This is a genomic window from Microbacterium meiriae, from assembly GCF_032364335.1.
GTDB classification, from domain to species: domain Bacteria; phylum Actinomycetota; class Actinomycetes; order Actinomycetales; family Microbacteriaceae; genus Microbacterium; species Microbacterium meiriae.
On sequence record NZ_CP133984.1, the window covers coordinates 3155490 to 3381402 of the forward strand.

Consider the following 225913-nt stretch of genomic DNA (forward strand, 5'->3'; position numbering starts at 1 on the left):
TGTCGCCGTGGGAGCCGGTGGAGACCTCGCGAACGGCACCGCCATCGCGAACGCGGACTGGGCGGACATCGAGCAGCGGGCCTCGCGGTTCGCGGCCGCCCTCGCTGCCACGCGAGGCTGAACCGCCCACCTCTGGGATCATTTGGTATACCGGATGCATGCGGATGCGACGGGTGGCGGCGGCTGTCGCGCTCGCGGGCGCGCTGCTGCTCGCCTCGGCCTGCACGGCCGCGCCGTCGCATCCCGCACCACCGACCCCGGAGGCTCCCATGACCGACGCCACATCCGACCTGCTCGCTGCGGCCGCCGCGGGCGACGCTGACGCGGTCCGCCGCGCGCTCGACGCGGGCGCCGACATCGAGGCCCGCGGCGACGGCGGCATGACTCCCCTGGTCGCGGCCACCAAGGCGAACCGCGTCGACGCGGCACGGCTCCTGATCGAGGCCGGCGCCGACGTGAACGCGAAGGACGACATCCAGGACTCCGCCTATCTCTACGCCGGCGCCCGCGGGCATGACGAGATCCTGCGGATGACCCTGGCGCACGGGGCCGACCTCCGCAGCACGAACCGCTTCGGCGGCACGGCGCTGATCCCCGCGTCCGAGCGCGGCCTGCTGCCGACGGTCGAGATCCTCCTGGAGGCGGGCGTCGATCCGGACCACATCAACAACCTCGGCTGGACCGCCCTGCACGAGGCGATCGTGCTCGGCGACGGCTCCGCCCGGTACGTCGAGGTGGTGCGCACTCTCCTCGATGGCGGCGCCGACGCGACCATCCGCGACGGCGACGGCGTGCTGCCGGTCGACCTCGCGGCCGCCCGCGGGTACGACGCCATCGTCGCCGAGCTCCGACGGTGACAGCGCTCGATCCCTGGGCCTGGGCCGCTCTCGGCGTGGCCGCGGTCGTCATCGGGATCTCGAAGACCGCTCTTCCGGGCGGCAGCATCCTCGCGATCGCCCTGTTCGCCGCCGTGCTCCCGGCGCGGACCTCCACGGCGGCGACACTCCTGCTGCTCATGGTGGGTGACGTGTTCGCGCTGCTCGCCTATCGACGGCATGCGCACTGGCCCACGCTGCTGCGGCTCGCACCGGCGGTCGTGGCAGGACTCCTCTTCGGCTTCGCGTTCCTCGCACTGACCGGAGACGGGGTCGTTCGCCGCGCCATCGGCGTGATCCTGCTGCTCATGATCGCCGTGACCCTGTGGCGCCGGTGGCGGAAGGCCAGGGCGGAGGAGGAGGCGGCGGCCAGGGGCGGTGCGGTGCTGGCCGGGGTCTACGGGACGCTGGGCGGCTTCACGACCATGGTGGCCAACGCGGGCGGGCCGGTGATGTCGATGTACTTCCTCGCCACCCGCACGCCCGTCCAGGTTTTCCTCGGCACCTCCGCCTGGTTCTTCGCGATCATCAACGTGATCAAAGTGCCGTTCCTCGCCGGGATCGGGCTGTTCACCGGCCCCGTGCTGCTCACCGATGCGATCCTCGCGCCGCTCGTGGTGCTCGGCGCGCTGCTCGGCCTGCGGGTGGCGCGGCGCCTGGACCAGCGGCTCTTCGACCGCATCGTGATCGTGCTGACGGTCCTCGGTGCCGTGTACCTGCTGCTCTAGCCCTTCGACGGGCTCAGCGACCTTCGACGGGCTCAGGGACCCACCCCTTCGACAGGCTCGGGGACCCAGCGGTGGGTCGCCGAGCCTGTCGAAGCGCGTCAGTCGAGGAAGATGTCGGGGAACAGCGCGCTGTCCGGAGTGCCGGGGACGGCGGCGTAGCCCGAGAAGTCGGTGACGCCGTTCGCCTCGAGCACATCCTCCACGATCAGCGACTGCCCCGTGTACGTGCGCGCCGGCTGGGTGAGCACGGCATAGGCGGCGTCGGCGTAGATGTCCGCCGTCCGGCTCGCGGCCATCACCTTGTCCCCGCCGAGGAGGTTCTGCACCGCGGCCGTCGCGATCGTCGTGCGCGGCCACAGTGTGTTGGCGGCGATGCCGTCGGCCGCGAACTCCGCCGCGAGTCCGAGCGTGACCATCGTCATCCCGTACTTCGCCAGCGTGTACCCGGTGTGCGCGCCCAGCCACTTCGGGGTGGGGTTCAGGGGCGGCGAGAGTGAGAGGATGTGCGGGTTCTCGGCGTCCTTGAGGATGGGCACCGCGGCCCGGGAGAGCATGAACGTGCCGCGGACGTTCACGTCCTGCATCAGGTCGTACTTCTTGGCGGAGAGGTCGAGCGACCGGGAGAGGTCGATGACGCTGGCGTTGTTGAGGACGATGTCGATCCCGCCGAACTCGCCCTGCGTCTTCATGACGGCCTCGGCGATGTGGTCGTCGTCCCGCACGTCGCCCACGATCGGCAGCGCCTGACCGCCGGCGGCGCGGATCTGCTCGGCCGCGCTGTGCACGGTGCCCTCGAGCTTCGGGTGCGGGGAGTCGGTCTTGGCGAGCATCGCGATGTTCGCGCCGTCCGCGGCCGCGCGCAGGGCGATCGCGAGGCCGATCCCGCGGCTGCCGCCCGACATGAGGATGGTCTTTCCGGCGAGTGTGCTCATGGTTCTCGTTTCGAATCGCGTGATTGGCTGGATTTCCGGCTCGAATCGGGTCATTCAGGCGATTCGAACGCCGGGAGGGGTCACCGCGGGGCCATGCGGATGGCACCGTCGAGGCGGATGGTCTCGCCGTTGAGGTAGCCGTTCTCGACGATCTGCTGCACGAGGGCGGCGTACTCGTCGGGGCGTCCGAGGCGAGCGGGGAACGGCACCTGCTGGCCGAGCGAGTCCTGCGCCTCCTGCGGCAGCCCCATGAGCATCGGCGTCTCCATGATCCCGGGGGCGATGGTGCACACCCGGATGGCGTGGCGGGCGAGCTCGCGGGCGATCGGCAGGGTCATCGCGTGCACCCCGCCCTTGGAGGCCGAGTACGCCGGCTGCCCGATCTGCCCGTCGAACGCGGCGACGCTCGCCGTGTTCACGACCACGCCCCGCTCCTCGTCGTGCAGCTCGTTCGCGGCGATGACGGCGGCGGCCTGGGAGATCACGTTGAACGTGCCGACGAGGTTGATCCGGACGATCCGCTCGAAGTCGGCGAGGACGGCGGGGGTGCCGTCCCGGTCGAGCACCTTGGCGGGCGGGGCGATGCCGGCGCAGTTCACGACGACCCGTAGCGGTGCGGCGGCCTGTGCGGCGGCGACGGCGGCCTTGACCTCGTCGACGCTCGTCACGTCGGCGGGGACGAAGAGACCGCCGAGCTCCGCCGCGACCTCCTCCCCCTTCGACGAGGCGAGGTCGATGATGGTGACGTGCGCGCCCGCGGCCGTGAGCCGACGGGCGGTGGCCAGTCCGAGTCCGGAGGCGCCGCCGGTGACGAGGGCCCCCTGTCCGCTGATCTGCATCTGATGTTCTCCTTCGAACGTCGTCGTGCGACATGCATGGAACGCAGTCCCAGCCTATGCGGTTCTTGGTGTCACCGCAGGCCTGCCGCGTCGCCCCCGAGCCTACGACACCGGCGTTCCGGCAGGATGGACGGGTGAGCATCCCCGCAGCGTCCGTCGAGGTCCCCGCCCGGGTGCGCGAACTCGCCGCCGGGGCCGCACTGACCCCCGCGTGGCGCAACGCGCTCGGCGGCCTGACCTTCCGCACCGATGACGGCCGCTACATCAAATGGGGTCCCCTCGATCCCGAGGCGAACATGCGTGACGAGGCCGAGCGGATGCGCTGGGCCCGCACCTGGACCACCGTGCCCGAGGTGATCTCCCAGGGCCAGGACGAGGCGTACGAGTGGCTCGTGACGACAGCCCTCCCCGGCAGCAGTGCGGTGGATCCGCGCTGGGCGTCGTCTCCGGAGACCGCCGTGCGCGCGGTCGGGGTCGGTCTGCGCCTCCTGCACGACGCCCTCCCCGTCGCGGAGTGCCCGTGGACGTGGAGCCCGGCGGAGCGCATCGCGAACGCCGCCGCCCGCGGCACGACGGTGCCGACGGACCTGCTCGAGCCGCCGTCGATCGACCGGCTCGTGGTCTGCCACGGCGACGCGTGCCTCCCCAACACCCTGCTCGACGACGACGGCCGTCCGGTCGCCCACGTCGACCTCGCCGCGCTCGGGGTCGCCGACCGGTGGGCCGACATCGCCGTGGCCGCCATGAGCACGCTGTGGAACTTCGGTCCCGGGTGGGAGGACACGCTCATCGCGGCCTACGGCGTCGACCCCGACCGCCCGAGGCTGGAGTACTACCGACGGCTCTGGAACGAGTCCTGAGCCGGGCTCACGCCTCCGGGTGGGCGTCGCTGAGGAGGCTCCCGTCGGCCGGGCGCCGATCCCACGACGGTTTCCGCAGCGCGTAGAACAGCAACGGCGGAGCGCCGAGCACGACGATCACGACACCGACGATCCACGGGTACGCGGCGGCCGGAAACGCGGTGAAGCCGTCGGGCGGGATGAAGGCGAGCAGGAACGCCGCGAGGCAGGCGAAGAACCCGACGCCGGCGACGAACGGGAGAGCCTTCACCCGGTAGGCACGGGGGACGTCAGGCGCCTTCCGCCGCAGCACCATCGCCGAGGCGAACATGAGCATGTACATGATGAGGTACAGCGCGGCGGCCATGTCGATGAGCGCCACGAAGGCGGCGCTGACGTTGGGCACGATGATGAAGATCGCCGCGAGGATCGTCACGATGGTCCCCTGGAGCATCAGGATGCCGGACTGCACACCGGCCTTGTTCCGCTTCTGCAGCAGCGGCGGGAGCAGTCCCGTCTCCGCCGCCGCCAGCACACCCTTGGAGGGACCGGCGACCCACGTCACGACCGAGGCGAGGGCACCGGCGGCGATGAGCGCGGACACGACGGCCGTCGCCCATCCCATGTCCCAGTGGTCGAAGTACTCCCCGAACGCGAGCATGATGCCGTTCGTCAGCCCGAGCTCCTTCTTGGGCACCGCGACCGCGATCGCGATGGTGGGCAGGATGAAGACGAGCAGGATGAGGCCGGCGGCGAGGAACACCGAGCGCGGGTAGCCCTTGCCGGGATCCTTCATCTGATTCACGTGGACCGCGTTCACCTCCATACCGGCGTAGGCGAGCACGTTCGAGACGATCAGCACGATGGACGCGAGACCCGTGAACGGCGGGATCACCGCCGAGGCCTCGAGCGGTACCTGGCTCTTCTCCCCGCTGAAGACCCACACCGCCCCGAACACGATGAGCAGCACCGCCGGGAACAGCGTGCCGATGATGCCGCCCCACGAGCCCAGCTTGGCGAAGAGGTCGCCGCCGCGGAGCGTGACGAGCGTGGCGCCCCAGTAGCAGACGATGATGATGACGGCCGTGAAGAAGCCGGAGCTGGACAGCGAGGGGTCGAGGAAGACGAAGGCGAGGGCGCCGGCCACGAACGCGAGCTGCGTGGGGAACCAGACGACGTTCTGGATCCACTGCAGCCACACCGCGGTGAATCCCCAGCGGTTGCCGAGGGCCTCCCGCACCCAGACGTACACCCCGCCCTTCCACCCCGTCGCCAGCTCCGCGGCGACGAGGGCGGTGGGGACGAGGAACAGCACCGCGGGGATGAGGTACAGCATGATGCTGCCGAGGCCGTAGATCGCCATCGCGGGCAGCGACCGCAGGCTCGCCACGACGACGAGGGTGAGCAGGGCGAGCTGGCCGATGCCGAGGACGGCGACGGCGGGACGGGAGACGCGCGGCGCGGGCGCGGCGCCGGTCGGACCGGACTGCGGAGCGGACATCTCGGCCCCCTAGTGGTGGAACGCCGAGTCGGGGTGGTCGGACGGCATGGGGGCCGTGAGCGCGTCGAGGTGGGCCACCTCGGCGGTGATGGCGTCGAGCAGTTCGGCGGCCAGGTCCATGCTGAGCCCGTTGCGCACGACGATGCGCTGCACCGTGAGGTCCTCCAGATCGGCGGGCATCGGGTACGCGGGGACGAGCCAGCCGCGCATCCGGAGCCGATCCTGCAGGTGGTAGAGCGTCCACTTGTCGGTGTGCCCGTCCTTCAGGCGCCAGGCGAACACCGGGATGTCGCTGCCGTCGTTCCACAGCTCGAACGCGTCGAGCTTCTCGATGCCCGCGGAGAGGAACTTCGCCACGTCCTGCGAGGCCTGCTGCACCGCGCGGTAGCCCTCGAACCCGAGGCGGAGGAACAGGTAGTACTGCAGCAGCACCTGAGCACCGGGGCGGGAGAAGTTCAGGGCGAAGGTAGGCATCTCCCCGCCGAGGTAGCTCACCTGGAAGATGAGATCCTCCGGCAGCCACTGCGCGTCGCGCCAGACCACCCAGCCGAGGCCGGGGTAGACGAGACCGTACTTGTGTCCCGAGGTGCTGATCGAGTGCACACGCTCCAGTCGGAAGTCCCACACGAGGTCCGGCTGGAGGAACGGAGCGATCATGGCACCGGAGGCGCCGTCCACGTGGATCGGGATGTCGAGGCCGGTCTTCTCCTGGATCGCGTCGAGCGCCGCGGCGATCTCCGCCACCGGCTCGTACATGCCGGTGTAGGTGACGCCCATGATGGCGACGACCCCGATGGTGTTCTCGTCCACGTACTTCTCGAGATCGTGGCCGTCGAGCGTCTTGTGCTCCTCGCTGATGGGCACGTAGCGCGGCTCGACGTCGAAGTAGTTGCAGAACTTCTCCCAGCACACCTGCACCGCGCTCGACATCACGAGGTTCGGCGTGGAGGCGTCCTTGCCGGCGGCACGGCGGGCCTGCTGCCAGCGACGCTTGAACGCGAGACCGCCGAGCATGCACGCCTCGGAGGAGCCGATCGTCGACGTGCCGATGCTGCGCGCCGCATCCGGGGCCTTCCACAGGTTCGCGAGCATGTGCCAGCAGTTGTCCTCGATGGCGGCGGTCTGCGGATACTCGTCCTTGTCGATCATGTTCTTGTCGAAGGAGGCCATGTAGACCTGCTTCGCCTCGTCGTCCATCCAGGTGCTGACGAAGGTCGCGAGGTTGAGGCGTGCGTTGCCGTCGAGGATCGTCTCGTCTTCGACGATCTGCTTCGCCGTCGCGGGGAGCGACTCGGTGTCGGGGATGACGTGTCGTGGTGCGACGGTGGCCTCGCCCGGCCGCGTGAAGAGCGGCTGGTCGTCGGCGGAGGAGATGCTCATGGGACGTCCCTTTCGGTCGGTGTCGATGGCACTGTCTCCTGCGGACGCTAGCCCCGCCTCTGACCGACCTCCAGGGACCCTCGTCCGAAAGGGGTGAGGGTCAGGACGGCCCGAGGATGAAGTTCCAGGCTCCGGTCGCGACCGCGGCGGCGATCGCCGTCGCGGAGATCGCCGCCCCGACGGCGAGCAGGATCCACTCGGGCGCGCCGAAGCGCGACTCCCGCGCCCAGGTGCGACGGCCGGGGGCGCCGAAGCCCCGCGCCTCCATCGCTGTCGCGAGCTTCGCGCCCCGGCGGATCGACAGCACGAGCAGGGCGAAGGCCATGCCGAGGAAGCGCCGGATGCGCCCGCGGTCGGCCACGCCGCGCGCGCGACGGGCGAGTTCGAGAGCACGCCAGTCGTCGAGGAACAGTCCCACCATGCGCAGGCCGGCGAGCGCGCCGAGGACGAATCGGGCCGGAAGCCGCAGGATCTGCCCGAGGCCGTCGGCGAGATCCGTGGGATCCACCGTGATGAACAGGACCACGGAGGGCAGGGCGATCGCGAGCACGCGCAGCATCGTGGCGACGGCGAGCGCGAGCGACCCCTCGCTGATGCGCAGCACGAACCAGTCGACGTAGACGGTGCCGCTCGTCTCGCCGTAGAGGGCGATGGTGAGACCGGTCAGCGGCGCCGCGAGCCAGACCGGCCACGTGCGCACCCAGAACTCCCGCCAGCCGATGCCCGCGAAGAGGAACAGCACCGCTTCGAGTGCCAGGGCGACGGCCGCCGACACCGGGTCGAGCGTGAGGACCAGCGGCACGGCGATGAGCGCGCTCACCCCCAGCTTGGCGACCGGATTGATGCGGGCGACGACGCCGGTGCGGGTGGGGGCGGGGGCGAGCGCCGTCATGCCGGTGCCCCCAGGACGAACCGGGTGGCGTGCAGAGCGCGCGCCACATCGAGATCGTGGGTGATGGTGACGATCGCCGATCCCTCGTCCCGGAGGGTGGCGAGCATCGCCACGAGCTCGGCCCAGGTCCGGGCGTCCTGGCCGAAGGTCGGCTCGTCGAGGATCAGCACCCGGGGTCTCGTGGCGATCGCGGCCGCGACCGTCAGGCGGCGCTTCTCCCCGCCCGAGAGCGTGTACGGATTCGCCGCACCCAGGTGCGCGAGCCGCAGGCGGGTGAGCAGCTCGTCGACGCGGGCAGACACCTCGTCATCGGGGACGCCCAGGGCGCGGGGACCGACCGCGAGCTCGTCGCGCACGGTCTGGGCGAGGAGCTGGTGCTCCGGTTCCTGGAACACCATCCCGATCCGCGTGAGGAGCTCGCGAGACGCCCACCGGATCGGAGACGGATCGGCCCCCTGCGCGAGTGACGGCGCCGCGATCACAGCTCCCCCTGCGGGAGGGAGGAGCCCCGCGAGGGTCAGGCCCAGCGTGGACTTGCCCGCGCCGTTCGGCCCGGTGATCGCGAGGGCCTCGCCGGCACGCACGTCCAGGTCGATGTCGTGCGCCACCGGACGCCCCTTCGCCCGTGCGACAGCCAGCCCGTGCGCCGAGAGCAGCACGTCCCCGGGCGCCGCGCGTGGTGCGGGGGGCTCGGCCGGCGGGCGGCCGGGTACCCACACGCCGTCCGCCGCCAGGCGCTCCCCCTCCGTGCCGAGCACCTCCGCGGGAGTGCCGTCCGCGACAACCCCGCCGGCGCCGAGCACGATGACCCGCGTGAGGAGGGGCAGCCACACCTCGAGGCGATGCTCCACGACCACGAGGGTGGCGGGACGCGCGGCGAGCATCCGCTCCACCGTATCCCTCACCTCGCGCACGCCCTCGGGATCGAGATTCGCCGTCGGCTCGTCCAGCAGCACGAGTCCGGGGCGCATCGCGAGCATGCCGGCCAGGGCGAGGCGCTGCTTCTGGCCGCCCGAGAGCGCCGCGGTCGGATGGTCGAGCGGCACGTCGAGGCCGACGGCCGCCATGGCCGCCTCGACACGAGGCCAGATCTCCGCCCGCGGCACCCCGAGGTTCTCACAGCCGAAGGCCACATCGTCGCCGGCGCGGGCGAGGATCACCTGCGAGTCGGGATCCTGGAGGACGAGCCCGGCCCGACCGCGGGTGGCCACGGCGGGGCCGCCGTCGATGAGCAGCTCCCCCTCGCTCTCCCCCTCCTCCTCGCCGCCGAGCACACCGGCGAGGCCGTGCAGCAGTGTGGATTTGCCCGCGCCAGAGGCCCCGAGCACGAGAACCCGCTCGCCGGGCTCGACGCGGAACGAGACATCGCGCAGCGCCCAGGCGAGGCGACTCGCGTGTCGCCACCCCCACCCCCGGGCCTCGACGCCGGCGGGAGCGACCTGCTCGGACGACATCAGACGCGCACGCGCGCCTCGCGCCCGGAGCCGAAACGGTCGAGAGCCCCCGTCGCCGCGATGCCGCGCGCGAGCACCCAGGACAGCGCACCGGCGATGACCGCCCCGGAGATCACGGTGCTCACGAGATAGATCGCGGTGAAGGCGGGACCGGAGCCGGCGTACCAGAGGACGAGGTTGTTGATGCCGCCCGCGAGCGCAGCGCCGGCACCGGCGAGGATCGCGACGGGCAGCGACCAGCGGCGGTAGAAGAACAGCAGGAAGATCAGCTCGGCACCGAGTCCCTGCACGAGGCCTGCCTCGAGCGTGAGGAAGCCGCCCCACTGGTTACCGATGAGCGCCGAGACGACGGCGGCCAGCAGCTCGACGTAGATCGCGGCGCCCGCCTTGCGGATGATGAGCCCGCCGAGCACGCCCGCGAAGAGCCACGGGCCGTCGAGGAGCCCTTGGAGGCCGGGAAGCAACGGCTCGAGCAGGGCCTTCGGCCCCAGGTATCCGACGTTCCAGGCCAGGAAGATCAGACCGGCGGCGACGCCGAGGACGCTGGCGACGACGATGTCGACGACGCGCCAGCGCAGATAGCCGCGCGCCGGAACGGCCGTGCTCTTCGCAGACGCGGATGCGGACGTGGACGTACTCATGTGAACTCCTCCCTGCGCTGGCATGACCCAGATCAGGTTCGACGGTCGAAGCGCGATTCGCTCCCTCTCAGCCCGGCTCGCCGGACTCCCGTGGTTGTGCTGTCGATCCTACCCCGTTCCGCCCGCGCGTCCCGAGCCGCGCACGGCGGATTCCGGGCGGTATTCGGTACCGTAAGCGAGTGACCGCTTCCGATCCCCCTGAAGAGGCGTCCGGCGGCGTCGACGTCGACGCGCGGCCCGAAGACTCCGCACCCGTGTCCGCCGAGCCCGCGCTCGACCCTCCGGTCACGGAAGCGGTGTCGTGGGCCGATGCGTCGGCTCCGGCGACCGCGCTGACCTGGGTGGACCCGTCGCTCGTCGCCGCGGAGTCGTCGACGCCCGAGTTCGACGCCTCGGCCGGCACGGAGGACGAGACGGGATTGCTGCGCGACGCGAAACTGCGACCCGCGATCGCCGGCCCCGGACTGCTCGTCCCGCTCGGTGTGCTCGTCGGTCTCGTCGCCTCCTACGCCGGCACCACGCTGCTCTGGCCGCTGCACGAGGTCGCCCCGACCGTCCAGGCCGTCGAGTTCACCCCGGTCGCCGCCCCCACCGCCGCGCTCGCCTGGCCCGCGGTCGGCGACGGCGCTGTCGGGATCGCCGGGATGACGACCGCGGCGTCCACCACCGCTCCGGTGAGCATCGCGAGCATCACGAAGGTCGTCAGCAGCCTCATGGTGCTGGATCGTCTGCCGCTCGCCCCCGGGGAGCAGGGTCCGGAGTTCGCCTTCACGTACGCCGACAGCATCCGCTACTGGGACTACCGGATCGCCAATCAGTCCGCACTCGATGTTCCCGTGGGTGGAGTGCTGACCGAGTACCAGCTTCTCCAGGGCACCCTGCTCGGCTCGGCCAACAACTACATCGACCGGCTGGCGTCGGAGATCTGGGGGTCCGACCGGGAGTTCGCCGCCGCGGCCGAGGTCTGGCTCGGCGAACGCGGGCTCTCCGGCATCACGGTGGTGACGCCGTCGGGATTCGATGAACGCAACGTCGCCACCCCCGAGGCCCTCGTGGCGCTGGGCGAGATGGCCATGCGCAACCCGGTGTTCGCCGAGATCGTGGGAACCCGGTCTGTCGACCTGCCCGGGGCAGGCAAGGTCGAGAACACGAACGGGATGCTCGCCGATCCGGGTGTCGTCGGCATCAAGACGGGCACCCTCGTCGGGTGGAATCTGCTGACCGCCAAGGACGTCGCCGTCGGCGACTCGACGGTCCGGCTCTACGTCGCGGCGCTGAACCAGGAGGACGACGAGGGGCGTCTCGCCCTCACCCGTGCGCTGTTCGCCCAGACGGAGGCGGCGTTGCAGGCCCAGGGCCCGGCCGTCCCGGCGGGCACGGTGGTCGGGCGCGTGGTCACCGCCTGGGGTGAGCGCGTCGACGTGGTCGCGGGCGAGGACGCCGACGTCGTGCTGTGGAACGGGGCGAGCGCGACCGCATCGCCGGTGTTCGACCTCGGGGAGGAACGGGAGGCGGACGGGACGGTCGGCACCCTGACCACGACCGGCCCTGTCGACAGCACGGAGACCGCGCTCGTCCTCGACGAGGACCTGGACGGTCCGAGCCCGTGGTGGCGGCTCACCCACCCGCTCGAGCTCTTCGGCATCTCCGGGGACGACTGAGTCCTGACGACGATGCCCCACTCCGGATCCGGAGTGGGGCATCGTGCGTGAAGCGGGTCAGGCGCGGGGCGTGGAGCCGTCCGCGCCGTCGTCGAGAAGCGCCTGCGCTGCTGCGGACTCGGCCGCCGGAACCTGGGCGCCGACGGCTGCTCCCGCCACGGCGTCCGCCGCCTGCTCCTCGGCACTGGCTTCCGCGTCCGCCTCGCCGGTCACGACCACCGGAGACGAGCCGGTGAGAGCCGCTTCCGCATCGAGGTCGGTCGCCGCCTGCTCGAACTGCGACTGGTACAGCCGCCAGTACGCGCCCTGCGCCGCGATGAGCTCGTCATGCGTGCCCTTCTCCACGATGTCGCCGTGCTCCATCACGAGGATGAGATCGGCGTCGCGGATGGTCGACAGACGGTGCGCGATGACGAACGAGGTCCGTCCGTGCCGGAGCGCCGCCATCGCGTTCTGCAGCAGCAGCTCGGTGCGGGTGTCGACCGCGGACGTCGCCTCGTCCAGGATGAGGATCGACGGCTGCGCCACGAAGGCCCGCGCGATCGTGATGAGCTGGCGCTCACCGGCCGAGACGTTCGACGCGTCCTCGTCGAGCACGGTGTCGTACCCGTCCGGAAGCGCGTGCACGAAGCGGTCGACGTAGGTCGCCTTCGCCGCGGCCAGCACCTCCTCGTCCGTCGCGGTCGAACGGCCGTAGCGGATGTTCTCGCGGATGCTCCCGGCGAAGAGCCAGGGGTCCTGGAGCACCATGCCGGTGCGGGAGCGCAGCTCGTCGCGCGTGATGGTCGAGATGTCCTGACCGTCGAGGGTGATCCGTCCGCCGCTGAGCTCGTAGAACCGCATGATGAGGTTCACGAGCGTCGTCTTGCCGGCGCCGGTGGGGCCGACGATCGCGACGGTCTGCCCCGGCTCCACCCGGAAGGAGAGATCGGTGATGAGCGGACGCTCCGGCGAGTACGAGAAGGAGACGTTCTCGAACTCGATCACACCCTCGCCCTCGCGGAGCGCGGGGGCGTCGGGGGCGTCGGCCTCCTGCTCGTCGGAGTCGAGCAAATCGAACACCCGCTCCGCCGAGGCGGTGCCGGACTGCACGACCGCGGCCATGCCACCCAGCTCGGACAGCGGCTGCGTGAACTGCTGCGAGTACTGGATGAACGCCTGCACGTCGCCGAGGCGCAGCTGCCCGCTCGCGACCATGAGGCCGCCGAGCACCGCGATGCCGACATAGGTGAGGCTGCCGACGAAGGTCATCGCCGGCATGATGATGCCCGAGAGGAACTGCGCCTTGAAGCTCGCCTGGAACAGCTCCTCGTTCTCGGCCTTGAACTTGTCCAGGGCGTCCTGCTCGCGGCCGAACACCTTGACCAGGGCGTGGCCGGAGAAGGCCTCCTCGACCCGGGCGTTGAGCCGCCCGACCTTGCGCCACTGCGTGCCGAAGGCCTTCTGCGACCGCGGACCGATGACGCCGAAGATCACTCCCATGAGCGGAAGCGCCACGAGGGCCACGAGCGCGAGCTGCCACGAGATCGAGAACATCATCACGAGCACGCCGACCACCGTCAGCACGGCGGTCAGGGCACCAGACAGCGACTGCTGCATGGTCTGCGTGATGTTGTCGATGTCGTTCGTCACGCGGGAGATCAGCTCGCCGCGCTGCACCTTGTCGAAGTACGCCAGCGGCAGCCGGTTGATCTTCGCCTCGACGGCCTCACGCAGGCGCCACATGGTGCGGACCATGATGACGTTGATGACGTACCCCTGCAGCCAGCTGAGGAACGCGGCCACGACGTAGATCGCGAGGACTGCCGCGATGACCCAGCGCAGGGCGTCGAAGTCGATGCCGTCGCCGACCCGGAAGTCGCCGAGCGCTCCCACCTGGTTCGCGAAGTCGGTCTGTCCGGCATCACGCAGCGCGTCGACCACCACGTCCTGCGGCGTCCCTGCGGGGAATCCGGGGAAGTCGCCGCTCGGCTGGCCGAGCTGGATGGAGATGAAGCCGCGGTAGACGATGTTCGTCGCCTCGGCGAGCACCTTCGGCGCGGCGACGGTCAGCACGACCCCGATCGCTCCGAGGATCGACACGAAGACGAACCAGACGGCGGAGGGCTTGAGCAGCCCGATCATCCGGGCGAAGCTCTTGCCGAAGTTGTCGGCCTTGCCCGGTGCGACGCTGTCCCAGTCGCCGGAGTGCTGCCGAGCCTGCTCGGCGAGCTCCGCCTCGTACTGCTCCTCGGCGGTGAGCTCCCGCTCGACCGTGGGAGCCGGGGCCTTCCCTCGCCCGCGGCGCCGCGCCGCTGCGCCCTGGGTCCCTGAGCTTGTCGAAGGGCCCGCCCCCTGGGTCCCTGAGCTTGTCGAAGGGTCCTGCTCGCTCATGCGTCCACCCCCAGCTGCGACTCGACGATCTCCCGGTAGGTCTCGCTGGTCTCCAGCAGCTCCTCGTGGGTGCCGACTCCGACCATCGTGCCGCCCTCGAGCACCACGATGCGGTCGGCGTCGGTGATCGTGGAGACGCGCTGCGCGACCACGATCTTCGTCACGTGCGGAAGCTCCCGCCACAATGCCTGCCGCAGACGGGCGTCCGTCGTGAGGTCGAGTGCGGAGAAGGAGTCGTCGAACACGAGTACCTGCGGCCGGTGCACGATGGCCCGCGCGATCGCGAGGCGCTGTCGCTGACCGCCGGACACGTTCGTTCCGCCCTGGGCGATGCGGGAGTCCAGGCCGTCCGGCATCTCCTCGACGAAGTCACGACCCTGAGCGATCTCGAGAGCGTGCCAGAGCTCCTCGTCCGTCGCGTCCTCGCGGCCGTAGCGCAGGTTGGAGGCCACGGTGCCGGTGAAGAGGAAGGGCCGCTGCGGCACGAGGCCGATGCTGTCCCACAGCGCTTCGACGTCGGCGTTCCGCACGTCCGTGCCGCCGACGTGCACGGAGCCGCCGGAGACGTCGAACAGGCGCGGGATGAGCGAGACGAGCGTGGTCTTGCCCGACCCGGTGGAGCCCACGACGGCGACGGTCTCGCCCGGCTCCGCGGCGAAGCTGATGCCGGTGAGGACCGGGGCGTCGGCACCGGGGTAGGTGAACGACACGTCGTCGAAGGCGACGGCGCCCGGCGTCGGGAAGACGGTGACGCCGTCCGCCGGACGGGTCATCGTCGACTCGGTGTTCAGAACCTCGCCGATGCGCTCGGCCGAGACGGCGGCGCGCGGGATCATCATGGCCATGAAGCTCGCCATGATGACGCCGCCCATGATCTGACCGATGTACTGCATGAAGGCGAACAGGGTGCCCACCTGCACGGTGCCGTTGTTGACCTCGATGCCGCCGAACCAGATGACGGCGACGACCGTCACGTTGAGGATGAGCATGAAGAGCGGGAACAGCAGCACGAACAGCGAGCCGACCTTGCGGCCGACGACCATGATGTCGGTGTTCGCGCCGCGGAAGCGCTCTTCCTCGATGCGCTCGCGGACGAAGGCCCGCACCACGCGCACGCCGGTGAGCTGCTCGCGCATGATGCGGTTCACGTTGTCGAGCTTGCCCTGGTAGCTGCGGAACAGCGGGACCATGCGGCCGATGACGAGTGCCGCGAGGAGGAGCAGCACCGGGACGGAGACGGCGATCAGCCAGCTCAGCCCGGCGTTGGTCTGCACGGCGAAGATGATGCCGCCGATCGCGAGCAGCGGCGCGGTGACGAGCATCGTCGCGCCCATCATCGCCAGCATCTGCACCTGCTGCACGTCGTTCGTGTTGCGGGTGATGAGGGAACCGGCACCGAACTGCGAGACCTCGCGCTCGGAGAAGCCGCTGACCTTGCCGAACACGTCGGCACGGATGTCACGACCCGCCCCCATCGCGGCGCGGGCGGCGAAGAAGGTCGCGATGACCGAGGCCACGATCTGGCCGAGCGACACGGCCAGCATGAACAGGCCGGTGCGCCAGATGTACGCGGTGTCGCCCTGGGCGACGCCCTTGTCGATGATGTCGGCGTTGAGGCGGGGCAGGTAGAGGGTCGCGGCCGCGCTGGCGAACTGGAAGACCAGCACGGCGACGAGGAGCCACTTGTAGCGAGACAGATATCGGAGGAGGAGTTTTCCCAGCACAGGCGGACTTTCTAGGAAGGAGGAGGCGGCGGGTCTCCCGGCAGACGGATGCCGACCGACGACCGGCCATAGGACAGGGTGCCACGAAGCGGCGACATTCGGATCCCCCTCCGGGAGGACCTTCGCTCACAGCGAACCTCTCTATGTATCATACAACTGACACAACTTGTGATAGACATATGGCACAACGAATGGAGTCCGCATGCCGAACGCCACCCCGCCCGACATCGTCGGCGCCGTCCTCTCCTCGCCGGTCGTCTCCCTCGTCATCGGCCTCGTCATCGCTGCGCTGCTCGCTCTCACGCCCTGGTGGCGCACGCGTGCGGCGACGGCGACCCGACTGATGCGCGATGAGGCCGTCGCCGTGGGCGCGCGCTATTCGCCCGAGCGGCGCCTCCTCGCCGTCGGCGCCCTGGTGGTCCTCGGGACGGGGGTGACGGTGGAGGTGCTCGCGCGGCACGTGCTGTCGCTGAACGGCGAGGTGTCCTGGTGGCGCTACGCCGCCCCCGTATTCGCCACCGCCGCCGTCGCCGCCACCCTGGCGCTCACGATCAGCGTTCGAGGTACGCGCCACACGACGGAGCCGGTGACCACCGGGACCCGGCGGACCTGGCTCTCCTTCAGCCCTCGCGGTGGAACCGCCGCGGCAGGCCTCGCGCTCCTCGGACTCGTCCTCACGACGATCGCCGCCGGCTGCGCGTCGTCGAACATCGACGGCGGGCCCTTCGTGTTCCTGGAGATCCCCGCGCCGAACACCGACGTCGACCCGGTGCGGCTGTGGTTCTATGGGTGGGCCTACGGCGTCGCGGTACTGCTCTGCTGCGCACTCCTCGCCGGAGCGGTCCTGTGGGCGCTGTCGGCGAACGCCACGCGTCCGTTCCTCCGCCCGGCGACCGTTCCCGCCGAACACCACGAGCGCCGCCGGATCGCCGCGGGGCTCGCCCAGGTCGCGACCGGAGGGATCCTGCTCACGATGGCCGCCGCCTGGCGGTTCATCGGGAGCGCGGGGCGGATCGGCCCTCTCACGATCGAGGGCGAAGGCACGTTCGAAGTTGTTTGGCGCTACGCCGACATCGCCCGCGCGGCCGGCGCTTTCGCCCCCGCGCTGGAGGTCGCCGCCGTGACGCTCCTGGTCCTCTCGACGCTGGCTCTGCAGCGGGGCGGCTCCCGCCGGTCGGTGGACGCCGCGACAGTGGCGACGCGGCAGCCGGAGGACGCGCGATGACGGCACGCTCCCCGCTGTCCGGCCCCGACGATGCGCTCCCGGCCCGGGACATCTATCGCCAGTTCCGCGGGCTCATCGTCTCCGGGCAACTCGGTGCCGGGGAGCGCCTGCCGTCGGTCCGGCAGACGGCAGGCGACCTCGGGGTCGCCCCAGGCACGGCGGCGCGCGCCTACAAGATGCTCGAAGCGGACGGTCTGGTCGTATCGCGCACCGCGGCAGGCACGCGAGTCGCCGACTCCGCCGCCGTGCTGCCGGGGGCGGTTATCCGGAGGATCCGCGAGCTGGTCGAAGCCGCACAGGACGCCGGCCTCGAATCCGGCGACGTCACCGATGTGATCCGGGCGACCTGGGAGTCCCGTCGCCGCGCAGCCGTCGTCTCCGAAGAGAGCTGAGGCGCGCGTCAGAACAGCGCCGGCTGCGGCACGTAGTCGCGCGCGGCCGCCCCGGCGTCGGGGCCGAGCTCGGCGAGGGAGGCCGGCTGCCACTTCGGGTTGCGGTCCTTGTCGACCACCTGCGCCCGGATGCCCTCCACCAGGTCGGGGTGCTCGTTCACGAACCACAGCACCCGGCGGTACTCGCCTTCGAGCGCGGCACGAAGCCCACTCATCCCCCGCGCCTCCCGCACGGCGTCGAGGGTCACGACGAGGCCGGTCGGGGCCAGTCCGTCGAGCAGGTCGGCGACGGCGGCCGCTTCATCGGTGCCGAGCGCACGCAGCCGCTCCAGGATCTCGGGCACGGTCGAGGCGGCGAAGACCTCGTCGATCCACTCCCGCGCGTCGGGGAGCGCGGACGGCTCCGGCGTCTCGTCGAAGAGCAGGACGATCTCGCTCGGGCTCGTCGGATCGGCGCGGTACGCCAGAGCCTCGCGCAGCGCGTCGAGGCGGTCGGAGGGGACGAAGTGGTCGGCGAAGCCCGCGTACACGGCGTCGGCACCGTTCATCGTGGCCCCGGTGAGACCGAGGTATTCGCCGAGCCGTCCCGGCGCCCGCCCCAGCAGCCACGTGCCGCCGACGTCGGGCGTGAAGCCGATCCGGGTCTCCGGCATGGCGAGCTTCGAGCGTTCGGTGACCACGCGGATCGCGGCGTGCCCCGCGAGACCGATGCCGCCTCCCATGGTGATGCCGTCGGCGAGCGCGACCACGGGCTTCGGGTACTCCGCGATCATGGCGTTCATCGCGTACTCCCGGCGGAAGAACTCTGCGGACTGCTCCGGATGACCCGACGTGATCTGGCTGTGCAGGCGGCGCACGTCGCCGCCCGCGCACATGCCGCGCTCACCCTCACCGTCGATGAGGACGATCTGCACGTCGGAATCGTCGCGCCACGCGACGAGCGCCGTCGTGATGGCCGCGATCATGTCCTCGTCGAGCGCATTGATCGCCTCAGGGCGGTTGAGCGTGAGCCGCCCGAGCGCTCCTTCGGTGCGGATGAGGACACGGGGCGCGGCGGGGGTATCGGTCACGGGTGCCAGGCTACCCCGTCGCATGCGGCCGGATTCCGCACGAAATGCGGGTTCCGGGGCGGTTTTCCGGCAGGATAGGAGGAACTGTTCATCGCAACGAGAGGTCCCGGATGCCCGAAGGACAGGTGCTCGAGTTCACGAATGTGACGAAGCGCTTCAACGAGGTGACGGCCGTCTCGGACTTCTCCGCACGGGTCGAGCCCGGCGCGGTCACCGCTTTCCTCGGCCCCAACGGCGCGGGCAAGACGACGACCCTGCGCATCCTGCTCGGCCAGGTGCGCCCCACGTCCGGCACCGCCACGATCGGCGGCGTCGCGTACGCGGAGCTGCGCCAGCCACTGCGCACCATCGGCGCGGTCCTGGAGGAGACGGCCTACCGGCCGCGCCGCACCGCGAGTCGTCAGCTCACCATCGCCGCGAAGGCCAACGGCATCCGCCTCGCCCGCGTCGACGAGGTGATCTCCCTGGTCGGCCTGGAGGGCGAAGCGGACACGCGCATCGGCGGGTTCTCGCTCGGCATGCGCCAGCGCCTCAGCGTCGCCCACGCGCTGCTCGGCGACCCCGGAGCGCTCGTGTTCGACGAGCCGGCGAACGGTCTCGACCCCGAGGGCATCCGCTGGATGCGTCTGCTGATGCGTCGCCTCGCCGACGAAGGCCGCACGGTGCTGGTCTCGTCCCACGTGCTCAGCGAGATCGAGCAGGTCGCCGACCACGTCCTCGTGCTCTCCAAGGGACGCCTCGTGCTGTCGAGCGGCATCGAGACCCTCGCCGATCCGGCCGGCGGCTCGGTGGTCGTCGACTCCGTCGATCGCCCGGGCCTCACGACCGCGCTGGTCGCCGCCGGGTTCGACATCGAGGTGCTCCGCTCCGGCCTGACCGTGCGCGGCACCGACGCGAGCCGAGTGGGTGCCGTGGCTGCGGACGCCGGTATCGCTCTGAGCACGCTCGTGCAGCGCGGCCCGACGCTGGAGGACGTCTTCATCGACCTCATGCGCGGCGGCCGGTTCGACACCGCTCCGGCGCTCGAACCGTCGGAAGACGCTTCGACCGGGACCGAGACGGCCACGACAGGCGATGCGGCCGCCGGTGCCGCCGCCTCCGCTCTCGCGGCCGGCGGTGCCGCGGCTCTCGCCGATGACCTCAGCACGGAGATCCCCGGCGACGCCGCGGCCACCGGGTCAGGCGACGATGACGAGACGGCGGGAGCCGAGGGCCCGGTCGACGACGAGACCACCCAGCTCGTGACCGTGGTCGAGACCGCTGCGGGCGACGAGACCGTCCAGGTCATCCCCGTGGTCGAGGAGACCGCGGCGCTGACGTTGAGCGATGCCGAGGAGGAGACGGATGCGGAGCCCGACACCGCGTCCGACGCGGAGTCCGACTCCTCGCGTTCGTTCGACGACATCCTCTTCGGCGCTCCCGCGCCGGTGCCCGCGACCGAGTCCCCGCGACGCTCTTTCGCCGCCCTGTTCGCGGCATCCTCCGCCGAGATGGCGGACGAAGACACGGCGGAGGCGCGCACGTCGCCCGAGCAGTCGGCGGGACAGGACGCTCCCGCCCCAGGGGAGTCGGACGAGACGACACCCGACGCGTCCGTCCCTGCAGCGGGCGCCGAGATCGAGGGCCCCGAGGCTCCGTCTGACATCGACGCCGCCGACGACACGACCGGCACCGAGGACGCGGAGTCCGCGGCCGACGAACCGGAGCCCGCGGGCGTGGAGTTCTTCTCCGAGCTCGACGCCGCGACCGGGTGGAACGACGAGACCGCGACGGCCGACACGACGCAGCCGGCAGAGGCATCCGATCCCGCGACCGACGACGAGGACCCGCGATCCGCGGCCGTGAGCTCCATGCTCGCCGCCGCCGCCCGCGCTTACTACGAGGACGAGCCCAGGGACTACCCGCTCTCGTCCGCGGAGGGCGACGCCCCCACCGAGGCCACCCCGTCCGAGGAGCAGCCATCCTCGGATGGCGAGTCCTCGGAGGAGCCCGGTGCGCACGCTCCAGGTCAGGAGCAGGCACCCGACGCGCAGGCGGACGAGGACCACGGCGCGCGCTCCGACGAGAACCACGGCTGAACCGCACACACGAACGCCCTCCCGATCGGGAGGGCGTTCTGCGTCTGAGGTCAGGCCGGACGGGGCCGGATGACGGGCCGGCGACTGCCCTTCGAGACGGGAGTCGGGGCCGTGGCGACGATCTCCTCGACCGTCGCGGGCTCCTCCGACACGGGAAGGCGGAGAGCCTGCGTGAGCGCGAGGCCGTGCCGGGTGGTGAGGATCAGCCGGTTGTACTGCGGGTCGCCCTCGAGGTCGACGACCACGCTGGGGCGACGGCGACGGATCAGCACGAAGTCGAGGCTGCCCGCGGCCTTCCAGCTCCCCGCCGCCAGCACGCCCGGGATGTGGGTGCCCGGGTTCGGGACGCCGCGGAGCCAGGTCCAGGCGTCATCGGTCAGCTGGACCTTGGTGATCGTGTCGCGCACGATGCGGACGTTCTCACGGTGGAAGGTGGCGGCACGTTCGATGGGCGAGAGCACGACCTCGAGTTGCGTCTGGTCCAGCAACAACGTCACCATGCCCCCAGTCTGCCAGCGCCGCCCTCCCGGTTGGCTGGAAGTTGCTCACAGGAACGCAACGATCCCTTGTCGGAATCACCCACACGCCCACCCGCAGCAACCACCTCCCGCGAGGACAGGCGCCCACGCCGGAACAGGCCGCTACCAGGAGCGCAAGCCTGACTCCGCGCGAGCGCCTGATCTCGCCGACCTCGCGACCGCCGCTCCCTGCGCAGGCATCCGCGCGACATCAGGCAGCAGGGTCCAGGGGCGCCTGTTCCCGAGCGGGCGCCTGTCTTCGCGCGAGCGAGCGGCGGCGGACGTCAGGGACGCGCGGTGAGGGCGGCCCGGGCGGCGTGCGGCAGGGCTTCCTCGATGCGCTGGAGCTCGTCCTCGCCGTGCGCGGCGGTGAGGAACCAGGCCTCGAAGACGCTCGGCGGCAGCGAGACCCCGTGCTCGCGCATCGCGTGGAAGAACGCGGCGTACCGGAAAGACTCCTGCGCCTGCGCCTCGGCGTAGTCGCGCGGAGCGGAGGCCCGGAAAGACGCGCTGAAGAGGTTGCCGGCGGACGCCAGAGCGTGGGTGACCCCGGCCTCGCCGAGCGCGCGGTCCAACGCCGACGACACCCGAGCGGCCGCGGCGTCGACGGTCGCGTAGACCTCGGGCGTCGCGAGTCGCAGCGTGGCCAGGCCCGCGGCCACCGACAGCGGGTTCCCGGAGAGCGTGCCCGCCTGGTAGACCGGGCCGAGCGGCGCCAGAAGGTCCATGACCTCGGCACGACCGCCGAGGGCCGCCAGCGGCATACCGCCGCCGACGACCTTCCCGAAGGTGAGGATGTCGGGCAGGTAGTTCTCCCCCGCCTCCGCCTGGAGTCCCCAGAAGCCCGCCGGGTGCACCCGGAATCCGGTGAGGACCTCGTCGAGGATCATGAGGGCGCCGTGCGCGTGGGCGGTCTCCGCGATGAGGCGGTTGAAGCCCGGCAGCGGAGGGACGACGCCCATGTTCGCCGCCGAGGCCTCGACGATGACGGCCGCGATCCGCGGGCCGTGCTCGGCGAAGACGGCGGCGAGCGCCTCCGGGTCGTTGTAGCGGATCACGAGCGTCTGCGCAGCGATCGGCGCGGGCACGCCTGCCGAGCCGGGCAGCGCGAGGGTGGCGACCCCGGAGCCGGCCTCGGCGAGCAGGCCGTCGGAGTGGCCGTGATAATGGCCGGCGAACTTCACGAGCAGATCGCGGCCGGTCGCGCCGCGAGCGAGGCGGATGGCGGTCATGGTGGCCTCGGTGCCGGTCGAGACCAACCGGACACGCTCGACGGGACGGATCTCGCCGAAGCGGACGCGGTCTGCGATGAGCGCGGCGAGCTCGACCTCCCCCTCGGTGGGAGCGCCGAACGAGAGCCCGCGGGTGGCGGCTTCCTGCACCGCGGCGACGACCTCGGGCTGTGCGTGGCCGAGCAGGGCGGGGCCCCACGACGCGACGAGGTCGACGTACTCGTTGCCCGCGGCATCGGTCACGGTCGCTCCCCGCGCCGAGGCGAGGAACCGCGGCGTCCCGCCGACCGACCCGTAGGCGCGCACCGGAGAGTTCACCCCACCGGGGATCACCGCACGGGCGGCAGAGAAAAGGTCGTCATTGCGGTCGGTCATCGAGGCTCCTCCGTGGATGCACGGAGCTCTCCCGGCATCCCTTCCAGGCTAACCCGCCGCCTGCCCTTCGAAGGCCGTCTGCGGACAGGAGGGAAGCTCAGCCGCGCAGCCAGCGGGCGGCTTCCGTGGCCCAGTAGGTCAGCACCGCGTCGGCACCCGCGCGACGGATCGAGAGCAGCGACTCGAGCACCGCGGCACGCCGATCGATCCACCCGTTCGCCGCGGCGGCCTCGATCATCGCGTACTCGCCCGACACCTGGTACGCCCAGACCGGGACGGTCACGGCGTCGCGCACCTCGCGGAGCACGTCCAGGAAGGCCATCGCCGGCTTCACCATGACGATGTCCGCGCCCTCGTCCTCGTCGACCAGGGCCTCCCGCACGCCCTCGCGGCGGTTGCCGGGGTCGAGCTGGTAGGTACGGCGGTCGCCCTGGAGCTGCGAGTCGACGGCTTCGCGGAACGGGCCGTAGAACGCGCTCGCGTACTTCGCGGCATACGCCAGGATCAGCGTGTCCGTGAACCCCTCGGCGTCGAGCGCCTGACGGATCACGGAGACCTGGCCGTCCATCATCCCGGACAGCCCGAGCAGCTGGGACCCTGCGCGCGCCTGGGCCAGGGCCATCGAGGCGTACCGCTCCAGGGTCGCGTCGTTGTCCACGGAGCCGTCGGCGGCGAGGACGCCGCAGTGACCGTGGTCGGTGAACTCGTCGAGACAGAGGTCGGTCTGCACGACGAGGGCGTCGCCGACCTCCGCCGCCAGCGCTTCGGTGGCGGCGTTCAGGATGCCTTGCGGGTCGTCCGCGCCGGAGCCCCGGGCATCGCGCACCGCGGGAACGCCGAACAGCATGACGCCGCCGACCCCGGCCTCCGCGGCCTCCGCGGCCGCAGCGCGCAGCGAGTCGATCGAGTGCTGGGCGACACCGGGCATCGACCCGATGGCGACCGGTTGGCTCAGGCCCTCGCGGACGAAGAGCGGGAGCACGAGCTGCCGGGGCTCGAGAGAGGTCTCGCGCACGAGGTCGCGGACGGCGCGCGACTGGCGAAGTCGGCGCAGGCGGATGTCGGGGAAGCTCACGGCGCGAACTCGTCTGCCGCGTGCGGAAGGGTGAACTGCGAGACGGCTTCGATCAGCGCATCGATGGTCTGTCGGTCGGCGACCACCGAGACGGGGAGACCGGCACGCTCGGCGTCCTTCGCCGTGCGGGGACCGATCGCCGCGAGCAGCGTCTCGTCCGGGATCTCGGGGAACTGCTCCCGCACCTGCTCGGCCACCGAACCGCTGGTGATGAGGATCGCGTTGATCCGGCCGTTCTCGACATCGCGGCGGATGCGCTCCGTCACCGGGACACCGACCGTGCGATAGGCGACGACGCCGTGCACGTCGTGCCCCGCGTCGGAAAGGAGGAGGCTGAGGACGGGCTTGGCGATCTCGCTGCGCAGCGCCAGGATCCGGCGAGGCTCGTGCTCCAGGGCGATGAGCTGCTGCGCCATGCCCTGCGCGGAGTTGTCCTGTTCCGGCACCAGGGCGACCTCGTAGCCCACGGCCTGCAGCGCCGTGGCCGTCGTCTCGCCGACGGCCGCGATCTTCGTGGTCTTCGGCACGACGGCGCGGTGGGCGAACAGCACGTCCACCGTGGTCGCGCTCGTGACGGTCAGCCAATCGAACTCACCGGCCGCGAGCTGCTCCAGCGCCCGGTCGAGCGTCGCCTGGTCCGTCGTGGGCGCGAAGTTGATGAGCGGGGCGACGACGGGAACGGCCCCGAGGTTCCGGAGACTCGCGGCGACGCTGTCGCCCCAGGGTCCGCCACGGGGCACGAGGATACGCCAGCCGTCCAGCGGTCGGTCCTGCTTGCTTTCAGAAGTGGTCATGACAATTCGGATTGCTCTTGAGGGACGAGGTCGGCCGCCCCTTGATCGAGCAGCCGACGGGCAACAGCGAGCCCGAACTCACGCGCTGCGTGCATCGGGTCTGCACCATCGGCAGCATCCGCACCATTGCCACTGCCGTTCCGATGAATATACTCCCCGTTCAGGGCTTCCGTGACGTCCAGACCGATCCGGCGACCCCCGTCCGGGGCGTAGACCACTGTCCTGACGCGGATCTCGGCCCCCTGGACGACGGCGTGCGCCGCCATGGGGGCTTGACAACCGGCGTCCAGGCCCTCCAGGATGGCCCGCTCGACCGTGATCGCGAGCCGCGTCTCGCGGTGGTCCAGCGCCGACAGCGCCGCGCGCAGCTCCTCCGGCGCATCCGCTCGCGTCTCTACCGCCAGCGACCCCTGGCCCGGCGCCGTCGGCCACTCCGCGAGACCGAGCTCCTCGCGATGCAGGGGCGAATCGGTGCCCAGCCGCGAGAGCCCGGCGGCGGCGAGGATCACGGCGTCCAACTCGCCGGACGCGACGCGGGAGAGCCGGGAGTCGACGTTGCCGCGGATGTCCACGACGTGAGCGCGGGGCGCACGGCGGTGGACCTGCGCGATGCGGCGGGGCGACCCGGTGCCCACGGCGCTCCCGGCCGGCAGCTCGTGCAGCGGGATGCCGTGTCGGGTGAGCACCACGTCGCGGGCATCCTCCCGTCGGGGCGTCGCGGCGATGACGAGCGACTCCGGCACCGCGGTCGGGAGATCCTTGAGGGAGTGCACGAGGAAGTCGCACTCGCCGGCGAGGAGGGCCTCACGGAGACGGGTGGCGAAGATGCCGAGGCCACCGATCTCCGACAACGAGGCGCGATTGGTGTCGCCCTCGCTGGTGATCGGGACGAGCTCGACGCGCCGGCCGGTGACCTTCTCGAGCGCTGCGGCGACGTGGCCCGACTGCGCCTGCGCGAGCGCGCTGCGACGGGTGCCGAGACGGATGGGGGTGCTCATGGCGCTTACTGCAGCACGTCCGCGATCTCGTCGAAGCGCAGGCGGCGCCCCGTGTAGAAGGGCACCTCCTCCTTCACGAACATGCGGGCGTCGGTGTAGCGGAGGTCGCGCATCATGTCGACGAGATCCGTGAGTTCATCCGCCTCCATCGGGAGCAGCCACTCGTAGTCGCCCAGCGCGAAGGCTGCGACGGTGTTCGCGATGACACCGGTGAACGCGGCGCCCTTGCGACCGTGGTCGGCGAGCATCGTGCGGCGCTCCCCCTCCGGCGCGAGGTACCACTCCGGGGTGCGGACGAACGGGTAGAGGACGAGCCAGTCCTTGGGCTCGATGCCTCGGAGGAACCCGGGGACGTGCGCGCGGTTGAACTCGGCGTCGCGGTGGACGCCCATGGCGTTCCACACCGGCAGGAGCGAACGCAGCATCTCGGTGCGGCGCAGGCGACGGAGCGCCCGCTGCAGCTCCTCGGCCGTGGCACCGTGCAGCCACACCATGAGGTCGGCGTCGGCCTTGAGCCCGGAGACGTCGTAGAAGCCGCGGACGGTGACGCCCGAGTCCTCGATATGCGAGACGATCGACTCGACCTCGGTCGCGTCGTTCTCGGTGACGGGAGCATCGGGATTGCGTCGCCAGACGGCCCAGAGGGTGTAACCGGACGGGTTCTCTTCACGCAGGTCGGACATGATCCCAGTCTGCCCCCTTTGCGGAGGAGCCGCTAATCAGGGGAATACTGCCCCCACGCGAGGGCGGTACGGGGGTCGATCAGCGGGCGATGGCGCGGGCGATGGCCCACACCGCCCCGCCGACGGCGACGGCGATGCCCACGGTCGCGGCGATCGCTGCGGCGGGGTTGCGGTCGGCGAACGCGCGCGCCTTCACGGCCGCCCGCGCCGACGCCTTCTCCACGCGCCGGGGGATGTTCCCCTTGACCTCGATGGCGGCCAGGGCCGCCTTCAACTCCGCCCGCGCCGAGGCGACGGGATCGACGATTCCCGCGGGGACCGCGGTGCGCGGCAGAGACTCAGGGGTGCTCATCGCCGGCCTCCTTCACGATTCGGATGTCCTCGGCCACGGCCTGTGCCGGGTTCTGGCGACGGAGCACCTTGCGGAACTTCAGGATGCCGAGCAGCGCGAACAGCAGCACGGCGACGATGAGGATGCCGAACACCGCCAGCGCGGACAGCCAGACCGGCCACCACGACGACAGCCCCGCGATCGCGAACACGAGGATCACGGGCACGGCCCAGAACAGGAAGAACAGCGCGACGAGGAACCAGACGGAGCCGACCCCCGCATCCTTCGCCGTGCGCGACACCCACGCCTTGGCCGCGTCGATCTCGGCCTTGACGAGGGTGGTGACGAGCTCCGGCAGGTCGCCGAGCAGCGTCAGCAGACTGTCGTCGGCGCGATCCCGATATCCGCGGGGCATGTCAGTCGTCGGACTTCCGCGGGGTGGGCTTGCTCGCGGCGGGCTTCGACGCCGCGGGCTTCTGGGCCTCGGCCGCGCGCTCCTTGACCTCGTCGACCGCGTCCTCCGCGGCGTCCGAGATCTCTTCCGCGGCGTCCTTGCCGGAGGCGATGACCGCGTCGAGCTTCTGGCCGGGCGTGCCGTCGCCCTTGACCGACTTGACGATCTTGACGGCGCCGGTCCAGACCGCGCCGGGAACCGCGGCGGCCTTGTCGCCGACGAAGCCCTTGACCTTGTCGACGCGCTCCTGCACCGGGTCCGTGTTCCAGACCTTCAGCCACTGCGTCTTGATCTGCTCGTAACGCTCGCGTCCTGCGCGGGTGCCGAGCACATAGCCGACGCCGAGTCCGACGACGAGTCCGATCTTCCCCTTCATGGGGTCTCCTCACGTTGTTCCGGCTGTGGTCCGTCCCGGGGGACGCCCGATCGCCCGCGTCTCCGCCGCGATCAGGTACCCAGCGTAACGCCGTATGCCGATTTCGGCATCAATCGATGAGAGGGTTGACACGGAGCCCCGGAGCCCACTCGCGTACGCCCCGCGCGCACTCAGTCCCAGAGGAGGGCGCGACGCAGGCGCTCGGCTTCCTCCGCGGCGTCCGGCACGACCTGCGAGAGCCCGGTGCCGGCCAGCCAGGCCCCCACCGCGGCCAGACCGGGAACCGCCTGCACAGCCTGGCGCGCCGCCGCGCGGCGCTCTCCCGACCCGATGATCGACGCCGGCTGCGCCTGCACGAAGCGCCCCCGGTGGCCTGCCACGACCTGGTCGGCCGTCAGGGGAACCCCCAGGAGGGCCGAGGCCTCCCGGCGGGCGAGGTCGATCGCGGCCTCGTCGTCCAGCGCCGCCGTCGCCGCCGGCTCCCCCTGGGCGCCGAACGAGACGCGGACGACCTCCCGGTCGCCGGCGGCCTCCCGCACCCAGGACCACTTCGCCGTGGAATGCGTGAGCGCCTTCGCCGTGTGGCTGTGCGGCACCGTGAGCACGCCGGTGCCCCGGGGCGGGATGCGCAGCGCGGGCGCGTCGAGCAGCAGACTGATGATCTCGATCTCGGGGGCCGGTGCCGCGTCGGCGGCCGCGAGGGCGGGCACGGCGCCCGCGAGCAGCTCCCGCGCCCCGTGCTCGGAGGTCGCGACGATCACGGCGTCGGCGGCGAGTTCCGCCTCCTGCGTCGTCTCCTCGCCCTCGATCGGCTCCTCCGCGGCGGGCTCCTCGACCACGACGCGCCAGGTGGTGCCGTCGGTGGTGAGGCGACGAGCTCGGACGCGGGTGCGCACGGTCGCACCGAGTTCGTCGAGGTCGGCCGCGAGGGCGTCGACGAGTACGCTCATCCCGCCGACGAGCCCCTCGACGGCGGCACCGGGAGTCTTCGCGCCGCGCGACGCCGCCTCACCGCGGAGGGCCAGCACCGCCCCGGAGAGCGATCCGACGCGGGTCAGGGCGGCGTTGAGTCCGGGGGCGGCGACGTCGATGTCCACGTCGTCCGGGGAGGCGGAGTAGACACCCGTGGTGACGGGGGCGACGAGGCGGTCGCGCACCTTCTCCCCCATGCGCGAGGCGACGAGGCGTCCGAGGCTGAGCTGATGCCCGATCGTGAGCGGCGGGCGCACGCGGTCGAGATAGGCCCGCCAGGCGCCCGACCAGCCGATGATGCGGCGGACGTCGTCCTGGAAGGGGTTGCCGGGGATGCCGAGGATGCCGCCGACCGGAAGCGGAGCCGCGCCGCCGCCGGGGAGCCCGGCGAGCCACGCCCCTCCCGCCTGCGGCGTCACGACGCGGTCGGAGAGTCCGAGGTCGTCCACGAGCGCTCGGACGTGCCCGCCCTTCGTCGCGTAGCTCTCCGCGCCCGCGTCGACGACGACACCGTCCAGCGCGACTCTGCGGATCACGCCACCCAGGGCCTCGGACCCTTCGAGCAGCGTCACCTGCATGCCGACCTTCGCGCACTCACGGGCGGCCACGAGTCCGCCGACGCCGCCGCCCACCACGACGACGTGCTTCCGTGCGGCACGGGCCGCCAGGTCGGCCGGTTCAGCGGGTGCGGGGTGCTCGGGGGTCATGCCTCCATCCTTTCACCGCCACCTGTGGTTCGAATCGCCCGATTGGCCGGAAAATCGCCGCGGATGCCGCCAGGTGCGCGATTCGAACGGAGGTCAGGCCCGACCGCGCTTGCGCACCTCGCGGAGGACGATCTGCTCGGGACAGACCGTGGAGAGGAAGTCGCCGACGGAGAGGGCGAGGCGTTCACCGACGAGCGAGTAGAAGATGCGGTTGGCATCGCGACGTTCGGAGACGAGGCCTGCCTGCCGCAGCACGCTCAGGTGCCGGGAGATGGTCGGGCCGCTCGCGGAGAAGCGGGACGCGATCTCCCCGGCCGCGAGCTCCCCCTCCTTGAGGTCCTGCAGGATCTGCCTCCGGGTGGGATGGGCGAGCGCCGCGAAGATGTCGGATGCGCTGTCGGCCATGCTTGCAATATAGCACCTTCGCTAGATACAGTTTCGCCAGATAGCTAATTAGCGAAGGAGAACACCATGAAGGTCGCCATCACCGGAGGCAATGGATTCGTCGGCCGCGCCCTCGCCGATCGCCTGGAGGAGCCCGTGGTGATCTCCCGACGCTCCGGCACGGACATCACCGACGTCGACGCGCTGACCGCCGCCTTCGCCGGATGCGACGCGGTCGCCCACTGCGCCGGGATCAACCGGGAGATCGGCGATCAGACCTTCCGCCGCGTGCACGTCGAGGGCACGGCCGCCGTCGTCGAGGCCGCTCGCCGCGCCGGCGTCCGGCGGCTCGTCATGGTGAGCTTCCTCCGCGCCCGGCCCGACTGCGGCTCCGCTTACCACGAGTCGAAGTGGGAGGCCGAGGAGATCATCCGCGGCTCCGGGCTCCCGCACACGATCCTGAAGTCCGGGATGATCTACGGCCCCGGCGATCACATGGTCGACCATGTGACCCGTGCCGTCCGCACCCTCCCCTTCTTCTGGACGGTCGGCTACCGCGAACGCACCGCCCGCCCCGTCCCCGTCGAGGATGCCGCGGACGTGCTGGTGGCCGCGCTCGAGGGCCGCATCCCGGAGCCGACGGTCGCCGTGATGGGGGCGGACGAGGTCACGCTCGGGGAGGCCATCCGCCGGATCGCCCGCGTCGCCGGACGTCGTCCCGCGTTCCTCCCCGTTCCGGCCTGGGTCGTGCGGGTGCTCGCGCAGCTCACCGAGTGGACCATGGTCGTGCCCCTGGTCGCGAAGGCGCAGGCGCGGATGCTCGCGGAGGGCGTCAGCGAGCCGGCACCGTGGGCGCCGGAGCCGCCGGAGGGCATCCGCCCCTCGCGACCGTTCGACGACGACAGCATCCGCGCGGCGCTGCCCACCGGGCGCTTCGGTCTTTCGGATCTGCGGCTGGTGCGGGCGCTTCGAATCGCCTGAATGGCTGCATCTGGGCTGCAGATGGCGCAAAGCAGGCGATTCGAACGGAGGTCAGCCGGCGTGCACCAGCTCGACAATACGGGTGAGCTGGTCGGGGTCGGTCTCCGGGGGCACACCGTGGCCGAGGTTGAGGATGTGCCCGCGGGCCGCGCGACCGCGTTCGAGCACGTCGCGGACATGCGCCTCGAGCACCGGCCACGGCGCGCCGAGGAACGCGGGGTCGATGTTCCCCTGCACCGAGACGTCGGGGCCGAGGATCGCGGCGGCCTCGTCGAGGGGCAGCCGCCAGTCGACCCCCACGCCGTCGGCGATGCCGTCGAGCCGCATGTCGCCGAGGAAGGGGCCGGTGCCGACGCCGAAGTGGATCGTCGGGACGCCGATGCCGTCCAGAGCGGTCCGTGAGTGCGGCGCCACGAAGGTGCGGTAGTCGGCGGGGCTGAGGGAACCCGCCCAACTGTCGAAGAGCTGCACGACCGCGGCGCCGGCATCGCGCTGCGTCTCCAGGAACCGCCGCGAGATCTGCGCCAGCCAGCCCGCGAGACGGTGCCAGGCCTCGGGCTCCGCGTGCATCATGCCGCGCGCACGCAGGTGCTCCTTGGACGGACCGCCCTCGACGAGATACGCCGCGAGCGTGAAGGGGGCTCCCGCGAAGCCGATGACCGGGGTGTCGCCGAGCTCGGCGGCGACGATGCCGACGGCTTCCGCGATCGCGCTGCCGTCGAGGCTGTCCGGATCGATCGCCGTGATGCGGTCGACGTCGGCCAGCGTCCGCACCGGGTTCGCGAAGACCGGGCCGCGGCCGGGCTCGATCTCCACGTCCACGCCGGCGAGACGCAGCGGGATGACGATGTCGCTGAAGAACACCGCCGCGTCGACGCCGTGCCGTCGCACGGGCTGGAGGGTGATCTCGGCGGCGAGGTCGGGGGTGAGGCAGGCGTCGAGCATGCGCGTGCCGACCCGCAGCTCCCGGTACTCGGGCAGGGACCGGCCCGCCTGGCGCATGAACCAGACCGGAGCGGTGGCGGGGCGGTCGCCGGTGAGGGCGCGCAGCAGCGGGGCGTCGGAGAGTGCCATGCCCCCATCCTCCCATCCGGCGCCTAGGGAGCCGCCGAGTCCCGGCTCCGTACGCTCGGGTACAATCGAAGGGTGCTGCTGTGTGTGACGGCGAGTCACAAGACCGCCTCCTTCGAACTGCTCGAACGCCTGAGCCGCACCCCCGACGACGTCGCTCCCACCATCGTGGGCATGGCGCCGTGCGTGCAGGGTGCCGTGGTCCTGGCGACGTGCAACCGCTTCGAGGCGTACGTGGAAATGGACGAGCCCGTGACCGCGGCCGGCGCCATCGGCGTCGAAGCCGTGATCGAGGCCGTCGAGTCCGCGACCGGCATTCCCGCCGCCGACCTCGACGGTGCCTACGCCGTGCATTCCGGTCGCCGCGTCGCCGAGCACCTCTTCTCCGTGGCCTCCGGTCTCGAGTCCGTCGTCTCGGGCGAGGGCGAGATCGCCGGTCAGGTGCGGCGTGCCCTGAAGTCCGCCCGCAAGGACGGCACCACCTCCCCCGAGCTCGAGCGCCTGTTCCAGCGCGCGAGCCAGGCGCAGCGCAAGGTCAAGAACGTCACCGCCCTCGGCCGCGCCGGTCGATCTCTCGTGCGTCTCGCGCTGGAGCTCGCCGACAGCCGCATCGCCGACTGGTCCGCCGAGCGCGTGCTGCTGGTCGGCACCGGAGCCTACGCCGCCGTCACCCTCGCGACTCTGCGCGAGCGCGGCGCCGTCGACATCTCCGTCTACTCCCCCTCGGGCCGCGCAGAGATCTTCGCGGCCAAGCACGACATCCGCCCGGTTCCGGCAGACGAGTACGCACGCACGGCGGCGCACTCCACGCTGCTGATCACCTGCACCACCGCGACCGAGCCCGTGCTCGGCCCGGAGCACCTGCAGCTCCCGGTCGGCCTCGCCGCCGCGGGCTGCCCCGTCAGCGCGACCAGCGGCGTGACCGGTGTCCCGAGCCGGCTGGTGGTCGACCTCGGCATGCCGCGCAACGTCGACCCGGCCGTGGCCGCACTGGAGGGCGTCGCGCTGCTGGACCTGGAGACCATCCGCCTGCACGCCCCGCTCGAGGAGCTGCAGGCGACGGACGCCGCCCGCAGCGTCGTCCGCGAGGCCGCGGAGACCTTCCACGTCGTCGGTGCCCGCCAGAGCGTGACCCCGTCGGTGGTGGCGTTCCGGTCGCACATCTTCGAGCTGCTGGAGCGCGAGATCGATCGTGCGCGTGCGCGTGGCGACGAGGACGGCAAGGTCGAGCAGGCCCTCCGGCACCTCTCCGGCGTGCTGCTGCACACGCCGACCGTGCGGGCTCATGAGCTCGCCGCCGCCGGTCGCGCGGACGAGTTCGCCGCCGCGCTCGCGACGCTGTACGGCATCACCCCTGCCGCGGACACGGTCGAAGACGCCGCCACAGCCTGATCCCGTGCGGGCGAGATGGGAGGCGCGGCCCTCCACATCACCGGAGACACCGCCGCCGACGCTGCGGAACGAGAGCCGTGTGCTGCGCGTCGACATGCTGATGGACCAGAGGGCGGGAGCCATGGGCTGCGCGAGGATCCGCGCTGTGAGAGCGTGGGGCACGAGGAGGCGCGAATGACCCAGGATCTGTACTCGGACGCGAGGCTGTACGACCTGCTGTTTCCGACGAGCGAGGCAGCCGTGGACTTCTACCGTGCCGAAGCCGACAGCGTGGGCGGTCGCGTGCTCGAGCTCGGATGCGGAACCGGTCAGAAGCTGATCCCGATCGCGGCCGACGGGCACCCGAGTGTCGGCCTCGACCTGTCGCTCGACATGCTGGCTGTGGCACGTCAGAAGGCTGAGGAGCGCGGTGTGTCCGTCGAGTGGCAGCACGGCGACATGCGCGACTTCGACCTGGGCGACGAGTTCGACCTCATCTTCATCGCGGGCAACGCTCTGCTGCACCTGCACGAGGCTGACGACATCGTGCAGTGCTTCCGCGCGGCACGGCGGCACCTCGCGCCCGGCGGACGGTTCGCTTTCGACGTCTTCCATCCCGACGTGCGGCTCCTGGCTGACGCCGACGGCGTCCGGCGCCCGCGCACGACATTCGCCGATCCCGACCGCGGCGACGTCCGCGTCGACGTCGCGGACGCCTATGATGCCGCCGCACAGGTGACGCGCGGCACCTGGTACTTCTCGACGGACTCCGAGCCCGACTTCCAGACGGTGTCCATCGAGGTGCGGAGCATCTTCCCCCAGGAACTGCCGGTGCTCCTTGCGCATGCCGGACTCCGACTGGTCGAGCGCTTCGGCGGCTGGGACGGCAGCCTCTTCGGGGCGGGCTCCTCGACCCAGCTCTGCATCTGCGAATCCGCCGCCCCGTAGTGAGAGAGGATGGGACTCATGGCCCTTCACATCACCGGAGACACCGCCGCCGACGCCCTGCTGACCGAGAACCCGACGGCTCTGCTGATCGGCATGCTGCTGGACCAGCAGATCCCCATGGAGACCGCGTTCTCCGGTCCGCTCAAGATCGAGCAGCGCACCGGCGCCGCGGATGCCGCGGCGATCGCGGGCATGGCACCGGAGGAGTTCCTGGAGGCCTTCCGGCAGACCCCCGCCGTGCACCGGTTCCCCGGATCCATGGCGACGCGGGTGCAGACCCTGTGCCAGGCGCTCGTCGACGACTGGGACGGGGACGCCGCCGCCCTCTGGACGCGCCCGTCGACAGGCTCAGGCCCTTCGACAGGCTCAGGGACCCAGCCGAGCGGCGCCGAGGTGCTCAAGAGACTCAAGGCTCTTCCCGGCTTCGGTGAGCAGAAGGCGAAGATCTTCCTCGCCCTCCTCGGCAAGCAGTACGGGTTCACCGGCGAGGGCTGGCGGGAGGCCTCCGCTCCCTACGGCGAGGACGGTTCGTACCGCAGCGTCGCCGACATCGTGTCGCCCGAATCGCTGACGAAGGTGCGCGAGTACAAGAAGGCGATGAAGGCGGCGGCGAAGGCGGCGAAGTAGTGCAGCCGACCGGGGACGACGTCGCGGGGCTGATCGCCCGCTCCTCCTCGGCGGTGCGTCGCCGTGATGCGGAGACGCTGACCGCTCTCCTGCGGGACATCTCCGGACGCGAACCGCAGACCTGGGGCTCGATCATCGGGTTCGGCTCCTGCCACTACCGCTACCCCACCGGGACGGAGGGCGACAGCGGCATTCTGAGCTTCGCCCCCCGGAAGGCCGCGACCACGATCTACCTCCTCGACGGCGTGGACGCCCACGCGGAGGCTCTCGGCGCGCTCGGCCCGCACACGACAGGGGTGGGCTGCCTTTACATCAAGGACCTCGACCAGGTCGACCTCGACGTGCTGCGCGTGATCCTCGAGCGTTCGCGCGCCTGGGTCGAGTCCGGCGGCGACGCGCGCATGCACCTGACGATCACGTCGTAACTCCCCCTCCTGTCGCCGAGACCCCGGGTTCCCGCCGAGACCCCGGCGTGGGGACGTGTGGGGCCCGGGGTCTCGGCGGGAGGGCGGGGTCTCAGGTGGTGGCCACCCCCTCCTCGACCTGCACGCGCCGCGCGTGCTCCGCGTGACGCCGCCACCGGCGGTCGTGCGTCACTGTGACGACGGCGGCGGGGTGATCGACGAGGGCGTCCTCGAGCTGCTCCACGAGCTCGGGGTCGAGATGGTTCGTCGGCTCATCGAGCAGCAGCATGTCGAACCGCGACGCCAGGGCGACCGCGAGATCCAGCCGGCGACGCTGCCCGACCGAGAGTGTCCGCACGTCGCGGTCCGCCTCCGGCCTGCGGAAGAGTCCATGAGCCAGGAGAGCGTCGTGCGCATCCGCCGGCGGCGTCCCCGTCCGCGCCGCGAAGACCTCGATGGCCGTGCCTCGCAAACGGGTATCGACCTCCTGCCGGAGGAACGCGATCCGCAGCCCGTCCGCGTGGCGGATCGTCCCGGACGCGGGGATCAGCTCGCCGACGAGGAGGCGGAGGAGCGTCGTCTTCCCGGCGCCGTTCGGCCCGGTCACGAGCCACCGCGAACCGGCCTCGATCGTCCACTGCGACACGTCGAGCCGTCGTCCCGGTTCACGGAGGGAGACGGCATCGAGGGTCCGGAGCGGGTCGTCGAGCGGTGCCCGATCCTCTGCTGCGACCACGAACCGCAGGGGCTCGGGCGGCGCCGGGCACGGGTTCTCCCGCAGCCGCGACAACCTCTCCTTCGCCATGCGGATGCGCCCGACGGCACCGTGGTCGCGGCTCCGCGCCCGGAACGCGCCATGACCGAAGCCGTCGAGCTCGAGCTTCCGCGGGATCGCCTGCAGCCGGAACGCGTTGGCCGCGAGCAGGGCCTCGGTGCGGGCGAGCTCGGCCCTCCACTCCTCGTGGCGCGCGACCGCCGCCCGTCGATCGACTTCGCGCGCTCGTAGGAACCCGGCGTAACCATCGCCGTAGCGCCGGATCCGACCGTCCTCCACCTGCACGACAGCCGTCGCGAAACGGTCCAGGAAGTCGCGGTCGTGGGTCACGACCACCAGCGCTCCCCGGTGCGCCGCGAGACGGTCCTCGAGCCAGGTCAGCGCCCGGTCGTCGAGGTCGTTCGTGGGCTCGTCGAGGAGGAGCAGTTCGGCTCCGGAAGAGAGGGCGACCGCGAGAGCGAGCCGCGCCCGCTCTCCGCCCGACAGCGCGGCCACCGGTCGCGCGCGGTCCACTCCGCCCAGCCCGAGCTGTTCCAGGGCGGTGTCGATGCGACGGTCGGCGTCGTATCCCTCGCGGGACTCGAAACGGTCCTGCAACAGGGCCACAGCGGCCATCTGCTGCGCACGCTCGGCGGAGCCCCCGGCGGCGAGGAGCTCGTACGCGTGGCCGAGGTCGCGCTCCAGCACGCGGAGGTCGCCGAGGAGATCGTCGATGGCATCGGCCATCGACGCTCCATCCGCGAACACGGGGTTCTGCCGGGCATGAGCGATCCCGCCGGGGAGGTCGAGCCGCACCTCCCCGGATGTCGGCGCGAGAGCACCGGCGAGCAGATCGAGCAGCGTCGACTTCCCGGCGCCGTTGTCGCCGATGACGGCGAGGCGGTCGGCGGGTCCGACGGCGAGATCGATGCGGTTCAGCACGAGACGGTCGGCGAACCGGACGGAGGCGGCCTGCAGCGCGCACTCGCGATGAACGCGGGCCGGAGTGTCGGAAGGGGGCGAGGGTACAGGGAACATGAGGGGTCCTCTCCGGCGGCGCACGCGCACCGCCGGGATCTGCGTCGATGACGCGGGGAACAGGAACCTCGACCGCACCCTGCTCGGGTGCGGGTCGCTCAGGACCCACCGCGGAGAAGAGCTCTCGACGCGGCGTCCCGATCTAGCGAATCAGAGTACCCACGAGGAGCGACCATAGCAGGGCGACCCGGCACGCGCCAGACCCCGCTTTCTCGGCGAGACCCCGACCTACCCCCACGCGCGGCCCGGGGTCTCGGCGGGAACCCGGGGGCTCAGCGGGAGCGGAGGCGGGAGGAGAGGCGGGCGTGGGCGGCGGGGGTGGCGAAGAGGAGGATGATCGCGAGGACGATGCCGCGGACGATCCAGAGGCCGGGCTCCCAGATCACCTCGTAGTTCCCGGGAAGACCGAGGAACGCGGCGATGATCGATCCCCACGACGCGCGGCCGCTGCTGTCCGTGTCGATCGAGAGTCCGCCCACGATGCTCAGCACCCCGAGGCTCAGCAGCACGATCGGCATGATGAGGGCGCCGGGCTTCGCCTCCCCGCGCGCGATCAAGCGGATCACCGTCACGAGCGACACGAGGGGGAACACGAAGAAGAACCAGACGAGGGCGCCGAGCAGCAGCCCCACGACGATGAAGATCGGCACCCAGATCAGCATCCAGGGGCCTTCGTCCGCGATGAAGTAGTCCGGGTCGCGGAGGATCGCGACGACGAAGCCCGCCAGCGTCCCCAGCGGCAGCACCGCGAGCACCCACCAGAACACAGCCTTCGGCACGCGCTTGCGCTCCCCCAGCCGCGCCATCACGATCTGGATGATGACCGCCGCCGCGAGCGCCGGGATGCCGAACATCGCGATGATGGGCCCGGCGCCGTCGTTCTCGCGCAGGTCGAGCACCGTGAGGATCATCCACGACACGGCGAGCGCGCCGAGCACGATGGCCGCGACCGGACGCACGGGCGAGGATTCCCCCCGCGCGTCGGCTCCCCCCGGTGCCGTCATGTCAGGCGCCGCGGAGGCGCTCCGCCAGGTAGGCATGCAGCTCGTCGATCGGGACGCGCTCCTGTGCCATCGTGTCCCGGTCGCGCACCGTCACGGCGCGGTCGTCGAGTGAGTCGAAGTCGACCGTGACGCAGAACGGCGTGCCGATCTCGTCCTGGCGGCGGTAGCGCCGGCCGATCGCACCGGCGTCGTCGAAGTCCACGGCCCACGAGCCGCGCAGCGTGTCGGCCACCTCGCGGGCGAGCGGCGACAGCTTCTCGTTGCGCGACAGCGGGAGCACGGCGGCCTTGACCGGAGCCAGGCGCGGGTCGAGCTTGAGCACGGTGCGCGTGTCGGTGCCGCCCTTGGCGTTGGGCACCTGCTCCTCGACGTACGCGTCGACGAGGAAGGCCATCATCGCGCGGGTGAGTCCGAAGGAGGGCTCGATCACGTACGGGGTGTAGCGCTCGCCCGTGGCCTGGTCGAAGTACGTCAGGCTCTGGCCGGAGGCCTCGCTGTGGCTGGAGAGGTCGTAGTCGGTGCGGTTGGCGACGCCCATGAGCTCGCCCCACTCCTTGCCGGCGAAGCCGAAGCGGTACTCGACGTCGATGGTGCCGGCCGAGTAGTGCGCGCGGTCCTCCTCCGGCACGTCGAACTGCCGCATGTTCTCCGGGTCGATGCCGAGGTCGATGAACCAGTTCCAGCACGCCTCGACCCAGTGGTCGAACCACTGCGGCGCCTCGGCGGGCGGCGTGAAGAACTCGATCTCCATCTGCTCGAACTCGCGGGTGCGGAAGATGAAGTTGCCGGGGGTGATCTCGTTGCGGAACGCCTTGCCGACCTGGCCGATGCCGAACGGCGGCTTCTTGCGGCTCGCGGTGAGCACGTTCGCGAAGTTCACGAAGATGCCCTGCGCGGTCTCGGGGCGCAGATAGTAGAGGCCGGACTCGTCATCGACGACGCCGAGGTACGTCTTCACCAGACCGGAGAAGGCCTTCGGCTCGGTGTACTGCCCCTTGGTGCCGCAGTTCGGGCAGGGGATGTCGGCCAGACCGTTCTCGGCCTTCCGCCCCTTGCGCGCCTCGAAGTCCTCGATGAGGTTGTCGGCACGGAAGCGCTTGTGGCACTGCAGGCACTCGACCAGCGGGTCGGTGAAGGTCGCGACGTGGCCGGAGGCCTCCCACACGCGCTTCGGCAGGATGATGCTGGAGTCGAGGCCGACCATGTCACCGCGACCGCGCACGAAGGTCTGCCACCACTGCCGCCGGATGTTCTCCTTCAGCTCCGTGCCGAGGGGTCCGTAGTCCCAGGCCGACCGGGAACCGCCGTAGATCTCACCCGCCTGGAACACGAACCCGCGGTGGCGGGCGAGGGCGATGACCTTGTCAAGACGGGACTGTTCGGCCACGGTGGCTCCAATGGTCGGATGCGGAGAATGCCCGTGAGCACGGGCACCCCCAGTCTATCCGGGGCCGGAGCGCAACCCCTGGCCGCGGGACCCGCGGGAGGAGTACCGTCCCACGCATGAGCACCACCGCGCACCCGCCCGCCTCCCGCGACGAGGACACCCGCTTCTTCGGGCAGCCGTGGTCGCTCGTGCACATCTTCGGCGTGGAGATGTGGGAGCGGTTCAGCTTCTACGGCATGCAGGGCATCCTGCTCATCTACCTGTACTTCTCGGTGACCGACGGCGGCCTCGGGCTTCCGGAGGCGGTGGCGGGCGGGATCGTCGGCGCGTACGGCGGCTCCGTGTACCTGTCCACCATCCTCGGGGCGTGGCTCGCCGACCGGCTCTTCGGCTCCGAGCGGGTGCTGTTCGTCAGCGCCATCGTCATCGTCTCGGGCCACCTCGCCCTCGCGCTCCTCCCGGGGTTCGTCGGCGTCGGGGTCGGACTCGTGCTCGTGGCCCTGGGCTCGGGAGGCCTGAAGGCGAACGCCACGTCGGTCGTGGGGACGCTGTACCGTCCGGACGACGAACGACGCGACGCCGGGTTCTCGCTGTTCTACCTCGGCATCAACCTCGGCGCCTTCCTCGGACCGATCCTCACCGGGCTGCTCCAGTCGACCCTCGGCTTCCACTGGGGGTTCGGCCTCGCCGCCCTCGGCATGACGCTGGGTCTCGTGCAGTACTCGTTCGGCCGCCGCGGCCTGCCCGCCTCCTCGCGCGAGGTGCCGAACCCGCTCCCCCGCACGCGCTACCCGCTGGTCGCCGGCATCGCGGTCGGTGCGGTCGTCGTGATCGCGGTGCTCGTGCTGACCGGAGTCATCCAGGCCGACAACCTCGCCACGATCGTGATCGGGGTCACCGTGGTCGCCGCGGTCGCCTACTTCGCGGTGATCCTCGGCAGTCGCCGCATCGACGCCACCGAGCGCTCGCGGGTCTGGGGGTTCCTGCCGCTGTTCCTCACGAGCGTCGCGTTCTGGTCGCTGTACCAGCAGCAGTTCACGGTGCTGACGATCTACTCCGACAAGCGGCTCGACCGCGACCTGTTCGGGTGGGAGATGCCGGTGTCGTGGGTGCAGTCCATCAACCCGGTGTTCATCATCATCCTGTCCGGGGTCTTCGCGGCGATCTGGACGAAGCTGGGGAAGCGTCAGCCGTCGACCCCGGTCAAGTTCGGACTGGCCGCCATCATCATGGGCTCCGCGTTCCTGCTGTTCCTGCCGTTCTCCGGCGGCGGTGCGAACTCGACGCCGCTGCTCGCGATCGTCGGCATCCTGTTCGTGTTCACCGTCGCCGAGCTGCTGCTCTCGCCGGTCGGGCTGTCGGTCACGACGAAGCTCGCCCCGGCCGTCTTCCACACGCAGATGGTCGCGCTGTTCTTCCTGTCCATCGCCCTCGGCACCGCCATCTCGGGCGAGCTCGTGAAGTTCTACGATCCGGGGAACGAGGTGCCGTACTTCTCGATCCTCGGCGGCATCGCGATCCTCGTCGGCATCGGACTGCTGCTGAGCGTGAAGCCGGTGCTGCGGCTCATGCGCGGCGTGCGGTGACGGCCGCGCCGCCGATCACGCAGTGAAGAGGTAGCCCCGACCGGCCTCGAAGCCGCCGATCGTGAGACCGCTGCCGAGCAGGCCCTCCATCTGCGCGCGCAGGCGCAGCCGCCACTCGTGCGCGGCCGCGGGGTCGGATTCCCGCATGCTCTCGATGTCGTCCGGGATCTCCAGCGTCTCGACGACCGCGTCCTCCGCCGGGGGCTTGGCGATGTCCGCGAGGGCCCACTCGACGTCGAGGCGGTCGCTCTCGTCGCCCGCGTCGCCGCCGCCGAAGATGCCGTAGCGGTTCACCGAGTAGCCCGTGGCGCGGGCGCCGAGGACGGTGAGGAAGAAGTGCGCGTTGCGGGCGACCAGCGGATCGAAGGTCCACGTGATGCGGCCGACCTCGCGGGAGAAGGCCCACTGCCGCTGGTGCTCCTTGAGCTCCCGCCCCCATCCGCGCCCTCGGTACTCGGGCAGCAGGGCCGTGATGTGCGAGTGCATGGCACGGCGGGCCGGTTCGCCGAAGAAGGCGATCGAGGCGCCGACCATGCGCTCCTCGTCGCCCTCGCCGTCGAAGAAGCCGACGACGTAGTTGCCCGACTGCTGCAGGGCGCGCAGGGTCCCGGCGTCCACCACGCGCTGCGGACCCCGGATGGAGTCGAGCAGGCTCTGGGCGTCGAGGATGAGTTCAACGGTGTCGAGATCGCGGATGGTTCGCACGATCCCAGTCTGCCCCTCCTCCGCCCGTTCGCGGAAACCGACCCCGGGTCACCGGTGCGGAAAGGGCTGTCCCCCGCCCGCGGCGAGCGCCTCCGCGACGATGCGGAGGTGGTCCTCGGCCATCTCCGCCGGCAGCGGCGGCAGGATCCCGTCCCAGAACGCGAGCACCGCGCCGCGTCCCTGCATCATGCCGGCCGGACGGCCCAGCGCCCACATGTGCATGTGCGCGGAGCCGTCATTCCAGCGGCCGAAGTGACAGCGGGCGACGCCGGGGATGCTCTTGACCGCCTCCGACACGCGCTGCATCAGCGGTCCGAGAGCGGCGAGCACCTCCTGCGGGGCGTTCTCGAGGAGCCAGTGCTCACGCGGCGCGACCCCGCCGATGAACGGCAGGCCGCCGACATCCCACCCGGCACGCACCTGCCAGAGGTCGTCGTGCCAGATGGTGTGCACGCTCGGACCGCAGTGGCCGCACTCGGCCGGGTCCCGCTCGCCGGCTCGGGGTTCCTCCGGCACGAGCATCGGCTCCAGCGGTCGCATCGTGATGCTCTCGAACGCCCAGGGCAGGCCTTCCGCGAGCGCCGAGGCGTCGAGCACCTCCCCGATCGGGAGCCGGCGGTGGTACGCGGAGTCGGCGGGGCGCTGCACGGGCGCGGAGTCGTCGGTCATCCGGCCATGCAACCACATCGGCCCCTCCCCTCCGGGAACGCCGATAGCCTGAGCCGGTGGGTGCGAACGACGACAGAGCCAGGAAACGCCTCTCCCGTACCCCTCCGCGGTGGGCGGTCATCGCCGTGCTCGCGTTCGCGGGCCTGTGCTCGTCGTTCATGTTCACCCTCGTCGTGCCGCTGCAGGCCGAGCTGCCGCAGCTGCTGAACTCCTCCCGCGAGGACACCACCTGGGTGGTCACGATCACCCTGCTCGTGGCCGCCGTCGCGACCCCCATCTCCGGCCGTCTCGGCGACATGTACGGCAAGCGCCGCGTCGTCATCGTGCTCCTCGCGATCCTCATCGTGGGCTCGGTCATCGCCGCGCTCTCCGGATCGATCGTCGGCGTGATCATCGGCCGCGCCCTCCAGGGGGCCGTGACCGGCGTCGTCCCCCTCGGCATCGCCATCATGCGCGACGTGCTGCCGGCTGAGCGCCTCGGCACCGCGGTGGCCCTGATGAGCGCGACCATGGGCGTCGGCGGGGCGATCGGCATGCCCGTCGCCGCACTGCTCGCCGAGAACGCCGACTGGCACATGCTGTTCTGGCTCGCCGCCGCCCTCGGAGTCCTCGGGCTGCTGCTGGTGCTCGCCGTGGTGCCGGAGGACGTGCTCCGCTCCCCCGGCCGCCTCGACGTGCTCGGGGCCATCGGACTCGCGATCGGCCTCACGGGCCTGCTGCTGTTCGTGTCGCGCGGCGCCGAGTGGGGCTGGACGGCGCCGCTCACCCTCGTCTGCGTGATCGGCGGCGTCGCGGTCCTGCTGCTGTGGGGCTGGTATCAGCTCCGCGCGAAGGATCCGCTGCTCGACCTGCGGGTCGCCGCTCGGCCCGCCGTCCTCTTCACGAACATCGCCGCGATCGGCATGGGCTTCGCCCTGTTCGCCTCCAACGTCACCTTCCCGCAGATGCTGGAGATGCCGGCGGTGGGCGGCGCCGGGTTCGGGCTCAACATGGTGGCCGCCTCGCTCGTCATCATGCCGGCGGGTCTGGTCATGATGGTGATCTCGCCGCTGTCCGGATGGCTGGAGCGCACCGTGGGGCCGCGTCCGCTGTTCACCGTCGGCGCCATCGCGATCGTGCTCGCCTACGTCTTCGTGCTGCTGTGGTCGACCGAGGTGTGGCACATCTTCGTCGCCAACATCTTCATCGGCGTCGGCATCGGGTTCACCTTCGCGGCGATGCCCATGATCATCATGCGCTCCGTGCCCGCGAACGAGACCGGGGCGTCGAACGGGCTCAACGCGCTGTTCCGCTCCGTGGGCACCTCGACGGCCTCAGCCGTGATGGGCGGGGTGCTCGCGGCGATGAGCGTCGACGTCGGAGGCGTGGCCGTGCCGACGCGGACGGCGTTCGAGGTGTGCTTCTGGCTCGCGATCGCCGCCGGCATCGTGGCCGTGATCCTCTCGCTGTTCATTCCGCGGCGCCGTGCCACGGAGCAGCACCCCTCGCTCCCCGGCTGACTCGGCCCGTCGCAGATTCGCGTCGGGGTCGCAGGGATTGCCGCAGAACGTGCGACGTGCGGCGGATCTGCGACGCGGTGCCGGGTCTCAGCGGGAGATCGTGCGCGGATCCGGGTCGTCGGCACGCGGTGGCCGGAGGCGGGCGGGCAGCGGCCACGGCAGGGTGAACCGTGCGGTCGCGGGTCGGGTCATGTCTCCGAAGTCGTCGACCTTCACGACGATGCGCCCCGGAACCCCTTCTTCGTTCGGTGTCACTTCGAGGATGCGCACCCGGAGCGGGCGGTCCCCCTCGCCCTCGAGCATCCACGGATCGGCGAGCCACGCGATGCCGTGCTCCTCCAGCGCGGCCTCCGCGTCCAGCCACTCGCCGGGGGTGGAGACCCTGCGTCCGAGCACGTCGACGGCGACCCAGTCCGCGCCCTCCGGATGGATCCAGCCGAGCAGCTCCCCGTCGTCGCGGCGGTGCGGAGTCCAGGCGTGAGGCATCCCCCGATGCTAGCCGCCCCTGCCCTCGATCAGGCGCTCGCGCGAGACCAGGCTCACTGCCGTTCCAGAAGCCTGATGCCGCGCGGATGCCTGCGTTGACGCGCGGGGACAGGCGTGCGGAGTCAGTGCGTGTACTCCATGAGCTCGACCCCGAGCACGCGGAAGGCGTCGTGCGCACGGAGGCGGTGGCTGATCGAGAGGTCGTCGAAGCACACGATCATCGAGTAGGCGACACCGGCCCGCGGCCCCGCGAGCACACCGGCCTCGGCGCGCACCCCCCGATCGCGGCCGGTCTTGTTCACGAACAGCAGGCCGTGGGCATCGTGCTCGTGTGCGAAGGGGTCGAGCCCCGTCGAGGCGGCCACGAGACTGAGGTCCTGGTTGAGGCTGAGCCACTCCGACACCTGGGCGCTGACCGCGGCATCCACCACCTGGGAGTTGACGAGCGCGGAGAACAGACCCGCGAGCTCGCGCGCCGACCCCACGGCGACCTGCGGGGCGTCGTCCGGACCGCGGCGGTCGCGGAACCGGTCGAGCAGGGCGGTGCGCCGCAGACCCAGTTCCTCGATGCGCTCCCGCACCCGGTCATGCCCCACCTTCTGCAGCAGGATGTTCACGGCGATCGGATCTCCGGCGGTGGCGGCCAGCACGGCGAGATCCTCCAGCGGCAGCGCCGGTGCCCGCAGATGCCGCCACAGGCCGGAGCTCTCCACGGCTTCGACGCTCGAGCGCTCGACGATCTCGAGAGGGTCGAGGGCGCCGGACTCGAACGCCGCCGCCACCTCGATGAGCAGGGGGACCACACCGAGCCCCGCGACGGGCATCGTGACGTGGTCGTCCCCCGCCAGCACGTGCACATGGGAGTCGAGGTCGACCACGTGCACCGACACCTGTGCCCCGGCGTTCGCCAGGCCTTCGAGGGCCTTCAGCGTCGAGGTGAACGACCGCCGACCGACGGCCACGCGACGCGGCAGCCGGCGGGCTCCCGGCCGCTGCGAACGGCGACCGCTGGCCGACTCGGGCGCGCTCCCGGACGCTCCGGGAGCCGAGGCGTTCCGGAACGCGTCACCAGGGTCGGTCGCACCCACGCGTGGTCCTTCAGGAGGGGGAGGGATACTGCGCTTCCGGGAAGGGGCGCCCCGGCGGCAGGGCTATCGTAACCCCACCGCCGGGGCGCGTCTCACAGAGTGCGGAGGTTCGTCACCAGATGGTCACCCGGGAAGACTCCGGAAGCCACAGGGCGTCCTTCTCGGTGACCCCGAAGGCCTCGTAGAACGCGTCGATGTTGCGGACGATCTGGTTGCACCGGAACTCGTTGGGCGAGTGCGGGTCGATGGTCAGCAGACGCAGCGTCTCGGCGTCCCGGCTCTTCTGCTGCCAGACCTGCGCCCACGACAGGAGCAGCCGCTGCACACCGGTGTAGCCGTCGATGACCGGGCCTTCGACGGGCTCAGGGACCGCGGGATCGGCGCGCAGGGACAGTTCATACGCCTTCAGCGCGATGCCGAGCCCGCCCAGATCGCCGATGTTCTCGCCGATGGTGAGGGCGCCGTTCACGTGATGCTCGGCGTCCAGCCCCTCCGGCACGAGGGCGTCGTACTGGGCGATGAGCTCTTTCGTGCGCTCCTCGAAGGCGGCGCGGTCGGCATCGGTCCACCAGTCCTGCAGGCGCCCCTCGCCGTCGTACCGGCTGCCCTGGTCGTCGAAGCCATGGCCGATCTCATGCCCGATGACCGCGCCGATCCCGCCGTAGTTCGCCGCCGCGTCGCGCCCCGCGTCGAAGAAGGGGTACTGGAGGATGGCCGCGGGGAACACGATCTCGTTCATCGAGGGGTTGTAGTAGGCGTTCACCATCTGCGGCGGCATGTGCCACTCGGTGCGGTCGATCGGCTTCCCGATCTTGTCGATGTTGCGGTCGTGCTCGAAGATCGCCGCGCGGCGCACGTTGCCGAGGAGGTCGGCCGGGTCGATCACGAGGGCCGAATAGTCCCGCCACACCTCCGGGTGCCCGATCTTCGGCGTGAAGGCGTCCAGCTTCGCGAGCGCACGCTGCCGGGTCTCGGCGGTCATCCACTCCAGCGTCTCGATGCTCTGCCGGTACGCTTCGACGAGGTTCGCGACGAGCTCGTCCATGGCGGCCTTCGCCGTCGGCGGGTAGTGCCGCTCGACGTAGACCTTGCCGATCGCCTCGCCGAGCGCCCCCTCGGTGACCGATACGCCCCGCTTCCAGCGCTCGCGGATCGTGGGAACGCCGGTGAGCTGGGTGCCATAGAACGAGAAGTTCTCCTGCACGAGCTCATCGGTGAGGTAGGGCGCCGCCGCGTGCACCACCTTCGCGCGGAGCCACGCCTTCCAGTCCTCCAGCCGCTCCGGAGTGAGCAGAGCGCCCAGCCCCTCGAAGAAGCTCGGCTGCGCGACGACGACCTCGTCGAACGCCCGCGGGTTCGTCGGCGTCACGGCGTCGCGCCACGGGGCGAGATCGATGCCGGCGAGGGCCTGGAGCTCGTCCCAGGTCTTGAGGTTGTAGGTGGCCACGGCATCGCGGCTGCGCACGTTGTCCCAGTGGTGCCCGGCGAGCTCGGTCTCCAGGGCGATGGAGCGCTCGGCCTGCGCGGCGGCATCGGCGACACCGGCGAGAGCGAGCAGGCGCTCGAGGTGCTCCCGGTACGCCGCGCGGGTCTCTGCGAAGGTGTCGAGCCGGAAGTAGCTCTCGTCCGGCAGCGAGAGTCCGGCCTGCACGAGCACCGGGAGGTAGCGCTCCGGGTTCCCGGGGTCTCCGTCGACGTACAGACCGATCACCGCCGCGCGGCCCTCCCGGTCGTACGCGCCCACGGTGCGCAGGAAGGCGGGGATGTCGTCGATCGCGTCGATCTCGGCGAACGTCTCGGCCAGCGGCGTCACACCGGCGGCGGCGATGCGCTCGGTGTCCATGAAGCTCGCGAAGAGGTCGCCGATCTTGCGGGCGAGAGTCCCCTCCTCCGCCTCCTGCGACTCCTCGACGATCGCGCGCACGTCCTTCTCGGCCTGCTCGGCCAGCAGGTGGAAGGAGCCCCAGCGCGCCTTGTCGCCGGGGATCTCGGTGCGCGCGATCCAGGCGCCGTTCACGTGACGGTAGAGATCGTCCTGCGGGCGGATGTCGGGGCTGAGGTCATCGAGCGCGAGGCCCGCGGGAAGCACATCGGTCATGCGCTCCAGCCTATGGCCGGGGTCCCCCACGGTGTCCAGCAGGCGTCAGTCCCGGCGTCGGCGCCCGAAGCGTCGGCGCCGGGATGGCGCCTCGGGAGGGGCGGCACGCGTCGCCCGGCGCTCCGCCCATGCGGCGACCTCGGCGTCGACATCGCGCAGTGAGGTCACCACGGGAGGCCCACCCTGCAGCTGCCGCCGGGCCTCGCGCACGCGGCGGTTGAAGTCCTCGAGCACCTCGCGGACGTCGGATTCCCTGCCGAGGAGGTCGAGCTGGCCGTCGAGCTCCCCGTCCTCCGTGCGCAGCAGGATCGCGGGAGGGCCGAGCCCCGTCAGCCCCTCCGTCTCGATCTTCCGACGGATCCACCAATCCGGATCATGGTGGTCTCCGAGCCCTTCGAGCGGCTTCCCGGCGCCCGGCAGGTCGTCGAAGTCGCCGCGACGGATGGCGACCTGGATGGCGGACTCGACGAAGGCGGCTCGATCGACCGCCGCCGCGGACGGGGCACCGGTCTCGCCGTCGTCCTCAGCACCACCACCCTGCTGCCGTCGGGCCCGATAACGCGCGGCCGCCTCCCGGGGATCCGTCATGATGCGCCTCCGTCCGCTCGGAGCTCCTCCTTCACCCTACGTCCGGTCGAGGCCGGAGGTCTCGGGGGTCGACGACAGGTCATAGGCTCGGAGGATGGCCGCCCGCACCTCCCTGAACCGCGAGATCCTGCGCCTGGCCGTCCCCGCGCTCGGCGCCCTCATCGCGGAGCCGGCCTTCCTCATCGTCGACGCCGCCCTCGTCGGCCACCTCGGCACCGTCCCCCTCGCCGGACTCGGCATCGCCGGAGCCGTGCTGCAGACGATCGTCGGCCTCATGGTGTTCCTCGCGTACTCCACCACCCCCGCGGTCGCGCGTCGGTTCGGGGCCGGGCGTCCGGGAGAGGCGGTCTCGGTCGGGATCAACGGCATGTGGCTCGCGCTCGGCTTGGGTGCCGTGCTCGCCGTCGTGGGCGCTGTCTCCTCCCCCTGGCTCGTCTCCCTGTTCGGGGCGAGCCCCGAGGTCGCGGCCCAGGCGAACGAGTACCTCGTGATCTCGATGTGGGGTCTCCCCGCGATGCTCATCGTGTTCGCGGCCACCGGTCTCCTGCGTGGGATGCAGGACACCATGACGCCGCTGTGGATCGCGGGACTCGGCTTCGCGGCGAACGCCCTGCTGAACTGGCTCTTCATCTACGGACTCGGCTGGGGCATCGCCGGCTCCGCGGCGGGCACCGTGACGGCGCAGTGGGGCATGGTCGCGGCGTACGCGCTCGTGGTCCGGCGTCTCGCGACCCGGCACAGCGCCTCGTTGCGTGCCCAGCGGGACGGTCTGCGCCACACCGCGACGTCGGGCGGGTGGCTGTTCCTCCGCACCGTGAGCCTGCGCGTCGCCTTGCTCGCGACCGTGGCCGTGGCGACGGGGATCGGCACCGAGGAGCTCGCCGGCTGGCAGATCGTGTTCACCATCTTCTCGGCGGCCGCGTTCGCGCTCGACGCGCTCGCGATCGCCGCGCAGGCGCTGATCGGCAAGGAGCTGGGCGCCGGGGACGAGGAGCAGGTGCGCCGCGTGCTGGCGCGGACGGTCGCATGGGGGGCCTGGTTCGGGGTCGTGGTCGGCGCCGTCATCGCCGCCCTCTCCGGGGTGCTCGGCATCGTCTTCACCGGCGACCGGGCCGTGGCGGAGGTGGTGCAGCCGGCCCTGCTCGTGCTCGCGGTGGCGCAGCCGATCGCGGGCGTGGTGTTCGTGCTCGACGGCGTGCTCATGGGGGCCGACGACGCCCGGTACCTGGCGATCGCGGGCGGTCTGAACCTCGTGCCGTTCCTGCCCGCCCTGGGCATCATCGCCGCGACGGGGATCGACGGCACCGCCGGCCTCGTGTGGCTGGCCGTCGCGTTCTTCGGGGTGTACCTGCTCGCACGGCTGGCGACGCTGGGGTGGCGAGTGCGCTCCGGGCGATGGCTCGCCGCGTCCGCATAAGTCCTCCACAACCGACGGAGAGGACGACTTATCCCCCGCCGCCGGGCAGAGCGGAATACAGCACCCCGCACCCCTCGCGCTTCCGACGAACATGGAGCGACACTGAAGGGATGCTGGGGATGAACGACGCACAGGTATGGACGACGATCGGAGTCCTTGCCACAGGTATGTACGCCACGATCACTCTCATGGCGACCATGTTCGTGAGGATCATCAAGACGGAGATCGGCACGGTTCGCACCGAGATCGGCGGGATCAAGGGCGAGGTCGGCGGGATCAAGGGCGAGATCGTCGAGATCAAGGGCGAGATCGTCGGGATCAAGGGCGAGATCGTCGGGATCAAAGGTGAGATCGTCGGCGTGAAAGCCGAGATCGGGGATCTCCGGAAGGAGGTGCACGGCCTGAGCCGGCGCATGGACGGCCTCGACCGCGACGTCAGCGCGATCTCGCGCCACCTGTTCGGTATCGATCCGGCCTGACGGAGCCGACCGGCCGCGCTGGTCACGCCGCGTGGCGACGGCACCACTCGTACATGATGACAGCGGCGGCGGCACTCGCGTTGATCGAGCGGGTCGAGCCGTACTGCATGATCTCGATGTGACCCGAGGCGGCCGCCAATGCCTCCGGGGACAACCCGGGCCCCTCCTGACCGAAGAGGAGGACACAGGAGCGCGGCAGGTCGGCACGATCGACCGGCACGGCCCCGTCGACGTTGTCGATCGCGATGACGGGCAGCCCTTCCGCCGCGGCCCAGGCGGCGAACGCGGCGATGTCCTCGTGGTGCACGACATGCTGGTAGCGGTCGGTCACCATGGCGCCCCGCTTGTTCCAGCGACGGCGACCGATGATGTGCACCGTGTCGGCGAGGAACGCGTTGGCGCTGCGCACGATGGAACCGATGTTCATGTCGTGCTGCCAGTTCTCGATCGCGACGTGGAACGGATGACGCCGCGTGTCGAGGTCGGCGACGATCGCCTCCATGCGCCAGTAGCGGTAGCGGTCGATCACGTTTCGCGTGTCGCCCTCCGCGAGGAGTTCCGGATCGTACTGGTCTCCCTGCGGCCAGGCCGACGGTCCTCCCGGCCAGGGTCCGACGCCGTATCCGGGCTGCGCCGGAGACCCACCGGGGGCGGTCGGGTCCGAGCTCTCGGGGCGCTGCGCATCCATCCCGCCAGGCTATCGCCGTGTCGACCGACTCCCCGTCGGCGAAGAGATCGCCAGAACCATCGCGCAGATATTTAGGGATACCGAAAAATACGCTACGGTTTCGGTGTGCCTAAAAGTTCCGACACCTCGCTGACCCCCGCTCGCACCGCTTCGCCGCGCCTGCTGTGGCTGCTGGGACCGGCGCTCGTGGCGGGTGTCGCCTATCTCGACCCCGGCAACGTCGCCAGCAACATGACCGCGGGGGCGCAGTACGGCTACCTGCTCGTGTGGGTGGTCGTCGCCGGCAATGTGATGGCCTGGCTGATCCAATACCTGTCCGCGAAGCTCGGCGTCGTCACCGGCCAGAGCCTTCCGGAGGTGCTGGGCCAGCGGCTGCGCCACCCCTGGGCCCGCCGTGCTTACTGGCTGCAGGCGGAGCTGGTCGCGATGGCGACGGACCTCGCCGAGGTCATCGGCGGCGCCGTCGCCCTGAACCTGCTGTTCGGCGTCCCCCTGCTATGGGGCGGCCTCATCACCGGCGCGGTGTCGATGGTCCTCCTCGCCGTGCAGAACCGTCGCGGCGCCCGGCCCTTCGAGTTCGTGATCATCGGCCTCATGTTCGTGATCACGATCGGGTTCATGGCCGGTCTCTTCCTCGCGCCGCCGGATCCGGCCGGCGTGGTGAGCGGCCTCGTGCCGCGCTTCGAGGACACGGGGTCCGTGCTCCTCGCCGCCTCGATCCTCGGCGCGACGATCATGCCGCACGCGATCTACGCGCACTCCTCCCTGGCCCGCGACCGGTTCGGTGCGACGAGCGAGGAGACGACCGAGGAGGCCGCCCGGGTCGAGACCTCGCGGATCCGCCGCCTCCTCACGGCGACGCGCTGGGATGTGACGATCGCCATGGTCATCGCGGGCTCCGTGAACCTCGGCATCCTCCTGCTCGCGGCGGCGAACCTCGCGGGGGTCGCGAGGACCGACTCGCTGGAGGGTGCGCACGCCGCCCTCGCCGCAGGCCTCGGCCCGGTCGTGGCGACCTTCTTCGCCGTGGGGCTGCTCGCCTCGGGTCTCGCCTCGACCTCCGTCGGCGCATACGCGGGCGCCGAGATCATGCACGGCCTGCTGCACGTGCGCATCCCCCTGCTGGCGCGCCGCCTGGTGACGCTCATCCCCGCGTTGGTGATCCTCGGCATCGGGGTGGATCCGACGCTCGCCCTCGTCCTCAGCCAGGTCGTGCTGTCGTTCGGCATCCCGTTCGCGCTCATCCCTCTCGTCGCCCTCACCGCGCAGCGCCGGACACTGGGCGCGTGGGTCAACCGGGTGTGGACGACGGTCGCCGGCGTCGTGGCCTCGGTGCTCCTCATCGCCCTGAACGGCGCTCTGCTCTGGCTGGTGCTGACGGGGGCATGACGGCGGATAGGCTCGACACCATGTCTGCCGCCTCCGCCCGTCGCACCGTCCGCCTCCTCACCTGGAGCGGCTTCGCGACCGGCGTCATCGGCGGTCTGCTCATCGCGTTCCCGAAGGTCATCGGCCCCGCCAGCCCCTGGGTCCAGCTCGCACTCGGGGTCGCGACCCTGGTCTTCGCCTTCCGTGCCCGCAAGGTGGGCATCGCCGAGGTGGAGGGCTTCGACGGGCGCCTGTCGCTCGCCGCCGCCCTCCTGGGGTTCCTCGTCCTGTTCTTCGCGGGGCAGGCGGCCGTGATCCTGCTCGGCTCCGCGAGCGCCTGACCCAGGCCGCGAGGCAGCCCGACCCGAACGCGTAAGGTTGACGGGTGGCATCCCCGGCAGCTGACGACTACCTGAAGACCGTCTACGCGCACACCGAGTGGCAGGATGCGCCGATCACCCCCTCGGTCCTGGCCGCCAAGCTCGGCATCGCGCCGTCGTCGGTCACGGAGATGGTGAAGAAGCTCGCCGCGGCGGGACTCGTGTCGCACGTGCCGTACGGAGCGGTCCGGCTGACGGACGCGGGGACCACCCGGGCCCTCGCGATTGTCCGCCGCCACCGCCTCATCGAGACCTGGCTCGTGCAGGAGTTCGGGTACGGGTGGGACGAGGTGCACGACGAGGCCGAGGTGCTGGAGCACACCATCAGCGACCGGCTGCTCGAGGGCATCGACGAGCGCCTGGGACGACCGCGCTTCGACCCGCACGGAGACGCCATCCCGGACGCGGAGGGCCGCATCGAACGGGAGCCCTTCGTCCTGCTCGCCGATGCCCCGGAAGGACACACCGGCCGCGTGCTCCGCGTCGACGACCGCGACCCGGAGCTCCTGCGGACCCTGGAGGCCCAGGGCCTCACCGTCGGCACGACCGTGACGGTGACCCCGTTCGGCATCGCCCTCGACGGCACCGAGCCGCCGTTGCCCGCCGCCGCGCGCGACGTGGTGTGGTTGTCGGCCTGACCCCCCACTTCGAATCGCGCACTTTGCGGCAAATCGGCCGGGGATGGGGCCAATCAGGCGATTCGAAAGGAAAGGTGGGGCCTCTAGGCTGAGCACATGGCACACCGTGACGACATCGAATGCTGGCTCACCGACATGGACGGCGTGCTCGTCCATGAGAACGACGCCATCCCCGGGGCCTCCGAACTCCTCGCCGGATGGGAGCGCAACGAGATCCCCTACCTCGTGCTCACGAACAACTCGATCTTCACCGCCCGCGACCTCTCCGCCCGCCTGCGCGCGAGCGGCCTGATCGTGCCGGAGGAGCGCATCTGGACCTCGGCGCTCGCGACCGCCGACTTCCTCGCGCAGCAGCTCCCCGGCGGCTCCGCGTTCGTCATCGGCGAGGCCGGCATCCTCACCGCGCTGCACGAGGCCGGCTTCATCATGACCGAGACGAACCCCGACTTCGTCGTCGTCGGCGAGACCCGCAACTACTCGTTCGAGGCCATCACGAAGGCCATCCGCCACATCATCAACGGCTCGCGCTTCATCGTGACCAACCCGGACGCCACCGGCCCGAGCGCCGACGGGGTGCTGCCGGCCACGGGAGCGATCGCCGCGCTCATCACCAAGGCCACCGGCAAGGAGCCCTACGTCGTCGGCAAGCCCAACCCGATGATGTTCCGCTCGGCCCTCAACAAGATCGGCGCGCACTCGAAGAAGACCGGCATGATCGGCGACCGGATGGACACGGACATCGTCGCCGGCATCGAGGCGGGTCTGCACACGGTGCTCGTGCTCACGGGCATCAGCGATCAGCGGATCATCGAGCAGTACCCCTTCCGGCCGGATGAGATCGTCGACTCGGTCGCCGACCTGCTGCCGACCATCACCGACTCGATCCCCACCCTCGACGAGGACTGACATGGGCGCCCTCGACGACGGCGAGCGGGTCACGGCGGCGGACGCCGCGGCCTGGCGCGCCTGGCTCGAGGCGAACCACGAACGCACGGCCGGGGTGTGGCTGCTGAGCGTCCGCGGGCGATCCGCCACCGGCGTCGGCTACGAGGACGCGGTCCGGCAGGCCCTCTGCTTCGGGTGGATCGACGGCCCGGTGCGCACATTCGACGACGAGACCGGCGGCCAGTGGTTCTCCCCTCGACGGCCGGGGAGCGGCTGGGCGGCGACGAACAAGGCGCGCATCGCGGAGCTGGAGGCCGCGGGGCTGCTCGCCCCTGCCGGAATCCGCGCGCTGGAGACGGCGAAGGCGAACGGCTCGTGGACCGTGCTCGACGGCCCGGAGTCCGGCATCGAGCCCCCGGAGCTCACCGCCGCCCTCGACGCGGTGCCGGCGGCGAGGGCCACCTGGGATGCGTTCCCGAAGTCGGTGAAGAAGTTCGGCCTCACGCACATCGCGATGGCCAAGCGCGCGGAGACCAAGGCCGCCCGCATCGCGAAGATCGTGGCGGATGCCGCGGAGGGGAAGCGCCCATGAACCAGAGCGACCTGCTGTTCCTCGTCCTGATCCTCATCACGCTCACGTCGCTGGTCGTGTTCGTGGTGCAGTTCGTGCGCTCCCGCCGCCGCGGCGGCGAGGACGACGGCCGCGCCGGCTGGTGGGAAGGCCCCTGGGACGACGACGACGACCGCCGGCGCTGAGCCGACGGCCGCCTGGACGTCTCAGGAGGCGAGCGACGCCCCGGGGATCGCGGCGAGCAACTCCCGGGTGTACGGATGCTGCGGCGTGTCGAAGATGCTCTCCGGGGTGCCGCTCTCGACCACGATGCCGCGCTGCATGACGTGCACCTCGTCGGAGATCATGCGCACGACGGCGAGGTCGTGGCTGATGAAGAGGTAGCTGAGCCCGAGGCGCTTCTGCAGGTCGGCGAGGAGGTCGAGGATCTGCGCCTGCACCAGCACGTCGAGCGCCGAGACCGCCTCGTCCAGCACGACGAGCTCGGGCTCCAGGGCCAGGGCGCGGGCGATCGCGACACGCTGCCGCTGTCCGCCGGAGAGCTCGTGCGGCAGCCGCTCGGCCATGGCCGCGGGCAGGGCGACCTGCTCCAGGAGCTCCAGGACGCGGGCGTGCCGGGAGGCCGCGGTGCCGATCCGGTGCACGCGCAGCGGCTCGGCGATCGACTGCTCCACGGTGTACCGCGGGTCGAGCGAGGCGTAGGGGTTCTGGAAGACGGGCTGGACGCGGCGGCGCAGCGCGAAGAGCTCCGTGCGGCGGAGGGTCGTCAGGTCGGTGCCGTCGAAGAGGATGGACCCGGAGGTCGCGTCCTCCAGCCCCAGCACCATGTTCGCCGTGGTGGACTTGCCGGAGCCCGACTCGCCCACGATGGAGACGGTCGTGCCGCGGCGGATCGAGAAGCTCACGCCGTCGACCGCCGTGAAGGTCTGCGGCTCCCCGGCCTTCGCGTTCCGGAGCGGGAACTCCTTGCGCAGGTCGCGGATCTCGACGAAGGGCACGGCGTCGGCGGCGATCTCGCGTGAGGGCAGGGCGTCGCGGCGGGACGCCAGGCTCGGCGCGGCCGCGAGCAGCTGCCGGGTGTACTCGTGCTGCGGGTTCCCCAGGACCTGCGCCGAGGTCCCCTCCTCGACGACACGGCCGCGGAACATCACGACTATCCGGTCGGCGCGCTCGGCGGCGAGAGCGAGATCGTGGGTGATGAGGAACACCGCGGTGCCCAGCTCGTCGGTCAGCTGATCGAGCTGGTCGAGGATCCGCCGCTGCACGGTGACGTCGAGCGCCGAGGTGGGCTCGTCGGCGATGAGCAGCCGCGGTTTGCAGGCGAGTCCCATCGCGATGAGCACACGCTGCCGCATGCCGCCGGAGAACTCGTGGGGATACTGGGTCGCCCGGCGGGCGGCATCGGGGATCCCGACCATCTCCAGCAGCTCGACCACGCGGGTCTTCGTCGCGTCGCCGCTGGTATGCCCGTGGACTTCGAGCGCCTCCCCGATCTGCTCGCCGACGCGCATGAGGGGATTGAGGTTCGACATCGGGTCCTGCGGCACGAGGCCGATGCCGGCCCCGCGGAGGGACACCATCGCGTTCTCGGGGAGGTCGGTGAGCTCGCGGCCGTCGAATCGGATGCTGCCCGCGGTGATGACGCCGTTCTCGGGCAGCAGACGGTTGACCGCAGCCGCCGTGGTGGACTTCCCGGAGCCGGACTCGCCGACCACGGCGACCGTCTCCCCGGCGGCGATGTCGATCGAGATGTCGCTGATGGCGGTGACCAGCTCGGAGCCGGTCCGGAAGGCGACCGCGAGGCCGTCGATGCTCAGCACGGGCGGAGTGGTGCTCATGGGGTACTCGTTCCTTCGGGGTCCAGGAGTGCGGGCAGCGCTGCGCGCCAGAGGGTCTCGGTGGGGGCGACCTCGCTCGCGAACAGCCGGTTCGCAAGCAGGACGACGGCGGTTCCGGTGGCGGGGACCACGCCCAGGGCGCAGCCGGTGTATCCGGGGTGCCAGAGCATCCGGACCGGCCGTCCGCCGGCGGTGACGGTGTCACTGCGCCAGCCGAGCGCCTGACCGGGGTCGGGGCCGTCGCGGAACAGCTCGGCCACGAGTGCCGGGTCCCAGAGGTCCGGGTGCGCCTCGGCATCGGCGAGCGCGACGCCGAGAGTGAGCAGGTCGTCGACCGTGCCGAAGAGGCCGGCGTGCCCGGAGACGCCGCGCAGGGCGTGGAAGCAGTTGCCGTCGTTGACGACACCGGTGATCTCCCCCTCACGCCAGGGGAAGTGCCGACGAGAGGTGAGGATCGGGTAGGGCGTGCCGGTGGCGACCATGCGTCGCTCAGCGGCATCCCCGTCGCCCGCGGATGACGCGACCGGACCGGAGACGGGCCCGTAGCCCGTGCGTGTGAGGCCGAGGGGCTCGGTCACGAGCTCGCGCACGGCGGCGTCGAGGGAGAGGCCGGTCGCGGCGGCGACGATGCGGCCGAGGATCAGGAAGCCCAGGTCGGAGTAGTGCCGTCCGTCGCCCACGCCGTAGCGGAGCGGGAGGGCATCTGCGGCGGCCGCGCCGTCGGCGTGCGTGCCGTCGAGGTACAGCGGCTGCCATTCCCACAGTCCCGCCCGATGCAGCAGCAGATAGCGCACGGTGGTCCCTGGTGCGCAGGCGGTGCCGGGGACGAAGCGGTCGACCGGATCGTCGAGTCGGAGGTCGCCCCGGGAGGCCAGCCGGAGGATAGCGGTGGTGGTCCCGGCGACCTTGGTGACCGAGGCGAGGTCGAACGCGGTGTCCGTCGTGACCGGCGTCCCCGCGAGGTCGGCGAAACCGCCGGCGGCCGTGTCCCGGCTCGTGCGGGTGGCGACACCGGCGACGGCTCCCCGCGGCGCGGTCGGCCCGGCGAGGACGGCGGCGATCGCCTCGGCGGCGCTCATACGAGAACCCCTGTCTGGGAGCGGTCGAGCAGCACCTCGGCATCGGGGGCGATCCCGGTGATCCCCAGTCCTGCGGCCGGGGCGAGGGTGAGCCACTCCGCGTCGGCGGTGAGCCCTCCGGTCACCGGGGAGCGGCGCAGCCACGATGCCGCGTCGAGGTCGTGCACGACGTCCGGAGCGACGGCGGCGGCGAGATGCGCCGCGGCGGCCACACCCACGTGCGACTCCATCATGCAGCCCACGACGACGCCGAGGCCGGCGGAACGGGCGGCCTGCACGCAGGCGAGCGCCTCGCTGAGCCCGCCGGTCTTGGCGAGCTTGACGTTCACGAGCCCGGCAGCCCCGCGCGCGGCGATGTCGCGGACATCCTGCGCGGTGCGGACGGACTCGTCCGCCATGATCGGGGTGTCGACGGCGGCGGTCACCACCGCCAGCGCGTCGAGGTCGCGCGCGGCGACGGGCTGCTCGACGAGCTCGAGACCCACGCCGGCGTCCTCCGCCGCCCGGATGACGCGGATCGCCGTCCCGGCGTCCCACGCCTGGTTCGCGTCCACGCGCAGGGCGATGTCGCCGCCGACGGCGGCACGGACGGCCTGGAGCCCCGAGACCGTGTCGTGGTCCTGGGACGCCTTGACCTTGAGGCACCGGAATCCCGCCGCCGCATACTCGGCGGCGGTCACGGCCAGCGCCGTCGGCTCCGCCACGGACAGCGTCATGTCGGTGCGGATGCGCGCGGGCGCGTCTCCGTCCGGGGCGAGCGTCTGTGCGAGCGGCTCGTCTCGGTGCTGCGCGGTGAGGTCGGCGAGCGCGCACGCCACCGCGCTGCGTGCGGCGGCGTTGCCCCAGGCGGCCGCAGCGAGGGCGTCCGGCAGCCCGGGATCGTCGACCGAGCGCCCGAGCACGGCGTCGGCGAGGGGACCGGCGACCACAGCCGCCACGCTCTCGGGGCTCTCGCCGGTGACGCGCCAGCTCGTCGCGGCCTCCCCGTATCCGCGGCGGCCGTCGGCGTCGGTCACCTCCACGAGCACGACGTCGAGGTGGGCCGTGCGACGGACGGCCGTGACGAAGGGGCGCGCCAGCGGCGAAGGCACCCGCAGCACGCGTATCCGTTCGACGACGGTCACGATCCCGCCGCCTCCGTGAGGGTGAGGGAGTCGATGGCCGCCACCGGCTCGGGCATCTGCAGCGGGCCGGCGCCGGGCGTGATCGTGCCGAGGATGCGCGGCTCGCGCGCCCCCGTCCCGCCGGGCACGATCGCGGGGACGCCGTGCAGGGTCGACCAGCCGATGAGCGCGAGGAGGATGGCCTCCTTGCTGTCGGCGGGGGCGCCGAGCTCGTCGGCCAGCACGACCTCGGTCTGCGGCAGCGCGGTCCGCAGCCCCTCCAGGAGCAGCGGGTTGCGGCAGCCGCCGCCGGACACCGCGAGGAACCCGATCCCGGCGGCCTCGACGTCGCGGGCGACCGTGCGGACCGTGAGCTCGGTGAGCGTGCGCACGACGTCGGGGACCGCGATCTCGCGTCCCTGCGCCGCGAGGTGCTCGTGCACGTAGGCGAGGTGGAAGTGCTCCTTGCCGGTGCTCTTGGGCGGAGTGAGGGCGTAGTAGGGGTCCGCGAGCATGGCGTCCAGCAGCGCCTCGTCGACCCGTCCGGTCCGGGCGATCGCCGCATCGTCGTCATAGCCGAGCGGGTTGAGATCGTGCGCGACGATGACCGCGTCGACCAGCGCGTTCGCGGGGCCGATGTCGTAGGCGACGAGGCCGTCCGGGCGGACGACGGTCATGTTCGAGATGCCACCGAGGTTCAGCGCCGCCGAGACGCCGGCGCGGCCGCGGAGCAGCAGCTCGTCGAGGAACGACACGAGCGGCGCGCCGTGGCCGCCCGCGGTGATGTCGCGGATACGGATGTCGGAGACGACGGGCACGCCGGTCTTCTCGGCGATCCAGGCGGGCTGCCCGATCTGCAGGGTGCCGAGCGCGTGCGCGCCGTCGACCCAGTGGTACACGGTCTGGCCGTGCGAGCACACCGCGTCGACGCCGCCGACCTCCGCCGCGATGTCGGCCGCCACGTCGGCGAACGCCTGCCCGATGAGGGTGTCGAGTTCGGCCACCTCGGCCAGGGTGGTCTGCGCCGGGGGCAGCGCGGCGATGAGGCGTGCCCGCAGCTCGGGATCGTAGGGGATGCTCGTGGAGGCGAGCACCGTGCCCCGGAGGTCGACGCCGTGCGCCGTGAAGCCCCCGTTGGTGGCGAAGTCGACGACGGCGGCATCGATCCCGTCGTGCGAAGTGCCGGAGATCAGTCCCAGGACGCGCATCAGTTCTCCTCCAGTGCGGTGCGCAGACGGCCGCCTGCTGCCGCGAGTCGGTCGGTGGCCGCGGCGAGGTCCTCCCCGCGGCGGATCATGATCGAGGCGAGCTTCACATCCCACCCGGAGCTCTCCAGCGCGGCGGCCGCCGTGTCGCGATCGACAGCGGCGATCGTCCGCACCATGCGGATCGCCCGCTCGCGGAGCTTGTGGTTCGTGGCCTTCACGTCGACCATCAGGTTGCCGTAGGCCTTGCCGTTCCGGACCATCGCGATGGTCGAGAACATGTTCAGCACGAGCTTCTGCGCCGTGCCGGACTTCAGTCGCGTGGAGCCGGAGAGCACCTCGGGGCCGACCTCGACCTCGATGCCGTGCTCCGCGGTCGCGCTCAGCACGGTGCCGGTATTGCACGACAGGCCGATGCTGAGCGCCCCGCGCTCACGCGCCCGCCGGACGGCCGCGACGACATAGGGCGTGCGACCGCTGGACGCGATGCCGATCACGGTGTCGAGCGGGCCGATGCCGGCCTCGTCGATCGCGGCGGCGCCGGCGTCGGCGTCGTCCTCCGCGCCCTCGACGGGGTTCACGATCGCGCCGGGACCGCCCGCCATGATCGCGAACACGAGCTCCGGCGGCGTGCTGAACGTGGGCGGGCATTCGGAGGCGTCGAGCACCCCGATGCGTCCGGGGGTGCCGGCGCCCACGTACACCAGGCGCCCGCCCTGCGCCATGCGCGCGGCCGTCTGCTCGATCGCCGGGACGATCTGCGGGAGAGCGCGCTGCACGGCCGCGGGCACGGTGGCGTCGGCCTCGTTCATGGTCTGCGCGAGCTCGGCCACGCTCATCTGGTCGAGGCGGGCGTACCGGGGATCGCTCGCCTCGGTGGCGAGGGCGCCGAGGTCTTCCGCGATCATCGCTTGCCCCGGTTCCGCGGATCGAGGCTGTCGCGCAGCCCGTCGCCCAGCAGGTTCAGGCCGACGACGAGGAGCACGACGATCACGCCGGGGGCGATCATGGTCCACGGGGCGATGGTCACGAGGGTGCGCGCCTCGAAGATCATGGAGCCGAGCGACGGCGCGGGCGGCGGGGTCCCGAGTCCGAGGAAGCTCAGCGACGCCTCCGTCAGCACCGCCCACGAGAGCGACAGCGTGACCTGCACGATGATGATCGAGGTGATGTTCGGCAGCACGTGGCGGAACATGGTCGCCATCCGCGCCTGACCGGTGCTCTTGGCCGCCTTGACGTACTCCACCTCGCGCAGCGACAGCACCGGGCCGCGAGTGACGCGGATGAAGATCGGCACGTAGACGATGGCGATGGCCACGGCGATCGTGAACCAGTTGCGGTCGAACACCGACGCGAGCGACAGGGCGAGCAGCAGCGGCGGGAACGCGAACAGCACATTGGTGACCGCGGTGATCGCCCCGTCGGAGAAGCCGCGGTAGAAGCCGGCGATGAGTCCGCAGACCGTGCCGACCACGGTCGCGAACGCCACGGCGACCACGGAGATGAGGGCCGAGTTGGCGACGCCGGCAGCCACCCGGGAGAACACGTCGCGGCCGAACTGGTCGGTCCCGAACCAGTGCACCGCGGACGGCGGCTGCAGCCGGGACGGCGGGTCCTGCGCGAGCGGGTCGAACGGCAGCAGGCCGAACGCCGAGACGAGGCTCAGCACCGCGAGCAGCACGACGATGATGAGGCCGGCGAGACCGCTGCGGCTGCGCAGCAGGAGACGCACGCGCTCCATCGTGCGCCCGCCGCCGGGAGCGAGGGCCGGGGTCTGAGAGATGTCGGTCATGCGGCACGCACCCGGGGATCGATGACCCGGTAGAGCAGGTCGGTGAGCAGGTTGACGATGACGAAGGCGAGCGCGATCACCAGGACGGTGCTCTGCACGAGCGCGTACTCCTTCTGCTGGATGCCGAGCAGCACCTGGCGCCCGATGCCGGGGAGCGAGAAGATCTGCTCCACCACGACCGCCCCGCCCAGCAGGTAGCCGAACTGCAGACCGGTCATCGTGACGATCGGGACCAGGGCGTTGCCGAGCACGTGACGCACCTGCAGCCGACGCGGGGGCACGCCCTTCGCCCTGGCGGTGCGGATGAAGTCGTTGGCGCGGATCTCCAGGACCGCGGTGCGGGTGGTGCGCATGATGGGCGCGGCGATGCCGAAGCCGAGCACGATCGACGGCAGGAGCATCTGCTGGAGGTTCAGGGCCGGATCGTCGAAGAGCCGCGCGTAGCCCTGGCCGTTCGGGTTGAAGCCGAGCGACTGCGCGAGGATCGCGAGCAGCGCCGTGCCGAGCAGGAACGCGGGGATGGAGAGGCCGGCGAGACCGACGACCTGGCCGACGCCGTCACGCAGCGAGTCGGGCTTCGAGGCGGACAGCATGCCGAGCGGGATGCCGATGGCGAGCGCGATGACGATCGAGAAGATCGCGAGCTCGAAGGTGACCGGCAGCGCGGCGGCGGTGAGCTCGAGCACGCTGGTCTGGGCCCGGGAGGAGAAGCCGAGGTTGCCGGTGAAGATGTTGCCGAGCCAGGAGAAGAACTGCACGATGAGCGGCTGGTCGAGCCCGTAGTACGCCTCGAGCGCGGCACGCTGCGCCGGGGTGAGGGCCGCCGCCTCGGTGCCGAGGCCGGAGCTGATCTGGTCGCCGGGGATGGCGCGCAGCATCAGGAAGACGAAGACGGCGACGCCGAAGAGGGTGCCGAGGGCTGCGAGGATGCGTCGCAGCACGCTGTTGCGGAGGAGCTGTCTGAACATGCGCGTGGGTGGGGTGCCTGTCGTCGGGGAGGCGAGGGGGCGCGCGTGTCCGCGCCCCCTCGTTCCACTACTGGATGGAGGTGGTCCGCAGGTACTGCAGCGAACCGTTCGCCATCGGGGTGAAGCCGTCGACGGTCGAGGCCGTCGCGGTGTAGGTGTAGCTGGTGAACAGCCAGATCCAGGCGGCGTTGTCCTCGAGGTTCTCGGAGACCTGCGCGTAGATGTCCTTGCGCTTCTCCGGGTCGGCCGTCTCGCGTCCCTCGGCGAAGAGGGCGTCGAGCTCAGGCGAGGAGTACCCTGCGACCTGGTTCAGGTTGCCGGTGCTGGTGAAGTAACGGCCGTACATGCCGTCCGGGTCCGGGCGTCCGCCGTTCAGGGCGACCGCGGCGTCGAAGTCGGCCGCGATCCAGCGGTCCACGAACGCGCCGGACTCCAGCACCTCCAGGTCGAGCGTGATGTTCGCATCGGCGAGCTGCGCCTTGAGGTTCTGCGCCTCGTTGACGGAGGTGGCGTACTCGCCCTGCGACACGATCGTCTTGACGGTGACGCCGTCCTCCTTGCCGGCCTTCTTCAGGTACTCGGCCGCCTTGTCGAGGTCGCGCTCCGGGCACGGGCGCGCGTCGGGGTCGGACTTGAAGGCGGGAGAGGTGATCGGACCGGTGACCTCGCCCTCCCCGAGCGCGGCGGTGTCGAGCACCTCCTGGCGGTCGATCGCGCACTGCATCGCGAGGCGCACGTTCACGTCGGCGAGGTCGCCGCGCTGTGCGTTCAGCTGCAGGGCGTGGTAGCTGAGCTGCGGGGTGGTGGCGACCTCGACGTTCGCGCCCTCGGCCGTCTGCGCGACGAGCGGGTCGTCGAACACGGCCAGCTGTACGTTGCCGGACTGCATCGCCGAGACGATGGACGACTCGTCGGGGATCACGCGGAACTCGACGGTGTCGAGCAGCGCCGTGTCGCCCCAGTAGTCCTCGTTCTTGGCGAGGGTGAGCGACTGGCTCGCCTTCCGGTCCTCCAGCACGAACGGGCCGGTGCCGTTCGGAGTGGTGTTGAGCGCCTCCTCGGTGTCGTCCGACGAGAGCATCGCCATGTTGATCACGGCGAGGTTCGCCGGCAGCGCGGCGTCGGGGGCGCTGAGGGTGAGGGTGACGGTGCTCTCGTCGGTGGCCTCGACCGCGGCCACCGAGGCGAGCGAGCTCGCGGCCACCGCGGCGGTCGCCTCGTCGGCGATGGCGTCGAGCGAGTACTTCACGTCAGCGGAGTCGAACGCGCTGCCGTCCGCGAACGTGACGCCCTCGCGGAGGTGGAGGGTGACCGTCAGTCCGTCCTCGGAGACGTCCCACGACTCGGCGAGACCGGGGACGACGTTGAGCTCCTCGTCGAACTCGGTCAGCGTGCCGTACAGGTTCTGCAGGACGTTGACCGCCTGGAACTGGGTGGCCTTCCACGGGAAGAGCGTGTCGGGATCGCTCGTGACGCCGATGACGAGGTCGCCGCCGGCGGCGCCCGATCCACCGTCGGACGGGTTGGATGCGGGCGCGGAACACCCGGTGATGACGAGCGCCGCGGCGAGGCCCGTGGCGGTGAGGGCGCCGAGGGACGCCCACCGTGCTGTGCTCATGCTGTTTCCTCCTGGCTGGGACCGCGTCGCCCTGGCTCGGATCAGGCGGTGCTGCCTGATGCCCCGCGAACATCGTCGGTCTGGGTAAGTACCAAAAGTACACGAAAGTACCTACGCGTGTAACAGAAGTTCCTCTAGTGTTATGAACACCGATCGGAGACCCCATGCCCCACGATGCCGCCCGCGACGATGCCGGCACCCACCTCGTGCTCGTGCGGATGCGCGCCCTCCGCCCCGAACTCCGTCCGAGCGAACAGCGCATCGCCGACCTGTTCCTCGCCGACCCCGCCGGAACCGCCGGGCTCTCCGTCGCGGAGCTCGCGCACCGCTGCGACACCTCGACCACGTCCGTCGTGCGGTTCTGCAAACGACTCGGATACGAGCATGTGCGCGAGCTGCGCAACCACGTGCTGCGGGAGGTCGAGCGCGAGACGTTCGACACCGCAGCACTCCCCGCCGTGTCCGGCGACATCGACCGCAACGACACCCTCGCCGACATCGTCGCGAAGGTGTCGCTCGCCGAGACGCTCTCGCTCGCCGACACCGCCAAGGTGCTCGACACCGACGCACTCCGCACCACGGTCGAGGCGATCACCTCCTCGACCCGGGTGGACATCTTCGGCGTGGGCGCGAGCTCCATCGTCGGGCTCGACCTCCAGCGCAAGCTCACCCGGATCGGGCGGACGGCGTTGGAGTGGTCCGACCCGCACGCCGCGTGGACCTCGGCCGCCACCCTCGGGCCGGGGAACGTCGCGATCGCCGTCTCGCACACGGGCGCCACGACCGACACCATCGAGTTCCTCCTGCTCGCCCGGCAGGCGGGCGCGACGACCATCGCCATCACCAACCACGCCGGCTCCCCGCTCGCCGGTCAGGCCGACATCGTGCTGACCACCGCGGCGCGCGAGACGGGCTTCCGCTCCGGGGCCCTGGGCAGCCGGATCGCCCAGCTCATGGTCGTCGACTGCATCTTCATCGGGGTCGCGCAGTCCAACTACGACCGCTCGATGGAGGCCCTCCGCGACACCTTCGCCGCCGTGCATCACGTGCGCGCGGGCGGTGCCTGAGATGAGCGCGAGCCGACTCCGCGTCGGGCTGTTCACGGCGTTCGGCGGCCTCGGCGTGACCGCGGCGTTCGTCCCGGCCGTCCTCCCCTCCGCGGAGCGCACGACGGACGCCGACCTGAGTGCCGCTGTGCCCGTCCTCTTCGCAGGCCTCCTCGTGGGGGTGCTGCTGTCGGGTCCGCTCCTCGTGCGCCGCGCGCCGCGGACGACGCTCGTGCTGGGCAGCAGCCTGCAGGCGGCCGCCATCGTCGGTGTCGCCCTCGCGACGGATCCGGGCGTCTTCATCGCCTCCGCTGCGCTCGCGGGGCTCGGGTTCGGTCTCGTCGAGGCCGCGGGCTCCGTGGCCGCCAAGGCCGCCAGCACCGAAAGCGCGACCGGGGTGCTGAGCGCCCTGATGGGCACGGTCGCCGTGTGCGCCGCCGTCACACCGCTCGTGGTGGCGCTCGGGGCCGGCGCCCGTCCGTCCCTGGCGCTGCTCGCGACCGTACCCCTGGCAACCGTCGCGGTGCTCGCCGGCGCCACCACTCTCGCCCGTTCGACCGGGGCGCCGGCGCGACGGGACGCACGCTCCCTGCTCGTCCTTCTCCCCTTCGCGCTGGCTCTGCCGCTCTACGTCGGCGTGGAGACCGTCCTGTCGGGCTGGTCGGCCGTGATCCCGGAGCGGGCGCTCGCGATCGAGCCCGCCACCGCCGCCCTCGGCACCTCCGCCTTCTGGGCGCTGATGGCCGTCGGCCGCTTCGGCGCCGCCGGTCTCCGGCGCGCGGCGGTTCCGCCGCTCGCGCTGCTGGCGACCGCAACGGGTGCCGCCGCCCTCCTCCTGGTGCTCGCCGGGGTGCTCCTCGGCGAGCTGCCGGTCGCGGCGCTGCTCATCCTCGCCGTCGTGGTGGTCCTGCTGGCCCCGAGCTACGGCCTCATCCTCGGACTCGCGCTCGACCGACTCGATCCGGCCCGCAGCGCCGCCGTCACCGGGGCGCTCGTGGCCTGCGGCGCGGTCGGCGGCACGTTCGTGCCCACGCTCGTCCTGCTGATCGGGCGCGACCCGGCGTCGAGCGTCACCTTCCTCGTGTCCGCCGTGGTGTGCGCGGTCATCCCCGTGCTCATGCTCGTGGCGTCGCGCTCCGGACGCCCCGTCCCGGCGCTGCAGTGACGCACTCTTCCTCCCCCATCGGGTCCGCACGCGACCTCTTCACAGATGCCGGAAATCCGACCGGCGCCCGCACGCCGACCACGTATCGTCGAAGCCACACCCGCATCGAGGAAGGGAGCACCGTGTCCGCGGACACCGTCACGATCATCGTCAGCGCGATCGGCATCGTGCTCACCCTCGGCGCGAGCCTGTTCGCGGCAGGGGCGTGGATGATCCGTCGCATCGACGAGCGTCTCGGCACCGTCGACCACCGGCTCTCCGCGCGCATCGACACCGTCGAAGAGAAGCTCACCGCACGCATCGACACCGTCGAGGAGAAGCTCGGCGCCCGCATCGATGCGGTGGCGGCGGACGTCACGGACCTGAAGATCGCCGTCGCCCGGCTCGAAGGGCCCCCGCGACGCCTGCTCGTGTCAGGAAGCTGAGCCTCCCGTCAGCGCAGGACGAGGGCGGCGGCGCCGATCAACGGCCCCTCGTCGCCCAAGCCCGAGCGGACGACGCGGGTGCGACGCGAGTATTCGTGCACGGCGCTGGCGGTGAGAGCCTGCTGGACGAGATCGATGTAGTCCGCCGACACCCGCGAGAAGCCCCCGCCGATGGCGACGACATCAAGGTCGACGAGGGTGGCGGCATCCGCCAGCGCCTCCCCGACGGCGCGGGCCGAGCGCTCGATTGCCGCACGGGCGACGGCGACACCGGCCGCGGCATCCCGAGCCAGGTCCTCCCCGGTCGCCCCGGACCAGCCCTGCTCCCGCGCCCAGGCGGCACTGGCAGGTCCGGAGGCGATCTCCTCGAGAGTGAGCCCGCCCTCGCGGCGCATCTGGCCGAGGTGCCCGGCGTTGCCGCTCGCCCCGGGCACATACGCACCGCCCACGACGAAACCGCCGCCGACGCCGGTGGACACGACGATCGACAACGAGGCTCCCGCCTGCTGCGTCGCCCCCAGCCACGACTCCGCGAGCGCGAGCGCGCCGCCGTCGTGACCCAGGACCGCCGGGACGTCCCGTCCGAGCGCGGCCGAGGCTGCGTCGGCGACCGCCGCCACGAGTCCGAAGCCCCGCGCGAGGGGCATGTTCACCGGCATGATCTCGCCGCGGGTCCGATCAACGGGACCCGCGCTGCCGATCCCGGCGCCGACGAGCTCCGCGTCGGCGGGAAGGGCCGCGAGCGCATGCCGCACGATCGCGTCGACCGCCGCCGTCAACGACGCCGACGTCGCCTCACGGCCGGTGGGCTGCCGGCTGCGGCTGCCGGGGACGAGCGCGCCGTCGTCGGCGACGAGGGCGGCCTCCATCTTCGTGCCGCCCACATCGACGGCCAGCGCGTAGCGGGTCACTGCGGGTCGAGTCCGAGGTCGTCGAGGTCGAAGGCCGCGCGCCACTCCAGGCCTTCGGCCTCGATGGCGGCCTGCGCGCCGGTCTTGCGGTCGACGATCACCGCGACGGCGACGACCTCCGCGCCTTCCTTGCGGAGCGCCTCGACCGCCTTGAGCGCGGACTGCCCGGTGGTCGACGTGTCCTCCAGCACGACCACGCGCTTGCCCTTCACGTCGGCGCCCTCGATCTGGCGACCGCGGCCGTGGTCCTTAGGCTCCTTCCGCACGACGAACGCGTCGAGCGGACGGTCGGTGCCGACCGAGGCATGCAGGACGGCGTTCGCGATCGGGTCGGCGCCGAGCGTCAGACCGCCGACGGCGACGACGTCGAGATCGGCGATCAGGTCGAGCATGATGCGGCCGATCGCCGGGGCGGCGCGGTGGTCGAGGGTGAGCTTGCGCATGTCGACGTAGTACGTCGCCTTCTTGCCGCTGGAGAGGGTGAAGTCACCGTGGAACACCGCCTCGTCCGTGATGAGGGCGAGGAGGGTCTGGCGGTCTGCGTCGAGTGCGGTCACGGCATCCAGTGTAGGAGGCACACCCTAGGCTGGACGCATGCGCTTGGCCACCTGGAACGTCAACTCCATCCGCACCCGCGTCACCCGCACCGTCGAGTTCGCCGTCCGTGAAGACATCGACGTGCTCGCGATGCAGGAGGTGAAGTGCAAGCCGGAGCAGTTCCCATATGCACCGTTCGAGGAGGCCGGCTACCACGTCGAGGTGCACGGCCTGAATCAGTGGAACGGCGTCGCGATCGCGAGCCGGCTGCCCGTGACCGACGTGCGCACCGCCTTCGACGGCATGCCCGGGTTCGCGAAGGGCCACGAGGGCCCGGATGCCCCGCAGGAGGCGCGCGCCCTGGGCGTCATGGTCGACGGCGTGCGCGTCTGGAGCCTGTACGTGCCCAACGGCCGCTCGCTCGACGACCCGCACTACGCCTACAAGCTGCACTGGCTCGAGCAGCTCAAGCGGTCCACCGCGGCCGAGCTGTCGGCGAACCCCGAGCTGCCGCTCGCCTTGGTCGGCGACTTCAACATCATCCCGTTCGACCATGACAACGGCGATCCCGACATCGTGGTCGGCCGCTCCACCCACGTCTCCCCCGCCGAGCGCGACGCGTTCTTCGCGCTGACCGACGCGGGCGTGACCGACGTCGTGCGCCCGCTGCTCCCGGAGGGCTACACCTACTGGGACTACCAGCGGTTGAAGTTCCCGCGCAACGAGGGCATCCGCATCGACTTCATCCTCGGCTCGAAGCCGTTCGCCGATGCCGTCACCGGCGCGTCGATCCACCGCAATGAGCGCAAGGGTGAGCAGCCCAGCGATCACGTGCCCGTGGTGGTCGATGTGGACTTCGGCGGCGACGACGCCGACGACGACCTGCCGATGATCTTCTCCTGACCCTTCGACAGGCTCAGGCCCTTCGACAGGCTCAGAGACTCATCCCATGCGGCTGATCGCGACCGACCTCGACGGCACGCTGCTCGACAGCTCATCCGCGGTGTCGCCGCGCACCCGTGCGGCGCTCGATGCCGCGCGGGACGCCGGTGTCGCGGTGGTGCCGGTCACCGCCCGCCAGCCCATCGGCCTTCGCGTGATCGCCGCCGACGCCGGATTCGACGGGTGGGCGCTGTGCGGCAACGGCGCGTACGCGACGCATCTCACCGAGGGCCGCATGCTGTTCGCCGAGGAGCTGCCGCCCGCGACCCTCCGCACTCTCGCCGACGCGCTGCGCGCCAGCGTCCCCGGCCTGCTCTTCGCGAGCGTACGGGAGGGCGGCGAGACGTTCGTCGCGCAGCACGGCTATGCGGCGATCGCGCAGCTGTCCGACCACAAGCGCGACCCCGCGACCATGGGCGGCGTCCCGCTGGACGAGGTGCTGGCCGCGCCGACGCTCAAACTCGTGATCCGGCACCCCGAGCTCGCGCCCGCCGCCCTCTTCGAGACCCTGCGGTCCCTCGGGCTCACCGGGTTCGAGGCCACGCTGTCCGGCGCCCCGTTCGTCGAGGTCATGGCGCAGGGCGTCACGAAGGCCACGGGACTCGCGCGCCTCTGCACGCACCTCGGCATCGATCGCTCCGACGTCGTGGCGTTCGGAGACGCCCTCAACGATGTCGAGATGCTCCGCTGGGCCGGTCGCGGCGTGGCGATGGCGCACGCGGAACCCGTCGTGCAGGAGGCCGCGGACGAGACCACCGCGACCAACGACGAGGACGGCGTGGCCCGCGTGATCGAGCGCCTGCTCGGCGGAGGCTAACGCCCGAGAGCGTCGAGGGGCAGCGCGCGGCGACGGCGCAGGAGCAACCCTCCCGCGAGCAGCAGCCCCATGCCCATAGCCAGCGCGAACGATGACAGCTCGCCACCCGTCGTCGCGAGCGCATCCTCGCCCTCCGGCGGGGTCGCCACACCGCCAGACGCGGAGGCCGCGACGCGCACCGTCGCACTCGCGAGAATCATGCCCTGCGCGTCCAGCGCCACGATGGTGTGAGTGCCCGCAGGGGTGCTTGCCGGGATGCGGTAGACGCCGGACACAGCACCGTCGGCTCCGGCGGTCAGCGTCCCCAGGACCACCGGGTCAGAGCGCAGCTCCACGGTGATCTTCTCGCGTGCGGTGAATCCGGTCCCGGACACGGTGATCTCCCCGCCCGCGACGATGGACTCGGCGGAGAGAGCGAGCTTCGCCTGCGGCTCGGGCTCCGGAAGACCGGTGCGCGGGTTCAGAGCGAAGTCGATACCGGATACGGTCTGCCCTTCCGGGACCCTGACCGGCGTCGCCTCGGCCGCTGTGGCGACGCCGTCGAAGAACTGCGGCTGGGCGGTCGAGCCGTCGGCGAAGGTGGCCGTCGCCTTGAGGACGTACGATCCCGCCGGCAACGTGAACGAGTAGCCCCCTGTCTCCACATCCACGCGCGTGGACGTCACGAGGTACTGTCCGCTCCAGGCCTCGACGACGCTCTTCGTCGCCGTGGCACCGAACGAGACCGTGCCCGTGACCGTGCCGACCTTCTCGAGTCCCGCATCGATACCCGTGATCTCAGCCGCTGCGGTGACGGTGACGAGCGTCGCCTCCTCCCACAGGAACGCGTCCTGCCAGTACTCCTCGGCGTAGCCCCGCTCGAGGGTGTGGAACAGCACCCGATAGGTTCCCGGCACGACGGGGACCCGGTAGGTGCCGTCGCTCGCGGTGTCGGTGTACCAGACGTCCAGGCCGCGGTCCGCGGCATAGAACGCCACAGCCGCCGGCATAGGCTCCCCATCGGCCTCGCGTGTCACGGCACCGCTGATGTAGCCGTAGGCGGCGAGTGCCGCGTCGACCCCGGTCACGGTCTGCAGCTCCGTCACCGTGATGAGCGTCGCTTCCGACCAGGTGTAGGAGTCATCCCAGTACTCCGCAGCCAGAGCGGGGTCGGCGGGACCGAACTGCAGCCGGTACGAACCCGCGGGGATGCCGCCGACCTCGTATGTGCCGTCGACGCCGGTGGTCGCTGCGCTCACGATCTCGTTGCGTGCGTCGAGGACGTTCACGACGACGCCCTCGAGCGGCGTGCCGTCGTCCTCTCGGCTCACCGTGCCGCCGATGGCACCGCCCTGCGCCAGGGTGGCGTCGACGCCCTCGACGGCCTGCCCGTCGGCGATGACGACCGGGGTGGCCGCGTCGAAGGTAGACGCCCCCTGCCAGTACTCCCGCTTGAGATCCGTCCCGTCCGCGAAGAACATGACGACATGCGAGCCGTCGACGAGACCTCTCAGCGTGTAGCGTCCGTCGGCGTCGCTGGTGTCCATGGCCCAGGCACCGTTCGGCCCACTGGCCGTCACGGTGACGCCGGCGACGGCCGTGCCGTCGTCTTCGCGGGTCACCGTGCCGGTGATGGACCCGGTCGGCAGCGGCGCCAGAGCGGCGTCGATCCCCGTGACCGCGGAACCCTCCACGACCGTGACCCGCTCAGCGCGCCAGGACTCCGTCGTGTCGTTCCAATACTCGTCGGCGAATCCCGGGGCGGTGAAACGCACGACCCAGTCGCCGTCGATCAGCTCGTTCAGAGAATAGGCGCCGGCCTGATCGGTGAGTGCCTGCGCCTCGATCTGCCCGTCCTCCGCCGTCGCGATCACGGTCACGCCCACGAGCGGACTACCGTCGGCGGCCGCCGTCACCGTGCCGGAGATACTGCCCTCCGGTGCAGCCGCGGACGCGGACGTCACCCCGCCGAATACCAGTGCCAGCGCGGCGATTCCGCCGAGAACAGCCTGACTGATCGCGCGTCGTCGGGCCATGTCCCCACCCTCCGAAGGAGGCCGGCGCAGCCCTGTGCTGTCGCGGTCGACCCCGAGTCCTGCCGATCCCGCGGCATTGCCTTCTCCGAATGTAGAGGATCGAGGCATCGGAAGGGAATAGCGACGTCATAGGAAAGAGCTACTCCGTCCGGAGCACGGGTGGCGGTCGCAGACCGAGGAGAGCCAGGGCGCCCGCCCCCGCCGTGAGCGCCGCGATGACGCCGATTCCGACCGCCGGCACCGTCGCCGTCGCCACGGCCCCGGCGACCAACGGGCCACCCGCGTCGCCCAGCTCCCGGCCCAGTTCCGCACTGCCCATCGTGCGTCCCATGCGTTCCGCGGGCGTCGATGCCGCCAAGTGGGAGAACGCCACCGGCGTCGCCAGGCCCACCCCGGCGCCGACCAGCACGCCCGTGACGCACAGCACGATCGGCGTCACCCACAGCGCGGTGAGCCCGATGCCGACGCCGATCAGGAGCAGCCCGCCGACCGCCTCGAGACGGACGGAGAGCCGACCGCGGTCGTGCGCCGCGCCGACGAACGGCTGCACGATGCTCGACACGATCGCCAGCACCGTGACGATCGCCATGCTGCCCACCGTGCCGAGCCCGGCCTGTCGCCCGAGCAGCGGGAGGAACCCCACGGCCACGGCGAGCGCACCGGTCGTGGCCGCCAGCACGAGGGTGGGGACGAGGAACCCCGGGGCGAGGAGCTCCCGGCCGAGGTCGACGAGCGTCACCCGCTTCCGCGGCAGCACGGGCACGGCGGGGACGGCGAGGAGCACCCATCCGGCTGCCGCGAGTCCGAGCACGGCGAGGGCCCAGAACAGGGCAGGGCTCCCTCCGGCCACCACGAGCACCGCGCCGAGCAGCGGGCCGAGGGCGTAGCCGAGACTCTTCCAGGAGCCGTAGCGCCCGAAGTACCGGCCACGCGACGCCTCGTCCGTCAACCGCGCCACCGCAGCGGACGAGGCCGGCGAGAACGCGGAGGCCGCGGCTCCCTGGCCGAAGCGCGCGATCACGAGACCGAACATGCCGGGGGCCAGAGCTCCGACCATCGAGAACGCGGCGAAGGCCAGCAGCCCGCCGACGATCACCGGCCGCACGCCGACCCGGTCGCTGAGGGCGCCGAAGAGCGGTTTCAGCAACACCTCGGCGAGGTCGTACAGCGCGAGCGTGAAACCGAACGCCAGCAGCGTCCAGCCGATGTCCTCGGTCTCGGCGCCGAGGGCCGCGGCGATGCCGTGCGCGCCGAACGCGGTGGTGAAGCCGGCGAGGTAGAGCGGTGCCAGGCGCGGGCGCGTCGAGGAGGTCACACCTGATCCTGGCAGACGTACCGCCCGCGTCCGTCGCACGGGGGATGCCGCGCGACAGCCCCCGCCCTACGGTGGAGGGATGGCCTTCACCCGGACGCCGACCCTGCGCGACCAGCGCGGCGACCTCCTCCTCGCGCTCGTCCTCTTCGTCGGCGCGATCCTCAGCGCGGCGCTCTCCTCCATCGCCCAGGTCTACGGCGACGAGCAGGCTCCGCTGTGGACCGCGCTCGTCTACGCCGTCGTCGTGGCGGCGCCGCTCGGGTTCCGACGGCGCTGGCCCGGCACCGTGGCCGTCGTGGTGTCGCTGGCCTACTTCACGGCTGTGACGATCCGGGTACCGGAGATCTACGTCGGCAATATCGCGATGTTCATCGCGCTCTACACGGTCGGCGCCTGGATGAACGATCGCCGGAAGGCCCTCGTCGTCCGCGTCGCCATCATCGTCGGCATGTTCGTGTGGCTCCTCATCACCATGTACCGCGACGCCATCAGCGAGGCGGACAAGGCGGACGTCGTCGCCGGAGCCATGTCGCCCTACGTGGCGTTCATGCTCATCCAGATCCTCCTCAACGCCCTGTACTTCGGCGGTGCCTATTACTTCGGCGAGCGCTCCTGGGCGGCAGCCGAGCAGCGCACCGTGCTGGAAGAGCGCACCCGCGAACTGGAGCGCGAGCGCGAGGTCACCGCGGCGCAGGCGGTGGCCCTCGACCGGGTGCGGATCGCCAGGGAGCTGCACGACGTCGTCGCCCACCACGTGTCGGTGATGGGCGTGCAGGCGGGCGCCGCGCGCCTCGTGCTCGAGAGCGATCCTGCCCAGTCGGCGCGCATCCTCTCCGGGATCGAGTCCTCCGCGCGGGACGCGATCCAGGAGCTGCGCCAGCTGCTGGAGACGCTGCGCACTCCCGGCGGCGACACGACCGAGTCGGCGTCGACCGTCTCCCTCGACGACATCGCGGCGCTCGCGCAGGCATCGACCGAGGCGGGTCTCCCCACCGCGTACACCGTGATCGGCGATCCGGTGCCCGTTCCCTCGCTCGTCGCCGTGAACCTGTACCGGATCGCACAGGAATCGCTGACCAACGCCCGTCGGCACGCCGGACCGGGGGCGACCGCGGACGTGCGCGTGCGTTACGACGACAACGGCGTGGAGGTCGAGGTCGTGAACACCGGCCGCGCCATCGCCCAGCTGCGACCCGGTCTCGGACAGCTCGGCATGCGGGAGCGCGCGGCGGCCTCCGGCGGCACGTTCGAGATCGCTCCGCGCGTCGCCGGGGGCCTGCGGGTCCGGGCGCGGGTGCCGCTCGGCACGGCCGTGCCGGAGGGCGCACGATGACCGCGCCGATCCGGGTGCTCCTCGTCGACGATCACGCCCTTCTCCGCGCGGGATTCCGCACGATCCTCGACACCCAGCCCGACATCGCGGTCGTCGGAGAGGCCTCGACAGGAGCCGAGGCCGTCGCGCAGGCCGCCGCGCTGCGCCCTGACGTCATCACGATGGATGTGCAGATGCCCGACATGGACGGGATCGAGGCGACGCGCCGCCTCGTCGCCGACCCGTCGGTGGGCGCCGCGATCGCGATCGTGACGACGTTCGACCGCGACGACTACCTCTACCAGGCGCTCGAAGCCGGCGCGAGCGGATTCCTCCTGAAGAACGCGGGCGCCGAGGACCTCATCTCCGCGGTGCGCGCTCTCGCGGCGGGGGACGGCATGCTGGCACCCGAAGTGACCCGCCGCGTCCTCACCCGCTTCGCCGGCGCGACCCCGGAGGCCGGCGCCGCTCCCGTCCGCGCGGTGGCGAAGGCGCCCGCGATACCCGTGCTCGCGGAGCCGCTGACCGAGCGGGAGGCCGAGGTGCTGACCCTGCTCGCCGACGCCCGCAGCAACGCCGAGATCGCACGTGCGCTGTTCATCGGCGAGGCCACCGTGAAGACCCATGTCTCCCGCATCCTCCAGAAGCTCGGCGCCAGGGACCGCGTGCAGGCCGTCGTGCTCGCGCATCGGATGGGGCTGGCCTGACCGGAGGTGGACTGCTCCCCCGCGATACTCTCGGAGCCATGCCCGCCGCCGTCCCCGTAACCCGTCCGATCATCGCCGGGATCGTCACGGCGCTGGTCGGGTTCACGAGCTCCTTCGCGGTGGTGCTCACGGGACTCGACGCCGTCGGTGCGTCGGCGGCGCAGGCGGCCAGCGGACTCCTCGCCGTGAGCCTCGCGATGGGGCTCGCCTGCATCGTGCTGGCCTGGCGCTACCGGATGCCGATCACGGCCGCGTGGTCCACCCCCGGCGCGGCCCTGCTCGTGGCGACCGGCAGCGTCGAGGGCGGCTGGCCCGCCGCGGTCGGGGCCTTCCTCGTGACCGCTGCCCTCATCCTCCTCACGGCGCTCTGGCCCGCACTCGGTGCTCTGATCGCGCGGATCCCGCCGTCGATCGCGCAGGCCATGCTGGCAGGGGTGCTGCTGCCGCTCTGCCTCGCGCCGATCACCGGGGTCGTCGCGAACCCGTGGGGTGTGCTCCCGGTCGTGCTGACCTGGCTGCTCTTCGCCCGTCTGGCTCCCCGGTGGGCCGTGCCGCTGGCCTTCGCCGCCGCGGCCGCGGTCGTCGCTCTGTCGCTGGTCTCCGCCGGGACCCCCGTCGACCCGGCCGTCCTCCTGCCGCGGTTCGAGCTGACGATGCCGGCCTTCACGGTCGGGGCCCTGGTCGGCATCGCGCTTCCGCTGTTCATCGTGACCATGGCGTCGCAGAACGTGCCGGGTATCGCGATCATGCGCAGCTTCGGCTACAAGGTCCCGTGGCGTCCGGCGATGCTCGTGACCGGTCTCGGCACGGCGCTCGGCGCTCCGGCGGGCGGTCATGCGATCAACCTCGCCGCCATCAGCGCGGCCCTCGCCGCGTCCCCCGACGCCGACCCCGACCCCACCCGGCGCTGGCTCGCCGGTGTCTCGACCGGAGCGTCCTACCTCGTGCTGGGCGCGTTCTCCGCCGCCTTCGCCACGCTCGTCGTGCTCGCCCCGACGGCGGTGATCCCGGCGGTCGCGGGGCTGGCGCTGTTCGGCGCCTTCGGCGCGGCCGTCCAGCAGGCGATCGACGACCCCGGTGAGCGGCTCCCCGCGGTCGTCACGTTTCTCGTCGCCGCCTCCGGCATCGCGGTGCTCGGGGTGAGTGCGGCGTTCTGGGCGTTGGTCGCCGGCCTGCTCGTGCGCACGGTGCTGCACGTCGGCCGTCCGTCCCGCGGCTGATCCGTCGCAGTCCCCCCTGCGGGGGATGCCCCGCCCCGCCCGTGCTCAATAGCGTGAAGATCATGCGGATCACCTTCGGACGGAGCACCACGACATGACAACCGGACTGCTGGAACTCTCCGGCATCACCAAGAGCTACGGCAGCCGCCGGGTGCTGGACGACGTGTCGTTCACGGTCGCGCCGGGCCGCCTCACCGGCTTCGTCGGCGGCAACGGCGCCGGCAAGACCACGACCATGCGCATCATCCTCGGCCTGCTGTCGTCGGACGGCGGACGGGTCGACCTCGACGGGGCGCCCCTCACCACCAGCGACCGCCGCCGCTTCGGCTACATGCCCGAGGAGCGCGGCCTGTATCCGAAGATGAAGGTCCTGGAGCAGATCGTCTACCTCGCGCGCCTGCACGGATTCAGCAAGCCGGAGGCGACGGAGCGGGCGACCGCGCTGCTCACGGAGCTCGGGCTCGGCGAGCGCCTCGACGACACGATCGAGTCGCTGTCACTGGGCAACCAGCAGCGCGCGCAGATCGCCGCGTCGCTCGTGCACGACCCCGAGGTGCTGATCCTCGACGAGCCCTTCTCCGGCCTGGACCCCCTCGCGGTTGACGTCGTCGCCGGGGTCCTGCAGGCCAGCGCGGCCCGCGGCGCCTCGATCCTCTTCTCCTCGCACCAGCTCGACGTGGTCGAGCGTCTCTGCGACGATCTCGTCATCCTCGCCGGAGGCACCATCCGGGCGGCCGGATCCCGGGACGGACTCCGCGCCGAGCACGCCCGCGATCGGTACGAGCTGGTCTCCGCGGGGGACGCCGGGTGGCTGCGCACCGAGCCCGGGGTCACGGTCGTCGACTTCGAGGGCGGCTACGCGCTCTTCGACGCGGACGGCCCCGACACGGCCCAGCGCGTGCTGCAGTCTGCGGTCGCGCGCGGCGACGTCGCGAGCTTCGCACCCAAGCACCCCTCCCTCGCCCAGATCTTCAAGGAGGTCATCCAGTGAACGCCTCGACCCCCGCACGGAACGGGATCTGGCTGGTCGCCGAGCGGGAGATCGGCTCCAAGCTCCGCAGCAAGGCATTCCTGATCTCGACCGGCATCCTGCTGCTCATCGCCCTCGCCGGCGTGCTGTTCGGCGGCTTCGCGAGTCAGAACAACGACGCCATGCCGGTGGCCGTGACCTCGGAGACCGCGGGCGCCGTGTCCGCCCTGCCCGACGTCGAGGTGACCGAGGTCGCCTCCCGCGCCGAGGCCGAGGAGCTGGTCCGCGAGGGCGACGTCGATGCGGCGGTGCTCGCGGGCGACAACGCCGCGGGCTACACGATCGTCGCCCTGGAGGATGCCCCCGGGTCGCTCGTGTCCGGGCTGTCGCTCTCGCCCGAGGTCGTCATCCTCGAGCCGGTGACCATCAACCCGCTGCTGCGCTACTTCATCGCGATCGCGTTCGGGCTCGTCTTCATGATGGCCGCGGCCACGTTCGGCGGCACCATCGCCCAGAGCGTGGTCGAGGAGAAGCAGACCAGGGTGGTCGAGGTGCTGCTGTCGGCGATCCCCGCGCGCACCCTGCTCGCCGGCAAGGTCATCGGCAACACGGTGCTCGCGATGGGGCAGGTCCTCGCCCTCGCGGCCGTCGCCACCATCGGCCTCATCGTGACGGGTCAACGCGAGGTTCTGACCACCCTCGGCGCCCCCATCATCTGGTTCGCGGTGTTCTTCCTGTTCGGGTTCATCCTGCTCGCGGCGATGTTCGCGGCGGCCGCCTCCATGGTCTCCCGCCAGGAGGACATCGGCTCGACGACGACCCCCATCACGATGCTCATCATGGCGCCGTACGTGCTGGTGATCGTGTTCAACGACAACCCGTTGGTGCTGACGATCATGTCGTACGTGCCGTTCTCGGCTCCGGTCGGAATGCCGATGCGTCTCTTCGTCGGTGAGGCGCAGTGGTGGGAGCCGCTGCTGAGCCTCGCGATCCTCCTGGCGAGCTGCGTCGCGGCGATCGTCGTCGGCGCGAAGATCTACGAGAACTCCCTGCTCCGGATGGGCTCGCGGGTGAAGCTCGCCGAGGCTCTGCGCGGCTGACTCCCGAGACCCCGCTTTCGCGTCGAGACCCCCTGCTGCACGCGCGTGCAGCAGGGGGTCTCGACGTGTACCCGGGGTCTCGGCGTCAGAGGATGCCCTCGGAGAGCGTGGTGGGGTTGCCGAAGCGGTGGTTGGTGATCGACACGGCCTGCTCGTGCAGGAACGGGAGCATCTCCACCCGGCCCGCTCCGGTCACGGCGTGCGACCAGACCGCGACGTCGGGGCTGCCGTCGAGGGCCGTGTGCAGCGCGCCGGCGTCGCCGCCAACGAGCCGCACCCGCTGCCACGACCGGGCCCCCTTCGCGTAGCGCTTGGTCCACGCGGAATCGGACTCGGTCTTCACGGTCACGCCCTGGGTCTTGAGCGCCTTCTCCACGCGGGACGGCAGCGACGCGGCCGACACGGTGAACGGGCTGCCGCTGCGCAGGGCAGCGGCGAGCACCCGGACTCCCTCGGCGAGCGGCGCGTCCTCGGCGATGCGGACGTCGACGGCCACGGGACGGTACCGGAACACGTTGCGCTCGACGCCGAGTCCGGACTTGTCGCTCACGGCTCCGAACTCGTCGATCCACGCGCGCTCGTCGGCGGCCGCGGCACGATGCAGCCACTCGATGCCCACGGGGTCGAGCTCGGGAGCAGCGGCCTCCAGCAGCCCGGTCACCGCGGGGGTCACCGCCGCGCCCGGAGCCGCGGCGGGCAGCTCGCCCGCACGCCACTCGCCCAGACCGAAGAGGTAGTTCGGGCCGCCGGCCTTGGCCCCGGCACCCACCGCCGAGCGCTTCCAGCCGCCGAACGGCTGACGCTGCACGATGGCGCCGGTGATCCCTCGGTTCACATACAGGTTGCCGGCCTCGACGCGGTCCAGCCAGGTCGCGACCTCGGCGGAGTCCAGCGAGTGCAGCCCCGCGGTGAGGCCGTAGTCGACCGCGTTCTGCAGCCGGATGGCCTCATCGAGGTCCTTCGCGTGCATGATGCCGAGCACGGGTCCGAAGAACTCGGTGAGGTGGAAGTACGAGCCCTCGCGCACGCCGGTCTTCACCCCCGGTGTCCACTGCTTCCCCTCGTCATCGAGCTTCCGGGGCTCGACCAGCCAGCGCTCGCCCTTGTCGAGAGTGGTGAGCGCGGTGAGGAGCTTGCCGTTCGCGGGCTCGATGATCGGCCCCATCTGCGTGGCGGGGTCGTCGGGAAGCCCGACGCGCATCGAGGTGACCGCGTCCACGAGCTGCCGCTCGAAGCGCTTCGAGTCCGCCACCGACCCGACGAGGATCGCCAGGGACGCCGCGGAGCACTTCTGACCGGCGTGGCCGAACGCGCTGCGGGCGACGTCGGCGGCGGCGAGGTCGAGGTCGGCCGACGGCGTCACGATGATCGCGTTCTTGCCGCTGGTCTCGGCGAGCAGCGGCAGGTCGGCCCGGAAGGAGCGGAACAGCTGTGCGGTCTCGTAGGCCCCGGTGAGGATGACCCGGTCGACCTGTGGGCTCGCCACCAGGCGGGTGCCGAGGTCGCGGGAGGCGAGGTCGACGAGGGCGAGCAGATCGCGCGGGACGCCCGCGGCCCACAGCGCCTCGACCATCACGGCGCCGCACCGCTGGGTGAGCTTCGCGGGCTTGATGATCACGCCGGATCCGGAGGCGAGGCCGGCCAGCACACCGCCGGCGGGGATCGCCACGGGGAAGTTCCACGGCGGCGTGACCACGGTCACCTTCGACGGCACGAACTCGGCGCCGGGGATGGCCTCGAGATCCTTCGCCCTCTCGGCGTAGTAGTGCGCGAAGTCGATCGCCTCGCTGACCTCGGGGTCGGCCTCGGCGATGGTCTTGCCGGCTTCGTGCGCCATGATCTCCAGCAGCTCGCCGCGGCGGGCGGCGAGCTCGTCGCCCGCGCGGTGCAGGACGGCGGCGCGCTCGGCGGCGGGAAGCGCTGCCCATTTCTCGGCGGCGGACGTGGCGGCGGCGAACACGGCGTCCAGCTCGGCGTCGGTCTCGATGCGGGCCGCGGCGATCGCGTCCCGGCCGAGCGTCGAGGAGACCGAGCGCTGCAGGATCTCCCGGCCCCACGCGCGGTTCGCGGCGAGCGCGGGATCGGTGTCGGGCTCGTTCGCGAAGCCGTCCGTCGTGGCGGCGGGGCGCGGAGCCGTGCGGTCCTGCGTGCGGTTCGGGCCCGGCACCGACGGGTCGGCGACGAGCGCGGCGAGCGAGCGCTCGAAGCGCTCCCGCTCGCGGGTGAGCAGGGTCGGGTTCGAGGCCAGCTCGAACACGGCGGACATGAAGTTCTCGGGGCTCGCGTTCTCCTCGAGGCGCCGCACGAGGTAGGCGATGGCGACATCGAACTCCGCCGGGTTCACGACCGGCGTGTAGAGCAGGAGACGGCCGACGTCCTTGCGGACGGCCTCGGCCTGCCCGGTCGCCATGCCGAGCAGCATCTCGTACTCCACGAGGGCACCCTTCTGCCCCTGGGTCCCTGAGCCTGTCGAAGGGCCGGTCACACCACGGGCCTTCGCGAGCAGCCACGTGTACGCGATGTCGAAGAGGTTGTGACCGGCGACGCCGATACGCACGGCGTCGAGCCGCTCGGGCGTCATCGCCCAGTCGAGCACGCGCTTGTAGTTCGTGTCGGAGTCCTGCTTGGTGCCGTAGGTCGCGAGCGGCCAGCCGTGCACTTTCGCGTCGACCTCCTCCATCGCGAGGTTCGCGCCCTTGACCACGCGCACCTTGATCGGCGCTCCGCCCTTGGCGCGGCGCGCGGCCGCCCACTCCTGGAGCCGCTGCATGGCGCCGAGCGCATCGGGGAGATACGCCTGCAGCACGATGCCGGCCTCGAGGTCCTCCAGGCCCGGCTGGTCGAGGATGCTCGTGAAGGCCGCGATGGTCAGGTCGAGGTCGCGGTACTCCTCCATGTCGAGGTTGATGAACTTCTGCGTCCCGGTGCGGGCCCCCTTCGCCTCGGCCTTCGCCGCGAGCCGGTACAGCGGGGTGAGCTTCTCCACGACATCGGCGACGGCCTCGTCGAACGACCACATGGAGAGCTGACTGACGACGCTCGAGACCTTGATCGAGACGTAGTCGACGTCCGGGCGGGCGAGGAAGTCGTACGTGCCCTGCAGTCGGCGGCCCGCCTCGCGCTCTCCGAGCACGGCCTCGCCGAGGAGGTTGAGGTTCAGACGGTTGCCGGTCTTGCGGAGCTTGGCGATGGCCGGGCCGAGCTTGGACGGCGTCGCGTCGAGCACGAGGTGGCCGACCATGGCCCGCAGCACGCGCCGCGAGATCGGGACGACGACGTTCGGGAGCTTCGGCGCCCAGAACCCGCCGGCCTTGATGGCGGCCCGGAGGTAGCCGGGCAGCAGCGTGGGCGTGATGTCCGACAGCTCGGCGAGCTTGCGGCCGGCGACCCGCAGGTCCTCCGGACGCATGACGCCGTCGACGAAGCCGACGGTGAAGTCCAGTCCGTTCGGGTCCTTGAGCACCTCGGAGAGGCGCTGGGCGGCCGGCTCGACCGGGTGGGTCTCGCTCTCGGCGAGCCAGCGCTGCACGAGCGCGGCGACCTCTTCGGTGCGGGGGGTGGTGTCGTCGATGACGGTCATGGGGCGGGGGTACCTTCCTCGGCCTCGCACACCCGGGTGTCGTGTGCGGCTGGATCATTGTCCAGCCGCTCGGTAGGCTCCGTCTATCAACCGATTCGAGTGGATTCTGTTCACTCATCCCGAACGATCGGAACCGTCGTGCTAGACGTCCACCGCCTGCGTCTGCTCGTGGAACTGTCGCGCCGCGGCACGCTCTCCGCGGTGGCCGACGCGCTGTCCTACAGCAAGGCGTCCGTGTCCCAACAGCTCGCCGCACTGGAGCGCGATGTCGGGGTGCCACTGCTGCGTCGGGTCGGTCGCGGGGTGCAGTTCACGCCGCAGGGGAACGTGCTGGTCGCCGAGGCCATCGGCATCCTCGATCAGCTCGAGCACGCCCAGGTCGCCGTCGCCGAGTCGCTCACCGAGGTGACCGGCACCGTGCGCCTCGCGGTGTTCCAGTCCACCGCGCACTCCCTGCTGCCCCGCGCCCTCGCGGCCCTCGGCGAGCGCCACCCCGCCCTGCGCGTCGAGGTGACCGAGCGCGACCCGGAATCCGGCCTGGTGGGCGTCTCCAGCCGCGACTACGACCTCATCCTCGCCGAGCAGTATCCGGGGCGCACACGCCCCATCCACGCCGATCTCGACCGTGTCGTGCTCGCCCACGACGCCATCGCCCTCGCCCGGCGCCCCGGAGCTGCGGGAGCCGCCGACCCCGTCGCCGCCCTGTGGGCCACCCGCGCGGAGCCGTGGGTGCTCGAGCCTGCCGGCACGGCGTCCCGCGCGTGGGCCGAGCAGCTCTGTCGCACCGCCGGGTTCGAGCCGGACGTGCGTTTCGAGCTCGCCGACCTCACCGCGCACGTCCGGCTCATCCACGCCGGGCTCGCGGTGGGGCTCCTCCCCGAGCTCGTGTGGGCGGGCGACACCCCGACGGTCGACCTCGCCCCGCTCCCGCAGGAACCGCGCCGGGAGATCTTCTCCTCCGCGCGGCGGGTGTCCGCGGACGCCCCCTCGATCCGCGCCGTCCGCGCCGCGCTCGCCGACGCCGCCTCCCGCAACCTCCTGGACTGACGCGAACCGACCTCCGGGAATATGCATGCACATGCATCGGTTCATCCCCCGTGTACGCGGACGACGGTGTCCGATCCCCTCCGTCCGAAAGGCACTTCCGTGAGCACTCCCGTCATCGACCGCACCGCCCCGACCGAGCACCCCGTCCTCGACGTCCTCGCCGGCCGCTGGAGCCCCCGCGCGTACGACGCGCAGCATCCGATCGACGAGGCCAAGCTCGCCACCGCCCTCGAGGCCGCCCGCTGGAGCCCCTCCGCCAACAACATCCAGCCGTGGCGCTTCATCGTCGCCCGCCGCGGCACCGCCCTGCACGCCCAGATCGTCGACGCGCTCATGGGCTTCAACCAGGCCTGGGCCGGCAACGCGGCCGTGCTCGTCGTCGCGATCGCCGAGACCGCGACCGCCGACGGCACGCCGATCAGCCACGCGTTCTACGACCTCGGCCAGGCCGTGGCGCACTTCTCCGTGCAGGCCCACCACGACGGCCTCGTCGTGCACCAGATGAGCGGCTTCGACCCCGAGGTCGTCCGCGAGTTCGCCGACCTGGAGGCGCGCTTCACCCCCGCCACCGTCATCGCCGTCGGCGAGTTCGGCGACATCGAGGCCCTGCCGGAGGTGCTGCAGGAGCGCGAGGTCGCCCCGCGCGTGCGTCGTCCGATCGCGGAGACGGTCGTTCTCAGCGCCTGAGCATCGACACACGAAAGGCCCGGTATGCGTCGCGCATACCGGGCCTTCTCGCTATGTGCCGGTCGGGATCAGTCGTCGAGCAGCTCCGCCTCGATCACGTCGTCGTCCTCGACCTCCGGCTCGGGGGTCGTCGCCGTGAGCACGAGGCCCGTGCCGTCGGCCGCCACGTCCACCCGGACGGTGTCGCCGTCGTGCACGCCACCCGAGAGGAGGGCGGTCGCGAGCTTGTTCTGCACCTCGGTCTGGATGAGGCGACGCAGCGGGCGGGCGCCGAACACCGGGTCGTAACCGCGCTCGGCCAGCCACGACCGCGCCCCAGGAGTGACCGCCAGCGTGAGGCGACGGTCGCGCAGCCGGTCGTGCAGCTGGTCGACCGACAGCTCCACGATCTGCGCGAGGTCGTCCTCGGTGAGCGCCTGGAACATCACGATGTCATCGAGACGGTTCAGGAACTCCGGCCGGAACGCCTGGCGCACGAGCGCCATCACCTGCTCCCGCTTCTCCTCCACGGAGAGCACGGGGTCGATGAGGATCGGCGAGCCCAGGTTGGAGGTCAGGATGAGGATCACGTTCGAGAAGTCGACCGTGCGCCCCTGCCCGTCGGTCAGCCGCCCGTCGTCGAGCACCTGCAGCAGCACGTCGAACACCTCGGGGTGCGCCTTCTCGACCTCGTCGAGCAGGATCACGCTGTAGGGACGACGCCGCACGGCCTCGGTGAGCTGACCGCCCTGCTCGTATCCGACGTACCCGGGAGGGGCGCCGACGAGCCGGGAGACCGAGTGCTTCTCGCCGTACTCCGACATGTCGATGCGCACCATGGCGTGCTCGTCGTCGAAGAGGAACTGCGCGAGCGCCTTGGCCAGCTCGGTCTTGCCGACGCCGGTCGGTCCGAGGAACAGGAACGAGCCGGTGGGACGACCGGGATCGCTGATGCCCGCCCGCGAGCGGCGCACGGCGTCGGACACCGCCTTGACGGCATCCTTCTGGCCGATGAGACGCTTGCCGAGCTCGTTCTCCAGGTGCAGCAGCTTCTCGCTCTCCCCCTGCAGCAGCCGCCCGACCGGGATGCCCGTCCAGGCCGCGATCACGGCCGCGATGTCCTCCTCGGTGACCTGCTCGTTCACCATGCGCGGCTCGCTCGAGGCGGTGGCCTCGGCCTGCTCCGCCTCCGCGATGTCGCGCTCCAGGCGCTTGATCGTCTCGTACTCGAGCTTCGACGCCTTCGTGTAGTCGGCGTTGCGCATGGCGAGGTCGCGCTGGGTGATCGCGTCGTCGAGCTGCTTCTTCAGCTCCCCGACCCGGTTGAGGCCCTGTCGCTCGCGCGCCCATCGGGCTTCGAGTCCGGCGAGCTCCTTCTCGAGCTCGACGAGGTTCTCCCGGAGGGTGCCGAGACGCTCCTTGGACGCGGCGTCCTTCTCCCGCTTGAGCGCGAGCTCCTCCAGCTTCAGCCGGTCGACCTGGCGCTTGAGCTGGTCGATCTCGACCGGAGAGGAGTCGATCTCCATCTTCAGGCGCGACATCGACTCGTCGATCAGGTCGATGGCCTTGTCCGGCAGCTGCCGCGCGGGCAGATAGCGGTTGGACAGCGAGGCCGCGGCCACGAGGGCGCTGTCGGAGATGGTCACTCCGTGGTGCGCCTCGTAGCGGCCCTTGAGCCCGCGGAGGATCGCGATCGTGTCCTCGACGGTCGGTTCGCCGACGTACACCTGCTGGAAGCGGCGCTCGAGGGCGGCGTCCTTCTCGATGAACTCGCGGTACTCGTTGAGCGTGGTGGCGCCGATGAGCCGCAGCTCGCCGCGGGCCAGCATCGGCTTGAGCATGTTCGACGCCGCGACCGAGCCCTCGCCGCCGCCCGCACCCATGAGCACGTGCAGCTCGTCGATGAACGTGATGACCTGGCCGTCCGACTCGGTGATCTCCTTGAGGACCTGCTTCAGGCGCTCCTCGAACTGGCCGCGGTACATGGCGCCCGCGACGAGGGCGGAGATGTCGAGCGAGACGAGCTCCTTGTCCTTGAGGGACTCCGCGACGTCGCCCGCGACGATGCGCTGCGCGAGCCCTTCGACCACCGCCGTCTTGCCGACGCCGGGCTCGCCGATCAGCACCGGGTTGTTCTTGGTGCGACGAGTGAGCACCTGGCTGACGCGCCGGATCTCACTGTCCCGTCCGATGACGGGGTCGAGCTTGCCCTCGCGGGCGCGGTCGGTCAGGTTGATGCCGAACTGCTCGAGGGCGGACTGCTGTTCCTGGTTTGGGGATCCGGTCTGCGGGGTGGTCATGCGCTCCTCCTGGAGATGCTCCTTCTGAAAGTTGAGTTTGGTTGACTCAAGTTTAGCATTCGGCGGTGCGCGACTCCACCGCCCCTCACCTCTCGCGGGCGACCTCGTCCCAGACGGCCGCCGCCACCTCGCGCTTGCTCCCCGCCGCGGTCCGCGCCACGACCCCGCCGGGCCCGAGGATGTGCACGGCGTTCTCGCCTCGCTCGAACCCCTGCTCCCAGCCGACCTCGTTCACCACCAGCAGGTCGACCCCCTTGCGCTCCTGCTTGCCGCGGGCGCGGGCGAGCAGCTCCGCTTCGTCTTCGGGGGTCTCCGCCGCGAACGCGACCACGAGCTGCCCCTCCCTCCGCGTCTCGACGAGCGCGGCGACGATGTCCTCGTTCTCCACGAGTTCGATCGTGCCGACCCCGCCGCGGTCCTTGGTGAGCTTGCGCGCGGAGACCTCGACCGGTCGGTAGTCGGCCACGGCCGCCGACATCAGCACGACGTCGGCTGCGACCGCCTCCTCCTTCATCGCCGCGGAGAGCTCCGCGGCCGTGCCGACCCGGACGATCCGGACGTGCGGGTGGTGGACGTCCGCGAGCACGTCCCCGGAGACGTTCGCCGCGACGAGCGCCACCTCCGCGCCGCGCGCCGCCGCCTCCGCCGCGAGCGCGACCCCCTGGCGCCCGCTGCTCCGGTTGCCGAGGAAGCGCACCGGATCGATGGGCTCCCGCGTCCCGCCGGCCGAGACGACGACCCGCACGCCTGCCAGGTCGCCCGGTGTCAGCAGCGCCTGGGCCGCCGCCAGGATCTCCTCCGGCTCGACCATGCGACCGGGTCCGCTGTCACCGCCGGCCAGCTCGCCGTCGGCCGGTCCGACCACGTGCACGCCGCGTTCCCGGAGCGTCGCCATGTTCGCCTGCGTGGCCGCGTTCCGCCACATCTCCGCGTGCATCGCGGGCGCGACGAGCACGGGCGCCTCGGTCGCGAGCAGCGTCGTGCCGAGGAGGTCGTCGGCCAGCCCCGCGGCCATCTTCGCGAGCGAGTTCGCCGTCGCCGGGGCGATCACGATGAGGTCCGCTCCCTGGCCCAGGGCGACGTGCCGGACGCGGGCGACGTCCTCATGCACGCTCGTCGTCACCGGGTGCCGACTCAGGGCCTCCCAGGTCGGCAGGCCCACGAAGCGCAGCGCGTCCTCGGTGGGCACCACGGTCACCTCATGACCGGCCTTCGTGAGCAGGCGCACGAGGTGCACCGTCTTGTACGCGGCGATGCCGCCCGTGACTCCGACGACGATGTTCACGCCTCGATTCTGCCCCAGGGTCCGGACGCCCGGGTCATCGCGCACGGATTCGTCGCGGGTCCCGCCCGCCTCGACCGACCTAGACTCGGAAGCGTGTGCACGGTGGTGATCGATGTCGAGGCCGCGGGATCCGCGCGGCTGCTGGCCGTCCGCGACGAGCACCCGGCTCGGGAGTGGGATGCCCTGGGCGAGTGGTGGCCCGAGGAGTACCCGGGGGTGATCGGCATCCGTGACCGGCGGGCCGGTGGGGCCTGGCTCGCCGTGAACCCCGTGGAACGACGCCTCGCCGTGCTCCTCAACCGTGCCGATGTGCAGGACCTCTCCGCGACCGCGGCGGTCTCCCGCGGCTCCCTTCCGCTCGCCGCGGTCACCGGTCGCTCCCCGCAGGGTGCGCCGCCGATGCACGGCTTCAATCTGCTCGAAGTGGGGCCGGACGGCGCCCGGGTGCTCTCCTGGGACGGTGCCGAGCTGCGGGAGACACCCATCGAGCCCGGGACGCACATGATCGCCCACGACGACCTCGACGACGAGGAGACCCCGCGCATCGCCGCCTGGCTCCCGGAGTTCCGCGCTCTGGGCCCCGCGGCGGCGAGCGCCGACTGGGCGGCCGAGTGGACCGCGCTCCTCGGAGCTTCGGCCGCCCTGCCCCCGGAAGACGACCGCGCCATCATCCGCGACAACCGCCCGCACGGCTACCCGACGCAGTCCCTCCTCTACGCGCTCGCCACGGTCACGCCCACCGGGGTCGACGTCCGCGACGTCACCCTCCCCTCCCCCGCCCACTGGCACTGACCCCTCCTCGCTTCCCGATCCCGTCCCGTCCTGCGATCCCCGCGCGGGATCAAAAAAGCACCTCCACCCTCCGCCCGCGGCCCCTTTCTGATCCCGCCCGCCGCGTCACTTCTCGCACGGGATCAACAACGCACCCGATCTGCCATTCCGCGGAGCCATTCTGATCCCGCCCGCCCCGTCACTTCTCGCGCGGGATCAACAACGCACCCGATCTGCCATTCCGCGGAGCCATTCTGATCCCGCGTCGATGCGGGCGGCCCGTCGGCCGCACCGACGAGATCCACTGCGGAGCGCACGACGCCCGCCCCGGGCGGCGCGGGCCGGGGCGGGGCGCGACAGAGCGGGACGGAAAGAGCTCCGGATGCGACCCCCGCGCGCCCAGTCTTGATCCCGCTCGACAGAGCGGAAGCGGAACGGAAACCGCTCCGGAGGCGGCTCGCTCCGGCACGTACTCGATCCCGGACGGCAGCGGAGAACGGGCGCGGGACGGAAAAGGCCCCGGGCACGGTCCACGCCCGCACGTACTTGATCCCGAACGGCAGCGGAGAACGGACGCGGGACGGACGCGGCTGGTAGCGCTACGGAAAAGGCCCCGGGGACGGTCCCCGCCCCGCGCGTTCTTGATCCCGCAAGGCACCGGGGACGGACGCGGGGACGGACGCGGGGACGGAAAAGGTCCCGGACACGGCCCGCTACCGGGCGCTATCGATCCCGCACGTTGGCGGGGCCGGTGCGGGCCCGCGGGACGGGTCCGGCGCGGGCGCAGCGGGAGGGGACGAGGGTCAGGCAGCGGGGGCGGTGGCGCAGGAGAAGCGGGCGCGGTAGGCGGTGGGGGTCACGCCCAGCACGCGGGCGAAGTTCTGCCGCAGGACGGCCGCGGAACCGAAGCCGCAGTCCGTCGCGATGTGCTCGAGCGGAAGGTCGGTGCGCTCGAGGAGACGCTGGGCCTGGATGATCCGCTGCCGGCCGAGCCACGCGGCGGGGGTCGCCCCGTACTCGGCTTTGAAGCGGCGCGCGAAGGTCCGCGGCGACATGAGCGCCCGCGCCGCGAGCTGGTCGACCGTCAACTCGTCACGGAGGTTCTCCACCGCCCAGTCGGCCACCGCGGCGAGCGAGTCCGTGGGTGCGACCGGGATGGGCCGATCGATGAACTGCGCCTGACCCCCGTCGCGCTGCGGCGGCACGACCATCCGACGCGCGATCCGGTTGGTGATCTCCGCCCCGAGCTCCTGTCGCAGCAGGTGCAGGCAGGCGTCGATGCCCGCGGCGGTGCCCGCGCTGGTGATGATGCGACCGTCCTGGACGAAGAGCACGTCCGGATCGATGTCGATGTCGGGGTACATGTCCGCCATCGTGTGCGCGTACATCCAGTGCGTCGTGGCGCGCCGCCCGTCCAGCACTCCGGCCGCCGCGAGGATGAACGAGCCGCTGCACACGCTCATCACCCAGGCTCCGCGCGCCACCGCTTCGCGGGCGACCTCGACGAGGAGCGGATCGATGTCGCCCCAAGTCTCCCGGGGCACCGGGCAGAACACGACGAGGTCGGCCTCCGCGGCGAAGGACAGATCGTGCTCCACGTTGATGGAGAAGCCGATCTTGGACCGCACGACCCCGGGCCGTGGGGCGACGATGCGGAAGTCGAAGTTCGGCACCCCGTCGGACGACCGGTCCAGACCGAACGCCTCGCAGGCGACCCCGAACTCGAACGGCGCGAAGCCGTCCTGCACCACGCACGCGACGGTCTTCATCACATCTCCCGGAATGGCAGTTTTCCTACGAACAGTGCCCGATCCGCCACTCGTGGCAGCATGACACCGAGCGTAGCTTTTCTGCCATGCTACTCCTCATCCTCCTCCTCGCCCTCAGCATCTGGGCGGTCATCGCCACGTTCGTCGAACTGCGGCGCGACGGCTACCGTCGCACCCCCACGGACTGGAGCCGCGTCACCGGACAGGACGCCCTGTCGCAGGCCGACCCCGGCCACGTCTACCGCTGACCTCCCGGCCGTCCGCGAGGAGGGCTACGCTCGGGGCATGAGCGACCCCCAGCAGCCCGCACACCTCTCGCGCGACGGTGCCGGCGACCCGGCCGCAGTCCCGACCCCTCCTCCGCTTCCGGCCGAGCCGCAGTACCCCGGTGCCCAGGCCCCCGCCCCCGGGGCCCCCTACGCGCCGACGCCGGGTGGCGGGCACGTGTTCCCCACCGCCGCTGCCCCTCAGGCCTTCCCCACCGCCACCCCTCAGCCGTACCCGACCGCGCCGGGATCCGCCCCCGGATCGGCGCAGGGCGTCCCGCCCTACGGTCCGCCGGTGCCGCGCACTCCCGGCGACTCCCTCGGGCGCGCCGCCTTCATCGTCGCGCTGGTGACGCTGGCGATCGACGTGTTCCTCATCCTCGCGCGGCCGTTCGTCTACATGTCGGACCGGACCTACAGCATGATCGGACTGATCGAGGGGGGATCGGGCATCCTCACCTTCATCGGCTACGGGGCGGCGCTCGTGCTCGGCCTCATCGCGGCACGGCGGCCGGGACCGCGGCTGCTCGCGGGGATCGCCATCGGTGTCTCCGGCGCCGGCCTGCTGACGGTCGTGCTGAGCTGGCTCTCGTCGAACTTCTACGGCTTCCTGTGAGCGCTCAGGCTCCGGAGAGCACCCGCTCGTAGACCTCGATCATGGCGGCCGTCCGCGAGGACTGGCGGAAGGCCTCCGCGACGGCCGGTACCGGCTGCGGCGCGGTCCCGTGCGCGATGTCCGCGGCCGCCTGCCGCAGCGTCGCGGCGAGGGCCTCGATCCGTTGCGCCTCGAGGGCGCGTCCGCGGGCGTGCGGCTCCGCCGTCGGCACAGCCCAGAGCCCGCCCTGCAGCTCAGCGGCGATGTCAGGGTCACACACGACGGAGGGTGTGCCGAGGGTGGCCGCCTCGAACGGCGTCATCCCCTGGGTCTCGAATCCGATGGACGTCTGCACGAGCGCATCGGCGGCGGCGATCCGCTCCAGGGTCTGCGCATAGGAGAGGCGACCGGCGAACCGCACGCCCGCACGCCCCGCGACGATCCGTTCGGCCGCTGCCCGCTCTCCGCCGCCGCCGATCACCTCGAGGTCGGCGTCGATGTCCGCGTCCACCCAGGCGCGGAGGAACGGGAGCAGGCGCTTCTCCGGACTCATCCGCCCGAGCCAGACGAACCGAGGACGCCCCGGCATCCGCTCGGCGGGAGCCGCCGCGAGCGTCTGCGCGCGGACGTCGTCGTCGATGCCGTTCCACACCACGTCGACGGTGCGGGCGACGCCGTTCTGCTCCAGTCGCCGCGCGAAATGCCCGGAAGGCGCCGTCACGGCGGCGGCGTCCGCCGCGAGCCCGCGGAGGTACGACCACCCGTCGCTGCCGCCGACCGGCACACCGATGCCTCGGAGGGCGGTGCGGCGCCAGAGGTTGAGCACAGCGAGCACGGGCCGGTGCAGCGGCGTGACCGCGGCGAGCCCCACGTCGACCCGGTTGTGCATCGTGTGCACGACCGGGATTCCATGGCGGACGGCGAACCGGTGACCGATGAAGGCGCCCCAGAAGTCGGCCTGCACGTGCACGAGGTCGACCGGAGGCCGATGCGCCATCGCCCGGTCAAGGGTCCGATCGGTCGCCCGACCCGGCCAGGTCATCGCGTACTCCCGGTCCAGGGTGATCGGCAGCGACGGGAGGTCGACGTTCCCGGGGGACGGTGCAGCGTCGTCACGCCGTGCGTGCATACGGGGCGCGACGACCGTCACGGAATGGCCGGCGCGCTCCAGGAACGTCCGCTGCAGCCGCATCGACACCTGCGCCCCGCCGAGGGAGTCGAGGTGCTGATCGGCGAAGAAGACGACGTGCATCCGCGTCACTCGGGCAGCGGCTCGTCGCGGTACAGCGCCTCGAAGGTGTCGAGCGTGCGGTTGATGTCGTGGATGGCCACGCCGTCGAGGGACGCCTTCTGCATCCGCTCGTACTCGCCGGGGGAGGCGGTCAGGACAGCGGTGAGCTTCGCGGCGAGCTCGTCGACGTCTCCCGGCGTGAAGAGGTGGCCGTTCTCGCCGTCGTGCACGAGATGGGGCAGGGCGACGGCGTCGGCGGCGACGATCGGCAGCGCCGATGCCATGGCCTCCATCGTCGCGATGGACTGCAGCTCGGCGATCGACGCGATGACGAAGAGGCTCGCCCGGGACAGCAGGGCGCGCAGCTCCTCGTCGGTGGTCCGGCCGTGGAAGGTCACTCGATCGGACAGGCCGAGCTGTGCCGTCAGGCTCTCGAGCTGCTTGCGCTGGTCTCCGCCGCCGACGATGTCGAACGTCGTGTTCAGCGCCGGGTCGAGCTTCGTCATCGCCTTGAGGATGACCTCGACCTGCTTCTCCGCCGTCAGCCGGCCCACGAACACGAGCCGGTTCTCCTCGCGCGGGGCGATGACCGGGGTGTACTGGGAGCGGTCGATGCCGCAGCTCACCGGGATGACGCCGCGCACCTCGACCGTCTTCTCCAGGAAGTCGGCGGCCCGACGCGTGGGCGTGGTGATCGCCCGCGTCAGGTCGAAGGTGCGCTTCGCGTCGGCCCAGGCGAACTTGAGCACCATGTCGTCTACGAACTTCGGCATGGTCGTGTGGTCGAGGATGTTCTCGGCCATGACGTGGTTCGTCGCGATGACCGGGATGCCGCGCTGCTTCGCGATGCGCGCGAGTCCGCGCCCGATGACGATGTGCGACTGGATGTGCACGACGTCGGGCTGCACGGCATCGAGCACCTTCCGTGCGTAGTGCTTGGAGCGCCACGGCCACACGAAGCGCAGCCAGTCGTGCGGCGCCCAGCGCACGGAGGGCAGGCGGTGGAGCGTCATCGGCTCCCCCTCGATCACCTCGGTGCGGGGCGCGGTGCGGCGGTAGGCCTGGTTGGGGGCGACGACGTGCACCTCGTGCCCGCGCTGCACGAGCCCGGCGGCGAGACGCTCGGCGAAGCGGGCGGCACCGTTGATGTCGGGAGCGAACGTGTCACAGCCGAGGAGGATCTTCAGCGGACGGGGCTGTGCGGCGGTGGCGTCGCGCGACGCATCGATCGGATCGTCGGAGGAAGTCACAGAGATGCCTAACGGGGTGGCGGCCAAGGAGAAGCCCTGGTCGGGCGGTGGCAACTCTACCCGAGGGCCCTGTCCGCGACGCCGAGCCATACCGGCATCCTTCAGCCTCGGCCGATACCGTGAAGCCATGCGACTGCACGCCGACGCCGACCCCCAGCTGTGGATCCCCGTGACGGACTCGCTCGGGTGGAAGGGGCGCCGGCATCGCAAGGCCGCGATCCGGATGCTGCTCGGCCAGGTGAACGCCGCGGTCGGCGCGACGGAACGGCCCGGCTCGCGGTTCGGAGCCTGGGCGATGAGCCAGGCCGCCCCGATGCTCATGAAGAAGGCCGACGGCCGCGTCCTCGCGTGGACCTGGAAGGCGGAGCCCGACCTGGTCGTGGCGATGGCGACGGTGCAGGCGCTCACTCCCGACATCCGGATCGCCCGCGCGTCGATGCCGATGGAGTACGACGACACGACCTCGTTCCCGACCCGGCTCGGCGTGGGCGAGAAGCTCGTGGTCCCGACGCCGCCCTCCCCCTCGGCCCCGCCCTTCGCGACCTACACCTGGGACACCGGCACGCACCTGGTGACCCTGACGGCCGTCTGCAGCGACCGCGAACGCTTCGGGACCCTCATCGGCGCGCTCGACGAGCTGGCCCGCAGCCTCCGCATCGCCGACGACCTCACCGGCGGCGAGTCGCCCGACGTCCTCCGCCTCCCGCCCGCCTGACAGCGGATACCGATGAACACTGTCGCGCGGTCCCCGCGCATCGTCGACGGCTCACGATCGGTCCACCCGAACGGCCGCTTCCCGTCTGCGGCGCTCGGGCTCGTCGGCATCCTTCCTCTGCTGCCCCTGCTGCTGGCGATCATGGATACCCGTCCAGGCTTCCGCCTCATCCTGATCGCACTCGCTCTCTACGCCGGGATGCTCGCGGTGGCACTCTGGTTCTGGGTGCGGTCCTTGCGCGAACGCCTGATCCGAATCGAGGCAAGCGGCCCGCTGCGATTCACGCCGTCCACGGGCGTCCGCATCTCCTCATGGCTCGTTCCCCTGACGGGTTTGCTTCCCGCAGCGGCGGCCTTCCTCGTTCAGGCCCTGGACCTTCCGACGATGGGCGGTCGGCTTCTCGAATGGGGCCCGTACGTGCTCGCCGTCGTCTCGCTCGTCGGCCTCGGCCGGGAAGTCCTCGCGCAGGGCCAGCCGCTGGGTCTCGTACTCGACGAGAGGGGCCTGCACGGAGTCCGCAGATCTGCCCGGGTCGATGCCTCCTGGGAGGAGATCGGCACCGCCACGCCTGTCGGCCCACACGGGCCGAAGCTGGCGATCTCGATCGCCGGACGCGCCCCCGTGATCCTCGATGCGCATCACCTAGGGTCTGACCCGGCAGCCGTGGCCTCCGTCGTCTCCTTCTTCCGCGACGCCCCCGATCAGCGGCCTGCGCTGGTCGACGGCGTCGCGGCGATGCGCACCGTCGAGGACGCGCACCGATCCCGCCCGGCGGGATGAGAAACGCGCCTCCCGAAGGGCGGGGAGGCGCGTTTCTGATCCGGCACGGAGCGCCGGCGCGAGGAGGCCGGGGCTCAGCGAGTGATGCGGAGGGTGCGGACCTCGAAGGGACGGAGGTGGAGCCCGCCCCCGAGACGGGGGGCCTCGATCTCGTCCTCGATCAGGCTCACCTCGCGCACCTCGCGGTGGTCGAAGCCGACCGAGAGCTCGCCGACCGCACGACGCCCGAGCGCCTCGTACACCCGCACGATGACGTCGCCAGAGCCGTCGTCGGCGAGCTTCACGGCCGACACGACGATGCCCTCGCCCTGCACCGAGACCAGCGGCTCGACCTCGCGCGCCCCGCGGATTACCGTGGGCAGGCTGTTGAGGCGGATGCCCTCGGCCGTGGCGATCGCGGCGTCGGCGCCGATCACGAAGCCGACCTCGATCTCGTGGAGCCCGTGATCCGTGGCCGGGTCGGGGAACCGCGGCGCCCGCAGCAGGGAGAGTCGCACGGTCGTGGTGACCCCGTCCTCGCCCACCTCGCGCGTCGTGTCGTACCCGTAGATCGAGTCGTTCACGAGGGCCGCGCCGAAGTCCTGCTCGCGCACCAGCACGAACCGGTGCATCGAGGTCTCGAACTTCGCGGCCTCCCAGCTGGTGTTCGTGTGGGTGACGCGCGCCTGGTAGCCGAACTGCGTCTCGGCTTCGGTGTGCGACGCCTGGATGTCGAGCGGGAAGGCGAGCTTGAGCAGCTTCTCGGTCTCGTGCCAGTCGACCTCGTTGCGGAGGTGCACGGTCCTCGAGCCCGGGGCGAGTGTGATCGTCTGCGTGATCGTCGACTCCGAGAACGGACGCACGACGACGATCTGCGCGACACCGTTCACGAGCGATGCCTCGATCGACGAGACCGCGGTGAGGTCGTCGACGCTGTTGCGGTAGTACCGGTCGATGTCCCACGCGTCCCACATGTTCGGGAAGTCCTGGTGCAGCTGGAGCAGGTTCGCGGCCGTGCCTGGCGCGACCGTCTCCCGCCCTGTGGCCTTGTCGACGGCGGAGACGAGCAGGCCCTCGCCCGAGACGAGCACGGACACGAGCTCGTTCTCCAGGCGCCAGCCCGGGTGGACCGCTGAGCCTGCCGAAGCGTCCTCGACGAGCGAGACCGCCCCTTCGACGGGCTCAGGGACCCACGAGGCGCCGAGCGCGCGCCCCCGACCGACCGAGGTCGGCTCGAACCGCAGCTCGCGGTCGCCCTCGCCGGCGAGCGACCGGCGCGCGGCATCGGCGATGTCGCGCGCATCCGACAGCACGTCCGACAGCACGGCGACGGCCTCGCGGTGCACCCACGCGATCGACGTCCCGGGCAGGATGTCGTGGAACTCGTGCAGCAGCACGGCCTGCCAGAGCCGGTCGAGCTCCGCCTGCGGGTACGCGGCACCGGTGCGCACGGCATCGGTCGCGGCCCACAGCTCTGCTTCGACCAGCGCGTGCTCGGCCCAGCGGTGCAGAGCCTTCGTGGCGTGCTGGCTCGTGAGCGTGCCGCGGTGCAGTTCGAGGTAGAGCTCGCCGACCCACACCGCCGGGTTCGGCAGCTCGGCCTTGGCGGCGTCGAAGAACACGTCGGGGTGCTCCCACACGACCTGCGCGCTGCCCTCGAGGTCGCGCAGCCGCTCGGCCTTGCCCGTCATCTCGCGCGTCGTGCCGCCGCCGCCATCACCCCAGCCGACCGGCGCGATCGACCGCGAGCTGAGGCGGTTCTCCTTGAACTGACGAGAGGCCTTCGCGACCTCCATGCCGCTGAGCTGCGAGTTGTAGGTGTCCATCGACGGGAAGTGCGTGAACACCTGCGAGCCGTCGATGCCCTCCCAGAGGAAGGAGTGGTGCGGGAAGACGTTCTGCTGATTCCAGGAGATCTTCTGCGTGAAGAACCACTCGAACCCGGCACGGCGCATCAGCTGCGGAAGGGCCGGCGAGTAGCCGAAGCTGTCCGGCAGCCACACCCCCTTCGACCGGATGCCGAACTCGCGCTCGAAGAAGCGCTGCCCGTGCGAGAACTGCCGCACGAGCGACTCTCCCGTCGGTATGACGGTGTCGGACTCCACCCACATGCCTCCGAGCGGCAGGAAGCGGCCGGCGGCGACCGCGGCCTTTACCCGCTCCCACACCTCGGGACGGTGCTCCTTGATCCAGGCGTACTGCTGCGCACTGGACATGCCGTACTGGAAGTCCGGCTGCTCCTCGATGAGCGTGGTCATGGACGAGGTCGTGCGCGCGACCTTGCGGATCGTCTCGCGCACCGGCCACAGCCACGCGGAGTCGATGTGCGCGTGGCCGACGGCCGAGATGCGGTGCGCGCTCGCCTCGGCCGGGGCCGCGAGGACATCAGCGAGCCGGGCCCGCGCGTCGCCTGCGCTCTCCACGATGTGCTGCAGGTCGAGCACATCGAGCGCGTCGTCCAGCGCCTGCAGGATGCGCATGCGGCGCGGCGACGTCGCGGGGAGCTCGGCCTGCAGCTCGAACAGCACCTCGAGGTCGAGGGACAGGTCGAACACCTCGGGCTCGAACACCGCGAGGTCGAGGCGCCGCAGCCGGTACAGCGGTTCCTTCGAGGAGGTGAGGATGTCGCCCTCCTGCGTCGGCAGGAAGGGGTGGTAGTCGAGGAGCACGGGGTTGGACGCGCCCTCCAGGTAGAGCTCGACGGCCTCGTCACCCGTGGCACTCTCGGCGATCGGGACCCACTGGTTGCGCGGGTTGATGCTCTTGATTGGTGTGCCGTCGGGGCGGTAGGCGAGGGCCTCGCACTGGAACCCCGTCATGTTCACGTCGAAGCCCAGGTCGATGAGCGCCTCCACCCGGCGGCCGGCCCATTCCGCGGGCACCCGACCGGTGAGCTTGAACCAGGTGGTGCCCCAGGCCGGACCCCACAGCTCGCCGACCGCGGCCGGGGCGAACGGGAGCGCCAGGCCCTCCGTCGGGGCGATGGGCTCTCCGGGGAGCTGGTGCGCCTCGACCGTGAGGGGAACCGCGGCCGAGTGGATGGCGGGGCGGATGCGCTCTTCGAGGACCCGCTTGACGCGGCCGACGGTGAGCGAGGTGTCGTCATGCATGTGGGGGTTCTCCGGGCTCGACGGTGAGGGAAGGGGTTCGATGCTCGCCGTTACTAAAACGATCTAGCACGGGAGTCTACGGTACCGTCTCCCGTGCTTACGAGAGGCTAAACCGATCAAGTAGGGTGATGCCTATGGCCCCGGGGAAACGCGTGACGATCGCGGACATCGCGCGCATGGCCGGCGTCTCCCCCGGCGCCGTCTCGTTCGCCCTCAACGGTCGTCCCGGTGTGAGCGAGGAGACGCGGCAGCGCATCCTCTCCATCATCGAAGAGCACCACTGGCAGCCGAGCTCCGCTGCCCGCGCCCTCGTCGGCGCCCGGGCCAACGCGGTCGGGTTCGCCCTCGCCCGCCCGGCACGCTCCCTCGGCTCCGAGGCCTTCTTCACCGACCTCATCGCCGGCATCGAGTCCCGGCTCTCCGAGAGCAAGGTCGGGCTGCAGCTCCGCCTCGTCGCCGACATCGACGAGGAGATGGAGGTGCATCGGCAGTGGCGGTCGTCGAATCAGGTCGACGGCATCATCCTCATCGACCCGCGCGACGACGACCCCCGCGGCGAGCGCATCATGGCCCTGGACGCCCGCGCTGTGATGATCGGCTCGAAGCCGTCCCCGGACGGCGCGGTGCCCAGCGTCTGGATCGGCGACGACGCCGTCGCGGAGACGCTCTTCTCCTACCTCGCCGCCCTGGGTCACACCCGTATCGCCTACGTCGCGGGCCCGGCGGAGCTGGAGCACACCCGCCTGCGCGCCGAGGTGCTGGAGCGGATGGCGGCGGACGGCGTCTCCGGCGAGGTCATCACGACCGACTTCTCCCCCGCCCGCGCCTCCGCGGTCACCCGCGCGCAGCTCTCCGGCCGGCAGCGCCCGACCGCGATCGTCTACGACAACGATGTGATGGCCGTCGCCGGCCTCCGGGTGGCGCAGGAGATGGGCCGGGCGGTTCCGCGCGACGTCTCACTCGCGTCGTTCGACGACTCCGTCATCGCGGGCCTCATCAACCCGTCGATCACCGCCATGACCCGCGACACGTTCGAGCTCGGCGAGCAGGCGGCCACGCTCCTGCTGCAGCAGATCGAGGCCGGCACCACGCTGCCGAGCGTCCAGGGCCCGACCCCCGTGCTCACCGCCCGCGAGAGCACCGCGCCACCGCCCCGCTGAGACCCCGCCTCCCCGCCCACACCCCGGGCTATCGCCGCGCGTACCCCGGGGTCTCGACGACAACCCGGGGTCTCGACGAATCAGACGACGGTGTTGACGGAGGCGTAGCGGGTGACGTCGGACGCGGACGGGGCGGGGTGGATGAGACGGCGGATGCCGCGCGAATCCAGCGCCGCGGGGTCCTGCGCGGTGCGGGAGGTCACCAGGGCGGGGTCCTCGCCCGCGGCGCAGGCGTCGACCCAGGCCTGGAAGACCGCACCGCCGGGGCTCAGGGCCGCCCGGCTCACCGGCACCTCCTGCTCGTCGACGTCCACCACGATCGCCGTCGGGCGGGCCGGAGCCGCGGTGCGGGTGCGCAGCTCGGGGATGAGCTCCGCGAACCGGCGGCCGAGGGGCTTCGCCGCCCCCTCCTGATCGATGAGCCCCAGGGAGTACTCGAGCTCCGGGAAGTCGGCCAGCTCCCGACTCACGTCGTGCGAGCACCACCACGTCACGCCCCAGAGGTTCTCGGTGCGGAGGGCCGAACGCACGGTGGCCTCGAGGAAGCCGGGCATCTCGCTCTCGTCAAGGCAGTTCGAGGGGGCGCCGACCTCCTGCAGCCAGATCGGACGGGCGGGATCGGTCGCGAACGCGCGGGAGAGCTCGATGAGGTACTCCGCGTGGCGGTCGGCGGCGATCGAGCGACCTCCGTAGCGCTGCGCCGTGCCGTTGAAGATCCAGGAGTGGACCGTCGTCATCGCGCCGAGGCGGGAGGCATGCGCCGGCGTGAACCCGTGGTCGTCCATGTACCAGACCGCGTCGTACTCGCTGTGCACGTGCGGCAGCCCGGGGGCGCCCCGTTCCGCCGCGGCGAGCAGCGCCTCGATCCAGCCGCCGGCCTCGTCGGTCGTGACGGGCCACGGCGAGGGGTGGGTGTGCGCGGAGAACTGGTTCGTCTCGTTGCCGAGAGTGAGGCCGAGGAAGTTCGGCGCGTCCCGCAGGGCGCCCGCGAGCCGCTCCACGAGCTGCACCTGACCGTCGAGGGCCGTCGGATCGGTGAACATGTTCCGGTCGTGCCAGGTGTACAGCCACGAAGGGACGAAGTCGAAGCTCGACAGGTGCCCCTGGATGACGTCGACGCTCGCGTCCATCCCGAACTCGGCGGCGATGTCGACCATGGTGCGCACGTCGTCGATCGCCTTCGAGCGGATGAGGGTGCGGTTGGGCTGCAGGACGGTCCAGAGCGGGAACACGCGCACATGGTCGAGGCCGAGCGCGGCGAGGGCCGCGAAGTCGCGACGCACGTCGTCCGGCGTGAAGTCGAGCCAGGAGTGCATCCAGTCCTTCGACGGCGTGTAGTTCGCCCCGAAGCGGAGAGGAGCGTCGAGAGCGCCGCGCTGCGTCATGTGTGCACCTTTCGGACCGTGCCCTCCCACGAGGACATGTCGCACCACTATAACGCTTGAGCAACAGCGTCGATAGCGCCCACCTTGACACCGACCGGATCCGATGGTTTCATCTGCTAAAGCGCTGTAGTCCCTTCGTCGGACCACGCCGAATCGCCCGCCTCGAGGAAGAAGCACGATGAAAGTTCCCGCACGCATTGTCGCTCTGGCAACCTTCACGATCGGCGCCCTGGCGCTCGTGAGCTGCACCGGAGGCGGTGCCGCCTCGGACGGCGCCGGCCCCATCGACACCTCCGGCGAGCTCAGCGGAACCATCCAGTTCCAGACCTGGTCGCTGAAGAACGAGAAGTTCACTCCCTACTTCGAGGACCTCATCGCGGCCTTCGAGGAGGAGCATCCGGACGTGACCGTGGAGTGGCTCGACCAGCCCGGCGACGGCTACCAGGAGAAGATCCTGAGCCAGGCGAACGCCGACACCCTCCCCGACGTGCTGAACCTGCCGCCGGACATCGCCTACCCGCTCGTCGCCGCCGGGAAGCTCGTCGACCTGGACACCGCGGATCCCGACCTGAAGTCGACGTACAACGCCGGCGCCTGGGACGCCTACAGCCAGTACCCCGGCGTCGAGGGCACATACGGCCTTCCCTGGTACCTCTCCAGCGACGCGTCCTGGTGGAACCTCGCCCAGCTCGCCCCGTACGGCGTCACCGAGGAGAACCTGCCGACGACGGTCGACGAGCTGCTCACGCTCGCGAAGGACGTCGCCACGGAGTCCGGCGGCAAGGTCCAGCTCCTCTCCTCGATTCCGGCGCTGGACACCTTCACCGCCGCCGGCATGGAGGTCATCAACGACGAGGGCGAGTTCGACTTCAACACCGACGAGGCGGCCGCGATCATCGAGCAGTACGCCGACGCCTACGCCGCGGGCGCGATGCCCGCGGAGGCACTCACCGGCGACTACGGCGGGAACGCGGAGGCCTACATCCAGGAGAAGGTCGCCTTCACCACCGGCGGCACCGGGTTCACGACCGATCTGCAGAAGGACGCCCCGGCGCTCCTGGAGAACACCGTCGCCACCCCGCGCCTCGGTGTCGCGCCGCTCTACGTGCAGGGCCTCAACGTCTCCGCCGACTCCGACAACAAGGAAGCGGCTCTCGCGTTCGCCGAGTTCGCCACGAACGAGGAGAACCAGGTCGCGTTCTCCTCCCTCGCGGTGGGCACCGCCCCCGGCACGGCCGACGGCGGCGACCAGGTCGTCGAGAACATCGCCTCCTCGGTCACCGACGAGAAGCAGCTCGCCGCGATCGACACCGTGTTCGGCGCGATGAAGGACGCCAAGGCGCTGCCGTTCCAGTGGACCTCGGACATGGCCACCTACATGACCCAGCAGATCGCCCTGGCCGTGAACGGCGAGGCCGATGCCAAGACGCAGCTCGACAAGATCGTCGAGTACGCCAACGCGAACCGCGTGGACCAGTGACCATGCGCGCGGACACCGGCACCCGGCAGCGGAGGTCGACGATGAGATCCCACAAGTGGTTCACCCCGTGGCTGCTCCTCGCCCCCGCCGTGATCTGGGTGCTGGTGTTCGCGCTCTGGCCGTTCCTCAACACCGTCGTCCTCAGCTTCACGGATGCTCGCCCCCTGCGGACCCCCGAGTTCGTCGGCGGCGCCAACTACGAGCGCATGTTCGGCGACGAGATGTTCTGGAACGCGCTCACCACCTGCCTCATCTACGTGGTCGTGTGCGTGCCGCTGCTCACGGTCCTCCCGCTGCTCCTCGCCCTCCTCGTGCAGAAGAAGCTCCCCGGCATCTCGTTCTTCCGCACCACGTTCTACTTCCCCGTGATCGCGTCGGTCGTCGTGGTCGCGCTCATCTGGACGTGGCTGTTCGACAGCCGCGGCATCATCAACCAAACGCTGGAGTTCCTCGGCCTCATCGACCAGCCGATGGCCTTCCTCGTCGACCGCTGGCTGCTGCTCGGCTGCGCGATCCTGCTGACCGTGTGGAAGGGCCTGGGCTACTCCATGGTGGTGTACCTCGCCGCCCTGGGGAACGTCGGCAAAGAGCTACACGAGGCGGCCATGCTCGACGGTGCGAGCTCGTTCCGCCGCTTCCTCTCCGTCACGATCCCGTCGGTGCGCGGGGCGATGCTCCTCATCGCCGTGCTCATCGCGGTGTCCGCCATGCGGGTGTTCGCCGAGCTGGACGTGCTGTCCAAGAGCACGGGCGGCCCCGGCGGCTACGACATGTCGCTCGTGATGCTCATCCGCCAGGTCGGCTCGGGCCTGAACGGCAACATCGGCTACGCGTCCGCGATCAGTGTGGCGCTGTTCCTCCTCACGCTCGTGCCGCTGGCCGCGATCGCGTTCATGAACCGCGAGAAGAAGGCGAAGGTCTCCGCATGACCACCTTGACGACGCCCCCGGTGGAGAGCACCCCGCCTGCGGAGGAGGCCCCGCGGCCCGGTCGCGAGCGCATCTTCCGCCGCCGCGGCTCCGGCGACTTCAGCAAGCCCACGCTCGGCGGACTCATCGGCAGGTACGCGCTGCTGCTGTTCGTCCTGTTCCTCGTCATCGGACCGTTCGTCTGGCAGCTCTCCACATCGTTCAAGGGACCGCAGGAGAACATCTACTCCTTCCCACCCGAGCTCATCCCCCGCGATCCGACGCTGCAGAACTACACGAGGGTCGCCGACATCGTCCCCGTCTACCTCTACGCCTGGCACTCGCTGCTCGTCTCGCTCGGCACCGTGCTCAGCAACGTGATCCTGGCCACGTTCGCCGGCTACGCCCTGGGCTGCATGCGATTCCGCGGCAAGTGGATCGTCATGGGGATCCTGCTGTCCACGCTGCTGTTCCCCGGCGAGGTCACCGTGACGAGCAACTTCCTCACCATCCGCGCTCTCGGGCTCGCCGACACCCTGTGGGGCGTCTTCCTCCCCGGAGCGATCAGCGCCATGAACGTGCTGCTCGTCGCCACCGCGTGCCGGATGATCCCGAAGGACGTGCTCGACGCGGCCACCGTCGACGGTGCGACCACGTGGCAGCGCATCCGGCACATCGTGTGGCCGAACATCCGCGGCATGGTCTCGGTCGTGGCGATCTTCGCCTTCATCGGCGCGTGGGACGACTACCTCTGGCCGCTCATCGTGCTCTCCGACCCGGCCAAGTACACCCTGACCGTCGGCATGGCCTACCTCAACAGCAGCTTCTCGGTCGATCCGCGACTCATCGCCGCCGGCACCATGATCGCGCTCGTACCGATCGTCATCATGTTCTCGTTCACGCAGCGCTTCTTCTTCAAGGGCGTGCAGGAGGGTGCGCTGAAGGGGTGAGCGCGCCGCTGCTCCGCCCGGCCTCCGGTCCCGCGGATCCCCCGTCGTCGCGCCCGCACGCCGGGGTGCTCCCCGGAGTCGTCTTCGCGTACACGTTCGACCCGTCCCGCGGAGAGCAGCGGATCGACGTCCCCGGCCTCGACGGCATCGCGCTCACCCCGGACACCGTGCTGCACTGGGCGTTCTACGCCGACGGCCCCGCCGCGACCCTCGCCCCCTGGGCCGCGCTCGCGGTCACCGTCGACGTGCGTACCGCCGACGGCAGCCGGCTGAGCGACAGCGCCGCCGTCCGCGACCGGTACGACTTCCCGCTCACGGCCGAGGGGCAGTTCGCCGCCCGGTGGAGCATGCCCGAGCAGTGGAACGCCGACAGCGTCGCCCTCGCACCCCTCGGCACCGGGACGGGCACGGTCGAGCTCGTCTTCGGCACGGCCGAGCTGGCGACCACGCCGGATGTGCCCACCGAGGTCAGCGGCTTCGTCCAGGTCCGCGTCGAGGAGCGCCCGGCCCCCGGCGACCTCCCACCCGTCGAGCGGGTCGACACCCGGCGCGGCTCCCATTCCGGCCCCCGCTTCTCCCGCGGGAACACGGTCCCGGCGGTCGCCGTGCCGCACGGGTTCACCTTCGTCACGCCGGCGACCGACGCCGCGGGCGCACGCTGGCCCTACCGTCCGTTCGTGCATGACGATCCGCAGGGACGGCGTCTCGAAGCCCTGCAGTTCTCGCACCAGCCCAGCCCGTGGATCGGCGATCGCGCGGTTCTTCAGCTCATGCCGTTCTTCGGCACAGCACGGTCGGCCAGGGAGGATCGACGCCGGTGGATCGTCGAGGGAAGCGAACGCGCCCGCCCGCACGAGTACACCGCCGACCTCGGCGACGGCGTGCATGTCGAGATGACCGCGACCTCGCACACCGCGGCCTTCCGCGTGCGGTGCGACGATCCGCGCGCCGCCGTGGGTTTCGTGATCGATCAGCTCACGAACGAGGGGCTGCTCACCTTCACCGACACCGGCTTCGAGGGGTGGATCCCCGAGGGTCCAGAGGACTGGGGGAACGCGCCACGCTGCTACTTCGCCGGGACCGTGCACAGCGCGTCGAACGCCGCGCACGGCGCCCTCGACGACTACGGGCGTGCCCGGGTCGCGGGCTTCGTCCGCGCCGTGGGCGCTGTCGAGGTGCGGGTCGGGGTCTCGTTCCTCTCCGTCGCGCAGGCTCGGCACAGCCTCGCCCTCGAGGCACCTCCCGCCGTCCCCTTCGACGAGCTCCGCGCCCGCGCGGCCGCCGCGTGGAACCGCCTGCTCGGGCGCGTGACGATCCCCCCGCTCCCCGAGGCCGAGCGCCCGTTCCGCGGCCTGGCCGACGAGGAGCAGCGCGCCCGGATCGCCGCCGCGCTCCACCGTATGCATCTGTATCCGAACACGGCGGCGGAGAACACGGGCACCGCGGAGGCACCGGCGTGGCGCTTCGCCGACGTGTTCGCCCCGCGGACCGCCTTCGGCGAGTCGGCCACGGGGGCGCCGGTCGCGGAAGGCGAACTCGTCGTCAACAACGGCTATTGGGACACGTACCGCACCGAGTGGCCCGCGCTCGCGCTCCTCGACCCCGCGCTGGCCGGACGCCTGCTGGACGGACAGCTCATGCAGTATCGCCGCGGCGGCTGGATGGCGCGGTGGAGCGCCCCCGGGTATGTGGACAGCATGGTCGGGACCTCCAGCGACCAGATCTTCGCCGACGCCGCGCGTTGGGAGGTGCCCTTCGACCGCGAGACGGCGTTCGAGAGCGGGTGGCGCGACGCGTGCGAGCCGGGCCCGGATCCGCGACGGGGTCGCAAGGGCATCGGCCGCGGTCGCTTCCTCGGCTTCATCCCGTCCGACGTGCCGGAGGGGATGAGCTGGAGCATCGAGAACGCCGTGAGCGATGCCGCCCTCGGCCGGTTCGCCGCCCAGCTCGCGGCGTCGACGGCGGCGGACGACGCCGCGCGCTGCCGGGCCTTCGCACGGTACTTCGCGAACCGCTCCCGCGCGGCGCGCGCCCTGTTCGATCCTGCCTCCGGATTCTTCCGCGGTCGCACGGCGGACGGGTCCTTCGCACCGGATTTCGATCCTCGCGTCTGGGGCGGCGACAACGTCGAGACGAACGCGTGGGGGATGTCCGTGGGCACGGTGCACGACGGGCCGGGCCTCGCCGCGCTTCACGGCGGCCCTGCGGGACTCGGTCGGCACCTCGACGCCCTCTTCGCCGAGCCCGAGACCGCCGACGAGCGCTTCGGCGGTGCGTACGGCACCGTCATCCACGAGCAGCGCGAAGCCCGCGCCCAGCGGTCGGGCATGTGCGCGCTGTCGAATCAGCCGGCGCACCACATCCCCTTCATGTACGCCTTCACGGACCGGCCGTGGCACAGCGCGGGCCTCGTGCACGGCCTCGCGCGCCGCCTCTTCGCCGGTGCCCACATCGGCCAGGGGTTCCCCGGCGACGAGGACAACGGAGAGATGAGCGCCTGGTGGCTCTGGGCCGCGCTCGGCCTCTATCCCCTGGAACTCGCGGCGGGGACTCTGCGGATCGGGTCCCCGCTGTCCGACGACATCCGGGTCGCACGCGGGGACGGCTCGTCGCTGCGCATCCGCTCGCGACGGAGCTCCCCCGCCGCGCACGTGCTGGAGGACGCCCGGCTGGACGGACGCCCTCTCCCCACCGCCGATCTGCCGATCGACGCGCTTCGGGGGGACGCGGTGCTCGACCTGGTGTTCGGCACGGACCCGGCTCGGGCGCTCGAGAGCGGTGAGGACGCACTCGACGCCGAGCCGTGGCGGTGCGACCTCACCGCCGACGCGGGAGAGATCGTCGCCTCCGCGGATGTCCTCGATGCGCCACGGCTGTTCGACGACGGCGACCCGCAGGGCGACGCGGGCGTCCGGCTGCCGAAAGGCTCCTGGGTGGGCTGGCGGTTCCCCTCACCCCGCAGCCTCACCGACATCACCGTCACGAGCCTCGGGCCCACGGCAGCCGATGCGCTGCGCTGGGAGAGGGAGGGTGCCGATGGAGGCTGGCATGTCGTGGCCACCACGCACCGGGAAGACCTGGCTCCCGACCGGACGGTGCCGTTCACTCTGGAGATGCCGGTCGTGACCTCGGCCGTCCGCGTGCGCGCGGAGGCCGAGGTCACGCTCCGTCAGGTCGAGCTCTTCGACCTGGGCTGACTCACCGCGACGCTGCGCGGTACAGAGTCGCCTCCCCCTTCAGCGCCTGGGTGATGCCGGAGAGGTAGGCCGACTGATCCGTCGCGGTGAGGTTGTACGCGACGTAGACGCCGTACCCGTCCGCCACCGTGCGCTGGGCGAAGTCGGCGGCCGTCGCGGCACTCGTGTTCGCGAGGTCGACCGCCGCGGCGCCGAGCCGGCCGCGGTCGTCCAGACCCGGCACGGTGGGCGCGTCGTAGGTCGGGTAGTACGGGTTCCACGCGTGATCGAGCACGCTGCCGGCGTCGAAGAGGCCGAAGTCCGTGGTCGTGTAGGACGGGCCGATCGCATACAGCGTGATGAGCTTGTCCGGTCCCAGGCGGTCGCGCAGCGCGGAGGCGAGCCAGCCGAAGGACTGCGGGTTCGGCTGCGGCGTACCGTTCGCCCCGTAGTTGCTCCACTCGTCGTCGAAATCGATGCCGTCCAGGCCGTAGGTGGTGACGGTGTCGGCGAGCTGCGCGGCGAAGGCGTCCGCCTCCGCGTACGAGGTGAAGTTCGCGAAGCCGGCACCCTGGTGGTTTCCGAGCACCGACAGGAGGACCTTGGTGCCCTGGGCCTGCAGCGGGCGGATCTGGTTCTGCGCGTCCTGCACCGTCTCGGTGACCCGCTCGTTGAGGTGGAGGACCGCCCGCTCCCCGTCGTAGTTGATGTTCGCGGCGAAGATCATGGCCAGATCGACGGCGGGGCGGCCCGACTCGGCGAGCGTGTAGTCCGCGACATTCGCTAAATCGTTCGAGTTGACCTCGACGTAGACGGCGAGCTGCGGGTCGGCGGCACCGGTATCGGCGATGGCCGCCGTCGAGGCGGCGAGGGCGGCGGCTCCGGCGGCAGCGAATGCCACTGCTGCCCCGACACCTCTTCTCAGGCGGGACGATCGTGCGGGTGAGGAACTCATGACGGTGTCTTCTCCTTCGGCGTCGTTGTCGAGATCGGGCCGCGACGTCGCGACTCGCGGCCGACTATATCGCTTAAGCACAGGTGTCGGAAGAGGACGCTGGCGGTGCGCGCCGATTCCGACGATGCTGGACGCATGCGCGCCCTCCGACTCCTCTGGCGATACCCGGTCATCACCCTGACGGTCATCGTCTTCGCCGTGGTCGGAGGGCTGCACGCCGCCGGGGAGGAGACCATCGGCCGGTGGGTCGCCACGGTCTTCGTGGCTGCGGTGGTGGTCTGGACCCTCATCGGAATGGTGCGCGACGTGCTGCGCGGCCACGTCGGACTCGACATCCTCGCCGTCGTCGCCATGGTCGCGACGCTCGCGGTGGGCGAATACATCGCGGCGCTCATCATCGTCCTGATGCTCTCCGGCGGCGAGGCGCTGGAGGACTTCGCGGGCCGCCGGGCGAAGCGCGACCTCTCCGCACTGCTGGATCGCTCGCCCCGCAGCGCCCATGTGCTGACGCATCCCGAAGATGCGGACTCGGACGCGGCGAGGGAGGTACCCGTCGATGACGTGGCCGTGGGCGACGTGCTCCTCGTGCGCCCGGCGGAGATCATCCCCGTGGACGGTGAACTGCTCACGGACAGCGCGTCGTTCGACGAATCGTCGCTCACGGGCGAAAGTCTGCCCGTGACGCGCGGTGCGGGCGACGAGGTGCTGTCCGGCGCGATCAACGGCAGCCGGGCCATCCGCCTCCGCGCCCTCCGCACCGGCGCCGACAGTCAGTATCAGCAGATCGTCGCCCTGGTCGCCCAGGCCGAGTCCTCCCACGCTCCCATCGTGCGTCTCGCCGACCGGTTCGCGATTCCGTTCACCGCCGTCGCGCTCGTGCTCGCGGGGACGGCGTGGGCACTCTCCGGCGACGCGACTCGGTTCGCCGAGGTGCTCGTGCTGGCGACGCCCTGCCCGCTGCTGATCGCCGCTCCCGTCGCCTTCCTCGGCGGACTCTCCCGGGCGGCGAAGTCGGGCGTCATCATGAAGAGCGGTGCGGTCATCGAGCAGATCGCGCGCGTGCGCTCTGCGGCGTTCGACAAGACCGGGACGCTCACCCAGGGGAGGCCGGAGCTCATCGACGTGCGGCCGGCACAGGGCTTCGACGCGGATGAGATCCTGCGACTCGCCGCCTCCGCCGAGCAGTACTCGTCGCACGTGCTCGCCGACGGCATCCGTCGCGCCGCCGCCGCCCGAGGCCTGGCGCTGCACGGGGCGACGGAGGCGAGCGAGACCGCGACGAACGGGGTGTCCGCGACGATCGGCGGCCGTTCGGTCGTCGTCGGCAAGCCGGCCTACGTGGCCTCCCTCGCCCCCGACACCGTGCGGGTGGAGCTCGCACCGGGACAGGCCGCCGCGTACGTCGCCGTGGACGGTCGGTTCGCAGGGGCCCTCGTGCTCGCCGACGCCGCCCGCCCGGAGGCGCCCGCCGTGGTCTCCTGGATGCGGACGCACGAGGTCGACAGGCTCGCGATGTTGACCGGGGATGTGGCCACCACGGCGGAGTCGATCGGACGGCAGGTCGGGATCGACGAGATCCACGCCGAGCTGCTGCCTCCCGAGAAGGTGCGTCTGGCCGCCGAGATGCAGCCACGGCCCGTGCTGATGGTCGGCGACGGTGTCAACGACGCGCCGGTGCTGGCGGCGGCCGACATCGGCATCGCGATGGGCGCGAAGGGGGCGACGGCCGCCGGGGACGCCGCCGACGTCGTCATCCTCGTGGATTCGCTCGCCAAGGTCGTCGACGCCGTCGCGATCGGACGGCACACCCTCCGCGTGGCCCTCACCGCGATCTGGATCGGGATCGGTCTGAGCGTGGGGCTGATGGTCGTCGCGATGACCGGCGTCATCCCCGCGGTCGTCGGCGCACTGGTGCAGGAGCTCGTCGACCTCGCGACGATCCTCTACGCCCTGCGCGCGCTGAGCGGCCCGCCGAGCGACCTCCGCCCCTCCCCCTGAGGGCTGCTCCTGCACCGACCCCGGTACCGCTTCTCCCGTCCACAGGTCCCGTGTTCGCGGTCCTGCCCCTGCGGAATACCGTGACAGCTTGAGACCCCGGACTCAGACTGGAGGCATGACCTTGGACGACCCGCAGGTATGGACACTGATCGGCGTCTTCGCCGCCGTGATGCTCGGCGGCATGACACTCATGGCGTCGCAGCTCAGCCGCGTGATCCGTGCGGAGGTGGACCGCATCGACGGCACGCTCTCCGCACGGATCGATCGCATCGACGGCACCCTCTCCGCACGGATCGACGGCCTCTACGCCCGGCTCGGACGCATCGAGACGAAGGTCGACGATCTCGACAGGGAGCTCACGAACCTCGCGACGCGGTTCTGGCGCTCGCAGTGACCGTCCCGCGGCCTCAGATCGCCACGTCGCCGACGAGGTTGACCTTGATGCCCATGCCGTCGAACATCGCGGCCTTCGCGATCAGCGCCTTGTCCGCGGTCTCGGCGTCGGGGGCGTAGACGAGCTGCGCGTGGTTCGCCTTGTGCCGTGCCATGAACTGGTCGCGCGAGATGCCGTGCAGCACCACGTGGGCGATCGGCCACTCCGGGTTCGTGGCGTCCTTCCGGCGCTGCGTCTCCTCCGCCGGCAGCTCGACGACCGACGCCCGGAAGATGTCCGCCTGCAGGACCCCCTCGGCGATGAACACCCGCGAGAGCACGACCTCGCCGGGCTTCGAGACGCCGTTGATCGTGGCGCCGCCCGCAGGGAAGAACACGTGCCCCTGGCGCCAGCCCTCCGCGTTCTGCCAGCCGCCGAGGTGGGAGGCCGGCACCGAGCCGGAGATCTCGTACACCCACACGAACTGCCCGTCGTGTTCCTCGCCCCAGCGGACGTCGTGGAGAGTGTTGTCGGGAACGAGCCCCATCGCACGCCAGACGCGGTCGGTCACGAGGGCATCGACGGCGACGCCCTCGTCGGCCTCGTTGAAGTGCGGGAACGCGCGCCCCTCGTGCAGCACGCGGGAGCCGTCGCGCGAGGTCACCGGCGGGCGCTCGGTGGAGTTGAGGATGCCCTCCGCCAGGTCCGAGGCCGGAACGAGGTCCTTCAACCCCTGCTGGTACTGGATGCCGACCGCGTCGAGCCCGAAGTCGTCCGCGATGCGGAGCGCGGCGATGTACATCTTCAGCTGCCACTGGACCTGCTCACGGGTGAGCTCGGTCGCGGCGTCCTCGCCGTAGCGGAACGTCATCCCCCGCTCGATCAGCCAGTCGTACGCGGCGTCTGCCTCCTCGTCGGTCACGTTCAGCATCTCCGCGTAGAGCGCCGACTGCGACAGGCGCTCCTTGTAGATGCCGGTCTGGTTGAGGAGTTCGTCGTCGAAGATGGCGTTGTACATTCCCATGCAGCCCTCGTCGAAGACGCCGATGATGGCCTTCTCGGCGCGCAGTTCCGCGGCGAGAGCCTCGCCGAGCTGCTTCTCCGGGCTGTCCGGCAGCGCGGGGAGCGGACGCACGTGGGAGGCATCGTGGGTGATGGCGCCGGTCTCGGTCCACTCCCGGATGCCGTCGCGGAACCAGTCGTCGGTGAAGTCGACCGACCAGATCGTCGCGTACGGCTTGTCCATCTTCGTCAGGCCCGCGTTGAGGCCGAGGAGGCCGACGAGGCCGGGCCAGTCGCCCGCGAAGTTCGCCACCGTGAGGATCGGACCCTCGTGCGTGCGGAGGCCCGCGAGCACGTGGTGCGAGTACTGCCAGACGGCCTCGGCGACGATGAGCGGTGCGTCGACGGGGATGTTCTTGAAGACCTCGAGACCCATGCGCTGGCTGGAGATGAACCCGTGACCGGTCTCCGGGTCGACCTCGTTGGCGCGGATGACCGTCCAGCCGAGGTCGTTCAGCACGCCGGTGACCCCGGCTTCGAGCTCGACCTGGGTGGGCCAGCCGGCCGTGTTGGCCGACTCACGGAGATCGCCGGACGCGATCAGGTAGGCGGTCTTCGGCGCCGTGGCAGGACGGGGCGCCGGGGTGGGCAGCGTGTAAGCGGTCATGAGTTCTCCGGGGTCGAGGTAGTCGGGGAGCCGTCGCGCTGAGCGGCGGCGAGTTCATGGACGACGTCCTTCGAGCCGTCGTACAGCCGCACGTAGCGGTCGAAGAGGGCGTCGGCGAAGGGGCGCAGACCCTCGTCCGGGCGGACGGTGTCGGCGATGGGGTTCCAGTCGGCGATGGCGGGCGCGGCACCCTCGGCGGCCGTGGCCGTCGCCGCGAGGAAGGCCGCGCCGTAGCTCGCGCCGATCGTGGTCTGCGGCACCTCCTGCACGAGCCCGGTGATGTCCGAGACGATCTGCAGCCACAGCCGCCCCTGCGTGCCACCGCCGACCGCCACGATGCGGCGGATGTCGGCGCCGGCGGCGCGCATCGTCTCGACGTTGTGCCGCACGCCCAGCGCTGTGGCTTCGAGCGCGGCGCGGTAGAGGTCTCCTCGGGTGTGCCGGAGGGTGAGCCCGGCGATGACCCCGCGGGCATCCGGATCCTGGATCGGGGTGCGCTCGCCGGCGAAGTACGGCAGCATCAGCAGGCCGTTCGCGCCGGGCCCCGACTCCTCCGCCTCGGCCAGCAGCGCCGGGTAGTCGGCACCGGAGAGGTCCTTCAGCCACGCGGTGAGCGCTCCGGATGTGGACAGCCCGCCGGCGAGGTTGCGCGTTCCCGCGAAGGCGCCGGCCGTCGTCCACATCGAGGGCGTACGGAGGGTCTGCTCCCCGGTCGCGACGAGGAACATCGTCGTACCGTACATCAGCATGAGGTCGCCGACCTCGTGGGCGCCGACACTCACCGCCTCGGTCCAGGCGTCGATCGTGCCGGTGATGACCGGCGTCCCCTCGGGCAGGCCGGTCAGGGCCGCCGCAGCGGCCGTCACGGTGCCCGCGATCTCCCCCGCCCAGCGCAGCGGCGGCTGCTCGACCGTCCCGGCGAACCGCTGCCACCAGGGCTCGTGCCAGCGCTCGCCCTCGATGTCGTACAACGGCGAGACCTGGCTGGCGGACTGGTGGTCGAGGACGTAGGCACCGGTGAGCTTTCGAGCCAACCAGGAGGCGGGCATGTAGAGCCGCCGCGCGCGCTGCCAGGTCTCCGGTTCCTCCTCAGCGACCCACGCGATCTTGGGCCCGCCGGCCTGCGACGTGAGGGTCGAGCCGCCCACGCGGGTGATCTCCTCGACGCCGAGCTCCGCCGTCATGCGCTCGATCTGCGCGGTGGAACGGGTGTCCACGCCGTAGAGGATCGCGGGGCGCACGGGCTCGTCGTCCTCGTCGGCGAGCAGGATGCACGGGCCCATTCCGCTCACGCCGACCCCCACGACGTCCGCGTCGGGGACCGCGGAGAGAAGGTCCGTGGCCAGCTCGACGAACTCGTCCCACCAGATCCGGCCGTCCATCTCGACCCATCCGGACTGCGGACGGGAGACGTCGTGCGCGCGGGTCGCAGTCGCGAGGATCGTGCCGGCGGGGTCGACGAGGACGCCCTTGCTGCTGGACGTGCCGATGTCCACCCCGAGGGTGCAGCGCATGGTCTCTCCTTCGATACCGACGGGCCGTGCCGACCTGGACCCAGGCTACGCGAAATCGATTTCAGGGCGCAAGGAGGTGACCGCTCCTGCACCGCGATGGCCGATCTCCGAAGATTCCACCATCCCCGCTCCTGACCGGTAAAACGCCGGTTCAGCACCGGAATACCGTGACATCCTGACCCCTCCGATCGAGACTGGAGGCATGCCCTTGGACGACCCGCAGGTATGGACGCTGATCGGCATCTTCGTGACGACGATGCTCGGCGGCATGACCCTCATGACGACGCAGTTCGGTCGCGTGCTCCGTGCGGAGATAGGCGGGCTGCGGGGAGAGATGACCGGCGAGATCGGCAGGCTCCGCACCGACATGACCACCGAGATCGGCAGGCTCCGCACCGACATGACCACCGAGATCGCCGGCCTCCGCACCGAAATGACCACCGAGATCGCCGGCCTCCGCACCGACATGACCACCGAGACCACACGACTACGCACCGAGATCGGCACCCTCCGCACCGACATGGCCACGGAGATCGCCGGCCTCCGCACCGAGATGACCACCGAGACCACACGACTACGCAGTGAGATCGGCACCCTCCGCACCGAAATGACCGGCGAGATCAACGGCCTCCGCACCGAAATGACCACCGAGATCGGCACCCTCCGCACCGAGATGACCGGCGAGATCAACGGCCTCCGCACCGAAATGACCACCGAGATCGGCACCCTCCGCACCGAAATGACCGGCGAGATCAACGGCCTCCGCACCGAAATGACCACCGAGATCGGCACCCTCCGCACCGAAATGACCACCGAGATCGCCACCCTCCGCATCGAGATGACGAACGAAACCGGTGGGCTGCACGCGGCGCTGGCAGCGCTGCACGGAGTGATGATGAGCGAGATCGGAGCGCTGCGCGCGGCGATGGGTGCGCTGCAGGGAGCGATGATCGGGCTGCGTGGCGAGATGATCGGGCTCCGCGGCGAGATGACCGCACGACTCGACGGCCTCGATCACCGCCTCGACCGATTGGAGGTGAAGGTCGACGATCTCGACAAGGAGATGACGAACCTCGCAGCGCGGTTCTGGCGCTCCCAGTAGCGACCTGCGGTCAGGCGCGTGCGGTCGCGCGCTGCACCTCGCCGGAGAGGACGACCGTCCGAGCCGGCTGCACGTCTCCCCTGATCCGTTCGAGCAGCATCCGCGCCGCCGTCACGCCCATGTGCCGCGCCGGCAACCGCACGACGGTCACCGCGGAGGGAGACAGCGTCGTGAAGGGCAGCGATCCGATCACCGCGACACCGAGTTCCGGAGGGGTGAGGCCGCGCTCCGTGAGGACCTGGATCGCGCCGACGCCGATGAGGTTGTTCCCGGCGACGACCGCGTCCGGCGGCTCCGGCAGCGCGAGGAGTTCCTCCATGGCCGCACGCCCGCCGTCGACGCGGAACGTCGCGAAGCGCTGCAGCGAGGACAGCTCGTGATGGGGATCCATCGCCGAGAGGGCTCCCCGCCAACCTTCCGCCCGCTCGGCCGCGGTGTCGATGTGCGCGGGCCCCCCGATGTACGCGATGCGGCGATACCCGGCGTCGAGCAGGCTCTGCGTCGCTGCGGCTCCCGCCTCCCGGTTGGCCATCACCACGCCGTCGATGTCGGCGGCCGTGCGACGGTCCACGGCGACCACGGGCCGCCCCGTCGCCCGCACCGGCGCGAGATCCGAGTGCTCATCCGCCGTCGCGATGATCACCCCCGACATGTTCTCGGCGATCGCGATCCGGAGGTACGTCGCCTCCTTCTCGACCTGGGCGTCGGAGTTGCAGAGCACGACGGAGTACCCCGCCTCGGACGCCGCGTCCTCCACCCCACGCGCCATCTCGGTGAAGTACGGGTTCTCGATGTCCGGGATCACGAGGGCGATGACCTCGGAGCTCTGGGTCCGCAGCGTGCGCGCCGTCCGGTTCGGCGTGAATCGGAGCTCCTCCGCCGCCGCCCGCACGGCCGCCGCCTTCTGCTCCGACACGCTCGTACCGTTGAAGACGCGTGAGACCGTGGCCGGAGAGACGCCGGCCCGCCGCGCGACGTCGTAGATCGTGGCCATGGGCACCCACTGTAACCGGTTTCAGCCCTCAGACCTCCGCGAGGAATCGATCGAGAGTCACCCCGAGAGCATCGAGCCGGGTCCGCGCCTCGTCCGAGAGCGGCCGGAACGGGCGGCGGCAGTCACCCAGCGCCCCGGCACCTCCCGCATTGCGACCGGAGAGGTACTTCGCCGCGGGGAAGACGTCGATCGCGACCAGCTCGGCGATGACACGGTTGATCCGGCTCTGCACCCGCTGCGCTCCGGCCAGGTCGCCGGCGTCGAGGAGGCGACGCGCCGCCTGGAAGAGCTCGACCTGCAGCCCGACGGTCGTGCCGATGGTCCCGCGGGCGCCGGCGGCGAGCGCCGGTACGAACACCTCGTCGAAGCCGTTGATGTAGGCCTTGTCGGGGACGGCCGTCTTCATGCGCTCCAGGGCGTACATGTTGTGCGCGGTCTGCTTGAGTCCGATCACCCGATCGTCTTCCAGGAGCTCGCCGGCCGTCTCGACCGTGAACTCCGTCCCGGTGAACTGCGGGATGTTGTAGACGATGAGGGGCAGATCCACGGCGTCCAGCACCGCACGGTAATGGTCGAGGACGGCCTCGATGCCGAACGAGTAGTAGATCGGCGGGATCATCGAGAGTGCGGATGCGCCGGCCTGCTGAGCCCGTCGCGCGAGCTCGATGGCCTCCCTCGTGGACAGCGCGCCCACGTGGGCGACGACGGGTATCCGCCCTTCCGCGGCGCTCACCGCGGTCTCCACCACCGCGGTCCGCTCGTCCGCCGACAGAAGGAGGCCCTCCCCCGACGACCCGCAGCAGTAGATCCCCTCGACCCCGCGCGCCACGTAGTCCCCGATGAGCGTCGAGAGCAGCCCGGTGTCGACCGCCCCCTCCGCGTCGTAGGGCGTGGCGATCGCCGCCATCAGCACCCCGAGGTCCGCCACGGTGGTCACCATGCCGTCCACCCCCCGTCCACGACGAGGTTCGCTCCGGTCATGTAGCGCGAGGCATCGGAGAGCAGGAAGACCGCGGCACCGTTGAAGTCGGTCGCCTCCGCCATCCGCCCGATCGGGATGCGCGCCGTGTAGTTCTGCCGGAAGGTCGCGTCCTGCGTGTCTCGACCGACGCCCGACGGAGTGAGGGTGTTGACCCGGATCCCCTGCCGCCCCCAGTACGTCGCGCAGTAGCGCGTGAGGTTGTAGATCCCTGACTTCGCCGCGGAGTACGCCACCGGTTTCACGAACGGCACCCCGGTCTGCTCCTCCTTGTAGGCGTAGATGTCCTGCACCGGGGACACCATCCCGTAGATCGAGCCGACGTTGATGATCGAGCCCGGCTTTCCGGCGGCGCGCATCCGGGCACCGGCCGCCTGCGTCACGAGGAAGGTGCCGACGAGGTTCACGTCGACGACCTCGCGGAACACGTCGAGGGGGAAGTCCTCGAACGGGCCGGAGACCTCGGGCGGCGCGCTCGGCTGGGTGTCCAGTCCCGCGTTGTTGATCACGCCGTCCGGCGCCGCACCCCACGCATCGACGATCGCGTCGAGGCCGGCCTCGACGCTGTCCTTCGAGACGATGTCCACGGAGACGCCGAGGAGGCGCGGGCTGTCGGCGATCTCGGGGAACGTCTCCTGCAGGCGCGCGGCGTCGACGGTGCGCGATGCCACGGCCACCCGGGCACCGCGCCCGTGCAGCTCGCGGACGAAGGCCGAGCCGATCTGGCCGAGGCCGCCGGTGACGAGGATGATGCGGTCGGTGAGGTCAAAGATGTCCGTCATGTCGTTCGTCTCCCTCAGCTCACCGCGTGCCGTGCGAGGTTCTCGCGGTCGTACTCCAGGCCGTTGCCCGGCGCTCCGGTCGGGACGAAGAACCCGTTCTGCGGCCGCTGCGGCACGATGACGCCGAGGTCGGTGAGCGTGCCGCCGTCCGTCATCTCGCCGAACAGGGCGTTGGGCACCGCGCAGAGCACGTTGGCCGTGAGCTCCATCACGAAGTGCGGCGTCATGGGGGCGTTGTACGCCCGGCCCAGGGCGGCGATGTCCATGTAGGGCGTGATGCCGCCCACACGACCGACGTCGGCCTGGATGAAGTCGCACGCGTCGGCGAGGAGGTACTGGTTGAACTGCTGGAGCGTGTAGACGTTCTCGCCCAGGCCGATCGGGATCGGAGAGCGCGCCCGGAGGCGGGCGTGCGAGGCGACGTCGTCCACGCGCAGCGGCTCCTCGACCCAGTACAGGTTGAGGTCGCGGAACCGGGTGACCGCCCGGACCGCCTCTCCGTAGGTCCATCCCTGGTTGGCGTCGACCATGAGCGGGTACTCGCCGACGGCCTCGCGGATCTTGGTGAGCCGGTAGACGTCCTCCTCGAGGTCCGGCTTGCCGACCTTGACCTTCCCGGCGGCGTACCCGTCGGCCTTCCACTCCTTGACCTGCTCGACGACCTCCTCGGCGGACAGGTTGAGGTTGATGCCGCTGCCGTACAGCGCGACCCGGTCGCGCACCTGCCCGAGGAGCTTCGCGAGAGGCTGCTGGTAGTGCAGCCCCAGCAGATCCCACAGCGCCACGTCGATCGCGGCGAGCGCGAGCGTGGTGGTCCCGCCGGGGCCGTTGTCGCGGAGATGCTGCCAGGAGTGCTGCCAGACGGCTCGCGGATTGACCTCACGGCCGATGAGCGTGGGGATGAGCTCGCGCAGCGCCGCCATCATCATCTGGCCGCCGACGCCGGAGGTGTGGCTGAACCCGGTGCCGACCAGGCCGGTGTCGGTGGTGATGTCGGCGAGGATGATCTCGATGTGGGTCACCCGATGGATCTGGTCCCCCCACGGCCCCTTGGGGAGGGGGATGCGGGAGAGCTGGAGGTCGATCGATTCGATTTTCATGCGTGGTCCTTCCGGGACGACGAGGAGGGGTCGGAGGGGGCGTCAGCCCTTGACGGCGCCGGCGGCGAGTCCGGCGACGAGGCGCTTCTGCACGAGGAGGAAGCCGACGACGACGGGGAGCACCGAGAGCACGCCGCCCGCGGTGAGCAGATCCCACCGGATCTGGTACTCGCCGATGAACAGGTGCAGGCCGACCGGCAGGGTGCGGGTCGCCGTCTGCGAGGTGAACGTGAGGGCGTAGAGGAACTCGTTCCAGGTGAGGATGAACGCGTAGGTTCCCGCCGCCACCATCCCCGGCCGCAGCAGGGGCAGCAGCAGGATGCGGATGATCTGCCAGGACGAGGCCCCGTCGATCTGGCCGGCCTCCTCGATCTCGCGCGGGATCGAGTCCGCGAAGCCCTTGAGCAGCCAGGTGGCGAACGGCGTGGCGAACGCGGCGTGGACCAGTGCGAGGCCCAGCGTCGTGTCCATCAGCCCCATCCCGCGGAGCTGCCCCTGCAGCGAGATCACGAGCAGCACGGCGGGGAACATCTGTGCGAGCAGCAGCCCGATCATGACGGCCCCGCGGCCGCGGAAGTCGAACCGCGACATCGCGATCGCGGCGCCGGTGGAGACGACGAGGGTCACCGGGACGGCGATCGCGGCGACGGTGAGGCTGTTCCGCAGATAGGTCAGGAACGGCGTGGTCGACAGCAGCTCGGCGTAGGAGGCGGTCGTGAACTCCGAGGGGATGAGGTTCGCTCCGGCACCGGCGAGCTGATCCCGGGGCGTGAGCGACGTCAGCAACATGACGATGTACGGCCCGAGCACCATCGCGAGGACGCCGAGGAGGGCGATCGCGAAGCCGGTCCTTCCCGCGAAGCGGCCGAAGCGGACGGGGACGGTCGTCGTACTCATCGCGTGGTGTCCTTCCGGGTGAGGCGCACGTAGAGCGCGATGAAGACGGCGAGGAACAGGGCCTGGATGACGGCGTACGCCGCGCCGGCACCGAAGTCGCTGGCCTTGTAGGTCGTCAGATACGACTCGAGCGCCAGCGTCGTCGAGGACGTGCCCGGCCCGCCGCCGGTGAGGATGAAGATGAGGTCGACGTAGTTCGAGGTCCAGATCAGGCGCAGGAGCGTCGTGATGAGGATCGTCGGGAGGATGGCGGGCAGCACGACGTGACGGAACACGCCGACCGGGCCGCACCCGTCGATCTGCGCGGACTCCTTGAGCTCGCCCGACACGCTCTGCAGCGCCGCGAGGATCATGATGGCGAAGAGCGGGATGCCCTGCCAGACGTCGATCATCACGAGGGTCGGCAGCGCGGTGCTGTTCTGCGACAGGAACTCGATCGGCGTGTCGATGACCCCGGCGTTCAGCAGCCACTGGTTGAGGACGCCGTTGTTCGGATCGAGGATCCACTTCCACATCAGCGCGACCAGCACGCTGGGCGTCGCCCACGGGATCATGATCAGCCCGCGGTACACGCCCCGCAGCGGGAAGCGGTTGTTCAGCATGAGCGCGAGCGACAGCCCGCCGATCAGCTGGAGGGAGACGGCCCCGAACGTCCAGATGGCCGTGCGGCCGAGCGTGGGCAGGAACTCCGCCGTGCCGATGACACTGGCGAAGTTCTGGAACCCGACGAACTCGAGCACGCCGGTGAAGACGCTCACGTCGTTGAACGAGAACCAGATCGAGCGGACGAGCGGATACCCGGCGAAGACCGCGACCAGCGCGATCGCCGGCGCGAGCAGGACGAGCGGGGCGACCGACCCGCGGCGAGCGCGCCGCCGGGGCCGGGTCACCGACCGGCGCGGGGCCGGCCGGCCGGTGACGACCGCTTCCGTGAGAGTGGAGCTTGCCATGTCGGTCCTCAGCGCAGCACGTCGGACATCTTCGTCAGCACGTCCTGGCTGCTGATCTCACCCTGGAACGCCTGCTGGATGAGCGGGTTCCACTCCTTGGCGGCGAGCTCCGCCACCCCCTCCAGCGCCGGCCAGGTCTTGGCGGTGGGGATCGCGTCGACCGCGACCGCGAGCTGCGGGTCGGACGAGTACGCCTCGGTGTCGATCACCGACTCGAGCACGGGCAGCTGGCCCTGCGGCGAGGCGGAGATCTTCTCCATCTGCGCCTCCTCGCTCAGCCAGGAGATCCAGGTCCACGCGGCGTCCTTCTTGTCGGAGCCCTCGAGGATGACGTTGCCGCTCATGCTGCCGAGTGTCGCGCCCGGCTTCCCGTCCTCCGTGGGGATCGGGACGACGCCGAGCTTGTCGCCGAAGACGCCCTGCAGCTCCTTCAGGGAACCCGGGTGGTGGATCATCATGCCGGTGAGACCCTCGACGAAGTTCGTCTTGACGTCGGCGAAGGCGGCGGTGATCGATCCGGGGGGCGCGGCCTGCAGGTCGGTGACGATGCTGAGGTAGTCCTCGTTCACCGCGACGCCCTTCGCGTCGTCCAGGACGACCTCGCCGGAGTCGTCGACGACCGACGCGCCGCCGGCGTACATCCATGCGAGCCACTGGTCCTGTCCGCCCGCACCGCCGCGGACGTCGATGCCGTACCGGCCGTCGCCGGTGAGGGCCGCCGCCGCGTCGAGGAGGTCCTGCTGGGTGCGCGGCGCCTCGAGCCCGAGCTCCTCGAAGTAGTCCACGCGGTAGTAGAGGTAGAGCGTCGTGTACTGGTGCGGCAGCATGTAGACGGCGTCCTCGCCGGGCAGCTGCCCCGTCGCCCAGAGCGAGTCGACGACGTCGTCCGAGGCGTCCCAGCCGTCGACGTACGGGGTGAGGTCGGCGATGGCGCCCTGCGGCGCGAACTGCCCGAGCCACCAGTCCTTGCTGCGGGCGGCATCCGGTCCGGTGCCGTTCATCGCAGAGGACACGAGCTGGTTCTGGTACTGGTCGAGGGGGATCGTCTCCAGCACGACCTCCACCTCGTCCTGCGCGTCGTTGAACTCGTCCGCGAGCTCCGTCCAGGTGGGGTCGGTCGCGTCGTCCTGCCAGAGCCAGTAGGTGATCTCGACGGGACCGTCGCCCTCGCCCGTCGGGGCGCCTCCGGCGCAGCCGGCGGTGAGGGCGACCACGCCGAGGACGGCCAATCCGGGGAGGAATCGGGTGGATCTCATGATGCGTACTCCTTCGTCGATCAGATGAGGGTTGTGCGAAATCGATTTCAAAACGGGTGCGGCAGAACGCGCCGGTGCGGGGAGGGGTCAGACCGGCAGCGCGGCCGTGGTGCCGAAGTCGATGTCCGGGTAGCGGTTGCGGACGCCGTAGAAGTGGGCGTCGAGCTCGTGGACGGCTCGGCGGGTGTCGCCGGCCTCGATCGCGTCGATGATGCGACCGTGCATCGCGGCGATGGCCGGGTCCTCCTCCACGGGCTCCTCCCGTCGCGCGGCCGCGAAGACGACCCAGAAGGATTGCAGGAACTGGTCCACGAACGCATTGCGCATCGGCGCGAGCAGCCCGCGGTGGAACTGCTGGTCGAGCTCCGCGAAGCTCTCATTGCGCAGGGCTCGCTCCACCATCTCCTCCGAGAGCAGACGCAGGCGAGTCAGGTCGCTCGGCTGCAGGCGCGGGATGACCAGGGGAAGCAGCGAAGTCTCCAGCGCGTGACGCACTTCCAGGAGCTCGCGGGTGGCGGCCTCCGGGTCGTCGACGAAGCCGATCCAGCGGGTGGCGAGATCGGCGGCACGGAACCCGCGCCACACGCGGCGCGCGCCCTGCCGAGAGGCCACGATGCCGAACGCTTCGAGCACGCTGAGGGCCTCACGGATGCGCTGCCGTCCCACCTCCAGCACGGCGCCGAGTTCGGCCTCGGTGGGCAGCGGGTCGCCGATCTCCAGCCCGGAGCGCTGCAGGTGCTGAGCCAGACGTCGAGCGAGCGCGTCTGACAAGTCGGACCCGGTGATCTCGATCTTGTCTGACATGTCCCGTTCGCTCCTTCGCGACATCGGCGGAATTTCCGTTCCTGAGCCTAGACACTCTCCCCGCGTGTCGTCAAGTAGGCTCCTGGCTGCGCTCACTTGTCGGACAAGTAAAAGCGAGCCCATGCAGAAATGCCGCGACCCGAAGGCCGCGGCATCCCGCCCGTGTATGTCCCGGAGTCGTGTCAGCGGTGCGCGGCCACCACCTGCGCGACCGCGGCCCGCTCGTCCGCGGAGGGTTCGGCGATCGCCATGCGGCAATGCGTGTCCACGACGTCGAGCACGCGGTACGCCTCCTTCATGCGCGCCATGTCGCCGCCGATGAGCGCGACGACGTCGTCGACGGCTGCCTGTGCCGCCGCGATGGCCTCGGCATCTCCGGAGCGTCCGGCATCGGCGAGGGCGCGGAAGGGCTTCGGCGTCACGGAGGAGACGCCCGAGACGACACCCTGCGCCCCCGCCTCGACGGCCGCGATGAGGTCGCGGTCGGCGCCGGTGTAGAGCTCGAAGCCCGTCGGCACGGCCGCACGATAGGCCGCGATGTCGTCGAGCGACAGCTCGCTCACCTTCGCTCCCACCACGTTCGGAAGCGCGGCAATGCGCACGAGCAGCTCCGGCGAGACCGGGTTCCCGCTACGCGCGGGGTAGATGTAGACGTACAGGCGCCCGTCGCCCACCGCCGCGGAGACGGCGCGGTAGTAGTCGAGGATCGCGTCGTCCGTGGCGCGCAGGTAGTACGGCGTGAGCGCGGCGAACTCCGTGGCCCCGAGCTCCTTCGCGATGCCGACCAGACGCACGGCCTCGAACGTGCTCGGCTGCCCGACGTGCACGATGACGCGCATCCGGTCGGCCAGCTCCTCGAGCGCCGCGGCCACGAGCGCCCGGAACTCGTCCGCGTCCACCGCGGGGAACTCGCCCGTGGTGCCGAGGACGAAGGCGCCCTCGTTGCCCGAGTCGGCCACGAATCGGAAGATCGCGCGCGACCCCTCGAGGTCGAGGGTCCCGTCACGGTGGAACGCGGTCGGGACGGCGGTCAGGATGTCGTAGCGGGTCACTTCTCGGTCTCCTCGGAGGTCGTGCTCTTGCGGTTCTTGCGGTCAGCGCGTCCCCGGCGCGTACCCGCGTCGACGTTGCGGACGGTGGAGGTGAGCAGGTCGGGCTGCGCCGCGAGCTCGTCGTGCGCCTTCTCGATCTGCACGATGCTGTCGGTGTGGAGGATCGAGTCCTCCAACGAGGCCCGCTCGGCGCGGGGCGTGCGGGCGGCACGGATCGCCGGCATGACGATCGACAGCACCGCGAGCGCGAGCAGGACGAGGGCGATCGGGCTGACGACCTCGAAGAACGGCCGCGTCGGCAGGATCGCCAGCGTGCGGGCGAGGTTCTCCTCGGCGAGCGGACCGAGCAGCAGGCCGAGCACCACGGGTCCTGCCGGGACCTGCATGCGCTTGAGCAGCACGCCGATCACCCCGAAGACGAGCATCGTGACGACCGTCGACAGGCTGTTCGAGGTGGCGTAGGTGCCGATGATGCAGAAGATGAGGATGCCGCTCCACAGGTACGGCTGCGGCACGTCGAGCAGCTTGACCATGCCCTTCATCCGCACGAGGCTCAGCGCGAGCGACAGGAGGGTCGCGACGAGCATGATGCCGACGATCGAGACGACGAGGTCGGGGCGGTTGGTGAACAGCGTGGGCCCTGGCGTGATGCCCCAGATGATCATCGAGCCGATCATGACCGCCATCACGGAGTCGCCGGGGATGCCGAGCGCCATCGTGGTGGTGAGCGAGCCGCCGAGCGTGGCGCTGGAGGCGGTGTCGGACGCGGCGACGCCCTCGATCGACCCCTTTCCGAACATCTCCGGGTGCTTCGACGCCTTCCGCGCCCGCTCCCAGCCGATGAGCCCGGCGATGTCGCCGCCGGCCGCGGGGATGAGGCCGACGCCGAGGCCGACCGCCCCGCCGACCGCGGTGGCCCGTCCACTCTGCTTCAGCTCGGCGCGGTTCGGCCACCACCGGCCGAGGCTCGAGATCGGTCGGACGTGCGACTTCCGGTGCGTGAGGAGCTGATCGAACAGCTCGGCGATGCCGAAGAGACCGATGATGACGGCGATGAAGTTCACGCCCTCGACGAGTTCCAGCACGCCGAACGTGAAGCGCTGGTCGGCGGTGGCCGCGTAGGTGCCGACGCTGCCGAGCATCAGCCCGAAAAGACCGGCCAGGATGCCCTTGAGCATCGACTTCGACGAGATGCCGATCATGATCGCGATGCCGAAGACGACGAGCGCGAACAGCTCGGGCGACTTGAAGTAGTCCCGGGCGAAGCTGGCGATCGGCACGGCGGCGACCGAGAAGAGCACGAGCGAGGCGAGGATGCCGACGGCCGACACGATCGCGGAGATCGTCAGCGCCAGACCGGCCCTGCCCTGCTTCGCCATGGGATAGCCGTCGAGGGTGGTGGCGATGGAGGCGGGTGTCCCCGGGGTGTTGATGAGGATGGACGGCACCCGGTCGCCGAAGTTCGCCGCGACGTAGATCGTCAGGAGCACCGCGAGGCCCTGCACGGGCTCCAGGGTCATGGTGAAGCCGGCGGCGAGTGCGACGGCCATGGTCGCGGTGATGCCGGGGAAGGCGCCGACCATGAAGCCGAGCACGAGGCCGACTGCCATGTACAGCAGGATCGAGATGTCGAGGAGCGAGTTCAGCCCCTCCAGGAGCGCGTTCACAGGGGGATCCTCAGGAGCATGCCGAAGACGACGTAGACGAATGCCGTGACGGCGGCGGAGTAGATGACGAGGCTCAGCCAGCGGCGGTGGCCGTAGAGGAGCATCAGTGCGGCCATGAGCAGGGCACAGGCGATCGGGAAGACCTCGATCCGGTAGCCGAAGAGGATGACCGAGCCGAGGGACCACAGCGCGATGAAGGCGCCGGTGATCGCGATCGTCGCGATCACCCGGAGGACGCCGCCCGGCTGGATGCGCTCGAGATCCTCACGCGTGGGTGCCGGTCGCGTGATCGCCACGGCGAGCAGGGCGATCGCGATCACGACGCCGGTCACGCCGATGACGAGCGGCCAGAAGCGGGCGTCGATCTGTCCGGGGGCGGCCTCGCGGCGCAGCGGGATCTGCGTGGCGAGGAAGAGGTAGCCGGCGGTGATCGCGAGGGCGACGGCGGCGAACGCGATCTCGAGGGGACGGGAGGCGGTCGCTCCCTCGTAGCCGCCCGGCGCGACCGGCTCGGTCGCGGTGTCGGGGCTGGTCATGGTGCTCCTTCGTCGGAGGACCCGGTGGGGTCGGCGCGTGCCGACCCCACCGGAGGTGTTCAGCCCAGGAGGTCCTGGAACAGGGCGAACTGGTCGTCGACGAACCCGGTCCACTCCTCGGAGTCGCGGTAGACCACGAGGTTGCCGGCGTCGGCCTGGAACTTCTGGTAGCTCTCGGACTCCACGGCCTCCTTGACGGCGGCTTCAAGGGCGTCGTGCACGTCGTCCGGCAGTCCGGCCGGTGCGTAGATGCCGCCCCAGCCGCCGAAGACGACCTCTTCGCCGATGGCCTCCTCGACCGTCTCGACATCCTCCGCGTCGGGGTGACGCTCGTCGTTCATGACCGCGAGGATGCGGACGGCCTCGCCCTGCGCGAGCGCCTCGCCGAGTCCGGAGACGGCGGCGACGGTCTCACCGGACGCGGCGGCCGCGACCGCCGTGGCGCCGCCGTCGTAGGGGACGGGGGTGAAGTCGGCGTCGGTCGCCTGGCCGAGGCCGAGGGTGGCGGCCTCCCAGATCGAGCCGGCACCGGAGTTCGCGACCGTGACCGCGCCGGACTTCGCCTGCGTCACGAGGTCGTCGAGGGTCTCGATGCCGCTGTCGGCACCCACCGTGATGACGCCGGGAGCGAGCATGATCTGGCCGAGCAAGTCGAAGTCGTCGGGCAGCACGTCGGCGCTCTGGGTCGTGTTGAGCATCGCGATCTCGACGGGCGCGAAGCCGATGACGTAGCCGTCCGGATCCTGCGCGCCGACGTACTCCATCGCGAGCGCTCCCGCGGCACCGGGCATGTTCTCCGGGATCACGCTGACACCGAGGATCTTCTCGAGCTCGGTGGCGAGCGCGCGGGACGACAGGTCGGAGCCGCCGCCGGGATTGGCCTGGATGATCAGCCGGATGTCGTCCTCGGGATAGGTCGAGGCGGCCCCCTCGCTCTCGTCGACCTTCGTGCAGGCCGACAGCACCAGAGCGGTGGCGGCGAGGGCGGCGAAGGCAGCGGCCGCCCGAGTGATGCGCATGCGGGGCATCTTTGCTCCTCTACGTGGGTCGACCGTGTTGTCGACACCGCGAGGCTACCAGTGTTGACTGTTAACAGTCAACACTGCAGAGCGTCACCGCACCCGGCTCACGGCCAGGAGGTGCGGGCTGAGCTCCCGGATTCCGGGAACGGTGCTCCCGGCTCGCGCCAGCAGGAGAGCCGCCTGTGTGAGCGCCGTCTCCTCCGCAGGCATCTCCTCCAGCAGCAGCCCGCCGGGCCCTTCGACGCCATGGACCTCCACAACGTCGAGTCCGGCGGCGGCGGCCTCCTCGGCGAGCGAATCCGCCGTGTGGAAGTGCCCGGCAGGGAAGCGACCTCGCGAGGAGGGCGCCCCGCGCTCCAGCAGTGCGCCGTGTTCACCGTCGAGGTGGAGGTCGGTCACGCCCAGCGCGAGCTGACCGAATCCGACGAATCGTGAGAGGCCTGCCGCGAACACCCAGCCGCCGGATCGCACCACCCGTGCGGCCTCGCCGAGCGCCTGGAGGCGGTCCGCGCGATCCGCCAGGTGGTACAGCGGACCGAGGAGAAGAGCGGCATCGAAGCTGTCCGCGGTGAACGGCAACGAGCGCGCGTCGCCGACACGAGCATCCACGCCCCGCTGCGCCGCGCTGTGGACGTGCCCGCGCACCGGGTCGACGAGGATGACCTGATGGCCACGGTCCAGGAGCGACCGCGCATGGACGCCCGCCCCGCCTCCGACATCGATGACGCGACCCTCGGGGAGGTGCGCGGCGATCAGCTCCTGGATGCGCTGGTGCTCCAGAGGTCCTTGCGCCGAGCGGGTCGTCAACCGCGCCGATTCGTCGAACTGGTCCTCGTAGTAGTCGCGGATCCGCTCATCGAGCTCACGCTGGTCCATGGTCGACCTCCGATCGGTAGGCCTCCATCATCCACGCCGACCCGATCCGACGACGAGCGCCAGGCGGACATGGCCGCCTGGCGCTCTGCCCCTCCGGGGTCTAGCCGGCCGTGGCGTTCTCGTACGCCCGCATCGCCGCATCCTGCGCCTCCTTCAACGCGTCCTCGGGAGACTTGTCCCCGAGGAGCGCTGCGGTGATGGCGTTGTTGAGTTCGTTCTGGATCTCCTGGCCCGCGGGCGAGGAACCGAAGGACTGTCCGTAGTCCACCACGTCGTAGTAGGTCGAGATGACCTGGTCGAAGCCGGCGTTGCCGCTGTCCGTCACGAAGGTCTCACGGATCGACTGATCGGCGGACGGCGATCCGGTGAAGAGCCCGGTGTTGATACCGCCGTCGGTCTTCAGCGTCTCGGCACGGGCCTCGCCCGCCGCGTTCCAGGCGTCGTCCGAGGTGAGGTTCACCATCCAGGCGCACGCCGCCGAGGGGTTCTCCGCCCCGGCCGGGATCACGAACGCGGTGCCGGACGCGACCGAGAACGGCTCCCCGTCGGCATTCCGGAACGGCACCGCCTCGAGGTCGATCTGGTCGGCGTAGGGGCTGAGCACGTTCGGATACCACTGCGCGTTCACCTGCGCGCCGACCTGCTGCGCGACGAACTGGTTCTGGTCACCGAAGGCGTCGAACGAGTCGGTGAAGCTCTTGACGGCCGCGAAGCCGCCCTGCGCGTCGGTGATCTGCTTGAGCATCTCGATGCCGGCCACGTTGCTGGGGTCGTCCAGGGTGGGCGCGCCCTTCTCATCGTTGAGCTGGCCGCCCATGCCGAGGATCCACAGCCCGGCCTGGCCCGTCGCGACCGGGTCGAACCCGAGCCGCGTGGGCACACCCCCGGACTCCTGGTACATCTTCTCGACCGCGCCGAGCAGGACGTCGGGCTGCGAGGTGTCGATCTCCTCCGCCGTCACCCCCGCCTCATCGAGCACGGCCTTGTTCAGCAGGATCGCCGGCGGCTGGTAGAACTGCGGCACCGCCCACACGGCATCGTCGTAGGTGACGTCGTCGACGACGAAGGGGTACCAGTGGTCCCGCGGCGAGACGTCCTGGGCGGCGAAGCACTCGTCGAGCGGCATGATGAGGTCCTGCGCGGCATACGTGGTCACGTACCGGCGGTCCATCTGCACGACGTCGGGCACGTCGCCGCTCGCGATCCGCGTGGTGAACTTCTGCGCGTCGAAGGCCGTCGCGTCGAGGTCGACCTCGACGTCCTTCAGCTGCTCGGCGGCGTAGTCCATGCGCGAGGTGCCGACGTCGTCGGCGTTCTCGAAGCCCCACGCCTTGAGCGTGCCGCTCGGCTCAGCGCCGAAGTCGGCGTCGGCCGCCTGGTCGTCTCCCCCTCCCCCGCCGCACCCGGCGAGGACGAGGACGGATGCCGCGGCGACCGCGGTGATTCCCAGCATGCGTGTGCGCATGACTGCTCCTTTCGATCTGTGGTTCGTCATCCCTTGCGCCCCTGGGTGGCGACGCCCTCGATGAAGGCGCGCTGCCCGAAGGCGAACAGGATGAGCATGGGGAGGGTCACCAGGAGGGAGGCGACCATGACGTACTGGTAATCACCGTGACCACCCGCCGTGGGGCTGTACTTGGTCATCGCGTAGGCGATGCCGAGCGGCGCGGTGAACTCGTCCACCGATCCGGCGTTGAGGTAGATGAGGGCGGCCTGCAGGTTGTTCCAGCTCGCCTGGAACTCGAACAGGAACACAATGACGAAAGACGGTATCGACAGCGGCATCGCGATCCGCCAGAAGAGGCCCCAGGCGCTGGCCCCGTCGAGCCGCGCCGCCTCGAAAAGCTCCCGAGGAAGGCCGAGGAAGAACTGCCGCTGCAGGAAGATGTAGAAGGCCGAGCCGAAGAGGTTCATGCCCCACAGCGGCACCCATGTGCCGAGGAGTCCGGTCTCCTTCCAGATGAGGTAGATCGGGATCATCGTCACCGCGCCGGGGAGCATCATCGTCGCGAGCACGAGGCCGAACAGCAGCCCGCGCCCCGGGAAGCGGAAGTAGGCGAAGCCGAACGCCACGATCGAGCTGGAGATCGCCACGGCACCGGCGGCGAGCAGCGCGATGGCGATGCTGTTGCCCATCCAGTTCAGCAGCGGGAGCTGATTCCACACCTCGACGTAGTTCTCCGGCACGAACGTCTTCGGGATGAGGGCGTTGTCGAACACCTCCCCCCGCGGCTTGAAGCTGGCAGCGATGAGCCACGCGAAGGGGTACAGGAACAGCAGCGCGAACAGCACGAGGATGATGTTCAGCACGATCCGGGCGACGAGGCTCTTCGGCTGTCGCAGGCGCCGTCGCCAGCGCGACCGGGTCGGGGCGGGAGCCGCGACGGCCTCCGGGAGGTCGTCCCCGGTGGCCTCGACGGGGACCTGACGCAGGGTCTGGGACATCAGCGGTCTCCCTCGTAGTAGACGAAGCGGTTGCCGACCTTCACCTGGATGAGCGTGATGATCATGATGATGACGAAGAGCAGCCACGCCATCGCCGCCGCGAAGCCGAAGTTGAACTGCCGGAAGGCCTGTTGGAACAGGTAGATCGCGTAGAAGAGCGACGCCTCAGGAGACGAGTTGCTCTGATCCCGCCAGAACAGCAGATACGCCTGATCGAAGATCTGGAAGGCGGCGATCGAGAGCACGATGACGTTGAAGAACATGGCCCCCGAGATCATCGGCAGGGTGATCGAGAAGAACTTCCTGATCGGTCCCGCCCCGTCGAGCGAGGCCACCTCGTACAGCTCGACCGGCACGTTCTTGAGGGCGGCCAGGAAGATCACCATGGTTCCCGCGACGGTCCACAGCGTCATGATCACGATGCTCGGCTTGACCCACGCGGGGTCGACGAGCCACTGGGGCCCCTGGATGCCGAACAGTCGGAGGAACTGGTTGATCGCCCCGGAATTGCCGTTCAGGAGGAGGAAGAACACGGCCGCCGTGGCGACGGCCGGGGTCATCTTCGGCAGGTAGTAGAGCACGCGGAAGAATCCCGCACCTCGCCCGACCCGGTTGAGCAGCAGCGCGAGGACGAGCGCGAACACGATCTCCAGCGGCACCGCCATCACCACGTAGAACAGCGTGTTGGCGAGCGAGACGCCCACCCGCGGATCCTCGAAGAGGTTGGCGTAGTTGTCGATGCCGACCGGGCGCGCGCTGTTCGTGGCGAGGTTGTAGCTGCTGAACGAGATGTACAGGCTGTAGACCATCGCGCCGGCCGTGAAGATGAGGAATCCGATGAGCCATGGCGAGATGAAGAGATAGCCGGCGAGGGCTTCTCGGCGGTTGTACCGGTCCCGCTGGCGGGTCTTGAGCGGCATCCACCTGCCTCCTTTCCGAGGACGCGCAGACACGGCGCTCTGGTCCTGGCGCGATGGTAGATCCGGAGAAGCGGTTCTCCGCGGGGCTTGCGCAGAACCGTTTCCTGTGGTTCACCTGAATGCCGCCGGACGGTCTGGCGCCCCGGGTGCGGTTCCTCCCTAGGATGAGGGGAATAGACACGGAGGAGGGCCGGGGGAATGTTCGACGAGCGACGGCGACAGGCAGCGCTCGAGGAACTGGGGATCCTTGACACGCCACCCGATGAGCGGGTGGATCGGGTGGCACGACTGGCGAAGGAGATGTTCGGCGTGCCGATGGTCAGCGTCTCGCTGATCGATCGCGACCGGCAGTGGCGCAAATCGCAGATCGGCCTCGGGGGGAACGAGGCACCGCGACAGGATTCGTTCTGCGACTACACCGTGTCGCAGGACCGGACGGTGGTGGTGGAGGATGCGAGCACGACCGACCTCTTCGCCGAGAATCCGTTCGTGACCGGCGACCCGCACCTGCGCTTCTACGCGGCCCATCCGCTGCACGCGCCGGGAGGGGAGCCGGTCGGGACGCTGTGCGTGCTCGACACCGAGCCGCACACATTCACCGACGCCCAGCAGGACCTCCTGCGCGACCTCGCGTTCTGGGTGCAGACGGAGCTGGCACAGGACGCCGACGTCGACCACGCCGCCGTGGTGCAGCGAGCGCTGCGCCCCCGGGCGCACCCGAAGATCGCCGGGTACACGATCGCCGCCGGTGCCGCCCCGCGGGGAACGCTCGCCGGGGACTACTACGACTTCTCGCGCCACGGCGAGGCCCTGCGCGTGACCCTGGCCGATGCCATGGGCAAGGGCACGGGGCCGGCGTTGGTCGCGGCCACGGTGCGGGCGTCCCTGCGCACGGCGCCGGAGCGCTCGCTGTCCGACGCCGTGATCGAGGTGGACCGCCTGCTCGAGGACGATCTCGCGGACACGTCGATGTTCGTCACGGCGGTCGTCGCCGAGCTGCGGCCGGAGACGGGAGAGCTCGAGGTCATCGACGCCGGCCACAGCCTCGCGTTCGTCGTCCGCGCAGACGGGTCGTGGACGCCCCTGCGCTCCACGAACCTGCCCTTGGGCATGGGGATGGGCCTCGCCGACCCCCGGGTCCCGGTGACGACGCGGCTCGAGGTGGGGGACGCCTTCATCTGCTGCAGCGACGGTCTCCTCGACGTCCTCGACGCCGACGACCCGTTCGGCCACGTGGAGCGGGTGCTCACCGCGATGGGACCGGACGGCGCCGTGCGCGAGGCCCTGCGACTCGCGAACGATGAGCGCGCCACCGACGACATCACCGTCGTGGTCGTGCGGAGGGACGCGTGACCGCCCGGTTCGCGACCATCCGCGTCCTCGCGCTGCTGTCGGTCCTGCTCGGCGTGAACTACGTCGCCTGGCGCTGGCTGGAGTCGGTGAACTGGTCGGCCTGGTGGATCGCGGTGCCGCTCGTGATCGCCGAGACGTACAGCCTCATCGACACGTTCCTGTTCTGCCTGACGATGTGGCGCGCGAAGGAGCGTCCGGCGCCGGTGTCGCCTCCGCAGGGCACCGTCGACGTGTTCATCACGACCTACGACGAGCCGATCGAGCTCGTCATGACCACCGCGAACGCGGCGAAGCGGATCGCCTACCCGCACTCGACCTGGATCCTCGACGACGGCTCCCGCCCCGAGCTCGAAGCCGAAGCCCGGGCCGCCGGCGTCGGCTATCTCACGCGTTCCGAGGACTGGACGGGCAAGCCCCGGCACGCCAAGGCGGGCAATCTCAACAGCGCCCTCTTCCAGACCGACGGCGAGTTCCTCCTCATCCTCGACGCCGACCAGGTGCCGGACCCGCTGATCCTGCACCGCACGCTCGGCTACTTCGCCGATGATCCCGAGGTCGCCCTCGTGCAGACGCCGCAATGGTTCGTGAACGTCGACGAGGCCGACCCGCTCGGCAGCCAGGCGCCCCTCTTCTACGGGCCGATCCAGCAGGGGAAGGACGGCTGGAACGCGGCCTTCTTCTGCGGCTCGAACGCCGTGCTCCGCCGCGAAGCACTGATGCAGCTCGGCATCGTCGGCTACGTGCGGAACGTGACCGACTCCGCCGCGCGGGCCCTCAAGGCGTCCGAGGCCCTCATCGCCCGCGAGGCCGAGGCGGCGACCGACCCGGCGCTCGCCACCGAGCTCGGCGCGCTCCGCATCGCGATCGCACGCGGACGCAAGGAGCTCGCCGCGGGCGAGTCGGTCGCCGAGGTGGCCGCCCGCGTGGGGGAAGCCGTCGACAGTGCCTCCCGCATCCTCGTCGCCCACGACCTCGAGGGCATCCGTGCCGACCTCGCAGTGATCGAGTCCCTGCCGGTGCAGCAGGACGCGGAGCTCGGGCAGGTGATCGTGGACGAGGCAGGGCTCGAAGCCCTCGCCTCCTCCGACCTCTCCCCCCTCACCGCCGTCGAGGCCGTCCGTGGGCTGCTCGATGCGCTCCGCCTCGACCGGGCGGACGAGGCGCAGCCGATCCTCCCCCTCGCCACGATCTCGGTGACCGAGGACATGGCCACGGCGATGCAGCTCCACGCCCTCGGCTGGAAGAGCGTCTACCACCACGAGATCCTGGCTCACGGGCTCGCCCCGGAAGACCTCCGGACGATGCTCACCCAGCGGCTGCGGTGGGCCCAGGGCACGCTCCAGGTCATGCTGCGCGACAACCCCCTGGCCAAGCGCGGACTCTCGGTGGGGCAGCGCCTCATGTACTTCGCGACGATGTGGAGCTACCTCTCGGGCTTCGCCGCGATCGTCTACCTCGCCGCCCCGGTGATCTATCTCGTGTTCGGGGTGCTCCCCGTCACCGCCTGGTCGGTCGACTTCTTCGCGCGGTTCCTGCCGTACTTCCTCGTCAACCAGGCGCTGTTCCTCGTGGTCGCGAAGGGGGTGAAGACCTGGCGAGGTCAGCAGTACTCGCTTGCGCTGTTCCCCGTGTGGATCCGCGCGTGCTGGACGGCCTTCGCCAACGTGGTGCTCGGCCGACCGCTCTCCTTCGCCGTGACCAGGAAGGACGGCCGCGATCCTCGGGGCATCCCGTGGCGCGAGATCTGGCCGCAGCTCACCGCCATGGTCGTCCTCGTGATCGCCCTCATCATCGGGGTCGCCCGGGTCATCGTCGGCACCGGCGACGGCACCGGCACCCTCGTCAACACCGCCTGGGTCCTGTACGACCTGGTCGTCCTCAGCGTCATCATCCAGGCGGCACGCTACCGCGGTCCCGCCGCCCAGGTCCTCGAGAAGGAGTCGAATGAACGTCAGCACTGACACCAGGGACGGCTATGCCGTCGTCACGATCACGGGCCGCCTGACCGCCTCGGGAGCGCCGTTGCTGCGCAACGCGGTGAGCGACCTCGTCGCCGCGGGGCAGCCGCGCATCGCGATCGACCTGAGCGGTACGGAGTTCGTCGACTCCTCCGGTCTCGGCGCCCTCGTCGGCGGCCTCAAGAGCGCCCGCGTGGCCGGCGGCGATCTGCGCATCGCCGCCGTTCCCGAGGCCGTGCGCACCGTCCTCCACCTGACCAACCTCGATCGCGTGCTGCGCGACTACCCGACGCCGGAATCGGCATTCGATGGACGCTGAGTCCCGGGCGTTCCACATCGACGGGCCCGCCGGGCTCGCCCTCGTCGACCGCGCCCTCGACGAGCTCGACCGGCTCTGGGCTCGGGCGCCGGAGGTACTGGCCCAGGACCAGGTGCTGTTCAGCCTCGCGCTGAGCGAGGTCACGACCAACATCGCGCAGCACAACGAACGCGCGGACGTCGTGCTGAGCATCGACGTCCGGGTGACCGCGGAGGAGCTGCGCGCCTACGTCCGCGACACCGCCCCGCCGGCACCGATCGACTGGGACGCCGTGTCGATGCCGGGCGAGGAGGCGGAGAGCGGACGCGGACTCGCGCTTTCGCAGGCCGCGCTCGACGAGTTCACCCACACGGTCACCGATCTCGGCAACACCTGGGTCCTCGTCCGGCGCGTTGATCCCGCGCGCGAGGCGGCCGACTAGTCGGTCAGGCGAGCCAGGCCGGCGCGCGTCCGCGGAGTGCCGCGGCGTCGATGGAGTAACGCCCGGCGCCGGTGAGGGCGAGGGCGAGGGCCGCGGCGCCGAGCACCGCCACGAACTCGTAGCCGCCCGCCGTGACCCACAGGCCGGCGGGCAGGTGCACCAGCACGAGCGCCACCAGCATGTCGGCCGCGAGCAGGATGCCGACCGGGCGCGTCAGCAGGCCGAGGATCAGCAGGATCCCGCCGATGAGCTCGAGGAAGGCGACGACGGGTGCGGCGATCTCGGCGAGCGGCACCCCCATGCCGGCGAAGCTGCCGATGGTGCCGGGGATCGTGAACTCGAAGATCTTCTGAGCGCCGTGGGCGGCGAAGATCGCGCCGACGACGATGCGCAGGACGAGGAGTCCGAGCGACGAGGCGGAGGTGGCGGAGGCTGTGGTGTTCGTCATGAGGAGGTTCTTCCTTCGTGGCAGGACACCCGCGCGGGCGCGGACCAGGGCTCTTGCCCTGGCCCCCACGGTAGGAACCGTTCTTTTCCGTCCGCTGAACGCCTCGGCACCGGCGGACGCAGGCTCAGCGGGAGCCGACCTCGTGGAGCATCCGCTCCCGGGCGCCGTCGAGGTGAGCCGAGAGGACCGCGGCGGCGTCCTCCGGGGCTCCCGTGCGCATGACGTCGAGCAGCGTCACGTGATCGTCCGACGACTCGTGCAGGTCCTCGTCGTGGTTGATCGTGACCTCGAGGAGGGCCGTGAAGGTCGGGAGGTACTGATTCCAGGCACCCTCCAGCCGGGGGTGATCGGCGAGGGCGTAGATCTGGGAGTGGAAGTCGAGGTCGGCGGTGACGAAGGCGGCGTGATCACCGGCATCCGCGGCCTCGGCCATGCGCTGGACGGCGTCGGCCATCGGCTGCCACCGCTCGTCGTCGTCGACCCGCATCGCTCGGGAGAGGGCGAGCTGCTCCAGCGCGCCCCGGAGGCTGTAGAGCTGGTCGACGTCGTCGCTCGTGAGGCCCACGATGTAGACGCCCCGCGGGCGCTGCACCTCGACGAGCTTCTCGAAGCTGAGCTGGGTCAGGGCGTCGCGCACGGGGCCGCGGCTGACGGCGAACTCCTCGGCGAGGGCCTCCTCGGTGAGGCGGGCCCCCGGGGCGAGCTCCCCTCGCACGATGCGCTGGCGCAGCACGCGTGCGACCTGCGCTCCGAGCGACTCCCCGCGCGTGACGGTCTGCGTCATGGTGACCTCCTGTTAACAGTTGACAGGATACACACCGGGGTGCGCGGTCAGGCTCCGGAGCGCGGACTCCAGAGCACGAGCTCCGTCGAGCGCCGGATGCGGCGGCCGGTCGGCATCGGCACGACCCCCGCGGAGCCGGCGGCGAACACCCGCACGCCGGGGCGGTTCTCCCGCTCGGCACGGAGGGCGCCCTCCAGCGCGAGCACGCGGTCGCGCAGCATCCGGTTCTCGTCCTCCAGGTCGAGGAGACGGGCGATCGCCGGGAGACTGACCCCTTCGGAGGAGAGCTGGGCCACCTCGCGCAGCTGCTCGATGTTGCGGTGCGAGTAACGACGGGATCCGCCGGGCGTCCGACCCGGCACCACGAGGCCGATCCGGTCGTACTGACGGAGGGTCTGGGGGTGCAGGCCGGAGAGCTTGGCGGCTGCGGCGATCGCGAAGACCGGAGTGTCCGCGTCCATCACGCCTTCCTTCCTGGTTTCACATCAGGCCGTCGCGCCTGGTCAGGCAGCTCCTTCCCGGAACCGCCTGACCCGGCGCGAAAGCCTGTTCTCGTCAACGGCGGGCTTTCGCCATGAGCTCGGCCCGCGGGTTCTCCTGAGGCTCCAGCTCCTGGAACCTCTCGAGGGCCTCGCGCGCGGCGTCGTCGAGGTGCGTCGGGACCGCGACCTGGAGCTCGGCGAGCAGGTCACCGGTCCCCTTCGCGGTCGCGACACCCCGACCCTTGACGCGGAGCACGCGGCCCGACGGCGTCCCGGGGGCCACACGCAGCTTCACCACGTCGCCGCCGAGCGTCGGAACCTCGATGGTCGCGCCCAGCGTCGCCTCGGTGAAGGTCACGGGGACCACCACGCGGAGGTTGAGGCCGTCCCGCGTGAAGACCGGGTGCGGGCGCACCGTGATCTGCACCACGATGTCTCCGTTCTCCCCGCCGTCCGGCGAGGGACGACCACGGCCGCGCAGCCGGATCTTCTGCCCGTCGGCGACACCCGCGGGGATCTTCACCTTGAACGGCTTGCCGTCCTCGCCCTGCAGGGTGATCGTCTCGCCCTGCACGGCGGTGCTGAAGTCCAGCGTGGTGCGGGCCGTGACGTCGGCGCCGCGCTGCGGACCGCCGAAGCCACGGAAGCCGCCGCTCGGCTGGCCGAATCGGCCACCGCCGAACGAGCCGCCCTGGCCCTGGTTGAACATCGCGAAGATGTCCTCGAAGTCGGCGGTCTGGCCGCGCCCCTGCTGTCCGAACCGGCTGAAGACGTCTTCGAACCCGCCGGCGCCCGAGCCGCTCGCCGTGAAGCGAGCGCCCGAACCCATGGCGCGGATCTCGTCGTACTCCTTGCGCTGCTCGGCGTCGGAGAGCACCGAGTAGGCCTCGCTGATCTCCTTGAACTTGGCCTCCGCCTTCGTATCGCCCTGATTAGAATCGGGGTGATACTTGCGCGCGAGCTTGCGGTACGTCTTCTTCAGGTCAGCGTCGCTGACGTCCTTCGAGACCCCGAGGGTCTTGTAGAAGTCCTTGTCGAACCAATCCTGGCTGGCCATCGATCACCTACTCCGCAGGGACGGCGACGACGACCTTCGCAGGACGCAGCTCGACCTCGCCGAGGCGGTACCCCACCTCGACGACCTCGAGCACCGTGGTCTTCGAGGTGCCGGGGGTCGGCTGCTGGAAGATCGCCTCGTGACGCTGGGGGTCGAACTCCTCGCCCTTCTCGCCGTAGGCGACCACGCCGAGGCGCTCCACGACCGCGCGCACCTTCTCGGCGATCACGGCGAAGGGGCTGCCCTCGACCAGATCACCGTGCTGCTCGGCGCGGGCCAGGTCGTCGAGCACGGGGATGAGGCCCTTGGCGGCCTCGCCCTTCGCGCGCTCGATCTCGATCTGGCGCTGCTCCTCGGTGCGGCGGCGGTAGTTCGCGTACTCGGCCTGCAGGCGCTTGAGGTCGGTCAGCAGGGCGTTCTCGGCGTCGGCGATCGCGGCGTCGCCGGCGGCGGCATCCGCGGTCTGGGCGGCGCCGAGGATGTCCTCGACCGTCAGCCCCTCCTCGGTCTCGGCAGCCGCGTCGACCGGAGTCTCGTCGGAGCCCTCGGCGGCCTTCGCCTCGCGGGAGTCCTGGTTCTGCGGCACGGGGCCGGATGCCTGAGCATCCGACCCCTCCGGAACCTCGTTCTCGTCGAAGTTCTTGTCCGTCATGATTACTTCTTCTCGTCCTCGTCGTCGACGACCTCGGCGTCGATGACGTCCTCCTCGGAGGAGGGGGCGTCACCGGTCGGGGCCTCGCCCTCGGCCGAAGCGCCGGCGGCGTCCGCCTGCGAGGAGGCGTAGATCGCCTCGCCGAGCTTCGACTGGGACTGGTTGAGCTTCTCGAACGCGGTCTTCACGGCCTCGTCGTCGTCGCCGGCCAGAGCCGTCTTGAGCGCGTCGACGTCGGCCTTGACCTCGGTCTTCACGTCCTCGGGGAGCTTGTCCTCGTTCTCGGAGATGAGCTTCTCGATCGAGTAGGCGAGGGTCTCCGCCTGGTTGCGGGTCTCCGCGGCCTCACGACGCGCCTTGTCCTCGGCGGCGTGCTCCTCGGCCTCGCGCACCATGCGCTCGATGTCCTCCTTCGACAGCGACGAGCCGCCGGAGATGACGATCGACTTCTCGGTACCGGTGCCCTTGTCCTTCGCGGACACGTGCACGATGCCGTTGGCGTCGATATCGAAGGTGACCTCGATCTGCGGGATGCCGCGGGGAGCCGGGGCGATGCCCGTCAGCTCGAACGTGCCGAGCGGCTTGTTGTCGCGCGTGAAGTCACGCTCGCCCTGGAAGACCTGGATCGCGACGGACGGCTGGTTGTCGTCGGCCGTGGTGAAGGTCTCGCTCCGCTTGGTCGGGATGGCCGTGTTGCGCTCGATGAGCTTGGTCATCATGCCGCCCTTGGTCTCGATGCCGAGGGAGAGCGGGGTGACGTCGATGAGGAGGACGTCCTTGCGCTCGCCCTTCAGGACGCCGGCCTGCAGCGCGGCGCCGACGGCGACGACCTCGTCCGGGTTCACGCCCTTGTTGGCCTCCTTGCCGGTCTCGCGCTTGACGAGCTCGGCGACGGCCGGCATACGGGTCGAACCACCCACGAGGACGATGTGGTCGATGTCGGACACCTTGATGCCGGCTTCGCGGATGACGTCCTCGAACGGCTTCTTGGTGCGGTCGAGCAGGTCCTTCGTGAGGTCCTCGAACTTCGCGCGGGTCACGGTCTCGGAGAGTGAGACGGGGCCCGAGTCGGTCAGCGACAGGTACGGGAGGTTGATGCTCGTGGACGTGGAGCTGGAGAGCTCCTTCTTCGCCTGCTCCGCAGCCTCCTTGAGGCGCTGCAGCGCGATCTTGTCACCCGAGACGTCGACGCCCGTGGTCTCCTTGAACTGCTTGATCAGGTAGTCGACGAGGCGCTGGTCCCAGTCGTCACCGCCGAGGCGGTTGTCACCGGCAGTGGCGCGCACCTGGATCGTGGAGAAGTCGTCGTCCTTGCCCACCTCGAGGAGGGAGACGTCGAACGTTCCACCACCGAGGTCGAAAACGAGGATGAGCTCGTCCTCCTTGCCCTTGTCGAGGCCATAGGCGAGGGCCGCGGCGGTCGGCTCGTTGATGATGCGGAGCACGTTGAGACCCGCGATCTCACCGGCTTCCTTGGTGGCCTGGCGCTCGGCGTCGTTGAAGTACGCGGGGACCGTGATGACCGCGTCGGTCACGGTGTCGCCGAGGTAGGACTCGGCATCGCGCTTCAGCTTCTGGAGGATGCGCGCGGAGATCTCCTGCGGCGTCCACTTCTTGCCGTCGACGTCGAAGCTCCAGTCGGTGCCCATGTGGCGCTTGACCGAGGCGATCGTCCGGTCGACGTTGGTGACGGCCTGGCGCTTCGCGGTCTCGCCGACGAGCACCTCCCCGTCCTTGGTGAAGGCGACGACCGAAGGGGTCGTGCGGAAGCCCTCTGCGTTGGCGATGACCTTGGGCTCGCCACCCTCGAGGACGCTGACGACGGAGTTGGTGGTTCCGAGGTCGATACCGACAGCACGTGCCATGTGTTCTCTCCTTTGTTGGGAAGTCTGTAGTGGTCCGAAAACCTGCGGCGATCAGGGAAACCTGAGTCGCGATGGCTCAAGTGTACGCCGGGGCCGAAAGGCTGTCAAATGAACTTGATATGAACAGGCTCAAGTTTTCCCGCCGGGCGGTCAGAACGGCGCGTCCGTCGATCCTTCGGCGAAGGTGACGGTGTTCGACGGCGGCGGGCGGTCGATGTAGACCCTCCCCGTCGGACTCGTCCAGGCATAGAGGCCGTCGCCACGCGCCTCGACATGCCAGGCGGACTGATGTTTCAAGACATGATGTCGACGGCACAGATGGCCGAGATTCGAGGCGGACGTCTCCCCGCCCAGCGCGGCGTCACGGTGGTGATCGATGTCGCACTCCGCGGGCGGATATCCGCAACCGGGGAAGCGGCATCGCTGATCTCGGGCCCGCAGGTGGCGTCGCAGTTCCGCGTTCGGGCGATACCGGTCGACGGCGAGGACGGTGCCCGTCACGGGGTGCGTGAGGATGCGATCCCATCCGGAGGCGGCCCCTGCCAGCCTCCGTGCCGTGGCGGGGTCGATCGGGGTGCGCCCGTCGAGTTCCGCCGGCGCCGTTCCCCGACCGAGGAGGGTCATGACGGGGACCGTGATCGCGACCGTGGGGACGATGGCGGCCAGCGCGCCGTCATGATCATCATGGCCGGCCGGCGCACCGGTGAGGAGGAGGTCGAGCGCGAGGTCGGCCCGGGACTGGGCGATGGTGCGCAGGTCCGTCGGGTCATCGCCGGCCTGCGTGGTCGTGGCCATGGTGGTCAGCCGGTCGAACACGCCGTGCACCAGCGCCGCCGGCCCCAGAAGTCCGAGCTCAGCCATCCCGTCAGGGGCATCCCGTACCCACACGCGCCGCCGCTCACGGGCATCCTCGTGACGGTCCGCGAGGGTATGCGGCTGAAACTCCTCCGCGGCCCGGCGCGCCATGCGCGCGACCCGGTTCGGCGCCTCGCTCTCGGCGAAGGCGATCATCCGCGCGGAGAAGGCGTCGCGATCCGCCTCGTCTTCGAGGTGCGCACCCGCCTCCGCGATGACGCGGGCTTGCTGGGCGGTGACCTGCCCCGCGCCCCATGCACCCCACAGCCGCGGAAAGCGCTCGACGATCCAGACCGCATCGGCCATCCGCCGCTGCACCGTCCTGTCGCTCGCCCGCAGCGCGGCAGCGAACTCGGCCGCGACCGTGCGCACGCTCAGATCCGCGCCGTCCGGATGGGCGGCCTGCGCCGCGGCCTCCACGGCCAGGCGCGACCCCAGCGCCAGGATCCCGTCCCGCGCGGCCTGCAGTCCATTGATCGACCGCTCAACACCGACGAGCATCTCGGTGAGCGCTCGGAGCGCCTCCACCTGCTCGATCGTCGCGTCCGCCAGTCCTGTCATACCCCGAGTGAAGCAGGGACCACCGACATTGAAACCCCAGTTCAGGTGGAGTAAACGATATGCCGGGATGCAGTGCGCGCCACGGCGAACACGCCGAGCCCGCTCCGCCTCGGTGGCCGCGAGCCGACATGCTTGACTCTCACACGGTGTCAGACGGGAGAACAGAGACATGTTGTCCATCGGAGCGTTCGCGCAGATCGGCCAGGTGACCCACCGGATGCTCCGGCACTGGGACACGGCCGGGCTGCTCGTCCCCGCCCACGTGGACGAGTTCACCGGCTACCGGTCGTACGATCCGGCGCAGCTCGAGCGCCTGCACCGGATCGTCGCCCTGCGTCAGCTCGGCTTCGGTCTCGACGACATCTCGGCGATCCTCGCCCAGGGCGTCGACGCCGACCGGATCGCGGCGCTTCTGCGCGTCCGGCGCGCCGAGGTGGAGCAGGAGCACCGGCTCGCGGCCGCGCGACTCGTCGATGTGGAACGGCGCCTCCACCTCATCGAGAAGGAGAAGCACATGTCGCAGATCGAGATCGTCCAGAAGCCCCTCCCCGCCGTGCGTCTGGCCGCCGTCCGCTCCGTCGTCGCCGAGCAGCCCGCGGTCGCGGAGGTCGTGGGACCCGCCTTCGACGCCGTGGCAGAGGTCATCGGAGACGAATGCGGCTCTCTCACCACCCCGATCGCCCTGTACCGGACGCTGCCGGACGGGATGGAGGTCATCGCCGGGTACTCGTATACCGGTCCAGCCGCCGACGGGATCGAGATCGTCGAGCTCCCCGCTGAGGAGGACGCGGTCTGCGGGGTGCACCTCGGCTCGATGGAGCGGATCGCCGAGAGCTGGCACGCGATCCACACCGAGGTCGTCGCGCGCGGCCTCGTGCATGCGGGGCCCTGTCGGGAGCTCTACGTCCGCGCCGTGGGAGACGACCAGTCGGACTGGGTCACGGAACTCCAGCAGCCCGTCGCGCGCCGCTGACGAGGCGCACGACCTGCGGGCAGGATGGGGGCATGATCCGTGCCGTGCTCTTCGACCTCGACGGGGTCGTCCGTCACTTCCTCCACGACCCGGACCTGGAGGCGCGGCACGGAATTCCGGCCGGGATGATCGCCCGCATCGCGTTCGCGTCACCGTTGATCGACGCGGTCACCACGGGGAACCTCACTCGCGAGGAGTGGATCGTCCGAGTCGGCGAGGCCGCGGGATCCGCAGCCGCCGCGCGGGAATGGGGACGCACACCGTTCGCCGCCGACCCGGACGTGCTCGCGCTCGTCGACGAGCTGCGCTCTCACGGGATGATGTGCGCCATCCTCACGAACGGCACGGACACCATCGCCGAGGAGCTTCACGACAGCGGCATCGCCGCGCACTTCGATCGCGTGTTCAACTCCGCGGACATCGGATACGCCAAGCCGGATGTCCGGGCGTTCGGACACGTGGTCGCCGACCTCGCCATCGCGCCGGAGGAGGTCTTCTTCCTCGACGATTCGCCGGGGAAGCTCAGCGGCGCACGGACGCTCGGCATGACCACGCACCACTACACGGGAGTCTCCGCGTTGCGCACCGCTCTCGACGCCGCCGGCGTTCCCGGCGCGACGGCATCGACGCCGATCCCTTAGGGCGCCACATCCTTCGGGCGTCGCGCCGTTCGGGATCGGGGTCACTTGCCCCCGGGCGGGCCGACCAGCAGGAGGATCACGTACAGCGCGACGATTCCCACGACGAGCAGCACCGCGAGCACCCAGGGGCGACGCAGGAACCAGCGCATCAGGCGGTCGTACCAGCGGTGGTCGCGCGGGTCGTCGGACGCGTCGAGACGCCAGTCACCCCGGAGACGACCGGTGCGGTGCAGCCAGATCTCCATCGGGATGGTCGCGTACGGGACGACGGCGCTGACGACCGCGAGCACCCCGACGCCCGGGTGCCACCGCTGGTTGAGCGCGACGAGGACGGCGGTCGCGGCATAGGCGAGGAACACGAACCCGTGGATGCCGCCGCCGACCGTCACCACGACTCCGGGGGCTCCGACGGCGCGGGCGATGATCGCGGCGATGAGGATGGTCCAGGTGATCGCCTCCGCGATCGCGAGGACACGGTACAGGCGGCCAGGGGTGCGGAACACGGAACTCCTCGGGTGGGGTACCCCTCCAGCGTATCCCGCTTCGAATCGCCCACTGTGCCCCATCCGCCGCCGGAATGGAGCAAGGTGAGCGACTCGAAGGGGAATAGGGGGACAGCAGGCGACGTTGCCGAAGGCATGGTGACGGTGGATGCGGATGCGCTGTCCTCTGTGCTCGGCACGGTGGACCTGCGCGTGGGGATCGCCCGTCGGGTGCAGCTGGGCCGCGGGGGACTGCTGCCGCTGGCTCCCGGCCGGATCACCCTCGTCTACATCGCCGACGGCGCCGTGCATGGGCATCCGCCTCTCGGCACCGGCTGCCGTCTCGACGTGGACCGCTCGTCGCAGCAGCTCATACTCGAGGAGCCCGGCCGCCGAGACCGCCTCGTCACCGGCGATGCCTTCCTGCTGCTCCGCGGCGACACCTTCGCACTGGAGGCCGCCGTCGAGACTGCACTCCTCGTCGTCGACATCGAGCTCGCGGACACCGCGTCTCCCCTCCCGGCACTCCTGCCGCCCTTCCTCACGGTGACAGGGTTCGACGCGCTGGAGCCGGCCGCCGCCGCCCTCGCCGAGAACATGGGGATCGTCGACGCGGCCGCGTGCCCCGTGCGCCAGGGCGACCCGCTGATCTGCCGGATGATGGCGACCACCGTGCTGCTCTCGGTGATCCGCGCCTGGGCGGCCAACGGCTGTGCGCCCGCCGGATGGCCCTCGCTGTCGAAGGACCCCTTCCTCGACCGCGTGGTGGACGCCATCCACGAGCAGCCGGGCCGGGACTGGACCGTCGAACGCCTGGCCGCTGTCGGCGCCATGTCACGGTCGGCCTTCGCGGAGCGGTTCCGTCTCGCCGTCGGCCGCTCCCCCGCCGACTACGTCACCGAGGTGCGCATCAACGCCGCGAAGCGGATGCTCCAGGCCGGGCAATCCGTGTCGAGCGTCTCGCGCGAGCTCGGCTACGCCTCGGACGAGGGTTTCAGCCGCGCGTTCCGTCGCCGCACGGGCATGACCCCGTCCTCCTGGCGCGGCTCGCACTCCCTCGTGCCTGCCTGATCTGCCTGATCCCCACACCCTCGTCCCAGCCTCGGGGCGGGCACGACTTCGGAGACCCGGGGCGACACGCCGTCTCCGAAGCCCGAGGCGACGGCGTGTCGGCGGCCGGCTCCGAAGTTGTGCCCGGGCAAGCAGGGGTCAGGAGCGGGAGCTGCGGCGGTTGGAGAGGCCGAACAGCACGGCGCCGGCGAGGAGCGAGACCGCGCCGATCGTGTAGACGAGCTCGACGCTCAGGGTGTCGACGAGGAGTCCGCCGACGCCGGCCGCGAGCGTGATCGCGCCCTGGAACCCGACCACCACGAGGCTCCCCCCGGCCTCCAGGCGGTCCGGCATGCGGTGGCCCACCCAGGTGTTCACGACGATCAGCCACGACGAGAAGAAGAAGCCCCAGAGGAGCACGACGGCGCCGATGCCGATGATCGATCCGGAGAAGAGCACCATCGACAACACGGCGGCCGAGATCACCAGCGGCGCGAACACCGCGAAGAAGGCGAAGGAGCGGTCGATCACCAGGCCGATGGAGAGATTGCCGAGGAGTCCGCCCACGCCGAACAGCGCCAGCAGCAGGACGATCGTCGAGGCGTCCACGTCCGGGATGCGCTCCAGCGCGAGGCGGACGTAGGTGTAGGCGAGGAAGTGTCCGAGCACGACGAGGACGTGTCCGACCATGCCGAGGCCGATGCCGGGCCGCCGTACCGTGTCGACGAGCAGACGGGGGCTCGACGCGCGCTCGGCCGGAACGGTCGGCAGCGCCCACCGCAACGCGACGGCGAGCACCACCATCAGCACTCCCGCGATCGCGAACACGGCACGCCAGTCGACGACCTCGCTCAGCATGACCCCGAGCGGCACTCCGGCGACCGTGGCGAGGGAGACCCCGGCGGAGGTGAACATCACCCCGCGACCGAGATGCTCGGACCCCGCGAGCCGCGCGGCGACCGTGATCGACATCGTCCAGTAGGCGCTGATCGCCGCTCCCAGCAGGAAGCGTGCCAGCAGCACGACGACGAGGTTCGGCGCGATCGCGACGATGAGGTTCGACACGGCCGCGGCGAGCGCCATCCACACCAGCAGCGATCGGCGGTCCAGACGGGGGAACACGAGACCGACGGTCGGAGCGACGAAGAGTCCGACGAGGGCCGTGACGGTGACGGTCTGCCCGGCCTGCCCGGGGGTCACCCCGAGGCCGTCCGCCATCTCGGTGAGCACCCCGTTGGGGAGGAACTCGGCGGTCACCAGCAGGAACCCCATCACCATGAGGGCGATGAGCCCTCCGTAGCGGATGCGGTCGGCGCGGGTCGTCGGCAGGGTCGGGACGGGGGCGGTCGTGGTCATGCTTCCAGACTCGCAACGGGAACGGGGCCGCGCCCGACCGGTCGTCCGCCGCATCCGACCGATCGTCCGCCCCTGGACAACCTCCGATCAGACCCCCTAGGCTCGACGACGCACCGGGACGCACCCGGGAAGCCCGAGCGAAGGAGGCGATGAGATGAACGCTGTCGTCGTCGCGCCTTTCGCCGACCACCTTCCCTTCGAGGCCACCCGCTCCTGATCGCCGCGTGGCCTCCTTCCTGGAGCCACACCGTGACCGAATCCCCCGCTTCCTCGGAAGCCGCGTCCTTCGACGCCACCTCCTTCGATTCCCTCGAGACCGCCCTCTCCTTCGCCGAGGTCGAGCCCGGCGCCAACCAGCGCTGGACGACCTGGCCGTCATCCACCCCCACCGAGCGCGGGCCGGAACCGCGCCCCGCGTGGGTCGTGACCTCCGCCGGCGCCCTGGACACCGAGCTCGGCATCCTGAAGACCGGCAAGGAGGCCGACGTGTTCCTGCTGGAGCGCGCCGTGCCCGACGACCCCGCGCAGCGCACGCTCCTCGCCGCCAAGCGCTACCGCGGCATCGAGAACCGGAGCTTCCAGCGCTCCGCGGTCTACACCGAGGGGCGCAGCACGCGGAACACCCGCGACACCCGCGCCCTCGCCAAGAAGACCGCCCACGGACGGGAGGTCGCCGCAGCCCAGTGGTCGCTCGCGGAGTTCGAGGCCCTGTGCCGGATGTGGGAGCGCGGCGCCCCGGTCCCCTATCCCGTGCAGGTCAGCGGCACCGAGGTGCTCATGGAGTTCCTCGGCGACGACCGGGGCATCGCGGCACCCCGGCTCGCGCAGGTGCGCGGGTCGAACGCCGAACTGCAGGAGTACTTCGCGCAGGTGGTCGAGCTCATGCGGGTCTTCGCCGCCGCGGGCTTCGCGCACGGCGACCTCTCCGCCTACAACCTCCTTGTGCACAACGGGCGGGTCCGGGTGATCGACCTGCCGCAGATCGTCGACGTGATCGCGAATCCGCAGGGCCTCGACCTGCTGCACCGCGACTGCGTCAACGTGTGCGACTGGTTCACGCGGCGGCGGGTGCAGTGCGACGCCGAGGCCCTGTTCGCCGACCTCCTCGGGACCCTCTTCTGACCCCTGCGGTCAGGAGGCGAGGCGGGCCGCCAGAAGGGTCACCAGCTCGTAGACGACGTGGCTCGCGGCGATCCCGGTCATCTGGGCGTGGTCGTAGGCGGGCGACACCTCCACCACGTCCGCGCCGACGATGTCGCGGTCGCGCAGGGCACGGAGGATGCGCAGCAGCTCGCGGCTCGTGAGCCCACCGGCCTCGGGGGTCCCCGTGCCGGGCGCGTGCGCGGGGTCGAGCACGTCGATGTCGATCGAGACGTACAGCGGCTTGTCGCCGATGCGGGTGAGGATGCGGTCGATCGCCGCCTCCACCCCGTGCTCCTCGATGTACTCGCTGGAGACGATGGAGAAGCCGAGGCGCTCGTCGTCCTCGAGATCCTGCTGGGAGTACAGGGGACCGCGGGTGCCGACGTGGCAGCTGGCGGTGAGGTCGATCAGCCCCTCCTCGCTCGCGCGCCGGAAGGGGGTGCCGTGCGTGATGGGCGCCCCGAAGTAGGTGTCCCACGTGTCGAGATGCGCGTCGAAGTGCAGGACGGCGACGGGTCCGTGCTTCGCGGCCACCGCCCGCAGCAGGGGCAGGGCCACCGTGTGGTCGCCGCCGATCGTGACGATGCGCTGCACCCGCTCGCCCAGCGCCAGCGCTGCACGCTCGACCTCGGTGACGGCCTCCGTGAGGTCGAAGGGGTTCACGGGGATGTCCCCCGCGTCCACCACCTGCGCCACCTGGAACGGCGACACATCCTGCGCGGGGTTGTAGGGGCGCAGCAGCCGGGACGACTCCCGCACATGGGACGGGCCGAAGCGGGTGCCGGGGCGGTAGCTCACCCCGGAGTCGAACGGGATACCGACCACGGCGATGTCGGCGCGCGGCACGTCCTCGATGCGGGGCAGGCGGGCGAAGGTGGCGATGCCGGAGTACCGCGGGTTCACGGAGGCGTCGACGGGGCCGATGTTGTCGGTCATTTCTCGTTCCTGTTCGTCGGGAGGTGTGGGTCTCAGAGGGCGTGCTGCGGGATGTGCACGAGCTGCACCCCGCCGTCGGCGATGGCCGCGCGGATGCTCGGGGCGATGTCGGCGCGCGACGCCACGCGCCGTCCGGTCGCCCCGAAGGCCGTCGCGAGCGCGGCCCAGTCGGGCTGGACGAGGTCGACGCCGACGGGCGCCATCCCGCGGTCGAGTTCGTTCTGCCGGATCTCGGCGTACCCGCCGTTGTCGACGCAGACCACCGTGACGTCGAGACGCTGCTCGACGGCGGTGACGAGCTCGTTCACGCAGAACATCAGGGCGCCGTCGCCGATGACGGTGACGACGGGGCGCTCCGTCTGCGCGACCGCCGCACCGATCGCGGCGGGGAGGCCGTAGCCGAGCGTGGCGTAGGTCGGCGTGTAGAGGAGGGAATGCGGATGCTCCTGCCGCAGCACGCTGCCGAGCGCCAGATAGACGATCTGGGAGGAGTCGCCCGCGATGATCGCGTCGGCGGGGAGGGCGTCGGCGATGACCTCGGCGAGCACGACGGTGTCCGGCGCGGTCTCCCGCGTCTCGGCCGCGATCGCGGCCCGCTCGACCGTGAGGTCCCGAGCGGGGCGGGCGGCGTCTGGCAGCAGCGGGAGAAGGGCGTCGGTCACCGCGGCCGCGTCTCCGGTGAGGCCGACGGTCGCCGCGAGGTTCTTGTCGCGCTGCTCCGGGGAGATGTCGATGCGGATCACGGCACCGCGCGCCTCGAGCCGCGGCGCCCAGAGCTCCGCCTCGCCCAGCTTCGAGCCGATCACGAGGAGCACATCGGCGTCCTCGGCCACGGCGCGGGCGGCGGCCAGACGCAGGTTCGAGCCGAGCGACAGCGGATGCCGCTCGTCGAGCACGGCCTTCCCGTTCAGGGTCGTGAGCACAGGGGCGCCGAGCCGCTCGGCCACCGCGACGATCTGGTGCGCGGCGTCCACCGCGCCCCCACCGGCGACGATCACCGGGGTGCGGGCGGCGGACAGCAGTCGGGCGGCCTCGGCGAGCGCGATCGGGTCTCCGGAGACGCGGTCGGGCATCGACCGCGGCCTCCGGTCCTCCGCAGGCACCTCGGCGGGTGCTTCCAGAACGTCGAGCGGGATCTCGATGTGCACGGGTCGGGGGCGGCCGGTGCGGAAGAGGTGGAATGCGTCATGCACGGCCTGCACCGCTTCCGCTGCGGACGACACCCGCCGCGACCACTCCGCGATCGCCGCGACCATGGCCGTCGCGTCCTTCGTCTCGTGCAGCGTGCCGACGTCGGCGAACTCCGCCCCGAGTGGCACCCCCGGGGACAGGACGATGAGTGGTCGCGACTCGCAGAACGCGGTGCCGATGGCGCTCATCGCGTTCTGCAGACCGGGACCGGAGGTGGTGATCACCACACCGGGAAGGCCGGTCTGCTGGGACCAGCCGTCGGCGCCGTAGCCCGATCCCTGCTCGTGGCGGTTCGTCACGGCGCGGATGCCGAGGTCGGCGAGGGGCCGGTAGAACTCCAGGTTGTGCGTGCCGGGAATGCCGAAGATCGCGGTGATCCCGTAGCCGCGGATGGTCTCCAGGACCGCGCGGCCCGCGGTGTCGGTATACCGGTCGTCTCCGCTGATGTCGGTGCTCATCGGGTCATCCTCACACCGCGTGACGACGGACGCCGTCGACCCAGGTCTCACGGACCTCGATCGCGGCGATCTCCTCGGCAGGCACCGCGAGCGGGTCGCCCGAGAGCACCGCGAAGTCGGCGTACTTGCCCGGCTCCAGCGAGCCGAGGTCGTCCTCCCGTCCGATCGACACCGCGCCCTCGATCGTGTGCGCTCGGAGCGCCGCGATCGCGGAGATGCGCAGGTCGTCCGGGCCGAGCTGGTGTCCGCGGCGGGTGACCCGGGTGACCGCGGTCTGGATCGCCTCCAGGGGGATGGGCTCGGCGACCGGGGCATCCGACGAGATCGTCATGGGCACGCCGGCGCGCTCGAACTCCCCGAGGGGGTTGAAGCGCTCGCCGGGGGTGCCGATGGCCTCCTCCACACCCTCGCCCCAGTTGAAGTAGTGCTGGGTCTGGTTGACGGGACGGATGCCGGCGACCGCCATCCGCTCGATCTGTGCGGGCGTGGGCAGGCCGCAGTGCTCGATGCGGTGCCGGGCGTCGCCGTCCGGACGCTCCGCGAGGGCTGCCTCGACCGCCGACACGACCATCTCGATCGCGGTGGGCGACTGGGCGTGCGTCGCGGTCTGCAGCCCGGCCGCGTGCGCCTTGCGGATGAGCTCCGCGTAATCGGCGGGCTCGTGGTAGAGCTGGCCGGTGCGGCAGGGGTCGCCGACGTAGCCGTCCGGGAAGTACGCGGTCCAACCGCCGAGGGTGCCGTCGGCGTAGAACTTGATGCCGGCGAAGCTCAGGTGCGCGTTGCCGAACTGCCCGACCAGCCCCATCTCCAGCGCCTCGTCGAGCAGGTGCGACAGCAGATACATCGACACCCGAAGCTCGAGCCGCCCGGCCTCGGCCAGCCGCAGATACATGTCGAACTCGCGCCGCGTGACCTGGCAGTCGCCGATCGAGGTGACGCCGCCCGCGAGGAACCGCTGCGTCGCCGCGTCGAGCTGCCGCAGGTGCTCCTCCGGCTCGTCCGCGAGGTGGAAGTTCGGGCCGTGATGGCCGATCTTCACCCCGTGCACGCCGGTGAGGATGTTGCACGCCGCATCCGAGAGTTCACCCGTCAGCTCACCATCGGCGTCGCGGAAGAACTCGCCGCCGTCCGGGTTCGGGGTGTCCCGGTCCACGCCGTTGAGCTCGAGCGTGTACGAGTTCACCACCCCGCCGTGGCCGGAGGCGTTCATGAGGTACACCTCGCGGTCGGCGGCGACCTCGTCGAGCTCGAACCGCGTGGGGTGCCGCTTCTCGGCGAGGTTCCGCTGCTCGTAGCCGTAGCCGCGCACCGGGCGTCCGGCAGGGAGGCCGGCGGCCGCGGCCTTCAGCAGGGCCACGATCTCCGGGATGCTCCCCGCCTTCTCGGGGCCGCAGTCCACCCACGTCATCATCTGCCCGAACATCAGCGGATGCGCGTGTGCGTCCACGAAGCCGGGGACGACGACCGCCTCCCCCAGGTCGACGCGCTCCGGGGTGAGGCCCGCCCGCGCCGCCACGTCCTCGCACTCCGCCGCCGTGCCGAGGGCGACGATGCGCCCCCGGTCGGTCAGCATCGCGGTCGCCGTCGTGTCGGAGGCGTCCGCCGTGTGGATCGCCCGCGCGGTGATGAGGGCGGGAGCGGCCTGGGCCGAGCGGTCGAAGGGAGTGAGCTTTCTCATGGGGAGCCTGTTCGCGGTGGTGGTGTCGTACGGGGAAGGGGCCGGTCAGGGCAGGCGGTTCGCCGTGGTGTCGGTTCGGGCGGTGAAGGATGCCGTCACGGGGGCCTCGTCCGAGTGCTGTGGTGCGAGGCGCGTGCAGATACCGGCGATGAGAGCCATGCCGATGAACATCGCGATGACCGACCAGATGCTGCCCGTCCACGCGATGAGCTGCGTCGCGAACCAGGGCGAGAACCCGGCCCAGATCGCAGCGCCGACACCGTAGGACAGCGCGATGGAGGTGTAGCGGGCCTGCGGACGGAACATCTGCGAGAGCAGCGCGGCGATCGGCGCGTACGTCGCACTCATCGCGATGCGCACGAGCGAGGCGAAGAGGAAGATCAACGGCTCCACGCGTCCGGGCATCAGCAGCAGGAAGGGCGCGAAGGTCAGCACGGAGGTGATGAGACCGATGTACATGACGTTCTTGCGGCCCCACTTGTCGCCGAGCCAGGCGACCGGCAGCGTCACCACGAACTCCACGAAGGAGGCGATCGTCATGGCGTCGAGGATGACCTGCTCGCTGATGGCGACCGTGTCGCCGGTGGCGTAGGCCGTGGCGAAGGTGGTGGCCAGGTAGTAGCCGCCGGTCGAGATGGGCAGGATGCCGATGCCGAGCAGGATCGGACGCCAGTTGGTGCGCAGCGCGAAGGCCAGCGGCATCGACTGTTTGCGACCCTCGACCTTCGCTTCGAAGACCGGGGTCTCCTCGACGCGATAGCGGACCCAGAAGCCGACGCCGACCAGCACGATCGACAGCAGGAACGGGATGCGCCAGCCGCCGTTGATGATGAAGTCGTCGCCCATGCGGGTCATGATCGCGAAGATGCCCGAGGCGAGCAGCGCACCGGCCGGGTTGCCGAGCTGCGTGAAGCCGCCGTAGAACGTCTTCGACTTCTCGGGGGCGTGCTCGACGCTCATGAGCACCGCGCCGCCCCACTCGCCGCCGACCGCGAGGCCCTGCACCGCGCGGAGCAGGATCAGGAGGATCGGAGCGAGGATGCCGATGTTCTCGTACGTCGGGAGGCAGCCGACGAGGACGGTCGCGGCGCCCATCAGCAGCAGTGTGATCACGAGCGAGGTGCGGCGGCCGAGCTTGTCGCCGATGTGGCCGAAGATGATGCCACCCAGCGGGCGGACGAGGAAGGCGACCGCGAAGGTCGCGAAAGCCGCTGCGGTCTCGGCCAGTCGGTCGCCGCTCGGGAAGAACAGCGGACCGAAGACGAGCGCCGCGGCGGTCGCGTAGACGTAGAAGTCGTACCACTCGATGGTGGTACCGACGAAGGCGGCGATGCCGGCGCGGCGCGCCCGGCTGTGGGTGCCGCTGGTGGGGGTAGTGGTCATGGGGGTGCCCGCTCCTTTGCGGAAGATGTCGGATAGCGAAGGATGCTACGGACACTCGGCACCGTGGGCAAGCACAGAACTCCAGTGAGAACAGTGATTCACTGGTGTTCTGTCGCGCTCACCGCACAATCCGCACCTTCCTCGCGGTCGAAGGCCCACCTACACTGTTCGTATGCACGGCGAACCGTGCGATCGCGGGAATCTGACGAAAGCTGCCGGGACCATGGACTTCGACGCCGAACTCATCCGAGCGCTGCAGGAGGACGGGCGCGCGAGCGTCCTCTCCCTCGCCCAGCGCCTCGGCCAGTCCCGCGCCGCGGTGGCCGCCCGCCTGCGGACCATGCTCGCCGACCGCACGGTGCGCGTCGTGGCCGCGGTCGATCCCGTCTTCCTCGGTCAACACGTCCTCGCCCACGTCTCCATCCGCACCGACGGGGCCGTCGAGCTCGTAGCCGAGCACCTGCGCGACATGAGCGAGACCGTGCTGGTGTCGGCGGTCGGCGGGGCGCACGACATCGTCACCGAGGTGCGCGTCGGCTCGATGTCGGAGTTGCACGACCTGCTCGCCCGCATCCGTGGAAGTGCAGGGGTGCTCGATATCAGCACGATCATCTACTCGACGGTCGTCAAGGGCTTCTTCGTCTCGGAATACCACGGCGGCGTCACCCTCGACGCGATCGACGAGGCGCTGATCGAGCAGTTGCAGGCCGACGGGCGCAAGAGCTTCCGCGCGCTGGGGGAAGCGGTGCGCCTCTCCCCCTCGGCCGTCGCGACCAGGGTGCAGCGGCTCATCGACGCCGGCGTCATCAAGATCAGCGCGGTCGAGGCACGCGGCCTCGCGCACCGGCAGCTGTCGATGGGCGTGGGCATGACCCTCGGAGACGACGACGAGGCCGTGATCGAGGAGCTGCGGCGGGGGCGCGGAGTCGACTTCGCGGCGCGGACCCTCGGGCGGTTCGATGCCGTCGCGACCCTCGTGGAGCCCTCAGCCGGAGCCCTATACGCGAGCCTGGAGCGGCTGCGCGCGCTCCCCGGCGTGACCCGGATCGAGGCGTGGCTGCACCTCGCGGTGCTCAAGGAGGACTACGCCCGCACCCTCCGCCCCCTCCGGACGGACTGAGCTCCTCGGCCACTCCACGCCGGGTCGATAACGCGCCTTGCGCTCTCACTCGCGGGCCGTTTTCGCACTCCTACCGCGATGCCGGGTGGGCTCACGCCGGGTCGGAGGCCCCCTCCGCTTTGGCCTTGCGCGCCTCATGGACGTAACGGACGATCCACGCCCCCGCCGCGAGGAACGCGAGCACCACGGTGACGTACGAGTGCCACTCCGGGCCGACGCCATCGATGAGCATGAAGATGCCCACGCTCAGGAAAGCAGCGGCCCCGAGCAGATTCCACTTTCCGTAGCGCTCCATGGTGAGCGATGCTACCGCACGCCCTCTTAAGGGTTCAGAAACGCCCCGCGCACTCTCGCCCGCGGCTCGTTTTCGGACTTCCACCGGGAGAGGTTCATGGGGCGGGACGGATTCCGGGCCTGCGGAGCGGGCGGGCGGAGCGGTATTGAGCCGGCGTACGAGACCGGGCAGCAGGCGGGGCGGCGGGAGACGGGCGCGTCAAGGGGGATGGAGTACCGGAAGTCCGGAGGCAGGATGGCGGCATGGCTGATGAGGAGACCGGAAGCGTCGACGGGGCCGGACCGGAGCGCACGGCGGACGGGCATCACATCGTCGTGAACGGTCGGCGGTGGCGCGCCACCGATCCGTCGATCCCCGAGAACCTGCGACAGGAGCTCGTGGACGAGCTGATGGCCGCGCGGCGCGCGGTCAAGAACGCGGAGCCCGACGCCCGCGGTCGCGTGCGGGATGCGAAGACCGCGCTCGGCGAGCGGGGGGCGCCGTGGTGGGAGGAACCCTCCGCAGCCCAGGCGGAGGAGCGGATCGCCGCGACGATGCGCGCCCTCACCAGGAAGCGCACCGACTCGTCGATCTGTCCGAGCGACGTCGCCCGCGCGGTCGGCGGCGAGGCATGGCGCGACCGGATGCCCGACGTCCGCCGTGTCGCGGCGGACCTCGCCTCCCGCGACGTCGTGGTCGTCACGCAGAAGGGCGAACCGGTCCGGGTCGAAGACGCCCGTGGACCCGTGCGGATCCGTCGCGGTCCCGCCCTCTGACCCCGCCTCGCGCTCGGGGCCGGTGACGGCGCGCCGTCACCGGCCGTTCACCGTCCGCGGCCAGACTTCGAGCATGACCTCACCCGATCCCGCCGCGGGCGCCCCCGAGCCCGTGGCGACAGCGAACAGCGGCGCCGTTGCCGTCGTCGGACTCGAGTTGCGCGGAGACACCCCCGCACCCCGCAAACAGGTGTACTCCTGGGCGCTGTGGGATTGGGCGACGCAGCCGTTCAACACCGTCATCCTCACGTTCGTCTTCACCGCGCTGTACCTCGTCAGCGCCTCATTCCTGCCGCCGGAGGTCGCCGCCCTCGACCCGAGCGACCCGGTCCGCGTCGCCGCGGAGGCCGACCTCGCCTCCGGTCTCGGACTGGGTTCGACGATCGCCGCCCTCGGCATCCTCCTGCTCGCCCCCGTCCTCGGTCAGCGCGCCGACGCCGCCGGACGACAGAAGCTCTGGCTGGGCATCGGCACCGGCGCCCTCATCCTCTGCATGCTGGGGCTGTGGTTCGTGGAGCCGCAGCCGGCCCTGTTCTGGCTCGGCGTCGCGCTGATCTCCGCCGGCTCCGTGTTCGGCGAGATCGCCGCGGTGAACTCCAACGCCATGCTCATCGGCATCGCGAACCCGAAGAACGTCGGCCGCATCTCCGGACTCGGCTGGGGCTTCGGCTACCTCGGCGGCATCATCGCCCTCGTCATCGTCGTCCTGCTGGACACCTTCGACTGGTTCGGAATGTCCACCGACAACGGCCTCGCGTACCGGCTCATCGCGGTGGGATGCGCCGTCTGGGCGATCGTCTTCAGCATCCCGATCTTCCTCAACGTGCCGGAGCCGTCCCTCGGGCGGCCGGAGCGCAAGGTCGGGTTCTTCCGTTCGTACGCTTTGCTCGTGCAAGACGTGATCGGCCTCTACCGCGACCCCCAGACCCGGTCGACGTTCTGGTACCTGCTCGCCAGCGCCGTGTTCCGCGACGGTCTCGGCGGCGTCTTCGCGTTCGGCGCCATCATCGGGACCGCGGTGTTCCGGTTCGGCACCCAGGACATCATCGTCTTCGGCATCGCCGCGAACCTCGTCGCCGGTGTCTCGACCATCATCGCCGGACGCCTCGACGACCGCCTCGGCCCCAAGCGGATCATCCTCGGCTCGATCGGGTCGATGATCGTCGCCGGACTCGCGGTGTTCCTGCTGCGCGACGCCGGGTCCCTCGTGTTCTGGATCGGCGGCCTCGTGCTCTGCGCCTTCGTGGGACCGGCGCAGGCAGCGGCACGGTCCTTCCTCGCCCGCGTCACACCGGCCGGACGGGAAGGCGAGATCTTCGGCCTCTACGCCACGACGGGCAGGGCGGCGAGCTGGATGGCCTCGGCCGCCTGGACCGTGCTGATCGTCGCCACGAGTCAGACCGCATACGGCATCCTCGGCATCGTCATCGTCCTCATCATCGGGTTCCTCCTCCTGCTGCCCGTGAAGGCACCGCGCTGAGTCCGCTCCGTGCACAGCTTCGGACCTCGGAGCCGACACGCCGGCCGTCGGGCCCTGACGGCGGCGAGTCGCGGCGGGGCTCCGAAGCTGTGCCCGGCGAAAGAGCGGGGCCGGCGGGAGTAGCCTGACCCGGTGACCGTCGTCCTCGCCTTCCTCGCCAACATCCTCGTCGCGACCGCGAAGACGGTCGCCGCCGTCATCACCTCGTCCGCGTCGATGGTCGCGGAGGCCGCGCACTCCTGGGCCGACGCGGGGAACGAGATCTTCCTGCTCATCGCCGACCGGCGCGGCGCGAAGACCAAGGACGCCCGGCATCCGCTCGGCTACGGCCGCAACGCGTTCGTCTGGTCTCTCATCGCCGCGTTCGGCATCTTCACCGCCGGCTCGATCGTGTCGATCATGCACGGGATCCAGGAGCTGTCCGACACCGGCCCCGTGGAGAGCCCGGTCGTCGCCTATGTCGTGCTGGGCATCGCCTTCGTGCTGGAGGGGGCGTCGTTCACGCAGGCGATGGTCCGCTCCCGTCGGCTGGCCAAGGAACGCGGGTCCTCCACGTGGGACTTCGTGCTCGAGACGAGCGACACCACACTCCGGGCGGTGTTCTTCGAGGACTCCGCCGCCCTCATCGGCCTCGTGCTGGCGGGCGGATCGATCCTCCTGCACCAGCTCACCGGCGTCGCCGCGTGGGATGCGATCGGGTCGATCCTCGTCGGGATCCTGCTCGGCGTCGTCGCCGTGATCCTGATCGGGCGGAACATCGCGTTCCTCGTGGGCACGTCGGTGTCCCCCGCACTGCGCTCGCGGGTGGGCACGGCCCTCCTCGGCATGGACGAGATCGAGCGGGTCACCTACCTGCACATCGAGTACGTGGGGCCGAATCGGCTGTTCCTCGTCGCCGAGGTCGACCTCGCGGGCGATGCGCGTGAGCACGACGTGGCCCGGCGGCTGCGGGAGGTGGAGCGGCGGATCGAGGCCCACGATGCTGTCGAGACCGTCGTGCTGTCGCTCTCGGTGGACGACGAGACCTCGCTGGATTTCGCTCGGGTGTGAGGCCGGTCAGGCGCGCCAGTTGTCGGCGAGCTTGGTGAGCAGCCGCGCGAGCTCGGTGCGCTCCTCCTCGGTGAAGGACTCCAGCGCGCGGCCGAGCATCTCGCGGCGTTCCCCCCGCATCCCGCGGGCGAGCCGCCGGCCCTCCTCGGTCAGCGCGATGCGGGTGCGGCGGGCGTCGTCCGGATCGGCCTCGCGCCGCACGAACCCGGCCTGCACGCCCTGCTGTACGAGCCGGGACGCCCGCGGCTGATCCACGCCGATCGCCTGCCCGAGCGCACTCACGCTGAGGGGTTCGGGCGCGGCGGCGAGCGCCTCGAGCATGCGGAGACGGGCCGGTCCGCCGAGGCGGCCGCCGTCGGCCATCCAGGGCGGCATCCCCGGGTGACCACGATGGTGAGCGAAGTGCTCGTGCGGGTCGCCGTGAGGGCCGTGACCGTGTGCACCGTGCGGCCCGCCGTGCTCGCGACCGCCGGGTCCGGGGCGGCGTCCGCCCAGTCGGGAGAGCGCCTGCGCGATCGCTTCGGCGGCGTCGGGGGACGCGGGGTCGATCGGATCGGTGGCCATGCCCCGATTTTACATGCAGCTTGACATGCGTCTCCCATCCATGTCACACTGCATACACATGCACACTGACATTGATATGTCGGATGACATCCGTCATCGGTGCACCACAGACCATGAAGGATCACCATGAACACCACGACAGACAACACCTCTGACAACAGCTCCCGTCCGTTCGGCTACTGGCTCAAGGCCGTGGATCGCCTGATGGCCCAGGAATTCGCCACCGCCTTCGCCGCGGAGGGCGTGACCCGTCGCGACTGGCGGTTGCTGAACGTCGTCGACGGCTCGGCGCCCTCGCGCCGCCCGCTGAACCCGCACAAGCTGCACGACCTCGTCGACCGCGGCTGGGTCGAAGCGGACGGCGACGGGTGGACACTCACTGGGGAAGGCCGCGCGGCGAAGGAACGCCTCGGCGCCGCCGTCGACAGCATTCGCGCGAAGGTCGCCGGCGCGGTCTCCGACGAGGAGATGGCGACGACCCTCGCTGCACTCGAGAAGATCGCTCGCGCCTTCGACTGGGACGAGGAGACTCCTCTCCCCCGGAAGCGGCGCCCCGGGTTCGGCTTCGGCCCCCGGCACGGCTTCGGCCGCCGGCGCGGACACGGGCACGGCTTCGGACCCGGACACGGCTTCGGCCCCGGGGACTTCGAGCCCCGGCACGGCTTCGGTGCCGGGCACGGCTTCGGACACGGGGACTTCGAGCCCCGGCACGGCTTCGGACACGGGGACTTCGAGCCCCGGCACGGCTTCGACCGTCACGATGGCGAGGAGGACGGCGGGTACCGCGGACGCGGTCACCACGACGGTCACGCACACCGCGATCACGGTCACGCGCATCGCGGCCACGGCAACGGCCATCGGGCGCAGCGGATGGCTGAGCGCGCATTCGAGCGCGGCTTCGACGCCGGATTCCCCCACGGCCACACCGCCTGACCGTCCCCCTCAAGCGCCTCACCCGACTCCCGGGTGAGGCGCTTTGCGCTTCGCGAAACCGGAGCCGGGATCACTTCCGCGCCTTCGGGCGCCCCCGCGGCACTCTTCTGATCCCCCACCCGTACCCCAGCGCCCCGAGGCGGAGACGCGGACGAAGCGCCCTGAGTCGAGACGGGATCAGAGTCGCGCCTCCACAGCCGCCCCGCGGCACGTTCTTGATCCCACACCTCAGCGATGCGAGTACCCACTCTCCGAACGAGATCAGAATCGCCCCTCCCGAACGCCTCAGCGGCACGTTTTCGATCCCGCCCGGTGATCCAGGCGGGCGGCGCGGGAGGGAGCGGGGACGAGGCGCCCGGTGCATGCGCAAGGGCCCGAGGCGACAAGTACAGGGAAGGCACGTGCGTGGATCAGGAACGGCCCCTCCGTCGCGCCTCGCGGCCCATTTCTCACCCCGCACGCAAGACGGCAGGGCCCGACCGTCGAACGGGGATCAGAAACGCCCCTTCCGGTGGATCTCGGGGCCCGATTCTCATCCCGCACGCGAAGGGGGCAGACCCGGCCGTCGGATGGGATCAGAAGCGGGCCTTCGAAGCGGGATTGCGGGGCGTTCGTGATCCCGCAGGGGGAACGGGGCGTGGGGCCCCGGCCGCGGGATGGGGCTAGAGGGCGAGGAGGGCGAGGGCGGTGTCGGGGGCACCGGCGTCACGGAGACGCGCGCGCATGGCGGCCGCCGCAAGCCCGTACGGCTTGTCGCTCCGCAGGAGGAGCGACCGCGCGTTGGCCTGCTCATTGAGGGCGACGAGCTCGAAGGCCAGGACCTCGACGTCGGCCGCGTCGACCTCGCCCTCCGCCGCCGCGAACCGCAGCTGGGCCTCGATGTACCCGTACCAGTCGACGAGGGCTGCCCGCACGGCATCGCTCACGGGGCCGGGCTTGGAGTCGACGTCCGCCGCAGTCGCCGCGAAGAAGCAGCCGCCCGTGAAGACGCGGTCCTTCGAGTAGACCAAGGCATTGTGGAGGAGCGCGGCCAGGCGATGCGCTCCTCTCGGCTGGGCGCGGGCAGGCTCGATGATCCGCGCGACGAAGATGTCCCGAGCGGCGGCGACCGTCGCGAGCTGCAGGCCCTCCTTGCTCTGGAACAGCGTCGCGATGCTGCTCTTGCTCGACCCCGAGGCCGCGGCGAGGCGCCCGATCGTCACGCCGTCCAGACCCTCGACGGAGGCGAGGTCGGTCGCACTCTCCAGCACGATGCGGCGGGAGGCGTCGCCGCGCGCCCGCCGGCCATCCTGCATCACCGTGTCCGTCATAGCCCTAGTATACGAACGATCGTTCGCCTACTATACGGATGATCGTTCGTATAGTTCGGTGAAGGAGCCCCCATGCCGTCCGCGTCCACCCTCCTCGTCCGCACCCTCCCCGCTGTGGGACGTGTCACTCCCCGCCTCGCCGGCGACCTCGCATACCGGCTGTTCTTCTCCACCCGCCCGCGGATGGGCGTGCGTGCCACCGACGCCGCGACCCATGAGGCCGCCCGCCGCGGGAGCATCCTCGTGCGCGACATCCCCGTCACGACCTACACGTGGGGCGGGGGTCCGCGCACCGTGCTGCTTCTGCACGGCTGGCGTGGCCGCGCCTCGCAGTTCGCGCCACTCGTGCGGGAGCTCGTCGCCGAGGGGCTCCGGGTCGTCGCCTTCGACGCTCCGGCCCACGGCTCCTCCGGCGGGCGGAGGACCGACATCCGCGACTGGGTCGAGGCCGCGCAGGAGCTGGAACACACCCACGGCCCCTTCTCCGCCCTCATCGGCCACTCCTTCGGGGGTCTCGCGGCACTGACCGTCGCCCGGACGTCCGGCCCGGTCCCCGCCGTCGCCGTCGTCGCCGGTGCCGCGGCTCCCGAGGCTTTCCTCGCCCAGTTCGCGCACGACCTCCGCCTCGACCCCGCCACCGCGGAACGGCTCCGCACCCGCTTCCACCGCCGACTCGACCTCGATACCGCCTCCGCCGCCGAGCGATACGACGCGGCCGCGGATCCTCTGCCCGCCGACACCGCGCTGCTCCTCGTGCACGATCGGGGCGACCGCCGGATGACCGACCAGGACACCCTCAGGCTGCACGCCACCCACCGCGGCCGCTCCCGCCTCGTCCGCACCGTGGGTCTCGGCCATACGAAAGTGCTGTCGGCGGACCCGACCCTCGATGCGGTGGTCGCCCTCGTGACCGGAGGACTCGACGCCGTCGATGCGCTCGGCACCGCGACGGGACGGGCAGCCACCGACGCCGCACCGGCAGACCGGGCCGCCGCCCTCCGCAGCGCTACACCCGGATCGGCAGGAAGCCCGCGTCCGGGCCGGCCGCCGCGAACGGCAGCCCGACAGTGGTGATCAGCACCACGAGCGTCACCACGGCCGCCGCGAGCAGCAGGAACAGCACGACGAAGACCACGACGGCGAGCACCCGGTAGCTCCCGGTGTCGGCGACCTCCGGCGCGATCGATCGCTGCGCCCAGTCGTCGGCGGCCGCCGCGGGCTGCTCACCCTGGAGGATCGCGGGCGTCGGACGGGATCGTTCCGAGCGACGGGTCGGGGCCGGAAGCACATCGTCCGCGGCGTCCGGCGTCGCCAGTAGTCCCTCCGGAATCGGCGTCTCCGGTGGCGGGGGCGGGATCACGTCATCGGCGGACGGGATCACCGCATCGGCGGGAGCGATCTCCGGTCCCGCCGCGTCCGGCGGCACTGCCTCGTACGGCGCCCCAGGCTCGTCGGGGGTGGTCCCGCTCGCGTCGCTCATGTCAGCCTCCGACGGCTCCGATGTCGGTCACACCCACGTCCGTGCGGTGGAAGTTCTGGAAGGAGCGGGACGCCGTCGGTCCGCGCTGGCCCTGGTAGCGGTTGCCGTAGGGGCCGGAGCCGTACGGGTTCTCCGCCGGCGAGGTGAGCCGGAAGAAGCAGAGCTGGCCGATCTTCATGCCGGGCCACAGCTTGATCGGCAGCGTCGCCACGTTCGCGAGCTCCAGGGTCACGTGCCCGGAGAAGCCCGGGTCGATGAAGCCGGCGGTCGAGTGGGTGATGAGCCCGAGGCGACCGAGAGAGGACTTGCCCTCCAGCCGGGCGGCGACGTCGTCCGGCAGGGTGACCTGCTCGAACGTGGCCCCCAGCGCGAACTCGCCGGGGTGCAGGATGAAGGGCTCGTCCGGGTCGACCTCGATCAGCCGTGTGAGCTCGGGCTGATCGACCGAGGGGTCGATGAACGGGTACTTGTGGTTGTCGAAGAGGCGGAAGTAGCGGTCCAGCCGCACATCGATGCTCGACGGCTGAATCATCTCCGGCGCATGCGGTTCCAGGCCGACGCGGCCGGAGGCGAGTTCTGCTCTGATATCGCGATCGCTGAGAAGCACGGCACAAGCCTAGTCACGAGCGACCCGCGCTTTGGCCATCCGGCCTGCGACAGGTAGGCTTGCTCCACCTGCTCTCGGGCGGGTACGGGGCTGTAGTTCAATGGTAGAACTTCTGCTTCCCAAGCAGACAGCGCGGGTTCGATTCCCGTCAGCCCCTCCACTTCTCTGATCCTCGCCTCGACGCGACCGATTCGGCGTCCCCCTCGCTGACCGACCGGCATCCATCGAAAGAGGGAGACTTCCCTCCATCGTCTTGACGATGTCGCCGCACGACGCTCCTGGTGGAGTGACAGGTATGGCAGATTCTCGCGCTCTTCGGCGCTTTCCCGAGTGGATGACCTCCCGTGGCGGCGCATGGATCATGCTCGGCGTGGTCCTCCTGATCATGACGGCTCTCTTCGGCCTGTTCGGGTCGGCGAAGGCCCCGGCCGGCAACGAGCAGGCCCCCGCGGGATCGGAGTCGGCGCGAGCGAGCGCCCTGCTGGCCGAGATCCCGAACGCGGATCGCCAGTCCGTGATCGTGGTCGCGTCGCGCAACGACGGCGCGACGCTCTCGGCACAGGACGTCGACGCCCTCGAAAGTCTCCTCCCGGTGCTCGGCACGCACGCGGACGCGGATCCGACGGGGCCTCTCGTGAGCGAGGACGAGAAGGCCGCAGTTCTGGTGACGCCGATCGCGGTAGGTCAGACGAGCACCGACACCGCCGCCGTGATCTCGGCGCTCCGCGCCGACGTCGACGAGCACGCCCCGGAGGGGATGAACCTGCTCGCGACGGGCGGACCGGCCTTCGGCGCCGATATCGCCGCCTCCTTCGAAGGGGCCGACTTCACCCTGCTGCTCGTGACCATCCTGATCGTCGCGGTACTCCTCATCGTCACGTACAGGTCACCGGTGCTGTGGCTGCTGCCGCTCGCCGCCGTCGGCCTGGCCGACGGACTCGCCGGCCGCCTGACCGCGGCTGCCGGTTCCACGTGGGACCTGCAGTTCGACGCCGGGATCATCAGCGTCCTCGTCTTCGGCGCCGGGACCAACTACGCCCTGCTCCTAATCTCGAGGTACCGGGAAGAGCTCGCCACCACCACAAACCATCGCCGGGCGCTCAGCACCGCGTGGCGGCGGACCGCTCCGGCGATCCTCGCCTCGAACCTCACCGTCGTCCTCGCACTCTTGACGCTCGTCCTCGCGGTGATCCCCGGCACGCACGGGCTCGGCGTCTCCTCCGCGATCGGCCTGCTGGTCGCCCTGGCGTCCGTCCTCTTCCTGCTGCCTCCCCTGCTGGCGGTGTGCGGACGGAACGTGTTCTGGCCGTTCGTCCCTCGTCCCGGAGCTGCCGCACGGCGCGGCGGGGTGTGGCGGACGATCGCGACGCGCGTCGTGAGCCGGCCGATCGTGAGCCTCCTCGGGGGTGCGGCCCTGCTGGCCGTGATGACGGTCGGCCTCGTCGGGACGACCGTCGGGCTCGACCAGGTCGACAAGTTCCGGGTCCCGTCCGAGTCCGCGACGGGTCTCGAGGTGCTCTCGAACCACTTCCCGGCAGGAGAGGCGCAGCCGATCCTCATCGTCACGGACAGCGGCGAAGCCGAAGCCGTCCTCACTGCGGCGCGCGACGTGGAGGGCATCGTCCGCGCCACTCCTGTCGGGACGACGGACGATGAGAAGCTCACGAAGATCCTGGTGACCAGCGAGTACGCGCCCAGCACCGAGGAAAGCCTCGCCCAGATCACCGAACTCCGCGATGCCGTGCACGCTGTGCCGGGGGCCGGGGCGGTCGTCGGCGGTGCGGTGGCGACGGATCTCGACGCCCGTGCCGGGAACCTCGCGGATCTCGGCGTCGTGGTGCCCCTGGTCCTGGCGGTGAGCTTCCTGGTGCTCGTGTTCCTGCTGCGGTCGCTGGTCGCCCCGCTGCTGCTCCTCGCCGTCAATGTGGCGAGCGCCGTGGCCGCCATCGGTGCCGGGGCCTGGCTCAGTCGCGTGCTGTTCGGACAGCACGCGCTCGATCTCCCCGTGCCGCTGCTGGCCTTCCTGTTCCTGGTCGCCCTCGGCATCGACTACACGATCTTCCTCGTCCACCGTGCGCGGACCGAGGCAGCGCTCCGGGGTACGCGCGAGGGCGTGGTCGAAGCGGTCGCCCACACCGGCGGCGTCATCACGAGCGCCGGGATCGTCCTCGCCGCCGTGTTCGCGGCGCTCGGCGTCCTGCCGCTGGTGACCCTCGGGCAGCTCGGGCTGATCGTCGGCGTGGGCGTGATCGTCGACACCCTGGTGGTCAGGACCGTGATCGTCCCGGCGCTCTTCGCGCTCGTCGGTGACCGCATCTGGTGGCCGGGACGACCTGCCTCCGGACGCGTCGCTGACGCGAGGTGATCACGGTGGAGACCGGTGCACCCGCTCAGGCCACCGGACGATACCGCTGCATGACGGCACCGGAGCGGAACTCCCGCCGTTCCACCAGTTCGAGTCGCAGACGCTCCTGCACGCCGTCGAGCAGCCGAGGGCCGTGCCCCGCGACGACCGGATGCACCACGAACACGTACTCGTCGATCAACCCGAGGTCCGCGAGGGTCGCGGGCAGGGCCACCCCGCCGACCGACAGGCCCGCCCCCGGCTCATCCTTCAGCTGCCGCACCGCCTCCGAGAGATCGCCGCGCACGAGGTCCGCGTTCCAGTCGACGGCATCGAGCGTCGACGACACCACGTGCTTCGGCATGCCATCGATGGTCTCGGCGAAGGGCGTCTCCCACTCCTCCATCCAGTCCGGCCAGACCCCGGATTCCGGACGCCGCCACGCGGCCCGCATCATGTCGTACGTCACCCGTCCGTAGAGCAGAGCGTCGGCGCGCTCCAGCTCCGCGGTCCAGAAGCGCATCGACTCCTCATCCGGCGGGAGCCCCGCCTCGTGATGGCAGCAGCCGTCGAGTGTCACGTTGATCGCGTACCGCAGCGGCCTCATCGGAGCTCTCCGACCGGAATCGGCACCGTCAGCACATTGCCGGGTGGCGCCAGCGGGCACGCCCACGCCGGGTCGTAGGCGCACGACGGGTTGTACGCGAAGTTGAAGTCGAGCACGATCGTGCCGCGGCGTGGGTCGGCCCCGAGGTCCGCGCCCTTGACCGTGTCGACGAGGTACCGCCCTCCGCCGTACGTCCCTCCGTCCTGCCCGGCGGAGGCATCGCGCACCGGCACGAACAGGCCGCCGCCGTAGGAGGCGAGCCGCCACACGTCGAGAGACCCGACGTCAGGGATCTCCACGACGCCGACGCGCTCGAACGGCACGACGCCATCCGTCCCGGTCGCGAACTCGAACGTGGCCGGATCCGTGTCGAGGATCGGGAGCTCGAACCGCCAGGCGGAGTCGTACGGCGCGATCGGGAGTCCCTCGAACAGTGCCCTGTCCTCCGGAAGGAGGGGCGTCGCCGGGTGACGCAGCAACAGGTCGTCCCGTTCGATGCGCCACAGCTCGTGCGCCTCCTCCGGGAAGTCGGCCCGTCGCACCGCTTCGTACAGGGCGAACACCCGCCGCCGCCAGTCGACGACCTCGACAGCCGTCTGCGCATTCGTCATGCGCCCACGGTACGCCGGACGACGGACGCTCGGAATGCCTCAGCTCCGGTCGATCATCTCCGCGTACCCGTCCTCGTACGTCGGGTACACGAGGTGGCCGAGCACCGAACGCAAGAGCGTGCCGTCGTAGACGAAGCCGCTCGGCGCACTGCCGTCGTCGGGCGGTACCGGCAGACCGAGGCGGTCGGCGAGGAAGGTCATGACGTCTCCCAGAGGAGCGGGTGCCGCATCGACGGCGTGCACGAGCGCCGGCGGCTCCGGCATCCGTAGCAGCAGGTCGAGAGCGCGCACCAGGTCGGTCTCGTGGATCCGGTTCGTGCGGCGACGGTGGGCCACCGGAGCCCCTTCCCGGACCTTCCGGAGCAGGAACTCGCGCCCAGGACCGTAGATGCCGGCGGGTCGCATGACCACGGCGTCGAAGAGCTCGACGGCCGCGCGCTCTCCGTCGCGCAGACCGCAGCCGCGATCCGTGGTGGGCACCGGCTCGACCCGCTCGGTCACCGGCTCGGCGCCCCCGGCGCCGTCGAACACCCCGGTCGACGAGACGAAGAGCGTCCGCGCGGGCGGGGACGCCAACGCCGCCGCGAGGTGCGAGAGCGCCGTGCGGTACGACGACACGACCGGCCCGGGTGGCAGCGTCACCACCATCGCGTCGACCTCGGGCAGCGGCCCCGTGAGCGGGACGGCGAGGTCGGCGGAGAGCGCCTGCACACCGTCCGGGACCGCTCCGGCACTGCGGCGGAGGGCCACGACCTCACCACCGTCCCCGAGGAGCAGCGGGGCGAGCCGGGCGCCGAGTTTCCCGAAGCCGACGAGGAGGGTGCGGCGCGGCGGAGGCGGAGTGGTCATCTCCTCCACCCTCGCACATCGGTGCCGGGCGACGGACGTAGGCTTGATCGGTGACGGAATCGCAGGGACGGGTGTGGACGGGGGTCCTGCGCGTCGGCCCGCACCGCGGCGATCACCGGGTGGCCCTGCGCGCCGCGGTCAGTGTCGCCGTCCCGCTGCTCGTGCTGTGGGCCGTCGGCCGGCTCGACCTCAGCATCTACGCAAGCTTCGGCGCCTTCGCCGCGCTCTACGGCCGGCACGACGTCTTCCGCGACCGGATCCGCATGCAGGCGAGTGCCGGAGGCGTGCTGCTCCTCGCGATGCTGATCGGCACGGCCCTGTCGGTCCTCGCCGCCCCCGCCGTGCTGAGCATCCTCGTCGTCGCACTGGTCGCGGCGGCCGTGACGCTCCTCGCCTACGTCCTGCAGTGGCACCCGCCCGGTCCGCTGTTCACGGTCTTCGCGACCGGCGCATGCGCGACCATCCCCGCCACCGGCGCCTCCTTCGGCGCGGTCCTGCTCGTCGGCGGGGCGAGCGTGCTCTTCGGCCTCGCACTCACCGTCCTCGTCGCCGTGGTCACCCGGAGCACGGCGGAGGCGCCGCCGCGACGGCGCCCGTCCGTGGGCCCGGTCGCCGCCGAGATGGCCGCCTCGGTCGCCGTCGCGATCGTCGGTGCCGGAGTCGTGGGCCTGCTCCTCGGCGGCACTCACTGGTACTGGGCGGCGGTCGGCGCGGTGGCGGCAGTCAGCGGCGCGCAGCTCAACGCCCGCGTGATCCGCGGCATCCAGCGCCTCGTCGGCACGCTGCTCGGCGTGCTGGTGGCCGCCGGGATCCTCGCTCTCGACATGCCGCCTCTCGCCGTGATCGCCGTCGTGGTGGTCCTGCAGGGGACGGCGGAACTGTTCATCGGCCGCAACTACGGCATCGCGATGGTGTTCGTCACCCCGCTGGCCCTCCTGATGGTGCACCTGGCCGCACCCACACCGGTCGCCGACCTTTTGACCGATCGCGTCCTGGAGACGATCATCGGCGTCCTCGTCGGCACGATCGTCGCCGTCGCGTCGGCCGCGCTGCGCCGGCGGGGTCGGCGCCGCCCCTGACGACACGACGGAGCGCCGCACTCCGGAAGGATGCGGCGCTCCGGTCGATCGTGTCTACTCGGCGTCCGCAGCGATCTTCCGCGCGTCGTCGGCGTTGAGCACCCGGAACAGCAGCGCCGCGATGATCGCACCGGCCGCGGGAGCCACGATGTAGAGCCAGAGGGAGCTCCACGCGAAGTGCCCGCTGACCGAGAGGCCGAGCGCCACCGCGGGGTTGAATCCGCCACCCGAGATGGAGCCGACCGTCGCCGCACCGACGAAGACGGTCGCACCGATCGCGAGCCCGTAGAACGAGTTGCCCGCGGTGTCCTTCGAGGTGGCGGAGTTCAGCACGACCCAGACGAGGATCAGGGTGAACAGCGCCTCGACGAGGAACGCCGGGCCGACCTCGATGACCATCGCCTTCTCCCCCGCCGGCCAGACGGCGAGAGCCACGAGAGCGGCGAGCGCCCCGCCGGCGAACTGCGCGACGAGGTAGGACATGAAGTCGGCGACGCTGAGCCCGCCGCGCAGGAACACGCCCAGCGAGACCGCCGGGTTGAGGTGGGCGCCGGAGATGTGGCCCGTGGAGTACACGAGCACCATCAACGTGAAGCCGATCGCGAGCGGGGTGAGCGGGCTTCCGCTGTTCACCGCGGCGATGATGGCGAGGACGAAGAGGAACGTGGCGATCGCTTCTGCGAGCGCCTTACGAGGTGTACCGATCATGAGAGTGTCCTTCTGTGGGATCGCAGGCGGCCCCCGTCTCCCCGGAACGGTCCGGGCGACGACCCGCCTTGCGGCACTGAGGATAGCGCGCGGTCGTTTCGTGCTGGCTCATTGGCGGCGGGACTGTCAAGCCCGTCGCCCCACCGGCTTCCGGGCCGTAGCGTGCAAGGATGACCGCCCAGACCGAGCCGCGCGCCGAGACACCCACCCGGCTGCGCCGCGCCATCACCGGCCCCCTCCTGTTCGCGTTCATCCTCGGTGACGTCCTGGGCGCGGGAATCTATGCGCTCATGGGCGTGCTGTCGGAGGACGTGGGCGGTCTGCTCTGGGCACCGCTCGTCCTCGCCCTCCTTCTCGCCATGCTCACCGCCGGCTCGTATGCGGAACTCGTCACCAAGTATCCGCGCGCCGGCGGCGCCGCGGTCTTCGCCGAGCGCGCGTTCCACAGCCCGCTGGTCTCCTTCCTCGTCGGCTTCAGCATGCTCGCGGCGGGTGTGACCAGCGCGGCCGGTCTCGCCATCGCCTTCGCCGGCGACTACCTCAGCACCTTCATCGACCTGCCGACCATCCCGGTCGCGATCGTCTTCCTCGCGATCGTCGGCCTGCTCAACGCCCGCGGCATCCGCGAGTCGATGGGCGCGAACCTCGTGATGACGGCGATCGAGCTCAGCGGCCTCGTCATCGTGATCGTCGTCGTGGCGGTGTTCGTCGGCGGCGGGGGCGGCGACCTGTCCCGGGCGACGCAGGTGCCGGAGGGGGCGAACGTCGCGCTGGCGGTGCTCTCCGGCGCGGTGATCGCGTACTACTCCTTCGTCGGCTTCGAGACCTCCGCCAACATGATCGAAGAGGTCAAGGACCCGCGGCGGACCTATCCCCGCGCGCTGTTCGGAGCACTCCTCACCGCGGGCGTCGTGTACGTACTCGTCGGTATCGCCAGCGCCGTCGCCCTGCCGGCGTCCGAGCTGCAGGAGTCCAGCGGTCCGCTGCTCGCGGTCGTCGAGGCCACCGGGGTCAGCGTCCCGTCCTGGCTGTTCAGCCTCATCGCCCTCATCGCGGTCGCCAACGGTGCGCTGCTCACGATGATCATGGTCAGCCGCCTCACCTACGGCATGGCGGAGCAGAACCTCCTTCCGTCGGTGCTCGGGCGCGTCCTGCCGAAGCGGAAGACCCCGTGGGTCGCGATCCTGACCACGACGCTCGTGGCGATGGGCCTCACGCTGGTCGGAGACCTCGCGACCCTCGCCGAGACCGTCGTGCTGCTGCTGCTCGTCGTCTTCCTGAGCGTGAACATCTCGGTGCTGGTCCTGCGCCGCGACAAGGTCGAGCACGACCACTTCCGCGTGTGGACGTTCGTCCCGGTGCTGGGCATCGCGTCCTGCATCCTGCTGCTCACCCAGCAGCGTCCGCAGGTGTGGCTGTTCGGCGCCATCCTCCTCGCCGTCGGCGGGGTGCTCTACGCTGTCGCCCGATGGACCCGCAATCGATCGAAGACCGCCGACACGAAGGAGAGCCATGAGCACGCCTGACAACACCGCTGACGAGACGTTCGAGGAGAACCGTCACGACCAGCTGACCTCCGCTCCCGATGCCACGGAGGCCGACGCCGCGCCGCGCGTGGACGTCTCGGAGCACGACGGCAACACGCGCATCGACATCCGGGATGACGCGGAGGTGCGCCCGGGCCCCGGTCCTGGCATGCCGGAGGCCGACGGCGAGGACTGATCCGGCGCCGTCGGGCGCTACAGCCAGCCCTTGCGCTTGAACGCCGCGTAGAGCCCGACGCCCATCGCCACCATGAGCAGCACCGCCATGGGGTACCCGAGTGCCCAGTGCAGCTCCGGCATGTGGTCGAAGTTCATGCCGTAGACGGTGCCGACGAGCGTCGGAGCGAAGAGGATCGCCGCCCAGCCGGAGATCTTCTTCACCTCATCGTTCTGGCGGATGCTGAGTTCCGTCATCCGTCGCATCTCGTCGTTCTGGCGTCGCGCGACGATGGTCGACTCGACCGTGAGGGCGTTGTCGAGGACGGAGCGGAAGGTCGTCGCCTTGTCGCTCACGCGCAGGGTGTGGTCGAGGACGTCCCGCAGGTACCGCTGGAGCTCCTCGCTCACGCGGTACTTCTCGGATCCGCGGAGCAGCGCCTCGAGCATGCCGGTCAGCGGCTGCGTCGCCCGCTGGAAGTCGATCACCTCGCGACCGAGGTCGTAGATCCGCTGGGTCGCGTCCGCGTCCTCCTCGAAGAGCTGACCCTCGATCTCGTCGATGTCGTTCTCGAGTCCGGCGAGAACCGGTGAGTACTCGTCGACGACCTCGTCGAGGATCGCGTAGAGCACCGCCTCGGGGCCGTGGGCGAGCAGAGCGGGATCGGCCTCGAGCCGGCGACGCACGCGGCCGAGGTCCGGCGACTCCGCATGACGGATCGTCACGACGAAGTCGGGTCCTACCAGCACGTGCACCTCGCCGAACTCGACCTCCTCGCGCTCGTCGAGATAGCGGGCGGGGCGGAGGACCATGAACAGCACGTCGCCGTACCGCTCCAGCTTGGCGCGCTGGTGCCCGGAGAGCGCGTCCTCCACGACCAGCTCGTGGATGCCGAACTCGTCAGCCACGGCGCGGATCTCCTCGGGGCTCGGCCGATACAGACCGATCCACCCCATGCCCCGTCGTTCGCGGATCCGCTCGAACGTGTCGTTCAGGCTCTGCGGGTTCTCGGTGCGCACGCCATCGACGTAGACGGCGTTGTCGACGATCGCCATGCGGACCTCCTGCTCGTCGAAGACGCGCTCAGCCGGCCGGAGGGACGCACGCGAGCGCGGCGTTCGCGATGGCCGTGTGATACTGCTCGGCCGTATAGGGAAGACCGAACTCCGGAGCCGTCTCCCCGGCCGCCGCGGGAGCCTTGGAGGCGATCGCCGCCAGCTCCCAGGAGAGTTGCTGGGCGAAGCGCGCACCGCCCGTGGAGTCGTTCAGCACCACGGCCACCGTGAAGCCGGTCGTCGGGTCGGAGTACGCCGCCGTCGCGTAGCCGGGAGTCCAGCCGTGCTGACCGATCATGGAGCCGACGATGTAGGCGCCACCGGTCGCCTGGTACCACGATGGTGCCTTGTCGTACGCGGGGAGCGGCGACGCGAAGCGGTCCGGCTCGTCCTTCGTGCGCAGCACCTGCTTGGCCTCGGCCTGCATGTACCGCCCGAGGTCGGTGATTGTCGACACCACACCCGAATCGGTGAAGCCGGTGCTGGAGGACATCGTCGTGATGTCGACGGGCGCGGCGCAGGTGAAACCGCCCTCGACGGCTCCCATGTAGTGTCCGCTGAGCGACGCCCCCTCCGACGGCGGTGCCGCAGCGGGCGACGGCAGCGAGGTGTCGGCGAGCTCCAGCGGCTCGGTGACGTACTCGGCGATCAGTTCGCGCGCGCTCATCCCCGAGGCGCGCTCCAACGCGAGGCCGAGGAGAAGGTATCCGGCGTCGGAGTCGCGGAACGTGCTCTGCGGAGCGACGCGCGCGCGGCCGAGACCGTAACCCGCGAGCTCGAGGGGCGCCCAGACCCGCTCCGGGGTGTTCAGCCACGCGCTCTTGACCGTCGCCTCGGACGAACCGGCGCCACTGGTTCCGTTGCACAGATCGAGGAGAGTGACATCGGCCATGTCGGCGACGCCCGAGACGTACTCCGGCACCTTCGCGTCGAGCTCCACGGTGCCCTCGTCGGCGAGCGCGTAGAGGACGTCGCAGGTCATCAACCGGGTGATGTCGGCGATGCGGAACGACATGTCGGTGGAGAGCTCGCCGCCGTCCGCCTTGTCCTGTGTGCCCGTGGCGGCGACCCAGGTACCGCTCCACGGCACCCAGACCCCGACGATCGCCCCGCTGGCCCCGGAGGCCGCGAGCGCGTTGTCGACCGCGCCCTGCAGCGCCGCGACCGTGTCGTCGGGAAGCGTGGCGTCGACCTGCGGGGGTGGCGTATAGCTGAAGGAGCCCTCGGAGGAGCATCCGGTGAGGACGAGACCGAGAACGGCCGCCGTGGCCGCTGCGGCGCGCCACCGGCGCGACGAGAGAAGCTGCATGTGTGGGAACCCCCGAAGACGTGTCCCCTGAGTCTAGAACGCGGATGCTGAAAGTCGGCCCCGCGTGGCGTCGTAGGGTGTCCCTGTGCCCCATGATTTCGATGCCGACGTGATCGCCGCCGTCCTCCGCCACATGAACGGCGACCACACGGACGACAACCTCCTCATCGCCCGTGCCTTCGCCGAACCGTCCGCGGAGGCGATCGACGGGGCGGTGATGACCGGCTTCGACGGGCAGGTCGGGGTCTGGGAGATCTCCCGCGGTGGCTCGACGTCGGAGCTCCGTGTCCCGTGGCCCGGCGGTCCGATCACCGAGCGCCGGGAGGTGCGCCGCGAGGTCGTGGCCCTGTACGACGCGGCCTGCGCGCGCCTGGGCATCGAACCGCGTCCGCACGACTGAGTCGTCCCGCGCGGTTCGGGCTTCCGCCCAAGGTTAGGCTGCCCTTACACTGAAACCATGCCCGAGATCCTGTCCTTCTCCGCCGCCCTCCGCGAGCGCTCCTCCGGCTCGCACTCCCGCAGCGAGACCGCCGGCTTCATGTCCGATCTACTCAAGGGCGAAGGGTCGCGCGAGGACTACATCGCCCTGGTCGCGCAGCACTACTTCATCTACGACGCCCTCGAAGGCGCGGGAGAGCGGATGCGTCAGGACCCGGTGGCCTCCGTGTTCCTCAGCGACAAGCTCACGCGCCTCCCCGCGCTCGAAGCCGATCTCGCCTTCCTCCTCGGCCCCGAGTGGCGCGAGCGGATCGCACCCCTGCCCACCACACAGCGCTACGTCGACCGCATCCGTCAGGTGGGCGCGACGTGGGCGGGCGGGTTCGTGGCGCACCACTACACCCGGTACCTCGGCGATCTCTCCGGCGGCATCTTCATCGGGCGGGTGATGGCGCGGCGCTTCGGCTTCGAGACCAACGGCATCGGCTTCTACCTGTTCGACGACATCGCCGACCCCTCCGCCTTCAAGGACGTCTATCGCGAACAGCTCGACGCCGCTCCGTGGGACGAGGCGGAGCGCGAGCGCGTCATCGACGAGGTGCTGCTGGCCTACCGCTTCAACACCGAGCTCTTCGAAGACCTCGACCGCGCCCGCGCCGCCGCCTGACCCGGCAGCGACCTCAGGTCCTCGGCAGCTCCGGCGTCGAGGCCGCGAGCCACGCATCGCGCATGAACCGGCGCACGTCCTCATCCACGCGGATGTCGCTCGGCCGCAGCGGACGGGAGAGGTACAGCCCGTCGAGGGACGTGAGCCGGCTCAGCGCGACGTAGGTCTGCCCCGGCGCGAAGGCCCCGGAGCCCAGGTCGATCACCGCCCGATCGTAGGTCTTGCCCTGCGACTTGTGGATCGTCACGGCCCACGCGAGCCGCAGCGGGAACTGGGTGAACTCGGCGACGACGTCACGGGAGAGTTTCTTCGTGTTCGGGTCGTAGGCGTACCGGAACCGCTCCCAGACGGCCGGCTCGACGTCGACCTCCTCGCCGTCGATCTCCACGCGCACGGTCCCGCCGAGGATCCGGGTCACCGTCCCGATGGTGCCGTTGACCCAGCGCGGCGGCTCTCCGGTCATCGCGGTGTCGTTGCGCAGGAACATCACCTGCGCCCCCACCTTGAGCTTGAGCTCGGACTCGGCCGGGAGAGAGGCCTCGCCGCGGCCGAAGTCGCCGTTGACCTCCGCTCGCGCGGTCTGCTCCTTGCCGGGGAGCGCGGCGAGATGCCGGCTGTTGATGCTGTTCACGATGTCGTTGCGGGTGGCGAGGGTGATCATCGGCACCTCGCCGGGCTCGGGCTCCGGAGGGGTGCGCGCGCCCTGAGCGTTGAGGATCCCGGCGATCTCCGCCGTCACCCGTCCATAGCGGACGGCGTTGAGCATGGACTTGAAGCCGTCGTCCGACTGGCGGTGGATCTGCACGAGCTCCCGCACGTGCAGCTCCGCCCGTGTGTCCACCTCGAACAACGCCCCCTGGGTCTCTTGAGTCCCTGAGCCTGTCGAAGAGCCTGTCGAAGGGCCCGCCCACACCTTCGCGTCGAAGAACCAGAACGACCGGTAGTGATCCTTCACGTACCGAGCCTCATCGCCCCGGGGCGGGACCGGAGCGAGCTGATAGGGGTCGCCGAACATGACGACCTGCACACCGCCGAAGGGCTCTCCCCGCCGCCCTCTCGCCTGCCGCAGCGACCGATCGATGGCGTCCATGAGGTCGGCGTTGACCATGGAGATCTCATCGATGACGAGGGTCTCGATCGCGTTGAGGATGCGTCGGGTCGCATCGTTCTGATCGATGTCGCCGTCCCCGATGAGGCCGATCGGGAGGCGGAACAGGGAGTGGATCGTCTGCCCCTCCACGTTCAACGCTGCGACGCCCGTGGGAGCGCAGATCGCGATCTGCTTCTTCGTGTTCCAAGCGAAGTGCTGCAGCAGCGTGGACTTCCCGGTGCCGGCGCGTCCCGTGATGAACACGTGCTCGCTGGTGTCCTCGATGAGCCGGAACAGCTCCTGCTGCTCCTCGGACAGGGCGGGAAGGGACACGGTTCTCACAGGGCTGACGGGGCGGACACGGGGCGCTCCCCCATGCTACGTGCCCCGTCCGGGACGGGGCCGCCGACGCTCGGCGTCCCCCCAGGACGCCCTCCTAGACTGACCGGCATGGAGCGGGCCGGGACGCGCGCGCCCCGGCGGTCTCGCCTGGGCGCCGATCTGGCGATCCTGGGCCTCATCGGCGTCCTCCTGCTGGCCGCGATCGGCGCGGGCGGCGCGACGCTCTACCGGCAGTTCTACGGCCCGTCGGCGTTCGTGGTCCGCTATCTCGACCTGCTCTCCGAGGGGCGAGCCGCCGATGCCCTCCGCGTTCCCGGTGTCGCTATCGACCGGGAGACCCTCGATGACGCCGGGATCGACCCCGCCGCGTCCGAGGCGATGCTGCGCCGCTCCGCCCTCGGTCCGCTCAGCGACGTCGAGGTCGAATCCGAGGAGCCCTCCGGCGACGGCACCGCGGTGACCGTCAGCTACCGCGCCGGCGGCCACTCCGGCACCACCACGTTCCACGTCGCGCAGGACGGCTGGGCCGGCGTCACACCGAACTGGCGGTTCACGACCAGCCCCCTCGCCGTCGTCGAGCTCACGGTGCGCGGAGCCGACCGGTTCTCCGTGAACGGGTTCGAGGTCGACCGCCGCCAGGTCTCCGCCGCCGGGCCCGCGGCGTTGCCCCTGGAGCCTCTCCCGCTGCTCGTCTTCACCCCCGGGCTCTACTCCGTGACGGTCGACACCGCGATCGCGGAGTCCACCGGGCACGGCGTGCTCGCCGACGAGCCGCTCGCCGTGACCCCTCTCGACGTGCAGACCGAGCCGACGGAGGAGTTCGTCGACGTGGTCCAGGAGCGCGTCGAGGAGTTCCTCACCGCGTGCACCACGCAGGAGGTGCTGCAGCCCACCGCGTGCCCGTTCGGCCTGCGCGTCGAGAACAGGATCGCCGCGCCGCCGAAGTGGTCCATCGCCCAGCAGCCCGAGATCATGGTCGCGCCGTCCGACGACGGTCACTGGCAGATCCCGGCCACCGACGCCGTGGCGCACGTCGAGGTCGAGATCCAGTCGCTCTTCGACGGCTCCGTGGAGCCGGTCTCCGAAGACGTGCCCTTCCGGGTCAACGGCTCCATCGCCATCCTCCCGGACGGCTCGGCATCGATCCGCGTCGGCTCCCCGGACGATCCCGTGAAGTGAGACCGGTGCCCGGTCAGCGGCGCTGGCGCTCCGCCGCGCGCTGATCCCGGGCCGCGAGGTCGGCGAGCCGCGCGTTGTACTCCTCCAGCTCGGCATCGCCGGTGCGATCGGCATGCCGGTCGCGACGACGCTGGAGCTTGGTGTCGCTCCGGCTCCACTGGATGGCGACGGTGATCGCGAGGATGAGCGTCGGGATCTCCCCGATCGACCACGCGATGCCCCCGCCCACGTACTGGTCGGTCATCGGGTCGGCGCCCCAGTCGCGCCCCATCGCACCGAACCAGTCGGCGACCATGAGCCCCTCCTGCATCATGATCGCCATGCCGAAGAACGCGTGCATGGCCATCACGGCGATGAGGGTGATGAGCCGGCCGGGGTACGGCAGGCGATACGGCACCGGGTCGGCGCCGATCAGACTCATCACGAAGAGGTACCCCGAGATCAGGAAGTGGGCGACCATCCACTCGTGCCCGAGGTGCTCGAACATCGACCAGCGCACCAGGTCGGTGAAGTAGAACGCCCAGAGGGACAGGATGAAGATCGCCGCCGCCACGATCGGGTGCGTCACGACCCTCGCGAACGGCGAGTGGACGGCCCACATGATCCATTCGCGGCCGCCGCGGGTGCCGTCGTCGCGCTTGTGGATGGCGCGCAGCGCGAGGGTGATCGGCGCCCCGGAGACGAGGAGCAGCGGGATCGCCATCGAGAGCATCATGTGCCCCAGCATGTGCACGCTGAAGAGGTACTCCTGGTACGCGTTGATGGGTCCGCCGGTCACCCACACCAGCAGGAGCAGACCGAGCACCCAGAACACGGTGCGGTGGATCGGCCAGCGATCGCCGCGCAGCCGGAGCCGGCGCACGCCTGCGAGATAGAAGAAGAGTCCGAAGCCCGCCGCGACGAGCCACAGCACGTCGATGTCCCAGGCCGTGAACCAGCGCTCCAGAGTGAGCTCCGGCGGCAGCAGCGACCCGGTGAGGATCTGCGCGGGTGTCTGCGCGAAAGCGGCGACCTCTCCGGTCGGCGGCGGGGTGCGCGCGAGCGCGGCCGCCGCACCGGAGGCGAGGCCCATGAGCGCCACCTCGCCGAGGACCAGAGCCCAGAACCACCGGGAGGCGCGGGCCCCGCTCAGCTTCGGGATCAGCCGCGTGCGGTACCAGGCGCCGAGCAGCCCCATCCCGACGAGGAGGACGGCCTTGACGACCACGATGAGGCCGTAGGGGGTCGTCCACACGGCCTCCCAGCTCCCGACGGCCACGATCGACCGCGTGAAGCCGGAGAAGGCGACGACCGCGAAGGCCGCGATCGCCAGGGACGAGTAGCGGCCGACGAGCCGGGGGAGGTCGAGCCCCTGCTGCCCGCGCAACAGCACGAGAAGGAGCAGCCCGCCGAGCCACGCCGCCGCGCCGATGGTGTGCAGGAGGATCGAGTTGACGGCCATGTTGTGTCCGTCGAGGTCCCCCGCGTGCCCCTGGGTCGCCAGCGGCAGGAAGGACACCGCGGCCAGCAGGGCGGTGAGCAGCGTGGGTGTCCAGGTGCGCCAGGCGAACGCGAGCACCGTGATGACGGCGCCCAGGATCGTCGTGATCAGCCACGACTGCCCCAGCGGGAGCTCGAGCAGGAAGCGCCCGAGCTGCGAACCGAACTCGCGCTCGATGCTGAGCTGCGGGTTGAAGGCGGCCATGAAGGAGAAGAACCCGGCGAGCCCGGCGGAGACGGTGAAGACGGCGGCGCCGATGGACGCGATGTTCAGGGCCGTGTCGAAGATGCGCTCCCCCGCCCGCAGTCCGAAGAGCGCCAGCACGAGGGAGCCGAGCATGACGGCGCCGGCGATGTTCATCACGAGCTTCGCCAGCGGAGTGCCCCACAGCACCACCGGCCCTGGGTCCTGCAGCAGCGGCGGGTTCGCCCCTCCCCCCACCAGGAGCGCCCAGACCAGAGCGGCTCCGGCTGCGACGAGGAGGATCACGATGCCGGCGAGACGGTACGCCGACGTCGGGCGCGGCGTCTCGGTGCGGGAACTCACCCCTCCAGCCTAGGCGCGCGCAGCAGGGAGAACGCACGAAGGCCGCCCCCGGAGCGGGGGCGGCCTTCGAACGGGTGCGGTCTTACTTGACGGCAGCCTTGAGCTTGGAGCCGGCGGTCACCTTGACGCGCTTGCCGGCCGGGATCTTGATCTCGGCGCCGGTCTGCGGGTTGCGGCCCGTGCGGGCGGCCGTGTCGACCTGCTCGAACGAGATCCAGCCCGGGATGGAGACCTTGCTGCCCTTGGCGACGGCGTCGGAGACCGTGGCGAACAGCGAGTCGAGGACACCGGAGACGGTGGCCTGGCTCTGGCCGGTGGCGGAAGCGATGCTCGCGACGAGCTCGGTCTTGGTGATGGACTTGTCAGCCATGTCATCCTCCAGCGACGAAGGACCGTCGCATCGTGTGTGGGTGCGAGGAGCGGGTGCTCCCCGTTGGTCGTGTGACCGCCTCGAATGTACCAACGGCCACCCGGATTTCCGCGTCATTTCGCGGGTTTCGACCGATTTCCCGGCGTGTCGCGTCACATTGGCCACTCGCGTCACACGTTTTCGGGCGCCCGCTCGCGGGTTCAGGCCGCCGCGCGGCATCAGGCACTCCCTGGCATACGCGCCTGACCCGGCGTGATCGCCTGCGTTCCCGGGCATGCAAAAGGGGCGAGGATCCGAAGATCCCCGCCCCTTCTCGCTGGGTGCTTACCAGCTCGACTTGGTCACGCCGGGCAGCTCGCCACGGTGCGCCATGTCACGGAAGCGAACACGCGAGATGCCGAACTTCGTGAGGACACCACGGGGGCGGCCGTCGATGACGTCGCGCGAACGCACGCGAGCCGGCGACGCGTTGCGCGGCAGCTTCTGCAGGCCGACGCGGGCGGCCTCGCGGGCCTCGTCGGTGGCGTTCGGGTCGACCAGGGTCTTCTTCAGCTCGGCACGACGCTCGGCGTAGCGCTCGACGATGACCTTGCGCTGCTCGTTGCGCGCGATCTTGCTCTTCTTAGCCATGGATCAACGCTCCTCTCGGAATTCGACGTGCTGACGGATGACCGGGTCGTACTTCTTGAGCACGAGGCGGTCGGGAGTGTTGCGGCGGTTCTTCTTGGTCACGTACGTGTAACCCGTACCCGCCGTCGAACGCAGCTTGATGATCGGACGGACGTCCTGAGCCTTCTTGGCCATTAGAGCTTCACACCCTTCGCCTGGAGGTCCTTGACGACGTTCTCGATGCCGCGCACGTCGATCACCTTGATGCCCTTGGCGGACACGTTGAGCGTGATCTTACGACCGAGCGAGGGCACGAAATAGGTCTTCTTCTGCACGTTCGGGTCGAAGCGACGCTTCGTCCGGCGGTGCGAGTGCGAGACGTTGTGACCGAAGCCGGGAACAGCTCCGGTCACCTGGCACACTGCTGCCATGATGATGACTCCTTCATTACCGTGAGACCGGACGGTCTCACCCAAGATCCCTTGTCTGCACGCCGCCCCGCATGCCGATCTCTCGGCGGAAGAAGGGGGAGCACACGAACTGCGCACAGGAGCGTGCGCAGACGAAGAGTCAGTCTAGCACGGCTCCGAGCAGCCGCTCGAATCGCCTGAATGGTCCCATCTCAGCCCGAAACGCCGCCATTCGCGCGACTCGAAGCGTCGGCGGCACCCCGACCCCACCGGAACGCGGACACCGTGGGGTCGCCGGGGATCCAGAAGCGCCAAGGGAACGCGTCCGTGCCGGCGATGCCCGCCACCCCCACCCGCGGGCCCTGGGCCACGTCGACCACGGGAGGGCCGAGCCACAACTCCGCCCTGGCGTCTTTCCGCTCCTCGCCGGTGATGGCGTCGATGCCGTCGTGCAGGGAGTGCCGCAGTCCCGCGGCCTGTCCGAGCCGTCCGGGCCCACGCGCGAGGTCCCGCCGAGCGGTGCGGCCGAGCGGGAGGACCGCACGCCGTCGCCGGGCCGCCTCCTCCACCCCGGTCACGATCTCCCCCGCGCGCAGCAGCACCCCGTCACCCTGCCCCTCGGGACCGCAGGCCACGTTGACGCAGGAGTGGATGCCGTGACTCAGGTACACGTAGAGATGGCCCGGCTCGCCCCACATCGTGGCGTTCCGGGCGGTGCGGCCCATGCGGGCGTGGGACCCCGGGTCCGCCAGCGCTCCGGTGCCCTGCCCGTGATAGGCCTCCACCTCGGTGATCCGCACGCGCACCTCCACCGGGCGACCGTCCTCGACGACCACGGTCCGCAGCTCCGCGCCGAGGAGGGTCGGCGCGACCTCCACGGCGGAGCGCATCACGTCGTCGCGGGTCGCGCGCCGCAGCGCCAGGGGCCCCGTCATGTCAGAACCGCGGCGCCGTCTGGCACCAGGACGCGTCGAAACCGGTCAGTGCGACGATCTCGTCCCCCGTCTTCATGTCGATGAGGTGCGTCTCGAGCTTCTCCGGCAGCGGCAGCAGCATCCCGTCGTAGGCGTTGTCCGCCATGTCCGGCGCGATCACCACCGCGGCGTACTGCCCGCTCGGCGACGCACAGGCCTGGAGGATCGAGTCGGCCGAACTCACCTCGACCAGCGGCGTGGCCGCGCCGGAGTCGTCGACGCGGATGACGGCCTGACCCACCGGGAGGCCGCCCTCGTCCCTGGCGACGACGTGGCGCAGCGTTCCACCGGGGAACGGCGTGATGGAGGTCGCGGTGCCGTAGTCCGGCTCCGACGCCGCGAGCGGCTCCTCCGATCCGTCCGCCAGGTCGAGCTCCACCACCGATCCGTCCAGTCGCTCGACGATCGCAGTGTAGGTGCCGCGGGAGATGCCCTGGATCGTCGTGGCGAGACCGAGGGACTGCACGCCGGTGTCGGCCGACTGGTCCACGAGGGACAGCGCTCCGTCGAAGTCGATGAACAGGACGGCGGCGCTGTCCGGCACGAACTGCCACACGAAGACGCTCACCTGCTTGTCCCCGACCTCGATGATACGGGGCTCGTCGTCGCCGCTCAGCGACTGGGTGACGAGCACGCTCGCGCGCCCCTCGGTATCGCTGAGCTCGCGATCGGAGTAGCTGTAGCCGACGAGGTTGCCGCGTTCGGACACCTGGATCGCGCCCACGTAGCCTTCGCCGGGGAGGGGGAGCTCGCGCTGGTCGGAGCCGTCCCTGTCCATCACGAGCAGCCGCGACTGGTCGTCATCCTCGACCGCGGCCACGAGCTGCGTGGACGTGGCCCGGAAGTCGTCGATCCGCGGGTGGGAGAACACCGGCTGCGCGTTCTCGCCGCTCAGGTCGGTGCGGAAGATGATGTCGTCGCCGTCGGGGTCGCGGCGCAGGAGGAAGATCGACGACGCCGGGGTCTCGAAGGATGTCGTCAGATCGGCGGCCGGTCCTCCTCCCGCACCCGTCACGTCGGAGACGGTCACCGTGTAGGTCGTGTCGTCGTCGAGGGGCACCGTGAAGCGCACGCCGACGCCCCGACCGGCGGCATCGACCGTGAACGGCACGGACGGCTCGACCGTGACCTGCTCGGGGTCGATGGCGGAGAGCGGCTGATTCGCCGTGAGGATGACGCGGCTCCCTGAGGATTCGATGGCCTGGGCGGCGTCGACCTGCACATCGGTCACCCGGGGGCCCTGGAGCAGGCTGACGATTCCGAGTCCGGTGCCGACGAGCACGAGCACTCCGACCACGGCACCGATCGTGACGAGGAAGCGGCGGCGGGACCACGGCGCGGGCGGAGGCGCATCGTCGTCGGCGGGGAGGTCGGTGGTCGGCGTCCAGCCCGGATCCGATGCATCTCCCGGTTCGCTGCTCGCCGCGGGGGTGGACGCCGGCCCCGCGGGGGTGAACACCGGCTCGGGCGCCTGCGGGATCGCGGGGACGCCGGCGGCCGCATCGGGAGCAGCGCGCTCCGCCGCCTCACGCTCCGCCGCCTCACGCTCCGCCGCCTCGCGCTCTGCCGCCTCACGCTCCGCCGCAGCTTCGCGATCGACGGCGGCCTGCTCGGCGGCGACCTCGGCGGCCATCCGCTCCACGGCCGCACGTTCCGCCGCGACCTGCTCCGCTTCAGCCTGCTCGGTGGCCGCGCGCTCTGCGGCCGTCTGCTCCTCGGCGGCGCGCTCCTCCGCTTCCCTGGCAGCGCGCAGCTCAGCGCGGGTCCGCGGGACGGCGGGCGGCTCCGGCCGCTCGTCGTCAGTACTCATACGGGTCCTTCGGCTCGTCGATCGCCACGACATCGGTCGGCTCGATGTGCAGGGAGCCGTTCTCATCCGCACGGACGGTCCCGGTGATCTCGACCCATTGTCCGGTCTTGTACGCGTCCGCGTCGACGCTCACCGGCAGCGCCGCCGTCTGGGCGTCGATGACGCAATGGGTGATCACGAGCCGGGTGAGGTTGACGCCGTCGCCGTCGCCCGGCGTGACGAAGCCCTGCAACGTGACGTCGGCCCCGTCGTAGGCCGTGGTGTTCGTCGCGGCGGCGAAGACGCTCGCCCAGTCGCCCACGCCGAACGTCGACGTGTCCGCGACCCCGAGGGCGACCGTGTCGGCGCCGGCGAACAGTGCGGTCTCCTCCCCGGCGCGCGACATCGCGAGCTCGACCGAGAGCGAGGCGGGAGGCAGGACGAGTGCGGAGACGACGACCCCCGTCGCCACCACACCGCCGGCCAGAGCACCGACCCCGGCGAGGGTCCGGCGCGACGGGACGGAGGGGCGCTCGCTCTCCTCAGCGGAGGAGTGCTCCGACTCCGCAGATCGGGCGGAGGAGGGACCGTGGTCGTGCCCGTGATCCTCCTCCGCGCCCAGGGGCAGCGTGCACGACCAGACGGCTCCGGCGAGAGTGACCACGGCGGCAGCCGATGCGAACCACACCGACTCCGGGCTGATGTAGAGGCTGAGGCGGTCGGTCACCGCGAGGCCGAGGGTGACGACGGCGACGACGGAGGCCAGACCGATCCCCAGCCACCGGGTCGCGAGGGCGCGCGTGCGGACGGAGAGCTCAGGCAAGGACGTTCACCCCGATCCCGATCGCGAAGGCCGACGCCAGCACGACAGCGGTGATCCCGACGAGCGTCCGGGTGGTGAAGGTCGTGCGCATCAGCGCCAGCATCTTGATGTCGACGAGCGGCCCGACCAGGAGGAACGCCACGAGGGCCCCCGAGGAGAAGGTCGACGCGAACGACAGCGCGAAGAAGGCGTCGACATTGGAGCAGATCGCCACGACGATCGCGAGCAGCATCATCGCGACGATGGACAGCACGGGGTTGGCGCCGATCGTGAGCAGGACGTCGCGCGGGATGAGGACCTGCACGGCCCCCGCCAGCGCGGAGCCGATCACGAGCGCCGGCATCACGGCCCGCAGCTCCACGAGGAACTGCGTGAGGCTGCGGCGCACGGGAGTTCCCGGCTCGTGGGTCACGCGCTCGCACGTGTCGACGAAGCGCTGGGTGAGCAGCGACTCCGGCGAGGGGTGGCGGCTGTAGATCCAGCCGATGAGGTTCGCGATGAGGTAGCCACCGACGAGGCGGGCGACGAGGATGCCGCCGTCCCATCCGAATGCGGCGTGCGTCGTGAGGATCACGATCGGGTTCACGATCGGCGCCGCGATGAGGAAGGTCAGCGCTTCCGCGGGGGCGAGTCCGCGCATCATGAGTCCGCGGGCGAACGGGACGTTCCCGCACTCGCAGACCGGGATGAGCATGCCGAGCAGGGAGAGCACGGCGCGGCGGGCCCAGGCGCGGCGCGGGAGCCAGCGGTGGATGACGTCCGCCGGGAGCCAGACCTGCACGACGATCGACAGCAGCACGCCGAGCACCACGAACGGCAGCGCCTCGATCAGCACGCTGAGAGCGAGTGTCAGACCGTCCTGCGCGCGGGTGGGCAGCGAGGCGGGGAAGAGGGTGGGGAGGAAGGCGTCGATGAGGAACAGCGCCGCGACGATCACGGCACCGATGCCGACGGCGATCCACGTCGAGCGCGGCGAGGGCGCTCGACGGTGCGTGTGGCCCGGACGGGTGGCCGTTCGTGCCGGGGCGGTCACGCTGTCGCAGTCCTCTCGGCGTCGCGCTTGTTCGCGCAGGGGGTGCACAGTCCGAAGATGTCGACCACGTGCGCGGCCTCGGTGAAGCCGTGCAGGGCGGCCGTGCGGTGCGCCCACTGCTCCACGTCTTTCGCCTCGATCTCGACCGTGAGGCCGCAGGACCGGCAGATGAGGTGGTGGTGGTGGCCCTGGGTGGTGCACGCCCGGTAGAGCGCCTCCCCCTCGGGGCTCTGCAGCGAGTCGGCATCTCCGGCCGCCGCGAGTCCGGCGAGGGCGCGGTAGACGGTGGCCAGGCCGATCCCCGTGTTGTCGTCGCGGAGCGTCGCGTGCAGGCTCTGCGCGCTCACGAAACCGCGGGCGTCGGCGAGCGCTTCGCGCACGCGTTCGCGCTGCCAGGTGTTCCGCTGAGCCATGCCATCGATTCTAGGCCGCCGGGATCGGCGAGGGCTGGGAGCGCCCCCACCGCGGATTCGAGTCGCCCGATCGGCGGCATCTGCGGCCGAAATGGAGCGAAGTGCGCGACTCGAAGGGGGTCAGACGCGGGTGACCCGGGAACGGACGCGCTGCACGATCCAGCACACGACGTAGATCGTGAAGGACAGGGTCGTGATGTAGGGGCTGACGGGCAGGGTGCCGGCGAGCGCGAGGAGGATGCCGCCGACGGCCGAGACGAACCCGAACAGCGCCGCCAGCACGGGCACCGCGACCGGGCCCGCCGTGATCCGCATGGCCGCAGCGGCCGGTGTCACCAGCAGCGCCATCACCAGCAGTGCGCCGATGATGTGCACGCTCACCGCGACGATGAGTCCCAGAAGCACCATGAACAGCAGGCTCACGGTGCGGGTGGGCACTCCGCGGGCTGCCGCCGACTCCGGATCGAGCGAGTCGAAGCGCAGCGGATTCCACATCACGAGCAGGCCGAGCAGCACCACGAGGCTGATGCCGACGAGCCAGCCGAGGTCGGGACTCGAGACCGACACGATCTGCCCCGTGAGGAGGCTGAACCGGTTGGCGCTGCGGCCGTCGTACAGCGACAGGAACAGGATGCCGAGACCGAGGCCGAACGGCATGAGCACGCCGACGATCGAGTTGCGGTCCCTGGCCTTGGCGCCGAGGACCCCGATGAGGATCGCCGCCACGAGGGCTCCGCCGAGTGAGCCGAGCACGACGCTGCCGCCGAACAGCAGCGCCGCCGCCGCTCCCGCGAAGGAGAGCTCGCTCACCCCGTGTACCGCGAACGCGAGATCGCGCTGCATGACGAACACCCCGATGAGACCGCCGACGAGCCCGAGCACGGCGCCCGCGATGATCGAGTTCGCGAGCAGGGCGACGAGCTCGCCATAGTCCTGGAAGGAGAAGATGTCGTCCCAGCCGACCATGGGGACGAGAGCGGACGCGACGGTCATGCGGCGCCCCCGTGCTCGTGGTCATGGTCGTGGTGCGGCTCCGCATCGGGGACGCCGACCACGACGAGCCGGTCACCGGCGCGGAGCACGAACACCGGGGTGCCGTAGAGATCCGTCAGCACCCGGGTCTGCAGCACCTCCTCCGGGGTCCCGAGGAGGAACCGGCCGCCGGCGATGTAGAGGATGCGGTCGACGCGGTTCAGGATCGGGTTGACGTCGTGCGTGACGAAGAGCACGGCGGCTCCGCGCTCCCGACGCTGCCGATCGATGATGTCGGTGACGGCGACCTGGTTGGCGAGGTCGAGGTTCGACAGCGGCTCGTCGCAGAGGAGCAGCGCGGGTTCGTCGGCCAGCGCCTGCCCGACGCGGAGGCGCTGCTGCTCTCCGCCGGAGAGGAGGCCCACCCGGCGGTCCGCGTACGAGGTCGCCCCGACAGCGGCCAGCAGGGCGTCGACCTTCGCCCGGTCGCCACGGTGCGGGACCGGGAAACCGAAGCGGCTGCCCTGCACGCCGAGGGCGACGAGATCACGGGCGCGCATGCTCGTGTCGGGAGCGAGCGAGCGCTGCTGAGGGATGTAGCCGATGCGGGCGTTCCCGCGGTGCACGGGCTCGCCGGCCACGCGGATGCTCCCGCGCGAGAGGGGCTGGAGTCCCAGGATGCTGCGGAGGAGCGTCGTCTTCCCGGATCCCGACGGGCCGAGCACGGCGATGAACTCCCCGGGCTGCACCGTGAGGTCGAGTCCCGACCAGAGCTCGCGGTCGCCCCGCTGCAGGGCGCCGTCGGCGATCTCGAGGACCGGGCCGGTCTCCCTCGCGGGTCGCTGAGCCTGTGAACGGGCTCCGCTCACGACTGGACGGCGGCGGCGAGGCTCTGGATCGCGTCACTCATCCACTCAGAGTACGACGATCCGTCCTCGAGCAGCTCCGTGAACGCGACCACGGGCACCTCGGCGTCCTCCGCGGCCTTCTCCACGCGCTCCGTCTCCGCGCCGCCGGTCTGGGCGTTGGTGAGCACGGCGGTCACATCGCCGGACCCGACGACCTGCAGCGCCTCGAGCAGCACGGCGGGCGCGACATCACTGCCCTCCTCCACCGACTCCGCGAAGCCCTCTGGGGTGACGTCGGTGAGCCCGGCGGCCGTGGCCAGGTATCCGGGCAACGGCTCGGTCATGAACACCGTCGCACCGGCGGCGTCCGCCTTGATCGCCTCGAGGTCGCCCTCGAAGCCCTCCAGCTCCGCGACGAGCTCGTCCGCGTTCGTGCGGAACGTGTCGGCGCCGTCGGGGTCGATCTCGGTGAGCTCGTCGGCGATCGCCTCGACGACGTGGATCATCGTGTGCGGGTCGAACCAGACGTGCTCGTTGAAGCCCTCGATGTGGTCGTGGCCGGCGTGCTCGTCCTCGCCCTCGGCGTGCTCGTGATCGTGCGGCTCGTCCGTCGCCGCCTCGTCGTGATCGTGGTCCTCGCCCTCGTCGTGACCCTCGTTGCCCGGGTAGTCGTGCGAGAACTCCACCGCGGTGACGACGTGCGGGTCCTGCGCATCCTGCAGGAGGCTGTCGATGAACGCGTCGTAGCCGCCGCCGTTCTCCACCACGAGATCGGCCTTCTGCAGCGTGAGACGGTCGCGGGCACTCGCCTCATAGGAGTGCGGGTCCTGGGTGACCGAGTCGATGATCGCGGTGACGTCGACGCGGTCCCCGCCGACCTGCGCGGCGATGTCGCCGTAGACGTTGGTGCTCGCGACGACCGTCACCGCGCCGTCATCCTCCGCCGCGCCCGGGGTGGTCGAGCATCCGGCCAGCGTGAGGGCGGCGACGGAGGCGAGCGTGAGGGCGAGGACGGGCTTCTTCATGATTCCCACTCTAAACGCTAATGAGAACCATTATCAAACCGGCGTCCTCGCCCCGACTCTGCAGTCAGTTCGCGAGCGCCCCCGGGGCGATCCACGCCGTGGCCTCGCCCGGCAGCACGGAGCCGTCGAGGGGCATGGTCGACAGCACGGCATCGTCGGCCGCGGCGCCCAGATCAAACGGAGCGATGCCGAAGTTCGTCACGACCTCCCACCCGTTCGGGCGGCGGAACCGCAGCACGTCCTCCCGACCCGTGTCGACCCACTCGAGCGTCTCGCCGGTCTGCAGCAGTCGCCGGAGACGCAGCGCCTCGCGGTACAGGTTGAGGGTCGAGCCGGGATCGGCGTCCTCCACCTCGACCGCGTACTCCGCGAACCAGGCAGGCTGCGGCAGGTGCGCGCCGGCCGCGCCGAAGCCGTATGAGCTGCCGGACGCCGTCCACGGCAGCGGTACGCGGCAGCCGTCGCGCCCGAGGCCGTCGAAGTCCGCGCCGCGGAAGAACCCGGGGTCCTGGCGCTGGTCGGGGGTGATGTCCGCGACCTCGTGCAGGCCGAGCTCCTCGCCCTGATAGAGGTAGGCGCTGCCGGGCAGGCCGAGCAGCAGCAGCGTCGCTGCGTGCGCCCGACGCAGACCGCCTTCCCGATCGAGTCCCTCCTCCGGGCCGCCCGCGCGCACCCACTCGGTTCCCTGCTTGACCGCGCGTCCGCGCAGCGGCGGCAGGCCGTAGCGGGTGGCGTGCCGGGTCACGTCGTGGTTCGAGAGCACCCAGGTCGTCGAGGATCCGGCGGCCTGCGCCTGGGCGAGGTTGTCGGCGATGATGCGCTGGAAGTCCGCCGCGTCGAAGTCGGCGACGAGCAGGTCGAAGTTGAACGCCTGTCCGAGCCCCTCTGCGGAGGCGTACTTCGCGCGGCGCTCCGGGGTCTCCACCCACGCCTCCGCGACCGCGGTGCGCGGCGGGTCGTACTCGTTGAAGACCGCGCGCCACTGGGCGTAGATCTCGTGCACGTCGTCGCGGTCGATCATCGGGTGCGTGCCGGAGGTGCGGTCCATCGCGTCGAGCTCGGCACGCGACGGCAGCGGCTCGGTGAGGTCCTTCGTCAGCATGTGGGCCACATCGATGCGGAACCCGTCCACGCCGCGGTCCGACCAGAAGCGGAGCGTTGTGAGGAAGTCCTCGCGCACCTCGGGGTGGTCCCAGTTGAGGTCGGGCTGCTCGACGGCGAAGTTGTGCAGGTACCACTGGCCGTCCGCGACGCGCTCCCAGGCGCTGCCGCCGAAGACCGAGACCCAGTCGGTGGGCGGCTCCGCGCCGTCGGGACCGGTGCCCTCGCGGAAGATGTAGCGCTCCCGGGCGGCCGAGCCGCGGCCGGCAGCCAGCGCCTCCTGGAACCAGGCGTGCTGGTCGGAGGTGTGGTTGGGGACGATGTCGACGACGACGCGGATGCCCCGCGCGTGCAGCGCCTCGACCATGGCGTCGAAGTCGTCGAGGGTACCGAGGCGGGGGTCGACGTCCCGGTAGTCCGCCACGTCGTACCCGCCGTCGGCGAGTTCCGACGGGTAGAACGGGCTCAGCCACACCGCGTCGATGCCGAGCTCGGCGAGGTAGTCGGCGCGCGACACGATGCCGGGGATGTCGCCGAGGCCGTCGCCGTCGGCGTCCGCGAAGCTCCGCGGATAGATCTGGTACACGGCGGCCTGACGCCACCAGGTCGCGGTCTTGTCGTCTTCGCGGGTCGCGGTGAGCAGCGAATCGGTCATGAGGAAGAGGCTCTCCTTGTTTCTTGCGGGGGTCGGGTCAGCCCTTGACGGCACCCTGCGTGACGCCCTCCATCACCCAGCGCTGAGTGAAGAGATAGGCGACGATCGCGGGCGCCATGGCCATCAGGTACGAGGCGAAGGCGACGTTGTAGTTGTTGCTGAACTGGTTCTGGAAGAGGTTCTGCCGCACCGGGAGCGTCTGCAGCGCCGGGTCGGAGATGATCAGCGACGGCATCATGAAGTCGTTCCAGGCGTAGAGGAAGGCGAAGATGCCGACCGTGGCGCTCATCGGCGCGAGCAGCGGGAAGATGAGCCGCCAGAACGTCTGCCAGGTCGTGGCGCCGTCGATCCTCGCGCTCTCCTCCAGCTCGATCGGGATCGAGCGCAGGAAGGCCGTGAACAGCAGCACGCTGAAGCTGAGCTGGAACATCGTGGCGAGGATGATCACGCCGAACGGGTTGTCGAGGCCGACGCGTCCGGTGAGCTGGATCTGCGGAAGTGCCACGACGGGGAACGGGATGAACATCGCCGCCAGCAGGTAGAAGAAGGAGTACCGGAACAGCCGGCGGTCCCAGTTGCGCACGATCGCGTACGACGCGAAGGCCGCGAGGACGATCGTCGCGATGACCGTCCCTGCCGTGACGAGCAGCGAGATCGCGGCGCCGACCGGGAACTTCGTCAGCGTCCAGGCTTGCACGAAGCCGTCGATGCTGAACGGCGCCGGCAGCGAGAACGCGTTGCCGTCGACCGCCTGCCCGGTGGTCTTGAACGCCATCGAGATCGTCACGTACAGCGGGATGAGGATCGTCGCCGTGCACAGGATCAGGATGATGGTGCCCGACCAGTTGACGCGCTCCATCTTCTGCCGCTTCCGGCGTCCGTCCGCGGGGATGGTGGTGAGGGTCTCCGTCGACATCAGAACGTGTTCCTTCCGCGGGTCAGCGAGAGCTGGAGGACGGAGATGAGCACGGCCACGATGAAGAAGATCGTGGCGTTGGCCATCTGGTAGGCGTAGTCGCCGCCGTTGAAGCCCGCGATGATCGTCATCGCGACGCTGCGGGTGGCGGTGCCGGGACCGCCGTTGGTGAGGCCGACGATGATGTCGTAGGCGTTGAGGAAGCCCTTGAAGCCGAGGATCACGTTGATGACGACGTATCCGGCGACGAGGGGGATCGTGATGCGGGTCAGCTGCTGCGTGCGGCTGGCGCCGTCGATGCTCGCCGCCTCGTACACCTCGCCCGGCACCGACAGGAGTCCGGCGATGTAGATGAGGAGCGTGCCGGGGACCGCCTGCCAGGCGGTGACGATCACGATCGCGACCCAGGCGAGGTCGGGGTTGGCGAGCAGGCTCGTCTCCAGCCACGGGATGCCGGTGGCCGCGCCCGCCGCGGGGATCGAGTTCGAGAACAGGAAGTTGAAGACGTAGGCGATGATGATGCCCGAGATCACCATCGGGATCACGAAGATCGTCCGCAGCCCCGTCTTGAACCGGATGCGGGAGGTGAGGCCGACCGCCAGCAGGAACGCGATGACGTTGACGACGATCACTGTCGCGATCGAGAACCCGAAGGTGAAGAGATAGCTCTGCAGGATCGCCGGGTCGCTGAACAGCGCGATGTAGTTCGTCAGCCCGTTGAAGCTCCATTCGCCGATGCCGATCGAGTCGGTGAAGCTGAAGAAGATGCCGATGACTCCGGGGACCGTGATCGCGAGCGTGAAGATCACCAGGGTCGGCAGCAGGAACAGGTAGTAGATCGGCTCGACGCGGCGCGTGTGGCGGCGGATCTTCCGCTGCTCGCCGGTGACGATGGCGGTCGTGCTGGTACTCATGGCGCGGACTCCTCTGTCTCGCCCGATGCGGAATCCTCGGAACTCGGGATCGGGGCTCGGAAGGCGATGCGGGCCCAGTCCGCGTCCATGGTGCGGAGGATGGAGGACGGGTCGGCGCCGAGCACCATGGCCTGCGCGTAGTTGTTCATCGGCAGGGTCTTCGGGACGAGGACCGAGGGGCCCTGGTAGATCCGCCCCTCGTCGTAGTACTCGATCATGCCCTCGATACGCGGGTCATCCGGCGGTGCCGCGTCCGTCGTCGGGGTGAACCCGAGCTGCGACGCGTTGTACTCCTCGATGTTCTCCGGGAGGTAGAGGTACTCCAGGAAGTCGCGCGCGGCCTCCTGGTGCTGCGACTCCTCGGGGATCATGACCGCGAGGTCCATGTTCACCCGGACGGCGAGGTCGTCCGGGTCATCGGTCATGGGCAGCGGGAAGGTGCCGAGGTCGAGGTCGGGGTCGGTCTTGGCGATCTCGCTGAACGCCCACGGCCCCTGCAGGTACATCGCGGCCTCGCCCTTCGCGAAGGCGAGGTTGCCGTCTCCGTACGCCCGGCTCGCGGCATCCTCGTTCGTGTACGTGCTCGCGAGCTGCATCATCCTGTCCATCGGCTCCGCGAAGTCCTTCTCGAAGGAGACCTCCGAGTCCGGGCCCACCTCTGTGCCCTCGGCGGCGAGCGCGTCGAAGAACGCCAGCACGTCCAGCGAGCCGCCGACCGCGTAGTCGTACCAGCCCTGCGCGACGGTCCAGTCGTCCTTGAACGTGGCGTAGAACGGGTCGATCCCGGCCTCGCGGAGCCTGTCGCTGACGGCGAGGAGCTCGTCCCAGGTCTGCGGCACCTCGAGGCCCTGCTCCGCGAAGATCTGCGTGTTGTAGATGACCGAGGCGGCCATGACCGAGTACGGCAGGGCGCTGGTGCGCCCCTCGCAGGAGCCGTACTGGTCCATCAAAGGCTGCAGGTCCTCACGGATGCCGGCGGCGGCCTCCGTGTCGGAGAGGTCGGTGAGCGCGCACCGCTGCACGAACCGGGCGACCTCGTAGTTGTAGTTGGCGAGCATGATGTCGGGCGGGTTCCCGCGGACGAAGCTCGCCGAGACGACGTCGACGCCGGACGTGTCGATCTCCACCCGGACGTCGTCCTGCGACGCGTTGTACTCCGCGACGAGCTCCGTCATGAACGGGATGGCCTCGCGCTTGCTGAACGTGAAGCGGATCGTCTCCGCTCCCCCGCCGGCGGCACAGCTCGTGAGCGCCGCGCCGGTCAGCACGAGGCCGAGCGCTCCGGCGGTCCAGCGCACCGCCCGTGATCGTGTGGCAGACACCGTCGTCCTTTCGTAGATCCGCGGAATAAATCTAGTGAGCGAATTTAGTCCGTCTAGAGGTACTGTCTCATCTGGGCGACAGAAAGGTCAAGGGGAGTGACAGAGGTCTCGACGGGACTCGGCACCGGCCGCGCGAGCGTGAGCGCGGTGCTCGACTTCGCCTGGACGGCCGGCGAGTTCACCGCCACCGAGGCCATGGCCGGCACCTCGCTCACGCGCTCGACCACCATCGACGCGATCGACACCCTCGTCACCGCGGAGGTGCTGCGCGAGCTGCCCAACGCCCGTGCCATCGGCGACTACCGCTCCGGGCGCCCCGCGCGCCGCTTCGCCCTCGCGGCAGACCTCGGCGTGGTGATGGGCATCGACGCCGGCGACACCCATCTCGCCGTCACCGTCGCGGATCTGCTCGATCGCACGCTCGTGCACCATCGCGTGGAGGTCGACCCCGCGCAGAGCGTCGAGGACCGCCGAGCGACGATCCTGCAGCACCTCACCGCCGCGCGCGACGAGGCCGGGGTGCCCGCGGAGCGCGTGCTCGCGGTGTGCGCCGGCGTCGCCGCCCCCGTCAACCGGGACGGCATCTCGCCCCCGCACCCCGACGGCTTCTGGGAGCGCACGAACCCCGGGCTCGCGGAGGCCCTGCGCGACTGGGCGCCGGTGGTCGAGGTGAAGAACGACGCCCAGCTCGCCGCGATCGCCGAGGGGACGCTCGGAATGGCTGTCGACTGCCGCGACTACGTGGCCCTGCTCGCCAGTGAGCGCTTCGGCGGCGGCGTCGTCGTCGACGGGCACGTGCTGCATGGCGCCCACGGCGGCGTCGGCGAGGGCGTGGTGTTCGATCACATCATCGGTGTCGGCTCGGCGGTGGGTCTCCGTCACGCCGTGGAGGAACAGGCTCGGAGCGCCGTCGAGGACGGGGGCGCTGCCGCAGACGGAATCCTCGGACGGCTCGTGGCGGACGGGCCGGTCGATCCGCGGCTGGTGCTGACCCTCGCCGCCTCCGGAGACGCCGACGCCCTGCGCGTCGCCGAGCGCGTGGGGGCCACTCTCGCCCGCGTCGTCGGGGTGCTCGGCAGCATGTACGACCCGGCCCGCGTGATCATCTGCGGGGCCGTGGCGGAGAGCATCGAGCCTGTGCTGGCCGCCGCCCGCCGGATCCTCCCGGACGAGCTGCACCTGCCCGCACCCGAGATCCTCGCCTCCACACTCGGCGCGGAGGTCGTGTCGGCCGGCGCGATCGCGACCGCCCGGAGGGCTGCCAGGGAGCGTGCCGTCCCCCGCCTCGCGGAACAGCGTCTCACCGCCTGACCCCCCTCTTGCGTCAGCCGCCCCCTCCCCTCGCGAACCGCCCTCTCTCGCGAGAACAGGCAAGCGCGCGAGTTCAGGCTCTCCCGCCCCTGGCAGCCTGTCCTCGCGCGAACGCCTGTGTGCTCACACGAGACGCTCGGTGTCCCCTATCCGGCCTACATCTTTTTTGGACTCAGGTCAGTAACTTGAGTGGAGTCCAGAGAAGACTGGCGTGAGCGCCTCAGTATCAGGGTCGAAGATGACGGCCAGCGCGCCGGACATGACGACCAGCCAGATGAGCAGGATGGCCAGTCCGAGGCCTGCAATCAGAAAAGCGGGTCTCTTGCTGGACGGGCCTGGACCCCGGCCTTCTGGAGCATCCACTCGAACAACCTCAATCGAAATTAGGAGAACGCGTGAAGACAAAGTACCGAATGCTGCTGGGGGCAGCTCTCGTCACCGCCATGCTGGGAGGATCTGCGGCCACCGCAACGGCGAACCCGGTGGACGACTCGGACGTTTGAGATGTGCTCTCCCCCCTGTCAGAGACGACCGCAGGCCAGCCGACGTCCGAGTTAACCGCTCTCCTCAGTGACACCGCCGCGATCGCACCGAGCGATGTGCCCGTGCAGGTGAACGACTCGCTGATCGAAGTCCCTGCGACGCTCGACGAGCCGGTCACAGTGGGAGAAGGCGCTGGCGCCGTCAGCATCCATCGTCCGGGAAGCTCCGTCACCGCTGCCATCCCTCTCCAGCCCGGGGTGAGCGCCCACGAGACAACCGACGGCACTGACGTCGTGACGACGGTCAAGGAAGACTCAACTGTGCAGATCGCAACGATCCTCAACGACCGCACAGCCCCCCAAGCGCTTCGACTACCTGATCGATGTCCCCGAAGGGGCCCGCCTGGAACTCATCAATGGGCAGCCGTTCGTCTGGGCGGCGGACGGATCGATGATCGGCGGCTTCTTCCCCGCCTGGGCCAAGGACGCTGCGGGCAACGACGTGCCCACCCACTATGAGTTGGCCGGAAACACCCTCACGCAGGTTGTCGAGCACGAGGAGCTGACCGAGGGTCAGTATCCGGTCGTCGCTGACCCCGCGTATCGGCGCGGAATGATCTCTCAGGTCAAGTGGGAGCGTTGGGCCAACGGCGGTTGGGAGATCAGGCTGACCGTCACGGCACTCGCCCGAGCGACCCAGCCCATCAACCCCGCCATCGTCTATTCCGAGGGTCTCGCCGACCTTCGGGAACACCACCCGCGCGGCATGGCTAAGAAGACCATGGCCCAGCAATGGGACTGCCACGTCGTCGGCCTTCCTGGAACTATCAACATCGACCTCGAGAGCTACCGCAAGAGCTGGGACGGATGGCGGGCGGGGATCATTCCTGCCGTACTGCAGGGCAATCCTGCGAAGGCGTGCAACTGGTAGTTCGCGCAGGCAAACGCGCGGGAGTGGGCGACGAGGAGGCCCCGCGATGGAGCGTGCAGGTCTCGTATGAAGACGCCGAAGGCCGCACGTTCCGAGAGCTCTTTCACCTCGACGTCGAACCGTGGCACCGGGCAGCAGCACCGCCGCCGCGTCGAGCGGTTGAGCGCGAGGGCTCAGCGGGAGTAGAGCTGGACGTCAAGTGCCGACTCCAGCCTCCAGATGGTGCGAAGGTCGGGCCACGACTCGCCAAGCAGAATCTTGCGAATGGTGCCTTCGTCGAGGCCTTTCGTTTGAGTGACTCAACTTCGATTGAAGAAAGAGCGCTTCAAAGGCCGTCTCGCCTCAGTTATGGGGTGACTTCCAACCTGCCCCAGCTCAGCGGCGCCTGCTCCATGCAATCACTGAGGACCGACGAACTGAGCCCGCGGTCTGATGCCCGCCGACAGGGCCAGTCAGTCGGAGGTCGCCGGGGGAAGATCGTAGCCGTCGAACTGTGCTGCGCGATCCGTGAACGTCTTCCAGTCGAGGTCTCGAACGGTGGTCCCGCCCGCGTTCAACGCGATGCCCGAGATGAGTGCGTTCTGCGCTTTCGCCGCTTCGAGTTCCTCCGGGCTCAGGCGTGCGTCGGCGACGACGACTTCAATGTAGAACAGATCATCCTCGAAGGTCGCGTGCTGGGACCAGGAGGATCCTGATTCCCCGGCGTCGTCGAGGAGCGTCAGTCCGTGCCGCTCGGCCACCTCTGTCACGACGTCGATGACGCCGTCCCACTCGGACGGTGGCAGTTCGGCCGGTGCTTCCCAGGTCGGCGCGGTGTAGGAGGACAGGAGTGACTCTCCGCCGTATCCGTTCGGTCCGAACGGCTGCCAGGTGGCCTCGAACCGTTCTTCCCAAGATCCGATCTCATACTTCGTAGCGATCTCTTCGCGGACTTCCTCCAGGATGTCCTCTCCTCGCTGGACCATTTTGCTCTCGGTGGGGGCAGCGAGGACGGTGTCGGCGGGGACGAGAGCATGAGCGGGGTACTGCGACCAATCGGGATCCGCCGGGTTGCTTCCGGTGCACCCCGCCAGCACGAACAGGGCCGTGACGACCCCCGCAGGGGCGAGGAGGTGTTGACGATTCATGTTCCAGATCATGCGGGCGCTCCGGTAGCTGGCTGAGGTCGGGCGGATCGAGCGGCAAGGCCGAGGATGACGAAAAGACCACCGGCCCACCACGCCGGCAGCATGAACGAGCCGGCTTGGACGACGGCCAGGATCATTAGGGCTGCGCCCCACCCTGCAGTGACAAGGTCGGCGACGCGGGAACCCGATGCCCAACACACTGCGACTACCGCGGAAGCGATGACAACGGCGAGCGTTACTGCATCATGGGCTCGCATCGACAGCGCAAGCAGGGGCAGGGTGAGAACCAGAGCCCCGCCGACACGCCACCCGAACGTGGTCGGCCAACGGAATCCGCGGGCGACGGCAATGGGCAGGACGATGGCTACCCAGAGTTGAGCGATGAAGGGGATGTACCAGCCGAGCGTGCTCAAGCCCGCCGTGTAAAGCAACGTCAGGGTGCCAGCGAGCGTCAGGAGCGTCACCCTTCGGGCGAGTGGACGCATCGAGAGGGAAAGAAGGACGATCAGCGAGGGCAGCACTCCCACCAGCGCAATCCAAGGCCCCGTCGTTGGCGAGATCGTCAATGACAGATCCGTCGCCGTGTCTTCTCGGTTGACTGTGTCCCAGAGGGGAGCGGCGAAGGCCGCGACCAGGGCGGCGATGATCCCAAGAGTTGCAGCGCCGATGAGAGACCATCTCGCCGCTCGTGCGGCTCTTGCATTGGCCGCATGAGCAGCGAGGAGTTCGCCGTGGGCAGTTGTCCCCAGGCTGCGTGCGGGGCCGAGGTCTGTCAGGACCGCGTCGAGCTCGGCGCCTCGACTAGTGGCGTCCTCGATATGGTCCTCGAGATCCGCGAGGACCAGCGACCGCTGAGCTGCGGGGATCTCGACGAGCTCGTTTCGGACGGTGCGGAGGTAGCGCTTCTTCGCTGCTTCGACGTTCACTTCCTGCCCTCCAAGAGTTCGTTGATGGTCGGGGCAATAGCGGCCCACACGTGGGCGAACGCATCGAGGTGCGCTCGCCCGGCTGCCGTTACCCCGTAGTAGCGACGCGGTCTCTCAGAGGACTCGACGGCGGATACGGGCTCGATGAGACCGTTGTCGCGCAGCCGCGCGATGAGTGGATACAAGCTGCCATCGCTGGAGATCAGCTCCCGCGCTTTCAGCTCCTCGGCGAGCTCTAAGCCATACATGTCGCGCTGCACCAGAAGACCGAGCAGCCCGAACTCGAGCACGCCCTTTCGCAAGTTGGTCGCTATCCGCTCTATCGGGTCGTCCATGAGAAGAGAGTAACCCTGCATCACAAGTATTGCAATGCAAGGTCACTCTCTTGCGGGTTAGCCCGAGAACCGGCCCTCGGGGTAGTTGCACTTGTACAGCGCCGCCGTCTCCCAATGGAAGAACTTCCTCGCGGCCTCGAGGTTGTACTCGGGCAGCGAGAACGGCAAGCCTGCAATGTGGCAGTACAGCTGCTCCTGGACGTTCACGTCCCAGCGCTGATTCGCCGGGCGCGATGGATACCGCTTGGCAAGCTTGTTCTTCACCTCGTCGGCATGAGCCCACCAGGTCCCGACCCCTGCCCAGTCTTTGCCCTGCTGCGTCGGAGTGACGTTCACCTTGAACTTACCGTTCCAGGAGGTCAACGATGGGGTGCCGTAGAGGTCCTTTCCCAGCCAGGGGTCGGCGACAATCGGGTATGCGTAGGCGTCAGCGTCGTGGTCGACGACCTGCACGAGCGCGGTGCCCTCGATCTCATAGCGTGTCGGAACGTCGCGCCCGTTCGCGTCGACCGCCCATGGAGCGGCGAACACTCCGAGCAGATCGGTCTCGTCCGCCGAGACGATGCCGATGCCTTCGCCCTCATCGGCTCGAAGGAGCTTGTACCCCTCGGGCAGCCCGAGATCGTATGAGTACGTCGTCGGTGCCGCGGCCTGGTCGATGATCGTCGTCAACTGCAGACTTCCGTCCGCTTTCACGACGGGGACCGTGGTCGTGCCGTCCTGGTTGTCGTACGCGACGAGCCCTTCGGCGATGTCCGCACGGTTGGCCGCGTCTGGGGCTGGGAGGGTGATCTGCACCGCGTGACCGTCCGCCTCAAACAGGACGGCATCGTCCGTCGATGCGGGGAAAGTTGTCGTCGTCTCGTCCGCCGCGACGGTCATCTCACCGCCGCTAGCGACCGTAGGTACCGCGTCGGCGAGAACCTCCGGAGCGACCTCTGCGATGGTGGATGCCGCGTCGGAGGAATCTTCCGCAGCCGCCTGTGCCGGTGACGCTGCGGCGACCAGAACTGCAGTCGCTACAAGCCCCACGGGCGTGAACACTCTTCGTCGTTTCACCTTATGCCTTTCGTCTTTTGCTGAATCAGATTCGGGGTCGTTGTATGCATGCCCCGTTCGGAGGCTACATAGTGCTTCGCCGATTCGATGTAGGCCTTTTGGGGGACATTTCGGTACACCCTCAAGCGAGCTTTCCGGTAGTGTCTTCATGGGTTTGTGGGCCCAATATTTCGTTGTCAATGCGCAACGTTTTCGCTTTGTTGTCAAATGATCACTTTCTCATTGCCGCAGCATCGCGGAAGTTCTCGAGTGTCTCGGCGGCGCGCAAAAGCCGCCGGGGATAGGAGATGACGACGCGGCCGCCCCGTCATTGGAGACGTGCTGGAGCAGCTCCAAAGCTTCGACCCTCTGGAGGGACCGCAGGCGCTTGAACTGGTCGCGTCGCACGAGTGAGAATGCGGCCGCAGCCTCCTCGTCCATGCAGGCAGAAGATCGTCACCCAACTGACCGGTGGGCGCACCGCGTCGCAGGGGTCGCTGATGAGCCGGGCGCGAACGGCCCAGCAGATCCGGAACACGCTGGGGAACCTCGAAGACGGACGGCTGGCTATCTGGCCGCCGCGGAGCTGATCAACGATTCGCTCGCTCACCATGCGTGACTATCAGAGATTGACCGCAAGCGCATGTCGCGACCCGCGGACTGCATGGCGTCGCGGTGAACCAAGGTGGCATGAAAGAGCTTGCTACAGACCGCGCGCGCTGTGGTCGCGCTTTAAGTGGGTGGCCGCTCCCCCCTTCCCCCGAAGTGGAGGACCGGATGAAGGTTCTGAGTCCGGTGTTCGTACGTGTACCCCGCACGCTTCGCGCCCCCGCGCAGCACCGGAAAGGACCTCCGCGAGCGGCGAAGCTCGCGCTTAAACAGCATGCTAGGTGTGCTCTGGCCGGACGCGATTGATACGGGGGCTCGCATCCGATCACCAGCAGCAGGCGGGGCGTTCGCCGTACCCTCCCCTGGCGGGCGTCCCGCTCCACGCACCATTCAAGTTCTACCGGCTCGGGAAACCGTCCGTGCTGGGAGCTGTCGAACCGCGACTTCGACGTCCTGGCTCGAACACACCGCGCATAGGGGGAGAGACAAGCCCGCGACGAAGCAATGGCGAAACGGCATACTGAGATAGGGAGGTGACAGCGTGAACGAGGTGCGTCGAGACCGCAAGTTCTTGTTGAGCTTGGAGCTGCATCGAGAGATCGCTCGTCTCTTGCGCGAAGACCCGGAACGGGTGCGCCAACTTGGACTGGAGGGCGTTTCTCGCGTGCGCCCCAACGCGCGTAGTCTTGGCGCCCATCAGCGAATCGACGCCTGGCGTTCGATGCTGGAGCGACGCGACTGGGAAGCGCTCAGCGCTCGCCTAATCGGCGAGGACGAAGAGTCGGCCGAAATGCGCAACATGACGGTCTTTCTCCGGGTCGTTCCCGACGCTCGCCGCCGAGAGATCATCGAGGAAGTAACGTCTCGCCCGGGCCTGCTCGTATGAACCGGCATCAGCTAGAGCACGCAATTCGGGCCGCCACAACCGTCCTGGAAGTGGACAAGATCTATGTGATCGGCAGTCAATCCATTCTCGGGACTTTCGGCGAGGACGAACTCCCTGAACGCGCGACCGATTCAGTCGAGGTCGACATCTTCCCGCTCGGCGTCGAGGATGCGGAGAGGATGTCCGAGTTGCTGTTCGCCATCGGAGAGCTGAGCGACTTCCACGCGAATCACGGTTTCTATGTCGACGGAGTGGGACCCTCGACCGCGGTCTTGCCAACCGGATGGCAGGATCGCGTAGTGCCCGTGCCAGCAGAACGGTTGAACGGCGTCAAGGTCGTGGGGCTATGCCTTGATCCTCATGACCTCTGCGTCTCGAAGATAATCGCCAACCGGACCAAGGACCACGAGTTTGTTCAGGAGTTGGTCGATGCGGGGCTCATCGACTCTGGCACTCTGCTAGACCGTCTCGCAGACGTGAAGCCGCCTGTCGACGTCCTTGTGGTGAATGGACGCGAAGAACGTCAAGAGCGAGACATCAATCATGCATGGGTGTTCGCCCAATCGCTTCACGACCGCGTGCAGCGTTCACGGGACTGGGACGTGCCTGCTCCCACTCGCGGAGGTCCGCGCCGCGCAGGCGAGCTTGGAGCCACGACAAACCGGGGGCGCTTCGCTTCGAAGGACGGCACTCCTCCGGAGATGACCCTCTGAGGAGTACCGTTCTATCAGCGTGGCCGATGTCTCGATCATCGGCGCTAACCGCCACTGGTCCTTGTCGGCAACGCGCCAAGGAGAACCGTCATGCGATAGCGGCCGCATGGTTGCAAACGCCCGGCTCGAGGTTGATCCACTGCCTGCTCCGCTTACGTCGCGGGCGCGGACGCGTGATGCAGCTCGTCAACTAGAGGGCGCTCATTCGAGCGTGCAAGGCCTGTTCGACACTCTCCACGCGGCTCGGGAAGCGAAGCGGCTCGCCGGGCAAGAGCTTCGGCGGCTCTCGCACGGCGAGACAGACCTGCTACGGGCGGCAGTTGCTTTCGCCGGGGCAGGGATAGACGCGGTCCTCAAGCAACTTCTGGAGGACACGCTCGGCGTCCTGCTGGACAAGTCGGCGGCCGCACGTGGGAAGCTCGCTGCGTTCGCCGGTGCGCTACCGAAGGAAGAACCGAGACTCGCGAGAGCAATTCTGACAGCTCCCAGCGCTGATGCAAAGCTACGCGAGGTCTATCTCGAGCGTCTCACGAAAGGCAGCTTGCAGAGCGAGAAGGAACTCAAAGCTGTTCGTGACGCTCTCGGGATCGCCGAAGCCGGTGCGTTCACCGATGCACGGCTCGCGCGTCACGCGGCGTTCTTCGTCGCTCGAAACGAGATCGTCCACGAACTCGATCTTCGAAAACCCGATGGTCCGGGGGATCCTTCGCGCCGATACCGTGCGATGAGCACCTGCCGTGACCTAGCGAATGATGCGCTTCAGCTCAGCGCCGACTACATCAGAGCTACTGATGCTCTCCTTTAAAGTCAGATGCATCCTCGCATAGCCGAACGCCCATCCCATTTCGAAGCGCGCTGCTGTGGCGCGGACTTATATATCGTCGATGTATAAGTCCGCGCCACTTGATCCCCGGGGTGGGTGGCGATGACCGGGAAGGAAGCGCCGCTCGGCCGTCTGGACATCAGCAGCCGTATGGTCCGCGCGGCTTGAATCAGTTCGTGCCTGGGTAGACCGCGCCCGCCAAGACGTGTCGGATGGTGCGCTCGCTCGCCCCGGCATCGCGCCGCGCCGGGCAGGAACCCCGATCCACTCAAGGCGCGGATAGAGGGGGATGCCGAGCGCATTCTCCAGCGAGGAGATCGTCCTCAGGGCGGCCCACACAGAACCCGCGAGCACTCGACGGATCGTTCCCTCGTCGATTCCGGATTCCCGTGCCAGCGCCCGGACGCTCTTGCCCGCAAGCGCCGCACGCAGGTTCAGGGCGGGCCCGCGCGCCGTTTCTGTCGAGTGGTCGGCGGCGCGTTGGTCCGGCCAGTTCTCCACCCCAGCTGCGGGAGTGAGCCGCGTTTGCTTCTTCACGGCGCTCCTCTCGTTGGTTTCAGGAGCGATCCCGCTGATTGCATGGAGCAACTACCGGATCTGGAGCAAATCCGATTTTCGGGAGCAACTTGAATGCTCCGTTGGCGCGGGTTCAAAGGCCGTCTCACATCAGTCCACCAGGAGCGCGGGCTCCTCGAGGATGGAGGCGACGTCGGCGATGAACCGGCTCATGCCGTCGCCGTCGATCACGCGGTGGTCGAACGAGCCGGCGACCGTGGTCACCCAGCGCGGGCGCACCTCGCCGTCGACGACCCAGGGCTTCTGGCTGATCGTGCCCATGGCGACGATGCCGGCCTCGCCCGGGTTGATGATCGGAGTGCCCGCGTCCATCCCGAACACGCCGATGTTCGTGATGGTGATCGTGCCGTTCTGCTGGTCGGCCGGCGGGGTCTTGCCCTCGCGTGCTGTGAGCGTGAGCCGGTTCAGGGCGCGGGCGAGATCCTTCATGCTGAGGTCCTGGGCGTCCTTGATGTTCGGCACGAGCAGACCCCGGGGCGTGGCGGCGGCGATGCCGAGGTTCACGTAGTGGCGCACGGCGATCTCGGCACCGGCCTCGGTGTCGATCCAGGCCGCGTTGACCATCGGTGTCCGGCGCACCGCCCAGGTCACCGCGCGGGCCATGATGAGCAGCGGCGAGACCTTGATGTCGGCGTAGTCCGGCGAGGCCTTGAGGCGCTTGACGAGTTCCATCGTGCGGGTGGCGTCGATCTCCTTCCACACCGTCACGTGCGGGGCGGAGTACGCGCTCTGCACCATCGCCGACGACGTCGCCTTGCGCACGCCCTTCACCGGGATGGACTCGGTGCGGTCGTCGCCGGCCGCCGACGGGCGCACCGGTGCGAGGCCGCGAGCCAGGCCGGACGGGGCCTGCGGCGCGGGCACCGTCTCCTCGCGCACGCTCCCCCACTCCGGGGTCTCGATGTTGCGGAACACGCTGGCCTGCGAGGCGTGCTTCATGACGTCGTCGCGGGTGACCTCGCCGTCGGCACCCGTGGGCGCCACGCTCGTCAGGTCGACGCCGAGGTCGCGGGCGAGCTTGCGGATCGGCGGCTTCGCGATCACGCCGACCGACGACCGCACGGGGCGCTCGGCCGGGCGCTTGCGCCGCGAGGTCGCGCCGCTTCCGGAGCCGTAGCCGACGAGCACCGACCCGCCGCCCTCCTCGGGCGCGGGCGCCTCCGCCGTCGCGACGGTGCCGGGCGCCACCGAACCGTTCCCCGAGCCCGCCGCAGGGTCGGTCACGAAGGTGATGATCGGGGTGCCGACCTCGACCGTCGCCCCCTCGTCGACGAGCAGCTCGCCGACCACGCCCGCGTGCGGGGAGGGCAGCTCGACCAGGGACTTCGCGGTCTCGATCTCGCAGATCACGTCGTTGATGGCGACCCGGTCACCCGGCGCCACCTTCCACGCGACGATCTCGGCCTCGGTCAGCCCTTCGCCGACGTCCGGAAGGGGGAAGTTCTGCGTGCTCATGCGGAGTCCTTTCGTGGGCCGCGTTCATAACTCAGGAGACTCGAACCGGTGCGCGCCCCTGCGCCCGCGCTGGACGGGTGAAGGGGGCGGTTGTCCTGAGTTGTGAACATGGAACGTCGGTGTCAGTAGGCCAGGGAGCGGTCGACGGCTTCGAGGATGCGATCGGCGTCCGGCAGGTACGCGCCCTCGAGCTTCGCGGGCGGGAACGGGGTGTCGTAGCCGGAGACGCGCAGCACCGGAGCCTCGAGGGCGTAGAACGCGCGCTCCATGACGGTCGCGGCGATCTCGCTGCCGAGGCTCGTGAATCCCGGAGCCTCCTGCGCGTAGACCATGCGGCCCGTCTTGCGTACCGACCCGAGGATCGGCTCGTAGTCCACCGGCGACAGCGAGCGCACGTCGACGACCTCGCAGCTCGTGCCCTCGGACTCGGCGAGGGCGGCGGCCTGGAGCAGCGTCGTCACCATGGCGCCGTGTCCGACGAGGGTCACGTCCGTCCCGGTCCGCACCACCCGCGAGGAGTGCAGCGGGACGGCGGGCGCGTCGAGCTCGACCTCGCCCTTCGGCCAGTACCGGCTCTTCGGCTCCAGGAAGATCACCGGGTCGTCCGACGCGATGGCCTCCTGGATCATCCAGTAGGCGTCGTTCGCGGTGGACGGCGACACCACGCGCAGACCGGGGGTGTGGGTGAAGTACGCTTCCGGGCTCTCCTGGTGGTGCTCGACCGCCCCGATGTGCCCGCCGTACGGGATGCGGATCACGACGGGCAGCCGCAGCGACCCCTCGTGCCGGTTGGTGAGCTTGGCGAGCTGGGTGGTGATCTGGTCGAACGCGGGGAAGACGAAGCCGTCGAACTGGATCTCGACGACGGGACGGAACCCGGCCATCGCGAGGCCGATCGCGGTGCCGACCAGGGCCGACTCCGCGAGCGGGGTGTCCAGCACACGCTGCTCCCCGAAGTCGCGCTGCAGGTGCTCGGTGATGCGGAACACGCCGCCGAGCTTGCCGATGTCCTCGCCCATGAGGAGGACTTTCGGGTCGTCCTCCATCGCCTTGCGCATACCGGCGTTCAGCGCCTTGCCGAGCGGCATGGTCTCCCGGGTCACTGGCCCTCTCCTTCGAACGACGCCTCGTAGCGGGCGCGCCAGGCTTTCTGCTCCTCGATCAGCGGATGCGGCTCGCTGTACACGTGGTCGAACATGAGGTCGGCGCGGGGCGGGCCGAGCTGCACGGTGCGGGCGCGGAGGTCTTCCGCGGCGTCGGCGGCCTCGGCGTCGACCTCGGCGAAGAAGCCCTCCTCGGCGCCGCGGTTCTCCAGGAACGCGCGCATCCGGACGATCGGGTCGCGCCCGGCCCACGCGAGCTCCTCGTCGTCGCCGCGGTACTTCGTGGGGTCGTCGCTGGTCGTGTGCGCGCCGAGCCGGTAGGTCACGGCCTCGATGGCGCGAGGGCCGCCGCCGCCGCGCGCCTCGTCGAGGGCCACGCGGGACACCGCGTAGCTGGCGAGGACGTCGTTGCCGTCCACGCGGACGCTGGGGATGCCGTACCCGGCGCTGCGCTGCACGAGCGGCACCCGGGACTGCGTGGTGACGGGGACCGAGATGGCCCAGTGGTTGTTCTGCAGGAAGAACAGCGTCGGGGCCTGGTAGCTGGCCGCGAACACCATCGCCTCGTGCACGTCGCCCTGGCTGGAGGCCCCGTCGCCGTAGTACACGACGACCGCCTCGTCGCGCTCGGGGTCGCCGGTGCCGGTGCGCCCGTCGAACGTGAGACCCATGGCATAGCCGGCGGCGTGCAGCACCTGGGAGCCGAGCACGAGCGTGTAGAGGCGGGTGTTGCCGTTCTTCGGGTCGGTCGGGTCCCAGCCGCCGTGGGAGACGCCCCGCATGAGCTTGATGATGTCCACCGGGTCCACGCCGCGGATCCGGGTGACGGCGTGCTCGCGGTACGAGGGGAAGATCGTGTCCTGCGCGCGGGCGGCCCGACCGGAGCCGACCTGCGCCGCCTCCTGTCCGCGGCTCGGCGGCCACAGGGCGAGCTGCCCCTGGCGCTGCAGGTTGGTGGCCTGGGTGTCGATCGCGCGGATGCCCACCATGTCGCGGTAGAACTGCGCGAGCTCGTCGTCGGGGATGGCCTCGATGAGCGGCAGGTACTGCTCCGCGGCCGGCGTCGGGGCGACCTTTCCGGTCTCGTCCAGGACGCGCACGAGGGGGGTCTCAGAGGTGCTCACGGCCCCCACGCTACCCGCGTCGGCATGCCGGGTCACGCATACCTAGGACGCCCTCGTATCTCCCCGGAACCCCGAGATTCCGCGGTTCGCAGGGCGGCGTCGCGCTCAGCGGAGGGTTGCGGCGACCTCCAGCACACGGGTGACGGCCGCCTCCTCGCCGACGGAGATCCGGATGCCGTCGCCGGAGAAAGGGCGCACGATCAGGTCGGCGTCGACGAACGCCGCCGCGACCTCGTCCGTACGCGCGCCGGTCGGCAGCCAGACGAAGTTGCCCTGGGCGTCCGGCACCTCCCAGCCCTGCGCGCGGAGCCCCTCGACGAGACGGGCGCGGCGTTCGACGATCACGGCGACGCGCTCGAGGAGCTCGGCTTCGGCGTCGAGGCTCGCGATGGCGGCGTTCTCGGCCGCGGATGTCACCGACAGCGGGATGCCGGTCGTCCGCGCCGCGTCGAGCACCTTCTCGTGGCCGATCGCATAGCCGACCCGGAGCCCGGCCAGACCGTAGGCCTTGGAGAACGTGCGGAGGACGACCACGTTCGGGTGCGCCTCGAAGACGCGCTCGGCCAGGCCGTCGACGGCGTCGGGGGCGGTGACGAACTCCGCGTAGGCCTCGTCGAGGATGATGAGCACGTCGGACCGCACGCGATCCACGAACGCCGCGAACTCGGCAGAGGTGATGATCGGGCCGGTCGGGTTGTTCGGCGTGCAGACGATGATCGCGCGCGTGCGGTCGGTCACGGCGTCGGCCATCGCGTCGAGGTCGTGACGGGAGTCGGCGGTCAGCGGCACCTGCACCCCGGTCGCCCCGGCGACGAGCGGCAGGCTCGGGTATGCCTCGAACGACCGCCAGGCGTAGACGACCTCGTCGCCGACGGAGGCCGTGGCGAGCACGAGCTGGTGCAGGATCGCGACGCTGCCGGAGGCGACGTGGACCTGCTCGGGCTCAACGCCGTAGCGGGCTCCGAGCCGCGAACGCAGGCGGCCGGCCGTGGCATCGGGATAGCGGTTGATCGGCGTCGTGTGCTGCAGCGCCTCGACGACCGAGGGGAGCGGATCGAACGGGTTCTCGTTGCTGGAGAGCTTGAAGGCCTCGGGACCGGCCTGCTTGCCCTGGCGGTACGGCGCGAGGGAGGCGATGGCGGGACGGATGCGGGGCAGGGTCGGCTCGGTCACGCGTCGAGTCTAGGACGTGTGTCCCGCCACCCTTTCGAGGCCGAGGGTGCGGTGATACCATTCTGGTATGGCTATGACGGTGCGACTCCCTGCGGAACTCGATGCACGGCTCGAAGACATCGCACGAGCCCGGCACGTCTCCAAGCACGCCGTGATCATCGAGGCGGCCACCCGGTTCGCGAACAGCGAGTCCAAGACCGATCGAGTTCTGGCGCTCGCGGACGAGGTGACCGAACGCTACGGCGACGCCATCACGCGCCTCGAGGACGCCTGATCGATGACCACCGAGTACATCGAGCCCGAGCAGGCCCTCGCGCTGATCGCGAAGCTCGGCCTGCATGTGCGCGACGAGGGACTGCTCTTCTCCGCTCTGGCGCGACCTGCCGCCGGGATGTTCGGCGTCGATGCGTATCCGACCTTCGCGGAGAAGGCGGCCGCCCTGATGAGCTCCGTTGCCCAGAATCACGCACTGTTCGACGGGAACAAGCGCACGGCGCTCTATCTCACCTTCATCTTTATCCGGCTGAACGGCTACGACCTCACCTTTACGAACGACGAAGCCTTCGAGTTCGTGATCGATGTCGCGCAGAGCCGGATGGATCTCGGGGAGATCTCCCAGGTCCTCGCCGCCCACATCCGTCCGGTGGACGACCGCGGCTGACACCGAGAGCCCCGCGTGGGAGACTGAACACATCATGCGCTTCATCATCCGGGTCGTCGTCAACGCGTTCGCCATCTGGGTCGTCACGCTCATCCCCGTGCTCCAGGTCACGGTGCGCGCCTTCCCGCCGGGCGAGACGCTGCAGCTCGTCCTGACGCTCCTCGCAGTCGGAGCCCTCTTCGCGCTGGTGAACACCATCATCGGCACGGTCGTGAAGATCGTCGCCTTCCCGCTGTACATCATCACGTTCGGCCTCATCGGCTTCCTCATCAACGGCTTCCTGCTCTGGCTGACCGCCTGGATCACCAGCAGCTTCGGATGGGGCCTGACGGTCGAGTCGTTCTGGTGGGGCGTTCTCGCCGCCCTGATCATCTCGATCATCAACGGCATCTTCGGCTTCATCCTGCGCCCGCAGAACAAGCGCTCCCGCCGCGACTGACCCGTCCACCGGCGTCTGCCGACGGCGCGTGCGGCTCAGGGATCGGGGAGCACACGCTCCGCGCGGTACTCGGTGCGGTCGACGGTGACGGCGCGGTCCAGGTCCGCCCAGTAGGCGTCGAGAGCCTCCGCCCGCGGGTCGGCGGAGGCATCCACCATCGCCGCGGTCTCCATGTAGTTCTCCAGGGAGTGCGTCTCGAGCGCGAGGTCCTGGCGACCGGCGTCGGGGTCGCCCACCCGGCTCGCGGTGAAGCTGTCGGCCGAGCCTGTGCCCTCCCTCGCCCCTCCCGCGGCGAGCGCGGACACCACGTCGTCGGTGTGCCGAAGCTGCACCAGGGTGTGATCGGCGGAGAGCGTCGGCTCCACGGGGCTTCCGGCGGTGATCTGAGTCGTGACCGCGAACGGGCTCTCCATCGCCAGGTGCGCCGCGATCATCCCACCCTGCGAGTGCGCGACCACATCCACCCGATCCCCGGGTCTCGCACCGGCCGCGGCCAGGGCGTCGAGGGTCGCCTGATACGACGCGGACCGGCCCCCGGTGTAGAGCTCGATGTTCGACTTCATGTCCCACGGTTCCGTCCCGCCGGCCGTGCGGAGCGACATCGAGCGGCTGCCGGCGAGGTAGGCGACGTATCGCGGCGCCTCACCGGGCATCGTGTACTTCTCGATCGCCACCTGCGCCCCGGAGGCGGAGGGCAGGCGGCGGAGCGCACTCGCCAGTCCGCTCGGTGCGCCGGTCGGCCGCGAGCGGGAGGCCACGGAGACGCGTACCGGATCGGCCGTCGCGCCGAGCGCCATTCCCGGTCGGACGCGCCCGAGTCCCGACGTCACCCCTACGAACGCACCGCCCAGGAAGACCGGTGGGAGCAGACCGGCGGCGTCGTACTGGTCGTCGAGGCCGCGGAACCGCCGGGCATCCGCGGTCCGCTCCAGAGTGTCCGCGAGCGTTCCCACACTCCCGTCCGAGGCGAGGAGCCGCGCCAGGCGCGCCTCCACCGCGGCGGCGGCGGCCGCGTCGGTGTGCGCCAGCGCCTCCGCCCGCGCGCGCAGCTCGACGACCTCGTACGCCTCCGCCATCAGGACGAGATCGGCGGCCGTCTTCTCGACGCGGGCCGTCAGCCCGTCCAGCGACGTCGCCACGGACCGCAGCGACCAGGCCGCGGGGGCCAGCTCCGTCCACGCCGCCGTGGCGAGCAGCGCCTCCGCGCGCGCCACGGCATCGGCCACCTCCGCCAACACCGGGACGACGCCCCGCACCCGTACCGCGAGGTCGCGAAGCTGCGCCGTGTCCACGGCGATCGCGCCGCCGTGGTCGATGCTGAGCCCGCTCATGCCGCTTCCGCCTCCCTGCGGCACTGCTGCATCATGGCGCGCACCGGCGTCGCGTCCTCGGACAGCCGCCAGAGCGCCGTCCGCAGCGCCTCGACCCCCTCGGATTCCCAGGAGCACGCATCACGCAGGGCCGTCAGCACGGACGCCGCCTCGTCGAGTCGCTCCCCGGCCGCATCCAGCTCGGACAGCACTGCGGCGCGCAGCGCGGGGTCGACACCGGGAGAGAGGGCGGTGAGAGGGAAGGACGACATGGATCCACCCTTTCCCCGCCCTTCGTTCCCCGGCTCCGGATGCGCCTCACACGGGCACGGACCGTGGACAGTCGTCGCCCACACACGACGGTGCAGGAGAGTCGAAGGCGGGTCGCGATCCGGGCGGCGCTGTGCAGGAACCGCATCGACCGGCAGAATGGATCCGTGACAGCCCGAGATCCCTTCCGCGTGATCTTCGTCTGCACCGGCAACATCTGCCGCTCCCCCATGGCGGAGGCCGTGTTCCGGGACCTCGCGGAACGGCAGGGTCTCGGTTCCCGGATCGTCTCCCGCAGTGCGGGCACCGGGGACTGGCATCTCGGGGAGCGCGCCGATCACCGCACCATCGATGCGCTCGCCCGTCGCGGCTACGACGGCTCGCTCCACCGCGCCCGCCAGTTCACCGCCGCGTCCTTCGCCGAGAACGACCTCGTGGTGGCCCTGGACCGCACGCACGAGCGCATCCTCCGCGAATGGGCCAGAGACGAGGACGAGGACGGCAAGGTGACCCTCCTCCTCGCCTTCGATCCCGACGCCTCGACCCACGACGTCCCCGACCCCTACTACGCGGGCCCGGAGATGTTCGATTCGGTGCTCGGTATGATCGAGACGGCGACTCGCGGCTTGTTCCGCCAGCTCGAACCGGCCCTGCGCCTGCCCCGCACGCCCCGAACCTTCGGGGCCTGATCAGGAGGATTCCCCTGACTTTCCAGCCTTCGCTCCCGCCGCAGCCCCTCAGCCCCCTCGACGGCCGCTATCGCGGCGCCGTCACCGGGCTCGCCGACTTCCTCTCCGAGGCCGGACTCAACCGCGCCAGGGTCGAGGTGGAGGTGGAATGGCTGATCGCCCTCACCGACCGCTCGCTGTTCGAGACGAGCCCCCTGTCGGACGACGACAAGGAGCGCCTGCGCGCGCTCTACCGCGACTTCGGGCAGGCCGAGATCGACTGGCTCGCCGAGAAGGAGGCCGTCACGCAGCACGACGTGAAGGCCATCGAGTACCTCGTGCGCGACCGGCTCGCCACGCTCGGCCTCGACCACATCGCCGAGCTGACGCACTTCGCGGCGACGAGCGAGGACATCAACTCCGCGTCCTACGCGCTCACCGTCAAGCGCGCCGTCGAGGAGGTCTGGCTCCCGGCTCTCGACACCGTGATCGCGAAGCTGCGGGAGCTCGCCGTCGAGCACGCCGACGCCGCCATGCTCTCCCGCACGCACGGGCAGCCCGCCACGCCCTCGACCATGGGCAAGGAACTCGCGGTCTTCGCCTGGCGCCTCGAGCGCGTGCGCAGCCAGATCGCCGGCTCCGAGTACCTCGCGAAGTTCTCCGGAGCGACCGGCACCTGGTCCGCTCACCTCGCGGCCGACCCGGACGCCGACTGGCCGACCATCGCCCGCGAATACATCGAAGGGCTCGATCTCGGGTTCAACCCGCTGACGACGCAGATCGAGTCGCACGACTGGCAGGTGGAGCTGTACGACCGCGTGCGTCACGCCGGCGGTATCCTGCACAACCTCGCGACGGACATCTGGACCTACATCTCGCTCGGCTACTTCGCGCAGATCCCGGTCGCCGGGGCCACCGGCTCGTCGACGATGCCGCACAAGATCAACCCGATCCGCTTCGAGAACGCCGAGGCCAACCTCGAGATCTCGGGCGCTCTGCTCGCCTCACTCGGCCAGACCCTCGTCACGAGCCGCCTGCAGCGCGACCTCACCGACTCCACCACGCAGCGCAACATCGGCGTCGCATTCGGGCACTCGCTGCTCGCGCTCGACAACCTGCGCCGCGGCCTGAACGCGATCTCGCTGTCGCGCGACGTGCTGCTCGCCGACCTCGACGTGAACTGGGAGGTGCTGGCCGAGGCGATCCAGACGGTGATCCGTGCCGAGGTCGTCGCCGGCCGGTCGAACATCCAGGACCCGTATGCGCTCCTCAAGGAGCTCACGCGCGGACACCGGGTGGGCGCCGCCGACCTCGCCGAGTTCGTGCAGGGCCTGGAGATCGGCGACGCGGCCAAGCAGCGGCTGCTCGCACTGACCCCCGCGACCTACACCGGTATCGCGGAGCGCCTCGCCCGCTGAGCCCGGGGAGCTAGGAGCCGGACTCCCCGGAGTGCTCCTCGACGCTGTCCTTCGGCATGAACGCGGCGGCGATCAGGGTGAGCACGGCGGTCACGGCGACCGCGACGAACACCCACACCGACGCGTGGATGATCGTGTCGGGGTCGTCGGGTCCCGCGCCCTGCGCGATGACGGCGTTGGAGATCGCCCCGAACACCGCCACCCCCACGGCGCTTCCCGCGGACCGTGCGAACGCGTTCATCCCGGTCACCGCTCCGCGCTCGCCCCAGCCGACCGAGGCCTGAGCGGCGATGAGGGTCGGCGCGGCACTCCACCCGAGCCCGAAGCCGAGGAGGAACGCGATGCCGGCGACGACGAACGGGTTCGGCCAGGAGGCGACGGCGGCGAGCGCGACGGCGGCGACCGTGGTGATGCTCATGCCGATCAGGGTGGTGCGGCGGAAGCCGATGCGCAGGTACAGCCGGCCGGCGTTCGCGGCGGCGAGCGGCCAGCCGAGGGTCAGAGCAGCCACCGCGAGACCTGACAGCAGCGGAGCGATGCCGATGGACCCCTCGAGGTAGGCGGGGGCGAAGCTCGTCACCCCGAGCATCAACGCCCCGATGCCGAGCGACACGATGGTCGTCGTGAGGATGAGCCGACGTGTGACGAGGCGCAGATCGACGATCGGCTCCGCGACCCGGCGCTCGACGAACCCGAAGGCCACCAGCGCGACCACCCCGATACCGAAGCAGAGGGCGCTCGGCACCGACAGCCAGGCCCACGCGTTCCCACCCTCCAGCATGCCGAGGATGAGCGCGGTCAACCCGATCGTGAGCAGCACCGCTCCGCCGTAGTCGATGCTGTGCTTCTGCGTCTGCTTCTGCTCCCGGTAGGTGCGCAGCAGCATCCACCCGGCGATCAGACACAGCGGGACGTTGATCCAGAAGATCCATCGCCAGGCGTCGAGCTGCGCGAAGATCCCGCCGAGCGCCGGGCCCACGACCGAGGAGATGGCCCAGACGCTCGCGACGTATCCCTGCACCTTGGCGCGTTCGGCGACCGTGTAGATGTCGCCGACGATGGTCATCGACATCGGCGCGACGGCACCGGCGCCGATGCCCTGGATGATGCGGAACACGATCAGCGCCGGCATGCTCCAGGCGAACCCGCAGAGGATCGATCCGAGCAGGAACAGGGCGATGCCGAGCAGGATGATCGGCTTGCGGCCCACCGTGTCCGCGAAGCGGGAGTAGATGGGCACGCTGACGGCCTGCGCCAGGAGGTACACGGAGAACAGCCACGGGAACTGCTGATAGCTGCCGAGGTCGCGCACGATGCTCGGGACAGCGGTCGCGAGGATGGTCGCGTCGATCGCGATGAGGCCGGTGGCGAGCATGAGCGCGCCGAGGATGGGTCCGCGCTCCGACCGGAGTCCGATGGAGGCGCGGTCGACGGAGGCAGTCACTCCAGGGACAAGCGGAAGGACCTCACCGATATTCCGCCCGTATGACGGATCAGGTCGAGGCGGGGCGTCCCGGCTCGTCGGTGGTGCCGTCACCCTTGCCGTCGTCCTCCGCGTCATAGAGCACGGGACGGTCGATGGTCTTGGTGACGTCGGCGGGGTCGATCGCGAGCATCAGCATCGCGAGGATCAGGAGCGTCGCGATGAAGGCGCCGCCACCCACGACGAGGCTCAACGCCACGGGGGTGAGACCCTCGTAGGTGCCGTTCGCGATGGCCGTGTTCACGCGGAGGGTGAACGCGCCGGTGGAGACGAGAGTGACCACCATGGCGAACACGCCGCAGCCCAGGGCGATGCCGAGCAGGTGGAGGGGACGCAGGATGTCCCGTCGGGTGGGCTTGTCGTCGCTCATCTCTCTCCTCCGTGCTCCACAGGAGCCGCATCGTTCTCGGGGGCGGGAGCGACGTCATCGGCGTCCGCACGCTTCGGGGTGAGGCCGGCGATGCCGAGGAAGACGGCGACGATGGCCGCATACCCTCCGAACATCCCCACGCCGAGGATGATGCCGGACAGCTGGAACGTGCCCGCCTTCTCGATCGTGTACTCCTGGACGAAGCCCGAGGGGATCAGCAGCAGGACGACGGCGAGGAGCAGCCCGAGAGCCCCGACGGTGATCGCGTCGGTGGCGAGCGCTCCCCCGGCACGGCGGGCCCGGATGCCGGCGAGCAGCTCGAGGCCACCGCTGAGCACGCCCCAGGTGATGAGGACGATGAAGAACATGTCGTCGGTGCGCCACGCGGGCACACCGCTCGCCATACCCGCGATGACGCTGACGACCGCGAGGAGTATCGCCGCCCAGCGCGACCCCGCGGGGAGGACGAGCCAGGCCGCGAGGATGTGCACGAGGGCGGTGACCAGAGCGAAGCCGCTGAAGACGGCGAGACCGACCGCGGCGGAGTGATCCGAGGAGAAGGTGATCATCAGGGCGGCGACGGCCGCGAACAACGCGCGCAGCAATTGCACGTGGCGCATGGTGAACGCGCGAGCAGGGGCAGACATAACGGCCAGATCCTCCGGGGTTTCCCCCAGTCTACGCGGGGCCGAGAGCCGCACGCGCCCGGGGATGCTCGTGAAGCCCGGCGGATCTCCCCAGATCGATTGCCGGGCTTCACGACATACGCAGCAAGGGGGGCATCACTGCGTCGGGCCGCTGTCGCCGGGTCGGGCACCCTCCCCGCGACATCGCAGCCCCGTGACCCACATGCCCACCTGGTCCCCTGAGGTGCGCGCGTGCGGTCTTATGCTCACTGTAGAGGTGTGTTCTTCACATACCGGGCGGGGGCTGTGATGGGTTTTGGGGACGGCGAGAGGAGAGCGGCGACGCCGGACGCGTTCGCCGCGGCACTGCGCGATGCGATCAATGCGAGACCGGTGACGCTGTCGTGGTTGCAGCGGCAGCTCCGCGACCGGGGCAACCGCGTCTCGATGGCCACGCTGAGCTACTGGCGCTCGGGGGCCCGTCGCCCGGAAGGACCGCAGTCCCTCGCCGCCCTCGCCGACATCGAGGACCTGCTGTGCCTCGAATCCGGGGCGTTGAGCCGTCTCCTCCGTCCGCACCGCACAGGACCCCTGGGACCGCAGGGGTTCCCGCTGGAGCAGGTCGACATGGAACGGGCCGTCCGCGAGGTCTACGCCGCCCTCGGCGCCACGTACCCGGACCCGTCGCGGGAGCTCACCGTCCATTCCGTCACGGACGTCGACGCCGACGGCGAGGTGTCCTCCTGCCTCACCCGCAGCATCGTGCAGTCGACGAGCGGCGTGATCACCGCCATCCCCGTCCTCGACCTCACCCCCGGCGTGCCCGGGCCTCCGCCGCGGCTCACGGCCGTGGCCGGCGGACGGGTCACCGCGCGCTACTCCCACCCGAACGGCGAGGCGCACGGTGCGCTGATCGAACTCGACGTCCCGCTCGCAGCCCCGGACACCGCGGTGCTCGAGTGGTCGGTGCAGTACGAGCCGGGCCACCCGTCGGATCGCGAGACCGGACACGCCCTGTCCCGCCAGGCCCGGGAGGTCCTGGTGTGGACGCGCTTCCACCCGGATGCCGTCCCGGACTGGTGCGACGAACTCGTCGAGACCGCCGGAGGCACCGTCGTCACCGCGCTCCCCCGACCACGGGGCACGTCGGTGCATCAGGTCCGTCGGGCGTTCGGCCCCGGCGCCCTCGGTCTGCGCTGGGGGTACGGTCCTCGCGGGGGCGATCAGCCCGGCTGATCCCCCGTCGCGACCGGCCGCCCCGGGGTGTTCGACCACTGGCTCCAGGAGCCGGGGAAGACCTTCGCCGGGATGCCGACCTCGTGGAGCACCAGAGCCGTGTGCGCCGCCGTGACTCCCGACCCGCAGTAGGCCGCCACCGGCGTCTCCGGGGTGACCCCGACCTCGGCGAGCGTCGCCAGCACCGTGTCACGGTCGCGGATGCGCCCGTTGTCGTCGAGGTGCCGCGTGGTGGGGAGGTTCCGGGCGCCGGGGATGTGCCCGGCGATCGGGTCGAGCGGCTCGGTCTCGCCGCGGTAGCGCTCCGGGGCGCGGACGTCGAGCAGCACCCCGGTCTCCGGGAACGCCTCCGCCTCATCGATCGAGAGGGCGTCCTGGCCCGGATCCGCGAGGACGACATCGCCGGTCTCCGGCACGACGTCGTCGGTCGCCAGGTCGTATCCGGCCGCGGTCCACGCGCGCAGCCCGCCGTCGAGCACCCGGACGTCGACCCCTGCCTGCCGCAGCAGCCACCACGCCCGGGCCGCCGCGAGTCCCTTGGTGTCGTCGTAGGCGACGACCGTGTCTCCCTGCCGCACACCCCATCGCCGGGCCGCCGCCTGCAGGGTCTCCGTCGAGGGGAGCGGATGGCGGCCCTCGGTCGGTGCCCCGGGTGTGGAGAGCTCCTGATCCAACGACGCGAACACCGCGCCGGGGATGTGGCCGGAGCGATAGTCGCCCGGGCCCGCCTCTGGGCGGTCGAGGCGCCAGCGCACGTCGATGACCCGGATCGGGGCGCCGTTCTCGAGGAGGTCGTGGAGCTCGGTCGCGGTGACGAAGTGACTCATGGTGCGAGGCTACCGAGTGCGCGGCGCTCCCCGTCTGCCTCCGTCACGGACGGACACGGTCATCGCCTCCCGACGGTTGCGGGAATAGCCGCGCGTCTCCGGCGTTTCCCCTCACATGATTGAAACTTCAACGGTCGCCGCGGAGCGCACCCGCGTGCGGGTGCCCCTGCGCTTCGCGGACGGCTTCGGCACGACGGCCGACGTCGTGACCTTCGACGGACTCGTGGACGGCCGCGAGCACCTGCTGCTCGGCCTCGGCGACTGGCAGGCCGCCCTCGATCGCGCCGTCGACGGCGGGGTCGCGCCCCTCGTCCGCCCGCACAGCGAGTGCCTCACCGGTGACGTGTTCGGCTCGGAGCGCTGCGACTGCGGACCGCAGCTGCGGGAGGCCGTGGAGCGGATCGCCGCGGAGGGCGGCTTCCTCCTCTACCTGCGGCAGGAGGGCCGCGGCATCGGGCTCTACGCCAAGCTCGACGCCTACGCGCTGCAGGACGCCGGGCTCGACACCTACGAGGCGAACGTGGCCCTCGGCCGCGGCGAGGACGAGCGGGACTACACCGTGGCGGCCCAGATGCTGCGAGCGCTGGGCGTGGACCGCATCCGCCTGCTCAGCAACAACCCCGACAAGGCCGCGCAGCTCGACGGGCTCGGAATCCAGGTCACCGAGCGCGTCCGCACCGAGGTGCACCTCTCCGCAGCCAACTCGCGCTACCTCCAGGCGAAGCGCGACCACACGGCCCACACGATCGACCTGACCGCGGCGTGACCTCCGAGGAGCACGACATGAACGAGGCGCGGCACCCGCGGCGGCTCGACGACGGCGAGCTCGCGACCTGGCTGCCGATCATCCGGTTCGTCCAACTGCTGCCGCAGGTCCTCGACCGGGCGCTGAAGGACGAGGTCGGGCTCAACCACGCCCGCTACGCGATCCTCGTCACCCTCGCCGGCCAGGGTGAGGACGCCGTCACCATGACCGAGCTCGCGCGCATCGCCGGACTCAGCCGGTCGCGCCTGAGCCACGCCCTGGACTCGCTGGAGGAGCGCGGGTGGGTGGAACGGACCTCGTGCAGCACGGACAAGCGCACCCTCTCCGCGACGCTGACCCCGGCCGGACGGGACATGCTCCGCGCGGCCGCACCGGTCCACGTGGCCCAGATCCGCGAGCTCATCCTCGACCCGCTGTCCGCGGAGGATCGGCAGCGGCTGCAGGACATCCTGGGGGCGCTGCTGCCGGGAGTCACGGCCGCGCTCTGAGCCGCGTTCTGCTCTGAGCAGAACGTCTCGATCGCCCCGCGGGCGGCGGCTTATCGTGAGGCATGGCCGACATCGTCCCGTTCCCCCGCGCCCCGCATCCCGTCCGTCCGCCGTCCAACGGACCCGAACCGCTGTGGCGCGAGATGCTCGGCGATCAGCTGCGACGGCGACGCCATGACCGCGGGGAGACACTCAGCGAGACCGCGGAGAAGGCCGGGGTCTCGCCGCAGTACCTCTCCGAGGTCGAGCGCGGCCGGAAGGAGCCGTCCAGCGAGATGATCGCCGCGATCGCCGGCGCGCTGGAGGCCACTCTCGTGGAGCTCACGAGCGCGGTCGCCGAGGAGCTCCGTCAGGCCGCCCCCGCCGCGGCTGCGGTGTCGACCTCCCGCGGCGCCTTCGCTCTGGCCGCCTGACCCCTTTCACCTGCACGACCGGAGTCCGGGTGCACGACGGATCCCGGAAATCCGTCGTGCACCCGTCACCTCATCGTGCATCCGGATCACGGGGACCGAGCACGGTGTCGATGAGGCCGTACTCGAGAGCCGCGGCGGCGGCGAAGACCCGGTCCCGGTCGGTGTCGACGCGGAGCTCCGCGAGCGCGCGACCGCTGTGCCGGGCCAGGATCGACTCCATGTCGGCCCGCACCCGCACGACCTCGTCGGCCGCGAGGATGAGGTCCGGGATGGCTCCGCGTGACTGCCCGGCCGGCTGATGCAGCACGATGCGCGCGTGGGCGAGGGCCGCTCGCTCCCCCGGCGCCCCCGCCGCGACGAGCAGCGCCGCCGGACCGATGGCCTGCCCGACGCAGGTCGTCGCGATCCGCGGGCGGATGTGCTGCATGGTGTCGTAGATCGCCAGCGCGGCACCGGGATCCCCGCCCTCGCTGTTGATGTAGAACTGGACGCCGGTCTCCGGGCTGTCCGCGTCGAGGTGCAGGAACTGCGCGATGAGGGCGTTGGCCACCCCCGCGTCGATCCCGGTGCCGAGGTAGATGACGCGCTCGGCGAGCAGATGCGAGTAGACGTCCATCACCCGCTCACCCCGCGGGTGCTGCGCGATGACGTGGGGGATCGTGTAGCTGCTCATACGTCCGCTCCCAGTCCGACCCGCGCCCGACGGCGGGGCATGATCTCCGCCGCGGACTGCACGATCTCGTCGATGAACCCGTAGCCCTGCGCCTCGGCCGCGGTGTACCAGCGATCGTGGAGGGAGTCCTCGAAGATCCGCGCGAGGGGCTGGCCGGTGTCGTCGGCGATGAGGCCGAGGACGGTGTCGCGCATGTGCCGGAGGTCGTCGGCCTGCGCCTCGATCTCCACCGCCGATCCGCCGATCCCCGCCGAGCCCTGGTGCATGAGGATCCGGGCGTGCGGGAGAGCGCGCCGCTTGCCCTTCGTCCCCGCGGAGAGCAGGAACTGTCCCGCGCTGCAGGCGAGGCCGAGGGCGAGGGTGGAGACGTCGTTGGGGATGAGGTGCATGAGGTCGCGGATCGCCAGCATCGACGGCACAGAGCCGCCTGGCGAGTGGATCCAGAGGGCGATGTCGGTCGTCGGGTCCTCCGCGGCGAGGCCGAGGAGCTGGGTCATCAGAAGGGTGCCGTTGTCGTCGTCGAGGGCGCCGTCGAGGACGAGCACCCGTTCGTGGAACAGGGCGCGCCGGGCCTCGGGGCCGAACTGCGGGAGAGGGGTGTCTTCGCTCATGTCCCCAGCATCCGGCTCCGGTCATGACCGCGGGAGCGAATCCGCCCGGAGCAGATCCGCTGTGAGCGGCGGCGCGTGCACCCGTCCGAAAACCCGGCGTAACACCGCCGACGCACGAGCCGCCTAGCCTCGGGGCATGGCGAAACAGAAAGCACCGGCATGGCAGTCCGAGGACGGCCTGAACTTCCGCACCCGCAAGTGGGTGCGCCCGGAAGACCTCAACGCGAACGGCACGCTGTTCGGCGGGAGCCTGTTGAAGTGGATCGACGAGGAGGCCGCGATCTACGCGATCGTGCAGCTCGGCAACTACCGCGTCGTCACCCGGCACATCTCCGCCATCACGTTCGAGGCGTCGGCGGTGCAGGGCGACCTCATCGAGATCGGGCTGCAGGCCACCCGCTTCGGGACGACGTCGCTCACGATGCGGGCCGTCGCGCGCAACATGATCACCCGCAAGCGCATCCTCACCATCGACGAGATCGTGTTCGTCAGCATCGGCGAGGACGGCCTGCCGACCCCGCACGGTTACGACGAGATCACCTACGATCGCGACCGCATGCCCACCGAGCGCATCGCCACCGGCACGATCCCCCTCCCGAAGCGCTGACCTTCACTCGCCGACCCACCCCCTTGCGGTCGACCCACCCCCATAAGTGACGCACTTTGCGGGGTGGGTCGCGCGGAAGGGGGTGGGTCGAAGATCAGCGGTGGGCGACGCGGTGGCCGATCCAGAACCCGATCGCGATCAGGCCGACGAGACCGATCCCGAGGATCCACGGGAGCAGAGAGGGCGCGGCGCCCGCCGTGGCCGTCGCGAGGGTGCCCGAACCGTCGGCGATACGTCCGTTGCCGGCCGCGAGGTCGGCGGCACCGGCGTCGAGCCTCGCGCCTCCGCTCGCAAGGGCCCCGGAGCCCTCGGCCACCGCGTCGGCGCCGGTGCGGAGTTCGCTCATCCCGGATCGGAGGTCACCGGCACCCGACTGCAGCGCGCCGACGCCCGTGGCCAGAGACCCGGCACCGTCGTCGAGCCGCGCCGCGCCGGCGCTGAGCTCCGCGGTGCCGGAGTACAGCGACGACGCCCCGGTCGAGAGGGTCTGCAGCCCGGACGAGAGATCCGCCGCACCTGCCGCGAGCCGGGAGGTGCCGTCCTGCAGCGTCTGCGCTCCGGCCACCAGGGCGGGAGCGCCCTTCGGGGAGACCAGCACCACCGTCCCCGGCCAGCCCTTCGAGGGGTCGCCGTTGATGAGCGCACCGACGCCCGCCGTGACGCGTGCGGAGCCGTCGGCGGCGCCGATGAGTCCCTGTGCGAGGCCCGGAGCAGCCGCGGCGGGGCCGGCCAGCGCGCCGACCTGCTTCTCGACACCGGCGGCGAGCGTCGCGAGCTGCTGGAGCTGCACGTCATCAGGGTGTGCGGCGAGGAGACCTTGCAGACCGGCGGCGAGCGTCCGCGCATTGCCGGGAGCGCTCGTGGCGACGCCCGTCAGCAGCGTCTGCGTGTCCGGATGGGCGAGCTTCTGCACGTCGGCGCTCACTCCGGCGCGCAGCGTGGTGCTCAGAGTCGTCGCGCCCTCGAGCACGCCGTTCGCGTACCGGTGCGCGCCGTCGACGCCCGCGGCGAGCGTGGTCGCTCCCGCGACGAGCTCTCGGGCCCCGGCATCCGCCGCCGCCATCTTCGCCGCGAGCGCCTGCGACCCGGCGAGCGCCGTCTGCGCTCCGCCGCTCACTCGTCCTGCACCGTCGAGAGCGGTGGCGGCTCCCGCCGCGAGGGTTCCGGCGCCCTCGGCGAGCGTCGTGGCGCCCGCGGCGGCCGTCGTCGCCCCGTCGCTCAGCTTCTCGGAACCCTGCTGCGCCGTCGCCGTGCCTGCCGCGAGATCCTGCGTGCCCGCGGCCAGGTCGTCGGCTCCCGCGGCGAGGTCGGAGGCACCGGCGGCGAGGTCCGCGGATCCGCCCCGCGCGGTGGTCGTGCCGTCCGCGAGCTCCGCGGCCCCAGCGGAGACCTTGCTCATCGTGGCGAAGAACAGCAGCACCATCGCCGCCAGCAGAAGACTGAGGACGATCACGGCGATGCGCATGCCGAGGCCGTGCGCGTGGGTCTTTTCACTCGTCATTGAGGACTCCCGAGGTCAGTGGCGTCGTTGCCACCCGCGACTGTAGGCCCGCCCTCTCCGCGACCCCCCGGTTTTGCCGTCAGGTACCAAGTCCCACCTCAGTCGAGACTCAGTTTCTTGTCGTCCTCACACAATCGCCGACCCGGCCCCCTACGTGCGAGCCACCCCCATATGTGACGCACTTTCCGGGGTGGGTGGCACGGAAAGGGGTGGGTCGGCGAGAGTGGCGAAGGTGTTCGCGAGGTCGGCGAGGAGATCGTCGACGTTCTCGAGGCCGATGGACAGGCGAAGGACGTCGGCGGCGGGACGCGCGTCCGCGGGGACCGGGCGGTGCGTGAGCGCGGCAGGGTGCTGGATGAGGGAGTCCACACCGCCCAGTGACACCGCATGCGTGAAGAGGCGGGTCGCCCCGGCCACCGCCGCGGCTGCCGCATAACCGCCTCGGAGCCGCAGGGCGATCATCGCTCCCGGCCCGCGGAGCTGGCGTTCGAGGATTCCGCGCGGATCCCCGTCGAGCCCGGGATAGAAGACCTCGGCGACCTCGGGCCGATCGACCAGCCACTGCACGATGCGACGAGCGCTCTCCTGCTGGTGCCGCACGCGGACCGGCAGGGTCGTGAGACCGCGGTGCAGCAAGTACGCGCCGAGCGGGTGCAGGAGCCCCCCGGTCACCGCACGCACGCGGCGCAACGCCTCCGCGGTCCTCTCGTCACAGGCGACGACGCCGGCGATGACATCACCGTGGCCGCCGAGGTATTTGGTGGCGCTGTGCAACGACATCGCCGCGCCGTGGTCGATCGGGTTCTGCAGCACGGGGGTCGCGAACGTGTTGTCGACGACCACCGGCACGCTCCCCGCCTGCCGCACGACCTCGGCGATGTCCGCGACCTCGAGGGTCGGGTTCGCCGGCGTCTCCACGACGACGAGTCCGGTGTCGGCGCGCAGCGCGGCGGCGACCTCGTCGGGACGGCAGTACGTCGTCTCCACACCGAGCAGACCCGACCCCAGCAGGTGGTCGGTCCCTCCGTAGAGCGGACGCACCGCGACGACGTGCCGCGCCCCCGTGGCACCGGTGTGCGCGAGGATCACGGCGGTCATGGCCGCCATCCCGGAGCCGAAGGCGACGGCGGCTTCAGCGTGCTCGAGCTCGGCGAGGGCGTCCTCGAAGCGCGCGACCGTCGGGTTCCAGAGGCGGGCGTAGACCATGCTGCCGTCCTGCGGCGGACGACCCCCCGTGGCCATCGCCTCGTACGAGTCCCCGCCGCGCTCGACGTCCGGCAGCGGGTTGGTCGTGGAGAGGTCGATCGGCAGGGCGTGGACCCCGAGCGCCTCGAGGTCGGCTCGGCCGCTGTGGACGGCGACGGTGTCGGGATGCAGCGGTGCGGTCATCCCTCCACGGTGACCGAATCACGACGTTCTCGCTGATCTTCGACAGAACAGCTCGCCGAATCCGGGATTCTCGCTATTCTGTGCAACATCCGGTCGTACCGAGGAGGACACGTTGGCGAAAGCGCAACTCGACGAGATCGACCTGGAGCTGCTCGCGGCCCTGAGCCGCGATGCGGCCGTCACCAACAAGGCGCTGGCTCATCGGCTCGGCCTCGCGGAGTCCACCTGCGCCCACCGGATCCGCGGCCTGCGGGAGCGTGGAGTGATCCGCGATACGCGCGTCCGCCTCGACGGGTCCGCTCTCGGCTACCCGCTGCAGGCGATCATCAAGGTCCGGCTCGCTCACCACACCGGCCCCAAGGTCACGGCGCTCTTCGACGCGCTCGTCGCGATCCCCCGGGTGCTCCAGGTGTTCCATGTCGCCGGGGTGGACGACTTCCTGGTGCACGTGGCCGTGCAGGATGCGACCGCCCTGCGCGACATCGTGCTCGAGCACATCACCGTGCACCCCGTCGTCCGCGGCACCGAGACCCAGCTCGTGTTCGAGCTCCGCGACGGCACGGGTTTCCTCCCCCGCTGAACGAGGGGGCAGGATGGAGGGACGCCGTTGCAAAGGAGCACCATGAGCCGTCGTGCCACCCCCGCCACCGAAGCGATCCGCGGGATGAGGGACCTCCTCTTCACGCACGCCACGGACTACGACGCCGCACGCCGCGAGTTCGCCTGGCCCGACCTGACCGCCTTCAACTTCGCGCTCGAGTGGTTCGACGTCATCGCCGGCGAGAACCCCGATCGTCCGGCCGTGCAGATCGTCGAGGCCGACCTCAGCCTCCGGTCCTGGACGTACGGGGAGCTCTCCGCGCGCTCCGATCAGGTGGCCGCCTGGCTCCGCAGCCTCGGCATCAGCCGGGGCGACCACGTGATCGTCATGCTCAACAACACGATCGAGCTGTGGGAGGTGATGCTCGCGATCACGAAGTTGGGCGCGGTGTCGATCCCGACCTCGACGCTGCTGTCGGCCTCCGACCTCGCGTACCGCATCGAGCACGGCCGCGCCGGCGCCGTCGTCACCCTCGGCGCCCTGGCCGACCGCCTCGAAGGGATCGCCCCCGCGGTCCTGCGCATCGGCGTCGGCGCATCGCTGCCTGCGGACTGGAAGCGGTTCTCGGACGCCGCCACGACCACGGAGGAGTTCATCCCGGACGGCCCGACGCCGGCCGGCAACACGGCCCTGCTGTACTTCACCTCCGGCACGACGAATCGCCCGAAGCTCGTCCAGCACACCCACGTCTCCTACCCCGTCGGCCACCTCTCCACGATGTGGTGGCTCGGGGTGCGCCCGGACGACGTGCACCTCAACATCTCCTCCCCGGGGTGGGCCAAGCACGCCTGGTCGAGCTTCTATTCCCCCTTCCTGGCCGAGGCGACCGTGTTCGTGTACAACTACGACCGCTTCGACGCGAACACGCTCATGGAGGTCATGGACACCCACCACGTCTCGACCTTCTGCGCCCCGCCCACGGTCTGGCGCATGCTCATCCAGGCCGACCTCTCCCGGCTCGCGCACCCTCCGCGGGAGCTCGTCGGCGCCGGCGAGCCGCTGAACCCCGAGGTCATCGACCGGGTGCGCGAGGCGTGGGGCGGCACGATTCGCGACGGCTTCGGTCAGACCGAGATGACGGCCTGCATCGGCAACTCCCCTGGCCAGACGGTCAAGGTCGGGTCGATGGGCCGTCCGCTGCCCGGCTACCCGGTCGTGCTGCTCGACCCGTCGACGGGCGAGGTCGTGGAGGACGAGGGCGAGATCGCGCTCGACCTCGCCCAGCCGCCGCTCGGCCTCATGGCGGGGTACTACGACGACCCGGAGAAGACCGCGGAGTCGCGGGCCGGGGGCTTCCACCACACCGGGGGACATCGCCGTGCGCGACGCCGACGGCTATTTGACCTACATCGGACGCTCCGACGACGTGTTCAAGGCCTCCGACTACAAGATCTCGCCGTTCGAGCTCGAGTCCGTGCTGCTGGAGCACGACCTCGTGGTCGAAGCGGCCGTCATCCCCAGCCCCGACCCGACGCGCCTCGCGGTGCCGAAGGCGTACGTGTGCCTGACACCGGACGCGGGCGCGGACGAGGCCGCCGCCGCGCGCGCCGTGTTCGGCTACGCGCACGAACGGCTGTCCTCGCACCTGTGGGTGCGGATCATCGAGTTCGTGCCCGAGCTTCCGAAGACCATCTCCGGGAAGATCCGCCGCGTCGAGCTGCGGGCACGCGAGAGCGCCCGCGTGGCGGCGGGCGACGAGGCGCGTCAGCACCGCGACCGCGACTACCGCTGAACGCTAGGAGACGACGGCGACCGGCGCCGTGGGCGTCGCGGTCGAGCCGGTCTTGAGCGTGGCCGTCGTCGTGGTCGCCGGCGCCGGCTTCACGCGCGCGGCCCGGCGTCGCGACTCGAAGCCGCCCGCCGTGAGCATCGCGCGCACGATCCCGCCGATCACGAGCATGCCCCCGAGCGACGCGCCCGCCGCGATCAGCGGAAGCCACTGATTCGCGAAGCTCGCGGTGAAGCTCATCAGCGCGCACACGATCCACAGTCCGACCGCGCCTCCCGCGAGCCCCCCGGCTCCACGGATGATCGCGATCGCGGCCACGATCGCGCAGACCGCGGCGAGCGCCGCACCCACGTATCCGATCGGTACCAGAATGGCGGCCAGATCTCTGGCCACTCCCAATGTCGTCATGACGACCCCCCGTCCGGCGGAACCCCTCCGCACCTTCGACATTAGAAGTGTCTCTCCGGAAGGCCATCCGTCTCAAGTCCGATCCGGGTCATCCTTCCGGTGGATATCGCGGATCAGCGCCGGACCGGCCACCGCAGCCGGCGCGGGCGCACGACGCGGACCGGGCGGGTGACGACCGCGTCGACCACCATCGAGCCGTCGGTGGGGCCGACGATCGCGATCGCGGAGGTCTCGGTGGCCTCGGTCGGGGCCACGGGCTGGGTCGCCAGCGCGCGATGCGCCTTGACGTAGGCCGGCACGAGGAGCACGATCGCGCCCACCCAGGCGAGCGGGTTGCTGAGGGCCACGCCGTCGAACCCGATCATCGCGCCGAGGA

At 70.5% G+C, this 225913-nt stretch carries 219 protein-coding genes, 1 tRNA gene, 2 pseudogenes and 1 riboswitch (2 of these 223 only partly in view); of the genes and pseudogenes, 87 read left to right on the forward strand and 135 right to left on the reverse strand.

What is annotated here, in order from left to right:
- The 3 genes in view from RI211_RS15420 to RI211_RS15430 are tightly spaced (at most 37 nt apart) and all read left to right on the forward strand, a layout consistent with a single transcriptional unit that may run on beyond the window.
- Positions 1-121: the final stretch of a bifunctional 4-hydroxy-2-oxoglutarate aldolase/2-dehydro-3-deoxy-phosphogluconate aldolase gene (locus RI211_RS15420; protein WP_187662544.1), read on the forward strand. 518 nt of this gene lie to the left of the window's left edge; only the last 121 of its 639 coding nucleotides appear in the window; the start codon falls outside the window, past its left edge; the stop codon is at positions 119-121.
- A gap of 37 nt (positions 122-158) precedes the next feature.
- A complete protein-coding gene (locus RI211_RS15425; protein ID WP_315636404.1) occupies positions 159-857 on the forward strand; it encodes an ankyrin repeat domain-containing protein in 699 nt (232 codons plus the stop codon).
- On the forward strand, positions 854-1603 hold the full coding sequence (locus RI211_RS15430) for a sulfite exporter TauE/SafE family protein (protein WP_268777022.1): 750 nt from the start codon (positions 854-856) through the stop codon (positions 1601-1603). Before RI211_RS15425 ends, RI211_RS15430 begins: the two co-directional genes overlap by 4 nt.
- A gap of 98 nt (positions 1604-1701) precedes the next feature.
- Here the strand turns inward: RI211_RS15430 and RI211_RS15435 are convergent, their stop codons facing one another.
- Together RI211_RS15435 and RI211_RS15440 are read right to left on the reverse strand one after the other, a co-directional pair.
- Positions 1702-2535: an SDR family oxidoreductase gene (locus RI211_RS15435; protein WP_315636407.1), complete on the reverse strand. Its 834-nt coding sequence runs from the start codon at positions 2533-2535 to the stop codon at positions 1702-1704.
- An 80-nt stretch (positions 2536-2615) separates the two neighbouring features.
- Complete coding sequence (locus tag RI211_RS15440) at positions 2616-3374, reverse strand: SDR family NAD(P)-dependent oxidoreductase (RefSeq protein WP_187662547.1); 759 nt, start codon at positions 3372-3374, stop codon at positions 2616-2618.
- Positions 3375-3508: 134 nt separating this feature from the next.
- On the opposite strand from RI211_RS15440, the gene RI211_RS15445 reads away from it, so the two are divergent.
- Positions 3509-4234 carry an aminoglycoside 3'-phosphotransferase gene (locus RI211_RS15445; RefSeq protein WP_280569446.1) on the forward strand — a complete coding sequence of 242 codons (726 nt, stop codon included), beginning with the start codon at positions 3509-3511 and terminating at the stop codon, positions 4232-4234.
- Between the two features lie 7 nt (positions 4235-4241).
- Here RI211_RS15445 and gadC read toward each other — a convergent pair whose 3' ends face one another.
- The 5 genes from gadC to RI211_RS15470 form a co-directional block, all read right to left on the reverse strand.
- Positions 4242-5714, reverse strand: a complete 1473-nt coding sequence (gene gadC / locus RI211_RS15450) for a glutamate/gamma-aminobutyrate antiporter GadC (RefSeq protein WP_259954375.1) — start codon at positions 5712-5714, stop codon at positions 4242-4244.
- 9 nt (positions 5715-5723) lie between these two features.
- Positions 5724-7094, reverse strand: coding sequence for a glutamate decarboxylase (gene gad / locus RI211_RS15455; protein WP_315636411.1), 1371 nt, complete (start codon positions 7092-7094; stop codon positions 5724-5726).
- A 100-nt stretch (positions 7095-7194) separates the two neighbouring features.
- Positions 7195-7986 carry an energy-coupling factor transporter transmembrane component T family protein gene (locus RI211_RS15460; RefSeq protein WP_187662550.1) on the reverse strand — a complete coding sequence of 264 codons (792 nt, stop codon included), beginning with the start codon at positions 7984-7986 and terminating at the stop codon, positions 7195-7197.
- The gene (locus RI211_RS15465; protein WP_315636413.1) at positions 7983-9440 is read right to left on the reverse strand and encodes an ABC transporter ATP-binding protein; all 1458 of its coding nucleotides are present in this window, start codon (positions 9438-9440) and stop codon (positions 7983-7985) included. Before RI211_RS15465 ends, RI211_RS15460 begins: the two co-directional genes overlap by 4 nt.
- Positions 9440-10081 (reverse strand): ECF transporter S component, encoded by a 642-nt coding sequence (locus tag RI211_RS15470; protein WP_187662552.1) that lies wholly within the window; start codon positions 10079-10081, stop codon positions 9440-9442. Before RI211_RS15470 ends, RI211_RS15465 begins: the two co-directional genes overlap by 1 nt.
- A riboswitch (TPP riboswitch) is annotated at positions 10072-10183 on the reverse strand. (Overlaps the previous gene by 10 nt.)
- 77 nt (positions 10184-10260) lie before the next feature.
- Between RI211_RS15470 and RI211_RS15475 the strand changes: the two genes are divergently transcribed.
- Complete coding sequence (locus tag RI211_RS15475; protein WP_315636416.1) at positions 10261-11742, forward strand: D-alanyl-D-alanine carboxypeptidase family protein; 1482 nt, start codon at positions 10261-10263, stop codon at positions 11740-11742.
- Between the two features lie 57 nt (positions 11743-11799).
- On the opposite strand, the gene RI211_RS15480 is transcribed toward RI211_RS15475, so the two are convergent.
- Positions 11800-14115: an ABC transporter ATP-binding protein gene (locus RI211_RS15480; RefSeq protein WP_315636418.1), complete on the reverse strand. Its 2316-nt coding sequence runs from the start codon at positions 14113-14115 to the stop codon at positions 11800-11802.
- The gene (locus RI211_RS15485) at positions 14112-15839 is read right to left on the reverse strand and encodes an ABC transporter ATP-binding protein (protein ID WP_292797827.1); all 1728 of its coding nucleotides are present in this window, start codon (positions 15837-15839) and stop codon (positions 14112-14114) included. The genes RI211_RS15480 and RI211_RS15485 overlap by 4 nt, the downstream gene beginning before the upstream one ends.
- Positions 15840-16041: 202 nt before the next feature.
- Here RI211_RS15485 and RI211_RS15490 point away from each other — a divergent pair, with 202 nt between their 5' ends.
- Together RI211_RS15490 and RI211_RS15495 are read left to right on the forward strand one after the other, a co-directional pair.
- Positions 16042-17064, forward strand: coding sequence for a hypothetical protein (locus RI211_RS15490; protein ID WP_315636421.1), 1023 nt, complete (start codon positions 16042-16044; stop codon positions 17062-17064).
- Complete coding sequence (locus tag RI211_RS15495) at positions 17061-17456, forward strand: GntR family transcriptional regulator (protein WP_315636422.1); 396 nt, start codon at positions 17061-17063, stop codon at positions 17454-17456. Before RI211_RS15490 ends, RI211_RS15495 begins: the two co-directional genes overlap by 4 nt.
- 8 nt (positions 17457-17464) lie before the next feature.
- On the opposite strand, the gene RI211_RS15500 is transcribed toward RI211_RS15495, so the two are convergent.
- A complete protein-coding gene (locus RI211_RS15500) occupies positions 17465-18526 on the reverse strand; it encodes an enoyl-CoA hydratase/isomerase family protein (RefSeq protein ID WP_232089112.1) in 1062 nt (353 codons plus the stop codon).
- A gap of 110 nt (positions 18527-18636) precedes the next feature.
- Here RI211_RS15500 and RI211_RS15505 point away from each other — a divergent pair, with 110 nt between their 5' ends.
- Positions 18637-20604 carry an ATP-binding cassette domain-containing protein gene (locus tag RI211_RS15505; RefSeq protein WP_315636426.1) on the forward strand — a complete coding sequence of 656 codons (1968 nt, stop codon included), beginning with the start codon at positions 18637-18639 and terminating at the stop codon, positions 20602-20604.
- Between the two features lie 50 nt (positions 20605-20654).
- Here RI211_RS15505 and RI211_RS15510 read toward each other — a convergent pair whose 3' ends face one another.
- The 11 genes from RI211_RS15510 to RI211_RS15560 all read right to left on the reverse strand — a co-directional run bounded on the left by RI211_RS15510 (position 20655) and on the right by RI211_RS15560 (position 29524).
- Positions 20655-21104, reverse strand: a complete 450-nt coding sequence (locus RI211_RS15510) for a hypothetical protein (RefSeq protein WP_136052962.1) — start codon at positions 21102-21104, stop codon at positions 20655-20657.
- A gap of 302 nt (positions 21105-21406) precedes the next feature.
- Complete coding sequence (hemL, locus tag RI211_RS15515) at positions 21407-22729, reverse strand: glutamate-1-semialdehyde 2,1-aminomutase (protein WP_315636429.1); 1323 nt, start codon at positions 22727-22729, stop codon at positions 21407-21409.
- 97 nt (positions 22730-22826) lie between these two features.
- Positions 22827-23804, reverse strand: coding sequence for a porphobilinogen synthase (hemB, locus tag RI211_RS15520; protein ID WP_315636431.1), 978 nt, complete (start codon positions 23802-23804; stop codon positions 22827-22829).
- Positions 23801-24598 (reverse strand): uroporphyrinogen-III synthase, encoded by a 798-nt coding sequence (locus RI211_RS15525; protein ID WP_187662559.1) that lies wholly within the window; start codon positions 24596-24598, stop codon positions 23801-23803. Before RI211_RS15525 ends, hemB begins: the two co-directional genes overlap by 4 nt.
- Positions 24595-25596 carry a hydroxymethylbilane synthase gene (hemC, locus tag RI211_RS15530; RefSeq protein WP_187662560.1) on the reverse strand — a complete coding sequence of 334 codons (1002 nt, stop codon included), beginning with the start codon at positions 25594-25596 and terminating at the stop codon, positions 24595-24597. The genes RI211_RS15525 and hemC overlap by 4 nt, the downstream gene beginning before the upstream one ends.
- A 5-nt stretch (positions 25597-25601) precedes the next feature.
- Positions 25602-26282: a hydrogen peroxide-dependent heme synthase gene (gene hemQ, locus RI211_RS15535; protein ID WP_370429007.1), complete on the reverse strand. Its 681-nt coding sequence runs from the start codon at positions 26280-26282 to the stop codon at positions 25602-25604.
- Positions 26283-26358: 76 nt separating this feature from the next.
- Entirely contained in the window at positions 26359-26631 is a 273-nt protein-coding gene (locus RI211_RS15540; protein WP_315636435.1) for a hypothetical protein, read from the reverse strand.
- On the reverse strand, positions 26618-27025 hold the full coding sequence (locus tag RI211_RS15545; RefSeq protein ID WP_259954392.1) for a phage holin family protein: 408 nt from the start codon (positions 27023-27025) through the stop codon (positions 26618-26620). The genes RI211_RS15540 and RI211_RS15545 overlap by 14 nt, the downstream gene beginning before the upstream one ends.
- Position 27026: 1 nt before the next feature.
- A complete protein-coding gene (locus tag RI211_RS15550) occupies positions 27027-27440 on the reverse strand; it encodes a hypothetical protein (protein WP_259954394.1) in 414 nt (137 codons plus the stop codon).
- A gap of 170 nt (positions 27441-27610) precedes the next feature.
- The gene (locus RI211_RS15555; RefSeq protein WP_315636438.1) at positions 27611-29119 is read right to left on the reverse strand and encodes a protoporphyrinogen/coproporphyrinogen oxidase; all 1509 of its coding nucleotides are present in this window, start codon (positions 29117-29119) and stop codon (positions 27611-27613) included.
- A gap of 93 nt (positions 29120-29212) precedes the next feature.
- Positions 29213-29524 (reverse strand): metalloregulator ArsR/SmtB family transcription factor, encoded by a 312-nt coding sequence (locus RI211_RS15560; RefSeq protein WP_060921528.1) that lies wholly within the window; start codon positions 29522-29524, stop codon positions 29213-29215.
- A gap of 66 nt (positions 29525-29590) precedes the next feature.
- Between RI211_RS15560 and RI211_RS15565 the strand changes: the two genes are divergently transcribed.
- Positions 29591-30484, forward strand: a complete 894-nt coding sequence (locus tag RI211_RS15565; protein ID WP_315636440.1) for an NAD(P)H-binding protein — start codon at positions 29591-29593, stop codon at positions 30482-30484.
- A 51-nt stretch (positions 30485-30535) separates the two neighbouring features.
- Here the strand turns inward: RI211_RS15565 and hemE are convergent, their stop codons facing one another.
- Entirely contained in the window at positions 30536-31558 is a 1023-nt protein-coding gene (hemE, locus tag RI211_RS15570; protein WP_187662565.1) for a uroporphyrinogen decarboxylase, read from the reverse strand.
- Between the two features lie 72 nt (positions 31559-31630).
- On the opposite strand from hemE, the gene RI211_RS15575 reads away from it, so the two are divergent.
- The 4 genes from RI211_RS15575 (at position 31631) to RI211_RS15590 (ending at position 34926) form a co-directional block, all read left to right on the forward strand.
- Positions 31631-32947: a glutamyl-tRNA reductase gene (locus tag RI211_RS15575; protein WP_315636445.1), complete on the forward strand. Its 1317-nt coding sequence runs from the start codon at positions 31631-31633 to the stop codon at positions 32945-32947.
- A 174-nt stretch (positions 32948-33121) separates the two neighbouring features.
- The gene (locus tag RI211_RS15580; protein WP_315636447.1) at positions 33122-33874 is read left to right on the forward strand and encodes a class I SAM-dependent methyltransferase; all 753 of its coding nucleotides are present in this window, start codon (positions 33122-33124) and stop codon (positions 33872-33874) included.
- An 18-nt stretch (positions 33875-33892) separates the two neighbouring features.
- Positions 33893-34501: an HhH-GPD-type base excision DNA repair protein gene (locus tag RI211_RS15585; protein WP_315636449.1), complete on the forward strand. Its 609-nt coding sequence runs from the start codon at positions 33893-33895 to the stop codon at positions 34499-34501.
- Complete coding sequence (locus RI211_RS15590) at positions 34501-34926, forward strand: DUF1801 domain-containing protein (RefSeq protein WP_315636451.1); 426 nt, start codon at positions 34501-34503, stop codon at positions 34924-34926. Before RI211_RS15585 ends, RI211_RS15590 begins: the two co-directional genes overlap by 1 nt.
- Positions 34927-35017: 91 nt before the next feature.
- Here RI211_RS15590 and RI211_RS15595 read toward each other — a convergent pair whose 3' ends face one another.
- From RI211_RS15595 to RI211_RS15605, 3 genes are all read right to left on the reverse strand, one after another.
- Positions 35018-36697, reverse strand: coding sequence for an ABC-F family ATP-binding cassette domain-containing protein (locus tag RI211_RS15595; RefSeq protein WP_315636453.1), 1680 nt, complete (start codon positions 36695-36697; stop codon positions 35018-35020).
- A 272-nt stretch (positions 36698-36969) separates the two neighbouring features.
- Positions 36970-37701, reverse strand: a complete 732-nt coding sequence (locus tag RI211_RS15600) for a hypothetical protein (protein WP_315636455.1) — start codon at positions 37699-37701, stop codon at positions 36970-36972.
- A 1-nt stretch (position 37702) separates the two neighbouring features.
- Positions 37703-39088: a glycine--tRNA ligase gene (locus RI211_RS15605; RefSeq protein ID WP_187662571.1), complete on the reverse strand. Its 1386-nt coding sequence runs from the start codon at positions 39086-39088 to the stop codon at positions 37703-37705.
- 116 nt (positions 39089-39204) lie between these two features.
- On the opposite strand from RI211_RS15605, the gene RI211_RS15610 reads away from it, so the two are divergent.
- Entirely contained in the window at positions 39205-40674 is a 1470-nt protein-coding gene (locus RI211_RS15610) for a peptide MFS transporter (RefSeq protein WP_259953895.1), read from the forward strand.
- A 15-nt stretch (positions 40675-40689) separates the two neighbouring features.
- On the opposite strand, the gene RI211_RS15615 is transcribed toward RI211_RS15610, so the two are convergent.
- Both RI211_RS15615 and RI211_RS15620 read right to left on the reverse strand, forming a co-directional pair.
- Positions 40690-41379: a GNAT family N-acetyltransferase gene (locus RI211_RS15615; protein ID WP_315636458.1), complete on the reverse strand. Its 690-nt coding sequence runs from the start codon at positions 41377-41379 to the stop codon at positions 40690-40692.
- 48 nt (positions 41380-41427) lie between these two features.
- Positions 41428-42048, reverse strand: coding sequence for a hypothetical protein (locus tag RI211_RS15620; RefSeq protein ID WP_315636459.1), 621 nt, complete (start codon positions 42046-42048; stop codon positions 41428-41430).
- Positions 42049-42104: 56 nt separating this feature from the next.
- On the opposite strand from RI211_RS15620, the gene RI211_RS15625 reads away from it, so the two are divergent.
- On the forward strand, positions 42105-43547 hold the full coding sequence (locus tag RI211_RS15625; protein WP_315636460.1) for an MFS transporter: 1443 nt from the start codon (positions 42105-42107) through the stop codon (positions 43545-43547).
- An 87-nt stretch (positions 43548-43634) separates the two neighbouring features.
- Here the strand turns inward: RI211_RS15625 and RI211_RS15630 are convergent, their stop codons facing one another.
- The 4 genes from RI211_RS15630 to RI211_RS15645 all read right to left on the reverse strand — a co-directional run bounded on the left by RI211_RS15630 (position 43635) and on the right by RI211_RS15645 (position 47807).
- Positions 43635-44033, reverse strand: coding sequence for a hypothetical protein (locus RI211_RS15630; RefSeq protein ID WP_315636461.1), 399 nt, complete (start codon positions 44031-44033; stop codon positions 43635-43637).
- Positions 44034-44155: 122 nt separating this feature from the next.
- The gene (locus RI211_RS15635) at positions 44156-45121 is read right to left on the reverse strand and encodes a serine hydrolase (protein WP_187662577.1); all 966 of its coding nucleotides are present in this window, start codon (positions 45119-45121) and stop codon (positions 44156-44158) included.
- 112 nt (positions 45122-45233) lie between these two features.
- Positions 45234-47219 carry a M13 family metallopeptidase gene (locus RI211_RS15640; RefSeq protein ID WP_315636462.1) on the reverse strand — a complete coding sequence of 662 codons (1986 nt, stop codon included), beginning with the start codon at positions 47217-47219 and terminating at the stop codon, positions 45234-45236.
- A 45-nt stretch (positions 47220-47264) separates the two neighbouring features.
- A complete protein-coding gene (locus RI211_RS15645; protein ID WP_315636465.1) occupies positions 47265-47807 on the reverse strand; it encodes a DnaJ family domain-containing protein in 543 nt (180 codons plus the stop codon).
- Between the two features lie 94 nt (positions 47808-47901).
- Between RI211_RS15645 and RI211_RS15650 the strand changes: the two genes are divergently transcribed.
- Together RI211_RS15650 and RI211_RS15655 are read left to right on the forward strand one after the other, a co-directional pair.
- Positions 47902-49224, forward strand: a complete 1323-nt coding sequence (locus RI211_RS15650) for an MATE family efflux transporter (protein ID WP_259953875.1) — start codon at positions 47902-47904, stop codon at positions 49222-49224.
- Between the two features lie 188 nt (positions 49225-49412).
- On the forward strand, positions 49413-49703 hold the full coding sequence (locus tag RI211_RS15655; protein WP_315714385.1) for a hypothetical protein: 291 nt from the start codon (positions 49413-49415) through the stop codon (positions 49701-49703).
- A 22-nt stretch (positions 49704-49725) separates the two neighbouring features.
- Here the strand turns inward: RI211_RS15655 and RI211_RS15660 are convergent, their stop codons facing one another.
- Positions 49726-50391 carry a TrmH family RNA methyltransferase gene (locus RI211_RS15660; RefSeq protein WP_315636469.1) on the reverse strand — a complete coding sequence of 222 codons (666 nt, stop codon included), beginning with the start codon at positions 50389-50391 and terminating at the stop codon, positions 49726-49728.
- A 105-nt stretch (positions 50392-50496) separates the two neighbouring features.
- Between RI211_RS15660 and RI211_RS15665 the strand changes: the two genes are divergently transcribed.
- The 6 genes from RI211_RS15665 to RI211_RS15690 all read left to right on the forward strand — a co-directional run bounded on the left by RI211_RS15665 (position 50497) and on the right by RI211_RS15690 (position 54418).
- Positions 50497-51780 (forward strand): Nramp family divalent metal transporter, encoded by a 1284-nt coding sequence (locus RI211_RS15665; RefSeq protein ID WP_315636471.1) that lies wholly within the window; start codon positions 50497-50499, stop codon positions 51778-51780.
- Between the two features lie 20 nt (positions 51781-51800).
- Entirely contained in the window at positions 51801-52100 is a 300-nt protein-coding gene (locus RI211_RS15670) for a hypothetical protein (RefSeq protein ID WP_136052938.1), read from the forward strand.
- A 44-nt stretch (positions 52101-52144) separates the two neighbouring features.
- Entirely contained in the window at positions 52145-52777 is a 633-nt protein-coding gene (locus tag RI211_RS15675) for a metal-dependent transcriptional regulator (protein WP_315636474.1), read from the forward strand.
- Between the two features lie 96 nt (positions 52778-52873).
- The gene (locus RI211_RS15680; RefSeq protein ID WP_025104898.1) at positions 52874-53683 is read left to right on the forward strand and encodes an HAD-IIA family hydrolase; all 810 of its coding nucleotides are present in this window, start codon (positions 52874-52876) and stop codon (positions 53681-53683) included.
- A 1-nt stretch (position 53684) separates the two neighbouring features.
- Complete coding sequence (locus RI211_RS15685) at positions 53685-54254, forward strand: YdeI/OmpD-associated family protein (protein WP_259953866.1); 570 nt, start codon at positions 53685-53687, stop codon at positions 54252-54254.
- On the forward strand, positions 54251-54418 hold the full coding sequence (locus tag RI211_RS15690; RefSeq protein WP_315636479.1) for a hypothetical protein: 168 nt from the start codon (positions 54251-54253) through the stop codon (positions 54416-54418). The genes RI211_RS15685 and RI211_RS15690 overlap by 4 nt, the downstream gene beginning before the upstream one ends.
- Positions 54419-54439: 21 nt before the next feature.
- Here RI211_RS15690 and RI211_RS15695 read toward each other — a convergent pair whose 3' ends face one another.
- From RI211_RS15695 to RI211_RS15730, 8 genes are all read right to left on the reverse strand, one after another.
- The gene (locus RI211_RS15695; RefSeq protein ID WP_315636481.1) at positions 54440-56071 is read right to left on the reverse strand and encodes an ABC transporter ATP-binding protein; all 1632 of its coding nucleotides are present in this window, start codon (positions 56069-56071) and stop codon (positions 54440-54442) included.
- Positions 56068-57150, reverse strand: a complete 1083-nt coding sequence (locus RI211_RS15700; protein WP_315636483.1) for a serine hydrolase domain-containing protein — start codon at positions 57148-57150, stop codon at positions 56068-56070. The genes RI211_RS15695 and RI211_RS15700 overlap by 4 nt, the downstream gene beginning before the upstream one ends.
- Positions 57147-58274 carry an enolase C-terminal domain-like protein gene (locus tag RI211_RS15705; protein ID WP_315636485.1) on the reverse strand — a complete coding sequence of 376 codons (1128 nt, stop codon included), beginning with the start codon at positions 58272-58274 and terminating at the stop codon, positions 57147-57149. The genes RI211_RS15700 and RI211_RS15705 overlap by 4 nt, the downstream gene beginning before the upstream one ends.
- Complete coding sequence (locus RI211_RS15710; RefSeq protein ID WP_268776989.1) at positions 58271-59461, reverse strand: anhydro-N-acetylmuramic acid kinase; 1191 nt, start codon at positions 59459-59461, stop codon at positions 58271-58273. The genes RI211_RS15705 and RI211_RS15710 overlap by 4 nt, the downstream gene beginning before the upstream one ends.
- Positions 59461-60366, reverse strand: a complete 906-nt coding sequence (gene murQ / locus RI211_RS15715) for an N-acetylmuramic acid 6-phosphate etherase (protein ID WP_315636488.1) — start codon at positions 60364-60366, stop codon at positions 59461-59463. Before murQ ends, RI211_RS15710 begins: the two co-directional genes overlap by 1 nt.
- Positions 60363-61250, reverse strand: coding sequence for an ABC transporter permease (locus tag RI211_RS15720; RefSeq protein ID WP_187662593.1), 888 nt, complete (start codon positions 61248-61250; stop codon positions 60363-60365). Before RI211_RS15720 ends, murQ begins: the two co-directional genes overlap by 4 nt.
- Positions 61247-62218: an ABC transporter permease gene (locus tag RI211_RS15725; RefSeq protein WP_187662594.1), complete on the reverse strand. Its 972-nt coding sequence runs from the start codon at positions 62216-62218 to the stop codon at positions 61247-61249. Before RI211_RS15725 ends, RI211_RS15720 begins: the two co-directional genes overlap by 4 nt.
- Positions 62219-62285: 67 nt before the next feature.
- Positions 62286-63836, reverse strand: coding sequence for an ABC transporter substrate-binding protein (locus RI211_RS15730; protein WP_315636492.1), 1551 nt, complete (start codon positions 63834-63836; stop codon positions 62286-62288).
- Positions 63837-64000: 164 nt separating this feature from the next.
- On the opposite strand from RI211_RS15730, the gene RI211_RS15735 reads away from it, so the two are divergent.
- From RI211_RS15735 to RI211_RS15745, 3 genes are all read left to right on the forward strand, one after another.
- Positions 64001-64903 (forward strand): MurR/RpiR family transcriptional regulator, encoded by a 903-nt coding sequence (locus RI211_RS15735; RefSeq protein WP_315636494.1) that lies wholly within the window; start codon positions 64001-64003, stop codon positions 64901-64903.
- A 1-nt stretch (position 64904) separates the two neighbouring features.
- On the forward strand, positions 64905-66047 hold the full coding sequence (locus RI211_RS15740; RefSeq protein ID WP_315636495.1) for an MFS transporter: 1143 nt from the start codon (positions 64905-64907) through the stop codon (positions 66045-66047).
- Between the two features lie 122 nt (positions 66048-66169).
- Positions 66170-66472 carry a hypothetical protein gene (locus tag RI211_RS15745; protein WP_315636497.1) on the forward strand — a complete coding sequence of 101 codons (303 nt, stop codon included), beginning with the start codon at positions 66170-66172 and terminating at the stop codon, positions 66470-66472.
- An 8-nt stretch (positions 66473-66480) separates the two neighbouring features.
- Here the strand turns inward: RI211_RS15745 and RI211_RS15750 are convergent, their stop codons facing one another.
- Together RI211_RS15750 and pyrE are read right to left on the reverse strand one after the other, a co-directional pair.
- On the reverse strand, positions 66481-67383 hold the full coding sequence (locus RI211_RS15750; protein WP_315636500.1) for an ROK family protein: 903 nt from the start codon (positions 67381-67383) through the stop codon (positions 66481-66483).
- Entirely contained in the window at positions 67380-67940 is a 561-nt protein-coding gene (gene pyrE / locus RI211_RS15755) for an orotate phosphoribosyltransferase (RefSeq protein ID WP_025104912.1), read from the reverse strand. Before pyrE ends, RI211_RS15750 begins: the two co-directional genes overlap by 4 nt.
- A 37-nt stretch (positions 67941-67977) precedes the next feature.
- Here pyrE and RI211_RS15760 point away from each other — a divergent pair, with 37 nt between their 5' ends.
- Entirely contained in the window at positions 67978-68823 is an 846-nt protein-coding gene (locus RI211_RS15760; protein WP_315636501.1) for an exodeoxyribonuclease III, read from the forward strand.
- Positions 68824-68869: 46 nt separating this feature from the next.
- Entirely contained in the window at positions 68870-69679 is an 810-nt protein-coding gene (locus RI211_RS15765; RefSeq protein ID WP_315636502.1) for an HAD family hydrolase, read from the forward strand.
- Here the strand turns inward: RI211_RS15765 and RI211_RS15770 are convergent.
- Both RI211_RS15770 and RI211_RS15775 read right to left on the reverse strand, forming a co-directional pair.
- On the reverse strand, positions 69676-71694 hold the full coding sequence (locus RI211_RS15770) for a carboxypeptidase regulatory-like domain-containing protein (protein ID WP_315636503.1): 2019 nt from the start codon (positions 71692-71694) through the stop codon (positions 69676-69678). The genes RI211_RS15765 and RI211_RS15770 overlap by 4 nt on opposite strands.
- A gap of 139 nt (positions 71695-71833) precedes the next feature.
- Positions 71834-73009, reverse strand: coding sequence for an MFS transporter (locus tag RI211_RS15775; protein ID WP_315636506.1), 1176 nt, complete (start codon positions 73007-73009; stop codon positions 71834-71836).
- A gap of 79 nt (positions 73010-73088) precedes the next feature.
- Between RI211_RS15775 and RI211_RS15780 the strand changes: the two genes are divergently transcribed.
- The 5 genes from RI211_RS15780 (at position 73089) to RI211_RS15800 (ending at position 78318) form a co-directional block, all read left to right on the forward strand.
- Positions 73089-74342 (forward strand): sensor histidine kinase, encoded by a 1254-nt coding sequence (locus RI211_RS15780; protein ID WP_315636509.1) that lies wholly within the window; start codon positions 73089-73091, stop codon positions 74340-74342.
- Entirely contained in the window at positions 74339-75028 is a 690-nt protein-coding gene (locus RI211_RS15785; protein WP_315636511.1) for a response regulator, read from the forward strand. Before RI211_RS15780 ends, RI211_RS15785 begins: the two co-directional genes overlap by 4 nt.
- A 38-nt stretch (positions 75029-75066) precedes the next feature.
- Positions 75067-76248 carry a benzoate/H(+) symporter BenE family transporter gene (locus tag RI211_RS15790; RefSeq protein WP_315636513.1) on the forward strand — a complete coding sequence of 394 codons (1182 nt, stop codon included), beginning with the start codon at positions 75067-75069 and terminating at the stop codon, positions 76246-76248.
- A 106-nt stretch (positions 76249-76354) separates the two neighbouring features.
- Complete coding sequence (locus tag RI211_RS15795; protein ID WP_187664243.1) at positions 76355-77239, forward strand: ABC transporter ATP-binding protein; 885 nt, start codon at positions 76355-76357, stop codon at positions 77237-77239.
- Positions 77236-78318: an ABC transporter permease gene (locus RI211_RS15800; protein ID WP_315636515.1), complete on the forward strand. Its 1083-nt coding sequence runs from the start codon at positions 77236-77238 to the stop codon at positions 78316-78318. Before RI211_RS15795 ends, RI211_RS15800 begins: the two co-directional genes overlap by 4 nt.
- Before the next feature lie 85 nt (positions 78319-78403).
- Here RI211_RS15800 and RI211_RS15805 read toward each other — a convergent pair whose 3' ends face one another.
- Positions 78404-81898: a bifunctional proline dehydrogenase/L-glutamate gamma-semialdehyde dehydrogenase gene (locus RI211_RS15805; RefSeq protein WP_315636517.1), complete on the reverse strand. Its 3495-nt coding sequence runs from the start codon at positions 81896-81898 to the stop codon at positions 78404-78406.
- 138 nt (positions 81899-82036) lie between these two features.
- Here RI211_RS15805 and RI211_RS15810 point away from each other — a divergent pair, with 138 nt between their 5' ends.
- Together RI211_RS15810 and RI211_RS15815 are read left to right on the forward strand one after the other, a co-directional pair.
- Positions 82037-82945: a LysR family transcriptional regulator gene (locus RI211_RS15810; protein ID WP_315636519.1), complete on the forward strand. Its 909-nt coding sequence runs from the start codon at positions 82037-82039 to the stop codon at positions 82943-82945.
- A 99-nt stretch (positions 82946-83044) separates the two neighbouring features.
- Entirely contained in the window at positions 83045-83632 is a 588-nt protein-coding gene (locus RI211_RS15815; protein ID WP_187662611.1) for a nitroreductase family protein, read from the forward strand.
- A gap of 68 nt (positions 83633-83700) precedes the next feature.
- On the opposite strand, the gene RI211_RS15820 is transcribed toward RI211_RS15815, so the two are convergent.
- The gene (locus RI211_RS15820; RefSeq protein ID WP_187662612.1) at positions 83701-85911 is read right to left on the reverse strand and encodes an ATP-dependent Clp protease ATP-binding subunit; all 2211 of its coding nucleotides are present in this window, start codon (positions 85909-85911) and stop codon (positions 83701-83703) included.
- A gap of 85 nt (positions 85912-85996) precedes the next feature.
- Positions 85997-87196 (reverse strand): bifunctional phosphopantothenoylcysteine decarboxylase/phosphopantothenate--cysteine ligase CoaBC, encoded by a 1200-nt coding sequence (gene coaBC / locus RI211_RS15825; RefSeq protein ID WP_315636522.1) that lies wholly within the window; start codon positions 87194-87196, stop codon positions 85997-85999.
- Between the two features lie 93 nt (positions 87197-87289).
- Between coaBC and RI211_RS15830 the strand changes: the two genes are divergently transcribed.
- Positions 87290-87988: an NRDE family protein gene (locus RI211_RS15830; RefSeq protein WP_315636524.1), complete on the forward strand. Its 699-nt coding sequence runs from the start codon at positions 87290-87292 to the stop codon at positions 87986-87988.
- 782 nt (positions 87989-88770) lie between these two features.
- Here the strand turns inward: RI211_RS15830 and RI211_RS15835 are convergent.
- A complete protein-coding gene (locus tag RI211_RS15835) occupies positions 88771-89736 on the reverse strand; it encodes a GlxA family transcriptional regulator (RefSeq protein WP_315636526.1) in 966 nt (321 codons plus the stop codon).
- Between the two features lie 86 nt (positions 89737-89822).
- On the opposite strand from RI211_RS15835, the gene RI211_RS15840 reads away from it, so the two are divergent.
- Positions 89823-89984, forward strand: coding sequence for a hypothetical protein (locus RI211_RS15840; RefSeq protein WP_187662616.1), 162 nt, complete (start codon positions 89823-89825; stop codon positions 89982-89984).
- A 37-nt stretch (positions 89985-90021) separates the two neighbouring features.
- Complete coding sequence (locus tag RI211_RS15845) at positions 90022-90618, forward strand: hypothetical protein (RefSeq protein ID WP_315636528.1); 597 nt, start codon at positions 90022-90024, stop codon at positions 90616-90618.
- Positions 90619-90622: 4 nt separating this feature from the next.
- On the opposite strand, the gene RI211_RS15850 is transcribed toward RI211_RS15845, so the two are convergent.
- Together RI211_RS15850 and RI211_RS15855 are read right to left on the reverse strand one after the other, a co-directional pair.
- Complete coding sequence (locus RI211_RS15850) at positions 90623-91849, reverse strand: glycosyltransferase (RefSeq protein WP_315636840.1); 1227 nt, start codon at positions 91847-91849, stop codon at positions 90623-90625.
- 5 nt (positions 91850-91854) lie between these two features.
- Entirely contained in the window at positions 91855-93084 is a 1230-nt protein-coding gene (locus tag RI211_RS15855) for a glycosyltransferase (RefSeq protein WP_232089256.1), read from the reverse strand.
- 121 nt (positions 93085-93205) lie between these two features.
- On the opposite strand from RI211_RS15855, the gene RI211_RS15860 reads away from it, so the two are divergent.
- A complete protein-coding gene (locus tag RI211_RS15860) occupies positions 93206-93793 on the forward strand; it encodes a hypothetical protein (RefSeq protein WP_268776968.1) in 588 nt (195 codons plus the stop codon).
- A 12-nt stretch (positions 93794-93805) separates the two neighbouring features.
- Positions 93806-94573: a hypothetical protein gene (locus RI211_RS15865; protein ID WP_315636529.1), complete on the forward strand. Its 768-nt coding sequence runs from the start codon at positions 93806-93808 to the stop codon at positions 94571-94573.
- Between the two features lie 74 nt (positions 94574-94647).
- Here the strand turns inward: RI211_RS15865 and RI211_RS15870 are convergent, their stop codons facing one another.
- Positions 94648-97662, reverse strand: a complete 3015-nt coding sequence (locus tag RI211_RS15870; protein ID WP_315636531.1) for an alpha-mannosidase — start codon at positions 97660-97662, stop codon at positions 94648-94650.
- Positions 97663-97796: 134 nt separating this feature from the next.
- On the opposite strand from RI211_RS15870, the gene RI211_RS15875 reads away from it, so the two are divergent.
- On the forward strand, positions 97797-98822 hold the full coding sequence (locus RI211_RS15875; RefSeq protein ID WP_187662622.1) for a LacI family DNA-binding transcriptional regulator: 1026 nt from the start codon (positions 97797-97799) through the stop codon (positions 98820-98822).
- 80 nt (positions 98823-98902) lie between these two features.
- Here the strand turns inward: RI211_RS15875 and RI211_RS15880 are convergent, their stop codons facing one another.
- A complete protein-coding gene (locus RI211_RS15880; protein ID WP_315636535.1) occupies positions 98903-100207 on the reverse strand; it encodes a glycoside hydrolase 5 family protein in 1305 nt (434 codons plus the stop codon).
- A 178-nt stretch (positions 100208-100385) separates the two neighbouring features.
- Between RI211_RS15880 and RI211_RS15885 the strand changes: the two genes are divergently transcribed.
- Genes RI211_RS15885 through RI211_RS15900 form a run of 4 tightly spaced genes read left to right on the forward strand, consistent with a single transcriptional unit; the run spans position 100386 to position 106742 of the window.
- A complete protein-coding gene (locus tag RI211_RS15885; RefSeq protein WP_187662624.1) occupies positions 100386-101687 on the forward strand; it encodes an ABC transporter substrate-binding protein in 1302 nt (433 codons plus the stop codon).
- A gap of 41 nt (positions 101688-101728) precedes the next feature.
- Entirely contained in the window at positions 101729-102616 is an 888-nt protein-coding gene (locus RI211_RS15890) for a carbohydrate ABC transporter permease (RefSeq protein WP_315636539.1), read from the forward strand.
- Positions 102613-103545 carry a carbohydrate ABC transporter permease gene (locus tag RI211_RS15895; RefSeq protein WP_085605062.1) on the forward strand — a complete coding sequence of 311 codons (933 nt, stop codon included), beginning with the start codon at positions 102613-102615 and terminating at the stop codon, positions 103543-103545. The genes RI211_RS15890 and RI211_RS15895 overlap by 4 nt, the downstream gene beginning before the upstream one ends.
- Positions 103542-106742: a GH92 family glycosyl hydrolase gene (locus tag RI211_RS15900; protein WP_315636541.1), complete on the forward strand. Its 3201-nt coding sequence runs from the start codon at positions 103542-103544 to the stop codon at positions 106740-106742. Before RI211_RS15895 ends, RI211_RS15900 begins: the two co-directional genes overlap by 4 nt.
- Position 106743: 1 nt before the next feature.
- Here the strand turns inward: RI211_RS15900 and RI211_RS15905 are convergent, their stop codons facing one another.
- On the reverse strand, positions 106744-107622 hold the full coding sequence (locus RI211_RS15905; protein WP_315636543.1) for an endo-beta-N-acetylglucosaminidase H: 879 nt from the start codon (positions 107620-107622) through the stop codon (positions 106744-106746).
- Between the two features lie 189 nt (positions 107623-107811).
- On the opposite strand from RI211_RS15905, the gene RI211_RS15910 reads away from it, so the two are divergent.
- Together RI211_RS15910 and RI211_RS15915 are read left to right on the forward strand one after the other, a co-directional pair.
- Complete coding sequence (locus tag RI211_RS15910) at positions 107812-109674, forward strand: heavy metal translocating P-type ATPase (RefSeq protein ID WP_315636545.1); 1863 nt, start codon at positions 107812-107814, stop codon at positions 109672-109674.
- A gap of 115 nt (positions 109675-109789) precedes the next feature.
- On the forward strand, positions 109790-110068 hold the full coding sequence (locus tag RI211_RS15915) for a hypothetical protein (protein WP_315636548.1): 279 nt from the start codon (positions 109790-109792) through the stop codon (positions 110066-110068).
- 13 nt (positions 110069-110081) lie between these two features.
- Here the strand turns inward: RI211_RS15915 and RI211_RS15920 are convergent, their stop codons facing one another.
- Together RI211_RS15920 and RI211_RS15925 are read right to left on the reverse strand one after the other, a co-directional pair.
- Positions 110082-111716 (reverse strand): fucose isomerase, encoded by a 1635-nt coding sequence (locus tag RI211_RS15920; protein ID WP_315636550.1) that lies wholly within the window; start codon positions 111714-111716, stop codon positions 110082-110084.
- On the reverse strand, positions 111713-113230 hold the full coding sequence (locus RI211_RS15925; RefSeq protein WP_315636552.1) for an FGGY-family carbohydrate kinase: 1518 nt from the start codon (positions 113228-113230) through the stop codon (positions 111713-111715). Before RI211_RS15925 ends, RI211_RS15920 begins: the two co-directional genes overlap by 4 nt.
- A 202-nt stretch (positions 113231-113432) precedes the next feature.
- Between RI211_RS15925 and RI211_RS15930 the strand changes: the two genes are divergently transcribed.
- The gene (locus RI211_RS15930; RefSeq protein ID WP_315714398.1) at positions 113433-114332 is read left to right on the forward strand and encodes a hypothetical protein; all 900 of its coding nucleotides are present in this window, start codon (positions 113433-113435) and stop codon (positions 114330-114332) included.
- A gap of 10 nt (positions 114333-114342) precedes the next feature.
- On the opposite strand, the gene RI211_RS15935 is transcribed toward RI211_RS15930, so the two are convergent.
- The 16 genes from RI211_RS15935 to RI211_RS16010 all read right to left on the reverse strand — a co-directional run bounded on the left by RI211_RS15935 (position 114343) and on the right by RI211_RS16010 (position 130612).
- A complete protein-coding gene (locus tag RI211_RS15935) occupies positions 114343-115326 on the reverse strand; it encodes a LacI family DNA-binding transcriptional regulator (RefSeq protein WP_315636557.1) in 984 nt (327 codons plus the stop codon).
- 28 nt (positions 115327-115354) lie between these two features.
- On the reverse strand, positions 115355-116266 hold the full coding sequence (locus RI211_RS15940) for a dihydrodipicolinate synthase family protein (RefSeq protein WP_315636558.1): 912 nt from the start codon (positions 116264-116266) through the stop codon (positions 115355-115357).
- Positions 116260-117087 carry an SDR family oxidoreductase gene (locus RI211_RS15945; protein ID WP_315636560.1) on the reverse strand — a complete coding sequence of 276 codons (828 nt, stop codon included), beginning with the start codon at positions 117085-117087 and terminating at the stop codon, positions 116260-116262. The genes RI211_RS15940 and RI211_RS15945 overlap by 7 nt, the downstream gene beginning before the upstream one ends.
- Before the next feature lie 14 nt (positions 117088-117101).
- A complete protein-coding gene (locus tag RI211_RS15950; RefSeq protein ID WP_315636562.1) occupies positions 117102-118187 on the reverse strand; it encodes a mandelate racemase/muconate lactonizing enzyme family protein in 1086 nt (361 codons plus the stop codon).
- Between the two features lie 42 nt (positions 118188-118229).
- The gene (locus tag RI211_RS15955) at positions 118230-119084 is read right to left on the reverse strand and encodes a carbohydrate ABC transporter permease (RefSeq protein ID WP_187662635.1); all 855 of its coding nucleotides are present in this window, start codon (positions 119082-119084) and stop codon (positions 118230-118232) included.
- The gene (locus tag RI211_RS15960) at positions 119081-120034 is read right to left on the reverse strand and encodes a carbohydrate ABC transporter permease (protein WP_315636565.1); all 954 of its coding nucleotides are present in this window, start codon (positions 120032-120034) and stop codon (positions 119081-119083) included. Before RI211_RS15960 ends, RI211_RS15955 begins: the two co-directional genes overlap by 4 nt.
- Positions 120035-120042: 8 nt before the next feature.
- A complete protein-coding gene (locus RI211_RS15965) occupies positions 120043-121290 on the reverse strand; it encodes an ABC transporter substrate-binding protein (protein WP_187662637.1) in 1248 nt (415 codons plus the stop codon).
- Positions 121291-121377: 87 nt separating this feature from the next.
- Positions 121378-122094: a FadR/GntR family transcriptional regulator gene (locus RI211_RS15970; protein WP_187662638.1), complete on the reverse strand. Its 717-nt coding sequence runs from the start codon at positions 122092-122094 to the stop codon at positions 121378-121380.
- A 182-nt stretch (positions 122095-122276) separates the two neighbouring features.
- A complete protein-coding gene (locus tag RI211_RS15975) occupies positions 122277-123146 on the reverse strand; it encodes a dihydrodipicolinate synthase family protein (protein WP_315636569.1) in 870 nt (289 codons plus the stop codon).
- Positions 123143-124813: a tripartite tricarboxylate transporter permease gene (locus RI211_RS15980; RefSeq protein WP_315636571.1), complete on the reverse strand. Its 1671-nt coding sequence runs from the start codon at positions 124811-124813 to the stop codon at positions 123143-123145. Before RI211_RS15980 ends, RI211_RS15975 begins: the two co-directional genes overlap by 4 nt.
- On the reverse strand, positions 124810-125349 hold the full coding sequence (locus RI211_RS15985) for a tripartite tricarboxylate transporter TctB family protein (RefSeq protein WP_315636573.1): 540 nt from the start codon (positions 125347-125349) through the stop codon (positions 124810-124812). The genes RI211_RS15980 and RI211_RS15985 overlap by 4 nt, the downstream gene beginning before the upstream one ends.
- A gap of 59 nt (positions 125350-125408) precedes the next feature.
- Positions 125409-126368: a tripartite tricarboxylate transporter substrate binding protein gene (locus tag RI211_RS15990; protein ID WP_315636575.1), complete on the reverse strand. Its 960-nt coding sequence runs from the start codon at positions 126366-126368 to the stop codon at positions 125409-125411.
- 93 nt (positions 126369-126461) lie between these two features.
- Positions 126462-127247: a class I SAM-dependent methyltransferase gene (locus RI211_RS15995; RefSeq protein WP_315636577.1), complete on the reverse strand. Its 786-nt coding sequence runs from the start codon at positions 127245-127247 to the stop codon at positions 126462-126464.
- A gap of 100 nt (positions 127248-127347) precedes the next feature.
- Entirely contained in the window at positions 127348-128712 is a 1365-nt protein-coding gene (locus RI211_RS16000) for a type 2 periplasmic-binding domain-containing protein (RefSeq protein WP_315636579.1), read from the reverse strand.
- Between the two features lie 26 nt (positions 128713-128738).
- The gene (locus tag RI211_RS16005) at positions 128739-129692 is read right to left on the reverse strand and encodes a carbohydrate ABC transporter permease (protein ID WP_315636581.1); all 954 of its coding nucleotides are present in this window, start codon (positions 129690-129692) and stop codon (positions 128739-128741) included.
- Positions 129692-130612 (reverse strand): carbohydrate ABC transporter permease, encoded by a 921-nt coding sequence (locus RI211_RS16010; protein ID WP_187662645.1) that lies wholly within the window; start codon positions 130610-130612, stop codon positions 129692-129694. Before RI211_RS16010 ends, RI211_RS16005 begins: the two co-directional genes overlap by 1 nt.
- 198 nt (positions 130613-130810) lie before the next feature.
- On the opposite strand from RI211_RS16010, the gene RI211_RS16015 reads away from it, so the two are divergent.
- Genes RI211_RS16015 through RI211_RS16030 form a run of 4 tightly spaced genes read left to right on the forward strand, consistent with a single transcriptional unit; the run spans position 130811 to position 134663 of the window.
- Positions 130811-131965: a PP2C family protein-serine/threonine phosphatase gene (locus RI211_RS16015; RefSeq protein ID WP_315636583.1), complete on the forward strand. Its 1155-nt coding sequence runs from the start codon at positions 130811-130813 to the stop codon at positions 131963-131965.
- On the forward strand, positions 131962-133926 hold the full coding sequence (locus tag RI211_RS16020; RefSeq protein WP_315636584.1) for a glycosyltransferase family 2 protein: 1965 nt from the start codon (positions 131962-131964) through the stop codon (positions 133924-133926). Before RI211_RS16015 ends, RI211_RS16020 begins: the two co-directional genes overlap by 4 nt.
- A complete protein-coding gene (locus RI211_RS16025) occupies positions 133910-134242 on the forward strand; it encodes an STAS domain-containing protein (protein ID WP_187662648.1) in 333 nt (110 codons plus the stop codon). The genes RI211_RS16020 and RI211_RS16025 overlap by 17 nt, the downstream gene beginning before the upstream one ends.
- Positions 134232-134663 (forward strand): ATP-binding protein, encoded by a 432-nt coding sequence (locus RI211_RS16030; RefSeq protein WP_315636586.1) that lies wholly within the window; start codon positions 134232-134234, stop codon positions 134661-134663. Before RI211_RS16025 ends, RI211_RS16030 begins: the two co-directional genes overlap by 11 nt.
- Before the next feature lie 4 nt (positions 134664-134667).
- Here RI211_RS16030 and RI211_RS16035 read toward each other — a convergent pair whose 3' ends face one another.
- From RI211_RS16035 to RI211_RS16065, 7 genes are all read right to left on the reverse strand, one after another.
- Positions 134668-135111, reverse strand: a complete 444-nt coding sequence (locus RI211_RS16035; RefSeq protein ID WP_315636588.1) for a DoxX family protein — start codon at positions 135109-135111, stop codon at positions 134668-134670.
- 124 nt (positions 135112-135235) lie between these two features.
- Positions 135236-135895 carry a GntR family transcriptional regulator gene (locus tag RI211_RS16040; protein ID WP_187662651.1) on the reverse strand — a complete coding sequence of 220 codons (660 nt, stop codon included), beginning with the start codon at positions 135893-135895 and terminating at the stop codon, positions 135236-135238.
- A 47-nt stretch (positions 135896-135942) separates the two neighbouring features.
- Positions 135943-136356 (reverse strand): heat shock protein transcriptional repressor HspR, encoded by a 414-nt coding sequence (locus tag RI211_RS16045; protein WP_187662652.1) that lies wholly within the window; start codon positions 136354-136356, stop codon positions 135943-135945.
- Positions 136357-136450: 94 nt separating this feature from the next.
- A complete protein-coding gene (locus RI211_RS16050) occupies positions 136451-137434 on the reverse strand; it encodes a DnaJ C-terminal domain-containing protein (RefSeq protein ID WP_315636592.1) in 984 nt (327 codons plus the stop codon).
- Between the two features lie 7 nt (positions 137435-137441).
- Positions 137442-138086, reverse strand: a complete 645-nt coding sequence (locus RI211_RS16055; RefSeq protein WP_071329295.1) for a nucleotide exchange factor GrpE — start codon at positions 138084-138086, stop codon at positions 137442-137444.
- 2 nt (positions 138087-138088) lie between these two features.
- Positions 138089-139951: a molecular chaperone DnaK gene (gene dnaK, locus RI211_RS16060; protein ID WP_187662654.1), complete on the reverse strand. Its 1863-nt coding sequence runs from the start codon at positions 139949-139951 to the stop codon at positions 138089-138091.
- A 150-nt stretch (positions 139952-140101) separates the two neighbouring features.
- Positions 140102-141538, reverse strand: coding sequence for an HNH endonuclease signature motif containing protein (locus tag RI211_RS16065; protein ID WP_315714402.1), 1437 nt, complete (start codon positions 141536-141538; stop codon positions 140102-140104).
- Here RI211_RS16065 and RI211_RS16070 point away from each other — a divergent pair.
- Both RI211_RS16070 and RI211_RS16075 read left to right on the forward strand, forming a co-directional pair.
- The gene (locus tag RI211_RS16070; protein ID WP_315636600.1) at positions 141537-142340 is read left to right on the forward strand and encodes a MerR family transcriptional regulator; all 804 of its coding nucleotides are present in this window, start codon (positions 141537-141539) and stop codon (positions 142338-142340) included. The two genes, RI211_RS16065 and RI211_RS16070, sit on opposite strands and share 2 nt — an antisense overlap.
- 32 nt (positions 142341-142372) lie before the next feature.
- Positions 142373-142981 (forward strand): HAD-IA family hydrolase, encoded by a 609-nt coding sequence (locus tag RI211_RS16075; protein ID WP_315636602.1) that lies wholly within the window; start codon positions 142373-142375, stop codon positions 142979-142981.
- Positions 142982-143022: 41 nt separating this feature from the next.
- Here RI211_RS16075 and RI211_RS16080 read toward each other — a convergent pair whose 3' ends face one another.
- Complete coding sequence (locus RI211_RS16080) at positions 143023-143484, reverse strand: DUF3817 domain-containing protein (RefSeq protein WP_187662657.1); 462 nt, start codon at positions 143482-143484, stop codon at positions 143023-143025.
- A gap of 135 nt (positions 143485-143619) precedes the next feature.
- Between RI211_RS16080 and RI211_RS16085 the strand changes: the two genes are divergently transcribed.
- A complete protein-coding gene (locus RI211_RS16085; RefSeq protein WP_315636603.1) occupies positions 143620-144534 on the forward strand; it encodes a helix-turn-helix transcriptional regulator in 915 nt (304 codons plus the stop codon).
- 138 nt (positions 144535-144672) lie between these two features.
- On the opposite strand, the gene RI211_RS16090 is transcribed toward RI211_RS16085, so the two are convergent.
- A complete protein-coding gene (locus tag RI211_RS16090) occupies positions 144673-145869 on the reverse strand; it encodes an MFS transporter (protein ID WP_315636605.1) in 1197 nt (398 codons plus the stop codon).
- 249 nt (positions 145870-146118) lie between these two features.
- Between RI211_RS16090 and RI211_RS16095 the strand changes: the two genes are divergently transcribed.
- Positions 146119-146991: a serine protein kinase RIO gene (locus tag RI211_RS16095; RefSeq protein ID WP_315636607.1), complete on the forward strand. Its 873-nt coding sequence runs from the start codon at positions 146119-146121 to the stop codon at positions 146989-146991.
- Between the two features lie 9 nt (positions 146992-147000).
- On the opposite strand, the gene speB is transcribed toward RI211_RS16095, so the two are convergent.
- The 4 genes from speB to RI211_RS16115 are packed head-to-tail and all read right to left on the reverse strand — an operon-like array spanning position 147001 to position 152658.
- Positions 147001-147948, reverse strand: a complete 948-nt coding sequence (gene speB / locus RI211_RS16100) for an agmatinase (RefSeq protein ID WP_315636609.1) — start codon at positions 147946-147948, stop codon at positions 147001-147003.
- A gap of 32 nt (positions 147949-147980) precedes the next feature.
- Positions 147981-149597 (reverse strand): thiamine pyrophosphate-binding protein, encoded by a 1617-nt coding sequence (locus RI211_RS16105; protein ID WP_315636611.1) that lies wholly within the window; start codon positions 149595-149597, stop codon positions 147981-147983.
- 10 nt (positions 149598-149607) lie between these two features.
- Entirely contained in the window at positions 149608-151275 is a 1668-nt protein-coding gene (locus RI211_RS16110; protein ID WP_315636613.1) for an amidohydrolase, read from the reverse strand.
- 45 nt (positions 151276-151320) lie between these two features.
- A complete protein-coding gene (locus RI211_RS16115; RefSeq protein WP_315636615.1) occupies positions 151321-152658 on the reverse strand; it encodes an MFS transporter in 1338 nt (445 codons plus the stop codon).
- Between the two features lie 172 nt (positions 152659-152830).
- On the opposite strand from RI211_RS16115, the gene RI211_RS16120 reads away from it, so the two are divergent.
- Positions 152831-153778 (forward strand): Lrp/AsnC family transcriptional regulator, encoded by a 948-nt coding sequence (locus RI211_RS16120; protein ID WP_315636617.1) that lies wholly within the window; start codon positions 152831-152833, stop codon positions 153776-153778.
- A gap of 91 nt (positions 153779-153869) precedes the next feature.
- Here RI211_RS16120 and RI211_RS16125 read toward each other — a convergent pair whose 3' ends face one another.
- Complete coding sequence (locus RI211_RS16125) at positions 153870-154073, reverse strand: hypothetical protein (protein WP_315636619.1); 204 nt, start codon at positions 154071-154073, stop codon at positions 153870-153872.
- Positions 154074-154315: 242 nt separating this feature from the next.
- On the opposite strand from RI211_RS16125, the gene RI211_RS16130 reads away from it, so the two are divergent.
- The 3 genes from RI211_RS16130 to RI211_RS16140 all read left to right on the forward strand — a co-directional run bounded on the left by RI211_RS16130 (position 154316) and on the right by RI211_RS16140 (position 157358).
- Positions 154316-154828 carry a DUF3253 domain-containing protein gene (locus tag RI211_RS16130; RefSeq protein ID WP_315636621.1) on the forward strand — a complete coding sequence of 171 codons (513 nt, stop codon included), beginning with the start codon at positions 154316-154318 and terminating at the stop codon, positions 154826-154828.
- Between the two features lie 73 nt (positions 154829-154901).
- The gene (locus RI211_RS16135) at positions 154902-156308 is read left to right on the forward strand and encodes an MFS transporter (RefSeq protein ID WP_315636623.1); all 1407 of its coding nucleotides are present in this window, start codon (positions 154902-154904) and stop codon (positions 156306-156308) included.
- Positions 156309-156440: 132 nt separating this feature from the next.
- Entirely contained in the window at positions 156441-157358 is a 918-nt protein-coding gene (locus tag RI211_RS16140; protein WP_315636625.1) for a cation diffusion facilitator family transporter, read from the forward strand.
- 6 nt (positions 157359-157364) lie between these two features.
- Here RI211_RS16140 and RI211_RS16145 read toward each other — a convergent pair whose 3' ends face one another.
- The gene (locus RI211_RS16145; protein ID WP_315636627.1) at positions 157365-157922 is read right to left on the reverse strand and encodes a MarR family winged helix-turn-helix transcriptional regulator; all 558 of its coding nucleotides are present in this window, start codon (positions 157920-157922) and stop codon (positions 157365-157367) included.
- Between the two features lie 126 nt (positions 157923-158048).
- Between RI211_RS16145 and RI211_RS16150 the strand changes: the two genes are divergently transcribed.
- Positions 158049-158855 (forward strand): MarR family winged helix-turn-helix transcriptional regulator, encoded by an 807-nt coding sequence (locus RI211_RS16150; RefSeq protein ID WP_315636629.1) that lies wholly within the window; start codon positions 158049-158051, stop codon positions 158853-158855.
- Between the two features lie 662 nt (positions 158856-159517).
- On the opposite strand, the gene RI211_RS16155 is transcribed toward RI211_RS16150, so the two are convergent.
- Entirely contained in the window at positions 159518-160165 is a 648-nt protein-coding gene (locus tag RI211_RS16155) for a TetR family transcriptional regulator C-terminal domain-containing protein (protein WP_259952486.1), read from the reverse strand.
- 72 nt (positions 160166-160237) lie between these two features.
- Here RI211_RS16155 and RI211_RS16160 point away from each other — a divergent pair, with 72 nt between their 5' ends.
- Positions 160238-161239 carry an alpha/beta hydrolase gene (locus RI211_RS16160; protein ID WP_315636634.1) on the forward strand — a complete coding sequence of 334 codons (1002 nt, stop codon included), beginning with the start codon at positions 160238-160240 and terminating at the stop codon, positions 161237-161239.
- On the opposite strand, the gene RI211_RS16165 is transcribed toward RI211_RS16160, so the two are convergent.
- On the reverse strand, positions 161172-161645 hold the full coding sequence (locus RI211_RS16165) for a hypothetical protein (RefSeq protein WP_187662671.1): 474 nt from the start codon (positions 161643-161645) through the stop codon (positions 161172-161174). The two genes, RI211_RS16160 and RI211_RS16165, sit on opposite strands and share 68 nt — an antisense overlap.
- A gap of 1 nt (position 161646) precedes the next feature.
- Positions 161647-162252, reverse strand: a complete 606-nt coding sequence (gene dcd / locus RI211_RS16170; RefSeq protein WP_315636636.1) for a dCTP deaminase — start codon at positions 162250-162252, stop codon at positions 161647-161649.
- 86 nt (positions 162253-162338) lie between these two features.
- On the opposite strand from dcd, the gene RI211_RS16175 reads away from it, so the two are divergent.
- Positions 162339-162412: transfer RNA gene (locus RI211_RS16175), tRNA-Gly, on the forward strand.
- 174 nt (positions 162413-162586) lie between these two features.
- Positions 162587-164617: an MMPL family transporter gene (locus tag RI211_RS16180; protein ID WP_315636638.1), complete on the forward strand. Its 2031-nt coding sequence runs from the start codon at positions 162587-162589 to the stop codon at positions 164615-164617.
- A 25-nt stretch (positions 164618-164642) separates the two neighbouring features.
- Here the strand turns inward: RI211_RS16180 and RI211_RS16185 are convergent, their stop codons facing one another.
- From RI211_RS16185 to RI211_RS16195, 3 genes are read right to left on the reverse strand one after another with little or no spacing between them, the layout of a single operon-like run.
- Complete coding sequence (locus tag RI211_RS16185; protein WP_315636640.1) at positions 164643-165203, reverse strand: dihydrofolate reductase family protein; 561 nt, start codon at positions 165201-165203, stop codon at positions 164643-164645.
- A complete protein-coding gene (locus RI211_RS16190; RefSeq protein WP_315636641.1) occupies positions 165200-165814 on the reverse strand; it encodes a DUF1684 domain-containing protein in 615 nt (204 codons plus the stop codon). Before RI211_RS16190 ends, RI211_RS16185 begins: the two co-directional genes overlap by 4 nt.
- Before the next feature lie 39 nt (positions 165815-165853).
- Entirely contained in the window at positions 165854-166663 is an 810-nt protein-coding gene (locus tag RI211_RS16195; RefSeq protein ID WP_315636643.1) for a Rossmann-fold NAD(P)-binding domain-containing protein, read from the reverse strand.
- Between the two features lie 50 nt (positions 166664-166713).
- Between RI211_RS16195 and RI211_RS16200 the strand changes: the two genes are divergently transcribed.
- Positions 166714-167742 carry an FUSC family protein gene (locus tag RI211_RS16200; protein WP_315636645.1) on the forward strand — a complete coding sequence of 343 codons (1029 nt, stop codon included), beginning with the start codon at positions 166714-166716 and terminating at the stop codon, positions 167740-167742.
- Positions 167743-167796: 54 nt separating this feature from the next.
- On the opposite strand, the gene RI211_RS16205 is transcribed toward RI211_RS16200, so the two are convergent.
- The gene (locus tag RI211_RS16205) at positions 167797-168450 is read right to left on the reverse strand and encodes an MIP/aquaporin family protein (RefSeq protein ID WP_315636647.1); all 654 of its coding nucleotides are present in this window, start codon (positions 168448-168450) and stop codon (positions 167797-167799) included.
- A 170-nt stretch (positions 168451-168620) separates the two neighbouring features.
- On the opposite strand from RI211_RS16205, the gene RI211_RS16210 reads away from it, so the two are divergent.
- The gene (locus tag RI211_RS16210; protein ID WP_187662678.1) at positions 168621-169976 is read left to right on the forward strand and encodes an APC family permease; all 1356 of its coding nucleotides are present in this window, start codon (positions 168621-168623) and stop codon (positions 169974-169976) included.
- Positions 169963-170172: a multidrug transporter gene (locus RI211_RS16215; protein WP_187662679.1), complete on the forward strand. Its 210-nt coding sequence runs from the start codon at positions 169963-169965 to the stop codon at positions 170170-170172. Before RI211_RS16210 ends, RI211_RS16215 begins: the two co-directional genes overlap by 14 nt.
- A 17-nt stretch (positions 170173-170189) precedes the next feature.
- Here the strand turns inward: RI211_RS16215 and corA are convergent, their stop codons facing one another.
- Positions 170190-171206, reverse strand: coding sequence for a magnesium/cobalt transporter CorA (corA, locus tag RI211_RS16220; RefSeq protein ID WP_187662680.1), 1017 nt, complete (start codon positions 171204-171206; stop codon positions 170190-170192).
- A 28-nt stretch (positions 171207-171234) separates the two neighbouring features.
- Positions 171235-172515, reverse strand: coding sequence for a serine hydrolase domain-containing protein (locus RI211_RS16225; RefSeq protein WP_315636650.1), 1281 nt, complete (start codon positions 172513-172515; stop codon positions 171235-171237).
- 85 nt (positions 172516-172600) lie between these two features.
- Between RI211_RS16225 and RI211_RS16230 the strand changes: the two genes are divergently transcribed.
- Both RI211_RS16230 and RI211_RS16235 read left to right on the forward strand, forming a co-directional pair.
- Positions 172601-172915: a DUF2470 domain-containing protein gene (locus RI211_RS16230; protein ID WP_232089122.1), complete on the forward strand. Its 315-nt coding sequence runs from the start codon at positions 172601-172603 to the stop codon at positions 172913-172915.
- 57 nt (positions 172916-172972) lie between these two features.
- The gene (locus RI211_RS16235) at positions 172973-173620 is read left to right on the forward strand and encodes a biliverdin-producing heme oxygenase (RefSeq protein WP_060922936.1); all 648 of its coding nucleotides are present in this window, start codon (positions 172973-172975) and stop codon (positions 173618-173620) included.
- Positions 173621-173633: 13 nt separating this feature from the next.
- Here RI211_RS16235 and RI211_RS16240 read toward each other — a convergent pair whose 3' ends face one another.
- A complete protein-coding gene (locus tag RI211_RS16240; protein ID WP_315636655.1) occupies positions 173634-175043 on the reverse strand; it encodes an ATP-dependent DNA helicase in 1410 nt (469 codons plus the stop codon).
- A gap of 117 nt (positions 175044-175160) precedes the next feature.
- On the opposite strand from RI211_RS16240, the gene RI211_RS16245 reads away from it, so the two are divergent.
- Positions 175161-176231 carry a hypothetical protein gene (locus RI211_RS16245; protein WP_187662683.1) on the forward strand — a complete coding sequence of 357 codons (1071 nt, stop codon included), beginning with the start codon at positions 175161-175163 and terminating at the stop codon, positions 176229-176231.
- A 13-nt stretch (positions 176232-176244) separates the two neighbouring features.
- Here the strand turns inward: RI211_RS16245 and RI211_RS16250 are convergent, their stop codons facing one another.
- From RI211_RS16250 to RI211_RS16330, 17 genes are all read right to left on the reverse strand, one after another.
- A complete protein-coding gene (locus RI211_RS16250; protein ID WP_315636658.1) occupies positions 176245-178257 on the reverse strand; it encodes a bifunctional copper resistance protein CopD/cytochrome c oxidase assembly protein in 2013 nt (670 codons plus the stop codon).
- 82 nt (positions 178258-178339) lie between these two features.
- Entirely contained in the window at positions 178340-178627 is a 288-nt protein-coding gene (locus RI211_RS16255; protein ID WP_017203554.1) for an HU family DNA-binding protein, read from the reverse strand.
- Positions 178628-178951: 324 nt separating this feature from the next.
- On the reverse strand, positions 178952-179257 hold the full coding sequence (gene rpsN / locus RI211_RS16260; protein WP_017829734.1) for a 30S ribosomal protein S14: 306 nt from the start codon (positions 179255-179257) through the stop codon (positions 178952-178954).
- A gap of 3 nt (positions 179258-179260) precedes the next feature.
- Positions 179261-179431, reverse strand: a complete 171-nt coding sequence (gene rpmG, locus RI211_RS16265; RefSeq protein ID WP_017203558.1) for a 50S ribosomal protein L33 — start codon at positions 179429-179431, stop codon at positions 179261-179263.
- Positions 179431-179667 carry a 50S ribosomal protein L28 gene (gene rpmB / locus RI211_RS16270; protein WP_017203559.1) on the reverse strand — a complete coding sequence of 79 codons (237 nt, stop codon included), beginning with the start codon at positions 179665-179667 and terminating at the stop codon, positions 179431-179433. Before rpmB ends, rpmG begins: the two co-directional genes overlap by 1 nt.
- Before the next feature lie 191 nt (positions 179668-179858).
- Complete coding sequence (locus RI211_RS16275) at positions 179859-180581, reverse strand: DNA-3-methyladenine glycosylase (protein ID WP_315636662.1); 723 nt, start codon at positions 180579-180581, stop codon at positions 179859-179861.
- 1 nt (position 180582) lies between these two features.
- Positions 180583-182430: an Ig-like domain-containing domain gene (locus RI211_RS16280; protein WP_280613442.1), complete on the reverse strand. Its 1848-nt coding sequence runs from the start codon at positions 182428-182430 to the stop codon at positions 180583-180585.
- Positions 182420-183232: a TIGR03943 family putative permease subunit gene (locus tag RI211_RS16285; protein WP_187662685.1), complete on the reverse strand. Its 813-nt coding sequence runs from the start codon at positions 183230-183232 to the stop codon at positions 182420-182422. The genes RI211_RS16280 and RI211_RS16285 overlap by 11 nt, the downstream gene beginning before the upstream one ends.
- On the reverse strand, positions 183225-184265 hold the full coding sequence (locus tag RI211_RS16290; RefSeq protein WP_060923446.1) for a permease: 1041 nt from the start codon (positions 184263-184265) through the stop codon (positions 183225-183227). The genes RI211_RS16285 and RI211_RS16290 overlap by 8 nt, the downstream gene beginning before the upstream one ends.
- Entirely contained in the window at positions 184262-184678 is a 417-nt protein-coding gene (locus RI211_RS16295; protein ID WP_187662687.1) for a Fur family transcriptional regulator, read from the reverse strand. Before RI211_RS16295 ends, RI211_RS16290 begins: the two co-directional genes overlap by 4 nt.
- Before the next feature lie 120 nt (positions 184679-184798).
- Positions 184799-185671, reverse strand: coding sequence for a metal ABC transporter permease (locus RI211_RS16300; protein WP_370428264.1), 873 nt, complete (start codon positions 185669-185671; stop codon positions 184799-184801).
- Positions 185668-186519: a metal ABC transporter ATP-binding protein gene (locus tag RI211_RS16305; protein WP_085605185.1), complete on the reverse strand. Its 852-nt coding sequence runs from the start codon at positions 186517-186519 to the stop codon at positions 185668-185670. Before RI211_RS16305 ends, RI211_RS16300 begins: the two co-directional genes overlap by 4 nt.
- The gene (locus RI211_RS16310; protein WP_315636668.1) at positions 186516-187523 is read right to left on the reverse strand and encodes a metal ABC transporter substrate-binding protein; all 1008 of its coding nucleotides are present in this window, start codon (positions 187521-187523) and stop codon (positions 186516-186518) included. Before RI211_RS16310 ends, RI211_RS16305 begins: the two co-directional genes overlap by 4 nt.
- Positions 187524-187587: 64 nt before the next feature.
- A complete protein-coding gene (locus RI211_RS16315) occupies positions 187588-189279 on the reverse strand; it encodes a glycoside hydrolase family 13 protein (RefSeq protein WP_315636669.1) in 1692 nt (563 codons plus the stop codon).
- A gap of 37 nt (positions 189280-189316) precedes the next feature.
- On the reverse strand, positions 189317-190195 hold the full coding sequence (locus tag RI211_RS16320) for a carbohydrate ABC transporter permease (RefSeq protein ID WP_085605188.1): 879 nt from the start codon (positions 190193-190195) through the stop codon (positions 189317-189319).
- The gene (locus tag RI211_RS16325; RefSeq protein ID WP_101848001.1) at positions 190195-191109 is read right to left on the reverse strand and encodes a carbohydrate ABC transporter permease; all 915 of its coding nucleotides are present in this window, start codon (positions 191107-191109) and stop codon (positions 190195-190197) included. The genes RI211_RS16320 and RI211_RS16325 overlap by 1 nt, the downstream gene beginning before the upstream one ends.
- Entirely contained in the window at positions 191106-192431 is a 1326-nt protein-coding gene (locus RI211_RS16330; protein WP_315636672.1) for an ABC transporter substrate-binding protein, read from the reverse strand. The genes RI211_RS16325 and RI211_RS16330 overlap by 4 nt, the downstream gene beginning before the upstream one ends.
- Positions 192432-192527: 96 nt before the next feature.
- Between RI211_RS16330 and RI211_RS16335 the strand changes: the two genes are divergently transcribed.
- Complete coding sequence (locus RI211_RS16335; protein ID WP_315636674.1) at positions 192528-193742, forward strand: ROK family protein; 1215 nt, start codon at positions 192528-192530, stop codon at positions 193740-193742.
- Between the two features lie 933 nt (positions 193743-194675).
- Complete coding sequence (locus RI211_RS16340; RefSeq protein ID WP_315636676.1) at positions 194676-195155, forward strand: hypothetical protein; 480 nt, start codon at positions 194676-194678, stop codon at positions 195153-195155.
- A 173-nt stretch (positions 195156-195328) separates the two neighbouring features.
- On the opposite strand, the pseudogene RI211_RS17005 reads toward RI211_RS16340, so the two are convergent.
- The 5 genes and pseudogenes from RI211_RS17005 to RI211_RS16360 all read right to left on the reverse strand — a co-directional run.
- Positions 195329-195427, reverse strand: a pseudogene (locus RI211_RS17005) (hypothetical protein); the annotation flags it as partial.
- A gap of 180 nt (positions 195428-195607) precedes the next feature.
- The gene (locus RI211_RS16345; protein WP_315636678.1) at positions 195608-196282 is read right to left on the reverse strand and encodes a hypothetical protein; all 675 of its coding nucleotides are present in this window, start codon (positions 196280-196282) and stop codon (positions 195608-195610) included.
- Positions 196283-196290: 8 nt separating this feature from the next.
- Positions 196291-197208, reverse strand: a complete 918-nt coding sequence (locus RI211_RS16350; RefSeq protein WP_315636680.1) for an HAAS signaling domain-containing protein — start codon at positions 197206-197208, stop codon at positions 196291-196293.
- Entirely contained in the window at positions 197205-197543 is a 339-nt protein-coding gene (locus RI211_RS16355; protein ID WP_315636682.1) for a PadR family transcriptional regulator, read from the reverse strand. The genes RI211_RS16350 and RI211_RS16355 overlap by 4 nt, the downstream gene beginning before the upstream one ends.
- A 57-nt stretch (positions 197544-197600) precedes the next feature.
- A complete protein-coding gene (locus RI211_RS16360) occupies positions 197601-198587 on the reverse strand; it encodes a hypothetical protein (RefSeq protein ID WP_315636684.1) in 987 nt (328 codons plus the stop codon).
- Positions 198588-199731: 1144 nt separating this feature from the next.
- On the opposite strand from RI211_RS16360, the gene RI211_RS16365 reads away from it, so the two are divergent.
- The 3 genes from RI211_RS16365 (at position 199732) to RI211_RS16375 (ending at position 201594) form a co-directional block, all read left to right on the forward strand.
- A complete protein-coding gene (locus RI211_RS16365; RefSeq protein ID WP_315636686.1) occupies positions 199732-200076 on the forward strand; it encodes a hypothetical protein in 345 nt (114 codons plus the stop codon).
- Positions 200077-200126: 50 nt separating this feature from the next.
- Complete coding sequence (locus RI211_RS16370) at positions 200127-200789, forward strand: DUF6036 family nucleotidyltransferase (RefSeq protein ID WP_315636688.1); 663 nt, start codon at positions 200127-200129, stop codon at positions 200787-200789.
- 211 nt (positions 200790-201000) lie between these two features.
- Positions 201001-201594 carry a hypothetical protein gene (locus RI211_RS16375; protein ID WP_315653636.1) on the forward strand — a complete coding sequence of 198 codons (594 nt, stop codon included), beginning with the start codon at positions 201001-201003 and terminating at the stop codon, positions 201592-201594.
- Positions 201595-201660: 66 nt separating this feature from the next.
- Here RI211_RS16375 and RI211_RS17010 read toward each other — a convergent pair whose 3' ends face one another.
- The 5 genes from RI211_RS17010 to RI211_RS16395 form a co-directional block, all read right to left on the reverse strand.
- Positions 201661-202149 (reverse strand): helix-turn-helix domain-containing protein, encoded by a 489-nt coding sequence (locus RI211_RS17010; RefSeq protein WP_396654997.1) that lies wholly within the window; start codon positions 202147-202149, stop codon positions 201661-201663.
- A gap of 129 nt (positions 202150-202278) precedes the next feature.
- On the reverse strand, positions 202279-203643 hold the full coding sequence (locus tag RI211_RS16380) for a dihydrolipoamide acetyltransferase family protein (protein WP_315636691.1): 1365 nt from the start codon (positions 203641-203643) through the stop codon (positions 202279-202281).
- A gap of 122 nt (positions 203644-203765) precedes the next feature.
- A complete protein-coding gene (locus RI211_RS16385; RefSeq protein ID WP_187664256.1) occupies positions 203766-204731 on the reverse strand; it encodes an alpha-ketoacid dehydrogenase subunit beta in 966 nt (321 codons plus the stop codon).
- A gap of 11 nt (positions 204732-204742) precedes the next feature.
- On the reverse strand, positions 204743-205870 hold the full coding sequence (locus RI211_RS16390) for a thiamine pyrophosphate-dependent dehydrogenase E1 component subunit alpha (protein WP_232089125.1): 1128 nt from the start codon (positions 205868-205870) through the stop codon (positions 204743-204745).
- A 105-nt stretch (positions 205871-205975) separates the two neighbouring features.
- Complete coding sequence (locus RI211_RS16395; RefSeq protein ID WP_315636694.1) at positions 205976-207043, reverse strand: histidinol-phosphate transaminase; 1068 nt, start codon at positions 207041-207043, stop codon at positions 205976-205978.
- A gap of 67 nt (positions 207044-207110) precedes the next feature.
- On the opposite strand from RI211_RS16395, the gene RI211_RS16400 reads away from it, so the two are divergent.
- The 3 genes from RI211_RS16400 to RI211_RS16410 are packed head-to-tail and all read left to right on the forward strand — an operon-like array spanning position 207111 to position 208143.
- A complete protein-coding gene (locus tag RI211_RS16400) occupies positions 207111-207317 on the forward strand; it encodes a ribbon-helix-helix protein, CopG family (RefSeq protein ID WP_101847995.1) in 207 nt (68 codons plus the stop codon).
- A gap of 3 nt (positions 207318-207320) precedes the next feature.
- A complete protein-coding gene (locus tag RI211_RS16405; RefSeq protein WP_315636696.1) occupies positions 207321-207704 on the forward strand; it encodes a type II toxin-antitoxin system death-on-curing family toxin in 384 nt (127 codons plus the stop codon).
- 34 nt (positions 207705-207738) lie between these two features.
- On the forward strand, positions 207739-208143 hold the full coding sequence (locus RI211_RS16410; protein ID WP_187662697.1) for a phage holin family protein: 405 nt from the start codon (positions 207739-207741) through the stop codon (positions 208141-208143).
- 35 nt (positions 208144-208178) lie between these two features.
- Here RI211_RS16410 and RI211_RS16415 read toward each other — a convergent pair whose 3' ends face one another.
- A complete protein-coding gene (locus RI211_RS16415) occupies positions 208179-209474 on the reverse strand; it encodes a hypothetical protein (protein ID WP_315636699.1) in 1296 nt (431 codons plus the stop codon).
- Positions 209471-209725: a hypothetical protein gene (locus RI211_RS16420; protein WP_315636701.1), complete on the reverse strand. Its 255-nt coding sequence runs from the start codon at positions 209723-209725 to the stop codon at positions 209471-209473. The genes RI211_RS16415 and RI211_RS16420 overlap by 4 nt, the downstream gene beginning before the upstream one ends.
- Positions 209726-209890: 165 nt before the next feature.
- Here RI211_RS16420 and RI211_RS16425 point away from each other — a divergent pair, with 165 nt between their 5' ends.
- Positions 209891-210412, forward strand: coding sequence for a low molecular weight protein-tyrosine-phosphatase (locus RI211_RS16425; RefSeq protein WP_187662700.1), 522 nt, complete (start codon positions 209891-209893; stop codon positions 210410-210412).
- Positions 210413-210426: 14 nt separating this feature from the next.
- A complete protein-coding gene (gene purB, locus RI211_RS16430; protein ID WP_315636841.1) occupies positions 210427-211809 on the forward strand; it encodes an adenylosuccinate lyase in 1383 nt (460 codons plus the stop codon).
- Between the two features lie 10 nt (positions 211810-211819).
- Here purB and RI211_RS16435 read toward each other — a convergent pair whose 3' ends face one another.
- The 3 genes from RI211_RS16435 to RI211_RS16445 are packed head-to-tail and all read right to left on the reverse strand — an operon-like array spanning position 211820 to position 214309.
- Positions 211820-213253 (reverse strand): MFS transporter, encoded by a 1434-nt coding sequence (locus RI211_RS16435; protein WP_315636704.1) that lies wholly within the window; start codon positions 213251-213253, stop codon positions 211820-211822.
- Positions 213254-213302: 49 nt separating this feature from the next.
- Positions 213303-213662 (reverse strand): hypothetical protein, encoded by a 360-nt coding sequence (locus RI211_RS16440; protein ID WP_187662702.1) that lies wholly within the window; start codon positions 213660-213662, stop codon positions 213303-213305.
- Entirely contained in the window at positions 213659-214309 is a 651-nt protein-coding gene (locus RI211_RS16445) for an acyl-CoA synthetase (protein WP_315636706.1), read from the reverse strand. Before RI211_RS16445 ends, RI211_RS16440 begins: the two co-directional genes overlap by 4 nt.
- A 288-nt stretch (positions 214310-214597) precedes the next feature.
- On the opposite strand from RI211_RS16445, the gene RI211_RS16450 reads away from it, so the two are divergent.
- Entirely contained in the window at positions 214598-215524 is a 927-nt protein-coding gene (locus tag RI211_RS16450) for a hypothetical protein (protein ID WP_268776915.1), read from the forward strand.
- Here the strand turns inward: RI211_RS16450 and RI211_RS16455 are convergent.
- A complete protein-coding gene (locus RI211_RS16455) occupies positions 215512-216351 on the reverse strand; it encodes a sulfurtransferase (RefSeq protein WP_187662705.1) in 840 nt (279 codons plus the stop codon). The genes RI211_RS16450 and RI211_RS16455 overlap by 13 nt on opposite strands.
- A 115-nt stretch (positions 216352-216466) precedes the next feature.
- Between RI211_RS16455 and RI211_RS16460 the strand changes: the two genes are divergently transcribed.
- The 3 genes from RI211_RS16460 (at position 216467) to RI211_RS16470 (ending at position 218018) form a co-directional block, all read left to right on the forward strand.
- On the forward strand, positions 216467-217117 hold the full coding sequence (locus RI211_RS16460; RefSeq protein ID WP_268776914.1) for a GTP cyclohydrolase II: 651 nt from the start codon (positions 216467-216469) through the stop codon (positions 217115-217117).
- Positions 217118-217134: 17 nt separating this feature from the next.
- Positions 217135-217605, forward strand: coding sequence for a MarR family winged helix-turn-helix transcriptional regulator (locus tag RI211_RS16465; protein ID WP_187662707.1), 471 nt, complete (start codon positions 217135-217137; stop codon positions 217603-217605).
- Between the two features lie 62 nt (positions 217606-217667).
- On the forward strand, positions 217668-218018 hold the full coding sequence (locus tag RI211_RS16470) for a helix-turn-helix domain-containing protein (protein ID WP_315636708.1): 351 nt from the start codon (positions 217668-217670) through the stop codon (positions 218016-218018).
- Positions 218019-218088: 70 nt separating this feature from the next.
- On the opposite strand, the gene RI211_RS16475 is transcribed toward RI211_RS16470, so the two are convergent.
- Both RI211_RS16475 and RI211_RS16480 read right to left on the reverse strand, forming a co-directional pair.
- Complete coding sequence (locus tag RI211_RS16475; protein WP_315636711.1) at positions 218089-218691, reverse strand: ClpP family protease; 603 nt, start codon at positions 218689-218691, stop codon at positions 218089-218091.
- Positions 218688-219302, reverse strand: a complete 615-nt coding sequence (locus RI211_RS16480) for a ClpP family protease (protein ID WP_315636713.1) — start codon at positions 219300-219302, stop codon at positions 218688-218690. The genes RI211_RS16475 and RI211_RS16480 overlap by 4 nt, the downstream gene beginning before the upstream one ends.
- Before the next feature lie 136 nt (positions 219303-219438).
- Here RI211_RS16480 and RI211_RS16485 point away from each other — a divergent pair, with 136 nt between their 5' ends.
- Positions 219439-219909: an acyl-CoA thioesterase gene (locus RI211_RS16485; protein ID WP_081811533.1), complete on the forward strand. Its 471-nt coding sequence runs from the start codon at positions 219439-219441 to the stop codon at positions 219907-219909.
- A gap of 94 nt (positions 219910-220003) precedes the next feature.
- Here the strand turns inward: RI211_RS16485 and RI211_RS16490 are convergent, their stop codons facing one another.
- Positions 220004-221410: a hypothetical protein gene (locus RI211_RS16490; protein WP_315636714.1), complete on the reverse strand. Its 1407-nt coding sequence runs from the start codon at positions 221408-221410 to the stop codon at positions 220004-220006.
- Positions 221411-221560: 150 nt separating this feature from the next.
- Positions 221561-222799, reverse strand: a complete 1239-nt coding sequence (locus RI211_RS16495; RefSeq protein WP_315636715.1) for a trans-sulfuration enzyme family protein — start codon at positions 222797-222799, stop codon at positions 221561-221563.
- Between the two features lie 112 nt (positions 222800-222911).
- Between RI211_RS16495 and RI211_RS16500 the strand changes: the two genes are divergently transcribed.
- Together RI211_RS16500 and RI211_RS16505 are read left to right on the forward strand one after the other, a co-directional pair.
- Positions 222912-223379: an Lrp/AsnC family transcriptional regulator gene (locus tag RI211_RS16500; protein ID WP_025102769.1), complete on the forward strand. Its 468-nt coding sequence runs from the start codon at positions 222912-222914 to the stop codon at positions 223377-223379.
- A gap of 42 nt (positions 223380-223421) precedes the next feature.
- Positions 223422-225132 (forward strand): annotated as a pseudogene (locus RI211_RS16505) (AMP-binding protein).
- A 3-nt stretch (positions 225133-225135) separates the two neighbouring features.
- Here RI211_RS16505 and RI211_RS16510 read toward each other — a convergent pair.
- Together RI211_RS16510 and RI211_RS16515 are read right to left on the reverse strand one after the other, a co-directional pair.
- Entirely contained in the window at positions 225136-225537 is a 402-nt protein-coding gene (locus RI211_RS16510; RefSeq protein WP_187662715.1) for a hypothetical protein, read from the reverse strand.
- A gap of 113 nt (positions 225538-225650) precedes the next feature.
- Positions 225651-225913, reverse strand: the final stretch of a protein-coding gene (locus RI211_RS16515; RefSeq protein ID WP_259952644.1) for an MATE family efflux transporter. The gene runs 1210 nt beyond the window's last position; 263 of the gene's 1473 nt are visible here — the last part of the coding sequence; its start codon lies off the right edge, out of view; its stop codon occupies positions 225651-225653.

Coding starts and splice junctions, on each gene's coding strand:
- RI211_RS16005 (WP_315636581.1), bottom strand. CDS start 129,692: ATGTCCCAGACCCTGCGTCAGGTCCCCGTCGAGGCCACCGGGGACGAC.
- RI211_RS15600 (WP_315636455.1), bottom strand. CDS start 37,701: ATGACGGCACCGGGGGGAGCCGACGCGCGGGGGGAATCCTCGCCCGTG.
- RI211_RS16405 (WP_315636696.1), top strand. CDS start 207,321: ATGACCACCGAGTACATCGAGCCCGAGCAGGCCCTCGCGCTGATCGCG.
- RI211_RS15985 (WP_315636573.1), bottom strand. CDS start 125,349: ATGACCAGCCCCGACACCGCGACCGAGCCGGTCGCGCCGGGCGGCTAC.
- RI211_RS16125 (WP_315636619.1), bottom strand. CDS start 154,073: ATGGAGCGCTACGGAAAGTGGAATCTGCTCGGGGCCGCTGCTTTCCTG.
- RI211_RS16030 (WP_315636586.1), top strand. CDS start 134,232: ATGGACGCTGAGTCCCGGGCGTTCCACATCGACGGGCCCGCCGGGCTC.
- RI211_RS16045 (WP_187662652.1), bottom strand. CDS start 136,356: ATGGACGCGGACACTCCGGTCTTCGCGATCGCCGCAGCCGCCAAGCTC.
- RI211_RS16155 (WP_259952486.1), bottom strand. CDS start 160,165: ATGACGGACACGGTGATGCAGGATGGCCGGCGGGCGCGCGGCGACGCC.
- RI211_RS16195 (WP_315636643.1), bottom strand. CDS start 166,663: ATGACCACTCCGCCTCCGCCGCGCCGCACCCTCCTCGTCGGCTTCGGG.
- RI211_RS16300 (WP_370428264.1), bottom strand. CDS start 185,671: ATGACCGTCGCGTCCGCTCTCGTCCCCATGGTCGGCTGGGACGACATC.
- RI211_RS16015 (WP_315636583.1), top strand. CDS start 130,811: ATGTTCGACGAGCGACGGCGACAGGCAGCGCTCGAGGAACTGGGGATC.
- RI211_RS16165 (WP_187662671.1), bottom strand. CDS start 161,645: ATGAGCGACGCGAGCGGGACCACCCCCGACGAGCCTGGGGCGCCGTAC.
- RI211_RS15505 (WP_315636426.1), top strand. CDS start 18,637: ATGCCCGAAGGACAGGTGCTCGAGTTCACGAATGTGACGAAGCGCTTC.
- RI211_RS15925 (WP_315636552.1), bottom strand. CDS start 113,230: ATGCGCTGCACCCTCGGGGTGGACATCGGCACGTCCAGCAGCAAGGGC.
- RI211_RS15480 (WP_315636418.1), bottom strand. CDS start 14,115: ATGAGCGAGCAGGACCCTTCGACAAGCTCAGGGACCCAGGGGGCGGGC.
- gadC (WP_259954375.1), bottom strand. CDS start 5,714: ATGTCCGCTCCGCAGTCCGGTCCGACCGGCGCCGCGCCCGCGCCGCGC.
- RI211_RS16470 (WP_315636708.1), top strand. CDS start 217,668: ATGGCCGACATCGTCCCGTTCCCCCGCGCCCCGCATCCCGTCCGTCCG.
- RI211_RS15875 (WP_187662622.1), top strand. CDS start 97,797: ATGGCCCCGGGGAAACGCGTGACGATCGCGGACATCGCGCGCATGGCC.
- rpmB (WP_017203559.1), bottom strand. CDS start 179,667: ATGGCAGCAGTGTGCCAGGTGACCGGAGCTGTTCCCGGCTTCGGTCAC.
- RI211_RS16210 (WP_187662678.1), top strand. CDS start 168,621: ATGACCGCCCAGACCGAGCCGCGCGCCGAGACACCCACCCGGCTGCGC.
- RI211_RS16160 (WP_315636634.1), top strand. CDS start 160,238: ATGCCGTCCGCGTCCACCCTCCTCGTCCGCACCCTCCCCGCTGTGGGA.
- RI211_RS16215 (WP_187662679.1), top strand. CDS start 169,963: ATGAGCACGCCTGACAACACCGCTGACGAGACGTTCGAGGAGAACCGT.
- RI211_RS15860 (WP_268776968.1), top strand. CDS start 93,206: ATGCGACTGCACGCCGACGCCGACCCCCAGCTGTGGATCCCCGTGACG.
- RI211_RS16320 (WP_085605188.1), bottom strand. CDS start 190,195: ATGTCGACGGAGACCCTCACCACCATCCCCGCGGACGGACGCCGGAAG.
- RI211_RS16315 (WP_315636669.1), bottom strand. CDS start 189,279: ATGACCGATTCGCTGCTCACCGCGACCCGCGAAGACGACAAGACCGCG.
- RI211_RS15835 (WP_315636526.1), bottom strand. CDS start 89,736: ATGAAGACCGTCGCGTGCGTGGTGCAGGACGGCTTCGCGCCGTTCGAG.
- RI211_RS16310 (WP_315636668.1), bottom strand. CDS start 187,523: ATGAAGAAGCCCGTCCTCGCCCTCACGCTCGCCTCCGTCGCCGCCCTC.
- RI211_RS16130 (WP_315636621.1), top strand. CDS start 154,316: ATGGCTGATGAGGAGACCGGAAGCGTCGACGGGGCCGGACCGGAGCGC.
- RI211_RS15930 (WP_315714398.1), top strand. CDS start 113,433: ATGCCCTTGGACGACCCGCAGGTATGGACGCTGATCGGCATCTTCGTG.
- RI211_RS15915 (WP_315636548.1), top strand. CDS start 109,790: ATGACCTTGGACGACCCGCAGGTATGGACACTGATCGGCGTCTTCGCC.
- RI211_RS16485 (WP_081811533.1), top strand. CDS start 219,439: ATGGCGAAACAGAAAGCACCGGCATGGCAGTCCGAGGACGGCCTGAAC.
- RI211_RS15425 (WP_315636404.1), top strand. CDS start 159: ATGCGGATGCGACGGGTGGCGGCGGCTGTCGCGCTCGCGGGCGCGCTG.
- RI211_RS16050 (WP_315636592.1), bottom strand. CDS start 137,434: ATGGCCAGCCAGGATTGGTTCGACAAGGACTTCTACAAGACCCTCGGG.
- RI211_RS16040 (WP_187662651.1), bottom strand. CDS start 135,895: ATGACGCAGACCGTCACGCGCGGGGAGTCGCTCGGAGCGCAGGTCGCA.
- RI211_RS16355 (WP_315636682.1), bottom strand. CDS start 197,543: ATGGACGACCCGATAGAGCGGATAGCGACCAACTTGCGAAAGGGCGTG.
- RI211_RS16120 (WP_315636617.1), top strand. CDS start 152,831: ATGCACGGCGAACCGTGCGATCGCGGGAATCTGACGAAAGCTGCCGGG.
- RI211_RS15845 (WP_315636528.1), top strand. CDS start 90,022: ATGAGCGACCCCCAGCAGCCCGCACACCTCTCGCGCGACGGTGCCGGC.
- RI211_RS15720 (WP_187662593.1), bottom strand. CDS start 61,250: ATGACCGACATCTCTCAGACCCCGGCCCTCGCTCCCGGCGGCGGGCGC.
- RI211_RS15970 (WP_187662638.1), bottom strand. CDS start 122,094: ATGTCAGACAAGATCGAGATCACCGGGTCCGACTTGTCAGACGCGCTC.
- RI211_RS16340 (WP_315636676.1), top strand. CDS start 194,676: ATGATCGGCGGCTTCTTCCCCGCCTGGGCCAAGGACGCTGCGGGCAAC.
- RI211_RS16110 (WP_315636613.1), bottom strand. CDS start 151,275: ATGAGAAAGCTCACTCCCTTCGACCGCTCGGCCCAGGCCGCTCCCGCC.
- RI211_RS15960 (WP_315636565.1), bottom strand. CDS start 120,034: ATGGCAAGCTCCACTCTCACGGAAGCGGTCGTCACCGGCCGGCCGGCC.
- RI211_RS16090 (WP_315636605.1), bottom strand. CDS start 145,869: ATGACCACGACCGCCCCCGTCCCGACCCTGCCGACGACCCGCGCCGAC.
- RI211_RS16440 (WP_187662702.1), bottom strand. CDS start 213,662: ATGAGCGACGACAAGCCCACCCGACGGGACATCCTGCGTCCCCTCCAC.
- RI211_RS15435 (WP_315636407.1), bottom strand. CDS start 2,535: ATGAGCACACTCGCCGGAAAGACCATCCTCATGTCGGGCGGCAGCCGC.
- RI211_RS15865 (WP_315636529.1), top strand. CDS start 93,806: ATGAACACTGTCGCGCGGTCCCCGCGCATCGTCGACGGCTCACGATCG.
- RI211_RS16480 (WP_315636713.1), bottom strand. CDS start 219,302: ATGAGCGAAGACACCCCTCTCCCGCAGTTCGGCCCCGAGGCCCGGCGC.
- RI211_RS16465 (WP_187662707.1), top strand. CDS start 217,135: ATGAACGAGGCGCGGCACCCGCGGCGGCTCGACGACGGCGAGCTCGCG.
- RI211_RS16105 (WP_315636611.1), bottom strand. CDS start 149,597: ATGAGCACCGACATCAGCGGAGACGACCGGTATACCGACACCGCGGGC.
- murQ (WP_315636488.1), bottom strand. CDS start 60,366: ATGATCGCGGAAGACCTCGGCGCCCTCGCCACCGAGGCGAGCGATCCC.
- hemC (WP_187662560.1), bottom strand. CDS start 25,596: ATGAGCACCCCCATCCGTCTCGGCACCCGTCGCAGCGCGCTCGCGCAG.
- RI211_RS15735 (WP_315636494.1), top strand. CDS start 64,001: ATGCCCCACGATGCCGCCCGCGACGATGCCGGCACCCACCTCGTGCTC.
- RI211_RS15510 (WP_136052962.1), bottom strand. CDS start 21,104: ATGGTGACGTTGTTGCTGGACCAGACGCAACTCGAGGTCGTGCTCTCG.
- RI211_RS15685 (WP_259953866.1), top strand. CDS start 53,685: ATGGGCGCCCTCGACGACGGCGAGCGGGTCACGGCGGCGGACGCCGCG.
- RI211_RS16115 (WP_315636615.1), bottom strand. CDS start 152,658: ATGACCACTACCCCCACCAGCGGCACCCACAGCCGGGCGCGCCGCGCC.
- RI211_RS15660 (WP_315636469.1), bottom strand. CDS start 50,391: ATGGATGCGCAGCGCCCCGAGAGCTCGGACCCGACCGCCCCCGGTGGG.
- RI211_RS15725 (WP_187662594.1), bottom strand. CDS start 62,218: ATGTTCAGACAGCTCCTCCGCAACAGCGTGCTGCGACGCATCCTCGCA.
- RI211_RS15760 (WP_315636501.1), top strand. CDS start 67,978: ATGCGCTTGGCCACCTGGAACGTCAACTCCATCCGCACCCGCGTCACC.
- RI211_RS15630 (WP_315636461.1), bottom strand. CDS start 44,033: ATGCCTCACGCCTGGACTCCGCACCGCCGCGACGACGGGGAGCTGCTC.
- RI211_RS15950 (WP_315636562.1), bottom strand. CDS start 118,187: ATGAAAATCGAATCGATCGACCTCCAGCTCTCCCGCATCCCCCTCCCC.
- RI211_RS16420 (WP_315636701.1), bottom strand. CDS start 209,725: ATGTCGTCCTTCCCTCTCACCGCCCTCTCTCCCGGTGTCGACCCCGCG.
- RI211_RS16190 (WP_315636641.1), bottom strand. CDS start 165,814: ATGACGAATGCGCAGACGGCTGTCGAGGTCGTCGACTGGCGGCGGCGG.
- RI211_RS16205 (WP_315636647.1), bottom strand. CDS start 168,450: ATGATCGGTACACCTCGTAAGGCGCTCGCAGAAGCGATCGCCACGTTC.
- RI211_RS15465 (WP_315636413.1), bottom strand. CDS start 9,440: ATGTCGTCCGAGCAGGTCGCTCCCGCCGGCGTCGAGGCCCGGGGGTGG.
- RI211_RS16180 (WP_315636638.1), top strand. CDS start 162,587: ATGACCTCCCGTGGCGGCGCATGGATCATGCTCGGCGTGGTCCTCCTG.
- RI211_RS15850 (WP_315636840.1), bottom strand. CDS start 91,849: ATGCACGTCGTCTTCTTCGCCGATCAGCACCTCGACTCCCTCGGCGGG.
- RI211_RS16055 (WP_071329295.1), bottom strand. CDS start 138,086: ATGACGGACAAGAACTTCGACGAGAACGAGGTTCCGGAGGGGTCGGAT.
- RI211_RS15595 (WP_315636453.1), bottom strand. CDS start 36,697: ATGTTCCCTGTACCCTCGCCCCCTTCCGACACTCCGGCCCGCGTTCAT.
- RI211_RS15910 (WP_315636545.1), top strand. CDS start 107,812: ATGCGCGCCCTCCGACTCCTCTGGCGATACCCGGTCATCACCCTGACG.
- RI211_RS16255 (WP_017203554.1), bottom strand. CDS start 178,627: ATGGCTGACAAGTCCATCACCAAGACCGAGCTCGTCGCGAGCATCGCT.
- RI211_RS15995 (WP_315636577.1), bottom strand. CDS start 127,247: ATGGACCAGCGTGAGCTCGATGAGCGGATCCGCGACTACTACGAGGAC.
- RI211_RS15880 (WP_315636535.1), bottom strand. CDS start 100,207: ATGACGCAGCGCGGCGCTCTCGACGCTCCTCTCCGCTTCGGGGCGAAC.
- speB (WP_315636609.1), bottom strand. CDS start 147,948: ATGACCGACAACATCGGCCCCGTCGACGCCTCCGTGAACCCGCGGTAC.
- RI211_RS16345 (WP_315636678.1), bottom strand. CDS start 196,282: ATGAATCGTCAACACCTCCTCGCCCCTGCGGGGGTCGTCACGGCCCTG.
- RI211_RS15955 (WP_187662635.1), bottom strand. CDS start 119,084: ATGAGTACGACGACCGTCCCCGTCCGCTTCGGCCGCTTCGCGGGAAGG.
- RI211_RS15820 (WP_187662612.1), bottom strand. CDS start 85,911: ATGACCACCCCGCAGACCGGATCCCCAAACCAGGAACAGCAGTCCGCC.
- RI211_RS15565 (WP_315636440.1), top strand. CDS start 29,591: ATGAAGGTCGCCATCACCGGAGGCAATGGATTCGTCGGCCGCGCCCTC.
- RI211_RS15690 (WP_315636479.1), top strand. CDS start 54,251: ATGAACCAGAGCGACCTGCTGTTCCTCGTCCTGATCCTCATCACGCTC.
- RI211_RS15645 (WP_315636465.1), bottom strand. CDS start 47,807: ATGACGGATCCCCGGGAGGCGGCCGCGCGTTATCGGGCCCGACGGCAG.
- RI211_RS15495 (WP_315636422.1), top strand. CDS start 17,061: ATGACGGCACGCTCCCCGCTGTCCGGCCCCGACGATGCGCTCCCGGCC.
- RI211_RS15710 (WP_268776989.1), bottom strand. CDS start 59,461: ATGCGCGTCCTGGGACTGATCTCCGGCACTTCGCACGACGGGATCGAT.
- RI211_RS15585 (WP_315636449.1), top strand. CDS start 33,893: ATGGCCCTTCACATCACCGGAGACACCGCCGCCGACGCCCTGCTGACC.
- RI211_RS15540 (WP_315636435.1), bottom strand. CDS start 26,631: ATGAGCACCCCTGAGTCTCTGCCGCGCACCGCGGTCCCCGCGGGAATC.
- RI211_RS15545 (WP_259954392.1), bottom strand. CDS start 27,025: ATGCCCCGCGGATATCGGGATCGCGCCGACGACAGTCTGCTGACGCTG.
- RI211_RS16075 (WP_315636602.1), top strand. CDS start 142,373: ATGATCCGTGCCGTGCTCTTCGACCTCGACGGGGTCGTCCGTCACTTC.
- dnaK (WP_187662654.1), bottom strand. CDS start 139,951: ATGGCACGTGCTGTCGGTATCGACCTCGGAACCACCAACTCCGTCGTC.
- RI211_RS15990 (WP_315636575.1), bottom strand. CDS start 126,368: ATGCGCATCACTCGGGCGGCCGCTGCCTTCGCCGCCCTCGCCGCCACC.
- RI211_RS15730 (WP_315636492.1), bottom strand. CDS start 63,836: ATGAGCACAGCACGGTGGGCGTCCCTCGGCGCCCTCACCGCCACGGGC.
- RI211_RS15580 (WP_315636447.1), top strand. CDS start 33,122: ATGACCCAGGATCTGTACTCGGACGCGAGGCTGTACGACCTGCTGTTT.
- RI211_RS16275 (WP_315636662.1), bottom strand. CDS start 180,581: ATGACGGGGCCCCTGGCGCTGCGGCGCGCGACCCGCGACGACGTGATG.
- gad (WP_315636411.1), bottom strand. CDS start 7,094: ATGAGCATCTCCTCCGCCGACGACCAGCCGCTCTTCACGCGGCCGGGC.
- RI211_RS16280 (WP_280613442.1), bottom strand. CDS start 182,430: ATGAGTACTGACGACGAGCGGCCGGAGCCGCCCGCCGTCCCGCGGACC.
- rpsN (WP_017829734.1), bottom strand. CDS start 179,257: ATGGCTAAGAAGAGCAAGATCGCGCGCAACGAGCAGCGCAAGGTCATC.
- RI211_RS16295 (WP_187662687.1), bottom strand. CDS start 184,678: ATGGCTCAGCGGAACACCTGGCAGCGCGAACGCGTGCGCGAAGCGCTC.
- RI211_RS15940 (WP_315636558.1), bottom strand. CDS start 116,266: ATGGTGACCACCGTGGCGGACCTCGGGGTGCTGATGGCGGCGATCGCC.
- RI211_RS16400 (WP_101847995.1), top strand. CDS start 207,111: ATGGCTATGACGGTGCGACTCCCTGCGGAACTCGATGCACGGCTCGAA.
- RI211_RS16085 (WP_315636603.1), top strand. CDS start 143,620: ATGGTGACGGTGGATGCGGATGCGCTGTCCTCTGTGCTCGGCACGGTG.
- RI211_RS15560 (WP_060921528.1), bottom strand. CDS start 29,524: ATGGCCGACAGCGCATCCGACATCTTCGCGGCGCTCGCCCATCCCACC.
- RI211_RS16510 (WP_187662715.1), bottom strand. CDS start 225,537: ATGACGACATTGGGAGTGGCCAGAGATCTGGCCGCCATTCTGGTACCG.
- RI211_RS16475 (WP_315636711.1), bottom strand. CDS start 218,691: ATGAGCAGCTACACGATCCCCCACGTCATCGCGCAGCACCCGCGGGGT.
- RI211_RS16010 (WP_187662645.1), bottom strand. CDS start 130,612: ATGCCGCTCAAGACCCGCCAGCGGGACCGGTACAACCGCCGAGAAGCC.
- RI211_RS15620 (WP_315636459.1), bottom strand. CDS start 42,048: ATGACCGACGACTCCGCGCCCGTGCAGCGCCCCGCCGACTCCGCGTAC.
- RI211_RS15650 (WP_259953875.1), top strand. CDS start 47,902: ATGGCCGCCCGCACCTCCCTGAACCGCGAGATCCTGCGCCTGGCCGTC.
- RI211_RS16490 (WP_315636714.1), bottom strand. CDS start 221,410: ATGACGAGTGAAAAGACCCACGCGCACGGCCTCGGCATGCGCATCGCC.
- RI211_RS16070 (WP_315636600.1), top strand. CDS start 141,537: ATGTTGTCCATCGGAGCGTTCGCGCAGATCGGCCAGGTGACCCACCGG.
- RI211_RS16460 (WP_268776914.1), top strand. CDS start 216,467: ATGATTGAAACTTCAACGGTCGCCGCGGAGCGCACCCGCGTGCGGGTG.
- RI211_RS16245 (WP_187662683.1), top strand. CDS start 175,161: ATGGAGCGGGCCGGGACGCGCGCGCCCCGGCGGTCTCGCCTGGGCGCC.
- RI211_RS15885 (WP_187662624.1), top strand. CDS start 100,386: ATGAAAGTTCCCGCACGCATTGTCGCTCTGGCAACCTTCACGATCGGC.
- RI211_RS16145 (WP_315636627.1), bottom strand. CDS start 157,922: ATGGCCACCGATCCGATCGACCCCGCGTCCCCCGACGCCGCCGAAGCG.
- RI211_RS15780 (WP_315636509.1), top strand. CDS start 73,089: ATGGCCTTCACCCGGACGCCGACCCTGCGCGACCAGCGCGGCGACCTC.
- RI211_RS16225 (WP_315636650.1), bottom strand. CDS start 172,515: ATGCAGCTTCTCTCGTCGCGCCGGTGGCGCGCCGCAGCGGCCACGGCG.
- RI211_RS16415 (WP_315636699.1), bottom strand. CDS start 209,474: ATGAGCGGGCTCAGCATCGACCACGGCGGCGCGATCGCCGTGGACACG.
- RI211_RS15770 (WP_315636503.1), bottom strand. CDS start 71,694: ATGGCCCGACGACGCGCGATCAGTCAGGCTGTTCTCGGCGGAATCGCC.
- RI211_RS16385 (WP_187664256.1), bottom strand. CDS start 204,731: ATGCCGCTCGGCAAGGCGCTGAACGCCGGTATGCGCAAGGCGATGGAG.
- RI211_RS15640 (WP_315636462.1), bottom strand. CDS start 47,219: ATGACCGATGTGCTTCCCGCGGGCCTCGCGCTCGATGACCTCAGCCCC.
- RI211_RS15895 (WP_085605062.1), top strand. CDS start 102,613: ATGACCACCTTGACGACGCCCCCGGTGGAGAGCACCCCGCCTGCGGAG.
- RI211_RS15890 (WP_315636539.1), top strand. CDS start 101,729: ATGAGATCCCACAAGTGGTTCACCCCGTGGCTGCTCCTCGCCCCCGCC.
- RI211_RS15670 (WP_136052938.1), top strand. CDS start 51,801: ATGTCTGCCGCCTCCGCCCGTCGCACCGTCCGCCTCCTCACCTGGAGC.
- RI211_RS15555 (WP_315636438.1), bottom strand. CDS start 29,119: ATGACCCCCGAGCACCCCGCACCCGCTGAACCGGCCGACCTGGCGGCC.
- RI211_RS16185 (WP_315636640.1), bottom strand. CDS start 165,203: ATGAGGCCGCTGCGGTACGCGATCAACGTGACACTCGACGGCTGCTGC.
- RI211_RS16025 (WP_187662648.1), top strand. CDS start 133,910: ATGAACGTCAGCACTGACACCAGGGACGGCTATGCCGTCGTCACGATC.
- RI211_RS15765 (WP_315636502.1), top strand. CDS start 68,870: ATGCGGCTGATCGCGACCGACCTCGACGGCACGCTGCTCGACAGCTCA.
- RI211_RS15490 (WP_315636421.1), top strand. CDS start 16,042: ATGCCGAACGCCACCCCGCCCGACATCGTCGGCGCCGTCCTCTCCTCG.
- hemL (WP_315636429.1), bottom strand. CDS start 22,729: ATGACCGACCGCAATGACGACCTTTTCTCTGCCGCCCGTGCGGTGATC.
- RI211_RS15550 (WP_259954394.1), bottom strand. CDS start 27,440: ATGAAGGGGAAGATCGGACTCGTCGTCGGACTCGGCGTCGGCTATGTG.
- RI211_RS15785 (WP_315636511.1), top strand. CDS start 74,339: ATGACCGCGCCGATCCGGGTGCTCCTCGTCGACGATCACGCCCTTCTC.
- RI211_RS15655 (WP_315714385.1), top strand. CDS start 49,413: ATGGCGACCATGTTCGTGAGGATCATCAAGACGGAGATCGGCACGGTT.
- RI211_RS15460 (WP_187662550.1), bottom strand. CDS start 7,986: ATGACGGCGCTCGCCCCCGCCCCCACCCGCACCGGCGTCGTCGCCCGC.
- RI211_RS15740 (WP_315636495.1), top strand. CDS start 64,905: ATGAGCGCGAGCCGACTCCGCGTCGGGCTGTTCACGGCGTTCGGCGGC.
- corA (WP_187662680.1), bottom strand. CDS start 171,206: ATGGCGATCGTCGACAACGCCGTCTACGTCGATGGCGTGCGCACCGAG.
- RI211_RS16325 (WP_101848001.1), bottom strand. CDS start 191,109: ATGAGTACCAGCACGACCGCCATCGTCACCGGCGAGCAGCGGAAGATC.
- RI211_RS16150 (WP_315636629.1), top strand. CDS start 158,049: ATGAACACCACGACAGACAACACCTCTGACAACAGCTCCCGTCCGTTC.
- RI211_RS15610 (WP_259953895.1), top strand. CDS start 39,205: ATGAGCACCACCGCGCACCCGCCCGCCTCCCGCGACGAGGACACCCGC.
- RI211_RS15870 (WP_315636531.1), bottom strand. CDS start 97,662: ATGCATGACGACACCTCGCTCACCGTCGGCCGCGTCAAGCGGGTCCTC.
- RI211_RS15790 (WP_315636513.1), top strand. CDS start 75,067: ATGCCCGCCGCCGTCCCCGTAACCCGTCCGATCATCGCCGGGATCGTC.
- RI211_RS16495 (WP_315636715.1), bottom strand. CDS start 222,799: ATGACCGCACCGCTGCATCCCGACACCGTCGCCGTCCACAGCGGCCGA.
- RI211_RS16135 (WP_315636623.1), top strand. CDS start 154,902: ATGACCTCACCCGATCCCGCCGCGGGCGCCCCCGAGCCCGTGGCGACA.
- RI211_RS15935 (WP_315636557.1), bottom strand. CDS start 115,326: ATGGCCACGATCTACGACGTCGCGCGGCGGGCCGGCGTCTCTCCGGCC.
- RI211_RS16380 (WP_315636691.1), bottom strand. CDS start 203,643: ATGAGCACGCAGAACTTCCCCCTTCCGGACGTCGGCGAAGGGCTGACC.
- RI211_RS15680 (WP_025104898.1), top strand. CDS start 52,874: ATGGCACACCGTGACGACATCGAATGCTGGCTCACCGACATGGACGGC.
- RI211_RS16410 (WP_187662697.1), top strand. CDS start 207,739: ATGCGCTTCATCATCCGGGTCGTCGTCAACGCGTTCGCCATCTGGGTC.
- RI211_RS16065 (WP_315714402.1), bottom strand. CDS start 141,538: ATGTCTCTGTTCTCCCGTCTGACACCGTGTGAGAGTCAAGCATGTCGG.
- RI211_RS15805 (WP_315636517.1), bottom strand. CDS start 81,898: ATGACCGTCATCGACGACACCACCCCCCGCACCGAAGAGGTCGCCGCG.
- RI211_RS15920 (WP_315636550.1), bottom strand. CDS start 111,716: ATGACCGCTTACACGCTGCCCACCCCGGCGCCCCGTCCTGCCACGGCG.
- RI211_RS15965 (WP_187662637.1), bottom strand. CDS start 121,290: ATGAGATCCACCCGATTCCTCCCCGGATTGGCCGTCCTCGGCGTGGTC.
- RI211_RS16035 (WP_315636588.1), bottom strand. CDS start 135,111: ATGACGAACACCACAGCCTCCGCCACCTCCGCCTCGTCGCTCGGACTC.
- RI211_RS15700 (WP_315636483.1), bottom strand. CDS start 57,150: ATGAGCGCCGCCGAGGCGATCGCCGCCGTCCTCGCCGGGCCGACCGCG.
- RI211_RS16235 (WP_060922936.1), top strand. CDS start 172,973: ATGCCCGAGATCCTGTCCTTCTCCGCCGCCCTCCGCGAGCGCTCCTCC.
- RI211_RS15525 (WP_187662559.1), bottom strand. CDS start 24,598: ATGACCACTTCTGAAAGCAAGCAGGACCGACCGCTGGACGGCTGGCGT.
- RI211_RS15695 (WP_315636481.1), bottom strand. CDS start 56,071: ATGAGCACCACTCCGCCCGTGCTGAGCATCGACGGCCTCGCGGTCGCC.
- RI211_RS15470 (WP_187662552.1), bottom strand. CDS start 10,081: ATGAGTACGTCCACGTCCGCATCCGCGTCTGCGAAGAGCACGGCCGTT.
- RI211_RS16455 (WP_187662705.1), bottom strand. CDS start 216,351: ATGAGTCACTTCGTCACCGCGACCGAGCTCCACGACCTCCTCGAGAAC.
- RI211_RS15840 (WP_187662616.1), top strand. CDS start 89,823: ATGCTACTCCTCATCCTCCTCCTCGCCCTCAGCATCTGGGCGGTCATC.
- hemE (WP_187662565.1), bottom strand. CDS start 31,558: ATGGCACTCTCCGACGCCCCGCTGCTGCGCGCCCTCACCGGCGACCGC.
- RI211_RS16450 (WP_268776915.1), top strand. CDS start 214,598: ATGGGTTTTGGGGACGGCGAGAGGAGAGCGGCGACGCCGGACGCGTTC.
- RI211_RS16000 (WP_315636579.1), bottom strand. CDS start 128,712: ATGCGCACACGCATGCTGGGAATCACCGCGGTCGCCGCGGCATCCGTC.
- RI211_RS15945 (WP_315636560.1), bottom strand. CDS start 117,087: ATGACGGACATCTTTGACCTCACCGACCGCATCATCCTCGTCACCGGC.
- RI211_RS16445 (WP_315636706.1), bottom strand. CDS start 214,309: ATGTCTGCCCCTGCTCGCGCGTTCACCATGCGCCACGTGCAATTGCTG.
- rpmG (WP_017203558.1), bottom strand. CDS start 179,431: ATGGCCAAGAAGGCTCAGGACGTCCGTCCGATCATCAAGCTGCGTTCG.
- RI211_RS15440 (WP_187662547.1), bottom strand. CDS start 3,374: ATGCAGATCAGCGGACAGGGGGCCCTCGTCACCGGCGGCGCCTCCGGA.